219 protein-coding genes, 1 tRNA gene and 1 pseudogene (1 of these 221 only partly in view) are annotated in these 226,848 nt (G+C 63.8%); 103 read left to right on the top strand and 118 right to left on the bottom strand.

Annotated elements, in window-relative coordinates; translation table 11 throughout:
- Positions 1–2,126 carry the 3' portion of a malate synthase G gene (locus NKH06_RS08600; RefSeq protein WP_352797310.1) on the top strand. The gene continues 43 nt to the left of window position 1, outside the view, so only the last 2,126 of its 2,169 coding nucleotides appear in the window; the start codon falls outside the window, past its left edge; it ends in the stop codon at positions 2,124–2,126.
- Between the two features lie 117 nt (positions 2,127–2,243).
- Here the strand turns inward: NKH06_RS08600 and NKH06_RS08595 are convergent, their stop codons facing one another.
- The 4 genes from NKH06_RS08595 to gshB all read right to left on the bottom strand — a co-directional run bounded on the left by NKH06_RS08595 (position 2,244) and on the right by gshB (position 6,605).
- Positions 2,244–2,783 (bottom strand): J domain-containing protein, encoded by a 540-nt coding sequence (locus tag NKH06_RS08595; protein ID WP_352797307.1) that lies wholly within the window; start codon positions 2,781–2,783, stop codon positions 2,244–2,246.
- 276 nt (positions 2,784–3,059) lie between these two features.
- Positions 3,060–4,592, bottom strand: coding sequence for a YifB family Mg chelatase-like AAA ATPase (locus NKH06_RS08590; protein ID WP_352892722.1), 1,533 nt, complete (start codon positions 4,590–4,592; stop codon positions 3,060–3,062).
- A 243-nt stretch (positions 4,593–4,835) separates the two neighbouring features.
- The gene (locus NKH06_RS08585; RefSeq protein ID WP_128305158.1) at positions 4,836–5,426 is read right to left on the bottom strand and encodes an NAD(P)H-dependent oxidoreductase; all 591 of its coding nucleotides are present in this window, start codon (positions 5,424–5,426) and stop codon (positions 4,836–4,838) included.
- 234 nt (positions 5,427–5,660) lie between these two features.
- A complete protein-coding gene (gene gshB, locus NKH06_RS08580; protein ID WP_352442625.1) occupies positions 5,661–6,605 on the bottom strand; it encodes a glutathione synthase in 945 nt (314 codons plus the stop codon).
- A gap of 230 nt (positions 6,606–6,835) precedes the next feature.
- Here gshB and NKH06_RS08575 point away from each other — a divergent pair, with 230 nt between their 5' ends.
- From NKH06_RS08575 to NKH06_RS08550, 6 genes are all read left to right on the top strand, one after another.
- Positions 6,836–8,185, top strand: coding sequence for a putative bifunctional diguanylate cyclase/phosphodiesterase (locus NKH06_RS08575; protein ID WP_023814197.1), 1,350 nt, complete (start codon positions 6,836–6,838; stop codon positions 8,183–8,185).
- A 165-nt stretch (positions 8,186–8,350) separates the two neighbouring features.
- Positions 8,351–9,118, top strand: coding sequence for an SDR family NAD(P)-dependent oxidoreductase (locus tag NKH06_RS08570; RefSeq protein ID WP_023814196.1), 768 nt, complete (start codon positions 8,351–8,353; stop codon positions 9,116–9,118).
- The gene (locus NKH06_RS08565) at positions 9,115–10,074 is read left to right on the top strand and encodes a 2-dehydro-3-deoxygalactonokinase (RefSeq protein ID WP_352442624.1); all 960 of its coding nucleotides are present in this window, start codon (positions 9,115–9,117) and stop codon (positions 10,072–10,074) included. The genes NKH06_RS08570 and NKH06_RS08565 overlap by 4 nt, the downstream gene beginning before the upstream one ends.
- Positions 10,071–10,712 carry a 2-dehydro-3-deoxy-6-phosphogalactonate aldolase gene (locus NKH06_RS08560; protein WP_352442623.1) on the top strand — a complete coding sequence of 214 codons (642 nt, stop codon included), beginning with the start codon at positions 10,071–10,073 and terminating at the stop codon, positions 10,710–10,712. Before NKH06_RS08565 ends, NKH06_RS08560 begins: the two co-directional genes overlap by 4 nt.
- Entirely contained in the window at positions 10,709–11,590 is an 882-nt protein-coding gene (locus NKH06_RS08555) for an SMP-30/gluconolactonase/LRE family protein (protein ID WP_352673151.1), read from the top strand. The genes NKH06_RS08560 and NKH06_RS08555 overlap by 4 nt, the downstream gene beginning before the upstream one ends.
- A 126-nt stretch (positions 11,591–11,716) precedes the next feature.
- The gene (locus NKH06_RS08550) at positions 11,717–12,784 is read left to right on the top strand and encodes a D-alanine--D-alanine ligase family protein (RefSeq protein ID WP_128305151.1); all 1,068 of its coding nucleotides are present in this window, start codon (positions 11,717–11,719) and stop codon (positions 12,782–12,784) included.
- A 36-nt stretch (positions 12,785–12,820) separates the two neighbouring features.
- Here NKH06_RS08550 and NKH06_RS08545 read toward each other — a convergent pair whose 3' ends face one another.
- The 9 genes from NKH06_RS08545 to dnaK form a co-directional block, all read right to left on the bottom strand.
- A complete protein-coding gene (locus NKH06_RS08545; RefSeq protein ID WP_352892718.1) occupies positions 12,821–13,237 on the bottom strand; it encodes a GFA family protein in 417 nt (138 codons plus the stop codon).
- Between the two features lie 2 nt (positions 13,238–13,239).
- A complete protein-coding gene (locus NKH06_RS08540) occupies positions 13,240–13,722 on the bottom strand; it encodes an SRPBCC family protein (RefSeq protein ID WP_128305149.1) in 483 nt (160 codons plus the stop codon).
- Positions 13,719–14,039: an ArsR/SmtB family transcription factor gene (locus tag NKH06_RS08535; RefSeq protein WP_056592605.1), complete on the bottom strand. Its 321-nt coding sequence runs from the start codon at positions 14,037–14,039 to the stop codon at positions 13,719–13,721. Before NKH06_RS08535 ends, NKH06_RS08540 begins: the two co-directional genes overlap by 4 nt.
- A gap of 582 nt (positions 14,040–14,621) precedes the next feature.
- The gene (locus NKH06_RS08530) at positions 14,622–14,909 is read right to left on the bottom strand and encodes a DUF1330 domain-containing protein (protein ID WP_023762651.1); all 288 of its coding nucleotides are present in this window, start codon (positions 14,907–14,909) and stop codon (positions 14,622–14,624) included.
- A gap of 32 nt (positions 14,910–14,941) precedes the next feature.
- A complete protein-coding gene (pyrF, locus tag NKH06_RS08525) occupies positions 14,942–15,655 on the bottom strand; it encodes an orotidine-5'-phosphate decarboxylase (protein WP_352442646.1) in 714 nt (237 codons plus the stop codon).
- 11 nt (positions 15,656–15,666) lie between these two features.
- The gene (locus NKH06_RS08520) at positions 15,667–16,263 is read right to left on the bottom strand and encodes an NADPH-dependent FMN reductase (protein ID WP_023814188.1); all 597 of its coding nucleotides are present in this window, start codon (positions 16,261–16,263) and stop codon (positions 15,667–15,669) included.
- Positions 16,264–16,579: 316 nt separating this feature from the next.
- Positions 16,580–17,185: a phospholipid N-methyltransferase PmtA gene (pmtA, locus tag NKH06_RS08515; RefSeq protein ID WP_128305147.1), complete on the bottom strand. Its 606-nt coding sequence runs from the start codon at positions 17,183–17,185 to the stop codon at positions 16,580–16,582.
- A 166-nt stretch (positions 17,186–17,351) separates the two neighbouring features.
- Positions 17,352–18,482 (bottom strand): molecular chaperone DnaJ, encoded by a 1,131-nt coding sequence (gene dnaJ, locus NKH06_RS08510; protein WP_023810873.1) that lies wholly within the window; start codon positions 18,480–18,482, stop codon positions 17,352–17,354.
- A gap of 212 nt (positions 18,483–18,694) precedes the next feature.
- Entirely contained in the window at positions 18,695–20,611 is a 1,917-nt protein-coding gene (gene dnaK, locus NKH06_RS08505; protein ID WP_023810872.1) for a molecular chaperone DnaK, read from the bottom strand.
- Between the two features lie 489 nt (positions 20,612–21,100).
- Between dnaK and NKH06_RS08500 the strand changes: the two genes are divergently transcribed.
- From NKH06_RS08500 to NKH06_RS08480, 5 genes are all read left to right on the top strand, one after another.
- Entirely contained in the window at positions 21,101–23,086 is a 1,986-nt protein-coding gene (locus tag NKH06_RS08500; protein WP_502914434.1) for a hypothetical protein, read from the top strand.
- Between the two features lie 10 nt (positions 23,087–23,096).
- Positions 23,097–26,948: a DUF7929 domain-containing protein gene (locus NKH06_RS08495; protein ID WP_352892712.1), complete on the top strand. Its 3,852-nt coding sequence runs from the start codon at positions 23,097–23,099 to the stop codon at positions 26,946–26,948.
- Positions 26,949–27,164: 216 nt separating this feature from the next.
- On the top strand, positions 27,165–27,842 hold the full coding sequence (gene rpe, locus NKH06_RS08490; RefSeq protein WP_023810869.1) for a ribulose-phosphate 3-epimerase: 678 nt from the start codon (positions 27,165–27,167) through the stop codon (positions 27,840–27,842).
- 410 nt (positions 27,843–28,252) lie between these two features.
- Positions 28,253–28,993 carry a GntR family transcriptional regulator gene (locus NKH06_RS08485; protein WP_128305144.1) on the top strand — a complete coding sequence of 247 codons (741 nt, stop codon included), beginning with the start codon at positions 28,253–28,255 and terminating at the stop codon, positions 28,991–28,993.
- Between the two features lie 177 nt (positions 28,994–29,170).
- Positions 29,171–30,685 carry a malonate--CoA ligase gene (locus NKH06_RS08480; RefSeq protein ID WP_352720939.1) on the top strand — a complete coding sequence of 505 codons (1,515 nt, stop codon included), beginning with the start codon at positions 29,171–29,173 and terminating at the stop codon, positions 30,683–30,685.
- A 21-nt stretch (positions 30,686–30,706) separates the two neighbouring features.
- Here NKH06_RS08480 and NKH06_RS08475 read toward each other — a convergent pair whose 3' ends face one another.
- Genes NKH06_RS08475 through NKH06_RS08455 form a run of 5 tightly spaced genes read right to left on the bottom strand, consistent with a single transcriptional unit; the run spans position 30,707 to position 36,691 of the window.
- A complete protein-coding gene (locus NKH06_RS08475) occupies positions 30,707–32,746 on the bottom strand; it encodes an ABC transporter ATP-binding protein/permease (RefSeq protein WP_023810866.1) in 2,040 nt (679 codons plus the stop codon).
- 33 nt (positions 32,747–32,779) lie between these two features.
- Positions 32,780–33,985: an N-acetylglucosamine-6-phosphate deacetylase gene (gene nagA / locus NKH06_RS08470; protein ID WP_352774335.1), complete on the bottom strand. Its 1,206-nt coding sequence runs from the start codon at positions 33,983–33,985 to the stop codon at positions 32,780–32,782.
- The gene (locus NKH06_RS08465; RefSeq protein WP_352892707.1) at positions 33,982–35,034 is read right to left on the bottom strand and encodes an SIS domain-containing protein; all 1,053 of its coding nucleotides are present in this window, start codon (positions 35,032–35,034) and stop codon (positions 33,982–33,984) included. Before NKH06_RS08465 ends, nagA begins: the two co-directional genes overlap by 4 nt.
- Positions 35,031–35,813: a GntR family transcriptional regulator gene (locus tag NKH06_RS08460; protein ID WP_027040192.1), complete on the bottom strand. Its 783-nt coding sequence runs from the start codon at positions 35,811–35,813 to the stop codon at positions 35,031–35,033. The genes NKH06_RS08465 and NKH06_RS08460 overlap by 4 nt, the downstream gene beginning before the upstream one ends.
- Positions 35,810–36,691: a glucosamine kinase nucleotide-binding domain-containing protein gene (locus tag NKH06_RS08455; protein ID WP_128305138.1), complete on the bottom strand. Its 882-nt coding sequence runs from the start codon at positions 36,689–36,691 to the stop codon at positions 35,810–35,812. The genes NKH06_RS08460 and NKH06_RS08455 overlap by 4 nt, the downstream gene beginning before the upstream one ends.
- Positions 36,692–36,889: 198 nt before the next feature.
- Here NKH06_RS08455 and NKH06_RS08450 point away from each other — a divergent pair, with 198 nt between their 5' ends.
- From NKH06_RS08450 to NKH06_RS08425, 6 genes are all read left to right on the top strand, one after another.
- Positions 36,890–37,849: an N-acetylmuramic acid 6-phosphate etherase gene (locus NKH06_RS08450; RefSeq protein WP_352440653.1), complete on the top strand. Its 960-nt coding sequence runs from the start codon at positions 36,890–36,892 to the stop codon at positions 37,847–37,849.
- Between the two features lie 2 nt (positions 37,850–37,851).
- Positions 37,852–39,111, top strand: a complete 1,260-nt coding sequence (locus NKH06_RS08445) for an ABC transporter substrate-binding protein (RefSeq protein ID WP_352440652.1) — start codon at positions 37,852–37,854, stop codon at positions 39,109–39,111.
- 249 nt (positions 39,112–39,360) lie between these two features.
- Complete coding sequence (locus tag NKH06_RS08440) at positions 39,361–40,290, top strand: carbohydrate ABC transporter permease (RefSeq protein WP_352774330.1); 930 nt, start codon at positions 39,361–39,363, stop codon at positions 40,288–40,290.
- 223 nt (positions 40,291–40,513) lie between these two features.
- Positions 40,514–41,353, top strand: a complete 840-nt coding sequence (locus NKH06_RS08435; protein ID WP_127380895.1) for a carbohydrate ABC transporter permease — start codon at positions 40,514–40,516, stop codon at positions 41,351–41,353.
- Positions 41,350–42,411 (top strand): Gfo/Idh/MocA family protein, encoded by a 1,062-nt coding sequence (locus NKH06_RS08430; RefSeq protein ID WP_352440650.1) that lies wholly within the window; start codon positions 41,350–41,352, stop codon positions 42,409–42,411. Before NKH06_RS08435 ends, NKH06_RS08430 begins: the two co-directional genes overlap by 4 nt.
- Positions 42,412–42,469: 58 nt before the next feature.
- Positions 42,470–43,468, top strand: coding sequence for an ABC transporter ATP-binding protein (locus tag NKH06_RS08425; RefSeq protein WP_352774328.1), 999 nt, complete (start codon positions 42,470–42,472; stop codon positions 43,466–43,468).
- Positions 43,469–43,616: 148 nt separating this feature from the next.
- Here NKH06_RS08425 and NKH06_RS08420 read toward each other — a convergent pair whose 3' ends face one another.
- The 5 genes from NKH06_RS08420 to NKH06_RS08400 all read right to left on the bottom strand — a co-directional run bounded on the left by NKH06_RS08420 (position 43,617) and on the right by NKH06_RS08400 (position 50,157).
- Entirely contained in the window at positions 43,617–44,462 is an 846-nt protein-coding gene (locus tag NKH06_RS08420; protein ID WP_352440648.1) for a fumarylacetoacetate hydrolase family protein, read from the bottom strand.
- Between the two features lie 218 nt (positions 44,463–44,680).
- Positions 44,681–45,412, bottom strand: a complete 732-nt coding sequence (locus NKH06_RS08415) for an SDR family oxidoreductase (RefSeq protein WP_352440647.1) — start codon at positions 45,410–45,412, stop codon at positions 44,681–44,683.
- 271 nt (positions 45,413–45,683) lie between these two features.
- Complete coding sequence (locus NKH06_RS08410) at positions 45,684–48,056, bottom strand: aldehyde dehydrogenase family protein (RefSeq protein WP_352892702.1); 2,373 nt, start codon at positions 48,054–48,056, stop codon at positions 45,684–45,686.
- Positions 48,057–48,128: 72 nt separating this feature from the next.
- Positions 48,129–49,178, bottom strand: a complete 1,050-nt coding sequence (gene deoC, locus NKH06_RS08405) for a deoxyribose-phosphate aldolase (RefSeq protein ID WP_352892700.1) — start codon at positions 49,176–49,178, stop codon at positions 48,129–48,131.
- A 151-nt stretch (positions 49,179–49,329) separates the two neighbouring features.
- Positions 49,330–50,157, bottom strand: a complete 828-nt coding sequence (locus tag NKH06_RS08400; protein ID WP_352892697.1) for a ferredoxin--NADP reductase — start codon at positions 50,155–50,157, stop codon at positions 49,330–49,332.
- Between the two features lie 220 nt (positions 50,158–50,377).
- On the opposite strand from NKH06_RS08400, the gene NKH06_RS08395 reads away from it, so the two are divergent.
- From NKH06_RS08395 to NKH06_RS08380, 4 genes are all read left to right on the top strand, one after another.
- Entirely contained in the window at positions 50,378–52,462 is a 2,085-nt protein-coding gene (locus tag NKH06_RS08395) for a hydantoinase/oxoprolinase family protein (protein WP_352774325.1), read from the top strand.
- Between the two features lies 1 nt (position 52,463).
- A complete protein-coding gene (locus tag NKH06_RS08390) occupies positions 52,464–54,221 on the top strand; it encodes a hydantoinase B/oxoprolinase family protein (RefSeq protein ID WP_352892695.1) in 1,758 nt (585 codons plus the stop codon).
- A 124-nt stretch (positions 54,222–54,345) separates the two neighbouring features.
- Entirely contained in the window at positions 54,346–55,122 is a 777-nt protein-coding gene (locus NKH06_RS08385; RefSeq protein WP_352793415.1) for an ABC transporter substrate-binding protein, read from the top strand.
- A 52-nt stretch (positions 55,123–55,174) separates the two neighbouring features.
- Entirely contained in the window at positions 55,175–56,305 is a 1,131-nt protein-coding gene (locus NKH06_RS08380; protein WP_352892693.1) for an aminomethyl transferase family protein, read from the top strand.
- A gap of 88 nt (positions 56,306–56,393) precedes the next feature.
- On the opposite strand, the gene hpaR is transcribed toward NKH06_RS08380, so the two are convergent.
- The gene (gene hpaR / locus NKH06_RS08375) at positions 56,394–56,789 is read right to left on the bottom strand and encodes a homoprotocatechuate degradation operon regulator HpaR (RefSeq protein WP_127276380.1); all 396 of its coding nucleotides are present in this window, start codon (positions 56,787–56,789) and stop codon (positions 56,394–56,396) included.
- A gap of 211 nt (positions 56,790–57,000) precedes the next feature.
- Here hpaR and NKH06_RS08370 point away from each other — a divergent pair, with 211 nt between their 5' ends.
- The 5 genes from NKH06_RS08370 to hpaH are packed head-to-tail and all read left to right on the top strand — an operon-like array spanning position 57,001 to position 61,610.
- Positions 57,001–57,387, top strand: coding sequence for a 5-carboxymethyl-2-hydroxymuconate Delta-isomerase (locus tag NKH06_RS08370; protein WP_352774323.1), 387 nt, complete (start codon positions 57,001–57,003; stop codon positions 57,385–57,387).
- Positions 57,388–57,398: 11 nt separating this feature from the next.
- Positions 57,399–58,916 carry a 5-carboxymethyl-2-hydroxymuconate semialdehyde dehydrogenase gene (gene hpaE / locus NKH06_RS08365; RefSeq protein WP_352774321.1) on the top strand — a complete coding sequence of 506 codons (1,518 nt, stop codon included), beginning with the start codon at positions 57,399–57,401 and terminating at the stop codon, positions 58,914–58,916.
- 14 nt (positions 58,917–58,930) lie between these two features.
- Positions 58,931–59,911 (top strand): 3,4-dihydroxyphenylacetate 2,3-dioxygenase, encoded by a 981-nt coding sequence (gene hpaD / locus NKH06_RS08360; protein WP_127294698.1) that lies wholly within the window; start codon positions 58,931–58,933, stop codon positions 59,909–59,911.
- Positions 59,912–59,931: 20 nt separating this feature from the next.
- Positions 59,932–60,807 (top strand): fumarylacetoacetate hydrolase family protein, encoded by an 876-nt coding sequence (locus tag NKH06_RS08355; RefSeq protein WP_352553248.1) that lies wholly within the window; start codon positions 59,932–59,934, stop codon positions 60,805–60,807.
- A complete protein-coding gene (gene hpaH / locus NKH06_RS08350) occupies positions 60,804–61,610 on the top strand; it encodes a 2-oxo-hept-4-ene-1,7-dioate hydratase (protein ID WP_128305123.1) in 807 nt (268 codons plus the stop codon). The genes NKH06_RS08355 and hpaH overlap by 4 nt, the downstream gene beginning before the upstream one ends.
- A 27-nt stretch (positions 61,611–61,637) precedes the next feature.
- Here hpaH and NKH06_RS08345 read toward each other — a convergent pair whose 3' ends face one another.
- From NKH06_RS08345 to NKH06_RS08320, 6 genes are read right to left on the bottom strand one after another with little or no spacing between them, the layout of a single operon-like run.
- Complete coding sequence (locus NKH06_RS08345; protein WP_352892690.1) at positions 61,638–62,660, bottom strand: phosphotransferase enzyme family protein; 1,023 nt, start codon at positions 62,658–62,660, stop codon at positions 61,638–61,640.
- A complete protein-coding gene (locus tag NKH06_RS08340; RefSeq protein ID WP_352892754.1) occupies positions 62,657–63,949 on the bottom strand; it encodes an aminotransferase class III-fold pyridoxal phosphate-dependent enzyme in 1,293 nt (430 codons plus the stop codon). The genes NKH06_RS08345 and NKH06_RS08340 overlap by 4 nt, the downstream gene beginning before the upstream one ends.
- Before the next feature lie 35 nt (positions 63,950–63,984).
- Complete coding sequence (locus tag NKH06_RS08335; RefSeq protein WP_352892689.1) at positions 63,985–65,334, bottom strand: aminotransferase class III-fold pyridoxal phosphate-dependent enzyme; 1,350 nt, start codon at positions 65,332–65,334, stop codon at positions 63,985–63,987.
- Positions 65,335–65,354: 20 nt separating this feature from the next.
- Complete coding sequence (locus NKH06_RS08330; protein WP_352758869.1) at positions 65,355–66,023, bottom strand: HAD family hydrolase; 669 nt, start codon at positions 66,021–66,023, stop codon at positions 65,355–65,357.
- The gene (locus tag NKH06_RS08325; RefSeq protein ID WP_352892688.1) at positions 66,020–67,300 is read right to left on the bottom strand and encodes a Tm-1-like ATP-binding domain-containing protein; all 1,281 of its coding nucleotides are present in this window, start codon (positions 67,298–67,300) and stop codon (positions 66,020–66,022) included. Before NKH06_RS08325 ends, NKH06_RS08330 begins: the two co-directional genes overlap by 4 nt.
- A complete protein-coding gene (locus NKH06_RS08320) occupies positions 67,300–68,070 on the bottom strand; it encodes an IclR family transcriptional regulator (RefSeq protein ID WP_352892686.1) in 771 nt (256 codons plus the stop codon). Before NKH06_RS08320 ends, NKH06_RS08325 begins: the two co-directional genes overlap by 1 nt.
- Before the next feature lie 173 nt (positions 68,071–68,243).
- Between NKH06_RS08320 and NKH06_RS08315 the strand changes: the two genes are divergently transcribed.
- The 6 genes from NKH06_RS08315 to NKH06_RS08290 all read left to right on the top strand — a co-directional run bounded on the left by NKH06_RS08315 (position 68,244) and on the right by NKH06_RS08290 (position 75,357).
- A complete protein-coding gene (locus tag NKH06_RS08315; protein WP_023810835.1) occupies positions 68,244–69,692 on the top strand; it encodes an APC family permease in 1,449 nt (482 codons plus the stop codon).
- 151 nt (positions 69,693–69,843) lie between these two features.
- Positions 69,844–70,944 (top strand): cytochrome P450, encoded by a 1,101-nt coding sequence (locus tag NKH06_RS08310; RefSeq protein WP_352892685.1) that lies wholly within the window; start codon positions 69,844–69,846, stop codon positions 70,942–70,944.
- On the top strand, positions 70,941–72,425 hold the full coding sequence (locus NKH06_RS08305) for an aldehyde dehydrogenase (protein ID WP_352892684.1): 1,485 nt from the start codon (positions 70,941–70,943) through the stop codon (positions 72,423–72,425). Before NKH06_RS08310 ends, NKH06_RS08305 begins: the two co-directional genes overlap by 4 nt.
- A 250-nt stretch (positions 72,426–72,675) precedes the next feature.
- Entirely contained in the window at positions 72,676–73,530 is an 855-nt protein-coding gene (locus NKH06_RS08300; RefSeq protein WP_128305115.1) for a MetQ/NlpA family lipoprotein, read from the top strand.
- A 92-nt stretch (positions 73,531–73,622) separates the two neighbouring features.
- Positions 73,623–74,720, top strand: coding sequence for a methionine ABC transporter ATP-binding protein (locus NKH06_RS08295; RefSeq protein ID WP_352440631.1), 1,098 nt, complete (start codon positions 73,623–73,625; stop codon positions 74,718–74,720).
- Positions 74,701–75,357: a methionine ABC transporter permease gene (locus NKH06_RS08290; RefSeq protein ID WP_352440630.1), complete on the top strand. Its 657-nt coding sequence runs from the start codon at positions 74,701–74,703 to the stop codon at positions 75,355–75,357. The genes NKH06_RS08295 and NKH06_RS08290 overlap by 20 nt, the downstream gene beginning before the upstream one ends.
- A gap of 75 nt (positions 75,358–75,432) precedes the next feature.
- On the opposite strand, the gene NKH06_RS08285 is transcribed toward NKH06_RS08290, so the two are convergent.
- Both NKH06_RS08285 and NKH06_RS08280 read right to left on the bottom strand, forming a co-directional pair.
- Positions 75,433–75,942: a flavin reductase gene (locus NKH06_RS08285; RefSeq protein WP_352440629.1), complete on the bottom strand. Its 510-nt coding sequence runs from the start codon at positions 75,940–75,942 to the stop codon at positions 75,433–75,435.
- 6 nt (positions 75,943–75,948) lie between these two features.
- Complete coding sequence (locus NKH06_RS08280) at positions 75,949–77,493, bottom strand: 4-hydroxyphenylacetate 3-hydroxylase N-terminal domain-containing protein (RefSeq protein WP_352440628.1); 1,545 nt, start codon at positions 77,491–77,493, stop codon at positions 75,949–75,951.
- A 92-nt stretch (positions 77,494–77,585) separates the two neighbouring features.
- Between NKH06_RS08280 and NKH06_RS08275 the strand changes: the two genes are divergently transcribed.
- From NKH06_RS08275 to NKH06_RS08205, 15 genes are all read left to right on the top strand, one after another.
- Positions 77,586–78,455, top strand: coding sequence for a helix-turn-helix domain-containing protein (locus tag NKH06_RS08275; protein WP_352440627.1), 870 nt, complete (start codon positions 77,586–77,588; stop codon positions 78,453–78,455).
- 252 nt (positions 78,456–78,707) lie between these two features.
- Complete coding sequence (locus NKH06_RS08270) at positions 78,708–79,115, top strand: hypothetical protein (protein WP_245273201.1); 408 nt, start codon at positions 78,708–78,710, stop codon at positions 79,113–79,115.
- 152 nt (positions 79,116–79,267) lie between these two features.
- Entirely contained in the window at positions 79,268–80,362 is a 1,095-nt protein-coding gene (locus tag NKH06_RS08265; protein ID WP_023810824.1) for a transporter substrate-binding protein, read from the top strand.
- Positions 80,359–80,976 (top strand): ANTAR domain-containing response regulator, encoded by a 618-nt coding sequence (locus NKH06_RS08260; protein ID WP_023810823.1) that lies wholly within the window; start codon positions 80,359–80,361, stop codon positions 80,974–80,976. Before NKH06_RS08265 ends, NKH06_RS08260 begins: the two co-directional genes overlap by 4 nt.
- Before the next feature lie 19 nt (positions 80,977–80,995).
- Positions 80,996–81,862 carry an ABC transporter permease gene (locus NKH06_RS08255; protein WP_196815320.1) on the top strand — a complete coding sequence of 289 codons (867 nt, stop codon included), beginning with the start codon at positions 80,996–80,998 and terminating at the stop codon, positions 81,860–81,862.
- The gene (locus NKH06_RS08250; protein ID WP_023810821.1) at positions 81,859–82,779 is read left to right on the top strand and encodes an ABC transporter permease; all 921 of its coding nucleotides are present in this window, start codon (positions 81,859–81,861) and stop codon (positions 82,777–82,779) included. The genes NKH06_RS08255 and NKH06_RS08250 overlap by 4 nt, the downstream gene beginning before the upstream one ends.
- Before the next feature lie 82 nt (positions 82,780–82,861).
- Positions 82,862–84,457: an ABC transporter substrate-binding protein gene (locus tag NKH06_RS08245; protein WP_502895179.1), complete on the top strand. Its 1,596-nt coding sequence runs from the start codon at positions 82,862–82,864 to the stop codon at positions 84,455–84,457.
- Positions 84,447–85,391, top strand: a complete 945-nt coding sequence (locus NKH06_RS08240; protein ID WP_023810819.1) for an acetamidase/formamidase family protein — start codon at positions 84,447–84,449, stop codon at positions 85,389–85,391. Before NKH06_RS08245 ends, NKH06_RS08240 begins: the two co-directional genes overlap by 11 nt.
- A gap of 208 nt (positions 85,392–85,599) precedes the next feature.
- Complete coding sequence (locus tag NKH06_RS08235; RefSeq protein ID WP_352892681.1) at positions 85,600–87,366, top strand: ABC transporter ATP-binding protein; 1,767 nt, start codon at positions 85,600–85,602, stop codon at positions 87,364–87,366.
- 209 nt (positions 87,367–87,575) lie between these two features.
- Positions 87,576–88,784 (top strand): ABC transporter substrate-binding protein, encoded by a 1,209-nt coding sequence (locus tag NKH06_RS08230; protein WP_128304150.1) that lies wholly within the window; start codon positions 87,576–87,578, stop codon positions 88,782–88,784.
- A 12-nt stretch (positions 88,785–88,796) separates the two neighbouring features.
- Entirely contained in the window at positions 88,797–89,576 is a 780-nt protein-coding gene (locus NKH06_RS08225; RefSeq protein WP_023810815.1) for an ABC transporter ATP-binding protein, read from the top strand.
- Positions 89,569–90,279 (top strand): ABC transporter ATP-binding protein, encoded by a 711-nt coding sequence (locus NKH06_RS08220; protein ID WP_023810814.1) that lies wholly within the window; start codon positions 89,569–89,571, stop codon positions 90,277–90,279. Before NKH06_RS08225 ends, NKH06_RS08220 begins: the two co-directional genes overlap by 8 nt.
- Positions 90,280–90,286: 7 nt before the next feature.
- Positions 90,287–91,174, top strand: coding sequence for a branched-chain amino acid ABC transporter permease (locus NKH06_RS08215; protein WP_023810813.1), 888 nt, complete (start codon positions 90,287–90,289; stop codon positions 91,172–91,174).
- Between the two features lies 1 nt (position 91,175).
- Entirely contained in the window at positions 91,176–92,147 is a 972-nt protein-coding gene (locus NKH06_RS08210) for a branched-chain amino acid ABC transporter permease (RefSeq protein ID WP_023810812.1), read from the top strand.
- Between the two features lie 174 nt (positions 92,148–92,321).
- The gene (locus tag NKH06_RS08205; RefSeq protein WP_128304151.1) at positions 92,322–93,380 is read left to right on the top strand and encodes an aminopeptidase; all 1,059 of its coding nucleotides are present in this window, start codon (positions 92,322–92,324) and stop codon (positions 93,378–93,380) included.
- A 16-nt stretch (positions 93,381–93,396) separates the two neighbouring features.
- On the opposite strand, the gene NKH06_RS08200 is transcribed toward NKH06_RS08205, so the two are convergent.
- From NKH06_RS08200 to NKH06_RS08155, 10 genes are all read right to left on the bottom strand, one after another.
- Positions 93,397–94,317 (bottom strand): methyltransferase, encoded by a 921-nt coding sequence (locus tag NKH06_RS08200; RefSeq protein WP_352892680.1) that lies wholly within the window; start codon positions 94,315–94,317, stop codon positions 93,397–93,399.
- 182 nt (positions 94,318–94,499) lie between these two features.
- A complete protein-coding gene (locus tag NKH06_RS08195) occupies positions 94,500–94,730 on the bottom strand; it encodes a hypothetical protein (RefSeq protein WP_023810809.1) in 231 nt (76 codons plus the stop codon).
- A 104-nt stretch (positions 94,731–94,834) separates the two neighbouring features.
- Positions 94,835–95,218 (bottom strand): SMU1112c/YaeR family gloxylase I-like metalloprotein, encoded by a 384-nt coding sequence (gene gloA2, locus NKH06_RS08190; RefSeq protein ID WP_352440625.1) that lies wholly within the window; start codon positions 95,216–95,218, stop codon positions 94,835–94,837.
- A 94-nt stretch (positions 95,219–95,312) separates the two neighbouring features.
- Positions 95,313–96,293 (bottom strand): 2-dehydropantoate 2-reductase, encoded by a 981-nt coding sequence (locus NKH06_RS08185; RefSeq protein ID WP_352440624.1) that lies wholly within the window; start codon positions 96,291–96,293, stop codon positions 95,313–95,315.
- 2 nt (positions 96,294–96,295) lie between these two features.
- Positions 96,296–97,822 carry an acyl--CoA ligase gene (locus tag NKH06_RS08180; protein WP_352440623.1) on the bottom strand — a complete coding sequence of 509 codons (1,527 nt, stop codon included), beginning with the start codon at positions 97,820–97,822 and terminating at the stop codon, positions 96,296–96,298.
- A 90-nt stretch (positions 97,823–97,912) separates the two neighbouring features.
- The gene (ggt, locus tag NKH06_RS08175; protein ID WP_352864531.1) at positions 97,913–99,499 is read right to left on the bottom strand and encodes a gamma-glutamyltransferase; all 1,587 of its coding nucleotides are present in this window, start codon (positions 99,497–99,499) and stop codon (positions 97,913–97,915) included.
- Positions 99,500–99,580: 81 nt separating this feature from the next.
- Positions 99,581–100,381, bottom strand: a complete 801-nt coding sequence (locus tag NKH06_RS08170) for an ABC transporter permease (RefSeq protein WP_352774309.1) — start codon at positions 100,379–100,381, stop codon at positions 99,581–99,583.
- Positions 100,378–101,304 carry an ABC transporter permease gene (locus tag NKH06_RS08165; RefSeq protein WP_352440621.1) on the bottom strand — a complete coding sequence of 309 codons (927 nt, stop codon included), beginning with the start codon at positions 101,302–101,304 and terminating at the stop codon, positions 100,378–100,380. The genes NKH06_RS08170 and NKH06_RS08165 overlap by 4 nt, the downstream gene beginning before the upstream one ends.
- A complete protein-coding gene (locus NKH06_RS08160; RefSeq protein ID WP_352440620.1) occupies positions 101,304–102,386 on the bottom strand; it encodes an ABC transporter ATP-binding protein in 1,083 nt (360 codons plus the stop codon). The genes NKH06_RS08165 and NKH06_RS08160 overlap by 1 nt, the downstream gene beginning before the upstream one ends.
- A gap of 79 nt (positions 102,387–102,465) precedes the next feature.
- Positions 102,466–103,506 carry an ABC transporter substrate-binding protein gene (locus NKH06_RS08155; RefSeq protein ID WP_352774307.1) on the bottom strand — a complete coding sequence of 347 codons (1,041 nt, stop codon included), beginning with the start codon at positions 103,504–103,506 and terminating at the stop codon, positions 102,466–102,468.
- A 239-nt stretch (positions 103,507–103,745) separates the two neighbouring features.
- On the opposite strand from NKH06_RS08155, the gene NKH06_RS08150 reads away from it, so the two are divergent.
- Complete coding sequence (locus tag NKH06_RS08150) at positions 103,746–104,447, top strand: GntR family transcriptional regulator (protein ID WP_352440618.1); 702 nt, start codon at positions 103,746–103,748, stop codon at positions 104,445–104,447.
- A 62-nt stretch (positions 104,448–104,509) separates the two neighbouring features.
- Here NKH06_RS08150 and NKH06_RS08145 read toward each other — a convergent pair whose 3' ends face one another.
- Positions 104,510–105,274, bottom strand: coding sequence for an SDR family NAD(P)-dependent oxidoreductase (locus NKH06_RS08145; RefSeq protein WP_352774305.1), 765 nt, complete (start codon positions 105,272–105,274; stop codon positions 104,510–104,512).
- A gap of 168 nt (positions 105,275–105,442) precedes the next feature.
- Here NKH06_RS08145 and NKH06_RS08140 point away from each other — a divergent pair, with 168 nt between their 5' ends.
- Complete coding sequence (locus NKH06_RS08140; protein ID WP_352774303.1) at positions 105,443–106,264, top strand: alpha/beta fold hydrolase; 822 nt, start codon at positions 105,443–105,445, stop codon at positions 106,262–106,264.
- 171 nt (positions 106,265–106,435) lie between these two features.
- Here the strand turns inward: NKH06_RS08140 and NKH06_RS08135 are convergent, their stop codons facing one another.
- Both NKH06_RS08135 and NKH06_RS08130 read right to left on the bottom strand, forming a co-directional pair.
- On the bottom strand, positions 106,436–107,626 hold the full coding sequence (locus NKH06_RS08135) for a glycerate kinase family protein (RefSeq protein ID WP_352440615.1): 1,191 nt from the start codon (positions 107,624–107,626) through the stop codon (positions 106,436–106,438).
- A 1-nt stretch (position 107,627) separates the two neighbouring features.
- Positions 107,628–109,154: an SLC13 family permease gene (locus NKH06_RS08130; protein ID WP_352628986.1), complete on the bottom strand. Its 1,527-nt coding sequence runs from the start codon at positions 109,152–109,154 to the stop codon at positions 107,628–107,630.
- Between the two features lie 113 nt (positions 109,155–109,267).
- On the opposite strand from NKH06_RS08130, the gene NKH06_RS08125 reads away from it, so the two are divergent.
- Entirely contained in the window at positions 109,268–110,872 is a 1,605-nt protein-coding gene (locus NKH06_RS08125; protein ID WP_352864525.1) for a sensor histidine kinase, read from the top strand.
- Positions 110,850–111,530, top strand: a complete 681-nt coding sequence (locus NKH06_RS08120) for a response regulator transcription factor (RefSeq protein WP_352440593.1) — start codon at positions 110,850–110,852, stop codon at positions 111,528–111,530. Before NKH06_RS08125 ends, NKH06_RS08120 begins: the two co-directional genes overlap by 23 nt.
- Positions 111,531–111,677: 147 nt before the next feature.
- On the opposite strand, the gene NKH06_RS08115 is transcribed toward NKH06_RS08120, so the two are convergent.
- Together NKH06_RS08115 and NKH06_RS08110 are read right to left on the bottom strand one after the other, a co-directional pair.
- Positions 111,678–111,754 (bottom strand) — tRNA-Arg (locus tag NKH06_RS08115).
- A gap of 277 nt (positions 111,755–112,031) precedes the next feature.
- On the bottom strand, positions 112,032–113,534 hold the full coding sequence (locus tag NKH06_RS08110; RefSeq protein WP_352751955.1) for a sensor histidine kinase: 1,503 nt from the start codon (positions 113,532–113,534) through the stop codon (positions 112,032–112,034).
- Positions 113,535–113,812: 278 nt separating this feature from the next.
- On the opposite strand from NKH06_RS08110, the gene rpmH reads away from it, so the two are divergent.
- The 4 genes from rpmH (at position 113,813) to NKH06_RS08090 (ending at position 116,882) form a co-directional block, all read left to right on the top strand.
- Positions 113,813–113,947 carry a 50S ribosomal protein L34 gene (gene rpmH / locus NKH06_RS08105; RefSeq protein ID WP_008833937.1) on the top strand — a complete coding sequence of 45 codons (135 nt, stop codon included), beginning with the start codon at positions 113,813–113,815 and terminating at the stop codon, positions 113,945–113,947.
- Positions 113,948–113,963: 16 nt separating this feature from the next.
- The gene (gene rnpA / locus NKH06_RS08100) at positions 113,964–114,317 is read left to right on the top strand and encodes a ribonuclease P protein component (protein ID WP_013528505.1); all 354 of its coding nucleotides are present in this window, start codon (positions 113,964–113,966) and stop codon (positions 114,315–114,317) included.
- A gap of 14 nt (positions 114,318–114,331) precedes the next feature.
- A complete protein-coding gene (yidC, locus tag NKH06_RS08095) occupies positions 114,332–116,143 on the top strand; it encodes a membrane protein insertase YidC (RefSeq protein WP_352440595.1) in 1,812 nt (603 codons plus the stop codon).
- Positions 116,144–116,321: 178 nt separating this feature from the next.
- Positions 116,322–116,882: a fasciclin domain-containing protein gene (locus NKH06_RS08090; RefSeq protein WP_352892676.1), complete on the top strand. Its 561-nt coding sequence runs from the start codon at positions 116,322–116,324 to the stop codon at positions 116,880–116,882.
- Positions 116,883–117,067: 185 nt separating this feature from the next.
- Here NKH06_RS08090 and NKH06_RS08085 read toward each other — a convergent pair whose 3' ends face one another.
- Genes NKH06_RS08085 through NKH06_RS08075 form a run of 3 tightly spaced genes read right to left on the bottom strand, consistent with a single transcriptional unit; the run spans position 117,068 to position 120,355 of the window.
- The gene (locus tag NKH06_RS08085; protein ID WP_352751953.1) at positions 117,068–118,609 is read right to left on the bottom strand and encodes a DHA2 family efflux MFS transporter permease subunit; all 1,542 of its coding nucleotides are present in this window, start codon (positions 118,607–118,609) and stop codon (positions 117,068–117,070) included.
- Positions 118,606–119,898 (bottom strand): HlyD family secretion protein, encoded by a 1,293-nt coding sequence (locus NKH06_RS08080; RefSeq protein WP_128304171.1) that lies wholly within the window; start codon positions 119,896–119,898, stop codon positions 118,606–118,608. The genes NKH06_RS08085 and NKH06_RS08080 overlap by 4 nt, the downstream gene beginning before the upstream one ends.
- Complete coding sequence (locus NKH06_RS08075) at positions 119,891–120,355, bottom strand: MarR family winged helix-turn-helix transcriptional regulator (protein WP_352751949.1); 465 nt, start codon at positions 120,353–120,355, stop codon at positions 119,891–119,893. The genes NKH06_RS08080 and NKH06_RS08075 overlap by 8 nt, the downstream gene beginning before the upstream one ends.
- Positions 120,356–120,534: 179 nt before the next feature.
- Between NKH06_RS08075 and NKH06_RS08070 the strand changes: the two genes are divergently transcribed.
- From NKH06_RS08070 to yihA, 3 genes are all read left to right on the top strand, one after another.
- Positions 120,535–120,849 carry a hypothetical protein gene (locus NKH06_RS08070; RefSeq protein ID WP_023810786.1) on the top strand — a complete coding sequence of 105 codons (315 nt, stop codon included), beginning with the start codon at positions 120,535–120,537 and terminating at the stop codon, positions 120,847–120,849.
- Between the two features lie 124 nt (positions 120,850–120,973).
- A complete protein-coding gene (locus NKH06_RS08065; protein ID WP_023810785.1) occupies positions 120,974–121,612 on the top strand; it encodes a CatB-related O-acetyltransferase in 639 nt (212 codons plus the stop codon).
- The gene (yihA, locus tag NKH06_RS08060; protein ID WP_032909086.1) at positions 121,609–122,268 is read left to right on the top strand and encodes a ribosome biogenesis GTP-binding protein YihA/YsxC; all 660 of its coding nucleotides are present in this window, start codon (positions 121,609–121,611) and stop codon (positions 122,266–122,268) included. Before NKH06_RS08065 ends, yihA begins: the two co-directional genes overlap by 4 nt.
- A 23-nt stretch (positions 122,269–122,291) precedes the next feature.
- Here yihA and NKH06_RS08055 read toward each other — a convergent pair whose 3' ends face one another.
- Positions 122,292–123,026 (bottom strand): TetR/AcrR family transcriptional regulator, encoded by a 735-nt coding sequence (locus NKH06_RS08055; RefSeq protein ID WP_352553170.1) that lies wholly within the window; start codon positions 123,024–123,026, stop codon positions 122,292–122,294.
- Between the two features lie 132 nt (positions 123,027–123,158).
- Between NKH06_RS08055 and NKH06_RS08050 the strand changes: the two genes are divergently transcribed.
- Together NKH06_RS08050 and NKH06_RS08045 are read left to right on the top strand one after the other, a co-directional pair.
- Positions 123,159–124,349, top strand: a complete 1,191-nt coding sequence (locus tag NKH06_RS08050) for an HlyD family secretion protein (RefSeq protein ID WP_352892672.1) — start codon at positions 123,159–123,161, stop codon at positions 124,347–124,349.
- 22 nt (positions 124,350–124,371) lie between these two features.
- The gene (locus NKH06_RS08045) at positions 124,372–125,967 is read left to right on the top strand and encodes a DHA2 family efflux MFS transporter permease subunit (RefSeq protein ID WP_023810781.1); all 1,596 of its coding nucleotides are present in this window, start codon (positions 124,372–124,374) and stop codon (positions 125,965–125,967) included.
- Positions 125,968–126,079: 112 nt separating this feature from the next.
- On the opposite strand, the gene msrB is transcribed toward NKH06_RS08045, so the two are convergent.
- The 4 genes from msrB to NKH06_RS08025 form a co-directional block, all read right to left on the bottom strand.
- Positions 126,080–126,583, bottom strand: coding sequence for a peptide-methionine (R)-S-oxide reductase MsrB (msrB, locus tag NKH06_RS08040; RefSeq protein WP_127296462.1), 504 nt, complete (start codon positions 126,581–126,583; stop codon positions 126,080–126,082).
- 210 nt (positions 126,584–126,793) lie between these two features.
- Positions 126,794–127,351: a fasciclin domain-containing protein gene (locus NKH06_RS08035; RefSeq protein WP_023810779.1), complete on the bottom strand. Its 558-nt coding sequence runs from the start codon at positions 127,349–127,351 to the stop codon at positions 126,794–126,796.
- A 223-nt stretch (positions 127,352–127,574) separates the two neighbouring features.
- Positions 127,575–128,303 carry an anti-sigma factor gene (locus NKH06_RS08030; RefSeq protein ID WP_352892751.1) on the bottom strand — a complete coding sequence of 243 codons (729 nt, stop codon included), beginning with the start codon at positions 128,301–128,303 and terminating at the stop codon, positions 127,575–127,577.
- Positions 128,300–128,839: a sigma-70 family RNA polymerase sigma factor gene (locus NKH06_RS08025; RefSeq protein WP_013528490.1), complete on the bottom strand. Its 540-nt coding sequence runs from the start codon at positions 128,837–128,839 to the stop codon at positions 128,300–128,302. The genes NKH06_RS08030 and NKH06_RS08025 overlap by 4 nt, the downstream gene beginning before the upstream one ends.
- A gap of 152 nt (positions 128,840–128,991) precedes the next feature.
- Between NKH06_RS08025 and NKH06_RS08020 the strand changes: the two genes are divergently transcribed.
- Both NKH06_RS08020 and argB read left to right on the top strand, forming a co-directional pair.
- Positions 128,992–130,491, top strand: coding sequence for an amidase (locus tag NKH06_RS08020; RefSeq protein ID WP_352892669.1), 1,500 nt, complete (start codon positions 128,992–128,994; stop codon positions 130,489–130,491).
- A 158-nt stretch (positions 130,492–130,649) separates the two neighbouring features.
- Positions 130,650–131,543 (top strand): acetylglutamate kinase, encoded by an 894-nt coding sequence (gene argB, locus NKH06_RS08015; RefSeq protein WP_128304177.1) that lies wholly within the window; start codon positions 130,650–130,652, stop codon positions 131,541–131,543.
- Between the two features lie 8 nt (positions 131,544–131,551).
- Here the strand turns inward: argB and bchE are convergent, their stop codons facing one another.
- Together bchE and NKH06_RS08005 are read right to left on the bottom strand one after the other, a co-directional pair.
- Positions 131,552–133,120: a magnesium-protoporphyrin IX monomethyl ester anaerobic oxidative cyclase gene (gene bchE / locus NKH06_RS08010; RefSeq protein WP_128304178.1), complete on the bottom strand. Its 1,569-nt coding sequence runs from the start codon at positions 133,118–133,120 to the stop codon at positions 131,552–131,554.
- 117 nt (positions 133,121–133,237) lie between these two features.
- Positions 133,238–133,713: pseudogene (locus tag NKH06_RS08005) on the bottom strand (Lrp/AsnC family transcriptional regulator).
- Positions 133,714–133,851: 138 nt separating this feature from the next.
- Between NKH06_RS08005 and phhA the strand changes: the two are divergent.
- Complete coding sequence (phhA, locus tag NKH06_RS08000; RefSeq protein ID WP_128304180.1) at positions 133,852–134,688, top strand: phenylalanine 4-monooxygenase; 837 nt, start codon at positions 133,852–133,854, stop codon at positions 134,686–134,688.
- Between the two features lie 22 nt (positions 134,689–134,710).
- Here the strand turns inward: phhA and NKH06_RS07995 are convergent, their stop codons facing one another.
- From NKH06_RS07995 to NKH06_RS07985, 3 genes are all read right to left on the bottom strand, one after another.
- Positions 134,711–136,150: a GMC oxidoreductase gene (locus NKH06_RS07995; protein ID WP_352892666.1), complete on the bottom strand. Its 1,440-nt coding sequence runs from the start codon at positions 136,148–136,150 to the stop codon at positions 134,711–134,713.
- Positions 136,147–136,323 (bottom strand): hypothetical protein, encoded by a 177-nt coding sequence (locus NKH06_RS07990; RefSeq protein ID WP_352775462.1) that lies wholly within the window; start codon positions 136,321–136,323, stop codon positions 136,147–136,149. The genes NKH06_RS07995 and NKH06_RS07990 overlap by 4 nt, the downstream gene beginning before the upstream one ends.
- 195 nt (positions 136,324–136,518) lie before the next feature.
- Positions 136,519–137,280: a GGDEF domain-containing protein gene (locus NKH06_RS07985; RefSeq protein ID WP_352775460.1), complete on the bottom strand. Its 762-nt coding sequence runs from the start codon at positions 137,278–137,280 to the stop codon at positions 136,519–136,521.
- 160 nt (positions 137,281–137,440) lie between these two features.
- Here NKH06_RS07985 and NKH06_RS07980 point away from each other — a divergent pair, with 160 nt between their 5' ends.
- Positions 137,441–138,157: a pyrimidine 5'-nucleotidase gene (locus NKH06_RS07980; protein WP_352892664.1), complete on the top strand. Its 717-nt coding sequence runs from the start codon at positions 137,441–137,443 to the stop codon at positions 138,155–138,157.
- Positions 138,158–138,262: 105 nt separating this feature from the next.
- Here NKH06_RS07980 and NKH06_RS07975 read toward each other — a convergent pair whose 3' ends face one another.
- Positions 138,263–139,108 carry an LOG family protein gene (locus tag NKH06_RS07975; RefSeq protein ID WP_013528481.1) on the bottom strand — a complete coding sequence of 282 codons (846 nt, stop codon included), beginning with the start codon at positions 139,106–139,108 and terminating at the stop codon, positions 138,263–138,265.
- Positions 139,109–139,335: 227 nt separating this feature from the next.
- Here NKH06_RS07975 and dapD point away from each other — a divergent pair, with 227 nt between their 5' ends.
- The 4 genes from dapD to NKH06_RS07955 all read left to right on the top strand — a co-directional run bounded on the left by dapD (position 139,336) and on the right by NKH06_RS07955 (position 141,782).
- Positions 139,336–140,190: a 2,3,4,5-tetrahydropyridine-2,6-dicarboxylate N-succinyltransferase gene (dapD, locus tag NKH06_RS07970; protein ID WP_352892663.1), complete on the top strand. Its 855-nt coding sequence runs from the start codon at positions 139,336–139,338 to the stop codon at positions 140,188–140,190.
- A gap of 72 nt (positions 140,191–140,262) precedes the next feature.
- Positions 140,263–140,625 carry a DUF805 domain-containing protein gene (locus tag NKH06_RS07965; protein ID WP_352892662.1) on the top strand — a complete coding sequence of 121 codons (363 nt, stop codon included), beginning with the start codon at positions 140,263–140,265 and terminating at the stop codon, positions 140,623–140,625.
- Complete coding sequence (locus NKH06_RS07960; RefSeq protein ID WP_352892661.1) at positions 140,618–140,995, top strand: DUF805 domain-containing protein; 378 nt, start codon at positions 140,618–140,620, stop codon at positions 140,993–140,995. The genes NKH06_RS07965 and NKH06_RS07960 overlap by 8 nt, the downstream gene beginning before the upstream one ends.
- A gap of 13 nt (positions 140,996–141,008) precedes the next feature.
- Entirely contained in the window at positions 141,009–141,782 is a 774-nt protein-coding gene (locus NKH06_RS07955) for a hypothetical protein (protein WP_128304184.1), read from the top strand.
- Here NKH06_RS07955 and NKH06_RS07950 read toward each other — a convergent pair.
- Positions 141,685–142,725: a 2-dehydropantoate 2-reductase gene (locus tag NKH06_RS07950; protein WP_352892660.1), complete on the bottom strand. Its 1,041-nt coding sequence runs from the start codon at positions 142,723–142,725 to the stop codon at positions 141,685–141,687. The genes NKH06_RS07955 and NKH06_RS07950 overlap by 98 nt on opposite strands.
- Positions 142,726–142,852: 127 nt before the next feature.
- On the opposite strand from NKH06_RS07950, the gene dapE reads away from it, so the two are divergent.
- On the top strand, positions 142,853–144,046 hold the full coding sequence (gene dapE / locus NKH06_RS07945; RefSeq protein ID WP_352440610.1) for a succinyl-diaminopimelate desuccinylase: 1,194 nt from the start codon (positions 142,853–142,855) through the stop codon (positions 144,044–144,046).
- A 5-nt stretch (positions 144,047–144,051) separates the two neighbouring features.
- A complete protein-coding gene (locus NKH06_RS07940; protein ID WP_023810762.1) occupies positions 144,052–144,687 on the top strand; it encodes a hypothetical protein in 636 nt (211 codons plus the stop codon).
- Here the strand turns inward: NKH06_RS07940 and truA are convergent.
- The 6 genes from truA to def form a co-directional block, all read right to left on the bottom strand.
- Entirely contained in the window at positions 144,654–145,424 is a 771-nt protein-coding gene (truA, locus tag NKH06_RS07935) for a tRNA pseudouridine(38-40) synthase TruA (RefSeq protein WP_127296476.1), read from the bottom strand. The genes NKH06_RS07940 and truA overlap by 34 nt on opposite strands.
- 23 nt (positions 145,425–145,447) lie before the next feature.
- The gene (locus NKH06_RS07930; RefSeq protein WP_352440612.1) at positions 145,448–145,954 is read right to left on the bottom strand and encodes a GNAT family N-acetyltransferase; all 507 of its coding nucleotides are present in this window, start codon (positions 145,952–145,954) and stop codon (positions 145,448–145,450) included.
- Positions 145,951–146,904: a methionyl-tRNA formyltransferase gene (gene fmt, locus NKH06_RS07925; protein WP_128304189.1), complete on the bottom strand. Its 954-nt coding sequence runs from the start codon at positions 146,902–146,904 to the stop codon at positions 145,951–145,953. The genes NKH06_RS07930 and fmt overlap by 4 nt, the downstream gene beginning before the upstream one ends.
- A gap of 43 nt (positions 146,905–146,947) precedes the next feature.
- Positions 146,948–147,364, bottom strand: a complete 417-nt coding sequence (locus NKH06_RS07920) for a type II toxin-antitoxin system VapC family toxin (RefSeq protein WP_023810758.1) — start codon at positions 147,362–147,364, stop codon at positions 146,948–146,950.
- Positions 147,365–147,369: 5 nt separating this feature from the next.
- Positions 147,370–147,630: a hypothetical protein gene (locus tag NKH06_RS07915; protein ID WP_023810757.1), complete on the bottom strand. Its 261-nt coding sequence runs from the start codon at positions 147,628–147,630 to the stop codon at positions 147,370–147,372.
- A gap of 116 nt (positions 147,631–147,746) precedes the next feature.
- On the bottom strand, positions 147,747–148,277 hold the full coding sequence (gene def, locus NKH06_RS07910) for a peptide deformylase (RefSeq protein ID WP_023810756.1): 531 nt from the start codon (positions 148,275–148,277) through the stop codon (positions 147,747–147,749).
- 103 nt (positions 148,278–148,380) lie between these two features.
- On the opposite strand from def, the gene NKH06_RS07905 reads away from it, so the two are divergent.
- Positions 148,381–149,652, top strand: coding sequence for a DNA recombination protein RmuC (locus tag NKH06_RS07905; RefSeq protein ID WP_128304190.1), 1,272 nt, complete (start codon positions 148,381–148,383; stop codon positions 149,650–149,652).
- 20 nt (positions 149,653–149,672) lie between these two features.
- On the opposite strand, the gene NKH06_RS07900 is transcribed toward NKH06_RS07905, so the two are convergent.
- The 3 genes from NKH06_RS07900 to NKH06_RS07890 all read right to left on the bottom strand — a co-directional run bounded on the left by NKH06_RS07900 (position 149,673) and on the right by NKH06_RS07890 (position 152,057).
- Positions 149,673–150,077: a GFA family protein gene (locus NKH06_RS07900; protein ID WP_023810754.1), complete on the bottom strand. Its 405-nt coding sequence runs from the start codon at positions 150,075–150,077 to the stop codon at positions 149,673–149,675.
- Between the two features lie 62 nt (positions 150,078–150,139).
- On the bottom strand, positions 150,140–151,105 hold the full coding sequence (locus NKH06_RS07895; protein ID WP_023810753.1) for a cation diffusion facilitator family transporter: 966 nt from the start codon (positions 151,103–151,105) through the stop codon (positions 150,140–150,142).
- Positions 151,106–151,247: 142 nt separating this feature from the next.
- Positions 151,248–152,057 (bottom strand): transglutaminase-like domain-containing protein, encoded by an 810-nt coding sequence (locus NKH06_RS07890; RefSeq protein ID WP_023810752.1) that lies wholly within the window; start codon positions 152,055–152,057, stop codon positions 151,248–151,250.
- Positions 152,058–152,268: 211 nt separating this feature from the next.
- Between NKH06_RS07890 and NKH06_RS07885 the strand changes: the two genes are divergently transcribed.
- Both NKH06_RS07885 and sugE read left to right on the top strand, forming a co-directional pair.
- Positions 152,269–152,394, top strand: coding sequence for a hypothetical protein (locus NKH06_RS07885; RefSeq protein ID WP_013528464.1), 126 nt, complete (start codon positions 152,269–152,271; stop codon positions 152,392–152,394).
- A 207-nt stretch (positions 152,395–152,601) separates the two neighbouring features.
- A complete protein-coding gene (gene sugE, locus NKH06_RS07880; RefSeq protein WP_013528463.1) occupies positions 152,602–152,916 on the top strand; it encodes a quaternary ammonium compound efflux SMR transporter SugE in 315 nt (104 codons plus the stop codon).
- Positions 152,917–153,055: 139 nt separating this feature from the next.
- On the opposite strand, the gene NKH06_RS07875 is transcribed toward sugE, so the two are convergent.
- On the bottom strand, positions 153,056–153,484 hold the full coding sequence (locus NKH06_RS07875) for a DUF6481 family protein (RefSeq protein ID WP_023761392.1): 429 nt from the start codon (positions 153,482–153,484) through the stop codon (positions 153,056–153,058).
- A gap of 301 nt (positions 153,485–153,785) precedes the next feature.
- Between NKH06_RS07875 and NKH06_RS07870 the strand changes: the two genes are divergently transcribed.
- The 3 genes from NKH06_RS07870 to NKH06_RS07860 all read left to right on the top strand — a co-directional run bounded on the left by NKH06_RS07870 (position 153,786) and on the right by NKH06_RS07860 (position 157,204).
- Positions 153,786–154,847, top strand: coding sequence for an LLM class flavin-dependent oxidoreductase (locus NKH06_RS07870; RefSeq protein WP_352440589.1), 1,062 nt, complete (start codon positions 153,786–153,788; stop codon positions 154,845–154,847).
- A gap of 117 nt (positions 154,848–154,964) precedes the next feature.
- Positions 154,965–156,134: an AI-2E family transporter gene (locus NKH06_RS07865; protein ID WP_023810749.1), complete on the top strand. Its 1,170-nt coding sequence runs from the start codon at positions 154,965–154,967 to the stop codon at positions 156,132–156,134.
- A gap of 68 nt (positions 156,135–156,202) precedes the next feature.
- Complete coding sequence (locus NKH06_RS07860) at positions 156,203–157,204, top strand: LLM class flavin-dependent oxidoreductase (RefSeq protein WP_023810748.1); 1,002 nt, start codon at positions 156,203–156,205, stop codon at positions 157,202–157,204.
- A 33-nt stretch (positions 157,205–157,237) separates the two neighbouring features.
- Here the strand turns inward: NKH06_RS07860 and NKH06_RS07855 are convergent, their stop codons facing one another.
- Entirely contained in the window at positions 157,238–158,257 is a 1,020-nt protein-coding gene (locus tag NKH06_RS07855) for a LacI family DNA-binding transcriptional regulator (RefSeq protein WP_352673003.1), read from the bottom strand.
- Positions 158,258–158,479: 222 nt separating this feature from the next.
- Here NKH06_RS07855 and NKH06_RS07850 point away from each other — a divergent pair, with 222 nt between their 5' ends.
- Genes NKH06_RS07850 through NKH06_RS07840 form a run of 3 tightly spaced genes read left to right on the top strand, consistent with a single transcriptional unit; the run spans position 158,480 to position 162,341 of the window.
- A complete protein-coding gene (locus NKH06_RS07850) occupies positions 158,480–160,063 on the top strand; it encodes a sugar ABC transporter ATP-binding protein (protein WP_352797164.1) in 1,584 nt (527 codons plus the stop codon).
- Positions 160,060–161,376, top strand: coding sequence for an ABC transporter permease (locus tag NKH06_RS07845; RefSeq protein WP_352797161.1), 1,317 nt, complete (start codon positions 160,060–160,062; stop codon positions 161,374–161,376). Before NKH06_RS07850 ends, NKH06_RS07845 begins: the two co-directional genes overlap by 4 nt.
- The gene (locus NKH06_RS07840; protein ID WP_352730413.1) at positions 161,373–162,341 is read left to right on the top strand and encodes a substrate-binding domain-containing protein; all 969 of its coding nucleotides are present in this window, start codon (positions 161,373–161,375) and stop codon (positions 162,339–162,341) included. The genes NKH06_RS07845 and NKH06_RS07840 overlap by 4 nt, the downstream gene beginning before the upstream one ends.
- A 40-nt stretch (positions 162,342–162,381) precedes the next feature.
- On the opposite strand, the gene NKH06_RS07835 is transcribed toward NKH06_RS07840, so the two are convergent.
- From NKH06_RS07835 to NKH06_RS07810, 6 genes are read right to left on the bottom strand one after another with little or no spacing between them, the layout of a single operon-like run.
- Positions 162,382–162,843, bottom strand: coding sequence for a MarR family winged helix-turn-helix transcriptional regulator (locus NKH06_RS07835; protein WP_352775435.1), 462 nt, complete (start codon positions 162,841–162,843; stop codon positions 162,382–162,384).
- Positions 162,840–163,424 (bottom strand): amino acid synthesis family protein, encoded by a 585-nt coding sequence (locus NKH06_RS07830; RefSeq protein ID WP_352892657.1) that lies wholly within the window; start codon positions 163,422–163,424, stop codon positions 162,840–162,842. The genes NKH06_RS07835 and NKH06_RS07830 overlap by 4 nt, the downstream gene beginning before the upstream one ends.
- A complete protein-coding gene (locus NKH06_RS07825; protein WP_352672989.1) occupies positions 163,417–164,301 on the bottom strand; it encodes a UPF0280 family protein in 885 nt (294 codons plus the stop codon). Before NKH06_RS07825 ends, NKH06_RS07830 begins: the two co-directional genes overlap by 8 nt.
- Positions 164,301–165,842, bottom strand: coding sequence for a 6-hydroxynicotinate reductase (locus NKH06_RS07820; protein WP_352440582.1), 1,542 nt, complete (start codon positions 165,840–165,842; stop codon positions 164,301–164,303). Before NKH06_RS07820 ends, NKH06_RS07825 begins: the two co-directional genes overlap by 1 nt.
- Positions 165,839–168,673, bottom strand: a complete 2,835-nt coding sequence (locus NKH06_RS07815; protein ID WP_352440581.1) for a molybdopterin-dependent oxidoreductase — start codon at positions 168,671–168,673, stop codon at positions 165,839–165,841. Before NKH06_RS07815 ends, NKH06_RS07820 begins: the two co-directional genes overlap by 4 nt.
- Complete coding sequence (locus tag NKH06_RS07810; RefSeq protein WP_128304201.1) at positions 168,670–169,530, bottom strand: FAD binding domain-containing protein; 861 nt, start codon at positions 169,528–169,530, stop codon at positions 168,670–168,672. Before NKH06_RS07810 ends, NKH06_RS07815 begins: the two co-directional genes overlap by 4 nt.
- A 246-nt stretch (positions 169,531–169,776) precedes the next feature.
- Between NKH06_RS07810 and pncA the strand changes: the two genes are divergently transcribed.
- Entirely contained in the window at positions 169,777–170,391 is a 615-nt protein-coding gene (pncA, locus tag NKH06_RS07805) for a bifunctional nicotinamidase/pyrazinamidase (protein WP_352440580.1), read from the top strand.
- 205 nt (positions 170,392–170,596) lie between these two features.
- Positions 170,597–172,042, top strand: a complete 1,446-nt coding sequence (locus NKH06_RS07800) for a sodium:proton antiporter (protein WP_352440579.1) — start codon at positions 170,597–170,599, stop codon at positions 172,040–172,042.
- Here NKH06_RS07800 and NKH06_RS07795 read toward each other — a convergent pair whose 3' ends face one another.
- From NKH06_RS07795 to gcvA (NKH06_RS07760), 8 genes are all read right to left on the bottom strand, one after another.
- Complete coding sequence (locus tag NKH06_RS07795) at positions 172,043–172,777, bottom strand: ABC transporter ATP-binding protein (RefSeq protein WP_352892653.1); 735 nt, start codon at positions 172,775–172,777, stop codon at positions 172,043–172,045. It abuts the gene before it with no gap.
- Complete coding sequence (locus NKH06_RS07790) at positions 172,774–173,499, bottom strand: ABC transporter ATP-binding protein (RefSeq protein ID WP_352892652.1); 726 nt, start codon at positions 173,497–173,499, stop codon at positions 172,774–172,776. Before NKH06_RS07790 ends, NKH06_RS07795 begins: the two co-directional genes overlap by 4 nt.
- Entirely contained in the window at positions 173,496–174,458 is a 963-nt protein-coding gene (locus NKH06_RS07785) for a branched-chain amino acid ABC transporter permease (RefSeq protein ID WP_352892651.1), read from the bottom strand. The genes NKH06_RS07790 and NKH06_RS07785 overlap by 4 nt, the downstream gene beginning before the upstream one ends.
- Positions 174,455–175,336: a branched-chain amino acid ABC transporter permease gene (locus NKH06_RS07780; protein WP_352892650.1), complete on the bottom strand. Its 882-nt coding sequence runs from the start codon at positions 175,334–175,336 to the stop codon at positions 174,455–174,457. The genes NKH06_RS07785 and NKH06_RS07780 overlap by 4 nt, the downstream gene beginning before the upstream one ends.
- 216 nt (positions 175,337–175,552) lie before the next feature.
- Entirely contained in the window at positions 175,553–176,875 is a 1,323-nt protein-coding gene (locus NKH06_RS07775) for an ABC transporter substrate-binding protein (RefSeq protein WP_352892649.1), read from the bottom strand.
- Positions 176,876–177,028: 153 nt separating this feature from the next.
- Positions 177,029–178,477 (bottom strand): hypothetical protein, encoded by a 1,449-nt coding sequence (locus NKH06_RS07770; RefSeq protein WP_352892647.1) that lies wholly within the window; start codon positions 178,475–178,477, stop codon positions 177,029–177,031.
- A gap of 195 nt (positions 178,478–178,672) precedes the next feature.
- On the bottom strand, positions 178,673–179,977 hold the full coding sequence (gene pncB / locus NKH06_RS07765; protein ID WP_352892646.1) for a nicotinate phosphoribosyltransferase: 1,305 nt from the start codon (positions 179,975–179,977) through the stop codon (positions 178,673–178,675).
- A gap of 160 nt (positions 179,978–180,137) precedes the next feature.
- Positions 180,138–181,112 carry a transcriptional regulator GcvA gene (gcvA, locus tag NKH06_RS07760; protein WP_183446360.1) on the bottom strand — a complete coding sequence of 325 codons (975 nt, stop codon included), beginning with the start codon at positions 181,110–181,112 and terminating at the stop codon, positions 180,138–180,140.
- A gap of 205 nt (positions 181,113–181,317) precedes the next feature.
- Here gcvA (NKH06_RS07760) and speB point away from each other — a divergent pair, with 205 nt between their 5' ends.
- The 4 genes from speB to NKH06_RS07740 all read left to right on the top strand — a co-directional run bounded on the left by speB (position 181,318) and on the right by NKH06_RS07740 (position 184,575).
- Positions 181,318–182,379: an agmatinase gene (gene speB / locus NKH06_RS07755; RefSeq protein WP_127260884.1), complete on the top strand. Its 1,062-nt coding sequence runs from the start codon at positions 181,318–181,320 to the stop codon at positions 182,377–182,379.
- 82 nt (positions 182,380–182,461) lie between these two features.
- On the top strand, positions 182,462–183,268 hold the full coding sequence (locus NKH06_RS07750; RefSeq protein ID WP_128304211.1) for a transporter substrate-binding domain-containing protein: 807 nt from the start codon (positions 182,462–182,464) through the stop codon (positions 183,266–183,268).
- Positions 183,269–183,274: 6 nt separating this feature from the next.
- Positions 183,275–183,931 carry an amino acid ABC transporter permease gene (locus NKH06_RS07745; protein ID WP_128304212.1) on the top strand — a complete coding sequence of 219 codons (657 nt, stop codon included), beginning with the start codon at positions 183,275–183,277 and terminating at the stop codon, positions 183,929–183,931.
- Complete coding sequence (locus NKH06_RS07740) at positions 183,928–184,575, top strand: amino acid ABC transporter permease (RefSeq protein WP_128304213.1); 648 nt, start codon at positions 183,928–183,930, stop codon at positions 184,573–184,575. Before NKH06_RS07745 ends, NKH06_RS07740 begins: the two co-directional genes overlap by 4 nt.
- Before the next feature lie 38 nt (positions 184,576–184,613).
- On the opposite strand, the gene NKH06_RS07735 is transcribed toward NKH06_RS07740, so the two are convergent.
- The 3 genes from NKH06_RS07735 to NKH06_RS07725 form a co-directional block, all read right to left on the bottom strand.
- Complete coding sequence (locus NKH06_RS07735; RefSeq protein ID WP_128304236.1) at positions 184,614–185,429, bottom strand: oxidoreductase; 816 nt, start codon at positions 185,427–185,429, stop codon at positions 184,614–184,616.
- A gap of 106 nt (positions 185,430–185,535) precedes the next feature.
- On the bottom strand, positions 185,536–186,801 hold the full coding sequence (gene fabF / locus NKH06_RS07730; protein WP_128304214.1) for a beta-ketoacyl-ACP synthase II: 1,266 nt from the start codon (positions 186,799–186,801) through the stop codon (positions 185,536–185,538).
- 44 nt (positions 186,802–186,845) lie between these two features.
- Complete coding sequence (locus NKH06_RS07725; protein ID WP_127297537.1) at positions 186,846–187,424, bottom strand: TetR/AcrR family transcriptional regulator; 579 nt, start codon at positions 187,422–187,424, stop codon at positions 186,846–186,848.
- 80 nt (positions 187,425–187,504) lie between these two features.
- Between NKH06_RS07725 and NKH06_RS07720 the strand changes: the two genes are divergently transcribed.
- The 10 genes from NKH06_RS07720 to NKH06_RS07675 all read left to right on the top strand — a co-directional run bounded on the left by NKH06_RS07720 (position 187,505) and on the right by NKH06_RS07675 (position 196,010).
- Positions 187,505–187,864 (top strand): hypothetical protein, encoded by a 360-nt coding sequence (locus NKH06_RS07720; RefSeq protein ID WP_023810720.1) that lies wholly within the window; start codon positions 187,505–187,507, stop codon positions 187,862–187,864.
- Positions 187,865–187,948: 84 nt separating this feature from the next.
- Entirely contained in the window at positions 187,949–188,407 is a 459-nt protein-coding gene (locus tag NKH06_RS07715; RefSeq protein WP_128304215.1) for a nuclear transport factor 2 family protein, read from the top strand.
- A gap of 334 nt (positions 188,408–188,741) precedes the next feature.
- A complete protein-coding gene (locus NKH06_RS07710; RefSeq protein WP_352892645.1) occupies positions 188,742–189,500 on the top strand; it encodes an ABC transporter ATP-binding protein in 759 nt (252 codons plus the stop codon).
- Positions 189,487–190,218 (top strand): ABC transporter ATP-binding protein, encoded by a 732-nt coding sequence (locus NKH06_RS07705; RefSeq protein WP_352672957.1) that lies wholly within the window; start codon positions 189,487–189,489, stop codon positions 190,216–190,218. The genes NKH06_RS07710 and NKH06_RS07705 overlap by 14 nt, the downstream gene beginning before the upstream one ends.
- Entirely contained in the window at positions 190,215–191,117 is a 903-nt protein-coding gene (locus NKH06_RS07700) for a branched-chain amino acid ABC transporter permease (RefSeq protein WP_352892644.1), read from the top strand. Before NKH06_RS07705 ends, NKH06_RS07700 begins: the two co-directional genes overlap by 4 nt.
- The gene (locus tag NKH06_RS07695) at positions 191,114–192,163 is read left to right on the top strand and encodes a branched-chain amino acid ABC transporter permease (protein ID WP_352892643.1); all 1,050 of its coding nucleotides are present in this window, start codon (positions 191,114–191,116) and stop codon (positions 192,161–192,163) included. The genes NKH06_RS07700 and NKH06_RS07695 overlap by 4 nt, the downstream gene beginning before the upstream one ends.
- Complete coding sequence (locus tag NKH06_RS07690; RefSeq protein ID WP_023810715.1) at positions 192,160–193,338, top strand: ABC transporter substrate-binding protein; 1,179 nt, start codon at positions 192,160–192,162, stop codon at positions 193,336–193,338. Before NKH06_RS07695 ends, NKH06_RS07690 begins: the two co-directional genes overlap by 4 nt.
- Before the next feature lie 2 nt (positions 193,339–193,340).
- Positions 193,341–194,099: a cyclase family protein gene (locus NKH06_RS07685; RefSeq protein ID WP_023810714.1), complete on the top strand. Its 759-nt coding sequence runs from the start codon at positions 193,341–193,343 to the stop codon at positions 194,097–194,099.
- 71 nt (positions 194,100–194,170) lie between these two features.
- A complete protein-coding gene (locus tag NKH06_RS07680) occupies positions 194,171–195,427 on the top strand; it encodes a cysteine desulfurase-like protein (RefSeq protein ID WP_352672954.1) in 1,257 nt (418 codons plus the stop codon).
- Between the two features lies 1 nt (position 195,428).
- Positions 195,429–196,010 (top strand): cupin domain-containing protein, encoded by a 582-nt coding sequence (locus NKH06_RS07675; RefSeq protein WP_023810712.1) that lies wholly within the window; start codon positions 195,429–195,431, stop codon positions 196,008–196,010.
- An 86-nt stretch (positions 196,011–196,096) separates the two neighbouring features.
- On the opposite strand, the gene NKH06_RS07670 is transcribed toward NKH06_RS07675, so the two are convergent.
- The 10 genes from NKH06_RS07670 to gcvA (NKH06_RS07625) all read right to left on the bottom strand — a co-directional run bounded on the left by NKH06_RS07670 (position 196,097) and on the right by gcvA (NKH06_RS07625) (position 207,687).
- Positions 196,097–197,500, bottom strand: coding sequence for an MATE family efflux transporter (locus NKH06_RS07670; RefSeq protein ID WP_023810711.1), 1,404 nt, complete (start codon positions 197,498–197,500; stop codon positions 196,097–196,099).
- Between the two features lie 166 nt (positions 197,501–197,666).
- Positions 197,667–199,253, bottom strand: a complete 1,587-nt coding sequence (locus NKH06_RS07665; RefSeq protein WP_352751898.1) for an FGGY-family carbohydrate kinase — start codon at positions 199,251–199,253, stop codon at positions 197,667–197,669.
- Positions 199,250–199,933, bottom strand: a complete 684-nt coding sequence (locus NKH06_RS07660; RefSeq protein WP_023810708.1) for an HAD family hydrolase — start codon at positions 199,931–199,933, stop codon at positions 199,250–199,252. Before NKH06_RS07660 ends, NKH06_RS07665 begins: the two co-directional genes overlap by 4 nt.
- Before the next feature lie 15 nt (positions 199,934–199,948).
- Positions 199,949–201,427, bottom strand: coding sequence for a mannitol dehydrogenase family protein (locus NKH06_RS07655; protein ID WP_352892642.1), 1,479 nt, complete (start codon positions 201,425–201,427; stop codon positions 199,949–199,951).
- Between the two features lie 146 nt (positions 201,428–201,573).
- Entirely contained in the window at positions 201,574–202,344 is a 771-nt protein-coding gene (locus NKH06_RS07650; RefSeq protein WP_128304237.1) for an L-iditol 2-dehydrogenase, read from the bottom strand.
- Positions 202,345–202,346: 2 nt separating this feature from the next.
- Positions 202,347–203,345, bottom strand: coding sequence for an ABC transporter ATP-binding protein (locus NKH06_RS07645; RefSeq protein WP_023810706.1), 999 nt, complete (start codon positions 203,343–203,345; stop codon positions 202,347–202,349).
- 70 nt (positions 203,346–203,415) lie between these two features.
- Entirely contained in the window at positions 203,416–204,240 is an 825-nt protein-coding gene (locus tag NKH06_RS07640) for a carbohydrate ABC transporter permease (RefSeq protein WP_127382577.1), read from the bottom strand.
- Between the two features lie 11 nt (positions 204,241–204,251).
- The gene (locus tag NKH06_RS07635) at positions 204,252–205,124 is read right to left on the bottom strand and encodes a carbohydrate ABC transporter permease (protein ID WP_013528414.1); all 873 of its coding nucleotides are present in this window, start codon (positions 205,122–205,124) and stop codon (positions 204,252–204,254) included.
- Between the two features lie 123 nt (positions 205,125–205,247).
- On the bottom strand, positions 205,248–206,558 hold the full coding sequence (locus tag NKH06_RS07630; RefSeq protein WP_128304222.1) for an ABC transporter substrate-binding protein: 1,311 nt from the start codon (positions 206,556–206,558) through the stop codon (positions 205,248–205,250).
- 223 nt (positions 206,559–206,781) lie between these two features.
- Positions 206,782–207,687, bottom strand: a complete 906-nt coding sequence (gene gcvA / locus NKH06_RS07625; protein WP_023810703.1) for a transcriptional regulator GcvA — start codon at positions 207,685–207,687, stop codon at positions 206,782–206,784.
- 110 nt (positions 207,688–207,797) lie between these two features.
- Here gcvA (NKH06_RS07625) and NKH06_RS07620 point away from each other — a divergent pair, with 110 nt between their 5' ends.
- Entirely contained in the window at positions 207,798–207,983 is a 186-nt protein-coding gene (locus NKH06_RS07620) for a hypothetical protein (protein ID WP_023810702.1), read from the top strand.
- Between the two features lie 37 nt (positions 207,984–208,020).
- Here the strand turns inward: NKH06_RS07620 and NKH06_RS07615 are convergent, their stop codons facing one another.
- Complete coding sequence (locus tag NKH06_RS07615) at positions 208,021–208,980, bottom strand: sugar-binding transcriptional regulator (RefSeq protein ID WP_023810701.1); 960 nt, start codon at positions 208,978–208,980, stop codon at positions 208,021–208,023.
- Between the two features lie 259 nt (positions 208,981–209,239).
- Between NKH06_RS07615 and NKH06_RS07610 the strand changes: the two genes are divergently transcribed.
- On the top strand, positions 209,240–209,872 hold the full coding sequence (locus tag NKH06_RS07610) for an HAD family hydrolase (protein ID WP_352440557.1): 633 nt from the start codon (positions 209,240–209,242) through the stop codon (positions 209,870–209,872).
- 5 nt (positions 209,873–209,877) lie between these two features.
- Here NKH06_RS07610 and NKH06_RS07605 read toward each other — a convergent pair whose 3' ends face one another.
- The 8 genes from NKH06_RS07605 to ureC all read right to left on the bottom strand — a co-directional run bounded on the left by NKH06_RS07605 (position 209,878) and on the right by ureC (position 216,108).
- The gene (locus NKH06_RS07605; protein ID WP_292338211.1) at positions 209,878–210,645 is read right to left on the bottom strand and encodes a class II aldolase and adducin N-terminal domain-containing protein; all 768 of its coding nucleotides are present in this window, start codon (positions 210,643–210,645) and stop codon (positions 209,878–209,880) included.
- A gap of 82 nt (positions 210,646–210,727) precedes the next feature.
- Positions 210,728–211,372, bottom strand: coding sequence for an urease accessory protein UreG (ureG, locus tag NKH06_RS07600; protein ID WP_013528407.1), 645 nt, complete (start codon positions 211,370–211,372; stop codon positions 210,728–210,730).
- Positions 211,369–211,809 carry a DUF3995 domain-containing protein gene (locus NKH06_RS07595; protein WP_128304225.1) on the bottom strand — a complete coding sequence of 147 codons (441 nt, stop codon included), beginning with the start codon at positions 211,807–211,809 and terminating at the stop codon, positions 211,369–211,371. Before NKH06_RS07595 ends, ureG begins: the two co-directional genes overlap by 4 nt.
- Positions 211,806–212,477 (bottom strand): urease accessory protein UreF, encoded by a 672-nt coding sequence (locus NKH06_RS07590; RefSeq protein WP_023810697.1) that lies wholly within the window; start codon positions 212,475–212,477, stop codon positions 211,806–211,808. Before NKH06_RS07590 ends, NKH06_RS07595 begins: the two co-directional genes overlap by 4 nt.
- A complete protein-coding gene (gene ureE, locus NKH06_RS07585) occupies positions 212,470–213,063 on the bottom strand; it encodes an urease accessory protein UreE (RefSeq protein WP_023810696.1) in 594 nt (197 codons plus the stop codon). Before ureE ends, NKH06_RS07590 begins: the two co-directional genes overlap by 8 nt.
- Positions 213,060–213,665: a glutathione S-transferase family protein gene (locus NKH06_RS07580; RefSeq protein ID WP_023810695.1), complete on the bottom strand. Its 606-nt coding sequence runs from the start codon at positions 213,663–213,665 to the stop codon at positions 213,060–213,062. The genes ureE and NKH06_RS07580 overlap by 4 nt, the downstream gene beginning before the upstream one ends.
- Before the next feature lie 44 nt (positions 213,666–213,709).
- Positions 213,710–214,303 (bottom strand): hypothetical protein, encoded by a 594-nt coding sequence (locus NKH06_RS07575; protein WP_023810694.1) that lies wholly within the window; start codon positions 214,301–214,303, stop codon positions 213,710–213,712.
- 92 nt (positions 214,304–214,395) lie between these two features.
- Complete coding sequence (gene ureC / locus NKH06_RS07570; RefSeq protein ID WP_502896737.1) at positions 214,396–216,108, bottom strand: urease subunit alpha; 1,713 nt, start codon at positions 216,106–216,108, stop codon at positions 214,396–214,398.
- A 182-nt stretch (positions 216,109–216,290) separates the two neighbouring features.
- Here ureC and NKH06_RS07565 point away from each other — a divergent pair, with 182 nt between their 5' ends.
- Positions 216,291–216,674, top strand: coding sequence for a hypothetical protein (locus tag NKH06_RS07565; RefSeq protein WP_352440556.1), 384 nt, complete (start codon positions 216,291–216,293; stop codon positions 216,672–216,674).
- Positions 216,675–216,803: 129 nt separating this feature from the next.
- A complete protein-coding gene (locus NKH06_RS07560) occupies positions 216,804–217,292 on the top strand; it encodes a hypothetical protein (RefSeq protein ID WP_352892640.1) in 489 nt (162 codons plus the stop codon).
- Between the two features lie 20 nt (positions 217,293–217,312).
- Here the strand turns inward: NKH06_RS07560 and NKH06_RS07555 are convergent, their stop codons facing one another.
- Genes NKH06_RS07555 through NKH06_RS07535 form a run of 5 tightly spaced genes read right to left on the bottom strand, consistent with a single transcriptional unit; the run spans position 217,313 to position 219,676 of the window.
- On the bottom strand, positions 217,313–217,618 hold the full coding sequence (locus NKH06_RS07555; RefSeq protein WP_352440554.1) for an urease subunit beta: 306 nt from the start codon (positions 217,616–217,618) through the stop codon (positions 217,313–217,315).
- Between the two features lie 8 nt (positions 217,619–217,626).
- Positions 217,627–218,214: a HupE/UreJ family protein gene (locus NKH06_RS07550; protein WP_128304229.1), complete on the bottom strand. Its 588-nt coding sequence runs from the start codon at positions 218,212–218,214 to the stop codon at positions 217,627–217,629.
- Positions 218,215–218,246: 32 nt separating this feature from the next.
- Positions 218,247–218,501 (bottom strand): DUF1272 domain-containing protein, encoded by a 255-nt coding sequence (locus NKH06_RS07545; protein ID WP_027161066.1) that lies wholly within the window; start codon positions 218,499–218,501, stop codon positions 218,247–218,249.
- Between the two features lie 10 nt (positions 218,502–218,511).
- Positions 218,512–218,814, bottom strand: coding sequence for an urease subunit gamma (locus NKH06_RS07540; RefSeq protein WP_015314510.1), 303 nt, complete (start codon positions 218,812–218,814; stop codon positions 218,512–218,514).
- A 28-nt stretch (positions 218,815–218,842) separates the two neighbouring features.
- Entirely contained in the window at positions 218,843–219,676 is an 834-nt protein-coding gene (locus NKH06_RS07535; RefSeq protein ID WP_502895174.1) for an urease accessory protein UreD, read from the bottom strand.
- A gap of 216 nt (positions 219,677–219,892) precedes the next feature.
- On the opposite strand from NKH06_RS07535, the gene NKH06_RS07530 reads away from it, so the two are divergent.
- The 3 genes from NKH06_RS07530 to NKH06_RS07520 all read left to right on the top strand — a co-directional run bounded on the left by NKH06_RS07530 (position 219,893) and on the right by NKH06_RS07520 (position 222,230).
- On the top strand, positions 219,893–220,147 hold the full coding sequence (locus NKH06_RS07530) for an acyl carrier protein (RefSeq protein ID WP_013528393.1): 255 nt from the start codon (positions 219,893–219,895) through the stop codon (positions 220,145–220,147).
- Positions 220,148–220,152: 5 nt separating this feature from the next.
- Positions 220,153–221,361, top strand: coding sequence for a beta-ketoacyl-[acyl-carrier-protein] synthase family protein (locus tag NKH06_RS07525; RefSeq protein ID WP_128304230.1), 1,209 nt, complete (start codon positions 220,153–220,155; stop codon positions 221,359–221,361).
- A gap of 164 nt (positions 221,362–221,525) precedes the next feature.
- The gene (locus NKH06_RS07520) at positions 221,526–222,230 is read left to right on the top strand and encodes a glutathione S-transferase family protein (protein WP_352440553.1); all 705 of its coding nucleotides are present in this window, start codon (positions 221,526–221,528) and stop codon (positions 222,228–222,230) included.
- A gap of 23 nt (positions 222,231–222,253) precedes the next feature.
- Here NKH06_RS07520 and NKH06_RS07515 read toward each other — a convergent pair whose 3' ends face one another.
- The 4 genes from NKH06_RS07515 to NKH06_RS07500 form a co-directional block, all read right to left on the bottom strand.
- A complete protein-coding gene (locus NKH06_RS07515; RefSeq protein WP_352892638.1) occupies positions 222,254–222,601 on the bottom strand; it encodes a hypothetical protein in 348 nt (115 codons plus the stop codon).
- Between the two features lie 85 nt (positions 222,602–222,686).
- Positions 222,687–223,307, bottom strand: a complete 621-nt coding sequence (locus NKH06_RS07510) for a nucleoside triphosphate hydrolase (RefSeq protein ID WP_023810683.1) — start codon at positions 223,305–223,307, stop codon at positions 222,687–222,689.
- Positions 223,308–223,417: 110 nt separating this feature from the next.
- Positions 223,418–224,518 (bottom strand): hypothetical protein, encoded by a 1,101-nt coding sequence (locus NKH06_RS07505; protein WP_352440551.1) that lies wholly within the window; start codon positions 224,516–224,518, stop codon positions 223,418–223,420.
- 345 nt (positions 224,519–224,863) lie between these two features.
- The gene (locus NKH06_RS07500) at positions 224,864–226,636 is read right to left on the bottom strand and encodes a methyl-accepting chemotaxis protein (protein ID WP_352864464.1); all 1,773 of its coding nucleotides are present in this window, start codon (positions 226,634–226,636) and stop codon (positions 224,864–224,866) included.
- Between the last annotated feature and the right edge of the window lie 212 nt (positions 226,637–226,848).

Here is a 226,848-nt window from a genome sequence, read left to right as displayed (position 1 = left end):
AGCTGCATGAGTTCGTGGCCAGGGAAGCGCTGCCGGGCACGGAGATCGAAGCGGACGCCTTCTGGAACGGTTTTTCGGCCATCATCCATGATTTGGCGCCGAAGAACCGGGCGCTGCTGGCAGCGCGTGACGCCATCCAGGAACAGGTAGATGGCTGGTATCGCGATCACGGCGCGCCGGTCGACATGGAGGCCTACAAGGGCTTCCTGAAAGAGATCGGCTATATCGTTCTGGAGGGCCCGCCCTTCAGCGTGTCGACCGACAATGTCGACCCCGAAATCGCTGATGTTGCCGGACCGCAGCTGGTCGTGCCGGTGATGAATGCGCGCTATGCGCTCAACGCCGCCAATGCGCGCTGGGGTTCGCTCTACGATGCGCTCTACGGCACCGATGCCATCCCCGAAACGGATGGCGCCGAAAAGGGCAAAGCCTTCAATCCGGCGCGCGGCGCCAAGGTCGTTGCCTGGACGAAGACCTTCCTCGACGAGGCTGCCCCGCTCACCTCGGGCAAATGGGCCGGGGTCAACGGTCTGTCATTGGCGCAAGGCGCCCTGCGGCTAAGCGCCGGCGCCGGCTCGACGACGCTGGCCGACCCCAGGCAATTCGTCGGCTATCGTGGCGATGCCGCCAATCCCGATACCGTGCTGCTTGTGCGCAACGGCCTGCACATCGAGATCGTGATCGACCGCAACAACCAGATCGGCCGCACCGATCCGGCTGGCATCGCCGATGTCATCCTGGAATCGGCGCTGACCACCATCCAAGACTGCGAGGATTCGGTCGCGGCGGTGGATGCGCCAGACAAGGTCGTCGTCTACCGCAACTGGCTCGGCCTGATGAAGGGCGATCTGACGGAAGAGATCACCAAGGGCGGCAAGAGTTTTGTCCGCAAGCTCAATCCTGACCGCTCCTACACCGCGCCCGCCGGCGGCACGCTGACCGTGCCCGGCCGCTCGCTGATGCTGGTCAGGAATGTCGGCCACCTCATGACCAACCCGGCGATACTGGATCGCGACGGCAACGAGGTTCCGGAAGGCATCATGGATGCGGCGATGACGGCGCTGATCGCGCTGCACGATGTAGGGCCGAACGGCCGCCGCGCCAATTCCCGCGCCGGCTCGATGTATGTCGTGAAGCCCAAGATGCATGGGCCGGAGGAGGTCGCTTTCGCCGTCGAGATATTCGACCGCGTCGAGGCCCTGCTCGGTATGGCCAGGAATACCATCAAGATGGGCATCATGGACGAGGAGCGGCGCACCACCGTCAACCTCAAGGAGGCGATCCGCGCCGCAAAAGAGCGCGTCGTGTTCATCAACACCGGCTTCCTCGACCGCACCGGCGACGAGATACACACCTCGATGGAAGCCGGCCCGATGATCCGCAAGGGCGACATGAAGCAGGCCGCCTGGATTTCCGCTTACGAGGCGTGGAATGTCGACACCGGGCTGGAATGCGGCTTGGCCGGCCACGCCCAGATCGGTAAGGGCATGTGGGCGATGCCGGATTTGATGGCGGCGATGCTGGCCGAGAAGATCGCCCACCCCAAGGCCGGTGCCAACACCGCCTGGGTGCCGTCGCCGACGGCGGCGACGCTGCATGCCACGCACTATCACAAGGTCGATGTCCACGCCGTGCAGGCGGCGCTGAAGAACCGGCCGAAGGCCAGGCTCGACGACATCCTGTCGGTGCCCGTTGCGGTGCGGCCGAACTGGTCGCCCGAAGACATCCAGAAGGAACTCGACAACAACGCGCAGGGCATTCTTGGCTATGTCGTGCGCTGGATCGACCAGGGCGTCGGGTGCTCGAAAGTGCCTGACATCAACGATGTCGGCCTGATGGAAGACCGCGCCACGCTGCGTATTTCCTCACAGCACATCGCCAATTGGCTGCACCACGGCGTGTGCAGCGAGGACCAGGTGATGGCGACGATGAAGCGCATGGCTGACATCGTCGACCGCCAGAACGCGGGCGACCCACTCTACCAGCCCATGGCCGCCGATTTCACCAAGTCGATCGCCTTCCAGGCCGCTTGTGACCTGGTCTTCAAGGGCCGCGTCCAGCCCAACGGCTACACCGAGCCGGTGCTGCACGCGCGGCGGCTGGAACTGAAGGCGCAGCAAGCCTGAGGCAACGGATCGGTTTTGTCGTATTTCGCTCGACGGTGGTGAAATCGCCAGCGGCGTTGAAGGCGCGTCCGCGACTGGTGCGGCGGATGCTATTTGCTTCCGGCCACAGACAAGGCGTCAGGAAGCCGTATGGTCCAGGAGCCGGATGGTGGGATCGCGACGGTGTTCGGAGTTGACCCGATCGACGCCTTCCACCGTAATCGCGATCGTCCCGTTTTCCACTCTTGCTATCCAGCCCTTCGCTTTCAAATACCAGAGATGAAATTCGAGATGCTCTCGCGGACAGCCTGACAAGCGTTCGAGCTCCACATCTCCGATCCCGGGATTGCTGACGTCGTGCCGGCGCTTCGCGTAAAGCAGCGACAGCAGCCTGGCCTGGATCACGACATCCCGCTCGATGCCTTTGGTGCTGCTGGCTTCCTCGGCCAGCTCGTGGCGAAGGCCGGCATGGTCTCTGTACGCGATGTCGTATTGTGCGCGTTTGACCGGATCCTTGAGCGTATTGTGGGCTTCCACGATTTCACTGAAACGGGCTTCATCGCCGGTTTCGCGATTGTCTGGATGATAGCGCATCGCAAAATAGCGAAATATGCGCTCCAACGTTTCCGAATTGGCGTTCGGGCTAACTTCCAAAACTTCGTAGTAGTCAATGAACATAGCGGGCTCCCCGACCACACCATATTCGCATTGTCTAAATAAGGAATGTCAATGCGGAGGCCAAGACCTTGGTCCGACGCCGATGACATCCACGCTTTCTGGAAGAGGAAGAAAATGGCCGGCGTCCGGTCGGTGGGGCCGTTGGGTGGTGAGGGCGCCGGCCAAGCGGACAATCAGGTCCGCCGCACCGTGGAGATGATCGATTCGCGGAGGCGGTGTTATGGCGTGATCGCGGAAGGCAATGTGGCGAGGTCGGCTTGTCGGGCGGCGAGTGACCTACGCCGCCTGCGCCATCCGCTCCGAGCTCATGCGGTAGGAGATCGCTTCGGCCAGATGGATTCGGCCGACGGTTTCGCTGGCGTCGAGATCGGCAAGCGTCCGTGCCACCTTCAGCACACGGTGATAGGCCCGCGCCGAAAAGGCGAGCTTTTCGCTGGCGTCCTTGAGCAGCGACAGGCCGGCGACGTCAGGCATGGCGATTTCCTCGATGATCGACGGTGAGCAATGCGCGTTGGTGGTGGCGCGGGTGGCGCCGAGCCGCTCGAAGCGTTCGCGCTGGATGGTGCGGGCGCGTGCCACGCGCATCGCCACATCGGCGCTTTTCTCCGCCCGGTCGGGCCGGATCAAGTCGCTGGCCGAGACCGCCGGCACTTCGATCCTGAGATCGATGCGATCGAGCAGCGGGCCCGAAATGCGCGCCTGATAGTCGGTGCGGCAACGCTCGCCGCGCAGGCAGCGATAGCCCGGCTCGCCGGCCATGCCGCAGCGGCACGGGTTCATCGCCGCCACCAGCTGGATACGCGCCGGATAGGTGACGCGATGGTTGGCCCGCGCGATCATGCAGTCGCCGGTCTCCAGCGGCTGGCGCAGCGCATCGAGCGTCTGCGGCGTGAACTCGGGAAACTCGTCGAGGAACAGCACGCCGTGATGGGCCAGCGACACCTCGCCCGGCCGCGCGCGGATGCCGCCGCCGACCATCGCCGCCATCGAGGCCGAGTGGTGCGGCGCGCGGAACGGCCGCCGGTCGGTCAGCTTGCCTTCGCCGAGTTCCCCCGCCACCGAGGCGATCATCGAGACTTCGAGCAATTCCTTCGGCGCCAGCGGCGGCAGGATCGACGGCAGCCGCTGCGCCAGCATCGATTTGCCGGATCCAGGCGGTCCGATCATAAGCAGATTATGACCACCGGCGGCGGCGACTTCCAGCGCCCGCTTGGCGGTCTCCTGGCCCTTGATGTCGGCGAGGTCGGGCAAATCCAGCGCCGCGGCGTGGATGCCGGCCTCGGGGCGCGACAGCACCTGCGTGCCACGAAAATGATTGGCGATGGCAATCAGGCTGCGCGGTGCCAGAATGTCGATATCCTTTCCAGCCCAGGCCGCTTCCGGCCCGCATGCGAACGGGCAGATCAGGCCCTTGCCCTCGGCATTGGCGGCGATCGCCGCCGGCAAGGAGCCGGCGACCGCGGCAATCGTGCCGTCGAGCGACAATTCTCCAAGCACGACATAGCCGGCCAGCATGTCGCCCGGAATGGCGCCCAGCGCGGCCATTAGGCCGAGTGCGATCGGCAGGTCGTAGTGGCTGCCTTCCTTCGGCAGGTCGGCCGGCGCCAGATTGACAGTCACCTTCTTCGACGGCATCGACAGGCCGGAAGCATGCAGTGCGGCCTGCACCCGCTCGCGGCTTTCGGCCACCGCCTTGTCGCCCAGGCCGACGATGTGCATGTTGACCTTGCCGGGCGCGATCATCACCTGCACGTCGACCGGCACGGCCTCGATGCCTTGGAAAGCGACCGTGCGAACCCGCGCCACCATTTTTTGTACCCCCGGACAGTAGTTCGCCCATGCCCTGGCGATCAGGGTGTGAGCGAAGTCAAAGAAGACAACCACAGATTTCGGAGTTAAGCAAGAACATTACGAGAACATATAGCTTCACCACGGTGAGGAATTCTGCCGGCAAGGAGCGCCGTCCATAAGCTAGGCTTTGATCGGAAGCTTGAGCGCCCGCTCCGTCAAAGGCTCGCTGGCATCAAAGATGACATACCCGAGCATAGATGGCTAGAATTTGTCGAACAGGCGCTCCACCTTGCGGGCGAACATTTCCCTCTGGTCATCAGAGATGTTTTCGACGGAATATCTCGTCAGGTAGAGGTGCCTCACGTTGCGGCCGCACATAGTCTTGAGACCGCGCAGCAGCACCTTCCTTCCCGGGTTTTGCATGTACAGTTCAGTATACCACCACGGCGACCCGCATGTGGTAACAACGCCCATCCGCCGGATGTTCAATAGCGCCGGCTTGATCACGCCACCGTCTGCCGGCAACTCGTAAGCCACCCCCGGTCGCCAAACTCGATCAAAATAACCCTTCAAGATTGCGGGCATGCCTGACCACCATGTCGGAAAGCAGAAAACGCATGCCTCCGCCCATCTCAACGCGTCGATGTAAACCTGCAAGTCGCTGGGTGCCTGGGCAGGGTCAAAGTGGCCATGTCTTTCTTCGGCATGCATCACAGGATCGAACTTCATCTGATGGAGATCGAAATCAACGACCTCGTCACCCCTGGCTTTGAGGGTCTGAACGACCCGTTTGTGGAGCGCCGCCTGGTAACTGTCGGCTAGTGGATGCGCGTAGACGACATTGATTTTCATGGCGCGGGCCTTCAGGCTTCGAATTACACGCACATATTAGCCGTCGCGCAACCAAGTGGAAACAGCAAGGTCAGTGGCGGGGAGGGAAGCCCATCGCCGGTGTCGATCCGCAGCGGGCTTATACAATCGCCTGATCAAATGAGGAACATTACAAGAATATGCAGCCGCGCCGGTCGCGGCTGGGTTGTGGCCGGTTGCAGAAACCGGAACATGGTTAAGACAAAGTGAAAACGGTTACGTCCGCCGCTTGTCCTCGACCGCGTCCCAGAACAGGCTGGCGATGTCGGCGCCGCCGAAGCGCTTGACCTCGCGCACGCCGGTCGGCGAGGTCACGTTGATCTCGGTCATGTAGTCGCCGATGACGTCGATACCGACCAGGATGAAGCCGCGCTCTTTCAGCGAGGGCCCGATGCGGGCGCAGATCTCGCGTTCGCGCTCCGTCAGTTCGGTCTTTTCGGCGCGGCCGCCGACATGCATGTTGGAGCGGGAATCGTGTTCGGCCGGCACCCGGTTGATAGCGCCGACCGGCTCGCCGTCGATCAGGATGATGCGCTTGTCCCCCTTGCGCACGTCCTTGAGATAGCGCTGCACGATATAGGGTTCGCGGAACATCTGGCCGAACATTTCCAGCAGCGAGGCAAGGTTGCGGTCGGCCTCCAGCATGTGGAAGATACCGGCGCCGCCATTGCCGTACAGCGGCTTGATGATGATGTCGCCGAATTCCTTGCGGAAGGCGGCAACTTCGAGTGGATCCTTGGTGATCAGCGTGTCCGGCATCAGGTCGGCAAATTCGGTGACGAAGATCTTTTCGGGGCTGTTGCGCACCCATGCCGGGTCGTTGACCACGAGCGTCTTCGGATGGATGCGTTCGAGAATGTGCGTGGTGGTGATGTAGTTCATGTCGAAGGGCGGATCCTGGCGCAGCAGGACGACATCCATTTCCGACAGATCGGTGCGCACCTTCTCGCCCAGCGAATAGTGGCTGCCCTTCTCGTCGCGCACCTGCATCTCCTCGATGCGGGCAAACACCTTGCCGTCGCGCAGCGACAGCCGATCCGGCGTGTAGTGGAACAGCTCATGGCCGCGCCGCTGCGCTTCCAGCGACAGCGCGAATGAGGTGTCACCGGCGATCGACACGGTGGAGATGTGGTCCATCTGGACGGCGATTTTCAGCTTCATTGCGGGTCTCCGGAGGCTCGGATGGACGACTGTCTTGCCTGTACAGGCTCACTGCCCGTCTGCCAATCGCGACATTCCTAGGATTGGCACCCGACAGCCGAATGCGCTGCTTTCCTCGATCCTTCGAAACAGTCGCGGTTGCCCGTGGAAAATCGATTTCGCGATACGTTTCCTAAAGGGTTTGCTGCCAGTCTGAAAATAAATTCCGACGTCACAAAACAGGGACACCGATGCAAACTTCGTTTGGCACCGGTCAGGCAAACAGGGAGAGCACGGATCTGGCATTCACCGATCCGTTGACCGGGCTTGGCAACCATCGCCGCTTCTTCGACAAGGTCGATCGGCTGATCGCCGATCGTGCCGACGATCCCGCGCCCTTTACCGTCGGCATTCTCGACCTCGACGGCTTCAAGCCGATCAACGATCTGTTCGGCCACAAGGCCGGCGACGACATCCTGATCCAGGTCGCGATGCGGCTGCGCGCCTCGATGGACGGCCATTCCACGGTCTGCCGCATCGGCGCCGACGAATTCGCCTTTCTCTATCCCCTGGTGTTCAGCGAGGATGCAGCGGCCGAAAAGTCCCGCATGCTGATCGAGATCCTGTCGGCGCCCTATGATGTCGGCGAACGCACCGCCAGGCTTTCGGCCTCGGTCGGCTGCTCGCTGTTCTATTCGGGCGACGAGACCACCGAGATCCTCATCAACAAGGCCGAGACGGCGCTCTATCACGCCAAGCGTTCCGGCCGTGGCCGCGTCGTCGTCTACACCCGTGAGATGGAAGAGGCGGCCAAGCGCGTCACCCGCATCGAACAGGCGCTGCGCCGGGCTGTCTCGGCCGGCGAGGTCGAGCCGCATTTCCAGCCCATCGTCGACCTCAACACGCGCCGCACCATCGGCTTCGAGACGCTGGCGCGCTGGACAGATCGCGACCTCGGCTCGGTGCCGCCGACCGTCTTCATTCCCATCGCCGAGGAGCGTGGCATCATCGGCCCGTTGTCGCAGCTGGTGCTGCGCAAGGCGACCGAGGCCGCCAGAAGCTGGCCGAAGGATCTGTTCCTGTCGTTCAACTTGTCGCCATCGCAGCTCGTCGACCAGAACACCGGCCTGCACATACTGGCGATCCTCGATCGCACCGGCTTCGATCCGCGCCGGCTGGAGATCGAGATCACCGAGACCGGCCTGATGAACGATCCGGCCTCGGCGGCGCAGATCGTCGAGGATCTGCGCCGCGTCGGCATCCGCGTTTCGCTCGACGATTTCGGCACCGGCCAGTCTTCGCTCGGCCGCTTGCGCGAATTCCATTTCGACAAGCTCAAGATCGACCGTGCCTTCGTCTCTTCCATTCTCGACGACAGGCCGTCGGAACACATCATCCGCGCCATTCTCGCAATGTGCGAGGGGCTTGGCATGGACGTCGTCGCCGAAGGCATCGAGCAGGAAGCGCAGGCCGACCGCCTCGTCCAGTTCGGCTGTGCCGGCGGGCAAGGCTATCTGTTCGGCAAGCCCGTCGATGCCGACGCCACGCTCGGCTATCTCCGTGATTCCTTCCGCGGGGCCCTGCGCGCCAAGGCGATCTGACCGGCGATCTCGAAGCGGTTTGCGATCCTGGTGACTTCACCTCGGGTGTCCAGCGCGGCGTATTGTCGTTTTGTCTGACATAAGCCCTGAAATCCGGCGGTTCGCCCTTGCCCGCGCGCCTTGCGTGGCTAGGATGCGCGCCGATCACGCTGGGAGACAGGAACGATGATGCCATCGGCGCATTTTGCCGACCTCGAAGGAGCCTCGGTGCTGATCACCGGCGGCGGCTCCGGAATAGGTGCTGCACTGACCGAGGGGTTTGTGCGCCAGGGCGCCAATGTCGCCTTCATCGACATCGCCGACGGCCCAAGCACGGCCCTCGCCGACCGCATCGAGAAGGCGTTCGGCAAGCGGCCGCTCTATCTCAAGACCGATTTGCGCGACGTCGAGGCTCTGCGTGCGTCCGCCGCGAAGGCCGCCGAGGCGCATGGCGATGTCACCGTGCTGGTCAACAATGCCGCCTGGGATGAACGCCACGCCGTCGAGGATGTGACGGTCGAGTTCTGGGACAACAACCAAGCCATCAATCTGCGGCCGCATTTCTTCACCGCGCAAGCGGTGGCGCCGGGCATGAAGCGGGCCGGCGGCGGTTCGATCATCAACTTCACCTCGACATCCTATCTCATCAACCACCCTGACATGCCATCCTACACGGCCGCCAAGGCCGGTATCCTCGGCCTGACCAAGGGGCTGGCCGGCAAGCTCGGTGTCGACGGCATCCGCGTCAACGCCATTGCGCCTGGCTGGGTGATCACCGAGCGGCAGAAGGAGCTCTGGGTGACCGAACAGGGGCTTGCCGCCCATGTCGCCAAGCAATGTATCAAGCAGGTGATGCAGCCCGACGACATCGTCGGCACCGTGCTGTTCCTCGCTTCGGACGCGTCGCGCATGCTGACCGCGCAGATGCTGGTCGTCGATGGAGGTTTCCTGTGAGCCAAGGGTTTGCCGGCAACGCACCGGCGGTCGCCGCCGTCGACTGGGGCACGACCCGCATGCGGGTCTGGCTGATCGACGGGCAAGGCAAGGTGCTTGCCGAACGCCGTGGCGATGATGGCCTGATCACGGCGCAGCAGAAGGGCTTTTCGACCATTCTCGAAGGACATCTGGCAGCCATGGGAGCGCCGCAAGCGTTGCCCGTCATCATCTGCGGCATGGCCGGATCCCGCCAGGGCTGGCTCGAAGCGCCCTATGTCACCGTGCCGGCGCCGCTTAGCGCCATCCTTGCTGGTGCTGCCAGCGTGCCCGGCCAGAGCCGCGACATCCGCATCGTTCCGGGCCTTGCCCAGCGGCTGGCCGATGCGCCCGACGTCATGCGCGGCGAGGAAACCCAGCTTGCCGGCGCCGGCCTGCCGCCCAAGGGGCGCCAGCTGGTCTGCATGCCCGGCACCCATTCGAAATGGGTGCTGGTCGAGGACGGTACTGTCACCGGCTTCGGCACCTGGCCGACCGGCGAGCTGTTTTCGGTGCTTGCCGCGCATTCGATCCTGCGCCATTCGCTCGGCGAGCAACCCAAGCCGGTCACATCGGACAATCCGTTCTTCCGCCGCTGGTGCGAAACCGCATTGGCCGATGGTGGCGATGTCACCTCGCGGCTGTTTTCCATCCGCGCCGCCGGCCTGCTGCAGGATTTGAAAGCCGACGATGCCGCCGCCTGCCTGTCCGGCCTTCTGATCGGCGGCGAGATCGCCTCCGCCAGCCGCCGGCATGGCGCCGGCGCCGAACCCGTGGTGCTGATTGCGTCCGGCGCGCTGGAAACGCTGTACAGCGAGGCACTTGGCCTTGCCGGCCTCGAGGTTCGGGCCGTCGACGCCGACGAGGCTGTGCGTGCAGGTCTCGTCGAGGCGGCGCGTGAGAACGGCATGATCGCTAGAATTGGAGCAGCCCGATGAGCCAGACCGCACCGTTTCCAAAACTCAAGCGCGGGCTGGTCGCCATCCTTCGCGGGCTCAAGCCCACCGAGGCGATGGCCATGGGCCAGGCGCTGTTCGACGCCGGCATCGAGGCGATCGAAGTGCCGCTGAACTCACCGCAACCGTTCTCGTCGATCGCCCGCATCGTCCAAGTGCTGCCGAAAACGGCGCTGGTCGGCGCCGGCACAGTGCTGACGCCAGCCGATGTCGATGGTCTGCACAAGGCGGGCGGGCGGCTGCTGGTCAGTCCCAACATCGATGCCGAGGTCATGGCGCGCGCCATGCATTACGGCATGGTGACGATGCCCGGCGTGTTCACGCCGACCGAAGCCTTGCTGGCGATCAAGCTCGGCGCCTCAGCCCTGAAATTTTTCCCGGCGAGCGTGCTGGGTGCCGGCGGCATTTCAGCGATGCGCGCTGTGTTGCCGGCGCAGACGCTGGTCGGTGCCGTCGGCGGCGTCTCCGAAAAAGATTTTGCCGGCTACAAGGCGGCCGGCGTTACCGCCTTTGGACTGGGATCCAGCCTGTTCAAGCCGGGCATGAGCGTCGACGAGGTGGCCGCGCGGGCCGAGGCGGCGGTGACAGCCTGGGATGCGGCGTTCGGAGAAGCAGGATGAGCGAAGCGATCGTTTCGGTTTTTTCCGACCACGTCTGCCAGCTCGGCGAAGGGCCGAGCTACGATCCCGCCACCGATACGCTGTATTGGTTCGACATCGTCAACAGCCAGCTCCTGGAAAAGCGGCTGTCCGGCGGCGCGACCACCGTCCATGAGCTTGGCCAGATGGCGAGCGCCATCGCCGTCATCGACGACAAGCGCCAGCTTATCGCCGCCGAGACCGGCCTTTATGTGCGCGACGTCGCGACCGGCAAACTGACGCTGCACACGCCTGTCGAGGCCGGCAATCCGGTTACGCGCTCCAACGATTCCCGGGTCCACCCCTGCGGCGCCTTGTGGATGGGCACCATGGGCAAGGGCGAGGAAAAGGGTGCGGGTTCGATCTACTGGTTTTTCAGAGGCGAACTGCGCCGGCTGTTTTCGGACATCACCGTCTCCAATTCGATCTGTTTTACCGAGGATGGCGCAATCGCCTACTACACCGACACCTCGACCGGGCTGCTGATGCGCGTCGCCTGCGACCCGGCGACCGGCCTGCCTGCCGGTGAGCCAAAGCTGTTCGTCGATCACCGCTCGGCCAAGGGCTATATTGACGGATCCGTGCTCGACCGCGACGGCATCCTGTGGAACGCCGTCTGGGGCGGCAGCGTCATCGAAGCCTACGGACCCGACGGCAAGCTCGTCCGCACGGTCGCCATGCCGGTGACGCAACCGTCCTGCCCGGCCTTTGTCGGCGCCAAGGCCGACCGGCTGGCGGTCACCTCCGCCTGGTCGGGCAAGGATGAGAAGCAGCGTCTGCTGGATCTGCAGGGCGGCATGACCTTTCTGCTCGACATTCCCGTCAACGGCCGCTTCGAGCCGCGCGTGCTGATCGCCTGAGCGAACTGGATTCTGCGGTTGGACGGTGCGTTGTCACGCAACCGCCCGCGCCATGTCGGTTTCACGAGAGCCTGACGCCTTGACCATGCGATGGTAGGCAATCCTACTGCCGGGGATCGTCATCTCATGCCCAGCCGCAAGCCGAAACTGATCCTCGTCCATGAGCCGGAAAAGGCCTGCCTGGACCGTCTGGTCGCCGACGGTCATGCACCGCAGCGCGCCGGCGAAATCGCGTCCTATCTGGCGCAGTCGACCGACCTCGCCCCCGAATTCGACGTGCTTGGCCGTGCCTGCCAGGCACGCGGCCTGTCGTTCAGGCCGGTGGCGCTGGACGAGGCCACCGGCGTGCTCGCCGGCGAGCATCCCAGCACAACGCTGGTCTGGACGCTGACCGACGGCATCGCCTATTTTCGCGGCGGCGCGGCGCCCGCTCTGGCGCGATTGGGCGGTTTCAAGACGATCGGCGCAGATGATGCGCTGTTCGCGCTCTGCCAGGACAAGTTCCGCTCCGGCGCCGTGCTCGGCGCACTCGGCCTGCCGGTGCCGCAGGCCGGGCTTGCGCGCGACGGCCAATGGCTGGTCGAGCCGCCGGCCTCGCCCGCCGGCTGGTTCGTCAAGCCCAACCGGCTCGGCGCCAAGATCGGCATCTGGCCGGATTCGCGCTGTTGCGATCTCGCCCACGCTTTGGAACTCAGCCGGCGCGTCTTTTCGGCCTATCGCGACGATGTCGTCGTCCAGCCCTATGTCGCCGGCCGCAACGTGCGCGCCAGTTTCCTCGGCCTGGTGCCAGGCGCCGGGGTCGAAGCGCTTGGCGTGGCTTTTGTCGATTCAGGCGCCGATTTCCAGACCATGGCGGACAGCCTGGCGCTCTACGGCGACACCGGCGAGGCAGCGAAGGCGGAGGGACATTACGCCGAACCGGAGCTCGTTGCGGTTGCCGACAGCCAGCCGGCCGCCGACGCCACGATACGTGCGATCGCCGGGCGGCTGATGAGCGGGCTCGGCCTGCGCGATGTGTTTTCCATCGATCTCAGGGTCGAGGCCGACGACACCGTCCACCTCATCGAGTTCGAGGTTTGCCCCGGCCTGCCCTGCTTCGATTTTCGCGCCTATTGCCGCCAGCAATGGGGCCTCGATCTGGCCGACGCCATGGCCGAAACTGCGGCCAGCCGGCTGACCGGTGTCGACCGATAGCTGTGCGCCTTGTGTCGGCGGGCTAACCAGCAGACGCTACCCGCCAGGCATTCGCTTGGCCGCCTGCAAGGACGGATCCATCTTGTCCCAGGCATGGCCGTGGCTCGTGTAGGTCACCATCTGCGGGCTGAACTGTTCCGGATCGTCGAGGCTGGCCGCGTGGACCGCTATGAATTCCGGCATGGCGACGGATATCAAAAAGACCGGCGTTCCGCAGGTTGGACAGAAGGTGTGGATTTTTTCATTGCCGCTGGCGCCCGCCACGCGCCAGGTGCTCACCTCCCCGGTAATTGCCATATCGGTGCGCTGGCCGAAGGTCAGGTAGGATCCGTGGCCGGTGCCTGAGCGCTTCTGGCAATCGCTGCACTGGCAGTGGTTCTGGAAGATCGGCTCGTCATTGGTTTCGTAACGGATCGCGCCGCATGCGCAGCCGCCGGTATAGCGTTTGGTCATCGTTATTCTCCCGCGGCGATCAGGGCTGATTTCGGCTTGGCGAAAATGTCGATGCCGCTGCCGGTTTCGAGGAAGGATTTCATGCTCGACAGCACCGCCGGCCAGCCCTGGCTGACGCCTTTCGCCATGCCGCTACCGGCTTCGAGTTCGTCATGGCTGACGGTCAGCCGCACCATGGTGTCGTATTCCTCGATGGCGAACGTCACCCGGCTCGTTTTTGACGGATCGTCGGCCTGCGAAGCGTTCGCCCAGGTGATGACGAGGCGGGTCGGCGGCGAAACCTCGACGACATTGCCGACGAGTTCGACGGTCCGTTCGTCATTGGCGCGGATATGCTCCCATTTCGAGCCCGGCGTCCATTCGGAGACGTTCTCGTGACCCCAGTAGCGCTTTGCGACATCGGGCTTGATTATGGCCTCGAACACCTTCTGCGGCGTCGAGCGGATATAGGTCACGTAGACAAAGCTGGTCGTTTCCCTGGTCATTGGTCTTCTCCTTCGAGTTCTTGCTTCAGGTCGTGCAGCAGGCTGAGCCGCTGCCGTTCGAATTTCCGTACCCAGCGCTCGTAGACTTCGTGCAAGGGCACGGGATTGATGAAATGCAGCTTTTCGCGGCCGCGCTTGACCGTGCTCACCAGATTGGCCGCCTCCAGCAGATCGAGGTGCTGGGTGGCGGATTGCCTGGCCATGTCCAGGTTTTCGCAAAGCTGACCGAGCGTCTGCCCGTTCTGCTCGCACAGAAGGTCAAGCAGCCTTCTGCGTGTCGGGTCGCCCAGCGCTTTGAAAACCTTGTCGGCGTCCATCTGCCTCACTCTGTTGTAAGGCATAATATGCAGGTAAATACCTGCATGTCAACCTACAGTTCGCCCCGCATCGCAAGACTGGATGCGGCTATTCGGACTCGGACGTTGATTGCGCGATGGGCCGCCCCGGCCATGTACCTGATGTCGGAGCCCTGCTTAGCGGCGCCAAACTGCGGACGTAAACCTGCAGGATTTCGTCTGAAGTCCTGCTACTAGCGCTGCAGCAGGGATTTGACAGGATGCCTATCGACGGCCGAGATTTCATCGTTCGTTGGTGGACCATCCTAAGCGTTCGAGATTGGCCGAAGCCTCCCAACTTCGTCATCCTAGGGCGAAGCAGGAGCGAAGCTCCGTCGCGGAGACTCTGGGATCCATGCCGCGACCTTGGCCGAAGAATGCAGCGGAGCAGAATTCTACACCGCTGCAACGCTTTGAAGTCGCGGCATGGATCCTCGGGTCTGCGCTGCGTCGCTACGCTCCTTGCTTCGCCCGTGGATGACGAAGGCGCTGGGCGTTTGCGGCAATCGCCAAGGTATGCCGTCCGTCACACCCGCGATTCGTCAAAACTGCTCGAGGCGGATTTTAGGCGCCCTCGACCAGAACGATCTCGCCGTCGGCGACCTTCTGACGGATGGCGACGGCGCGCTGGTATTCCGGCGAATGGTAGCAATCATGCGCGGCGGCGAGCGATTCGAACTCTATGATGACATTGCGTGCCCGGCCGGGGCCTTCGGCCTTTTCATGCTCTCCGCCGCGCGCCAGAAACTTCGCGCCGAAGCGCTCGAAGGCAGGCTTGGCGGCGGCGACGTAGTCCTTGTAGCCTTCCGCGTCGCGCACATCGACACGGGCGATCCAGTATCCCTTGGGCATTTTCTTGGTCTCCGAACTTGTTCTTGGAAATCTCAGGCCGAGCGCATCTCGTCGAGGATGGCTTCGGCCGCTTCCCGTTTGTTGGCCGCAGCAATGATAGGCCTGCCGACGACGAGGTGGCTGGCGCCGTTGCGGATCGCCTGGCCCGGCGTCACCACGCGCTTCTGGTCGCCATGATCGCTGCCCGCCGGCCGGATGCCGGGCGTCACCACCGCCATGTCGGGGCCGACGATGCGGCGCACCGCTTCGGCTTCCGCGGCCGAGCAGACGATGCCCCCCATGCCGGCATGCAGCGCCTGTTCCGAGCGCCGCAGCACCAGCGTATGCGGGTCGTACTCATAGCCGACGTCGATCATGTCCTGCTCGTCCATCGAGGTCAGCACGCTGACCGCAAGCAGGCAAAGATCGCTGCCTCTGGCCGCCTCTACGGCGGCCTGCATAGCCTTCGGGTAGGCGTGGATGGTCAGCATGGTCATGCCCATCTTGACGATGTTCTCGACGCCCTTGGCCACCGTGTGGTCGATGTCGAGCAGCTTCATGTCGAGGAAAACCTTGGTGCCGCCGCTGGCCAGTTCCCTGGCGAAATCGAGCCCGCCGGCGAAGGCAAGCTGGTAGCCGATCTTGTAGAAGGAGACGACGCTGTCGAGTTCGCGCACCGCCTGCTCGGCCTCCCTCACGGTCGGGACATCGAGGCCGACTATCAGTCTTTCCTGCATGGATCGTGCCTGTATGGATTGTGCCTGCATCGTCGTTGCGATCACGCCTCGATCCGGGTGGACAGCATGCGCGAGGTTTCGATCAGGGTGCGGCATAGGTGCTCCATCGATTTGTGCAGTCTTTCGTCACGGAAGTTTCCATCCTCGTCGAAGGCGCCGCCGCCGTCGGGCACCGAGCATTCCGGCGTCACCACCTCCATCTGGCAGCGCACCAGCACCGCGCGCAGATGGTTGATGCAGCGGATGCCGGCAAAGTGCCCGCTGGAGGACGAACAGAGGCCGGCGACCTTGCCGGCCAGCGGCCTCACCGGCCGGCCGCCATCCCTGCGCACCCGGCTCACCCAGTCGATCGTGTTCTTGAGCAGCGGCGGAATGGAGCCATTATATTCGGGCGTGGCGATCAGCAGCCCGTCATGGGCGATCACCAGACGGCCAAGTTTCTGGGCGTTTTCAGGAACGCCTTTTTCCTTTTCCAAATCCTCGTCCATGATCGGCAGGGGGTAGTCGGCAAGCGAGATGCGGGTCACCTCGGCGCCCTGCATGGCGAGTTCCTTCTGCGCCACGTCGGCGGTCCTGCCGCTATAGGCGCCGCTGCGAACCGAGCCGGCGAAGACGAGGATTTTCGGGATCACTGCCATTGGCCACCCTTGTTCCCGGACAGGTACAGCCAAGGATCGAGCAAATCAACGCCAACTTCGTCATCCTTGGGCGAAGCAGGAGCGAAGCTCCGTCGTGGAGACCCTGGAATCCATTCCGTGACAGCTATCCAGGAGTGCAGCGGAACAGAATTCTGCGCCGTAGCGGCGCTCGGAAGTTGCGGCATGGATCCTCGGGTCTGCGCTGCGTCGCTGCGCTCCTTGCTCCGCCCGTGGATGACGAAGCGAGGGACGTTCCCGCCATCGCCAAGGTATGCGGTGAGCACTGGCGATCCGCGAACAACCCTGCGCCGAGAAATTAATGCGCTTCGCGGCGGTAGATCCACAGCTGGGTCGGCGGGATGTTGCGGAGGATGAAATCGAAATGCTTGACCGTATAATTGCCACGGCCGGCCGGGATCGGCGACATCGGGCCGTAGGTCAGCTGCACGATCGGCCGTCCGGCCGGGATGCGGTCAAGCAGGCTTTCGATATAGGCAATGCGCTGGGCGACCGGGAAGTTGAGCAGCGGCACGCCGGAAACGACGGAATCGAAGATCATCCCGCTCTTGTCGCCAAGCGTGGCGTTGAGGTTGAAGGCGTCGCCCTCGATGACGTTGACGCCGGGATAGAGTCGCCGCAGGTGACGGACGAAATCCGTGGAATACTCGACCGCGTAGAGGTTCTCGGGCCGCACGCCCTGGGCGAGGATGGCGCGGGTGATGACGCCGGTACCGGGACCGACCTCGAGCACCGGCAGGCCGGATTTAGGATTGACGATCGACGCCATCTTGCGCGCGGTGACCGAACTGGTCGGCACGATCGAACCAACCGCCTTCGGCTTGTCGATCCAGCCCTTGAAGAATTTGAGTTCGTCGTCGAACTTTTCGACAAGCGCCTTCCGCAGTCCAGGGCCACGTGTCATGCAAGCTCTCCTCAGCGCTCCCCGCAAGTTACTTAGCACCTGAGCGGTGCTAGGCAAGGCGCGGCCGGACGCATGTCGTGGATAAGATAATTTTCGTCGCGTCTCAAGGGGTGACGAGATTCAAGGATTTACGCGTTGCAAATCGGCTTGGGCGGGCCAAAGTGCATCAACGTTCGCCGAACGACTCGAAGAAATCCTTCATGCGGGCGAAAAAGCCGCTCGATTGTGGCGAATTGTCCTGCGAGGAGAGCTGTTCGAACTCCTCCAGCAGTTCGCGCTGGCGGCGGGTGAGGTTCTGCGGCGTCTCGACCGCGGTCTGGATGTAGAGGTCGCCGATATTGGGCTGGCGCAGCACAGGCATGCCCTTGCCTTTGAGGCGGAACTGGCGCCCGTTCTGCGTGCCTTCGGTCACCTTGACCTTGGTCTGCGTCCCGTCCAGCGTCGTCACCTCGAAGGAGCCGCCAAGGGCGGCTGTGGTCATCGAGATCGGCACCTTGCAATACAGGTCGGCGCCGTCGCGTTGGAAGAACTCGTGCGGTTTGACCGCCAGGAAAATATAGAGATCGCCCGATGGCCCGCCGCGCAGGCCGGCTTCGCCCTCATTGGCAAGACGGATGCGGGTGCCGTCCTCGATGCCGGCCGGGATGTTGACCGACAGCGAACGCTCCTCGGTGACGCGGCCCTGGCCGGCGCATTTCGGGCACGGATCCTTGATCGTCTGGCCGCGCCCCTGGCATTGCGGGCAGGTCCGCTCGATCGAAAAGAACCCTTGCGTGGCGCGCACCTTGCCGTGGCCGTTGCACATCGAGCAGGTAACAGGCTGGGTGCCGGGCTTGGCGCCGCTGCCCGAACATTCAGAGCAGGAGATCGACGCCGGCACCCGGATCTGCGCGGTCTTGCCGGCAAAAGCCTCTTCCAGGGTGATTTCCATGTTATAACGCAGGTCGGCGCCGCGCTCGCGGCCGCCCGACGAGCGGCGCTGGCGCCCGCCCATCATGTCGCCGAAAATGTCCTCGAAGATATCGGCGAAACCGCCGGCGCCGAAACCTTGCGCGCCGCCATTCATTCCGCCCTGTTCGAAGGCGGCGTGGCCGAAGCGGTCATAGGCCGCGCGCTTCTGCGGGTCCTTCAGCGTCTCGTAGGCTTCGTTGATTTCCTTGAACTTGTGCTCGCAGGAATGATCGCCGGGGTTGCGGTCGGGATGGAACTGCATGGCGAGCTTGCGGAAAGCGCTCTTGAGCTCCTTCTCGTCGGCGCCTTTTTGGACGCCCAGCGTCTCGTAGAAATCAGCTTTCATTTTTTCCCGCTGTCCGGATGCTCAACGTCTTGAAGCATTGTTGCGTCTCTTGCCGGCACTGACGCTTCGATTTAGGTGCGATGGAAGGGGGATGCCAGTGTCGACGCGGCTTTGCCTGCATTTTTTCAGCAAGGCCCGCTGTTTTTCTGCAAGGGGTTGCAAAAAAGCCCGGCCTTCGCCGGGCTTTTCGCTTTATCTTGCCGTCAAACGGTTCAGGCCGACTTCTTCTTGTCGTCGTCCTCGTCGATTTCCTCGAAATCGGCGTCGACAACGTCACTGTCCTTGGCGGCGTCCGCCTTGGCGTCGGCTTCCGCCGCTTCCTTCTGCGAAGCCTCGTACATGGCCTGGCCAAGCTTCATCGAAGCCTCGGCAAGCGCCTGGCTCTTGGCTTCGATGTCGGCCGGGTCGTCGCCTTCGGTCGCGGTCTTAAGCGCCGCGATCGCGTCGGAAATCGCCGTGCGCTCGCCTTCCGAAACCTTGTCGCCATATTCCTTCAGCGACTTCTCCGAGGAATGCAGCAGCGCTTCGGCCTGGTTGCGGGCCTCGACCAGCGCACGCCGCTTCTTGTCGGTCTCGGCATTGGCCTCGGCGTCCTTGACCATCTTCTCGATGTCGGCGTCCGAAAGACCGCCCGATGCCTGGATGCGGATCTGGTGCTCCTTGCCGGTGCCCTTGTCCTTGGCCGAAACGTTGACGATGCCGTTGGCGTCGATATCGAAGGTGACCTCGATCTGCGGCACGCCGCGCGGCGCCGGCGGAATGCCGACCAGGTCGAACTGGCCGAGCGCCTTGTTGTCGGCGGCCATTTCACGCTCACCCTGGAAGACCCGGATGGTCACGGCCGATTGACTATCCTCGGCCGTCGAGAACACCTGGCTCTTCTTGGTCGGGATCGTCGTGTTGCGCTCGATCAGGCGGGTGAACACGCCACCCAGCGTCTCGATGCCGAGCGACAGCGGCGTCACGTCGAGCAACAGCACGTCCTTGACGTCGCCCTGCAGCACGCCGGCCTGGATGGCGGCGCCGAGAGCGACGACCTCATCCGGATTGACGCCCTTGTGCGGCTCCTTGCCGAAGAACTGCTTCACGATCTCCTGGATCTTGGGCATGCGGGTCATGCCGCCGACCAGGACGACTTCGTCGATCTCGCCGGCCTTCAGGCCGGCATCCTTGAGCGCCGCCTTGCAAGGGGCAATCGTGCGCTGGACCAGGTCGTCGACCAGCTGCTCGAACTTGGCGCGCGTCAGCTTCAGCGTCAGGTGCTTCGGCCCGGTCGCGTCGGCGGTGATGAAAGGCAGGTTGATTTCGGTCTGGGTCGTCGACGACAGCTCGATCTTGGCCTTTTCAGCCGCCTCCTTGAGGCGCTGCAGGGCGAGCTTGTCGTTCTTCAGGTCGATGCCCTGTTCCTTCTTGAACTCGGCCGCCAGGTATTCGACCAGGCGCATGTCGAAATCCTCGCCGCCGAGGAAGGTGTCGCCATTGGTCGACTTCACCTCGAACACGCCGTCGCCGATTTCGAGCACCGAAATGTCGAACGTGCCGCCGCCAAGGTCATAGACGGCAATGGTCTTGCCTTCCTTCTTGTCGAGGCCATAGGCAAGCGCTGCCGCGGTCGGCTCGTTGATGATGCGCAGCACTTCGAGGCCGGCGATCTTGCCGGCATCCTTGGTTGCCTGGCGCTGGGCGTCGTTGAAGTAGGCCGGAACGGTGATGACCGCCTTCTCGACCTTCTCGCCGAGATAGGCTTCCGCCGTTTCCTTCATCTTCTGCAGGATCATGGCCGAAATCTGCGAGGGCGACTGCTTCCTGCCGCCGGCCTCGACCCAGGCATCGCCATTGTCGCCCTTGACGATCTTGTAGGGGACAAGCTTCTTGTCCTTCTCCGTCACCGGATCGTCATAGCGGCGGCCGATCAGGCGCTTGACCGCGAAGATGGTGTTTTCAGGATTGGTGACCGCCTGGCGCTTGGCCGGCTGGCCGACAAGACGTTCGTCGTCGCCCGAGATGGCGACGATGGAAGGCGTCGTGCGCGCGCCTTCCGCATTCTCGATTACCTTCGGCTCCTTGCCATCCATGATGGCGATGCAGGAGTTGGTGGTGCCGAGATCGATACCGATTACTTTTGCCATTTTTCTAGTCTCTCCGCTAAGCAGGCTCTCAGGACCCGTACAGGCGTTCCGACGAAAGCCCCTGTTCACAAGAAATCCCGTTCCGGCAACCGGCATTCCGGCGCCGAACGGCTTGGCGCGTATATAAGAACAGGCGGCATCGCGCGCAAGCATTCTGCGCAAGGCTTCCATGAACCTTTCCACCTCCGCCCGCGACTGATCTCCAGGTGCCGCATGGTGCGGCCCGGAAAGGAAGCCCCCATGACCAATAACCCAGAGGCTCTGCGGTCTCCGGGAACAACAGGAGCTCGGCGCGACCACTGCCTTCGGGACGAGGTCGATGCGCTGGGCTTCCCGCTGGTTCCGTTGACCCTGCGTAAGAGCAGGCGTATCGTGATTTTGAGGAAAGCAGACAATTCGATCAGGGAAGAACGAGCCGGACCGCCGCGCCTTGCCCTGATTTGCGCGGCCAGACCCGACGTTCTCCCGTCGACTACGGGGGGTAGTGTCATGTCTCGCATCCGCGGCTCGTTCGTGTCGTCTCTTGATGGCGGCTTGCGCCGCGCTGTGCATCCAGGCGGGTTGCTGGCGCTGGCACTCGGCCTGTGGCTGGGCGCCGCCCAGGCGCAGGAAACCCGGATCATCTATCCCGGTTCGATGGCGGTGACTGGATTCTCCGGCACCGTCATTCCCAATTTCGACCCCCCTGATTCCGAAAAAGGGGGCCTGCCGCCCGGCGTCGATCCGGTCGACGAAACCTTCATCGACACCACGCGCGCCACCTTGCGCGTGTTCGACGTCTCGCATCTGGGCGGCCCGGCCTCCGGGCAACTGGTCAACACCCCGCCGCCCCTCGAGGTGACGGCGGAGCAGATCGGCCAGGTGTTCGGCGTCACCTATGATGACGGCGTGCGCGACGGCGTTCCATCGGGCATTCCCAATCTCTATGCCGGCGCCACCTCGCTGCACGGCATCCGCATCGTCACCCTGGACGCCGACGATGACGGCCGCCCCGAGCGGCAGCGCCGCGGCGCGGCCGGCGCCACCTTCATGGACGGCCAGTTCGGCACCGAAAACGGTGGCGGGCCGGGCACCATCTGGAAGATCGACGGCATCACCGGCCAGGTCTCCAAATTCGCCGACATCGACACCAACAGCGGTCCCGGCATCGGCAATCTCACTTTCGACGCCACTCACCGCCAGTTCTTCGCCTCCGACCTCGATACCGGCCTGGTCCATCGCATCGACGCCATCGGCGCGCTGATCGACAGTTTCGACCACGGCGTTGCCGGGCGCCCGGCGCATGGGCTAGCTCCGATCGCCGACGATGGTTCGGTGATGGACATACAGGGTGCGGCTTTCGACAGCGAAGACCCCGACAGCTGGGGCTACACGCAGGACGAGCGCCGCATCTGGGCCGTCTCCTATCATGGCGGCCGGCTTTATTATTCGGTCGGTGAAAAGTCTGAAATCTGGTCGGTGGGCATTGCCCGCAACGGCAGTTTTGCCGGCGACCCGCGTTGGGAACTGACGGTCAAGGCCGACAAGGACTACGCCGTCACCGACATCGCCTTCGACAACAGCGGCTTCATGTACCTGGCCCAGCGCGGCCCGGTCGAGAACCGCTACGATTACAGCCAGTTCGCCGATTCCGGCAAGGGCGAGGTCATCCGCTACTTCAGAGAGAACCCGGACGATCCGGAAACGGAATCGGTCTGGGTCGAAGTGCCGCAGGAATATGCGGTCGGCTTCCCGCAGGGCAACCGGCAGTCGGCCGGCGGTCTCGACCTGCAGTATGGCTATGATTCCGACGGCACTCTCGACACATCGGTCTGCACGCAGACGCTGGTCAACACCGGCGACAAATTGCGCGACAATCCGGCTCTCGCCGAACAGCTCGCCGCCGGCGGGCCGCTCGCCGTGCACGGCGTGCAGATCACGCCGAAAGAGCTGGTCAAGCCGGCCAATGTGCCGCCCTTCGGCTCCTGGTTCGTCGACTTCGACGGCTATTTCGAAGACCCGGAGGTCGAGGGCCATGTCGGCGACGTCGCCGTCTGGCATCCTTGTGAAGGCCGCGCCGGCTATTATGAAGAAATCCCGGGCGGCTACCTGCCCCCCTTCTACCCGCCGGACTTCCCACCGCCCGGCAATCTGCCTCCGTGCATCGATGTCGAGGATATCAGGTATTACTGCACGCCTCGCGGCCTCCAGGCCGATCTCTATCTCCATGACCATGCCGGCTTCAGCGGCGATTCGATCAAGGCCCAACCTTCGAATGAGACAAAGTCCAGGACGCCAGGCGTCGGGGTGACGTCATCCCAGTCGCATGCGCCCGGCCAGCCTTACACGATCGACATTACCGGCCACTATCCGGGCGACAGAGTGGATGTTGGGCTTTGCTTCTACAGGAAGTCCGACAAGGACAAGGGTGGCTACTACCCTTGCTGCAAGATGACCTTGCCGCTCAGGACCCCAGCCGTCAGTTGCGAACGTTGAGGAGGGGAAGATGAAAAATCTCGCACTCTCCCCGCTCGCAACCAACACTCAAGAAACCGTCATGGAGACGATCATGAAACCCCTGTCATACGCCAGGCGCGGCGCGCGCTGGCTGATGGCGGCCGGTATCGCGGTCGCCATGCTAACCCCGGTGCAAGGCTTTGCGGAAGACGCTGCCCCGATCACCCCGGAGCTGAAGCTCGATCTCGACAGTTCGCGCGTCATCACTCCGAGGCCCGACCGGGTCGTGCCCTTCTTCACCAAGAAAGGCACTCAACGAGGCTGCGACTACGTCGTCTATTCGCTGAGCTTCGGCCTGCGCGGCGATCCGCAGGGCCTTGCCGACCCGAGCCTTGAGGCCAGGCTGAAGAAGGTCCGGGTCGACTTCAAGGACCAGCTTCCGCACGGCCTTGAGATCGTCAACGTCAATGTGTCCGGCGACGGCACGGATTCATCCGGCGGACCACTGCCGGGCGCGACGATCAGCACCTCGGCGGGTCCCAACGATACCGCTGTTGTTTCAGACTTCCGCATCTCCACTTCCGATCTCGACGGCGCCGGCGCTCCCAACGAGCGCGTCATCAACTTCAAGATCACGGCCAAGATCGATCATGCGGCATTTCCCGCGCCGACGATCGTCGACAACCAGGGGATGATCAAGGTGACCGCCGGACCGGGCACCGGGACCATCATCCCGTCGCAGGATCCGAGCAAGCCCGACGACGGCGACTTCAAGACCGGCGTGAAGACCTCGATCAAGATCGACGTCACCAAGTGCAACCCGCCGCCGCCACCTCCCGGCAAGGAATGCTTCAAGGTGGAGCGCGGCACCGTCGACTGCGTGCCCGGCGGCGGCGCCTTCATCTACCACATGCCGGTCGGACCGGAGATGGGCGGCAAGTGGGTGCAGGTGTCGACGACCACATCAGGCATCACCATCATTCCCGACACCCAATTGGTGCCGGCGGGCGGCGGTGTGCTCAACTGGAAGATCGTCGGCGCATCGCCCGGCGACGTCATCCACCTCATCGTCACCGGCATCGAAACCTATGCCGGTCCGAAGGAAGGCTGGGGCCTGTGCTGCACGCAGACCATCGACATCGTCATCCCGCGTGACCAGAGGTGCCCGCCCAAGGACAAGGAGCCGGACCTCAAGGTTGAGAAACGCGCCGACGTGACGCGTTGCACGATGGGCGGCGGCTGCGACTTCACCATCAGGGTCACCAATGTCGGCACCGGTGCCTACCACGGCAAGATCGTGCTCGACGAGGTGACGCTGCCGGCCGGCTCGACACTCGATTCAGGGCCCAATCCGCCCTGGGTCTGCGTACCCGGCACCACCCCTATGATTTGCACCCATCCGGTGACCACGCTCAATCCGGGGGCCTCCGTCGACCTCAAGCTCGGCTTCAAGCCGGCCGGAGGCTGGCAAGGCAGCGTCTTGCGCAACTGCGCCACCTATAATTACGGGGCCAGCGACAAGCCACTGTTCGGCAGCCAGTCGAACGACCGCGGCTGTGCCTCGATCCCGGTCTGCCGGCGTGGCGATCGCGACCGCGACTGCCGGCCGCCGGTCGAAAAGAAGGTCGACCTGATCCTGAAGAAGCGTGCCCGTATCCCGGTCTGCACGGCCGACGGCATCTGCTACTTCGTGATCGACATCATCAACAACGGCAGCGCCACCTACAATGGACCGCTGACGGTCATCGACAATTATCCCGGCGGCGCGCCAGCCTCCTCGACCTTCGGCCCGAGCCCGCCATGGACCTGCGCACCAACCGGCCCCGGGCTGTTCCGCTGCGACAATGCGGGCATCTCGCTGCCTCCGGGCGGCTCGACGCCGATCGTCGTCAAGGCGGTCATGCCGGCCGGCTACCAGTCGGACACTGTCGAGAATTGCGCGACGGTGAAGCCCATCCCCGGTGAAAACGATCTCACCAACAACAAGGCCTGCGCAAAGGAACGCTTCCGTCATCCCAATGGCGGCAAGCCGACCTTGCGCATCGCCAAGGTGTGCAACGGCTCGCTCGCCGGCGCTGCGGTCATCTCTTGCCGCATCACCGTCATCAGCCTTGGCACCGCTGCCCCCACCGGCCCGGTGCTGGTCAACGATGCCGCCACGCTGGTTGCCGGCGGCGCGCCTGTCCAGATCCAGACCGTCACCCCTGACGGTGCGGAATGGGCGTGTGGACCGGTTCCGGCCAACGCGCTGTCGTGCCAGATTCCCGGTGCCGTCATGGTACCTGGAACCAGCCGCCACTTCGACGTGACGGTCTCGGCCAATGGCGCGTTCGAAAACTGCGCGCGCGGCTCCTATGGGCCGGCACCGGGCGACGACGTCGTCTATCCCTTTGGCCAGGCCTGCGCCAAGGGCGGCGGTTCTTCGACCATCCGTGTCGAAAAGACCGGCGACCGTGAATGCAGGCTCGGCCAACCCTGTTCGTTCGAGATCACTATCACCAATGACGGAACGACCCCCTTCTCCGGGCCGGTCCGCATTGGCGATGCGATCGGCGTGGAGGGTCTCGGCAGGCTGGAAGGCGTTGAGATCACGTCGATCGATCCGCCCTTTGGCTGTTCGCCGGAACCGGCAACCTTGCCTGCGTCCTGCATTGCCAACCTGACGCTCGGCGCCGGCGAAAGCCAGGTGCACCATGTCACCGTGGTCATTCCCGACGACGGTCGCCTGGCCAATCTGCAGGGCAATGTCAGCGGCCAGAACTGCGTCGGCGTGCTCTCTCCCGAGACACGGGTGCAAGGCGGTGGCGAGGTGCTCGGCGGCGATCAGACCAATGTGCAGGGCGATCGTGGCAAGGCCTATGCCTGCCATCCCTTCACCATTAGCCAGGAGACGAAGAAGGAATGCTCGCAAGGCTTCGTCATGAACGATGCCGGCCGCTGCGTTTGCCCGGAAGGCACTACCTACCGCAACGGCCAGTGCTCGCCGGGCGGTGGTATCGTGCCGAAGCCGGAACAGCCGAAGCGCTGTGTGCTGCTCGAAGGCCAGATCCGCACCGAGGACGGACGTTGCGTCTGCCCACGCGGAACCGGGCTCGAGAACGGCAGATGTGTCAGGACCGACAAGCCCGAGCAGTGCACCATCCGTGGCCAGGTCCACAATGCGGATGGCGATTGTGTCTGCCCCAGGGGAACCGAGATCAGGGGCAATGCCTGCCGCCCGATCCAGCCAAAGCCTGAGCAGTGCACGATCCGTGGTCAGGTTCACGACGCCGATGGAGACTGCGTCTGCCCGAGAGGGACCGAGGTGCGCAATGGTGCCTGCCGCCCGATCCAGCCGAAGCCTGAGCAGTGCATCATCCGTGGTCAGATCCACGACGCGGATGGCGATTGTGCCTGCCCAAGGGGTACCGAGGTCAGAAACGGCGCCTGCCGTCCGATCCGGCCAAAGCCTGAGCAGTGCACCATCCGTGGTCAGGTCCACGACGCCAACGGCATTTGTGTCTGCCCGAGGGGTACCGAGGTGCGGGGCAATGCCTGCCGGCGCAAGCAGCCGACGCAGGAGCAATGCGACATACGCGGCCAGGTCCACAACAAGCGCGGCGAGTGTGTCTGCCCGCGTGGGACGCAGGTGATCAACGGCGCATGCCGCAAGCCCAGACAGGAGGTGGAATGCGCACCGGGCTCGCAGATGATCAATGGCCAATGCCAGCCGATCATCAGGCGGCGCTGCCCGGAAGGCACGATCGGGCGCTATCCGAACTGCCGGCCCGTCCGCGGACAACCGTCGCTGGAGCTCAACCCCGGCCTGCTGCTGCAGCAGGTATTGCCACGGCGCAGGCCGCAGGTCGAACAGCAACAGGATCCGGTTCCAGACAGAATCCTGAAACTCCAGCAGCAATAACCACTGCTCGACACGAGACCAGAAACCCGCCGGAGCAATTCGGCGGGTTTTTCTTCGTAGCTGTGGGGGCAAGCGGGAATTGGCCGCACGTGATCGGGGATGCTGGCACGTCAGCCTGCGCGGTGCCCGCGCCTGCACCCTCGACAAGTCGGCTGTGGCACATTAGGCAGTCGATAGGGTGGCCGAACGAGAAGGACACTCGGAAAGGCCGCACCCATGAGCAGAAAGACCCTGATTGCACCATCGGTGCTGGCGTCGGATTTTTCCAAACTCGGCGATGAGGTCGAAGCGGTGGCGGCGGCCGGCGCCGACTGGATCCATCTTGATGTTATGGACGGGCATTTCGTGCCCAACATCACCTTTGGCCCGCCGGTGATCAAGGCGATCCGCAACCGCACCAAGGCCTTCTTCGACTGCCATCTGATGATTGCCCCGGCCGACCCCTATCTGGCCGCTTTTGCCGAGGCCGGCTGCGACGGTTTGACCGTCCATGCCGAGGCCGGCCCGCATCTCGACCGCTCGCTGCAGACCATCAGGAACCTTGGCAAGAAGGCCGGTGTGTCGCTCAATCCGGCGACGCCGGAAAGCGTGGTCGAATACGTGCTCGACCGGCTCGACCTGATCCTGATCATGACCGTCAATCCGGGCTTCGGCGGCCAGGCCTTCATCCCGGCGGTCGTCGACAAGGTGAAGCGGGTCAAGGCCCTGATCGGCGGCCGGCCGATCCGCATCGAGATCGACGGCGGTGTTTCAGCCGAGACCGCGCCGCTGGTCACCGCTGCCGGCGCCGACGTGCTGGTGGCGGGCGCCGCCATCTTCAAAGGCGGCAGCGTCGAGGCTTATCGTCAGAACATCCAGGCGATCAGGACGGCAGCCGACAACGCAGCCGGCTGACCGGCGGTGTTCCCGCGGTCGGCCCGACATGCCGGCTAAGGTTCTGGTCCCGGGCGGGGCTTGTGAAGATCTGATGCGCAACGGCATCGGGCTGAGCGGTTGCCTGATTCGGTCTCAAGGTCCGCCGGCCTATGCCCAAAGCAGACAGTTGATCTCGCGCGCATACAAAAGAACAGAAAGACAGATTCTCCTGCGTGCATACAAAACATGTTAAGTTTCCACAGGTTGTGAAAATGCGCGGAATTACAGCATTGAGCTCCGGAATGCCGCATATTCCTTCGTGCTAAAGTACAATAGCGTGATCTTCTGCTTGAGCAGGCGAATGCTCGCGCTGTATGGTACAAGTACGAGACGGCGAATGCTTTCAGACTCGAATCGCCCAGGCCAAGTCTTGGGGACAAGGAGTCGCTATGACATACGGAGCTGCCAATCTGAACGACGACGCTGCGGGACCGAAGAGCACGCTTGCGAGTACGGTCTATCAGCAATTGCGGGACGATCTTCTCGGCGGTGTCCTTGAAACCGAGAGCAAACTGCGGGTCGAATGGGTTGTCTCCAAATATGGGGCCGGCGCCTCACCTGTCCGCGAGGCTCTCAATCGCCTCGCCTCGGAAGGACTTCTCGGCCGGCACGACCAGCGCGGCTTCTTCATCATGCCGGTCAGTGCGCCGGAACTCGAAGAGCTGACGCGCACCCGCTGCTGGCTCGAGGAGCGGGCGCTTCGCGAATCCATCGTCCACCGCACCGCCGAATGGGAAGAACAACTCGTGCTGGCGCTGCATCGCCTGGGCCGTGCGTCACGTTTTTCGCCGCAGAACCTCGTCTCGCTCAATCCCGATTGGGAGAGGCTGCATCGCATCTTTCACAGGGTGCTGATTTCGGCCTGCCGGTCGCAATGGCTGGTGGGGTTTTGCGACCAGCTCTCCGATCACGCCTATCGCTACCGGCAAATGGCCAATGATGGCGAAGGCGTCCAGCGCGACGATTTCGGCGAGCATCGCCTGATCGCCGAATGTGCCCTGGACGGCAATGCCGACGGCGCCGTCGAGGCACTGCTCAACCACTACCGGTTGACTGCCGCCATGTGCATGAAGCGCTTCGAGCAGGACGACGAAACGAAGGAACTCGCCGGCAAACGCGCTCGGCGATAGCAGTCGTTTCCTGGCGGGTCTCTTGCGCTCGTTTCTTGCGCTCAGCCTGCGTGGAGAGCGGCCGGCGTGAACCGCTGTCGGCGGGCTTGACGGCGCGGCCAAGAACCGCGAACTCTCGCCGCCGGGGCATGCCGCGACAGGCGCATGCTCAGCGCCGTAGCACCCCAGGAAGTCTTCATGAGCAATCATCTGTTCGATGCGTTCCGGTCCCGGATGCCGGCGCCAGCGCGCTTGCTGATGGAGACCGATGATGGCCGCTTGCTCACCTATGGCGATATGCTGGCCCGCTCTGCGCAGCTTGCGCATGCGCTCTTGCAACTGGATGTCGAACCCGGTGACCGCATTGCCGTGCAGGTCGAGAAGAGCCCGGAAGCGGTCATGCTCTATCTCGCCTGCTTGCGAGCCGGCGCCGTCTTCCTGCCGCTCAACACCGCCTATACGCTGGCCGAGCTGGAGTATTTCTTCGGCGACGCGGAACCACGCCTGGTCGTCTGCGATCCGGCAAGAGCGGCCGATATCGGCGCGCTGGCGGAAAAGACGGGCGCCGTCACCGTCACGCTCGGCCGCGACGGCCGGGGATCGCTGACCGACCAGGCCTCGCGGCTGCCGACGGATTTTCATGACGTGGCGCGCGGGTCGGATGACCTCGCGGCAATCCTCTACACGTCGGGAACCACCGGCCGTTCGAAAGGCGCCATGCTCAGCCACGAGAACCTTGCTTCGAACGCGCGCGTGCTGGTCGAGCACTGGCGTTTCACTGGAGACGACGTGCTGATCCACGCATTGCCGATCTTCCACACGCACGGCCTGTTCGTCGCCACCAATGTCGTCCTGATGGCCGGCGCCTCGATGCTGTTCGAGCAGAAGTTCGATCCGGCCCGCATCGTCTCGCTGATGCCGCGTGCCACGGCCCTGATGGGCGTGCCGACCTTCTACGTGCGCCTGCTGCAGCAGGATGGGCTGGCCCATGAGGCGGCAAAAAACATCCGTGTGTTCATTTCCGGCTCGGCGCCGCTTTTGGCCGAGACGCACAAGGCCTGGCGCGAGCGCACCGGCCACGCGATCCTCGAACGCTACGGCATGACCGAGACCAACATGAACACCTCGAACCCCTATGAGGGCGAGCGGCGCGCCGGTACGGTCGGGTTCCCCTTGCCCGGCGTCACGCTTCGCATCGCCGATCCCGACAGCGGCGCAGCACTTGCGCAGGGTGAGGTCGGCATGATCGAGGTCAAAGGCCCCAACGTCTTCGGCGGCTATTGGCGTATGCCGGAGAAGACCAAGGCGGAATTCCGCGCCGACGGTTTTTTCATCACCGGCGATCTCGGTATGGTCGACGCCGACGGCTACGTCCACATTGTCGGCCGCGGCAAGGACCTGATCATATCGGGCGGCTACAATATCTATCCGAAGGAACTCGAAAGCGAGATCGACGCGCTCGACGGGGTTAGCGAAAGCGCCGTCATCGGCGTTGCCCATCCGGATTTCGGCGAAGGCGTCACCGCCGTCGTCGTGCGTGCGCCGTCATCGCCGATCACCGATGCCGAAATTCTCGGCGCCATCGCCGGGCGGGTGGCGAAATACAAGCACCCGAAGCGGGTGATCTTCGTCGATGAACTGCCGCGCAACACCATGGGCAAGGTACAGAAGAACCTGCTGCGCGACACCTACAAGGACATATACGCATCATAGTTGCGCTGGGGCAGGGGCGCCTTACTCCTTGCGCGGCCTTTCGGCCCGGCTGCCGGAACCCCACAAGGCGCGCTTCAGCAGGTTGCGCTTGCGTGGGGCGAGATTGATGTCGCTGACAAGCTTGGCGCCGCCCTCGCGCCGTTCGAGGGTGATCTTGCGGCTGTGGAAGGCTTCCAGCTCGGCCCGGTGCGCCACGCTGATGATGGTGACATCAGGCAATTCGCGGATCACCGTCGCCATCATGGTGTCCTGGCTCTTCTCGTCGAGCGCCGAGGTTGCTTCATCCAGCACGACGATATCGGGGCGGTGCAGCAGCAGGCGCGCGAAGGCGAGGCGCTGCTTTTCGCCGCCCGACAGCGTCTGGTCCCATGGCGCTTCTTCCTTGATCCTTTCGGCAAGATAGGCAAGGCCGACCTTGTCGAGGGCGGCCTTGATCTGTTTGATCGTCCACTTGTCCGCCGCCGCGGGATAGGCGACCGCGCGGCGAAGCGTGCCCGAGGGGATGTAGGGGCGTTGCGGCAGCATGAACAGTCGCCTGTCGGCGTGGAAATTGACGCTGCCGCCGCCCCATGGCCACAGGCCAGCAACGGCCCGCACCAGCGTCGACTTGCCCGAGCCGGATTCGCCAGCCACCAGCACGCGCTCACCCGGTTCGATCGCAACCTCGGTTTCCTTGACCACGGAGGTGCCGTCGTCGAGCGTGACGGAGAGATCGTCGAGGCTGAGCATCGCACCGTCTTCGGTTTTGCCGTGCTGGATGCGTCCGAGCGCGTCGCTCTGCTCCGCACGCTCGAGCCCGTCGAGCGACATCATCAGCGAGGCGATGCGCCGCGCCGAGGCGTTCCAGTCGGCAAGACGCGGGTAGTTGTCGACCAGCCATCCGAACGCGCCTTGCACGATGCCAAAGGCAGACGCTGCCTGCATCACCTCGCCAAGCGTCATCGAGCCTTCGAGGAATTTTGGCGCGCACAGCAGGATCGGCACGACCGGCGCAAACAGGCTCGATCCCTGCGACACCGCCGCCGTGCGCATGTGCTGGCCCGTCAGCAGCGCCCATTGCCTGAGCACATGGCCGAAATTCCTGTCGATGCCGCTGCGCTCCTCCTCCTCGCCGCCCAGCAAGGCGATGCTCTCGCCGTTTTCGCGCACGCGCGTCAGCGTGTAGCGCAATTCGGCTTCCGCCTGGTTCTTCTGCTCGGAGAGCCGGACGAAATGGCGGCCGATGACCACCATCGAGGTCGAGGTGATGGCGGCATAGATCATCGCGGTGATGACTAGGAAGCCGGGAATGGTAATGCTCTCGCTGCCGATCGGCAGGGTGAGCGCGCCGCCGATGGTCCACAGCACGACGATGAAGGTCGAGGCCGACAGGAACGCGTTGAGGACGCCGGCGATGAAATCGACCGGCGACTCGGTGGCGATGCGCAAATCCTCGGTCATGCGGGCCTCGGGGTTCTGGTGGTCGCCGCCGACGAGGTTCAATTGGTAGTAGCGACCGCTTGCCAGCCAGCGCGCAATGACCGCGGTGGTCAGCCAGGAACGCCAGCGGCGCTGGATCGTCATGCGCAGGTAAACCTGCGCGACGACAAGGCTGCCGCTGCAGATCACCAGCGGTACGAATAGCGCGCTGAGGAAGTAGACGCTGCGGGCGTTGCGCTGCTCGAGCGCATCGAACATCGAGCGGTTCCAGACATTGATGCCATACTGGAAGCCGATATTGATGCAGATTAGAAGCAACACCCCGATCGTGAACGGCCAGGCGAGCCGGTCGCCGCGCCGGCTCCAGTAACCGCGCGCGCTGATCCAGAAACGCCGCAGCAGATATTTCTTGCGCGCCTGCTCGGCCTCTTCGAGCGTCAGTTGCGGATCGGGCTCGACAGCCTCCGGTGGCGGTCCCGGCTGGCCGTCGACCTCGGGGGCAGCTTCGGCGGCCGACGGCTTTTTTTCGCGCAACTCCTCGTGGCGTGGCCTCTGGTCACGCGGCGCTTGCTGTCGCGGCTTCAAGGCATCGCGCGGTTTGATGCCGTCGGCCTGTTTCAATTTGGGTTTCGCCTCGGACATACGCTCCGACAACGACCTCAAAATCAAAAGGTTTCATGACGTCAGCCGACTTGAACCTGAAATCAACGCAGTGGCGGAACCGGCCGCAAAAACCTTTTCGCCGCCGATCCAGACGCCCTTCGTGTCGAGATCGTCCGACAGCGCGACCATGTCCGCGGCCGTGCCGTTGGCGAAGCGGCCGAGCCGGTGCGACTGGCCGATCGCCTGCGCCGGATAGAGCGAGGCCATGCGCAAGGCCTCGGAAAGCTCGACCCCGACTACGCGGTGGATGAAACGCACGGCAGAGATCATGTCGAGATCGGCGCCCGCCAGTGTACCGTCGGCAAGCCGCAGGCTGCCGTCCCTGCGGTAGATGGTGCGGCCGTTCAGCGTGAACGAGGTCATGTCGGTGCCGATCGTCGCCATGGCGTCGCTGACAAGCACGATCTTGCCGGGACTTTGCTTGGCGCGCAGCGCGATCTTGATGGTGGCGGGATCGACATGGATGCCGTCGGCGATGAGACCGGCCGACAACGCGCCGATGTCGATGGCCGCGCCCACCAGCCCGGGCTCGCGATTGCCGATCTGGCTCATCGCATTGAACAGATGGGTGACCATCGAGGCGCCGGCCTCGGCAAAGGTACTGGCGGTGGCGTAGCCGGTGTCGGAATGGCCAAGGCTGACGACGATGCCGGCCTTGGCGAGTGCCGAGACACGCGCCGGTTCGACGGATTCCGGCGCTATGGTGGTGAGCAGCACCGGCAGCTTTTGCCGCGCCGCGATCAGCATCGCCTGGTCGGCGTCCGTCATCGGCCGGATCAGCGCCGGATCATGCGCGCCCTTGCGCGCGATCGACAGATGCGGGCCTTCGAGATGCAGGCCGAGGAAGCCCGGCACCTTCCGCAGCGCCGCTGCTTCGCCGGCGGCGACGGCGGCGGCGGTGACGCCGGGCGTGTCGGTGATCAGCGTCACAAGCAGCGCCGTCGTGCCGAAGGGCGCATGCGCCTTGCAGATGGTTTCGATCGAGGTGACATCGGGATGGTCGTTGAGCATGACGCCGCCACCGCCATTGACCTGCAGGTCGACGAAGCCCGGCGCCAGCACGCCACCGCCAGTCTCGACGACGCGGATATCCGAGGGGATGGCGCTGGTGGGCAAAATAGCCTCGACGAGGCCGTCGCGCACGACGAGCGCGTGGCCTTCATGCCAGTCGTCCCCGTCGTAAATCCGGGCACCAGTCAGGGCAAAGCGATCGTTCATACTGTCTCCGTCACCTTGCGAAGATTGCGCGGCGTATCCGGATCAAGACCGCGGTGGCGGGCAAAGGCCTCGACGAACATGTAGAAGGACACAATCAGCGTCAGCGGATCGGTCAGCGGGTGCCCGGTGGCGACATGCGGCAGGCGCACGGCGCGTTTGCCAAGTGCGGAGGTGACGAACACCGGCGCGCCCTTGGCCGCCAGGCTGTCGGCGGCCTCGGCGATGGACGGTTCGGACGCATCGCGCGCGGCCAGCGCCAACACCGGAAAATCGGGGCCGATCAGCGCCAGCGGGCCATGCATGACTTCGGCGGCGCTGTAGGCCTCCGCATGAATGCCGCAGGTCTCCTTGAACTTCAGTGCCGCCTCATTGGCCATCGCCGCCGACGGGCCGCGGCCGAGAATGAACAGCGATTTCTGTTTCTCGATCGTTTCGGCCAGCACGCTCATCCAGTCGCAGGCGATCGCCTTGCGGAAATGCTCCGGCAAGCCGGCCAGTGCCACCAGCAGCGCTTCGTCGCCGGTGGCATGCGCCATCAAAGCGAGACCGGCAACGGCGGAATTGATGAAGGTCTTGGTTGCCGCCACGCTGCGCTCGGGGCCGGCCAGTATGTCGATGGCATAGTCCGAGGCACGCGCCAGCGGCGAATCGGCGGTGTTGGTGATGGCGACGGTCAGCGCGCCGCCGGCACGCGCGGTTTCGGCCATGGCGACGATGTCGGGGCTCTTGCCCGACTGCGAGATCGCCAGGCAGGCCGAGCCGGCGAGCCTGAGCTTTCGGCCATAGATCGAGGCGATGGACGGTCCGACCGACGCCACGGCGAGGCCGGCGGTAAGCTCGACGGCATACTTCATGAAAGTGGCGGCATGGTCGGACGAGCCGCGCGCCACGGTGACGACAAACTGCGGGTCGCGTTCGCGGATGCCGCGCCCGGCCTCGGTCAGCATGGTGCCTGAGCCATCGAGCAGACGGGCGACGGCTTGCGGGATCTCCTCGATCTCGCGCCGCATATGGGTCACATCGGTCGACTTGATTGGCTCTTTACTCATGGTCGGCCCTCTTCGCTCGGCCCTGTCAGCCGCAGTTCGGCGACGAAATCATAGGCGTCGCCCCGGTATATAGAGCGGGTGAATTCGATCACCTTGCCGCTCGCCAGATAAGAAATGCGTTCGATGTGCAGGCCGGCGATGCCTGGCGGCACTTCGAGCAGGCGCGCGTCGCTGTCGCCGAGATTGGCGGCGGAAATGCGCTGCACGGCGCGCACCGGCCGGTTGCCGGTCAATTCCAGCGCCGCATAGAGCGAGGAGCCTATATCGGCCGGGTCGGGCAAGACGCTTGCCGACAGCGAGGCGCGCTCGATCGCCAGCGGCGTGTCGTTGGCGATGCGCAGGCGCGCCACCCGCGCCACCAGTTCGCTCGACGACAGGCCGAGCACCATCATCTCGTCGGGCGAAGGTGCGTAAAGGCCGCGGTCGAGCCATGCCGAACGCACAGCCATGCCGCGCCGCGCCATGTCCTCAGTGAACGAGGTCAGCCGCGACAGCGACTGTTCGACACGCTCCATGCGCGGCGCCACGAAGGTGCCGGAGCCGTGGCGCTGCACCAGGATGCCGCCCTTGACTAGGTCCTGCACCGCCTTGCGCACGGTAACCCGCGAAATATCGGCCTTGGTGGCGATGTCGCGCTCGGAAGGCAGCGCGTCGCCCGGCCCGATCAGGCCGCGATTGACCGCGTCCTCGATGCTCTTGCGAAGCTGCAGATAAAGCGGCGCGCCGCTTTGCGCCTGATGTTTGAGCGTGGCGAAGATCTGGTCGGCGGCCTCGCTCATCGAGTTGCCTCCGCGTGTCCGGCGAAAAGGCGAACCGCCATCTGCACCGCGCCGCCCAGCGCGTCGTCGAGCGGCGGCTTCAGCAGCGCCCGATAGCGGGCAGACAGCCGCGGCGCGTAGAGCGGCGCCAGCCCGCCGAGCAGGCACAGCGGCGCGTCGTCGGCAAGGTCGAGCGCGCCGAGCGAGGCTTCGACGTCGGCGACCACCCTGTCGAGGATCCAGTTGGCGACGCTGTCGCCCTTTTCGGCATGCTCGAACACCTTGGGCGCGAAGCCGCCGAAGTCGCCCGGCTTGGCATTGGTGGTGAATTCGACGACGTCCTCCGGGTTGTTGCGGAAGACGGCCAGCATGCTCTGCGTCAGCGGCGAACCGGCGCGAACGCCGTCATAGGCAAGCAGTGTCTGTTCGAGCAGGTCGCGGCCGATACGGGCGCCGCTGCCCTGGTCGCCAACCTGGAAGCCCCAGCCGCCGATGGCGCGCGATTTGCCTTGTCTGCGCGCCATATAGGCGGTGCCGGTGCCGAGGATCGCCATGGCGCCGTCACCGGAGCCGACGGCGCCTTCCAGTGCGATCTCGGCGTCGGTCTCGACGCGGCTGATGCTGAACGGCAGGATCGCTTCGAGCTGCTGCCGGTAGGTGCCGACATTGGCGCCGGCAAGGCCGAGAATTGCGGGTGTTCGCGGGATCAATTCCGCATCCTGCCCGGCGGCGAGGAACGCCTGCCGCGCGGCCTCGACGATGTTCAAGCGGGCGCCGGTCAGGTCGGTGCGGATGTTGGCGGCGCCGCTTTTGGCGCGGCCGATCACCATGCCGTCCGCCGTTGCCAGGGCGGCCCTGCAGCTGGTGCCGCCGCCATCGATTCCGAGCACGAAATTCACGTGATTTCTCCTCCAAGCGGATAATACCAATAAAATACCAATAGCCAAGGGTTAATTTCCGTTTCAAAAAGATTAAGCCGTATTTTATTGAAAAATCTACGTATTTCGTCGATTCAGCGATTTCCGACCAGCGAATTCGTTAATGCGTGTGGACAAGTGGTATTTTTTTGGTATTGTTCTGGTATTGGAGGAACCGGGATGGCCGAAACGCGCACCGAAGCGCTTCACAAAAATGCCGAGGGGCTGGATATCCAGGCTCCGGACACCGTCCTTTCCTATTTGGCCGATGCGCAGATCGAAGCCGCCAAGGTCGTGCGCCACGCCATTCCATCCATCGCCAGGGCCGCCGAGATCATTGCCGGCAGGCTGAAGAGCGGCGGCAAGCTCGCCTACGCTGCAGCCGGCAGCTCAGGCCTGATGGCACTGGCCGATGCACTGGAGTTGCCGGGCACCTTCGGCATTCACCGCGACCGCATCGCCATCCTGATCGCCGGCGGCGACGACGCTTTCCGCACGCTGGCCGGAGGGCCGGAAGACGATACCGAGGAGGCTGCGGCAGCGGTTGCCGAGGCAGGCCTCGGCAAGGGCGACTGCCTGATCGCCATTTCCGCCAGTGGCACGACCCCCTATGCGGTGCGGGCCATCGAGGAGGCTGCCCGCCGTGGGGCTGCCACCATCGGCATCGCCAACAACCGGAACTCGGCTCTGCTGCGCCAGGCGCAAACCGCTATCCTGCTCGAAACGCCGCCGGAGCTGATCGCCGGCTCCACGCGCATGGGCGCCGGCACCGCCCAGAAGATCGCGCTCAACATGCTGTCGACGCTGACCGCAATCCATCTCGGCCATGTGCATGACGGCTACATGGTCAATCTCATGGCCGACAACATCAAGCTGCGCGACCGCGCGGCGCGCATCGTCGCCGCCGTCAGCGGGCGCGACACGGACGAGGCGGCCCGCCTGCTCGAGAAGAGCGGCGGCGCGGTCAAGACCGCCATTCTGCTCGCCGCCGGCGCCGACAGCACTGACGCGGCGCAGAAGATACTGGAAGAGGCCGGCCAGAAGCTGCGGCCGGCCCTTTCCGCGATAGAGGGGAGCAAAGGGCGCACTGCCTCCGTTCTCATCAAAACCGAACCTGAAAAAGGTCAACAGGGAGACTGAGCATGACAACGAAACTACTGACGGCACTGCTTTTGGGCACCAGCATTCTCGGCTCGGCCGGGGTTGCTTCTGCCGCAGACGTAACGCTCAACATCGAAAGCTGGCGCGGTGACGACCTTGCCATCTGGAAGGACAAGCTGATCCCGGCCTTCGAAGCCAAGAACCCGGGCATCAAGGTGGTGTTCGCGCCGTCGGCTCCGACCGAATATGACGCGGCGCTGGGCGCCAAGCTCGCCGCCGGTTCGGCGGGCGACCTGATCACCTGCCGCCCATTCGACAAGTCGCTCGAGCTGTTCAAGAAGGGCAACCTTGCCGACCTCTCGGCATTACCCGGCATGGAGAACTTCTCACCCGTCGCCAAATCCGCCTGGCAGACCGACGACGGCAAGGCGAGCTTCTGCGTGCCGATGGCCTCGGTCATCCACGGCTTCATCTACAACAAGGACGCCTTCGACAAGCTCGGCATCAAGGTGCCGGAGACCCGCGACGAGTTCTTCGCCGCGCTCGACAAGATCAAGGCCGACGGCACCTACATCCCGATGGCGATGGGCACCAAGGATCTCTGGGAAGCCGCGACCATGGGCTACCAGAACATCGGCCCCAACTACTGGAAGGGCGAGGACGGCCGCGCGGCGCTGATCAAGGGCGAGCAGAAGCTGACCGACAAGGACTGGGTCGCGCCCTATGAGGAACTGGCCAAGTGGAAGCCTTATCTCGGCGATGGCTTCGAGGCGCAGACCTATCCGGATAGCCAGAACCTGTTCACGCTCGGCCGCGCAGCCATCTATCCGGCCGGCTCGTGGGAAATCGGCCTGTTCAACACCCAGGCGCAGTTCAAGATGGGCGCCTTCCCGCCGCCGGTCGAGAAGGCCGGCGACACCTGCTACATCTCCGACCATACCGATATCGGCATGGGCCTCAATGCGGCTTCGAAGAATGCCGATGCGGCCAAGACCTTCCTGTCCTGGGTCGCTTCGCCGGATTTCGCCACCATCTACGCCAACGCGCTGCCGGGCTTCTTCAGCCTGAACTCCTCGCCGGTGAAGATGGCAGACCCGCTGGCGCAGGAATTCGTCTCCTGGCGCGCCAAGTGCAAGCCGACGATCCGTTCGACCTACCAGATCCTGTCGCGCGGCACGCCGAACCTCGAGAACGAGACCTGGGTCGAATCGGCCAACGTCATCAACGGCACCGATACGCCGGAAGCTGCCGCCAAGAAGCTGCAGACCGGCCTCGACAGCTGGTACAAGCCGGCGAAGTAAGAGCTCAGGCAACGGAGCCGGCCGGGCGCACGCCTGGCCGGTTCCGGACCACCTCATTCACAGTGCACCTATTCAGATTGCGATTGTCGGCACCGCCTCCCGGCCTTACCCTCACTGTTGTGGGGAAGGCTAGCTGATCAGTCGCAGGCCTTTGTTCTTGCCGCATCGGGCAAGAGTGTTCGGGCCGTGCATCGAGGCATCATCTAGATCGATACCCTTTGGAACCGAAAGACGGCGGGGACCGAACTCATGGCCGCAGATATCAGACCGAAAAGACCGTTCCGCTGGCACATCGGCATCTTCTTGGCGCCGGCCGTGCTTGTCTACACGGCGATCATGATCCTGCCGCTCGCCGGCACGCTGCAGCTGTCGCTGTTCCGCAACATCGAGCAGCACCAGGTCTTCGTTGGGCTGCAAAACTTCCGCACCCTGTTCGGCGACCCCAACTGGTCGGTGGGTTTCTGGAACGCGCTCAGGAACAACACCTGGTTCTTCATCATCCACATGATCGTGCAAAACCCGATCGGCGTCATGCTGGCGGCGCTTCTGTCCAGCCCGAAACTCAGATTCGCGGCCTTCTACCGCACCGCGATCTTCGTTCCGACCATCCTGTCCTTCGTCATCGTCGGTTTCGCCTGGAAGCTGATCTTGTCGCCGCTGTGGGGCGTGGCGCCGCATCTGATGGATCTCGTCGGCCTCAAAGGCCTGTTCACGCCGTGGCTCGGCAAGGAGCAATATGCACTGACCGCACTCAGCCTGATCTCGGTGTGGCAGTTCGTCGGCATCCCGATGATGCTGATCTATGCCGCCCTGCTGTCGATCCCCGAAGAGGTGATCGAGGCCGCCGAATGCGATGGGATTACCGGCCTTTCACAGTTCTGGAAGATCAAGCTGCCGCTGATCCTGCCGTCGATCGGCATTATCTCGATCCTCACCTTCGTCGGCAATTTCAACGCCTTCGACCTGATCTACACCGCGCAAGGCGCGCTCGCCGGGCCGAACTATTCGACCGACATTCTCGGCACCTTCCTCTACCGCGCCTTCTTCGGCTTCCAGCTGCAGACCGGCGACCCCAATATGGGCGCGGCGATTGCCACGATGATGTTCCTGATCATCCTCGGCGGCGTCTGCGTCTACCTCTTCCTCGTCCAGACGCGCCTGCGTCGCTACCAGTTCTGAGGGGCGAGATGTCGAGCTTGAACACCCCCCTCTGGCCTGCCGGCCATCTCCCCCGCAAGGGGGGAGATTGGCAGCGTTGGCCTTGCCGGCCATCTTGCTGCGTTGGTGATTGGCGAAAGCAGTCGCGACATCCGATCTCCCCCCTTGCGGGGGAGATGTCCGGCAGGACAGAGGGGGGTGCCTTGGCGCCATTCCTTGGAAGTGTGCGTCAGGAGACCTCCCAATGAGCACCGCCACCCGTTCCGTGCCCCGCACCATCGGCGCCCACGCGATCCTGTTGACCTACACGGCGATCGCGCTGTTTCCGGTGATCCTCGTCATCATGAACTCGTTCAAGTCGCGCGCGGGCATCTTCGGCGCGCCGCTGACGCCGCCGACGCCCAAAACCTTCGACCTGATCGGCTACACGACGGTGATCGGCCAGGGCGACTTCATCCACTATTTCCAGAACAGCCTCGTCGTCACCGTCGCCTCGCTGTTCTTCGTGCTGTTGTTCGGCGCCATGGCGGCGTTCGCGCTGTCGGAATACCGCTTCCGCGGCAACTCGCTGATGGGGCTTTATCTGGCGCTCGGCATCATGATCCCGATCCGGCTGGGCACCGTCGCCATCCTGCAACTGATGGTGGCGAGCGGGCTGGTCAACACGCTGACGGCGCTGATCCTGGTCTACACCGCGCAGGGCCTGCCGCTTGCCGTCTTCATCCTGTCGGAATTCATGAAGCAGGTGTCCGACGATCTGAAGAATGCCGGCCGCATCGACGGCCTGTCGGAATACACCATCTTCTTCCGGCTGGTGCTGCCACTGGTCAGGCCCTCGATGGCGACCGTCGCCGTTTTCACCATGATCCCGATCTGGAACGATCTGTGGTTCCCGCTGATCCTGGCGCCGTCTGAAGAAACCAAGACGGTGACGCTCGGCGCGCAGCTGTTCCTCGGCCAGTTCGTCACCAATTGGAACGCCATCCTGGCAGCCCTGTCGCTGGCGATCATGCCGGTGCTGATCCTCTACGTCATCTTCTCGCGGCAGCTGATCCGCGGCATCACGTCCGGAGCCGTCAAGTGAACTCTGAAACACCTCTTCGCGTCGTCGTCGCCGGCCTCGGCAATATGGGCCGCAGCCATGCGCTGGCCTATCATAGCAATCCGGGCTTCCAGATCGCGGCGCTGATCAACCGCTCGGACGTGCCGTTGCCGGACGGGCTGTCGGGCTATGCCATCAGGCGCTCCTTCGACGAGGCGCTGCGCGACGAAAAGCCTGATGTCGCTTGCATCGCCACCTATTCCGACAGCCATGCCGACTATGCGGTGAGGGCGTTCGAAGCCGGTTGCCATGTCTTCGTCGAGAAGCCGCTGGCAACGACCGTGGCCGATGCCAAGCGCGTCGTCGCGGCGGCCAAGGCCAATGGCAAGAAGCTGGTGATCGGCTACATCCTGCGCCATCACCCGTCCTGGATCAGGCTGATCGCCGAAGCGCGCAAGCTCGGCGGCCCCTACGTCTTCCGCATGAACCTCAACCAGCAATCCTCAGGCCACACCTGGGAGACGCACAAGCAGTTGATGCAGACGACGTCGCCGATCGTCGATTGCGGCGTGCACTATCTCGACGTCATGCTGCAGATCACCGACGCCAGGCCGGTCGAGGTGCGCGGCATGGGCGTGCGGCTGACCGAGGAGGTGGCGGCCTCGATGTACAATTACGGCCATTTGCAGGTGCTGTTCGACGACGGCTCGGTCGGCTGGTACGAAGCCGGCTGGGGGCCGATGATTTCGGAAACGGCGTTCTTTGTGAAGGACGTCATCTCGCCCAATGGCTGCGTGTCGATCGTCATGAAGGAAGGTGTGAAGTCCGACGACATCGACACCCACACCAAGACCTCGACCATTCGCCTGCACAGCGCCGCGACCGGCGCGGACGGCAAGTTTCTCAAGGCCGACGAAATGCTGTCGATGGAAGGCGAGCCCGGCCACCAGGACCTCTGCGACCTCGAACAGGCCTTCATGCTGAAGGCGATCCGCGAGGATCTGGATCTCACCAAACACATGGACGACGCGGTCAGATCGCTCGCGGTCTGCCTTGCAGCCGACGAGAGCGTGCGCAGTGGAAAGGCGGTGCGATTGTGACCGCAGAATTGTCGTCAGGGGGTGCCCTGGCGCCCACATTCCAATTTGGAGGACTGCCGTGGGCTCGCTGAACATTGAGAACGTGAAGAAGGCCTTCGGGCCGGTCGAGGTGCTGAAGGGCATCAACCTCGAAGTGAACGACGGCGAGTTCGTCGTCTTCGTCGGCCCGTCCGGCTGCGGCAAGTCGACCTTGCTCAGAGTCATTGCCGGACTGGAGGATTCGACCTCGGGCCGTGTGGTGATCGACGGCGCGGACGTCTCCGCCACGCCGCCGGCCAAGCGCGGCATCGCCATGGTGTTCCAGACCTATGCGCTCTACCCGCATCTGACGGTGAAGAACAATATGGGCCTTGGCCTCAAGCAGGCAGGAACGCCGGCGGCCGAAATCGAGCGCCGCATTGGCATCGCCTCCTCGATGCTGTCGCTGGAGCCCTATCTCGCGAGGCGGCCGGCCGAACTGTCCGGCGGCCAGCGCCAACGCGTCGCCATCGGCCGCGCCGTGGTGCGCGAGCCAAAGCTTTTTCTCTTCGACGAGCCGCTTTCGAACCTCGATGCGGCACTGCGCGTCAACACGCGGCTGGAGATCGCGCAGCTGCATCGCCGGCTGAAGGCGACGATGATCTACGTCACCCACGACCAGGTCGAGGCGATGACGCTGGCCGACAAGATCGTGGTGCTCAACGCAGGGAAAATCGAGCAGATCGGTGGCCCGATGGAGCTCTACAATTCGCCGGAAAATGAGTTTGTCGCCGGGTTCATCGGCTCACCGAAAATGAATTTCGTCGACGGCGCCAGGCTTGGCGAAACCGCCAAGACCATCGGCGTGCGGCCGGAACATTTGACCGTCGATCCGAAGTCAGGCGCCTGGAAGGGAACGGTGGTGCACGCCGAGCACCTCGGCGCCGACACCAATCTGTATCTCGATTGCGAGAAGGCGGGGCTGATTACCGTGCGCATTTTCGGCGTCTATGATGCAGAGCCGGGTGCGACGCTCTATGCGACGCCGGATCCGGCGAAGACATATAGGTTTGGGGCTGATGGGAAGGTGCTAAAGTAGGCGGGCGCAGCCCCCTCACCCAGCCTCCACTTCGCTCGGCTGACCTCTCCCCGAGGGGAGAGGAGATTGTCAGCGCCGACGCTCACTTCTTCTCCCCAGCGGGGAGAAGGTGGCCGCGAAGCGGCCGGATGAGGGGGCAGCGCAACCTCTATACGTCCGCCTTGAACGTCTGCTTTTGCTGGCCCAGCCCTTCGATGCCCAGTGCAACCACATCGCCTGCCTTCAGGAACACCGGCGGCTTCATGCCGAGGCCGACGCCGGGCGGCGTGCCGGTGGAGATGATGTCGCCGGGGTGCAGCGACATGAACTGGCTGAGATAGGAAACCAGATACTTGACGCCATAGACCATGGTCTTGGTCGAGCCGTTCTGCATCGTCTTGCCGTTGACGGTCAGCCACATTTTGAGGTTCTGCGGGTCGGCTACCTCGTCCTTGGTCACCAGCCATGGGCCGGTCGGGCCGAACGTGTCGCAGGACTTGCCTTTGGTCCACTGGCCCTGGCGCTCGGCCTGGAAGGCGCGTTCGGAGACGTCGTGGGCAACGCTATAGCCGGCAACATAGTCGAGCGCATCGGCCTCGCTGACATATTTGGCGGTTTTGCCGATGATCACGGCCAGTTCGACTTCCCAGTCGGTCTTCTCCGAGCCGCGGGGGATCAACACGTCGTCATCCGGCCCGACAATGGCCGAGCTTGCCTTCATGAAAATGATCGGCTCCGGCGGCACGGTGGCGCCGGTTTCGGCGGCATGGTCGGAATAGTTGAGGCCGATGCAGATGAACTTGCCGGTGCCGGCAACGCAGGCGCCGAGGCGCGGGCTGCCGGAAACCGCTGGCAGCGACTTCGGATCGAGCTTGGCGAGTGCCGCCAGCGATGCCGGATCGAGCGTCTTGCCGCCGATATCGGTAACGTGAGCGGAGAGATCACGGATCGTTCCATCCGCATCGAGCAGGCCGGGACGTTCGCTTCCCACCTCGCCATAGCGCAGCAGTTTCATCTAAATTCTTCTCCTGATTGCGGCCTCGTGGCCTTTTGCAAACTTTCCGCCAAGGCGATTGCGCCTTCGCGGAACCGGCGGACCGTACCCATCGACCTGACTACGGACAAGCGCGATCGCCATGCAAGATAGCGGCGCGCGGGATTTTCAGACTCTTCGATCCCCTGTCAAACGCCGGGAAAGGGCCAAATCGTCCGGCTCGCGCAAGATTTCCGCAGTCAGATCGACCAGCCGCCGTCGATATTGTACGCCTGCCCTGACGTATAGGTGGCGCCGGCCAGATAGACGGCGAGATCCGCGATCTCCTCCGGCGTGCCAAGCCGGCCCATCGGCTGGCGGGCGATGAAGGCGGCGCGGGCGGCATCGTAGTCGCCTTGCGCGTGCATGCGGTCCTGCAGCGACGGGCTCTCGACCGTGCCGGGGCAAATGGCGTTGCAGCGTATGCCCTTGCCAACATAGTCGGCGGCGATCGCCTTGGTCAGGCCGATGACGGCGGCCTTGGTCAGGCCGTAGACGAAGCGGTTGGGCACGCCCTTGGTCGAACTGGCCAGCGAGGCCATGTTGATGATCGATCCGTCGCCGCGTTCCAGCATGCCGGGCAGCACGGCCCGGCTGGTGCGGATCATGGCGCGAACATTGAGGTTCAGCGCGAAATCGAGGTCGCCGTCCTTCATCTCAAGGATCGAGCCCGAATGGACAAAACCGGCGCAGTTGAACAGCACGTCGACGACACCGATCTCGGCGAAGGCGGCGTTGACGGCTTCGTCGTTGAGTACGTCCAGCTTGCGGGTCTTGATCCCCGGCGTCTTGGCGAGCTCCGCCAGCAGTGCCTCGTTGATGTCGGTGGCGTAGACGGTGGCGCCAGCTTTTGCGAAAGCCAGCGCGCTCGCCTTGCCGATGCCTTGCGCCGCTGCCGTGACGACAACGACCTTGCCTGCCAGATCAGCCATACTGTTCTCCTCGTCCGCTAGGGATAGTCCGGGTCTAATCCGCGGCTGGCCAAGGCGTCATGTGCCAGTCGCGCATGATCGTGCAGCCTGCGCCGTTGATCGTTCACTGATAAAGATGTTTTTTCTCGTTAAAGAACATCTGTCCATGCGTCAACCCCGAACACGATCTCTACCGCGCCGGGGGGAGATCAAAGCGCGCGACGCGCTTTGGCTCTTTGCCTTTATATATGTCGTTGCCCCAAAACCGCTGCGCACTTTTGGGCGACATACATTAATCGCCGTAAGGCACCCAGACATTCTTGACCTCGACGGCGCGGCGCAGGAAGGCGTCGCCGGCGGCTTCGTCGGATGCCCAGTCGATGCCGCGGCCATTGCCGCTCCAGACGCGCTTGAGGTTGCCGATGGACTCGGCCTCCGCCTTGGCGCAGGTCTCTGCATCGGCGAACACCCAGAGCCCGTCGACATCGTCATGCTTGGCCAGCACGCCGGCGAGTTCGGAGCTGCGGCCGGTGACGATGTTGATGGCGCCTGAGGGAATGTCGGAATATTCGATGACCTGGTAGAGATCGGTGGCCAGCAGCGGATAGCGCTCCGAAGGCACCGCGACCACGGTGTTGCCCATGGCCAGCGCCGGTGCGACCAGCGAGATCAGGCCGAGCAGCGGCGAGCTGTCGGGGGCGACGATGCCGACGACGCCGACCGGTTCATGAAGCGCCAGCGTCACGGCACGCGCCGGCGGCTGGTGCACGCGGCCCTCGAACTTGTCGGCTAGGCCGGCATAGAGGAACAGCCGTTCGATGGATTGTTCTACCTCTTCCCGCGCGGCCTTGGGCGTAGCGCCGGTCAATTCGGTGAGACGGGCGGCGAACTCGCCGGCACGGCCGGAAAGATTCTCGGCCAAATAATAGAGCACCTGGGACCTGTTATAGGCGGTCGCCTCCGGCCAGGCCTTGGCACCGCGGGCGGCAGAGACGGCATCGCGGATATCCTTGCGGCTGCCGAGCCCAACCTCGCCGGCAAGCTTGCCCTTGGCGGTGGCGACAGCCAGCGAATAATTGCCGTCCGGCCGTACCTGCTTGCCGCCGATGAACAGCTTAGCCGTGCGGTCGATTGCCGAGCCGTCGGCCTGCTCGACCGGCTGTGCGGAGGTCGTCGCCGGCTTGATGATCTGGCCGAGCGGCAGCTTCGCCGTGAGATATTCGAACATGCCCTCGCGCCCGCCTTCGCGACCGAAACCGCTCTCGCGGTAGCCGCCGAAGCCACAGGCGGCGTCGAACATGTTGGTGCCGTTGACCCAGACCACGCCGGCCTTCAATTGCGGCGCGACGTGCAGGGCAAGGTTGACGTTCTCGCTCCACACCGAGGCGGCGAGGCCATAGCGCGTGTTGTTGGCAAGCTCGATCGCTTCCTCGGTGTTGCGGAAGGTCATGGTCGCCAGAACAGGGCCGAACACCTCTTCTTGCGCCAATATGTTAGCCGGCGAAACACCTGTGGCGAGCGTCGGCAGATGGTAGTAGCCGGAAGACGGCAGCGCCGCATCCGGCTGCCAGCAGACGGCGCCCTGCCTGGCACCTTCGGCGACCAGGCCCTTGACGCGCTCGAGCTGTGTGGCGTCGACCAGCGGGCCGATATCGGTGTTCTTGTCGAGCGGGCTGCCGACGCGCAGCCGGCTCATCCGCGTCTTGACCTTGGCGATCAGGGCGTCGGCGATGCCTTCCTGGACCAGCAGTCGCGAACCGGCGCAGCAGACCTGGCCCTGGTTGAACCAGATACCGTCGACCAGGCCTTCGACGGCGCTGTCGAGATCGGCATCCTCGAAGACGATGAAGGCCGACTTGCCACCAAGCTCCAGCGACAGTTTCTTGCCCGAGCCGGCGGTCGCCTTGCGAATGATCTTGCCGACCTCGGAAGAGCCGGTGAAAGCGATCTTCTGGATGCCGGGGTGGTTGACGATGGCCGCACCAGCCCCAGGCCCGCCCTGGACGATGTTGACGACGCCTTTCGGTACGCCGGCGCGCTCACAGATCTCGGCGAACAGGATTGATGTCAGCGGTGTGAACTCGGCTGGTTTCAGCACCACGGTGCAACCTGCGGCGAGGGCCGGCGCGATCTTCCAGGCAAGCATCAGCAGCGGAAAATTCCACGGAATGATCTGGCCGACCACGCCGACACCCTTGTGGCCGGGGAAATCCCTGTCCAGCGCCTGCGCCCAACCGGCATGGTGGATGAAATGGCGGATGGCCAGCGGCACGTCGATGTCGCGGCTTTCGCGGATCGGCTTGCCATTGTCGATTGTCTCAAGCACCGCGAACAGGCGCTGGTGGCGCTGCATGGCGCGGCCGATGGCATAGAGCACTTTCGCCCTGACATAGCCTGAACTGGCGCTCCACTTGGGCAGCGCCTTGGTGGCCGCCGCAACCGCCGCGTCGATATCGGCGGCATTGGCGTCCGAGACCTTGGCCAGCAGTTTGCCGGAAGACGGCTCGCTGGTCTCGAAAGTCTTGCCGCCGGACGCGGCTTTCCAGTCGCCGCCGATGAACAGCGCCTTGGAGAAGTCGCGCGCGGCAAGCCACGCATCGGCCTCGTTGCGGGCTTCCGGCGCCGGGCCGTATTCCATGGCGTGGTAGCGGTCGAGAATGTTCATTGGGCGCCTCCTTCACCCCTCCCACTTGTGGGAGGGTCGATCGGCTTGCCGATCGGGGTGGGGGTAAATCTCTCAAGCCATCGCGTGGCGATGATTGGCCGAATAGTGTCCGGTCAGATGGTGCTCGAGCTGGCGCTCGATGTCGGTCAAGAGGCTCGACGCACCGAAGCGGAACAGGTCCGGCTCCAGCCATGGGCGGCCGAGTTCTTCCTTCATCAGCACCAGCCAGTCGAGTGAGGCCTTGGCCGTGGAAATGCCGCCGGCCGGCTTGAAGCCGATGAGATAGCCGGTTTCCTCGAAATAGGCCCTGATGGCGCGCACCATGGCGAGGCCGACGGGCAGCGTCGCATTGACGCTTTCCTTGCCGGTCGAGGTCTTGATGAAGTCGGCGCCTGCCATCATCGCTACCATCGAGGCCAGCATGACATTGCGCAGCGTGGCGAGGTCGCCGGTGCCGAGGATGACCTTCAGATGCGCGTCACCGCAAGCGGCGCGCATCGAGACGATCTCATTGTATAGCTCGCGCCATTTGGCGCCGAACACCAGCCCGCGTGGAATGACCACGTCGATCTCGTCGGCGCCGTCGCGGACCGAGGCTTCGATTTCCTGCAGGCGGGTCGACAGGGGTGCCAGACCATGCGGGAAGGCGGTGGAGACGGCGGCGACATGGATGCCGGTGCCGCGCACGGCATCGACGGCGGTGGTGACGAAGGGATGGTAGACGCAGACGGCGGCCGGGCGGATGGTTTCACCTGATATGCCGAGGCCCTCGACAATGTCGCGGCGGAACGGGTTGATCGCCTTGGCGCAGAGCCGGCGCACGCGCTCCTCGGTGTCGTTGGAATTCAGCGTCGTCAGATCCATGCAGGAGACGGCCTTTAGCAGCCAGGCGGCCTGGTTGTCGGCCTTGATCGAGCGCCGCTTGGTCAGGCTGGCGACGCGCCGTTCCAGCGCCGAGCGGTTGACGCTGCGCACCGATTCCATGAAGCCGAGATCGAGCTTCATGCCGGGATTGCGCGCAATGCGATGGTCCGGTGGAACGGCTGTGTTGGCGGCGGCACGCGCCGGCAGCGGCGTCACCTTGGACGAGCCGATATCGGCTTCTCGGATTGTGCTGCTCATCTCCTGCCCTTTCATTCAGCGACGTGTGCCGAAGATAGCCCGTGAAGCCGTACTTCACGAGTCCTGCGGGCGGTCATAACCGAAAAAGGCGGCGAAAGCAGCAATTTTGACCGTGCGGTCAAAAGCATAGACTTCGAGATGTTGGTGCGGCTCAGCCGACGAAGGCGCGCTCGACGACAAAAGTCGCTGGATGGCTCAGCGAGCCTTCCTCGAAGCCGAGGCTTTCGGCCAGTTCCTTGACGTCCTTCAGCATATGCATCGAGCCGCAGATCATGATGCGGTCGGTTTCCGGGCTGAGCTTGTCGATGCCGAGATCGCTGTAGAACTTGCCGGAGCCGATCAGCGCGGTGATGCGGCCCATGCGTGCCGACTCTTCGCGGGTCGTCGAATTGTAGAGCGTGACGCGCCCAGTGGTCAGTTCACCGATCAGCGGGTCGCTTTCCAACGCCGCGACCAGCTCCTGGCCGTAGGTGAGTTCCGCATTGTCGCGGCAGGTATGGGTCAGGACCAGCTGATCGAATTTGTCGTAGGTATCAGGGTCGCGCAGCAGGCTGGCGAAAGGCGCGATGCCGGTGCCGGTCGAGATCATGAACAGCCGCTTGGCCGGCGTCAGCGCGTCGACCACCAGCGTGCCGGTCGACTTCTGGCGCATGATGACCGTGTCGCCGACCTGGATCTTCTGCAGCTCGGAGGTCAGCGGACCGTCCGGCACCTTGATCGAGAAGAATTCCAGCTCCTCGTCCCAGGCCGGGCTTGCCACCGAATAGGCGCGGTACACCGGCTTCTCGGCATTGGGCAGGCCGATCATGACGAACTCGCCGGAACGGTAGCGCAGCGACTGCGGACGGGTGATGCGGAACGAGAACAGCCGGTCGGTATAGTGCTTCACCGAGACGACGGTTTCGGCATAGACGTTGGCCGGAATCGGGAACTGCAGCGGTCGGGCGCCGACGGTGTTGAGAGCGGATGTGGTGTTCATCAAATCCAACCTTCTGGCCCAACCGTGGACGCGGGCGCCAAACTTCCACCTGCACGCCCGGACCATTCAGATCCCGGCGGGCTGTTCGCACACTCCAAAGCGGCAAGCTCTTGTGTCCGGAATTTATTAGTATACAAACGATATTTGCGTCAAGATGCTCCCTTAAAACAGCTTTCCAAACTGGCGCATATCCGTAGTCCGCGCATTTCGGGTTTCGACGATGGAAGAGAATATTTCGGCGCAAGCGAGCAATTCCCGGGGAAATGTCGTCGCCGGTATCGATGTCGGTGGCACCTTCACCGACCTGCTCCTGATCGACGGAAGCGACGGCGGCCGGGTGTATCTGGCCAAGACGCCGACCACGGTGGACAACCAGGCTTTCGGTGTCGTTTCGGCACTCGGCGCCACCGGATTTGCCATCGATAGCATCGACCTCATCGTGCATGGCACGACCACCACCACCAATGCGGTGCTGGAACGCCGGTTGGCGAAAACCGGCATGATCACCACGCGCGGCTTTCGCGACGTGATCGAGCTGGGCCGGCGCACGCGGCCGCAGGCCTATGGCATGACCGGCAGCTTCGTACCGATCATTCCGCGCAATCTCAGGCTCGAAGTCTCGGAGCGTGTCGAAGCGTCGGGCGCGGTGCGCACGCCGCTCGACGAGGCCGAGATGCGCGACGCCGTGCAGACGCTGATCGCGGCCGGTTGCGAATCCCTCGTCATTCATTTCCTGCATTCCTACGCCAATCCGGCGCATGAGCGGCGCGCCGCCGAAATTGCCGCCGAGCTCTGGCCGAACCGCTACATCACGGCAGGCCACGCGCTGCTGTCGGAAGCGCGCGAATTCGAACGCGGCGTGACCGCTTCGGTCAACGCCTCCGTGCAGCCGATCCTCGAGCGCTACGTCGAGCGGCTGCGCAAGGAATTGGGCGCGAAAGGCTATGCCCGCGACTTCCTGATCATGAATGGCAATGGCGGCATGATCTCGGCCCGCTTCGTCACACGTGAATCGGCCAAGACGGTTATGTCCGGCCCGGCCTCCGGCGTCATCGCCGCCGCCTATACCGGAAAACGCGCCGGCTTCGAAAACCTCGTCACCTATGACATGGGCGGCACCTCGACCGACGTGGCGCTGATCCGCAACGCAGAGCCGGCGGTCTCGAACGAGATCGAGATCGAATATGCGATGCCGATCCATGTGCCGATGGTGGCGGTGCATACGGTCGGCGCCGGCGGCGGCTCGATCGCCCGCGTCGATGCGGCCGGGCTGATCCAGATCGGCCCGGAAAGTGCCGGCGCCAATCCCGGCCCGATCTGCTACGGACGCGGCGGCCTCGAGCCAACCATTACCGACGCCAATCTGGTGCTCGGCCGGCTGGCGCCGAAGAAGCTGCTGGCGGTCCAAAATCCCGTCACATCAGAGCGCGTCACCAGCATTTTCGAGGACAAGATCGGCAAGGCGACCGGCCTGTCCGGCGTCGAGGCGGCGGGCGCGGTGCTGCGACTCGGCAACATGAAGATGGCCGGCGCCATCCGCATGGTCTCGGTGTCGCGCGGCCATGACCCTCGTGATTTCGCGCTGTTCGCCTTTGGCGGCGCCGGCCCACTGCACGCAACGGCCCTGGCGCGCGAACTCGGCCTGCCCAAGGTGCTGGTGCCGGCGCGTCCGGGCATCACCAACGCACTCGGCTGCGTCGTCGCCGACCTGCGCCATGATTTCGTCAACACCATCAACCAGCCGGTGGCGGTGCTCGACGAAAAACAGCTTCATACTGTATTGGAACGCCACCGAAACGAAGGTGAAGAGCTGATCGGCAAGGAAGCGGTGAAGCCGGAGACGATCCGCGTCACCCACTCCGCCGACATGCAGTTCGTCGGCCAGACCCACATCATCAACGTGCCGCTACCGTCCTCGTCGGTGACGCGCGCAACGCTGCAGCAGCTTTTCGAAAAGGCCTATTTCGCCCGCTTCAAGGTCGAACTGCCGGAAATCCGCGCCAACCTCGTCAATCTCAACACGTCGGTGACCGGCGTGCGTCCGGCGATCGATCTGTCGCGGCTGATCGATCCGGCGGGGCGCGCAACAACGCTGGATGAGGCAAGGCGCGAAATCCGGCCGGTCTGGTATGGCGGGCGCTGGCACGACACGCCGGTATATGCACGCGAAAAACTGCCGCTTGACGCTGAAATCGAAGGGCCGGCGATCCTCGAACAGATGGACGCCACCACCGTGCTCGAGCCCGGCGACCGCGCACGCTGCGACGCCGACGGCAACATCATCATCGACATCGGCGAGGCCTGAGATGCCTGACATTGATACGGCAAAACTCGACGCCATCACGCTTTCGGTCCTCCAGGCGGCCCTGCAACAGGTCTGCGACGAGATGGACCTTACGTTCTCTCGCGCCGCTTTCTCGCCTGTCATCGCCGAGGCCAACGACCGTTCCGACGGCATCTATTCGGCTGTCGATGGTTCGCTGATCGCGCAAGGCTCGCAGGGCCTGCCGGTATTTGTCGGCGTCATGCAATATTCGACCAGGACGGTGATCGAGATGATCGCCGACGGCCGCTGCCTAGCCCCGGAGCCGGGTGACATCTACATCGTCAACGACCCCTATCTCGGCGGCACCCATCTGATGGATGTACGCTTCGCCATGCCGGTCTACCGGGCGGGAAAAATCTTCTGCTGGCTATCCAACACCGGCCACTGGCCAGACATTGGCGGCTCGGTGCCGGGCGGTTTTTCGGCCTCCGCGACCGCAGTCGAGCAGGAAGGCCTGCGGCTGCCGCCCGTAAAACTGTTCAAGAAGGGCGTGCTCGATCCGGAGATATACGCCATCATCTGCTCCAACATCCGTGTCGCCGACCAGCGCATCGGCGACATCCGCGCCCAGGCTGCCGCATTGCTGATCGGTCAGGACAGGCTTAACGGAATCCTGGATCGTTACGGAGACGAAACGGTTGTCGAGGCGATCGCCGAACTGCGCCGCCGCGCGGCTGAGCAGATGCGCGCCAACATATCAGCCATTCCCGACGGCACTTACTATTCAAAGGCGTTTGTCGATTCCGACGGGGTGGTCAACGAACCGCTGACCATCGCGCTCGCCGTCGAGAAGCAGGGCGACACGCTGACCTTCGATTTCACCGGCTCGTCAAAGCCCTGCGCCGGGCCGATGAACAGCGTGCTGGCGACGACCTTGTCCTCGGTCTATCTCGCCATGCGCCACATTTTCCCTGATGTGCCGATCAGCGCCGGTGCCTTCGAACCGCTTGAAGTCAAGCGGCTGGAAGGCACTTTCCTCGACGCCAAATATCCACGCCCGGTCTCGGGCTGCGCGGCCGAAGTGTCGCAGCGCATCGCCGAGGCGGTGTTCGCGGCGATGGTGCAGGCGCTGCCCGACAAGGTGACGGCGGCGCCCGCCGGCTCCAGCGGCAATTTCGCGCTCGGCGGCAATGACCCGGCGCGCGGCCGCGATTACGTCATGTACCAGATCTCCGGCGGCGGTTACGGCGGAAATTCAGGCCATGACGGGCTGACCAATGGCTGCTCGACCATCGGCATTTCCAAATCGCCGCCGGTCGAGATCATGGAACAGGCATTCCCGGTGCTTTACCGCCACTACGCCTTGCGTGAAGGCTCCGGCGGCGCAGGCAAGCATCGCGGCGGTTTCGGCCTCGCCTATGAGGTTGAAATCCTGCGCGGCGACGCCCGTGCTTCTTTCGTCATGGATCACGGCCGTTTCGGCCCCCAAGGCGCACTCGGCGGCAAGGACGGCGCGGTCAACATGGTGACCGTCTTCCGCAATGGCGAGGAACATGTGCCGCTGCACCTTTCGAAGGAGCAGGACATTGCGCTCAAGGCCGGCGACCGCGTGCGCGTCGGCACGCCGGGCGGCGGCGGCTACGGCGATCCGCTGCAGCGCGATCCGGATCTGGTGCTGCGCGACGTGGCGCTGGGGTACTACACATCAGAGGAAGCCACCGAAAAGTTTGGCGTTGTCCTCTCGGCCGGGGAGTTGGCCATCGACCGGGCGGCGACCAACAAGCAGCGCGCCGGGTAACGCACCACCGATCGCCTGGCCTGGATCGCCCGCCGCGCCGCGATCGCCGCAGCGCATGTCGTTTCCGTCTCCGTCACACGCCTGGAAGACCGTAGACTTCCCGCTTTCAACGGGGAACTCGAACATGCGTCTTTCCGGTCGTTTCGTGCTTGCCGCTTCCGTCGCTCTCACCCTTGCCACGGGCGCCGCCTCCGCCCAGGACAAAAAACTCAGGATCGGTACCGAGGGCGCCTATCCGCCCTTCAATTACGCCAGTGCCGACGGCACGCTGGGTGGCTTCGACATCGACTTGGGGAAGGCGCTGTGCGCCGAGATGAAGGCCGAGTGTGAGTTCAGCGTGCAGGATTTCGATGGTTCCATACCGGCGCTGCAGGCCGGCAAGTTCGACGCCATCATCAACATCACCATCACGCCCGAGCGGGCCGAGAAGGTCGAGTTCACCCACAAATACTACCAGACACCGCCGGCCATCGCCGTACCGAAGGACTCAACCGTCGCGGGCACCTCGCCGGACGACCTGAAAGGCAAGGCGCTCGGCGTGCAGACCGCGACCATCCACCAGAAATTCGCCGAGCAGAAATATTCAGGCTCCACCGTCAAGGCCTATCCGACCGGCGACGACGCCCGCACCGACATGGCCAATGGCCGCCTCGACGCGATGATGGACGGCTCGATCATCTTGACCGAATGGCTGAAGAAGCCCGACGGCGCCTGCTGCAAGCTGCTCGGCACTCTGACGGCCGATCCGGCCATTCACGGCCCCGGCGTCGGCATCGCGCTGCAGAAGGGCAAAAAGGAACTGGCCGACAAGCTCAATACGGCCATCGACGCGCTGCGCGCCAACGGAAAATACAAGGAAATCAACGACAAATATTTCTCGTTCGACGTCTACGGCGGCTGATCCTGACGCAATCACCTTCGGCAGCGCCGCCTGGCGCTGCCGTTTTTCTTGGATGATGGAGACTTCCTTGGCTGAGCGGCGTTCCCCTTTCTACAGCAGCATCGTCGGGCTGGGCGCGACCATGGGTCGTGTCGGGGGCGATTTCATCTCGGCCAAAACTTATTCCGACATTGCCGACGAGCACCTGAACACCCGCAAAAATGTCGGCGTGCAGGATCTCAGCACGATGGGCAAGATGGACGTCAAGGGGCCGGACGCCGAGGCGCTGGTCAACCATGTCATCGTCAATGACGCCGCCGCGATGAAGCCGGGGCAGGTGCGCTATTCCACCGTCTGTCGCGACGATGGCGGCATCATGGACGACCTCACCGTGTTTCGGTTGGGCCCGGAGCACTTCATGCTGGTGACCGGCTCGGTCAACCGCCTGAAGATGCTGCCCTGGCTGCATCATCACGCCCAGGGCCGCAAGGCCTATGTCACCGACATCACGGCGGCCATCGCCTTCCCGACCATCCAGGGTCCGCGCTCGCGCGAACTGCTGAAAGCGTTGATTGCGGATGCCGATCTGGATGAACTGAAGCGCTGGTCGTTCACGTCGGGCCATATCAACGGCACGCGGGTGCTGATCTCGCGCACCGGCGTGACCGGCGAACTCGGCTTCGAATTGTTCGTGCCGGCCGACGAGGCGGCCTCGCTCTGGGACGCGCTGATGCGCACCGGCCGTGACTTTGGCCTGAAACCCTATGGCGTGCTGGCGATGTTCACGCTGGGCCTGGAAAAGGCCTACCCGGCGCACGGCATCGACATGGACGAGAGCCGCACCCCGTTCCATGTCGGCCTCGACCGCTGGATCAAGTTCGACAAGGGCGATTTCGTCGGCCGCGAGGCGCTTCTCAAGGTCCGCGACACCGGCCTCGACGAGCAATGGGTCGGACTGATCCTCGACGGCGACAAGCCGGCCGCGACCGATGCCAAGGTTCTGGCCGATGGCGAGGACGCCGGCATCGTCACCTACAGCGACCACGGCTATTCCCTCGGCAAGGTGCTGGCCACCGCGCATCTGCGGCTGCCCTTCACGGCTGTCGGCACCGAATTGAACATTGATATCGGTGGTCAGCCGACGCGTGCGGTCGTGGCGCCGATACCGTTCTTCGATCCGGAAGGGGTGAGGTTGCGAGGTTAGTTGACCCCCATCGGGTGTTTCGGCCTTTCCAAGGTATGCGGTCCGTCAACCCGAGCGACCGTCGAAACTTCTGCGGTAGCCGGAACGATCAGCTTTCGCCATCGATCAGCGTCTCCAGCAAATCGAGCAACTGCTCGAGCTTTTCGTGGCCGAAGCGCTGTTCGATGTCGTCATAAATGACGCGACGCTCGGGCGACAGGGCGTCGATCAAGGCGGAACCGGCGGGCGCAATGGTTAGAACGACGCGGCGGCCGTCGCCTTCGGCCTTGTTGCGGGTGATGAATTTGCGTCCCTCGAGCGCCTTGATGATGCGCGTCAGGCTGGGCGGCAAAACCGAGGCGCGGTCGGCGAGTTCCGTCGCCTCGACCGGGCCGGCTTCGCTCAGCACGCGCAGCACGCGCCATTGCTGTTCGGTCACGTCATGCGCGGCAAGCATCGGCCGAAACCGCGCCATCACCGCTTCGCGGGCATGAAGCAGCGCCATCGGCAGAGAACGACGGGTTTCAGGCAGCAAGAAAAGAGCCTCCCACGCTTGCGATCGAAACAGGCCTCCCTCGGCCGAATCCGCCTGCCAGGGCCCGTTCCCGCCTTCCCGTATCGTTGCGCCAAGGCCGATGCAAGGCTTGACTTCGCGCATGCTGCATGTAATTAACGCGTTAACTACAACAAGGCAATAACCCAGGGAACGAAACGCCGTGCCTCACTTCTCCATCGAGTATTCGGCCAATCTCGATGCCAAGGTCGATATGGGCGAACTGTGCGCTCTGGTGTTGCGCACAGTGCTGGACACCGGGCTGTTCGAAACCGGCGCCGTGCGGGTGCGGGCGTTTCGCGCCGAGACCTACGCGATGGCCGACAGGCTGCCGGAAAACGCCTTTCTCGACATGTCGTTTCGCATCGGCACCGGCCGCAGCGCCGACGACAAGAAGCGGACTGGCGAGGCTGTCTTCGCGGCGGTGAGCGAATACCTTGGCACGCTGTTCGAGACCCCGCATTTCGCCCTGTCGCTCGAAATCCGGGAAATCGACCCGGTGCTCAGCTGGAAGAGAAACGCAATCCACCCGCGACTGCGCGGCAAGTGACGGAACCCGACATGTCCGACCTGCAAGGCAATCTGAACAAGGCCGAGGCCTATCTGGCCCGCTTCAAGCGCGATGGCGTGTTGAACCAGATCGGCGGCGAGGCGGTTCCCGCCATCGACGGCACTGCGTTCGAGAGCATTTCGCCGATTGACCTCAAGCCACTGGCCAAGGTCGCGCGCGGCGGCGCCGCCGACATCGACCGCGCCGCCAAGGCGGCCAAGGCGGCATTCCCGGCCTGGGCCGCCATGCCGGGCGAGGCACGCAAAAAGCTGCTGCACAAAATAGCCGACGCGATCGAGGCGCGAGCCGAGGAGATCGCCTTCGTCGAATGCATGGATACCGGCCAGGCGCTGAAGTTCATGGCCAAGGCGGCACTGCGCGGGGCCGAGAATTTCCGCTTCTTTGCCGACCGCGCGCCGGAAGCCCGCGATGGTGAGACGCTGCGGACGACAGGCCAGGTCAACATCACCACGCGCGTGCCGATCGGCCCGGTCGGCATCATCACGCCGTGGAATACGCCGTTCATGCTGTCGACCTGGAAGATCGCGCCGGCGCTGGCGGCTGGGTGCACCGTCGTTCATAAGCCGGCTGAATTCTCGCCGCTGACCGCCCGCCTGCTGGTCGAGATTGCCGAGGAGGCCGGCCTGCCGAAAGGCGTGTGGAATCTCGTCAACGGTTTTGGCGAGGACGCCGGCAAGGCGCTGACCGAGCACCCTGCCATCAAGGCGATCGGCTTCGTCGGCGAGAGCCGTACCGGCTCGATGATCATGCGCCAAGGCGCCGACACGCTGAAGCGCGTGCATTTCGAGCTTGGCGGCAAGAACCCGGTGATCGTCTTTGCCGACGCCGATCTCGAGCGCGCCGCCGACGCCGCCGTGTTCATGATCTATTCGCTGAATGGCGAACGCTGCACCTCGTCCTCGCGCCTGCTGGTCGAAGCCTCGATCTATGAGAGCTTCACCGCCAGAATCGCGGAGAGGGCGAGGCGCATCGTCGTCGGCCACCCGCTCGATCCGAAAACGGTGGTTGGGCCGCTGATCCATCCGGTGCATGAAAAGAAAGTTTTGTCCTATATCGACATCGGCAAATCGGAGGGTGCGACGCTCGCGGCCGGCGGCGGCAAGGTCGATGGGCCGGGCGGTGGCTGCTATGTCGGCCCGACCCTGTTCACCAACGTCACCAACCGCATGCGCATCGCGCAGGAGGAGATCTTTGGGCCGGTGCTGAGCGCCATTCCGTTCGCCGACGAGACGGAAGCGCTGGCTCTGGCCAACGACACGCAATACGGCCTGACCGGCTATCTCTGGACCTCGGACGTCACCCGAGCGTTTCGCTTCACCGATGCGCTCGATGCCGGCATGATCTGGGTCAATTCCGAGAATGTGCGCCATTTGCCGACACCGTTCGGCGGCGTCAAGAATTCCGGCATCGGCCGCGACGGCGGCGACCATTCCTTCGACTTCTACATGGAGACGAAGAACGTAGCCTTCGCGACGACCGCGCACGCGATCCAGAAACTCGGCGGCTGACCGGAGGAAATCAGATGCCCTTGCCCAAGCCCAATCTCTATCCCGCCTTCAACATCGTGCGCCTCAGCCATGTCGAGCTGGCCGTCACCGACCTCGCCAAATCCCGTGCGTTCTATGTCGATACGCTCGGCCTCCAGGTCACCGACGAGACTTCGGACACCATCTATCTCAGGGCGCTGGAGGAGCGCGGGCACCATTGTATCGTGCTGAAGAAGGGGGCCACGGCCGAAGCCCGCGACCTCGGCTTCAAGGTCTTCTCGGACGAGGATCTCGACAAAGCGGTGCATTTCTTCAAGGGAAAAGGCCTGCCGGTGGAATGGGTCGAGCGACCCTACCAGTCGCGAACCTTCCGCACCCGCGATCCGCACGGCATTCCGCTCGAATTCTACGCTGAGATGGAGCGGCTGCCGCCGATACACCAGAAATACGCGCTGTACAAGGGCGTCAAGCCGCTGCGCATCGACCACTTCAACTGCTTCTCGCCCAATGTCGACGAGTCCGTCGCCTTCTACAACGAGCTCGGCTTCCGGGTGACCGAGTATACCGAGGACGCCAGCAGCGGAAGACTGTGGGCGGCGTGGACGCACCGCAAGGGCGGCGTGCACGACATCGCCTTCACCAACGGCATCGGCCCGCGCCTGCACCACGTCGCCTTCTGGGTGCCGACGCCGCTCAACATCATCGACCTGCTCGATCTGATGGCAACGACGGGCTATTTGCCGAACATCGAACGCGGCCCCGGCCGGCACGGCATTTCCAATGCCTTCTTCCTCTATGTCAGAGACCCGGACAACCACCGCATCGAGATCTACTGTTCGGACTACCAGACGGTCGATCCGGACCTGGAACCGATCAAATGGGACCTCAAGGACCCGCAGCGCCAGACGCTGTGGGGCGCGCCGGCGCCGAAAAGCTGGTTTGAGGAGGGTAGTGTGTTTGCCGGGGCGAAGGCACGCCAGCCGGATCTGACGGCGTCGCCGATCATTGCGCCGTGACGATGGACGAGGAGACCCGGATGACTGGACATGGGCGGCTCGCCACCTTCACCGTCGGCGGCAAGGCGCGCTATGGCGCGATCACGAGCAAGGGCGTCATCGACCTGTCGGCGCGCCACAGACAGTGGCCGACGCTGCGCGAAGTGATCGAGGCCGGCGCCTTGCGGCGGCTGGCGGAAGAGGCCGAGGCCTTCGCCCCGGACTTCCCGCTCGACGCCATCGCCTATGAAATCCCGATCCTATCGCCGGAAAAGATCATCTGCGTTGGCGTCAACTATCCCGACCGCAACGAGGAGTACAAGGACGGCCAGGCGGCGCCCGCGAATCCGTCGCTGTTCATCCGCTTTCACCGCTCCTTCGTCGGCCATGGCGCGCCGCTGGTGCGGCCGCCGGAATCACCGCAACTCGACTATGAGGGCGAAATCGTCATCGTCATCGGCAAGGGCGGGCGCCGCATCGCGGAGGCCGATGCGCTCGGCCACATCGCGGCGCTGTCGCTGTGCAACGAGGGCACCATCCGCGACTGGGTGCGGCACGCCAAGTTCAACGTCACGCAAGGCAAGAATTTCGACCGCAGCGGCTCGATCGGCCCGTGGCTGGTACCGTTCACCGACGAGGCGCAGATCGCCGACATTGCGCTGACCACCCGCGTCAATGGCGAGCTGCGCCAGCAGGACCGCACCAGCCGGATGATCTTCTCGTTTCGCAAGATTATCGCCTATGTCTCGACCTTCACCACACTGGTGCCGGGCGATATCATCGTCACCGGCACGCCGACGGGTGCCGGCGCCCGCTTCGATCCGCCGATCTGGCTGAAGCCCGGCGATGTGATCGAGGTGGAGGCCGATGGCATCGGCGTGCTCAGAAACGGTGTCGTCGACGAGGCAGCGCAATGACCCCGGAGCAAGTGGAAGACGCCGCGGCACGGCTGTTCGAGGCCGAGCGGTCGCGCCGCCAGATCCGTCTGCTCAGCCTCGATTTTCCCGATGCGACGATGGAGGACGCCTACCGCGTGCAAGCGGCGCTGGTGACGCGCAAGATCGATGCCGGGCTGAAGCCGAAGGGCTGGAAGATCGGGCTGACATCGAAGGCAATGCAGTACGCGCTTGCCATCGACACGCCGGATTCGGGCGTGCTGTTCGACGACATGTTCTTCCATGACGGCGCGACGGTGCCGGCCGGCCGCTTCATCCAGCCGCGCGTCGAGGCCGAGATCGCCTTCGTCATGAAGGCGCCGCTGAAAGGCCCCGGCGTGACCATCTCCGACGTGCTCCACGCCACCGACTACATCACCCCGGCGCTGGAAATCCTCGACACGCGCATCGAGCGCGTCAATGCCGAGACAAAGAAGGCACGCACCTTCTTCGACACGATTTCCGACAATGCCGCCAATGCCGGCATTGTCATCGGCGGCCGGCCGCAACGTCCTGATGAGGCCGACATGCGCTGGATCGGCGCCATCGTCTCGCGCAACGCCGAGGTCGAGGAAACCGGGCTCGGTGCCGGCGTGCTCAACCATCCGGCGATGGGCATCGCCTGGCTGGCGGACAGGCTCGCCCGCTACGGCATGTCGATCGCGGCAGGTGAGGTGGTGCTCTCGGGATCGTTCGTGCGCCCGGTCGAGGCGCGGCCCGGCGACATGATCGTTGCCGATTTCGGCAGTTCGGGCACGGTCAGCATCCATTTCGCGAAGGGCTGATGACCCGCTGGTTCTTATCGATCGGCCCTAATCCCCACGCAGATAGGCAATCACCACATCGGCCGCGATGGCCGACATGCGCATGCCGACATCCCTGGTGATGTCGCCTTCGACGCGGCTCTGCACCCAGCCAAGAAAGGCGAAGGCGCGCAAGGCCGAAAACAGCGGCAGCGCGGCGATGTCGCGCGCCGTCAGCTCCCGCTCCTGCCGATAGCCGTCGAGCAGAGCGGCCTCGATCAGCGGATAGATCGCCTCCTCGCGGTTCTGGTACAGCGCGACGGCAAGGTCGTACATGTGCCAGCCATGGCCGCAATCGTCGAAGTCGATGATGCGGATCGCGCCGTCATGGACGAGCACATTCTCGCGCACCAGGTCGGCGTGGATGATGCCGAAATTGCGGGCGCTGCGTTCATGCTCCGACAGCGCCTTCACGGCCTTTCCCCGCGCCTGGAAAACCAGCTCGCGACGAGGGCCGTCGAGGAAGGGCGAGGTCTCGAAACGGCCCCAAATCGGGTTCGCACCGAAGAAGCCGTCGAAATCCCAGGCATGGCGGGCAAAGCCGGCGGGCGGCGTCCAGGCAGACGTGACATTGTGCATGTGGGCGATGGTTCGGCCCATCGCGGTAAAGACCTGTCTTGCCTGCTCGGGCGTAAAATCCAGCGGCACGCCTCGCGCGCCGACGGCGCGGCCTTCCAGCCAGCTCAAGCAATCGACTTGACGGGGTTGCACTGAGGCGTTGGCGCTGACAAGCACGAACAGATCGCCGGCCGGCGTGGCGACCGGCGAGGGTGTGGCGATGCCGGCCGATTGCAGAAAGCCCATCCATTGCAGTTCCGAGCGCAGGGCGGCGTCCGTGTGATAGCCAAGCCGATGAATGCGCATGGCGGCCGGCTGGCCTGTTGGCAAGATGACGCGAAACACCGCGTTCTCGCGGAATTTCAGCAGTTCCGGCTCACCCTCACGAATGCCCCAATGTTCGAGCGCGCGCCTGGCGAGCGCCGTGACGTCCGCTGCCGTCTCGGGCTCGGATTGCGTGGAAACAGCGTTCACGCCTTCACTCCGCCGACTTCACCAAGCACTTCGTCAAGCAGCCCGATCAGGACGTCGGCATTGTCGCGTGAAAACGGCATTGGCGGGCGGATCTTCAGCACATTGCCGTGGATACCAGTCTTGCCCATCAGCACGCCGCGATGGCGCATGCGGTTGGCGGCCTGCTCGGCAATGTCGGGCGCCGGCTCGCGCGTCTCGCGGTCGTGAACCAGTTCGGCGCCGAAGAACAGGCCGGCGCCCCTGACCTCGCCGATGCATTCATGGCGCTCGGCCAGCGGGCGCAGCAGACCGAGCGCATAGGCGCCGACATCGCGTGCGTTGGCGACGAGATCTTCCTGCTCGATGACGTCGAGGACGGCATTGGCCACCGCGCAGGAAACCGGATTGCCGCCAAAGGTGTTGAAGTAACGGAAAGCGTTGCGGAAGGTCGCCAGGATCTCCCCAGTGGTGACCACGGCGGCGACCGGATGGCCGTTGCCCATCGGCTTGCCCATGGTGACGATGTCGGGAACGAAGCCGGCGCGCTGGTGGCCCCAGAAATGGCTGCCGGTTCGGCCGAAACCGGGCTGCACCTCGTCGGCGACGACCAGCCCTCCGGCGTCGCGCACCGCGCGCATGGCATCGTCGAAGAAGCCGCTGGGTAGCGTTGGAAAGCCTTCATTGGCGAGCAGCGGGCAGAGGATGATGCCGGACAGGCCGATGCCGTCCTCTTCCAGCGAGGCGATGGCTTCGCGCACCGCGTCGCCAAAGGCTTTGCCGTTGGCCATCGCATCCAGATGGCGATAGCTGTCGGGCGCCGGCACCAGCCTGACGTTGCGGGCGCGGCCGCCGACCGGCGGCATGCGGGTGCTGAGCTGCGAAACCGCCGTGGTGTTGCCATGGTAGGTGGCGTCGGTGGCGATGATGCCCATGCGGCCGGTCGCGGCCTGCGCCATGCGCAGCGCGATGTCGTTGGCCTCGCTGCCGGTGCAGGTCAGGATGGCGGTCGACAGGCTGGCATCGAAGGTCGCGGTCAGCCGCTCGACATAGTCGAGGATGGCGGTGTGCAGGTAGCGCGTGTGGGTGTTGAGCAGGCTTGCCTGCCGGCACAAGGCCTCGATCACATGCGGGTGGCAGTGGCCGACATGCGCGACATTGTTGTAGGCGTCCAGATATTTGCGGCCGTCGGCATCGTAGAGCCAGACGCCTTCACCGCGCACCAGGTGCACGGGCTCATCATAGAACAATTGCGATTTCCCCCCGAGCAGGCGGGAACGCCGGCTAACCAGAGCTTCCTGCGATTGAGCCATTTGCATCTCGAAACTCCGTTCCATCCACTAAACCGTCAGACCTTCGACAGGCCTGCATCCAATGCTTCGCCGATTTTCGTCACGTCGGCGGCGGTGATGATGAGCGGCGGCGACAGGATGATGGCGTTGCCGGAGACGCGCAGCATGACACCGGCCTCATAGGCCGCCTCCGAAACCAGGGCCATGGTCTTCTTGTCGGCAGGCTTCTTGGTGGCACGGTCCGAGACCAGTTCCAGCGCCGCCATCAGGCCCTTGTATCTGACATCGCCGACGATCGAGTATTTCGCCTTCAGCCCCTCCAGCGCGGCCGCGAGTTCGACGCCCCGTGCCGCCGCGTTCTCGTTCAGGCGCAGCCGTTTGGTCTCGGCAAGCGCCGCCAGACCCGCCGCGCAGCCGACCGGGTGGCCGGAATAGGTATAGCCGTGGCCGATGGCGCCGAAGCTGGTTTTGTCGGCCTCGAAGACATCGGCTACCTTGCCGCCGATCAGCGTGGCGCCGAGTGGGAAATAGCCCGAGGTGATCGCCTTGGCGATGGTCATGAAATCCGGCTTCACACCCGACAGCCGCGAGCCCGACCAGGCGCCGGTACGGCCGAAGCCCGTCACCACCTCGTCGGCGATCAGCAGGATTTCATGGCGGTCGCAGATCTCGCGCACCAGCGGCATGAAGCTCTCATGCGGAACGATGACGCCGCCGGCGCCGAGAACCGGCTCCATGATGAAAGCGGCGATGGTGTCGCCGCCCTGGAAGGCGATTTCGTCCTCCAGCGCCTTGGCGCACAGTTTTGCCAGCCGCGCGGGATCGGTCTCGTCGAACGGGTTACGGAAGGTCCAGGGCGCGGGAATGTGGAAGACGCCGGGCAGCAGCGGCTCGTAGTTGCGGCGGAAATTGGCGTTGCCGTTGACCGAGGCGCCGCCGAAATGCGTGCCGTGATAGCCCTTCTTCAAGGCGAGGAATTTTGTCCGGTCGGCCTGGCCGCGGATCTTCCAGTATTGCCGGGCCAACCGCAGCGCTGTTTCGACCGAGTCCGAACCGCCCGAGGTGAAGAAGGTCCGCACCATGCCTTCTGGCTCGAACCATTCGCAGAGTTCGTAGGCGAGTTCGATCGACGGTCCGGTCGAAGTGCCGCGAAAGCCGGAATAATAGGGCAGCGCGCCAAGCTGGTCGGCGATCGCCTTCTTGATCGGGTCGCAGCTGTAGCCGAGATTGACGTTCCACAGGCCGCCGACGGCATCGAGCACGGTGTTGCCGGCGATGTCGGTGACCATCACGCCCTCGCCCTTCATGATCACCTTTGGCGGGTTGGCCCGCATCTCGGCCGGATGCGCCATTGGGTGCCAGATCGGCTTGGCGTTGGTTTCGGTGAGAAAATTGATGTCGCGCATGAAAGGGCTCCGCAAAAATCTCAGGCAGCTGAAACGAGGTCGAAATGGCCGAGTGCTTCGGCATAGGATTGGGCCGGGTGAGCAACGTCGAAATGAAGCGTGCGCATGCCGGCAGCACAGCCGCCATCGACATTGCGCTGCTGGTCGTCGACGAAGACGCAAGCACCCGCCGGCAGGCCGAGCGCTTCGGTGACCAAGGCATAGGCGCGGGGGTCGGGTTTGAGGATGCCGGTGTAAGTGGCGTCGACGATCGTGTCGAACAGGCCGAGCAACGGCAGCCGCTGGCGGAAGTCGGCGCCGTAGAACAGGTCGAGTTCATTGGACAGGATGGCCAGTCGAAAGCCGGCCGAATGCACCGTGCGAATGGCGCTGTCGGCTTCGGGCCGCACCACCTTTTCCGGCTCCGCGCCACGCGCGCGCCGGACGAAGGTTTCCATCGCCTGCCAGTCCTCGCCGACGAGAAGGCCAACCTCGCTTGTGCGGGTGCGCCAATAGTCGCGCTCGCTGATCTCGTCGGCTTGCATGGCGCGCCACAGCGGATCGCCGTGCGGATCGAACGGCCCGCGCCATTGCAGCGTCCCCGGCGTGAGGCCGAGCGCCTGTTCGGTCAAGGCGTGGGTCTCGAACAGTGTGCGGGTGACGACGCCGCCGAAATCAAGGACAAGCGCCTGGGCGGGAACAGCACTCACGCTGCCACTCCCTTGGCCGGCTTGCCGCGCGGGACGATGCCTTCCTCGACCCAGCGGTCGAAGATCTCGAGCGCCTTGCCGACGAAGTCGTCGCTGTTGATGTGAGCGTCGATCTCGTGGAACTCGACCCCGGCGGGAATAGCCCTGCGCATTTCGTCAGTGAAGGCCGCGAGAGCCTCGGGTTCATAGAGCGGCTCACCCTGCACGTCCCATTCCTGGATGCCTCCGGTTGGCAGGATGAAGGCGGAGCGGCCTTTCGCGGCACCGAGCTTGGCGGCGATGGTCCTGGCGACCTGGCGGCGATCGTCGGCATCGACGGTGACCGAAGCGATCAGCCTGTTGTGGGCATGAAACGGCCGCGTCGAGAATTTAGCCGGCAAATCCTGCCAGGTCGGCAGATCGACCATGTCGACCGCCCCGGGGGCGGCGATCTGCGGAATGCCGCGAGCGCCGGCATTCTCCAGCCGGTCGGCGCCGGAACTGACGACGGATCCCGCGAGATGATTGGTGATTTCCTGCAGGCTGAAGTCGAAGACCGCGCAGAAATGATCTTGGCCGGCGATCGATTCGAAGGCGCGGCCGCCCATTCCGGTGGTGTGGAAGACCGCAACGTCATAGCCGCGCCGTTCCAGGGCCGGCTTCAGCGTCTTCATGTAGCGCAGGCAGCTGCTGCCGAGCGAGGTCATGCCGATGGTCGGCCCCGGTGCCTGCGCCGACGCGCGAGACGCCAGTACGATTTTAGCCGCGCCGACGACCGCACCGCAGGCCTGCGACAGGACCAGCCTGCAGATGTTGTTGAGGCCGTACAGTCCGCCCGCCCAGAGGATCATCATCAGGTCGGGGGCGACGCGCTCGGGCGGGATGAGATGCGAATAGGCGATGGTCGAGACGACGAATTTCGGCACGCCGAGCGGCAGGCAAAGCGCCACGTCGAGCGCCAGATCGGTTCCCATGGAGCCGCCTATGGCAATGAAGGCGTCGATCTCGCCACTTTGATGGAGCTTGCGCACCAGCTGCACGGCGCCGCCGGCCATCAGCGTCATGGCGGTGTTCTCATCACCGCTCGAAACGATCTCGGCGATCGTCACATCTACAGCCCGGGCCACGGCGTGCTTGTCGTGGTCCGGGCTGTAGGGCGGGTCGCCCAGCACGCTGACATCCATCATCACGGCGCTGCCGCCCGACGCATCGATGCACTGTTTCATGAACAGCAGCTCTTCGGCCTTTGTGTCGCCGGTGCCGATGACCAGGATGCGGGGCGCTGTCTCCAAGGGCATCAGGCCTGCCTCCTCAAGATTTGCAGGTTTTCGCCGTTGAGGCGCATGGAAATCTCCCGTGCCGCCTCCCTCACGGCAAGTCCCCGTTCGGCGATCGCGGCTGCCGTCGTTCTGGCCTTTGGCGCCGCCACCGCGATGGTGCCGAGCGCAAAGCCATCCGCCCCGCGGATTGCCGCCGCGACGCTGATCACACCTTCCTCATAGCCCTGGTCGCAGATCGAATAGCCGCGCTCGCGCGCCTCGCCCGTGGATCTGGAGATGGCGGCCGGCTCGATCAGTGTATGGGCCGTGAACGCGTCGAGCGAACCCGTCAGGCACGCCTTGACGGTCTCGTCGCGTGCAAAGGCCAGATAGGCGATGCCCGACGCGGTCGAATGCAGGGGCAGCAACTGACCGATGTCGATGTTGACCCGGTTCGCCCATGCCGGATGCTCGACATGGACGGTGACCAGCCTGTCGACGCCGAATTCCGACAAATGCACGGTCTCGGCCGTGGATGCCGCCAGGTCCCGCACCAGCGGAACAGCCGTCTGCAGGAAGGGAAAGCGGGCTTCGCGGATGCGTGCCAGCCGCGACAGGCCGGCGCCAAGGCGATAGTGCCGCGTGCCCGCATCCTGCTCGACGAAACCATGGCCGGTCAACGCCATCAGCAGCCGCCGCGTCGTCGCCTTGTCGAAGCCCGAGCGGCGCGCCAGATCGGACAGGCCGAGCTCGGGCTCGTCGACGCTGAACAGCTCCAGAAGCGAGATCGCTTTTCCGACCGTACTCAAATTTGCCTCCCGATTCCGGGCAATCATTTAACGTGTGAATTAACTTGACAGGCATCGGCATTGTTTGCAAGTCTATATTCAAAATAACGGTTCAAATAATGAACCGACCACCAGAGTCCATGGGACAGGCCATTCGGTCGGCGAGCCTGAGGGTTTGCAAACAGGAGGGATCAATGACAGCAGTTGCAGAACAGGCGCCGGCCAACAGGCTGCGCAAGAACAGTCTTGGCGTCGGCGCCATCACCTTCATGGTGATTTCGGCGGCCGCCCCGCTCACGGCAGTCGCCGGCGGCACGCCGCTCGGCATGCTGATGGGCAATGGCCCCGGCTTTGCCGGCACCTATCTGATCGTGACGGTGCTGCTGCTTTTGTTCGCGGTTGGCTATGTCGCCATGTCACGCCATGTCGGCAATGCCGGCGCCTTCTATGCCTATGCCGCGCGCGGCCTCGGCAGCATGGCCGGCGGCGCCACGGCGCTGATCGCCATCCTGTCCTACAATGCCATGCAGATCGGGGTCATGGGCCTGCTCGGTGCCGCGACATCAGGCCTGTTCGCCGGCTGGGGCATCAATTTGCCCTGGTGGGTGTGGAGCTTCATCGCCATCGCGCTGGTGGCCGTGCTCGGCTACCGACAGGTCGACCTCTCCGCCAAGATCCTGACGGTGCTGGTGCTGTGCGAATATCTTGTGGTGCTGGTCCTCGACATTGCCATCCTCAAGACCGGCGGCGACAGCGGCCTGTCGGCGGCGCCATTCAGCTGGAGCCAGATCGTCAGCGGCTCGCCGGCCATCGCCATCCTGTTCTGCTTTGCCGCCTTCATCGGTTTCGAGGCGACGACGATCTATGCCGAGGAGGCACGCGATCCAAAGATCACCATTCCGCGCGCCACCTATTTTTCGGTCGTGCTGATCGGTGTCTTCTACATGCTCACGGCATGGCTGATGGCGGTCGGCGCCGGTGTCGACAAGCTGCTGCCGACGCTGCAAGGGCTGCAGGATCCGACGACCTTCCTGTTCGGCCTGTCGGATCGTTACGCCGGCACGATGCTGTCGCAGGCGATGAGCATCCTGTTCGTGTCGAGCCTGTTTGCCGGCGTGCTGGCGTTCCACAATGCGGTTGCGCGCTATATCTATGTCTCGGGCCGCGAAAAACTGTTGCCGCAGACGGTCGGCGTGACGCATGCGGTGCACCAGAGCCCGCATGTCGCTTCCATCATCCAGAGCGTGCTCGCCGCGGTCGTCGTCGGCCTCTTCGCCGTGCTCGGCCTCGATCCGGTGCTGGCGCTGTTCTCCTGGCTGACTAACGTCGCGACACTCGGCGTCATCGTCATGATGGCGGTGGCCTCGCTTGCCGTGGTGATGTTCTTCCGCGCCAATCCATCGACGCAGGAGAACGCGATGAAGACCACCATCCTGCCCGGGCTGACCTTCATCGCCTTCGTCATCATCATCTACCTGATCGTCATCAATTTCGGCAGCCTGTCCGGGGCCGGCGGTTTCCTTGGCGTGTTCCTGCCGGGGCTGGTGCTGATCGCCGCGATCGTCGGCCTGCTGCTGGCCAGCGCGCTGAAGAGCCGCGATCCGGTCGCGTTCAAAAACCTCGGCCAGCCGCTGAAAGATTGAGAAAAGCAAAGGGGGGGCGTGCCACGCCGCCCCTTACACCACAAAGGGGAGTGGCGGATTTGAGCTTTGCCGAAAATATCACCGTCGAGGCATTGGAAGCAGATCCCTACCCGATCTATGCAGAGCTCAGGCGCAGTGCGCCGTTACCTTCGTGCCGGCGGTCAATCTGTGGTTCGTCACGCGCTGGAAGGATGTCGAGAGCGTCGCCAAGTCGCCCGACATCTTCTCCGCCGTCGTCGGCTCATCGCCGGTCGAGCGCTCCTTCGGCAAGCCGACCATCCTGACCACCGATGGCGAGACGCACAAGCAGCTGCGCCAGGGCGTAGACCCGAAATACCGGCCGCGCACCGTCGCCGCCTATGCCGGCGACCTCGTGCGATCGATCGCCGAGCCCTACCTCGACCGGATCGCCGAACAGGGTGCGGCCGAGCTGATGGCCGACTATTTCGAGCCGGTGTCGACGCTCAGCCTGGCGCGCTCGCTCGGCCTTGCCGACATCGACATGCCGACGCTGCGCCGCTGGTTCTACGGCCTTGCCCAGGGCGCCATCAATTTCGAGAACGACGCGAAGCGGCAGCAAATAGCCGACGCGATCAGCGCCGAGGTCGGCGACGCCATCCTGCCGACGCTGGAGAGGCTTGCGCGTGCGCCTGACGACTCCGCGCTGTCGCATATGCTGCATGACGGCATGCCGGACGGCACGACACGGCCGATCGACTTCCTGATGCCGAGCATCAAGGTCATCCTGCTCGGCGGCATGCAGGAGCCCGGACATGGCGCCGGCTCGATCCTCGCCGGCCTGCTTTCGCATCCTGAACAATTGCGGCAGGTGCTCGACGATCCCGAGACCTTCGTGCCAAAGGCGGTCGATGAAGGCTTGCGCTGGGTGGCGCCGATCGGCACGCAGACGCGGCAGACGACACGGGCGGTCGAGCTTGGCGGCGTGACGATTCCAGCCGGTGCCGCCGTCGCCGCACTCGTCTCCTCAGCAAGCCGCGACGAGAGCCGCTTTGCCGATCCCGACCGCTTCGACATCAACCGCGACGAAGGCAATCATGCCGCCTTCGGCTTCGGCCATCATTTCTGCTCGGGCCGGTTCTTCGCGCGTGAGCAGATGTGCCTTGCGGTAAGACTGCTGCTCCAGCGGTTCCCCGATCTCAGCCTTGTGCAGGGCAAGGAACCGGTGTTTCGCGGCTGGGAATTCCGCGCGCCAACCACATTGCATGTTTCCCTTGGAGTCCGTCACCCATGATCAGTCAGAGTGCCATCGACACGCTGCGCAAGACGGAGATCGGCGCGCGGGGCCTGTTCATCGATGGCGTGCAGATCGAGGCAACAAGCGGCGCAAGCCTGCCGGTGACGTCGCCGATCGACGGCCGACCTTTCGCCAGCATCGCCGACGGCAACGCCGCCGATATCGACCGCGCCGTGAAGTCGGCGCGCAAGGCGTTCGAGAAGGGCTCGTGGTCGCGATCAGCGCCGGCCTTTCGCAAGAAGGTGCTGACGAAATTCGCCGAGCTGGTCGAAAAGCATGCCGACGAGCTCGCCGTGCTCGGCGTGCGCGACAATGGCACCGAGATCGGCATGGCCTACAAGGCCGAACCGCTGTCGGCGGCAGGCACCATCCGCTACTACGCCGAGGCCATCGACAAGGTCTATGGCGAGATCGCGCCGACGGCCGACAATGTTCTGGGACTGATCCACAAGGAGCCGCTCGGCGTCGTCGGCGTCATCGTGCCGTGGAATTTTCCGCTGATGATCGGCGCCTGGAAGATTGCGCCGGCGCTTGCCGCCGGCAATTGCGTGGTGGTCAAGCCGCCGGAAATCGCTTCGCTGACGCTGCTGCGGCTGGCCGAACTGGCAAGCGAGGCCGGACTTCCCGCCGGTGTGCTTAATGTCGTCACCGGCCGTGGTTCGGTTACCGGCGAGGCGCTCGGCCTGCATATGGATGTCGACGCCATCGCCTTCACCGGTTCCGGCCCGGTCGGCCGACGGCTGCTCGAATATTCCGCTCGCTCCAACCTGAAACGCGCCTTCCTCGAACTCGGCGGCAAGTCGCCCAACATCGTCTTTGCCGATGCTCCCGACCTGAAACAGGCGGCGGTCGTCTCGGCCAACGGCATTTTTCGCAATTCCGGCCAGGTCTGCGTCGCCGGCTCGCGCCTGCTCGTCCAGGCGTCGGTCTATGACCGTTTCATGGACGAACTTGTCGCGGCAACGACGCAGCTGAAAGTCGGCGATCCGCTCGATCTCGCCAGCGACATCGGTGCGGTATCGAGCGCCGAACAGCTGGACAAGAACCTCGGTTTCGTCACCAGGGCGACGGAAGAAGGTGCCCGTCTCGTCAGCGGCAAGCGGATCCTGACCGAGACCGGCGGCAGCTACATGGCGCCGACGATCTTCGAGAACGTCACGCAAGACATGCAGCTTGCGCGTGAGGAGGTGTTCGGGCCCGTACTCGGCGTCATGCGCTTCGAAACCGAGGAGGAGGCGGTTCGGCTTGCCAATTCGACCGTCTACGGGCTTGCCTCCGCGGTGTGGACCGCCAACCTCTCCACCGCGCATCGCATGGTGCGCGCCATCAATGCCGGCGTCGTCCACGTCAACACCTATGGCGGCGCCGACATCACCGTGCCGCTCGGCGGCGTCAAGCAGTCGGGCTTCGGCCGCGACAAGTCGCTGCACGCGCTGGAGAAATATCTGGAACTCAAGACCGCGTGGATCGCGCTTTGAGACCAACCGTGGCGCTGGCCTGCCTCCGATCTGACCTTCCCACGGAGATGCCCAGGATCGCCTTAGATCCGGCGGCGGTCGGCCGAGCGCCGTCTTGTTCTCTCTTCGTTGGAATTTTTGAGAGAATATTCCTGGCTTTGGCGAGAACGGCGAAACGCGTTCTTTGATTAAATCAATAGAATTCCTGACGATGTGATCAAGGCTAGGCAGTCCGCTTGGCCGCATGACTTCACAACCGCAGAGATCAATCATGTCCGACTTCAAAAACACTTTGCCATCTTCCTCAGGGTCAACCATCAGCCGGCGCAGCGGCTTGGCTCTGCTGTTCGCATCGGCCGTCGCGGTCGGCAGCTTGATGGCGCCGCATGCTTCGTTCGCCGAGGACAAGAAGGCGATCAAGGTCGGCATCATCAGCGGCGAGGACGAGGATGTCTGGCGCGTCGTCGTCGCCCAGGCGGCCGAAAAGGGCCTCGCCATCGAGACCGTGGTGTTCAACGACTACACCCAGCCCAACGAGGCGCTGGAGCGCGGCGAAATCGACGCCAACGCCTTCCAGCACCAGCCCTATCTCGACAACCAGATCAAGACTCAAGGCTATCACATCGTGCGTGTCGGCTATACCGGCGTCTGGCCGATCGGCCTCTACTCGAAGAAGTACAAAGCAGTCGCCGACCTGCCCGAGGGCGCGGTCGTCGGCGTGCCGAACGACCCATCCAACGAAGGCCGGGCGCTGCGCGTGCTGCAGAACGAGGGCGTGATCAAGCTGAAAGACGGCACCGGCATTCTGGCCACCACCGCCGACATCGCCGAGAATGCGAAGAAGGTGGTGATCAAGGAACTCGACGCCGGCATCGTCGGCCGCTCGGTCGAGGATCTCGACGCGGCCGTGGTCAACACCGACTGGGCGCTGAAAAGCGGCCTGACGCCGGAAAACCGCATCGCGCAGGAGCCCATCGCCGACAATCCCTACCGCAACTTCATCGCGGTGAAGGCCGGCAATGAGAACGAGGCCTGGGTGAAGACACTGGTCGCGTCCTATCAGAACGAGGCGGTGAAGGCAGAGTTCGACAAGGTCTACAAGGGCACCGGCCTCAGCGCCTATTGATCCGATCCTCGGCCGGAAGTCCGGTTCGAGAGCAACAGCGGTTCGCGCTCAGGCGCGGGCCGCGATTGCGTTTTCGGAGAACAGGAACATTCATGAACCAGCATATCACGGCATCCGGGGACACCGCCGATCCGACCCAGGCCCGGCCCGACGCGTCTCAGGACGTCGTGCGCCTTGTCGACCTGAAGCGCCGCTTCGGTGTGACGCCGGCGCTCGACGGCGTGTCGCTGACGGTGCGCAAGGGCGAGATCCTCGGCATCATCGGCCGCAGCGGCGCCGGCAAATCGACGTTGATCCGCTGCCTGAACGGGTTGGAACGGCCTGACTCCGGCGAGGTGTTCATCGAGGGCCGCGAGATCAGCCGGCTAGGCGAGCGCGACCTGCAGCCGTTGCGGCGACGCATCGGCATGATCTTCCAGCATTTCAACCTGCTGTCGGCCAAGACCGTCGAGGACAATGTGGCGCTACCGCTCAAGATCGAGGGGCGCCCGAAAGCCGAGAGGCTGAAGCGCGCCGCCGAACTGCTCGATCTCGTCGGCCTGTCGGAGAAAGCAAAAGCCTATCCGGCGTCGCTGTCGGGTGGCCAGAAGCAGCGCGTCGGCATCGCCAGGGCGCTGGCAGCACGGCCGGCGCTGCTTTTGTCGGATGAAGCCACTTCGGCGCTCGATCCGGAGACGACGCGCTCGATCCTTGCGCTGCTCAGGGATATCAACCGGCAGCTCGGCCTGACCATCCTGCTGATCACCCATGAGATGGAGGTGATCCGCTCGATCGCCGACCGCGTGGCGGTGATCGATGCCGGGCGCATCGTCGAGGAAGGCCCGGTCTGGTCGGTGTTCGCCGACCCGCGCTCGGACATCACCAGAAGCCTGCTCGGCGCCATCCGGCCGCAGCTGCCAGCCGAACTGGCGGCCCGGCTGCTGCCGGGGGCCGGCGCGGAGACGATCCTGCGCGTGGATGTGGCCGGCGAAGCGGCAAGCGGGCCATTGCTGTCCGACCTTGCCACGGCTGTTCCAGGCACCTTCCGCCTCGTCCATGGCGGCATCGACCATATCCAGCAGCAGCCGGTCGGCACGCTGTTCCTTTCGGTTCCCGGCAGCGATGCAAATCATCTCGCTGACATCATCACATTCCTGAAGGCCCGCCAGGCGCGGGTGGAGGTGCTTGGCCATGTCGCCGATCCTGTTTGAACTTCTGCTGCGTTCGATCTGGGAGACGGTGCTGATGACGGCCGCCTCCGGCCTCATCTCGCTGGTCTTCGGCCTGCCGCTCGGCCTGGCCTTGATCGCCACCGAACGCGGCGGGATTGCCGAAAGCCTGTGGGTGAACCGGTCGCTTGGCGCCGTCATCAACGGCTTCCGTTCGGTGCCCTTCATCATTCTTCTGGTCGCGCTCATCCCGGTGACGCGGCTGATCGTCGGCACCTCGATCGGCACATGGGCGGCCATCGTGCCGCTGTCGATCGCCGCCACGCCCTACTATGCGCGCATCGCCGAAGTGTCGCTGCGCGAAGTCGATCGCGGGCTGATCGAGGCGGCGCGCGCCATGGGCGGCAACCGCTGGACGATCATCCGCGAGGTGCTGGTGCCGGAAGCCCTGCCCGGCATTGTCGCCGGCTTCACGGTGACGCTGGTGACGCTGATCGGTGCCTCGGCCATGGCCGGCGCCATCGGTGCCGGCGGCCTCGGCGACCTCGCAATCCGCTACGGCTATCAACGATTTGAGACGTCCATCATGATCGCCGTGGTCATCGTGCTGATCGTCCTGGTCTGCGGCATCCAGTGGGCGGGGGACCGGCTGGTGGCGAGGCTGGATCGGCGGGGGTGAAAGACTGGCTGGTGGCACGGCCGCGTACGGGATAGGCGGAGGCATCCCCGCCACCAAACCGTCTGACACCCGGCTTCACCCGCCAAAGCTGCCCAGCCGCGTCGGCTGCGTGTAGTTGCGGTCGACATAGAGCAGGGCCGAACCGCCGCTGCCGTGCCGGACATCGATGACGCGGCCGATCATGACATTGTGCGTGCCGACGATATGCACAGTCTCGATCTCGCAATCGAAATTGACGATCGCATCCGACAGCGCCGGCGTACCGGAGGTCAGCGTCTGCCAGCGTGCGGCGGAGTAGCGCGCTTCCATGTCCCTGGTCGCGCCGGCGAACTTTCCCGCCAGATGCATTTGGTCATGCGTCAGCACGTTGACGCAGAAGCGCTGGTTGGACAGGAACATGGCGGCCTGCGTCGAGCGCCCGTTCATGCACACCAGCAGCGTCGGCGGCTCGTCGGAGACGCTGCACATGGCGGTGGCGGTGAAGCCGCCGCGCCCTGCCGGGCCATCGGTGGTGACGATGTTGACCGGCGCGCAGACCCTCGCCATGGCGTCGCGGAAATCGGTTTTCGAAATCTGCGTGGCCATCTGGTTTCACTCGGCCGTTGAGACAAGCGGATTGAACCAGGTATCGCCCGTCCAGCCATTCTCGTCATAGTCGGCCATGCAGGTGTCGACGAGCTCTTCCATCGCCTTCAGCCGCCCGCCGCGTTCAGCTCCTTTCAGCACCTGCAGCCGCACCTCTTCCGGCGCGCCGGCATAGTTGAGCTCGTAGAGCGCGTGACGGCCGCCGAACTCGGTGCCGGTCGCGTCCCACAAAAGCTTCATGATCTTGATGCGCTCGATGTGGCCCATGTCGTTGGAGCCGCGCACATATTGCGCCAGATACTTGTCGATCTCGGGGTTGTTGAAGTCGCGCACCGACGACGGCAGGTAGATCAGCCCGGACGCGATCACCCGGCGCACGGTGTCGATGACGCGCGGATAGGCTTCCGACATGAAGGTGCGGTAGGCGAGCGCGGCTTCCAGATTGGGCAGCACCGCACCATTCGCCCACGGGATCGGGTTGTAGGCCATGGCGTTGGAAAAGCTCCAGAACATGTGCCGCAGTGCAATGACCTCGCCCAGTGCCGCCTGGTTGCCGCGGAAAGCATCGCCGCCCGTGGCGCGCAGCGCCTTGGCCAGCAGGCCGGCGAGGAAATCGAGCTTGACGGCGAAACGCGTGCAGCCCTGGAAGCAGTAGCCATGCATGAAGCCGGACGCCGGGTGGAAGGACAGGATCTTCTGCGCATCGCGCAGCACCAGCACGTCCTCCCAGGGGATGAAGACATTGTCGAGCACCAGGATCGCGTCGTTCTCGTCGAAGCGTGACGACAGCGGATAGTCGAACGGCGCCGCCACCGTGTTGGCCGTCTGCTCGTAGGAGACGCGGCAGAACATCTTTATCCCCGGCGCATTCATCGGCACGATGAACATCACCGACAGCGACGGATCCTCGGTGACCGTCGCCGATCCCTGCGCCAGGAAGTTATAGTGCGTCAGCGCCGAGGACGTCGCCACCACCTTGGCGCCGGAGACGTAGATGCCGGCATCCGTCTCCTTGGTGATGTGGACGAAGACGTCCTTCACCTGTTCGGCCGGCTTGTGGCGGTCAATCGGCGGGTTGACGATGGCATGGTTCATGAACAGCACGGCTTCCTGGGCACGCCTGTGCCAGGACAGGGCATTGTCCCTGAACGGCCCGTACCAGTCTGCGTTGGCGCCGAGCGTATTCATCAGCGCCGCCTTGTAGTCGGGCGTGCGCCCCATCCAGCCATAGGACATGCGTGACCACTCGGCGATCGCCGTCTGCTGGGCGGCGAGTTCGCCAGAGGATTTGGCGACGCGGAAATATTTGTGGGTGTAGCCGCCCGAGCCGGTGTCGGTCGGCGAAGTCAGCGTGTCCCGTCGCAGGGGATCATGCAGCGCATCGTAGAGGCGCGCCAGCGACCGCGCCGAATTGCGCATCGACGGGTGCGTGGTGACATCGGCAATGCGTTCGCCATTGATATAGACCTCGCGGCCGTCGCGCAGGCTCTCCAGATACTCGGCCCCGGTGAACGGCCGTGCCTTGTCGACGCGGAAGTCTTCTGATCGCATGATGGTCCTCCTCTTGAGTCGCAACACTAGCGCCTTGGGCATGCATTGGTTATGGACGGAACGGCAAAACCGATTGGACTTTTTCAGGCGCCATGAGCCAGAATTCCATCCCCGACTTCTTCGTCTATGGCGAGCCTGTGCGGCCGCTCGATGTCGGTTTCCTGCATGTCGAGACGGTGCTTGCGCGCAGCAATATCCATCTTGGTCAGGTTGCGGCGCACAAGCATCCGCAGATGGGCCAGATCACCTACTGGACCAGCGGCTCCGGCACCTACCGTATCGAAGACCGGTCCTGGGACTTTTCGGCGCCTGCCGTCAGCTTCGTGCCGAGCGCTGTCGTGCATGGCTTCTCGATCGGACCCGGCACCGATGCCATCGTCGTCTCGGTCGCCGACGGCGCGCTCGCGGCCATCGCCGCTCACAGCCTGCTGCCGCTGGACAGGCCGGTCTTTGCCGACGGTCTGCCACGACACGCAGCGTGGGCGAGACTGGCGGCGGTGCTGGAGATGATCGCCGCCGAATATGCCGAGGCGCAAGCCGGCAATGACAGGGTCCTGCCGGCGCTGATCGCCGTCGCACTCTCCCAAATTGCGCGCCTCAGCCCCGGCGTGACCGCCTCCGCCGCCTCTTCCGATGCTTCGCTGGCGCGGGGCCTGCGTCGGCTCGCCGACACGCATTTCCGCGACAACTGGCCGGTCGATCGCTACGTCGAGGCGCTGGCCACCACGCCGCATCTTCTCGACAAGGCTGCCCATGCGGTTCTGGGCGCCGGCGTCAAGCGGGTCGTCAGCGAAAGGCGGCTGCTGGAGGCCAAGCGCCTGCTGCTGTTCACCGTACGCACGGTGGAGGACATCGCCTACGAGATCGGCTTCGACGACCCGGCGTATTTTTCACGGTTCTTTCGCGCGCGAGTCGGCGAAGCGCCCGCCGCCTGGCGCCGGAAGCACTTGCAGGGCCATTGATCCTGCGTGAAATGCAGACCCCGTGACGCGCAATCCTCGATGTTGCAGCCACAGCCACTTTTTCGTGAAGCTGAACGGGTTGATCCCTTCGCCTGCCTGCCTAGGTAGAAAGGAGCGGCGGGTGCCACGCAAATCTGACATCGGACCAATCTGACGGTCGGCATGATATTTTCCTGCATTCAAAAGCTTGCCCTTCCTATTCTCTTCGTTGGCATCCAGTCTTCCTGCGTCGTTCCCGACGATACGTCGCGCGTGGCCAAGGTTGACCCCACCGCGGCGGCGGCTCGCAAGGAGATGGTCGGCCTCAGCGAAGCCGACGTCCGCATGTGCGCGGGGTTTCCGACCGCCACCGCGGACGCCGGCCGATCGGGCCAGATCTGGTCCTATAAGCGCGTCGTTCAGCGCGGCAATCTCAGCATCGTCGTCCCAACCATGGCATTGGGCGCGATCCCGGCGGTCGGTGGCTCCGTCAATGTCGCTCCCGGCGGTTATTGCGATACGCAAATTCGCATGGTCGACGGTCGCGTCGCCGAAGTTGCCTACGCCGGCGACAACAATATGCCGAACAGGCGCGACGCGCTTTGTGTCAGCACGGTGGACGCCTGCGTGACCTATGCGCGTCAACACGGTCAGAGGCCAGTGGCAGCGAAACGGCGATGACGGTCACGCAAATATCGTTGAGGGCTTGACTGACCCGCCGGACAGAATACGCTAGCGCAAAATACCGGCTCTGATCGCCGGGCGGCAAGAATGCCTCGTATGCCTCGCCCTCCCGGCGCTGGCTGCGAGGCATTGTCATTTTGGGGATCTGTTTGAAACGGCGTATCGAGATCGGCATCCTATATTCCCGCTCGGGGAGCTATCAGCTCGTCTCCGATGCGTGCCGCATCGGCGCCATGCGCGCCATCGCCGACATCAACGCCGATCGCAGCTCAGGTATCGAACTGGTGCCGGTCGAGCGCGATCCGCAAAGCAATGCCGACCGCTACGCAACGCTGTGCGAGGATATTTTCAGGACCAGCAGCGCGCGCCATGTCGTCGGGTGCGTCACCTCGTGGAGCCGCAAGGAAACCATTCCGGTGCTCGAGAAGGCGGGCGGCATGCTGTGGTACGCCTGCCCCTATGAGGGCTTCGAGGCCAACGAGCACGTCGTCTACATGCACGCCTGCCCCAACCAGCATCTGGTGCCGTTGATGGCGCATGTCGTGCCGCGTTTCGGCGCCAACGGTTTCCTGCTTGGCTCGAACTATATCTGGGGCTGGGAGATGAACCGCGTCGCCCGCGACCTGATCGCCGATGCCGGCGGCAAGGTTCTGGGCGAACGCTATCTGCGCATCGGCGAGACCGACGTGTCGCGTCTGATCGCGGAAATCCGCGCCACGCGGCCGAACTTCATCCTCAACAACCTGATCGGCACCTCGTCCTACGCCTTCCTCGCGGCCTATCGCGACCTAGGTCACGAGGATGCCGCCTTCAGTCCCGAGACTTGTCCCGTCATCTCCTGCAACCTCACCGAAGGTGAGCTGCCGGCGATCGGTGAATCCGGCAAGGGACATCTATCGGTCGGGCCGTACTTCGCGCCGCGGCCGGCCGCCTTCGCCTCGTCTTTCGAGGCCTCCGCCTATGCCTCCGTGCAGGTGATGGCCGACGTGCTCTCCAGCAATCCCGAAGCCGGTCCGGCGGAATTTTCCAGAGCCTTCGCAGAACGCCGCTTCTCCACCCGGCTCGGGCCGATCGCCATCGACGCGCACTCGCAGCACGCCACATTGCCGGTGATCATCGGGCGGATCGCGGACGGCTTCTTCGAGGTCGTCAGCCGCGAAGACGAAGTCGCGCCGGATCCCTATCTGTCGCGCTACGACCCGGCAAAAACATTCGGCCGCCCACGCCTGAGGGTGGTGTCGTGACGAGAGCCCCACGCATCCCCAATCTCGGCGGCGCCAAGGCGTTTATCCTGCATCGCCCGCATCCGACGGTGCAGGCGATCACCAGGCAATTGTCGGCCATCGGCCTGATCACGCTGGACTGCTGGCCGGAACTGCCGCCCGAGGCGCTGGCGGCCGATTTCGTGTTCTTCGACGCCGATCTCGGTTTCGACGAGCAGTTCCCCTGGAAGCCGGGCGAGGCGCCGATGCCGCTGGTGGCGCTGATCGGCTCCGAGGCGCCGGGCCGCATCGAATGGGCGCTGTCGCACAAGGCCGATGCCCAGCTCCTGAAGCCGGTCGGCAATGCCGGCGTCTACAGCGCGCTGCTGATCGCGCGCCAGAGTTTCGAGGCGCGAAAACACCTGGCCAGTGAGATTGCCTCGCTTCGCCAGCGCGTCGCCGAGCGCCAGACCATCGTGCGCGCGGTCACCGCACTGGCGAAAGGCACCGATGACGGCCGCGCCTATGCGCAGCTTCGCTCGCTGGCTATGAGCTGGCAGATCAGCGTCGAGGATGCCGCGCGGCGGATCGTGGCAATGACAAGTGAAGAAGCAACAGGGGAAGAAGGCGGCGATGACCAGTCCCATCGCGCCTGATCTCACCGCGCCAGGGCGCATGCCGGTCAAACCACGCGCCGGCGTCTGGCGCCGGCTGGTCAGGCGCCGTCTCGCACTGCTTGGGCTGATGATCGTCGCCATTGTCGTTGCCGGCGCCGTGCTGGCGCCATGGCTGACTGGCTATGATCCCAACGAGCAGATGTTCGACGGCCTGACCATCGAGGGCTCGCCCTTGCCGCCGGATGCAAAATTCTGGCTGGGCACCGACCTGCTCGGCCGTGACCTGTTGACCCGCATCCTCTACGGCGCCCGCACCTCGCTGATCATCGGCATCGTCGCCAATGGCGTGGCGCTGTTCATCGGCACGCTGGTCGGTGTTGTCGCCGGCTATTTCCGTGGCTGGATCGGCAGCGCGCTGATGCGCTTCACGGATTTGATGATGGCGTTTCCGGCACTGCTGCTCGCCATTTGCCTGGCGGCGGTGTTCGAGCCCAGCCTGTGGATCGTCGCCATGGTCATCGCGCTGGTCAACTGGGTGCAGACCGCCCGCGTCATCTACACCGAAACCTCTTCGCTGGCCGAGCGCGAATTCATCGACGCCGAACGCACCATAGGGGCGAGTGCACCGCGCATCCTGTTTCGCCATATCCTGCCGCATCTGCTGCCGACCATCATCGTCTGGGGCACGCTCGGCATCTCGACCACGGTGCTGCTCGAGGCGACACTCTCCTTCCTCGGCATCGGCGTGCAGCCGCCGACGGCGTCGTGGGGCAACATCATCTTCGAGAACCAGACCTATTTCCAGGCCGCACCCTGGCTGGTGTTCTTCCCCGGTGCCGCGATCCTGGCGCTGGCGCTGGCCTTCAACCTGATCGGCGACGCACTGCGCGACATCCTCGATCCGACGCAGAGGGGCCGGGCATGATCGCCTATCTCGGCCGCCGCCTGATCCAGTCGCTGCTGATCCTGCTCGGCGTCTCGCTGATCACTTTCGCGCTGCTCTATCTCCTGCCCGCCGATCCGGTGCGCCAGATCGCCGGTCGCAGCGCCACGCCGCAGACGGTCGAGAACATCCGCCAGCAGCTCGGCCTCGACCAGCCCTTCATCGTCCAGTACTGGCGCTATCTCACGAAGCTCATCAGCGGCGATCTCGGCCGCTCCTACATCCAGCGCTCCGAAGTCACCGAGCTGATCGTCTCACGGCTGCCGGCCAGCTTGTTGCTGATGGTCGGCGCCATCCTGTGCGAGCTGCTGCTCGGCCTGAGCATGGGCCTGATCGCTGCCGTCAAGCGCGGTACCGCCACCGACCAGACGCTGATGGTCGCCTCCTTCGTCGGCGTTTCGGCGCCGCAATTCGTCGTCGGCCTGCTGCTGCTCTACGTCTTTGCCGTGCGGCTCAGCTGGTTCCCGATCGGCGGCTATGGCACCTGGCGTCATCTCGTGCTGCCGTCGCTGACCATGGGCATACTCGGCGCCGGCTGGTACGCCCGCATGATGCGCTCGTCGATGATCGATGTTCTGCGCCAGGATTATGTCCGCACCGCCCGCGCCAAGGGCCTGGCGCGGCGAGCCATCCTGTTCCGCCATGCACTGCCCAACGCCATCCTGCCGGTCATCGCCATGATCGGCATCGACATCGGCATCTTCATGGGTGGCATTGTCGTCGTCGAAAGCGTGTTCGGCTGGCCTGGCATTGGCCAGCTGGCGTGGCAGGCCATCCAGCGCGTGGACATCCCGATCATCATGGGCGTCACCCTGATCTCGGCCTTCGCCATCGTGCTCGGTAATCTGCTGGCCGACGTCATCGCGCCCTTCATCGACCCCCGCATCAAGCTCAGATGAAAATGAAAACCAGATAGAGAAAGGGAACATAAAAATGAAAAAGTTTCTCGCATCCACGGTAGCGGTATCGGCGCTGGCGCTGATGCTCGGCATGACAAGTGTTCGCGCCGAAGACGCCGTCGACCCGAACGCCAAGCAGGGCGGCGCCATCACCATCACCTACAAGGACGATGTCGCCACGCTCGATCCGGCGATCGGTTATGACTGGCAGAACTGGTCGATGATCAAGAGCCTGTTCGACGGGCTGATGGACTACGAGCCGGGCACCACCAATTTGAAACCCGACCTCGCCGAAAGCTACGAGATCTCGCCCGACGGCAAGACCTTCACCTTCAAGCTGCGCCATGGCGTGAAATTTCACAATGGCCGCGAAATGACCGCCGACGACGTGAAATATTCGCTCGACCGCGTCACCAATCCAAAGACCCAGAGCCCCGGCGCCGGCTTTTTCGGCTCGATCAAGGGCTATGACGATGTCGCCGCCGGCAAGGCCGAGAGCCTCTCCGGCGTCACCGTCGTCGACCCCTACACGGTCAAGTTCGAACTGACCCGCCCCGACGCAACCTTCCTGCATGTCATGGCCATCAACTTCTCGCATGTCGTGCCGAAGGAAGAGGTCGAGAAATACGGCGCCGATTTCGGCAAGCATCCGGTCGGCACCGGCGCCTTCAAGCTCGCCGAGTGGACACTCGGCCAGCGCATCGTCTTCGAGCGCAATGCGGACTATTGGCACAAGGGCCTGCCGCATCTGGACAAGATCACCTTCGAGATCGGCCAGGAGCCGATCGTTGCGCTGCTGCGCCTGCAGAAGGGCGAGATCGACGTGCCCGGCGACGGCATTCCGCCGGCAAAATTCCAGGAGGTGATGGCTGATCCCGAGCAGAAGGCGCGCGTCGTCGAAGGCGGCCAGCTGCACACCGGCTATGTCACCATGAACACCACCATGGCGCCGTTCGATAATGTGAAGGTGCGCCAGGCGGTCAACATGGCGATCAACAAGGCGCGCGTGATCCAGATCATCAACGGCCGCGCCGTGCCGGCCAATCAGCCGCTGCCGCCGTCGATGCCGGGCTACGACAAGGAATACAAGGGCTATCCCTATGACGTCGCCAAGGCCAAGGCCCTGCTTGCCGAGGCCGGCCATCCCGATGGTTTCGAGACGCAATTGTTCGCCATGAACACCGATCCCAACCCGCGCATCGCCCAGGCGATCCAGCAGGACCTGGCGGCCATCGGCATCAAGGCCAGCATCCAGTCGCTCGCCCAGGCAAACGTCATTGCCGCCGGCGGCGACAAGGCCGGCGCACCGATGATCTGGTCCGGCGGCATGGCCTGGATCGCCGATTTCCCCGATCCGTCGAACTTCTACGGCCCGATCCTCGGCTGCGCCGGTGCGGTGCCGGGCGGCTGGAACTGGTCGTGGTATTGCAACAAGGATCTCGACGCCAAGGCGGCCGAGGCCGACTCGGTGGTCGATCCCGCCAAGGCTGGCGAACGCGACAAGATGTGGAGCGCCATCTACGACAAGGTGATGGAGGACGCGCCTTGGGCGCCGGTCTTCAACGAGCAGCGCTTCACCATGAAATCGGCGCGCATGGGCGGCGCCGACAACCTCTATGTCGACCCGGTCCATATCCCGATCAACTACGACAATGTGTACGTAAAAGATGTGCAATAACTGCGACTACACCATCCACGGGCGCCAACATCATTTCGGCTGGGACAATTCGTTTGCCCCGGCCGAGCGGGTGGCGCCCGGCTCGACCATCGAGTTCCAGTGCCTCGATTCCTCCGGTGGCCAGTTGCAGGCCGACAGCACGGTCGCCGACGTCGCCAAGCTCGACTTCGCCACCGTCAATCCGGTGACCGGGCCGATCTTCGTCGAGGGCGCCGAGCCGGGTGACGCACTGAAGGTGACGATCGAGATGTTCAAACCGTCCGGCTTCGGCTGGACGGCCAACATTCCGGGCTTCGGGCTGCTCGCCGACGACTTCAAGGAGCCGGCGCTGAACATCTGGAAGTACGACGCTGCCTCGCTCGAGCCGGCGCTGTTCGGCAAAAATGCGAGGGTGCCGCTGAAACCCTTCGCCGGCACCATCGGCAACGCCCTGGCGGAAAAGGGTCACCACTCGGTGGTCCCGCCAAGACGCGTCGGCGGCAATCTCGACATCCGCGATCTCGCCGCCGGCACCACGCTGTACCTGCCGGTGGAAGTGGCGGGCGCGCTGTTTTCGGTCGGCGACACCCATGCCGCGCAAGGTGATGGCGAGGTCTGCGGCACGGCGATCGAAAGCCCGATGAACGTCGTGCTCAAGCTCGATCTGGTCAAGGACGCCAGGCTGAAGACGCCGCGCTTCACCACGCCAGGCCCGGTGACGCGCCATCTCGACGCCAAGGGCTATGAGGTGACGACGGGAGTTGGGCCGGACCTGATGACGGGTGCAAAGGAGGCGGTTGCCCAGATGGTCGACCTGCTTTCCACCCGCTACAGAATAGACCCCGTCGAGGCCTACATGCTGGCCTCGGTCTGCGGCGATCTCCGCATCAGCGAGATCGTCGACATGCCGAACTGGGTGGTGTCGTTCTACTTCCCGCGCTGCGTGTTTGAATGAGGTTGGGCCGGCGCTGCACCCCCCTCTGTCCTGCCGGACATCTCCCCCGCAAGGGGGGAGATCGGATGTCACGACGGGCTTCGCCACTTTTCAACGGTGACGAATGGACGCCGCGGCAAAGCCGCCAATCTCCCCCCTTGCGGGGGAGATGTCCGGCAGGACAGAGGGGGGTGTGCCGGAGTAAATCCCCCTCCGGGTCACACGCGCAATGATCGCCGCCAGCAAACCCATACTCGACATCGCCAACCTCTGCGTCAGCGTGCGCGGTGAGGACGGCGAGCGCGAGGTCGTCTCCGACCTGTCGCTGACTTTGGCGCGTGGCGAGACGCTCTGCATTGCCGGTGAATCCGGCTCCGGCAAATCGATGACCGCACTGGCGATCATGCAGCTTCTGCCGCAGCCTGCCGCCCGGATTTCATCCGGCAAAGTCCATCTGGGCGATACAGATCTGACGACTCTGGACGAGCGCCGGATGCGGCGCATCCGCGGCGACCGCATCGCCATGATCTTCCAGGAGCCGATGACCTCGCTCAACCCGGTGCTGTCGATCGGCCGGCAGCTCACCGAATCCATCGAGGCACACACCAGCCTGTCGCAGGGCGAAGTCCGCCAGCGCGCCATCGAGGCTCTGAAAGCGGTGCGCATTTCGGAAGCCGAAAGCCGGCTGAAGCAGTTTCCGCACGAACTGTCCGGCGGCATGCGCCAGCGGGTGATGATCGCCATGGCGCTGGCGCTCGAGCCGGACGTGCTGATCGCCGACGAGCCGACGACGGCACTTGACGTCACCGTGCAAGGCGAGGTGCTGGAGCTGCTGCGCGACCTGCAGCGCCAGCACGGCACCAGCGTCATCCTGATCACCCACGACATGGGCGTGGTCGCAGAGATGGCCGACCGCGTCATCATCATGCGGCATGGCCGCATGGTCGAAGAGGGGAAAACCGCCGACATTTTTTCCAGGCCACAAGCCGACTACACGCGCGAACTGCATGCCGCCGTACCGCGCATCGGCAGCGGCGTCGGCCGACAGACATCCAGGGAGGCCGAGGCGACGACGGCATCGGCCAATGTCGCCGAGGTCAAGGACCTGCATGTCCGCTTCGACCTGCATGGCGGTTTCTTCGGTCGGGTCAACCGGCGCGTTCACGCCGTCGAAGGCGTTAGCTTTTCGATCGCGGCCAACGAGACGCTGGCGCTGGTCGGCGAATCCGGTTGCGGCAAGTCGACCACCGCCAAGGCGCTGGCCGGACTGGTGCCCTACAGCGGAGGCGTCGTCATCGGCGGCCGCAATTTGTCTGGCCTTGGCCGCGACGAGCGTAAGGCGGTGCGCCGCGACGTGCAGATGATTTTTCAGGATCCCTACGCCTCGCTCGACCCGCGCATGCGCGTCGGCGAACTCGTCGCCGAGCCGCTGCTGATCCATGGCATCGCCTCGAAGCAAGAGCGCAGCGACCGTGTGGCCGCGCTGTTCGAGCGCGTCGGCCTGTCGGCCGATCAGATGGAACTCTATCCGCATGAATTCTCCGGCGGCCAGCGCCAGCGCGTCTGTATTGCGCGTGCCCTTGCGCTGCGGCCGAAGCTGATCATCGCCGACGAAAGCGTCTCGGCGCTCGACGTCTCGGTGCAGGCGCGCGTGCTCGATCTGTTGAAGGAATTGCAGCGCGAATTCGGCGTCGCCTATCTCTTCATCTCGCATGACATGGCTGTGGTCGAGAACATCTCCGACCGCGTCGCCGTCATGTATCTCGGCCAGATCGTCGAGATGGGCACGCGCGACCAGGTCTTTTCCAACCCGCGTCATCCCTACACCAGGCGGCTGATCGAAGCCGTGCCCGTGCCCGATCCGGCTAAGCGGCGAAGCCGCTTCGCCCGCCTCGACCAGGAGATCCCGAGCGCCACCCGCAGGATCGGCGAGGCGCCGTTGAAACTGGCGCTGAGGGATGTCGGCAACGGCCACCTCGTCGCCGCCGAGGGCTGAGGCAAGTACCGCCGCGGGTCGCGGTTCACGTGTTTGTGTTTCTATCTCGGGCTCAACGCCGGCATTCTGTCCCCAAAGCGCATCGCTTCGAACACGAAATCCGGGACGGCCTCTTGCCCTCTGTCCCTATCTTCCTCATGTTCAATACCATTGCGATGATCGATCGTAGGAGGGTCGGTCGGATTCATCGCTATGGGAGGAAGTCAACCATGAAGGTAAGCCTTTTCGTTTCCGCGGCACTTCTCGCCGCATCCGCGATCCCCGCCTCGGCCGCCGACATTTCCGACGGCAAGGTCAAGATCGGCATCCTCAACGACCAGTCGGGCGTCTATGCCGATTTCGGCGGCAAGTGGTCGGTCGAGGCGGCCAAGATGGCGGTCGAGGATTTCGGCGGCAAGGTGCAGGGAGCGCCGATAGAAATCATCAGCGCCGACCACCAGAACAAACCGGATATCGCCTCCAACATCGCGCGGCAGTGGTACGACACCGAGCAGGTCGATGCCATCATGGAACTGACGACCTCTTCGGTGGCGCTCGCCGTCCAGGGGATTTCCAAGGAAAAGAAGAAGATCGACATCGTCACCGGCGCGGCGACCACGGAGCTGACCGGCAAACAATGCTCGCCTTACGGCTTTCACTGGGCCTATGACACACATTCGCAGGCGGTGGGAACCGGCGGCTCTCTCGTGCAGCAGGGCGGCGACAGCTGGTTCTTCGTCACCGTCGACTATGCATTCGGCTATTCGCTGAAGGATCAGACCACCAAGTTCGTCGAGAGCCATGGCGGCAAGGTGCTGGGCGAGGTGCGTTATCCCCTGGGATCGACCGATTATTCGTCCTTCCTGCTGCAGGCGCAATCGTCGGGCGCCAAGGTCATCGGCCTGGCCAATGCCGGCCTCGATACCTCCAACTCGATCAAGCAAGCGGCCGAATTCGGCATCGTGCAGGGCGGTCAGCGTCTTGCCGCACTCCTGTTCACGCTGGCCGAGGTGCATGGGCTTGGCCTTCAAGCGGCGCAGGGCGTTGTGCTGACCGAAGGCTATTATTGGGATCGCGACGACAAGAGCCGCGAATTCGGGCAGCGCTTTTTCAAGCGCACCAACCGCATGCCGAACATGATCCAGGCCTCGACCTATTCGGCGGTGACGCAGTACCTGAAAGCGATCGACAAGGCCGGCACGGACGAGACCGAAGCGGTCGCCAAGCAACTGCATTCGATGCCCGTGGACGACGCCGCGATAACCAACGGCAAAGTGCAGGCGGACGGCAACATGGTCCATGACATGTACCTCTATCAGGTCAAGTCGCCAGCCGAGAGCACCCAGGAGTGGGACTACTACAAATATCTCGCCACCATTCCTGGCAACGAGGCCTTCCTTAGCGAAAAGGAAAGCGGCTGTCCGACGGCCGGCCAGTGATCGGCGCGGCCGATGGCGCCGACTGACCTGAGCGCGAACGAGCCGCCTGTGGTGCTTTCCGCCCGCGGGTTGCGGCGCGACTTTGCCGGCTTCATCGCCGTCAAAAACGTCGATCTCGATGTCCGCCATGGCAACATCCATGCCCTGATCGGACCCAACGGCGCCGGCAAGACGACCGTCTTCAACCTGCTCACCAAGTTCCTGGCGCCGACCAGCGGCAGGATCGAGCTGCTCGGCCACGACATCACCCGCACCTCGCCGGCCAGGGTCGCGCGGATGGGCCTGGTGCGCTCGTTCCAGATATCGGCGATTTTTCCGCACCTCAGCGTGCTCGACAATGTGCGCGTCGCGCTGCAGCGGCCGGGCGGGCTCAGCGTTCAGTTCTGGCGCTCGCTGGCGGCGCTCGACCGGCTGACGCCGCGCGCCGAGGAATTGCTGCGCTCGGTCGGTCTCGACGACGCCAGGAACAGGCTCGCCGGCGACCTTTCCTATGGCAGGAAACGCGTGCTCGAGATCGCTACGACCCTGGCGCTCGATCCGAAAGTGCTGCTGCTGGACGAGCCGATGGCCGGCATGGGGCATGAGGACGTGGCCACGGTTTCCAGCCTCATCCGTTCGGTGGCCAGGGATCGCGCCGTGCTGATGGTCGAGCACAATCTGACCGTCGTGGCCGACCTTTGCGACTGGATAACGGTCATGCAGCGCGGCGAGGTGCTGGCCGCCGGCGACTACGCCACCGTCAGCCGCGACGAGCGCGTCAAGATCGCCTATATGGGCACCGCCGATGACTAGTGCCGCACCTCTGCTTGCAGTCAGCGGCCTCAACGCCTGGTATGGCGAGGGCCATGCGTTGCACGGCGTCGATCTGGAGGTGTTTGCCGGCGAGACGGTCACGCTGCTCGGCCGCAACGGCGTCGGCAAGACGACGACGCTGCGCGCCATCATGGGGCTGATCCGCAAGCGAACCGGCCGGATCGCTTTCGACGGCCAGGATCTGATGCGGCTGCCGCTGCACCGGACCGCGCATCAAGGCATCGGCTTCGTGCCGGAGGAGCGCGGTATCTTCGCGACGCTGACCGTCGACGAGAACCTGGTTCTGCCGCCGGTCGTCGCGCAGGGCGGCATGAGCGTCGAGGAGATTTTCGACCTGTTCCCCAATCTGAAGGAGCGGCGCAACAGTCCAGGCACGAGGCTGTCGGGCGGCGAACAGCAGATGCTGGCGATCGCGCGCATGTTGAGAACCGGTGTGAAAATGCTGCTTCTCGACGAGCCGACGGAGGGTTTGGCCCCCGTCATCGTGCAGCGCATTGGCGCGTTGCTGGCGACGTTGAAAAAGCGCGGCATGACGATCCTACTGGTGGAGCAGAACTTCCGCTTCGCCAGCCGTGTCGCCGATCGTTTCTATCTGATGGAGCACGGCAAGGTGGTGGCGGGGTTTCCGGTCGGCGAGCTGCCGGACCGCATGACGCAGCTCCACGAAGTCCTGGGTGTATGATGGCGCCATGACGATGATCTTCGGCATCCCCGTTCAGGCTTTCCTCGGCCAGTTGCTGGTCGGCCTGATCAACGGCTCGTTCTACGCCATGCTGAGCCTGGGCCTGGCTGTCATATTCGGCCTGCTGCGGGTCATCAATTTCGCCCATGGCGCCCAATATATGCTCGGCGCCTTCGTCGGTTATCTGCTTCTCACCTATCTCGGCATCGGCTACTGGCCCGCCTTGATCCTTGCGCCGCTGATCGTCGGTGCCTTCGGCATCGTGGTCGAGCGCCTTGCGCTGTCGAGACTGTACGATCTCGATCCGCTCTACGGCCTGCTCTTCACCTTCGGCCTCGCGCTCGTGCTCGAAGGCATCTTCCGCTACTATTACGGCGTCTCGGGAAACCCCTACGCCGTGCCGCCGCTGCTTTCGGGAGGCACCAATCTCGGCTTCATGTTCCTGCCCAACTATCGCGGCTGGGTCGTCGTCGCCTCGCTGATCGTCTGCTTCGGAACCTGGGCGCTGATCGAGAAGACCAGGCTCGGTTCCTACCTGCGCGCCGCGACGGAGAATCCCCGCCTCGTCCAGGCTTTCGGCGTCAACGTGCCCTTGCTGCTGACCCTGACCTACGGCCTCGGCTCCGCGCTGGCCGGGCTTGCCGGGATTCTGGCAGCGCCGATCTATCAGGTGAGCCCGCTTATGGGGTCGGATCTCATCATCGTCGTCTTCGCCGTCGTCGTGGTCGGCGGCATGGGATCGATCCTTGGCGCCATCGTCACCGGCTACATGCTTGGCCTTGCCGAAGGCCTGACCAAGGTCTTCTACCCCGAGGCCTCCAACCTCGTGGTCTTCGTCATCATGGCGATTGTGCTTCTGGTCCGGCCGGCCGGCCTGTTCGGAAGGGACGCCTGACATGTCGGAACTGACGCTTCGCGAGACATCGGCCAAAACCTCGGCACGGCTTGAATGGACGCTGGTCGGGCTCGGCATCCTGGCGCTGCTGGTGGCGCCTTTCCTGGTCTATCCGATCTTCCTGATGAAGATGCTGTGCTTCGCGCTGTTTGCCTGCGGGTTCAATCTTCTGCTTGGTTACACCGGGCTGCTGTCATTCGGCCACGCAACCTTCTTTGGCGGCGCCGCCTACTTCACCGCGCATGCCGTCAAGGTCTGGGGCTGGCCGCCGGAAGCCGGCATTCTGCTCGGCATGGCGGGTGCGGCCTTGCTCGGCCTCGTCATGGGCTTCTTCGCCATTCGCCGGCAAGGCATCTATTTCGCCATGATCACGCTGGCACTGTCGCAGATGTTCTTCTTCTTCTGCGTGCAAGCGCCGTTCACGCAAGGCGAGGACGGCATTCAGGGCATACCGCGCGGCATGCTGCTAGGCGTCCTCGACCTGAACGTCTCGCTGAACATGTATTATTTCGTGCTGGCGGTGTTCCTGATCGGCGTCTTCGCCATCTGGCGCATCGTCAATTCGCCATTCGGCATGATCCTGCGCTCGATCCGGGAAAACGAGAATCGCGCCATTTCGCTGGGCTATTCCGTCGCCAACTACAAGCTCGGCGCCTTCGTCATGTCGGCGGCGCTGGCCGGGCTGGCCGGCTCGCTCAAGGCGATCGTCTTCCAGTTCGCCACGCTCACCGACGTCACCTGGCAGATGTCGGGCGAGGTGATCCTGATGACGCTTCTCGGCGGCATCGGTACGATGGTCGGGCCGATCATCGGCGCCAGCCTTGTCATCGGCCTGGAAAACACGCTTGCCACTTCCGGCTTTCCGGTGACCATCGCCACCGGCCTGATCTTCATGGTGTGCGTGCTGATCTTCCGGCGCGGCATCGTCGGCGAATTTTACGCGCGGATTTTCGGGCGGGCGGGAAAGGACTGATCAGCTGCAGGTTGGTGGGACGCGGTTTGCGCGTGGTGACATGCGTCACCACAATGAGCACCTGTCCGGATTCTTCAGAAAACTATAGACCTCGATCAATCGAGGCGACTGCTTGCGACCTGGGGCAATCGCGACCCCATCGGAACGGGTGAGCACTGCTGTGGACAAATCGTGATGCGTGCATTCTTTCGATTGGTTGCGGTTATGACCGTGGTGTCCGGCGTGACCGGCTGCACCAGCATTTCCTACTACGCGCAATCCATGAAGGGTCATCTGCAGATCATGACCGCACGCCAGGATGTCGGAAAACTGATCGAGGATCCTTCGACGCCGAAGGCGTTGCGCGCCCGAATGGCATCGGCGAGCGCTATACGACAGTTCGCAACGGATGAACTGGCGCTGCCCGACAACAACAGCTACCGCAGCTATGTCGACATTGGTCGGGACTCGGTGACATGGGCTGTCTTCGCCGCGCCGGCATTTTCGCTGACGCCGCGAACATGGTGTTTTCCTGTTTTCGGCTGTGTTCCCTACCGGGGGTATTTCTCCAGGAAGTCCGCGACTGAAACCGCTGTCGAACTTCAAGAACAGGGCATGGACGTCTATGTGACGGGCATCACTGCATATTCCACGCTCGGCTGGTCAAGTGACCCGCTGCTAAGCACGATGTTCGGCGAGGATAAAACCTATCTTGCAGGGCTGATTTTCCATGAACTCGCCCACCAGCGCGTCTACGTGCACGACGATTCCGCATTCAACGAGGCGTTCGCTGTCGCCGTCGAAACAACCGGCGTGAGAAAATGGTTGCGCATGACTGGCGATACCGCCGCATTGCGCCGTTACGAAGCCGCCCGGAGACGCAAGGCTGAATTTCTTGCGCTGGTGTCGCGGACCCGGGACGAGTTGGCGCAAGTCTATTCCAACGCCGGCACCTCGGAGCAAAAACTGGCCGCAAAGACGGCCGCTATTGAACGGCTGCGGATGCGCTACCGGCACATGCGCGACAGACGCTGGGGCCGATACCGGGGATACGATGCCTGGTTCGCCTCCCCGATCAACAACGCGAAGCTCGCCGCGACGTCCGTTTATAGCGATCGGGTGACCGCGTTTCTGCGCCTGTTCGACTTGTGCTCGGGCGACTATGTCAGGTTCTATGCATCGGTCCGGCGGATTGGCGCACTGGACGAAGCTCACCGCGTCGAAGCACTTGCCGCGGCAGATCGCTGTTATTGAGTCAGCCCGTGAGGCGTCAACGAAACAACGTGCAGCCGTCCGTCAGGCGCGACCTGGAGATATCCCGGAATCCGGCCTCGGTCATCCACGCGCGATACTGACCCTCAGTGTACGATTCGCCGTGGCGATAGAGGTTCAGGAAGGTGAGATTGAGAAAGACACCCTCTGGCGGGCCGAGGCGGTCGTCATCGACGACACCCCACCCGGCAATTGCGATCTCGCCGCCATGTGTAAGGCAACGCGCCGCGTTCAGGATCGAACTGCGCGCCTGGTCCGGCGGAAGCACCTGGACGACGGCCTTCAGGATCGCCAGATCGTGCCGACCGACCGATGGCGCGACGGTTATGTCCCCCTCTTCGACAACCACGTCGTCGGCACCGTATTCCGACAGGATGGCTGGCGCGACCGCTGAGACCGTCGGCAGTTCCATCAGCGTCGCCGCAATGTGCGGCCACCGCTCGCGAAGCCCGACCAGTATGGTCCCGGCACCCCCGCCGATGTCGATCACCGAACCGACCGCCGAGAGGTCCATCTCCTGGGCCAGATGTCGGCCGAAAATCACCCCACCCGGTGCGAGCATGCGGCTGAAGGCCGCCGCGGCCTCAGGTCCCGCTTCGGAAAAGTCGTGCAGCGCAGCCGGCCGGTTCTGCCGCAGCGACTCGGCGGTTAGTAGGTCGGCTCCCCAGAGCTCGCGCAGGAGCGCATGATCGCCGCCGCGATAGCTTGGCTTGGACGCATCGAGGAAGGCCGACGCTTCGGCTCCGTTGCGAAATTCACCATCCTTGACTTCAAGGAGGCCGATGCTGGCGAGCGCGTAGAGGAGCCGCGACAGACGATCGGGTTCGACTTTGAGCGTGGCCCCGAGGCTGTCAGCAGTCAGCGCGCTTTCACCGAGCCGGGTGAAGATGCCAAGGTCCAATCCGGCGCGAAGCGCCAAGGCGGGGGGCACCGCTGCGATCAGCTTGTCGATCCGGTCAGAATCCACCATGTCACATCCCCTCCGCGATCCAGGATCGGCCTTGAAACAACTCCCATGGACTAGAACTTACAGTCCCGACGTCCGGATGGCGACGGACCGGCCGAGAACTCCCAGTGGTGCGGTTGGGAGCGCGCGCGGCTCTAGTCTGAGAACTTCACGCTCACGCCGCGCTGCCGAAAATAAGCCTGCATCAACTTGCGGCCCGAGCGGTTGTTCTGCGCCAGTTTGGTCGGATCGAACACCGCCTGTTTTATCCCCTCCCGCGTCAGCGCCGCCTTAAGCGTCGCGATATGTGCGTCGATGTCGGCATTGTCCGCCCGGAGCGAGGCATAGATGCTCTCGGTCGCCTCGGCCACGGTCAGTTCGCTCATTGGTGTCGTCCTTTGGTTGGTTGGGCGGCGCTTAGCACAGATTCGCGGTCCGCCGATACCGAGACCGTCAGTACACAGCGCCCGCCGCGAAAGCGAACCGTTCCTTATGAGGCTTCGTAAAGTTCCAGCGGCAATCCATCCGGATCTCTGAAAAAAGTAAACCGTTGGTCTGTGTATGGGTCGATCCGGATTGGCTCAAAGGCAACGCCTGCGGCTTCCAGGCGGATAATTACGGGCTCAAGATTAGCCACAGCAAATGCCAGATGTCTCAGGCCTGTAGCCTCTGGGTGGGATGGCCGCATCGCCGGTGCAGGGAAGGAGAACAATTCCAGTTGGGCCGACCCGATCCGCAGATCCGCCTTCCATGACTGCCGCTCCTCCCGATAGACCTCCCGGATCAGATCGAGGCCGAGGAGTTCGACGTAGAACCGTCGCGACCGGTCATAGTCGGTGCAGATGAGCGCGACGTGGTGAATGGCGTTCAGCATGCTGCTAACTCCAGTCAAGGGGATATGAGGCCAAGGCGCTTCAAGGCCTGGATCGTCGCGCGCCACGGCTCCGATTTGCCTTGTCCTTCCCACCTCACCCATAACACCCGCGTTCCACCGCCAGCCGCCGCACCAGCGCCAGCACGGCATCGATGGTCGGGGTCGGCTTGTCCGTTAGCCGGCCAAGTTCCTGCACCGCGCTCACCAGCGCGTCGATCTCCATCGGCCGGCCGCGCTCCAGGTCCTGCAGCATCGAGGTCTTGTGTTCGCCGACATCGCCGGCGCCCTTGATGCGCCGGTCGACCGCTATGGGAAAGCGCACGCCGAGGCTTTCGCCGATCGCCTGCGCTTCCAGCATCATGGTGCGAGCGAGCGTGCGGGTGCCTTCGTCGGCGACAATTGCGGCAAGCGTGCTGCCGGTCAGCGCCGAGATCGGGTTGAAGGACAGATTGCCCCACAGCTTTACCCATATCTCGCCGCGGATGTCGTCGCGCACCGGCACCTGCAGGCCGGCCTTGACCATTTCCTCGGCCAGAAGCGTAACCCGTTCGCTGCGCTCGCCGGAGGGTTCGCCGAGCGAGAAGCGTCTGCCCTCGACATGGCGGATGAGGCCCGGCGCATCGACCTCGACGGCCGGATAGACGACCGAGCCGATGACGTGGTCCGGTCCGATCCGCTGCCAGATCTTGCCGCCGGGATCGACCGCGTTCAGCCTGGTGCCTTCGCGCGGCCCGCCAACGCCGTGGAAGTACCACCACGGCACGCCGTTCTGCATGGTGACGACGGCGGTGTCTTGCCCGAGTAGCGGTGCGATCTGGTCAAGGGCCGAGGTGAGGGAATGGGCTTTTAGCGCCAGAACCACATAATCCTGGACGCCAAGTTCCTCGGCTTTCGCGGCGGCCCGGACGGGGACGGACGTCTCCTGGCCGTCCTCGATCAGGCGCAGGCCATTTGCCTTGATCGCTTCCAGATGCGCCCCGCGCGCGACGATCGAAAGATCGGTCCGCCCAGTCATGGCAAGCTTGGCAGCGAGATAGCCGCCGATCGCACCGGCGCCGAAGATGGTGATCTTCATCGTCAAAGCCCCAGTTTGGCAGCGAGGCCGATGCGCTGCAATTTGCCGGTCGCGCCCTTGGGGATCTCGTCCAGGATCAGGATCTTGCGCGGCACCTTGAAGTCGGCAAGCCGCGTCGCGGCATAGGTGCGAATGTCGCCCTCGGTGGCACTGATGCCTTCGCGCAGCACAACCGCCGCGGCCACCTCCTCGCCAAGCTTGTCATGCGGCATGGCGAAGGTGACGACCTGCGCCACCGCCGGATGGTCCATCAGCACATCGTCGACCTCGAGCGGCGAGATTTTTTCGCCGCCGCGGTTGATGATCTCCTTGAGCCGTCCGGTGACCCTGAGATAGCCGTCTTCGTCCAGCACGCCCTGGTCGCCGGTGTGGAACCAGCCATGCGCGAAGGCGGTGGCGTTGGCATCCGGGTTCTTCTCGTAGCCAACAGTCACATTGGGCCCGCGAATGACGATCTCGCCGGTCTCGCCGGCCTTGAGCAGTCGCCCGTCGGGCGCCATGACAGCCACGTCCGGACCGGCGGAGGCCCCGACGCTGCCCGGCTTGCGCTGGCCCGGCGGCAGCCGGTTCGACGCCATCTGGTGCGCGGCCTCGGTCATTCCGTAGGATTCGATCACCGGACAGCCGAAGGTCGCTTCCAGTTCAGCCATCACTTGCGCCGGCAGCGACGCCGAGGACGAACGGATGAAGCGCAGGCGCGTTGCCGCCAGCACCTCGGCATTGCGTGCCGCGCGAGGCAGGATCGCCTGATGCATGGTCGGCACCGCCGTGTACCAACTCGGTCGTGCCTCGCCCAGCCACTGGAAGAAGCGCAGCGCGTTGAAGCCCGGCGTGCAATAGATGCTGCCACCGGCAGCCAGTGACGACAGCACGGCCGCGATCAGGCCGTGAATGTGGAACAGCGGCATGATGTTGAGGCAGCGGTCATCGGCCGTCAGGCCAAGCGTGCCGCCGATATGGGCAGCCGAGGCTGCGATGTTGGCATGGCTGAGCGGCACCAGTTTTGGCCGCGACGTCGTGCCGGAGGTGTGCAGCAAAAGCGCGATGTCGCCGTCTTGCGCCATGTCGGGTGATGCCGGGGGCCCGATCGCCGCGCCCTCGATCGCAAAACTGCCGGCGGGTGTGGCGGGCTGCACGACAAGCCGCAGCACGCCGATGCCGAGGCGTTCGGCCACCGTCACCGCAGGGCCGGTCTCGCCCTCGGCGACAAGGATCGCCTTGGCGCCGATGTCGGTGAGGTAGAAATCGAGCTCGTCGGCCCGGTAGGCTGGATTGAGCGGTGCCGTCGAGGCGGCGGCCGCCACGGCGATAAAGGCGGTGGCCATCTCGGGCCCGTTCGGCAGCACGATCGCCACCCTGTCGCCCCGGCCGATGCCGCGCGCATGCAGCTGTTTTGCCGTGTCGGCGATCAGGCTGCGCAATCCGCCATGGCTGAGCGTCGCCCTGTCGGGCGCCAGGATGGCAGGTGCATCGTCCGCCCCCGCTGCGAGACGGCGGGAGAGATCTGCGTGGGTTTCAGTTTGGGTCATGATCACCGGCTGGATTTCGAACGGCTATTGGCGGCAGCCCCGCTGACGGGCTTGCCTCGATATGGATACGCCATTGGACAACGGATTGCGTCAGTAGCCAAGCGCCAAACCATCCTTGCGCGGATCGGAAGCGCCGGTCAGCGTCCCCTTCTCCCAGTCGATCAGCACCACCTGCCCGCCGCCCAGCGGGTGATGCGGTTCGGCGATGCGGTGGCCGCGCCGGCGCAGGCCCTCGATCGCCTCGCTGGGAACGCCACGCTCGGCCTCCACGGTGTCGTCATTGTAAAACACCCTGGGCGCATCCAGCGCCTGCTGCGGGTCCATGCCGAAGTCGATCATGTTGGTCAGCAGATGGACATGGCCGAACGGCTGGTAGCCGCCGCCCATGACGCCGAACGGCATCACGACGCGGCCGTTCTTCGTCGCCATGCCCGGCATGATCGTGTGCATCGGCCGCTTGCCGGGCGCGATCGCGTTCGGATGTGCCGGGTCGAGGCGGAAGCTCGAACCGCGGTTCTGCAGCACGACACCGGTCTTCGGGCCGACGACGCCGCTGCCGAACGAATAATAGGTCGAGTTGATGAAGGAAACCGCGTTGCGGTCGCGGTCGACGATGGAGATGTAGACCGTGTCGCTGCCGGGCAGCTCCACGCGCGGCAGATGCGTCATGGCGCGGTCGCGGTCGATCTCGGCGCGCAGCCGGTCGGCATAGGCGCCGGACAGGAGCTGTTTGACCGGCACCGGGACATGATCCTGGTCGCCGAGATAGCGGTCGCGGTCGCGATAGGCCAGGCGCCCGGCCTCGATCTCCAGATGCAGGCGCTCGGCGCCATTGGGGTCAAGTCCGCCAAGCTTGAAGCCCGACAGCAAATTCAGCATCAAAAGCGCCGTCAGCCCCTGATTGTTGGGCGGCATCTGGTGGATCTCGTGGCCGCCATAAGAGGTGCTGACCGGCGTCACATAATCGCCTCGGGTCGAGGCGAAATCCTCGGCCGAATGAAGTCCGCCCAATTCGTTAAGCCGACTAACCATATCGTCGGCGACAGCGCCTTCATAGAAACCGGCTCGGCCGTGTTTGGCGATGATGCGCAACGTCGCCGCTAGTTCCGGCTGCCTGTGGATGTCACCCGCCTTCGGCGCCTTGCCGCCGGGCAGGAAGATGCGCGCGGCATGCTCGTCGGCCGACAGGTCGGTTTCCGGTTCGGCCCAGTCGAAGGCGACGCGGTCGTGCACGACATAGCCGTTCTCGGCATAGTGGATGGCCGGCGCCAGCACCTCGGCAAGGCCCTTGCGGCCATGGTCTTCGAGCAGGCGGCCCCAGGCGTCGACAGCGCCCGGCACGGTGACCGCATGCGGACCCTGCAGCGGGATGCGATCGAAGCCTTTTTCGCGGTACCAGTCGACCGTCGCTTTGGCTGGCGCCCGACCCGAACCATTGAAGGCCAGCACATTGCCCTGTCCCGCCGGGCTATAGAGCACGAAGCAATCGCCGCCGATGCCCGTCGATTGCGGCTCGACGACGCCCTGCACGGCGGCGGCGCAGACGGCGGCATCCATGGCATTGCCGCCGGAGCGCAGAATGTCGATGGCCGCAAGGGTTGCAAGCGGATGCGAGGTCGCGGCAACCGCCTCGGTGGCACGAACCGGCGAGCGGCCGGGAAACTGGAAATCACGCATTCTGTCTGGATATCCCCTGGTCACGTCTGCAAGTTGGTCACGTCTGCAAGTTGGTCACTTCTGCGAATTGGTCTGGTGAAATCAATGCCGCCGGCCGAAGATCTGCGCAACCGACAACAGCACGACCGAGAGAACGATCAGGCAGGTCGAGATGGCAGCGATCGTCGGGTCGATCTGGTCGCGCAGCGCGTTGAACATGCGGCGTGTCAATGTCGTGGTCTCGCCGCCCGATATGAACAGCGAAACCACCACTTCGTCGAAGGAGGTGATGAAGGCAAACAGCGCGCCCGAGACGATCGAGAAGCGGATCTGCGGCATCGTCACCTGCCAGAAGGCGGCGACGCGGCCGGCGCCAAGGCTGCGCGCCACGCGCTCCTGGTTCATGTCGTAGGAGCGCAAGCCCGACAGCACCGTCAGCACCACCAGCGGCAAGGCCTGCACCGTATGCGCGATGACCAGCCCGGTCAGCGTGTTGTTGAGCCCGATGCGCGCATAGAGGAAGAAGGTGCCGATGCCGATCAGGATCACCGGAACGATCAGCGACGCCGTCAGCAGCGCGTTGATGGTGCCGTTGAGGCGCAGCGTGCCCCTGTTGATGGCATAGGCTGCAGCGGTGCCGAGCGGTGTCGCGACGAGCACTGTCATAACAGCCACCTTGACCGAGACGATCGTAGCGTCGCGCCATTCCAGTGAGCCGAAATAGGTCTGGTACCAGCGCAGCGACCATTGCTGCGGCGGGAATTGCAGCAGCGTCGAATCCGAAAACGACATGATGACGATGATGATCGACGGCGCGATCAGGAACAGAAGCACGAGGCCGCCGAGGCAATAGAGCCACAGCCGTTGCCGATGCGAGATCGGCAGGCCGACATCCTCGCTCATCGCGAACTCCACACACCTGTGGCGCGCGCGCCGAGCAGCCACTGGAACAGGCCGAGAAGCGCCAGCGTGACCACCAGCAGCACCACGCCCAGTGCTGCACCCGCACCCCAGTTGGAATAGAGGCTGGTGGTCTGTTCCATGCGCATCGCCCACATGATGACCTTGCCGCCGCCCATGAGCGCAGGCGTGACGAAGAAGCCCAGGCACAGCACGAAGACGATGACCACGCCCGAGGCGAGGCCGGGCAGCGACAGCGGAAAGAAGATCTGCCGGAAGGTGGCGGCCGGGCCGGCGCCGAGATTCATGCCGGCGCGCAGGCAGTCGATGTCGATGGTCTTCATCGAGGCGTAGAGCGGCAGCACCAGGAACGGCAGCAGGATATGCGTCATGCCGATGACGACGCCGGAAAAATTGTTGGCGAGCGATAGCGGCTGGCTGATGACACCGAGATCGATCAGCCAGCTGTTGATCAGGCCCTTGCGCTGCAGGATCACCAGCCAGGCATAGGTGCGCACCAGAACCGATGTCCAGAACGGCAGGATGACGAAGATCAGGCAGATCGACGCCGCCCGGCGCGGCAGTTGCGACAGCATGTAGGCTAAGGGATAGCCGAGCAGCACGCAGGCGCCGGTGACGATGAAGGCGACCTTGAAGGTGGTGATAAAGGTCTTGATGTAGGAGGCCTGTTCGAAGAAGCGCGCATAATTGGCGGGACTGAAGGCGCCGGCTTCGTCGAACAGCGACAGCCAGAACAGCCAGCCGATGGGCACGATGATGATGGCGAAGACCAGCAACAGGCTCGGCGACAGCAGCGCCAGCAACCGCAACGACTCGCGCCGAGCGTCCATATGCAGCGCCTGCGTGTTCAGATCCGGGCCCGAGCGGCCGGCTTTCTCCTGCATGAGGGCGGTCTGCGCGCTCATCAGTCTGCCGCCACCAGGATCGTGTCCTGCGCATCGAGACCGAATGAGACTGGATGGCCGGGTGCGGGCATTTTCGCCAGCACATCGCTGCGGCAATAGTCGCGCAAAGTCAGCTGCCGGCCGTCGCGCAGCACGGCATAGCAGACGAAGCTGTCGCCCTGGTAGATGATGTCGCTGAGCGTCGCGTTGAGCACGTTGACGCCGCTTGCCGGTTCGGCATCGGTGAGCAGCCGCAGCTTTTCCGGCCGCACCACCATCAGGTACTGGCCTGCCGCCGGCGTCGCCGCCGCCGTATGGATTCTTCGCTCCTCGTACCAGACGGAGCCGTTGCGGCACTCGACCGGAATGAAATTCGATTCGCCGATGAAGCCGGCTACAAATTGCGTCCGCGGCGTGGCGTAGAGGGTTTCGGGCTTGTCGAGCTGTTCGATGCGCCCGGCGTTCATCACCGCGATGCGGTCCGACATGGTGATGGCTTCACGCTGGTCGTGCGTGACATAGACCGTGGTCATGCCAAGCCGCCGGTGCAGGCTGCGCAGCTCGATCTGCATGTGCTCGCGCAAGCCCTTGTCGAGCGCCGACAGGGGCTCGTCCATCAAAACGATGCGCGGTTCGAAGACGATGGCGCGCGCCAGCGCCACGCGCTGGCGCTGGCCGCCGGAGAGCTGGTCGACCCGGCGCTCGCCCAGCCCCTGCAATTTCACCAGATCGAGCGCCTTTTCGACACGCTCGGCCGTCTCGGCGGCGGCAACGCCGCGCTGCTTCAGCGGAAAGGCGATGTTGTGAAAGACGTTCATATGCGGAAACAGCGCGTAGTTCTGAAACACCATGCCGATGTTGCGCTTGTGCGGCGGCGTGGTGATGATCTCGTCGCCGCCGACCCTGATCGAGCCGGCATTGGCCCGCACGAAACCGGCCAGGATCATCAGAAGCGTCGTCTTGCCGGAACCGGAAGGCCCCAGCAGCGTCAGGAATTCACCAGCCTCGACGTCGAGGTTGAGGTCGCGCAGCACAGGCACGCTGCCAAATCGTTTCTCGATCCCGCGCATGCCGATCGGCAACGCGGATGGCGCAATGGACAAGATTTTTCTCTCCCAGGGGCTGAGGCGGCGAAAGCAGGGCGAGGCGTCGCCCTGCCGTGGTTTGGATTGCGGCCGCAGCCTATTGCTGGATCAGATTGTTGAATTTTTCCGTCGCCTCGACCAAATTGTCGCGCCAGAATTCTGCATCCTGCAACACCTGCTTCTTGACGTTCTCGGGCGCCGAATTAATGTCCTTGATCCTGTCCTGCGGGATCTTGCCGGTCTCGAAAGCCTTCTCGTTGACCGGGCCATTGTCGACATAGAGCGGCAGATTGGCCTGCAATTGCGGGCTGACGAACATCGCCAGCGCCTTCATCGCGGCTTCCTTGTTCTTGGAGCCCTTGGGGATGACCATGCAGTCGGCGGTCAGCACGCCCTGGTCGAAGGAGAAGCTGACCGGCGCGCCTTCCTTCTTTAAGGTGCCGGCACGGCCGTTCCAGATGCTCGCCATGTCGACTTCGCCGTCCTTCACCAACTGCATGGCCTGCGCGCCGGAGGTCCACCAGGCGTCGATATGGCCACGGATCTTGTCGACGGATTTCAACGCGCCGTCGATATCGACCGGATAGACCTTGTCGATCGGAATGCCTTCGGCCAGTGCCGCGACGCTCAGCGTTTCGGTCGCCTGGCTGCCGCTCAGCGCGCGCCGTCCCGGAAACTTTTCCACGTTCCAGAAGTCGGCCCAGGTCTGCGGGCCTTTGTCGCCGAACACATCGGTCCGGTAGATCAGCACGACGGATGTGTAGGAAATGCCGACCCAGTCGTCGTGGACAAGCTTCGGGTTGATGCCGCTCTTGTCGATGATGCCGTAGTCGAGCTTCTCGAACAGCCCTTCCTTCGAGCCGCGCGCACATTCGTCGGCGCCAAGTTCGGTGATGTCCCACTTCACCGCATTGCCGGTCACCTGCAGCCGGACGTCGTCGAGGCCGTTGGTGGTGTCTTCCTTGATGGTGATGCCGAGCGCGTCGGCGGTAGGCTTGAAAAACGCCTTGGTCTGCGCCTCCTGGTAGGTGCCGCCCCATGAGGCGACGGTGATGGTGTCGCCCGCTATGGCGGGGGCCGCGAGCGAAGCCATGAGGCCCGCAATCGCAACGATACTAACGCTTCTGGTCCTGTTCATTTTTTCGGCTCTCCAACCGGTGTTCCCATTGTTTTCGATTTGGCATGCTATTTTGTATACAATTTTGAGTGTAGCCTAGCGATCGATGTTGTCAACACCGCCGGCTCGATCGAATTCACGGGTTTCGAGCCGGACAAGGTGGCGAGGAACGGCGTCGCCGGGGGCGTGGCAAATTATGCCGACTGCGGCTACAGCTATGCGTGTTCCGGCTGAAAGGCCGGAGAAGTGGGAAGGGAAGCTTGGCCAAGAAAACCAAAAATACGTTGCGTGACTCGGTCTACTCCGCGCTCAAGGCGATGATCGTGACCGGCCAGATTCCGCCGGGCTCGCGCGTCACCGAAAACGACATCGCGGCGAAGCTGACTGTCAGCCGCACCCCGGTGCGCGAGGCCTTCAACCGTCTCGAGCGCGACGGGCTGGTCACCGGCCGGCCGCGCCAGGGCTATGTCGTCACCGAGTTCGACATCAACATGTTCCGCGAGGCATTCGAGATCCGCGAGCTGCTCGACGGCCACGCGACGGAACTGGCGGCAGCGGCGGCGACGGACCAGGACAAGGCACGGCTGCGCGCCATGCTGGCCGAATGCGAGCGGCTGGCCGCCATTCCGGAGCGCACCAACAGGGAAAAATTCCAGGAGCTTGAGGTCGGCATTGACCTGCACCGCGTCATCGCCGAAATCAGCGGCAATGTGATGCTGCACGGCATGCTGTGCGGCATCCTCGACAAGTGCCAGCACTATGTCTGGACCGAACTTTTGTGGCTGGACGAATGGAAGATCGCCCGCGACGAGCATGCCGAAATCGTCGATGCCATCTGCGCCGGCGACGCCGCCAGAGCCGGCACGCTGGCGCGCGCCCATGTGCGGGGCTCGCGCGACAATGTGCTGCGCCTGCTGCAGGCCAAGTCGGATTATCGGAACTTTCTGGCCAAGGCGTCTTGAGGGGTGAGGAACTTGGGCGAGGCCTGCCCGCCGACCGACCCTGACGACAAGCGCCTTTGAGCTTAGCCCTTGCGCTCCTGAAGGCGGTTGCCGCCGTCGACCACCAGCAGGGCGCCATTGACATAGCTGGCACCTTCCGAGGCCAGGAACACCACCGCTGCGGCCACCTCATCCGGCCGCCCGGCCCGCGCCGGCGGCGTGTGCAGGGCGGCTTGCCGCTCCATCTCGCTCGACGAACCCGTTTCGATCCAGCCGGGCGCCACGGCATTGACTGTTACGCCGCTTTTCGCCACTTCCAGCGCCAGCGTGCGCGTCAGGCCGACCATGCCGGCCTTGGCGGCGGAATAGGCTGATGTGCCTTCGAAGGATACCAGCGGTCCGGTGACGGACGCCACATTGACGATGCGCCCGTAGCCCGCTTCGACCATCGCCGGCAGAAAGGCCTTCGTGACGAGGAATGCGGTCTTCAGGCTGACGTCGATCCCCTGGTCCCAGTCGGCCTCGGTCATGGTGAGAAACGCCTTGTCGACCGATGGCGATGCCAGCGAGCCCATGCCGGCATTGTTGACCAGGATACCGACCGCCCCGACATCGGCCCGCAGCCGCGCGACATCGGCAGCGATGGTGAGATCGGCGACCACGGCTTTGGCATCGATGCCTTCGCGGCAAAGCTCGGCGGCGCGATCGAGCACGCGCGTACTGGCTCCCGTGAGGAAGACCGCATGGCCGGCACGGCCGAGCTGCCGGGCAATGGCAAAGCCGATCCCGTCGGCCGCACCGGCCCCGGTGATAAGTGCGCGCTTGGTGTTGGTAGAGGAGATGGTCAAATCAGGCTCCGCTGGTTTCCGCTCCCGGTCTTACCACGCGCTTTGGGCAACAGCCCGCGAGGATTTGGCTTTGCAACATTCCACGCCGCTTTGAGTTCTCTGAAAATCCGAAAGTCGAACCGAACGAAGCGTGCAGCTTGGCGATCGCGTGGGCGTGGAGGAAAGGACGTGCCGGAGATCCAGAAAATATCCTTGTCCTCTGGCGGCGAGGTGGCCGTCCGGACGGCCGGCGATGTTTCCAAGCCCGCGCTAGTCCTGTTGCACGGCTTCCCCAATTCCTCTCGGATGTTCAGCGACGTGACCGCCAGGCTCTCCGGCACCGTCTATGTCGTTGCGCCTGACCTTCCGGGCTTCGGCGCATCCGATCTCCCATCCGAGCCATCGTTCGACATGCTGGCCAACGCGATTGAAGAGCTGCTTGCGAGTCTCAACGTGGGCCGCAGGTTACTCTATTTGCATGATTTCGGCGCTCCGGTGGCTTTTCAGCTCGCCATGCGCGCTCCGGAACTTGTCGAAGGCCTCATCATTCAGAATGCCAATGCCCACCGCTCCGGCTTTGGTCCGCAGTGGGCAGCCACATTGGACTTCTGGGCTGCGCCGAATGCCGGCAACGAGGAGGCCGCCACCGCCCATTTGACCCTTGAGGGAACCCGCGACCAGTACGTCGCCGGCCTGCCACCCGAGATCGCGGCGCGGATCGATGCAGAGCGTTGGATTGAGGACTGGCGGGTCATGTGTCTACCGGGACGGCTTGATCTGCAGAAGGCGCTGCTGGCCGACTACGGCCGATATGTCGACCGGTTTGGGGAGGTGGCTGACTATCTGGCGAAGCATCAACCTCGAGCCATGCTTCTTTGGGGTCGCCACGATGTCTTTTTCGACATTGCGGAGGTTCAGTCCTGGCTCATCGACCTTCCTCGGATGGAGGCTCACATCTTCGACGCGGGCCATCCCTTCTGGAGACGCAGGGGTCCAGGGCTGCAGAGCTGATACGGGAGTTCGTCGATGCGGGCTCGCCCTGAGCCGTATACTTGCGTAGGTCCGGGCAAGTCGCGGAAGCAATGCGACGACGTAAACCGCTGTTGATGTGAGCCTTCACATGGCCCAGGAAATTTCGGGCCGAAGCCGCACGCCTCGCGGCCTTGGGCGAGACAAGACCCATTATCTGAACTTAAAAGCGCGCGCGGCCCACATCAGCCGCATCGCCTGTTCGGCCGCGTTCGCCAGCAGCATGTCGGCGTCACGGATCGCGTCTTCGAGGGAACATGGCCGGCGAAGAATGCTAAAGAACGCATCGATGCCAATTTCGTGGGTCGCCTCGGCGCCCAGTCCGACCGTGCCGGCCAAGGCAATCACAGGCAGATTGTAACGTTTCGCGCGCCGTGCAATCTCCGCCGGCACCTTGCCAAAGCCAGTCTGTCCGTCCAGACCGCCCTCGGCCGTCATGACCATGTCGGCATCTGCCAGTCGGCGATCAAGATCAATATACCGCCGGATAAGATCAAAGCGTGGCTGCAGCCGCGCTCCAACAAAGGCGTGAAGCCCGGCGCCAAGTCCACCGGAAGCTCCTCCGCCGACAAGCGGCGCTACGTCGATGCCGAGGTCGCGGCGGACGATATGAGCGAGATTTTCCATGCCCTGATCGAGCAACGCCACCTGGTCAGGCGTTGCACCCTTTTGCGGACCAAATACCCGAGCGACGCCTCTCTCGCCGAGCAGCATATTGTAGGGGTTCACGGCGACGTCGATACGAACATTCGAAAGGCGGCGGTCACGATCGGAAAGATCGACGCGAGCGAGTGACGAAAGCGCCGAGCCGCTCCCCGAAATAGAGTGGCCGTCCCCATCGAGCAAGCGCACGCCTAGAGCTTGGGCCATCCCCATTCCCGCATCGTTGACGCCCGAGTCACCGCAGCCGATCAGAATCCTTTCGGCGCCAAGATCGAGTGCCACATGAATCAACTCCCCCACCCCATAACTTGTAGTACGGGTCGGGTCGCGCATGTCCGTGGGAACGAGCCGCAGCCCGGCAGCCGCCGCAATCTCCAGAACAGCCGTCCGCTTCTTTCCTCGGCCGAGAAAACCGACGGTCGCCTCCACAGGTTGCCCGACTGGCCCCGTGACGGTGACGGAATGCAACTCACCATGGGACAGCTCAACAAGCGTACGCGTAAAATCCTCGCCTCCATCCACCATCGGAAGGCTAAACACTTTTGCTGTCGGAACCGCATTGCGGACGCCGCGCGCCAATGCATCGATAACATCACGAACGCCGAGGCTCTCCTTAAAACCAGACGGTGCGACCAGCACTCGAAGCCGTTTTCTCTTCTTCGGCTCTTTCTTTTTCGACATGCTATGACCCTCCGGAAACTTGCAGACCGAGCGTGATGAGCAGACCTTGGATCATTGGCCACGCGCCCACCGCGAACACGACGATCAAAAGGAATTGCACCGGCAGCAGGACGGCGCTCAGGAGGGCCAAGTCCCTCGGGCCGTAGCCTTCGTCGTCGAGTCCCCCGAAAAGCGCGACCGGCTTCGCGCAGATCATGAGCGTTTGGCAAAAGCCGGTCGCTGAGACGAGCACAAGCATCGCAAGGAGGGGGTCGAGCCGCGCTGTCGACGCAATCATCAGAACCGGAGGCAGCAGCACCGATACGCGCGCCGTGCGACTGTGAATAAGGAGATGGCTGAAAAGGCCCAGCAAAGCGAGCAACGAGAGGAGGGCCAGCGGCCCCAAGCCGACGACCCGCAGTGGGTTCACCGTCGTCTCGATCAACCATTGATGAAGACCCGACGCCACCAGGCCGTCTGCCAGGCAGATGGTCGCCGCAAGGAACAGGAGCAGCTTCCACTCGGTACTCCTAATGGCATCGTCAAACCTCACCGCGCCGAGCCCCGGAAGCGATGCGGCGAGAGCGCCGCTGAGTGCGATGACGGTGGCATTGAGCCCGTGCAAAGATTCGGTCAGCCACGCGATGACAACGCCCGCGGCGATCCAGAGTATCGGCTGCCGTGCCAACCCGACCCCATCATTGCTTACCGTCGGCAGCAAAAGCGCTGCCCGCCGTTCTGCGGGTGACAGGAAAAGCCGGAGAAGACACTCAACTGAAACAAAGGTGCTCACGGCCGCAAACGGCAGACCGAGGGCGATCCATTCCAGGTAGCTCACCTTCACCCCTGAGAGGCGGTCGACCATTTCGATCGCCAGGAGATGGGCACCGGCCCCCACGGGCGACGCAAAGGCCGAGAGGAGAATAGCAGTGGGAAACAACAGCGCGAATGCCCTTCGCAACCGAGCATTTCCACAGCGCCCCGCAACCGCTTGATAAGCCGGGATCATTAAGGCTGCCCGACCCGACGTTGACGGAATAATGAAGGCTGTGGCGACCATGACCGCCGCCAAAGCATACGCGACCGCGCGAACCGACCGCATGCGCCCTGTCACGAGGCCGAGGATGCGATCCGCGATCCCACTTGCCTTGACGGCGGCCGCAAGGATGAAAGAGGCGAGCAACAGCCAGATCAACTCATCCCCAAGCGCGTGAAACAGCGCCCCGGGATCACGATTGACGAGCAGCGCCATTGCCAGTCCGGCGACGATAGCAACGAAGGTGTCGTCGAACGGCGTCAAGGTCCAGCCTATGATCGCGACAAGCAGGATCTCGAGCGCTCGCCGAGCGTCCGATGGGAGAGCGGGGAGGCCGAATTCGATACTGACAACGACGAGACATGCACCGATTCCGATCAGCGCGGCGCGCCACACCGGCCAGACCGCCGTCATCTTTTTCCCGACAAGGGAGCCGATCTCAGCCTGGAACTCTACTTGTACCAACCGAACCTCTTCGAGCTTGTCGCCGCTCCGGCGATCGGACAGGCGCACGGTCGTCGCACGTCCCAGCGTTCGAATTTAGGGGCTTCTGGTTAGACGGGCGGGAGAGCTCCGGTTAGAATTTGGTGAGAGACGCTAGTCGATCGCCAGCAGGGATCACCCGCATGACTGTTCGAGGTCGCATCCTCCTTTTTCAAATTCTCATCCTCGCCCTCGTCGGGCTGATTTCCGGATTGGCACTCGCCACACTGCACCTGACGGAAGAATTCGTCCGCCGCGTAGACAGCGTCCACGGACGGCTTGAGGCTCTTGCGGAACTCAATGGCCAGGCCAACAACTACACCGAGCAAGTGGCCGAGGTCCTGCTGCTCGGGCCTGAGCAGATGCCGGATTTCGAGGCGGCACGAAGAGAATTGTATTTTGGATTCCATAAGTTGGAAGGCGCAACGCGCGAGGAACTTGGTGCGCTCGGCTTTTGGAGCGACAGAAGCCAGGAGGAGGGCGAACTCGAGTTCGTCGGCCGCATCAAGGCGCTGTTTGAAGCTATCGATCGAGCTGCCCAACGGCTGTTCAGCCAGCGATCAAGAGGCGAGCCGGCAGGCATCGTGGAAAGCTTCCGAAATGATGTAGAGCATCGACTGGAGAGCGATTTCGAAGGAATGATCGAGGCTGCCTTGCACGAGGAGCGCAGCGAAGTTGGAGCGGAACTCGAACGGGTTCGTGGTGCGCAATGGCATCTGCTGCTCATGACCGGCGGCTCCTCCACCTTGCTCATGCTGGGCAGCCTGGGCTTCGGCCTCGTTCTGCGGCGGTCGATCGCCGCACCTGTGCGTGAGCTGAATGAAAGTGCCAAAGCCATCGCCGCGGGTAAGCTTCACCATCGCATCCCCGCAGCCGGGCGCGACGAGTTCGCTTCCTTGTCGCGAAGTTTCAACAGCATGGCCGAGGCACTTGAGATCGAACGTGCCGCTCTGATTTCGGTCCAGGGTCGGCTGGAGGCTGAAGTTCAGCTGCGCACGCGCGAGCTTCGTGAAGCGAATAAACAACTCAGGGCTCTCAACAGCCGGCGAATCCAATTTTTTGCGGAGGCAAGCCATGAGCTACGCACGCCGCTGACGATTCTCCGTGGAGAGGCGGATGTTGCCCTTCGCGGCCAACCGCGTGTTCGACCTTACGGGGAGGCCTTGAACCGAATCCGCAACTACGCCGAGGATATGGCTCGCAACCTGGAGGACCTTCTCGCCGTCGCCCGCTCTGAAGCGGAAGATATGAGCTTCTCGTCGCAAATCATCGATGTCGGCGAGGTTGTGAAGGCGGCCGTTCAGGAAGCGTCCGTACTCGCTACCCCCAAGCAAATATCCGTTGATCTCTCACTTAACGCAGACCATAGCCTCATTCGAGGGGACGCCCAGCGCCTCAAGCAGGCGCTGCTGATCGGCTTCGACAACGCCATAAAGTATTCAAAACCACACCAGACGATCTCGGTTGAGATGACCGGGCGCGACGGCGCGCTTGAGATTGTCGTCCGCGATAGCGGTTCAGGCATCGGTGCCAGTGATCTTCCGTTCGTGTTTGACCGCTATTATCGCGGACATGCTGGCGAGAGATCTGTTGCCGATGGGCTCGGTGTTGGCCTTGCGATCGCCAAGAAGATCATAGACAGGCATGACGGCACGATCGGCCTTGAACGGATTGAGCCTTCGGGAACCCTCCTCAGAATTAAACTCCCGCTGGTACAACACACCGATGATTCGAATCCTGATCGTTGAAGACGACCGGCGTGTTTCCGATTTCCTCCGCCGAGGGCTGGAGGCAGAAGGCTTTCACGTGAGTGTCGCGGAGGACGGTCGAGAGGGATTGGCCGCCATTCGCACGGATCCGTTCGATCTGGTGATCCTGGACCGCCTGCTCCCCTACCTGGATGGTCTTGAACTGTGCCGGATCGTTCGATCAGAGCAGTGGCCGGTTCTCATCCTGATGCTGACGGCCAAAGAGACAATCCAGGATCGCGTGGATGGGCTCAAGGGGGGTGCCGACGATTACCTGACCAAACCGTTTGCCTTTGATGAACTGGTGGCCAGGATTGATGCCCTGCGCCGACGCCGTCCGGGAACAGGGGAGGAGCAGTCGCTTCGAATCGGCGGCCTCAACCTCGACACGAGCGCTCGCCGTCTAACGGATGGCGACCGGGAAATCCGCCTCACCCGACGTGAATTCGACCTTCTGCACTTCCTGATGCTTAATGCGGGAAAAGTGGTTAGCCGCCAGCGCATCCTCAACAATGTCTGGTCATACAGCTCCGAACCCGGGACTAAGATCGTGGAGGTGTACATTCGCTATCTCCGGGCCAAGCTGGGACCAAGTGCGTCAGCCGGCATTCAGACTGTCCGCGGGGTCGGCTACATGCTGGTTGAGCGGAAGGCATAGAAGCGGAGCCAAATTCCTGGCGACCAACTTGTCTGCTGGCTGCGACATGTTTCAAAGGAATCGTTCATCCAAATCGGCTGAATTTCGGAATTAAGCCAGTGCCGCAGCCGGCTGAGGCAAAATGCCAAAGATTTCAATTGGATGGAATGGCGCGCCCGAAGAGATTCGAACTCCTGACCCCCAGATTCGTAGTCTGGTGCTCTATCCAGCTGAGCTACGGGCGCGCAACAGGCCATGCTTTCCATGACCCCGCAATCCGATCGTAAACGACCGGTCGCGACGAGACGTGTTCCCTAGCGACTGAATTTCCGAAAAGCAAGTCGATCCGGCAAAAGTTTTGTCACAAGTGCCTTTGTTGGCGATGACGGCCCGGATCCCGGCGCTTGAAATGGCTCCGGAGTTGAGCCCGAACTCAATCCTTGAAGGGAAGAGCGCCGATCCCTGAGAAAAGGAGCGCCGGACCCGGAGGCACGAGCATCGGAGCAAAACGCGCCCGAAACATCATGCCGGGCGGCGCAGGCCGTTGCGGGCCTGGTCGAGCCGGACCGGCTGGTCGGGAATGGTGACCGCGAATGTGGTGCGTCCGCCGATGCTCTCGACCAGCTCCACCGTGCCGCCATGGGCGCGGATCAATTCATGCGCGATCGCCAGGCCAAGGCCGGTGCCGCCGCTGCGGGCCGAGCCGCGGAACGCCGCGAACAGGTTTTCCCGCGCCTTCGGCGGCAGGCCGGGGCCGGTGTCGCTGACGGCAATGCGGCTGACGCTGCCCAGGCGCACGGCCGACACCGCCAGGCGGCGCACCAGGGCGTTTTCGCTGTCGGCCGCCATCGCCTGCACGGAATTCCGGCACAGATTGGTCAGCACCCTGAACAACTGGTCGGAATCGGCATCGACCTCGAAGGTCGGCTCGACCGAATTGACGAACTCGATGCCTTGCTCGATGTCGAGCAAGCCTTGCACGTCCTCGACCAGCTGCCGGAGCCGGAGCCGGCGCCGCGCGGGCGGCGGCTCCTGCGTGCGGCCGTAGTGAAGCACGCCTTCGGAATAAGACACGGCGCGGTCGAGTGCGCGCAGCAGTTTCGGCGCGAAGGCCTGCACGGTCGGATCCTTGACCTGGCGCAGGCGGTCCGACATCAGCTGCGCCGAGGCCAGGATGTTGCGCATGTCATGGTTGATCTTGGAGACCGCGAGGCCGAGGTCGGCAAGATGCTTCTGCTCGGAGAGCATTTTTTGCAGCCGCTCCTGCATCTGCGACAGCTCGCGCTCGGCAACGCCGATCTCGTCGGCGCGGGCAGCCGGATGGATGATCCGTCCGGGATCGTCGGGCGCTTCGGAGAAGGACAGCATCGAGCGCGTCATGGTCCGGATCGGCCCGATCATGATCAGGTCGATGGCGGCGTAGACCAGCATGGCGGTGAACAGCGAGATCAGCAGCGAGACGAAGGCGACGTTGCGCGAATAGCGCAGCATCGCATTGCGCAGGCTGTTGTCCGGCATGATCAGCTCGAACTCCTTGTCGGACTCGCCGACCGGGCCGAAGACGCGCAGCATCCGGTCGCCGCCGAAAAACAGCGTGTCGAGCGCGCCGGTCATGCCCTTGATCATGCCGATCGAAGCGATATCGATGTGTTCGTCGACCTTCGGCGGCATTTCGGCCACCACCAGCAGCCGCGAGACGCCGCCGTCGCGCACCGCGATCGCCTTGGCGCCGATCGCCATCAGCACGTCGTTCTGGGCCGTGCGCGACAGCGAGGTGGATTCGCCTTGCACCAGCACGATCGACACCGCCGCCGCCGTGCTCAGCCGCTCCTTCAGCCAGTTCAGCCGGTAGCTGGCGATCCAGGGCAGGAAGATCAGCACTTCGGCCAACAGCACGAAGACGATGGTCAGCAGCAGCAGCTTGGTCGACAGGCCGCGCGACAGCGGAACCGTGCGCACGGTGGCTGGCGCCTCGGTGGGCCCCGCCGTGCCGATCCCTTCCTGTGCCTGTATGGTTTCGCTCATGCGGCTAATGTCTTCACGATCACTTGATCAACGCAGATTAGGCGATTACGGCTTTCTTGCCAATTTCATCCTTGGTCGCAAACATAAACCGGCCTGAACGGAGCCGGATTGCGCCCGACGACTCCGGATTGACTTCCAAAAGCCTTCTTTCTATAAGCCCGCACACGCTCGGGCCATTCGTCCCGGCGCGGTTTCGATCGCGCCAAAGCCGGCCCGGCAAAGCTCCTGTTACACAGTGACAGAATCAAGAAGGGCCGCACCCCGCGGTATTAAAACAAATGAAGCGTACCTACCAACCGTCTAAACTCGTCCGCAAACGTCGGCACGGCTTCCGTGCCCGCATGGCCACCAAGGGTGGTCGCGGCGTCGTCGCAGCTCGCCGCAACCGCGGTCGCAAGCGGCTCAGCGCCTGAACGGAAGACGAGATCGTTGCCCGCATCCGGCAAGCCAGTGGGACCAAATCCCAAGCGGCTTCTGAAGCGCGCGGAATTCCTGGCCGTCCGTCGTGGTGAAAAGCGACGCGGGCGGCTTTTTCTCGTTGAAGTCCTCGACCGCGGCGACGGCCTGTCGCCGCGCGTCGGCTACACCGTCACCAAGAAGGTCGGCAATGCGGTTGTCCGCAACCGTGTCCGGCGGCGGCTGCGAGAAGCCGTCCGCACGCATGCTGCAAGTGACATGGCGCCTGGCAATGACTATGTCATCGTCGGGCGCGAAGACGTGCTTACCACTCCGTTCGGCCAGTTGAAGGCCGAACTCTCCCGCCGACTGCGCGGAACACGATAGGCCAAGGGCTTTCGATGGAAAACAACCGGAACTTCTTCATCACCATCGCGCTGTCGGTGCTGATCCTGGCGGTATGGCAATATTTTTACGTGTTGCCGCGCAGCGAAGCGCAGCGCGAGGCAGCCCGCGTCGAACAGCAGCGCGTCGAGGAGCAGAAGAAGGCCGCCGGCACAAATCCCGGTACCGACACCGGAACGCCCGTCGCCCCTGGCGCCATTCCCAACGCACCGGGAACAGACGCCGTGACGCCGGCCGGCCGCGAACAGGCACTCGCCACGACCACCCGCGCCAGGATCGACACGCCGAGCCTCGAGGGTTCAATCAACCTGACCGGCGCCCGTCTCGACGACCTCAAGCTCAAGCACTACACTGAGACGGTCGACAAGAACTCGCCCGAGATCAGCCTGCTCAACCCGGCGGCACTGCCCAATGGCTACTATGCCGAGATCGGCTTCGTCGGCAACGACAAGACCGGCGCGGTGCCTGGTCCCGAGACTGTGTGGGCCGTCGACGGCAATGCGACGCTGACGCCGACGACCCCGGTCACGCTGACCTATTCGAACGACAAGGGCCTGACCTTCAAGCGCACCTTTTCCGTCGACACCAACTACATGTTCACGGTGTCCGACACGGTGCAGAATGCGGGCACGGCCGCTGTCTCGCTGTCCAATTACGGCCGCGTCACCCGCTTCGACAAGCCGCTGGTTGCCAGCACCTATGTGCTGCATGAGGGCCTGATCGGCTTCACCGGCACCGAAGGCCTGCAGGAGCACAAATACGCGTCCATCGAGAAGGACAAGCAGTTCACGCCGGGCAAGTCGACCGACGGGTGGCTCGGCATCACCGACAAATACTGGGCGGTGACGCTGGTGCCGACGGAGAAGCAGCCGTTCCAGCCGCGCTACGCCTATTTCGAGGACGGCCGCCATCGCTACCAGTCCGACTTCCTCACCGACCCGATCACCGTCGATGCCGGCCAGTCGGCGACGGTGGAGAGCGAAATCTTCGCCGGCGCCAAGGAAGTCGGCAAGATCAACGCCTATGCGGAAGACCGTCATATCAAGCGGTTCGATCTCCTGATCGACTGGGGCTGGTTCCACTTCATCACCAAGCCGATGTTCTGGCTGATCGACACGCTCTACAAATTCTTCGGCAATTTCGGCCTGGCCATCCTCGCCACCACCGTCATCGTCAAGGCCATCTTCTATCCGCTCGCCAACAAGTCCTACGCGTCGATGGCGAACATGAAGAAGGTGCAGCCGAAAATGCTCGAGATCCGCGAGAAATACGCGGACGACAAGATGAAGCAGCAGCAGGCGATGATGGAGCTGTACAAGACCGAGAAGATCAACCCGCTTGCCGGCTGCTGGCCGGTGGCGCTGCAGATCCCGGTCTTCTTCTCGCTCTACAAGGTGCTCTACATCACCATCGAGATGCGGCACGCGCCGTTCTTCGGCTGGATCCAGGATCTGGCGGCGCCCGATCCGACGTCGCTTTTCAACCTCTTCGGCCTGATCCCGGTCACCCTGCCGCACATGCTGATGATCGGCGTCTGGCCGCTGATCATGGGCGTCACCATGTTCCTGCAGATGCGCATGAACCCGACGCCGCCGGATCCGACGCAGGCGGCGATCTTCACCTGGATGCCTGTCATCTTCACCTTCATGATGGCGGGTTTCCCGGCCGGCCTCGTCATCTACTGGGCCTGGAACAACACGCTGTCGATCCTCCAGCAGGGCATCATCATGAAGCGCCAGGGTGCCAAGATCGAGCTGTGGGACAATCTGGTCGCGCTGTTCCGAAAGAAACCATCGCCGGCCGAATAGAAGGCGCAGCGCTTTCTCCAGCCTTCAAAGCCCCGCTCGCGCGGGGCTTTTTCCGTTTAAGCAACTCCGGGATCACGTTCCCGTGATCGGCGAAACTTGCGACCCGCCGGCGGCGTGACTGCCTGTGCGTTTCCAAAGGCTATCAATTCCGATCAGCCCTCACCCGGAGGAAGACCACATGCGCTTGCCGTCATTCAGGACCATCGCCCTTTCCGCGCTCATCGCCGGCGTGGCGATTGCCGCGCCCGCCTATGCCAAAAACCCGAATGTCGGCGGCGCGCCGATGTACACCACCAAGAACATCGTCGAGAACGCCGTCAATTCGAAGGATCACACGACGCTGGTCGCCGCGGTCAAGGCCGCCGGCCTGGTCGACACGCTGCAGGGCGCCGGCCCGTTCACAGTCTTTGCCCCGACCAATGCAGCGTTTGCGAAATTGCTCAAGGGCACCGTCGACACGCTGCTGAAGCCGGAGAACAAGGACAAGCTCACCAAGGTGCTGACCGCGCATGTCGTGGCCGGCAAGATTTCGGGCGCCGAAATGATGAAGAAGGCCAGGGCGATGGGCGGCAAGTACGAGATGAAAACCGTCTCCGGTGACACGCTGACCGCCGAAGTCAAGAAGGGCAAGCTCTACATCATGGATGAGTCAGGCGGCGAGGCGCGGGTGACGATCGCCGACGTCAACCAGTCGAACGGCGTCATCCATGTCGTCAACAAGGTGCTGTTGCCGAAGTAACGGCTTTCGGCAAAGGGGATCAAGGCAGGTTCGTTGGGGCTTTCTCGGCCTGCCGTCCCGCCTCATGACGAGGTGCCATGTTTCCTGGAAGTCGTATCGGCATCGGCCGGGGTCCTGTAGTCCCTCACAGGACCCCGGTTTCTTTTTGACTGTTACTTGTCCAGCCGGATGAGCCTCGACCGTCATCACTCCATCACGGCGCTGTGGTCGATCTTGGCCGGAGTCGCCGGCTTGCGCAGCAACAGAACCAGCGGAATGGCGGCAAGCGACAGGATCATCATCAGCTTGAAGTCGTTCATGTAGCTGATGATGGTCGCCTGCAGCGTCACCACGCCGTCGAGCGCGGCACGGCCGGCGGCGCTGTAAGGGTTCATCGCCTGGAAGATCGCCGGATTGCCGAACGCCTGGTTGTAGGGCGTCACATAGGTGGCGATGTTGGCGTGGTTGATCTGCACGTTCTGCGTCAACAGCGCGGTGACCACCGAGATGCCGACGCTGGAGCCGATGTTGCGCGACAGATTGTAAAGACCTGTGCCTTCCGCGCGCCGCTCCGGCGCCAGTGTGGCGAAGGTGATGGTGGTCAGCGGCACGAACAGGAAGCCGAGCCCCGCTCCCTGGATGAAGCCGGTGCTGATGATCGTCCACTGCGAAACATCAGGCGTCCAGCCGGTCATGTCGTACATCGCCCAGGCGGTGACCAGCAGGCCGGTCAGCAGCAGCCAGCGCGTGTCCACCTTGCCGATCAGCCTGCCGACCAGGAACATGCAAGCCATGGTCCCAAGCCCGCGCGGCCCCATGACGATGCCGGCCGTCACCACCGGATAGCCCATCAGCGTCTGCAGATAGGGCGTCATCAGGGCCAGCGAGGCCAGATAGGTGATGCCGATGATGAAGATGAAGACCATGCCGACGGCGAAATTCCTGTCGAGGAACAGCCGCGGGTTCACGAAGGTGTTTTTCGCGGTGAAGGTGTGGACGAGGAAGATGTAGAAGGCCGACGCGCAGATCAGTGCCTCGACGATGATTTCGGACGACGAGAACCAGTTGAGCTGCTCGCCGCGATCGAGAAACATCTGCAGCGATGCGATGGTGACGCTGAGCATGCCGAAGCCCAGCCAGTCCAGCCTCGCCTTGAGGTCCGTCTTGGTTTCCTGGACGAACATCGACACGCCGGCGAAGGCCAGGGCGCCGATCGGGACGTTGATGTAGAACACCCAGCGCCAGCTGACATTCTCGGTCAGCCAGCCGCCGATGACCGGCCCGAGCACCGGCCCGACCATCACCGAAACGCCGAACAGCGCCATCGCCGAGCCGCGCTCCTCGACGCTGTAGATGTCGAGCAGGATGCTCTGCGCCAGCGGCACCAGGGCGGCACCGAACAGGCCTTGCAGCAGGCGGAAGCCGACGATCTGCGGCAGCGACTGCGCGAAGCCGCACAGCACCGACGCGACGACGAAGCCGGTGATGGATATCAAAAGGATGCGCTTGCGGCCGAAACGATTGGCAAGGTAGCCTGAAGGCGGAGTCATGACGGCGGCCGCCACGATGTAGGACGTCAGCACCCAGTTTATCTGGTCGGCGCTCGCCGAAACGCTGCCCTGGATATAGGGCAGCGCCACATTGGCGATGGTCGTGTCCAGCGCCTGCATGATCACGGCCAGGATCACGCAGGCGGTGATGGCGCCGCGATTGGCGACCACGCCACCTGTCGCGGACGCGCCGGTCATGACTTTTGTCCGAACCGGCCGAGGAGGTCCGTCACGAAGTCCGGCAGGCCGCGCGCATGGCCGGTATCGATGCCGACCACGACGCTCATCCCGCCACGCAACGGCGGCTTGCCCTGGAGATCGTCCAACGTCACGCGCATCGGAATGCGTTGTACGACCTTGACCCAGTTGCCCGTGGTGTTCTGCGCCGGAAGCAAGGAGAAGCTCGACGACGACGCCGGGCTGATCGAGGCGACCGTACCGTGCCAGACGGCACCCGGGTAGCTGTCGACGCTGATCGTCGCCGTCTGTCCCGGCCGCACATAGGTCAGTTCGGTTTCCTTCGGCTCCGCCGCGATCCACAGATCGGTCGCCGAAATCAGGCTGAAGGCCGGCTGCGAAGCCGGCAGGTACTTGCCGACCTGAAGCGCGTCGACATTGGTGACGATGCCGTCGAACGGCGCCTTGACGATGGAATCGGCAAGGTTGCGCTGGGCGTCGTCGACCGCCGATTGCGCCTGAAGGTAGAACGGATTCTTCTCCACCGGCTGGCTGGCGTCGCCGCCAAGCTGGGCAAGCGTCGCCTGTGCCTGCGCTTGGGCAACGGACACTTTCTGGCGGGCGGCGACGAGGTCGTGTTGGGCGCTGTCGAAGGTCGCCTTGGAGGAGGTGGAGGTCTTGAGCAGATCCTGCTGGCGCTGGAAAGCGGCCTCGTAGTAGGGGATGTCGGCCTGCGCCTGCTCGATCAGCGCCTGCGACTGCAGGTAACTCGCCTGCAGGGTCAGCACCTGGTTGCGCACCGTGCCGAGCTGCGCCTGGGCGGCGGCAAGAGCGGTTTCGAAAGAGGCCGGCCGCAGCCGGAAAAGCACCTGGTCCTTCTTCACCGCCTCGTTCTCGTGCACGTCGATCTCGGACACAGTGCCGGAGACATCGGTGGAAACGCCGAGCGACTGCGCCTGGATGTAGGCATTGTCGGTCGTCATGACCTGGCCGCCGATGACGTAGTAATAGCCGCCGACGACCAGCGCGACCGGAAGCAGGGCAAACAGGATCGGCCGTGCTCGGCCGCGCTTGGGCTTGACCGGCGCCGGAGGCGCCACCGCAACCCCGGCCTGGCGTGGCTCCTTGGACGGAGCCTCGAGCGCCGCCGGCTCCAGGGCGACCGGTGCTTCGAGCTCGTCATTGTCGATGACGGTGCCGGCTCGCCTTTGCTCGCGTTCGCTGTCCAGTCGGATGACCTGGTCGCGCGCCCGGTCGGCGGCGGATCCGTCTTCTTCGACAGGCTTCTTTGGTGAGGTTGATTCAGCCATGTGTTTTCTCCCGGTCGGCGGCAGGCTGGGCGCAAGCCGCGAGCAGATTGGATTTGATGAGGGATAGGGTTTGCAGCAGATGCAGTTGCGCATCCGCGGAAAGGCCGACGAAGGCCTCGTCACGCGTCTTCTGCCCATTGCTGCGCATGATTTCGATAAGCGGATGGGCTTGCGGCTTCAGGTAAAGCAGCCATGCCAGGCGGTCGGCGGGATTGGGCCGGCGCTCGATGAAGCCACGTGCCTCCATCTTGTCGAGCAGCCGGGCGAGCGTGATCGGCGTGATCTCGATAAGATCGGCCAGTTTGTTCTGGTGCATGCCTTCATGCAGGCAGAGATAGGCGAGCACCTGCCACTGGGCGCGGGTCAGCCTCGATGCCCGCGACCTCTGCTCGAACCGCTTTCGAAGCAGGCGCGCGACATCGTGCAGCACGAAGCTGATGTTGGGTGACGATGGCATGGGAGGTACTGGAGTTTTTCGGCGCAACTTTTAGTGAGCATGCTTATTATCATCATGCACATAATCCCGCTGGACGCGGTGCGCAAGACGGACTAAGCCCGCCTGGAAAAAATGACGCATGGGCTGCGACGCCACAAAAAGGCTCCGGTAGCAGGCTGTTGCCGCGCAGGGATGAGACGATGAAGTGGCTGAAGATATTGACCGTATCGGCCATCGCGGGATGGCCGGGCATTGCGTTCGCAAAGGACGCCGTCAGCTGCGGTGGCGCCGCCATGCTGGGTGGCGCGCAATTGAACTGCAGCCACGTCGAACCCCAGGCGCCGCCTCAGTTTTGCACCTATAGCTGGGCTCTCCACATGCCGACCGGAGACCAGAAAATCGTCGAAGGCAGCTTCATGCTGCCGCCCGGCGCGGCGAACGTCACCGTCTATCAGGGCAGCGGTTTCGACAGCGCGCTGTCCGATCCGATCGTGATCTGCCGCGGCAGCAAATGAGCAAGACCGTCAAGGAAAGCTCGCTCGTCGCCCGATTGGTGCTATAGGGCGGATCACGCTATTTTGAACGGGCGCATTCGAGTTTCGGATGCGCCTGGCGGCCAGTTCTCTGACGGATTTCGACATGGACGGACCCAACCCAGACATCAAGCACCCGATCCCGATGCATACCCGCGTCGGCTTCCTCAAGGGGCTGGTGAACGCGCCGAACATCGAGGTCGGCGACTTCACCTATTATGACGACCCCGACGGTCCGGACAAATTCGCCGAAAAATGCGTCCTGCACCATTATCCGTTCATTGGCGACAAGCTGATCATCGGCAGGTTCTGCGCCATCGCCGAGGGCGCGCGCTTCATCATGAACGGCGCCAACCACGCTATGTCCGGCTTTTCGACCTATCCGTTCAATATTTTCGGCCATGGCTGGGAAAAGGGTTTTGACCCGGCGACCTGGTCTAGGGAAGTGCGCGGCGACACCATTGTCGGCAGCGACGTCTGGATCGGCATGGAGGCGGTGATCTTGCCCGGGGTGGAAATCGGCCACGGCGCCATCGTTGCCGCGAAATCGGTGGTGACACATGACGTGCCGCCCTATGCGATCGTCGCCGGCAACGCGGCCAAGGTGGTAAAGATGCGTTTCGACGACCGGACAATCAGGCGGCTGCTGGCGGTGGCGTGGTGGGACTGGCCGGTGGACAAGGTCAGCCGCAACCTCGATGCTATCCGGGGTGCCAATATTTCTCTTCTGGAGGCAGCAGCTTGAACGCTCTGAACAGCAGCACAATCGGCACCGAACTGTTTACGCGAGGATGGATCTTCATTCGCGGCGTTCCGGCCATGAAGTTCCTGCCGCCGGAAGGGCCGCCGGAAATCGCCTTTGCCGGCCGCTCGAATGTCGGCAAGTCGTCGCTGATCAACGCACTTGTCAACCAGAAGGGGCTGGCGCGCACTTCCAACACGCCGGGGCGCACGCAGGAACTCAACTATTTCGTGCCGGACGGATTTTCGGGTGAGGGCGCCGACCTGCCGCCCTTGGCGCTGGTCGACATGCCCGGCTATGGCTACGCCACCGCGCCGAAGGAGAAAGTCGACGAGTGGACCAAGCTGGTCTTCGACTATCTCAAGGGCCGCGTCACGCTGAAGCGTGTCTATGTGCTGATCGACGCCCGCCACGGCATCAAGGCCAAGGACGATGAAGTGCTGTCGCTGCTCGACAAGGCGGCGGTGTCCTACCAGATCGTCCTGACCAAGACCGACAAGATCAAGACTGCCGGCGTGCCGCGGCTGATCGAGGAGACGCTGGCAAAGATCAAGAAGCGGCCGGCGGCGTTTCCGTTCGTGCTGGCGACGTCTTCGGAAAAAGCCGAGGGCCTTCAGGAATTGCAGGCGGCCATCGTGCTTGCCGCCAATGGCGGCTAAGCATCCACACCTTAGAGCATGGCCTACGGCTTGGCCTCGATAGCAATCGTCTGATGGCCTTCTTCCGCCACAAGCCTTTCGGTGCCGTATGCCCTGAGGAACATGCTGACGCCTGACCTGACGATGTGATCGATCTCGTCCGGGGTCGGGGCTTTCGTGCGGTAGGCGAAGATGCACTGGCGGAACAGACCGGCAAGGCACAGTTCGGTGAACTGATAGGCGGCAAGATCGACATCGTCGATGCGCAGCAGGTCGCGCTCGATGGCGGCATTGAGAAAGGCCGCGACCTTGTCGTGGCCACGCTTGGGGCCGCGCTCGTAAAAACGCGCGCCCATGTCGGGTATCCGGTCGGATGCCCCGATCACCGTGCGCTGCGCCTGGATGACCTTGGCCGACGTGATCTTGAGGGCCAGCACCTTGCCGAACTTCACCAGCGTCTCGCGCAGGTTGTCGGCGTTGTCCAGCACGTCATACATGTTCTTGAAGATGGTGCCGCGCTCTTCCTCGATCAGCGCCTCGAACAGCTCCTCCTTGTTGGCGAAGTAAACGTAGATCGTACCCTTGGAGACACCGGCCTCGCGGGTGATGTCGTTCATCGAGGCGGCTTCGAAGCCCTTGTCGATGAAGACACGACGGGCGCCATCGATGATCTGGCTGCGCTTGACCGGATCCTGCCCCGCGGCCGGGCGGCCACGGCGCAAGCTTTCCAACAGGTCGTCGCACGACTCGTTTTCGACATTGGGCGGGGTCTCGGCCATGAAAGTCACACCTCGAAAATAATTCGAACCAAGCGGTTCGATTGCCCTTGATATGGTCCTCTTTACGCGCTATGTCAACGGCCGGATCGAACCGAACGGTTCAGTATCATATTATAACTTTAGAGAGATGTCATGTCCTCGAACGCGCCGACCACAGCCGAAGTCCGTCCCTTCCCCAACGCCAAGGTTGCGCCGGCGACGGAAGCGCCTGTCCAGCCCGTCTCGTCGCCGCCGGCAGAGGCCCCGGCCAAGAAGAAGCGCTCGGTGCGTTCCTTTCTGCTGCCGATCATCGGCGTTGCCTTGCTCGGCGCCGGCGCCTGGTACGGTTACGATTACTGGACAACGGGCCGCTTCATGATCTCGACGGACGACGCCTATGTCCAGGCGGACATGGCGTTCATCTCGCCCAAGATTTCCGGCTATGTCGATCAGGTCAAGGTCAGCGAGAACCAGTCGGTCAAGGCCGGCGATCCGCTGCTGGTCGTCGATGACGGCGATTACAAGATTGCCGTCGCCCAGGCCGAGGCGCAGATCGCCACCTTGAGCAAGACGCTCGACCGTATCGACGCCCAGACCGACGCGGCCCGCGCCTCGCTGCAGCAGGCGCAGGCGCAGAAGGTCGCCGACCAGGCCGCGGCCGACAATGCAGCCAAGGTCGCGGCGCGCGCCTTGCAGCTGCTCAAGACGCATGTCGGCACGCAGGCGCAGCTGGACGACGCCCAAACGGCGGTCCAGCAGGCCGATGCCGCCCTTGTCGGCGCCGACGCACAGATCGCCGCCGCGCAGGCCAATATCGGCGTGCTGCAGGCGCAACGCGCGGAATCGGCGAGCACGCTGGCGTCCCTGCAGCTCAGCCATGACAAGGCGCTGCGCGATCTTTCCTTCACCGTGCTCAAGGCGCCTTATGACGGCATCGTCGGCAACCGCTCGGTCGAACAGGGCGACCTTGTCAGCCCCGGCCAGAAGCTCGCCGTCATCGTGCCGATGGACAAGCTCTACATCGTCGCCAACTTCAAGGAGACGCAGCTTGCCCGGCTGGTGCCCGGCGAGAAGGTCAAGATCTCGGTCGATGCGACCGACGGCCAGGACTTCGAGGGGACCGTCTCGTCGCTGGCGCCGGCTTCGGGTGCCGTGTTCTCGCTGCTGCCGCCCGAAAACGCCACCGGCAACTTCACCAAGGTCGTGCAGCGCGTTCCGGTCCGCATCGATGTGCCCGCCGATGCGCTGAAGAGCGGCAAGCTGCGCGCCGGCCTGAGCGTCGTCGTCGCCGTCGACAGCCGTACCGCCCCATCTGGTTCGGCATCAGCGGCAGCGTCGAACTGAGCGGCCGCCGGGGAGCAATGCCATGGCAACCGCAACCCTGACAGCAGGAGCGCCGCCGGCGAGGCCGGCTGTGCCTGACACCATTTCGACGCGGCGCGTCATCGCCTTCCTGGCGATGGTGTTCGGCATGTTCATGGCCATCCTCGACATCCAGATTGTCTCCGCCTCGCTGTCGGAAATCCAGGCCGGCCTGAGCGCCAGCTCCGACGAAATCCCGTGGGTGCAGACCGCCTATCTGATCGCCGAAGTGGTGATGATCCCGCTGTCAGGCTTCCTCAGCCGGATGCTGTCGACGCGCGTGCTGTTCACGATCTCGGCGGCGGGTTTCACCGCGGCCAGTGCGCTGGCGGCGACCGCCACCAACATCGACCAGATGATCGTCTACCGCGCCGTCCAGGGATTCATCGGCGGCGGCATGATCCCGAGCGTCTTCGCCGCTGCCTTCACCATCTTCCCGCCCTCGCGCCGCGCCTTCGTCTCGCCGATGATCGGCCTGGTGGCGACGTTGGCGCCGACCATCGGCCCGACTGTCGGCGGCTACATCAGCCATGCCATGTCCTGGCACTGGCTGTTCCTGGTCAATGTCGTGCCCGGCATCCTGGTCACAGCGGCGGCCTGGACGCTGATCGACTTCGACAAACCCAACCTCAAGCTGTTCAGCAAGTTCGACTGGTGGGGCCTCGCCGGCATGGCGGCTCTCCTGGGCTGCATGGAATATGTGCTCGAGGAGGGTCCCAACAATGACTGGATGCAGGATCAGGGCGTCTTCATCTGCGCCATTGTCATGACCATCGGCGCGGTGCTGTTCTTCTGGCGGGCGTTCACCGCCGAGGAGCCGATCGTCGACCTGAAGGCCTTCACCAACATCAACTTCGCCTTCGGCTCGCTGTTCTCCTTCGTCATAGGCATCGGCCTTTACGGCCTGACCTATCTCTACCCGGTGTATCTCGGGCGCATCCGTGGCTACGATTCGATGATGATCGGCGAGGCGCTGTTCGTCAGCGGCCTGGCCATGTTCTTCACCGCGCCGATCTCGGGCATCCTGTCGAATAAGATGGACCCGCGGCTGATGATGATGATCGGCTTCTTCGGCTTCGCCACCGGCACCTGGTGGATGACGCATCTGACCGCCGACTGGGATTTCTATGAGCTGCTCATCCCGCAAATCCTGCGCGGCTGTTCGATGATGCTGTGCATGGTGCCGATCAACAACATCGCGCTCGGCACCTTGCCGCCCGAGCGGCTGAAGAACGCTTCAGGCCTGTTCAACCTCACCCGCAACCTTGGCGGTGCGGTTGGCCTCGCCCTGATCAATACCGTGCTGATCGACCGCAATGCCTTCCACTACGCAAGGCTCTCCGAACATGTGCAATGGGGCAGTGAAGCCGCGCAGACCAAGCTGCAGAACATGACGCTCAATTTCGAGCAAACCCCCGGCCTCGACGCGACAAGTGCCGCGATCTCCAAGCTGTCTGGCATGGTCCAGCAGCAGGCGGCGCTGCTGTCCTTCATGGATGTGTTCTTCATGCTGACGGTGCTGTTTGCGACGCTTGGCATGTTCACCATGCTGATCCGCAAGCCGGCCGCGGCGGGCGGAGGTGGCGGCGGCGGCCACTGATACGTGGGCAGCTGTTTCGGGAAGCTCCTCCAGTCCACGCCTGAAAAAGCTCTGACCGCGCAAAAAACTCCGGGCCCGCAAGCCCGGAGTTTTCATATCCAGTTGGAATTTGTCAGGCTGTGGCGGGCTTGAAGGTCAGCGCGACGCCGTTGATGCAGTGGCGCAGGCCGGTCGGCGCCGGACCGTCGTCGAAGACGTGGCCGAGATGGCCGCCGCAGCGGCGGCAATGCGCCTCGGTGCGCGTCATGCCGAGCGAGCGGTCCACGGTCGTGCCGATAGCCTTGGGGATCTCTTGCCAGAAGCTCGGCCAGCCGGTGCCGGAATCGAATTTCGTCTCCGACGAATAGACCGGCAGGTCGCAGCCGGCACAGGCGAAGATGCCCTTGCGGTGTTCGTTGAGCAGCGGGCTGGTGCCGGGATACTCCGTGCCTTCCTTGCGCAGCACGTCGAAGGCGGCAGGCGACAGGATGGCTTTCCACTCGGCGTCGGTCTTGGTGACTTCGAATTTTTCGGCGGCCTGTGCTGCCTGCGGATCACCCATGCGCAGCATCGTTGCCGCGATCCCGACGACGCCGATGGCGGCGGCACCGCTCAAAAGAAAGTCGCGACGGTTCATGACCAGTTCCTCCTGATGTCCTTTTGCCAAACTATACCGTCGCGCGGAAATCTAAAGCCGGTGACGGAAGCCCCTCGAACGAACACTCCGCGCCCACCCACATCCGAATGTGGGAGGCGCGGAGTGCGCGGGTCAATTGCGGATCACAGAGCGGGATCGTGCAATCGACGGAGGGCCCTTGCTGCCAGTTCGCCGGCAGCAAGCCCCTTGTTACATCTTCGGCAAAAGAACCTTGTCGATGACGTGGATGACGCCATTGGACTGCTCGACATCGGCGATCGTCACATTGGCGACATTGCCGTTCTCGTCTGTGACGGTGACCTTGCCGCCGTCAGCCTTGAGCGACAGCTCGCAGCCGCCGGCCGTCTTGACCTTGTGGGTGCCGCCGTCAGCCTTGGCCATCGAGGCCACGTCCGCCCCCATCGCCTTGGCACCGATGACATGGCAGGTGAGGATCTTGGTGAGCTTGTCCTTGTTTTCAGGCTTGAGCAGCGTCTCGACCGTCCCGGCCGGAAGGGCTGCGAAGGCCTCGTTGGTCGGAGCGAACACGGTGAACGGACCGGCGCCCTGCAGCGTCTCGACAAGGCCGGCGGCCTTCACGGCGGCGACCAGCGTGGTGTGGTCCTTCGAGTTCACGGCGTTCTCGACGATGTTCTTGTCGGCAAACATCGCGGCGCCGCCAACCATCGGGTTTTCGGCATAGGCGGCGGTGGCAAGGGCCGAAACGGCGATCGTACCGGCGAGCAAAAGGGTGGCGTATCTACGCATGATGTCGAACTCCTCGGGTTTTTCTCTTCCCATCTTTGGGGACGCGAGGAGATACGGAACAAAATCGCCCGAGTTTCAAGAATATCGTGATTTTTGATTTTATCTAACGCGCCCGGCAGATTTGCCAAGGAATCGGTCGCGGCCGACATGCTGTCTATGGGCATGTTCAGCGAGGGATAGACTTATGATAGTCTTTTGTGATTTTTCAGGCGCGCGGAGCCGGTCAGATGCTCTTCAGGTCGCCGGCGGCGACTACCGGTCCGGTCGGCTGTCCGGTCGGCGAACCGCCTGACGGCTCGAGGCTGACGGCAAGCACCGCGCCTTGGGCAAGCTTCTGCTGGGCCGCCGGCGAGACGACAATATGTGCCGTAGCACCGGCCGGAATGACGCCCATCGACACCGGCGGGTTCTTGCCCTCGATCATCCACAGCTCGAAGTCCTTGCCGGAAGCACGCTCACCGGAGACATGCGACAGGCCGATTTCGTGATGCGCGCCATCATAGACGGCGAGATATCTGACGTCGCTGCCTTCGGCGGCCAGCGAAGCGACGAGGCGCGCCTGCGGCTGCTCGACCGGCGGGTTGAGAGTGGGCACGACGATGTAAATCGCCAGTGCCGCAACCGCGGCTGCGGCAAAGCCGCGCCAGAAGGCCAGGCTGGACCAAAGGCCGCCGCGCGATTCGGCGGGCGTGGTCGCCGCGGCAGCGTTGGCGAACAGGCGGCGGTCGACTGCGGTCTTCACCGAAACCGACGGCTCGACTTCCGGATAGGCGGCGGCAAGCGGTGAGAGACTGACCTCCCATCCCTCGACAAGACGGGCGAAAACGGTATCCGCATCGATGCGGCGGGAGACGATCTGGCGTTCGTCGGCATCGAGCACGCCGAGAACGTATTCGGCGGCGAGCAGGTCGTCGCCTCCACGTTCCGGTCCTGTGTCTTCTGCCAGCGTCATCTTTCCAGACATTCTCTGAGTTTCAACAGGCTGCGGCGCAGCCATGTCCGCATCGTGTTCAGCGGCACGCCATGGCGCTCCGCCAGTTCGGCATAGCTCTCGCCCTTGAGATAGGCCCCCCGTACGGCGGCTGCCCGGTCCTTCTCCAACTCATCGAGACAATGGTGGATACGTTCGGATTCGTCTCCCGCCACCGCCATCGCTTCAGGCCCCGGCGCCGGATCGGCCACGTCGAGCGCGGCATCGATGTCGGCGGCAGGCTTGCGCCGCGCTCGTATGCGATCGATCGCATGGTTGCGCGCGATTGCCACCAGCCAGGAGATCGGGCTTAGATCGGAGACCGCAAAACGATCCGCCTTCGTCCATATCTTGACGAAGACTTCCTGCAGCGCTTCTTCCGCGTCTCCCCGGTCGTTCAAGACACGAAGGCAGACGCCAAAAAGTTTCGCGCTGGTCTGCCGGTAAAGCAGATCGAACGCGGCCCGATCCTTCATCGAAGTCCGAACGATCAGCTTGGTGATGTCCTGCGGCGTCATTGCAGGCAAGTTAGGCGATTGCGATGTATTTGCAACGGCGGAAATAATCTTGTGCACGCCTAAGCTTTTGTGTGTCGCCAGCCCGGATCCGTCCACCGATTGCCAATGGAATCGCCACTGGCTAGCTTGCCCTCAGTGATGGGGGAGCGCGCATGTCGGTCGAACGGATCCTTTGGGAAGAAGATGCCACGGGCCTCGCCAATCTGGTCCGCAAGGGCGACGTTTCGGCCGTCGAGCTGACCGACGCGGCGATTGCCCGCGCCGAGGCCACCCGTCCCGACATCAATGCCACGGCCGAACCGCTCTACGATGCCGCCCGGGCCCGCGCCAAGACCATCGACCGCTCGCTGCCGCTGGCCGGTGTTCCCTTCGCCATCAAGGATCTCGGCATCGCCATCAAGGGCGTGCCGACGCATGGCGGCAGCCGCATTCCGGCATGGCTGGCCGATGTCAATTCGGTGCTGACCGACCGCTATCTCGCTGCCGGGCTTATCCCGATCGTCACCTCGACATCGCCGGAGCACGGGCTTCGATTGATGACCGAATCCAGGGCCTTTGGCATCACCCGCAATCCGTGGAACACCGGCCATACCAGCGGCGGCTCTTCGGGCGGTTCGGCAGCCTTGGTCGCAGCCGGCGTCGTGCCGGTGGCGCATGCCTCCGATGGCGGCGGCTCGATCCGCGTGCCTGCCGCCTGCACCGGGCTTGTCGGCCTGAAAACGTCGCGCGGCCGCACACCGCTGACGCCGCTGGTGAGCGAAAGCTGGTACGGCATGGTCGTCGACCATGCGCTCACCCGTTCGGTGCGCGATTGCGCGCTGCTGCTCGACCTCATCCACGGCCCCGATCCTCTGTCGCCCTATGCCGCGCCGCCGCCGAAAGGCACGTTCGCGGCTGCCGCCGCGCGCGATCCCGGCAAGCTCAGCCTGGCCGTGTACCGCAAATCGCCGCTTGGCCTGCCGATCTCGGACGAGACGCTCAAGGCGCTCGACACGGCGGTGGCGCTTGCCCGCGAGGGCGGCCACACGGTCGAAGAGATCGACCTGCCCTTTATCGGCCGCGATTTCTTCGCCGATTTCTGCAGGACGGTTGCCTCCGCCGTTGCCGGCACGATGCGCGCCGAAGCGCTGCGTGTCGGGCGCTCCGTTACCGGTGACATCGAGCGGGCGACGCGCGTGCTCGCCCGCTTCGGCGAACTGGTGTCGGCGGGCGAGACCTATGCCGACCTGCAGCGGCTGCATGCCGCCTCGCGACGGCTGATTTCGGAGACTGCGCGGTATGACGCCGTGCTGATGCCGGTCATTGCCCACCCGCCGCTCGCCTGCGGCGCCATGGATCCGAAAGGCGCCGACGAACTCATCGAGAACCTGCTCGACAAGCTTCATCTGACGCCCTTGCTGAAGCTGAAGCCGTTCTTCGGCCAGCTGATGGACAAGAGCCTCTGGTTCACCCATTGGCCGGCGATCCAGAATGTCAGCGGCCAGCCGTCGATCGCGCTGCCGGTCCATGTCACTGACGCCGGCCTGCCGCTCGGCGTCCAGGCGGCCGGCCGTCCGGGCGACGAGGAGACGCTTTTGTCGCTCGCCGCGCAGATGGAGAAGATCTCGGGTTGGCTGGACCGCAGGGCGCCGCTGATGGTGCCGACACAATGACGAGGTCGTGAAGCGCTCGAATATGACAGCAAAGCCATTTGCGGGCGACGCCAATTCCCGCTAAGACGCCGCCGTCCTTACCTGATGCATGTCGCCCAGAAGTGTCCAGCGGTTTGGGACAGCGACATGCTTAAAATAAAAAGCCGGGAGCCAAGCCGATGACGGAAGTAACCGCCACCGCCGAAATGCAGGCAGCCCTGTTGTCGCGGGCGCTGCCCTACATGCAGCGCTACGAGCACAAGACGGTCGTGGTGAAATATGGCGGCCATGCCATGGGCGACATCGAGCTCGGCAAGGCCTTCGCGCGCGACATCGCGCTGCTCAAGCAGTCCGGCGTCAACCCGATCGTCGTCCACGGCGGCGGCCCGCAGATCGGCGCCATGCTGGCCAAGATGGGCATCGAATCGAAGTTCGAGGGCGGCCTGCGCGTCACCGACCAGAAGACGGTCGAGATCGTCGAAATGGTGCTGGCCGGTTCGATCAACAAGGAGATCGTCGCGCTGATCAACGCCGAGGGCGAATGGGCGATCGGCCTGTGCGGCAAGGACGGCAACATGGTGTTCGCCGAAAAGGCCCGCAAGACCATGATCGACCCGGACTCCAACATCGAGCGCGTGCTCGATCTCGGCTTCGTCGGCGAGCCGGTCGAGGTCGACCGCACCTTGCTCGATCTTCTGGCACGCTCCGAGATGATCCCGGTGCTGGCGCCGGTGGCGCCAGGCCGCGACGGCCACACCTACAACATCAATGCCGACACCTTTGCCGGCGCCATTGCCGGCGCCTGCCAGGCGACGCGCCTGCTGTTCCTCACCGACGTGCCGGGTGTGCTCGACAAGAACAAGAAGCTGATCGACGAACTGACCGTGGCCGAGGCCAAGGCGCTGATCAAGGACGGCACGGTCTCGGGCGGCATGATCCCCAAGGTCGAGACCTGCATCGAAGCGATCGAACGCGGCGTCGAAGGCGTCGTCATCCTCAACGGCAAGACGCCGCATGCGGTGCTGCTGGAACTGTTCACCGAGCATGGTGCCGGCACGCTGATCGTGCCCTGAGGGGCTCGTCAGCCGGCTAACTTTTTCGCCTCGGAATCTTCAATATTGCCGATGATGGGAATGGCAGGCTTTCTGGCCGGGCGTCGAACGGACATCGATTCCTCCTCAGCGTCCTGCGGCGCGCCCCAGAACTCGGCAAGTGTGGGGCCGTCTTTCACTCTGATGTCGTGGACTAGAAAGCCCCACACCTCGCGGAACCAGACGCGGCGGCCCATCTGCGTATACCAGCGCATCGAATGGCGCTGCTCGGGATCCCTATGGAACAGGATGCGCGCCAGCGCCTTCGGCCGCGACTGCACCGCCAGCTCGATCAGCTTGACGCTGAAGAACAGCATCCAAGGTTTCAGCCGCGTCATCTGCAGCACCTGGTGCTTGTAGTCCCACAGGCGCGCGTCCTGCTGAATCACCTTGCGGTCCCGCGCGATGCGGAAGAACGGCGTCCAGCGATGCGGCGTCACATAAAGCGCCTGGATCTGGTCCGGGTCATAGGCGATAAGCTGACGAAAGCCGCGCCATAGGTCGCGAAACCCCTCATCCTCGAAGCCGGCCACCCAGGTCGCCATCGACAGGATGCCGTTGAGGCGCAGCAGCCTTATCGCCTCGCGATCGGATGAGGTGCTGCCGCCCTTGCGGATCAATTGAAGCGTCTGCTCGTCGGTGTTTTCCATGCCGAGCAGCCAGCGGATGACACCGGCCTTGCGGTAGAGATGCAGGATGTCGGCATCGCGCACGATGTCGTCGGCACGGGTCGAACCGACGATCAGCACCGGCACGTTCTCGGCGATAAGGGCGTCGAGGAAGACGCGCCAGGCCTTCTTCGAGACCGTCGGATTCTCGTCGGCGAGATTGATCAGTTCGACGCCGTGCTCGCGGTGCAGCCAGGCGATCTCCTTGGCGAACTTTACGGGATCGCGATGCCGCCAGCGGGTCCAGAAGCCGCGCTGGCCGCAATAGTTGCACAGATGCGGACAGCCGCGCGAAAACTGCATGACCACGGCACGCTTGCCGCCCCAATAACTGTAGCGCCCGTGATCGATCAGTTCCCAGCCGACGCGGTAGGCATCGAGTTCTGCGATGGTCATGGCCGGCTGCGTGGCAAAGGGACGGCGCAGATCGTCGCGATAGGCGATGCCGGCCACGCTCGCCGGTGGCTGGCGCATTTCCAGCGCCTCGACCAGCGCCACGACGGTCGCTTCGCCCTCGCCGCGCACGATGAAGTCGAATGTATCCGTTGCGGACAGGATGTCGCGCCAATGATAGGTGGGGAAAACGCCGCCATAGATGATGATGGTCGCCGGCTCCCGCTGCTTGATCTGCTCAGCGATCAGCAAGGCGGTCGGATGCGCCGAGGTCGAGCCGGAATGGCCGATCAGGACGAAGTCGGGGTGGTCCTCCAGTGCGTTGCGCACGACGTCATCGAGCGGCATCGGCCCGAACTCGGCGTCGACGAGCCGTACTTCGTGCCCGGCATCGATCAGCGACCCGCCGATCGCCAGCAGGCCGAGCGGCGGCAAATGATCGTCGGGCACGCGGCTGCCGATGGCGGTGTGCGGCGGATTGATCAGGACGATTTTCATGGCGGACCTCTTGGGCATTTGGTCCGCGCAAGCTGGCCGGCGATGTGGACACGCGCTTGGCCCGTTTCAGCAGTTTGCGTGCAGCTTTTGCTTAAGGGGTGAGGAAAGGAGGCATTCTCACTTCCGGAGATGCCCGAGCGGCACATGGCCCGGCCCCTTGATGTTCTGCAGCACCAACTGCGTGTGGACGTCGCGCACGCCGTCGAGCCGCATCAGCCGGTGCATGACGAAAGCGTTGAGCTCGTCGACCGACGGCACCATGACATGCAGCAGAAAGTCATGGTCGCCGGTCATCGTCCAGCACGACGACACCTCGTCCATGCGCTGCACGGCGGCGATGAAGCTTTCGGGCGAGCCGTCGCTGTGGCTCACCAGGCGCACCTGGATGAACACCTCGACATCAGCCCGACCGCGCGGCGGCTGATCACCGCGGCAAAACCCTTGATGATGCCGGCATCCTGCAGCGCCTCGAAACGCCGCGCGCACGGCGTCGTCGACAGGCCGATCTCTTGCGCCAGTTCGGAAACCGGCTTGCGCCCGTCGCGCTGCAGGACATCGAGCATCTTGATCTCGAAATCGTCGAACTGAGGCATTTTCACTCCGAGAGAGGGTTTTGTGAGTGGATATTATCTCGAATATTCCGTTCGAGCCATCATCAAAACCGATTTCCCTCGGCAAATCCGGGTAGCCTTTCGGCACGTCTGCCATTCATGATTTGCGAGGAGAAAACCATGACGACGATGAGCGTTGCCGAATACGCCCGCGACTGCGCGGCGCAAGGATTGCGCGGTGACTATTCGGTCTGCCGTGCCGATTTCACCGTGTCGCAGGGTTACGATTACAGCGAAGAAGAGCAGGCGGTGTGGCGCACGCTGTGCGACCGCCAGACCAAGTTGACGCGCAAGCTCGCCCACCATTCCTATCTCGACGGCGTCGAAAAACTCGGCCTGCTCGACCGTATTCCCGATTTCGACGAGGTCAGCGCCAAGCTGCGCAAACTGACCGGTTGGCAGATCGTCGCGGTGCCGGGGCTCATTCCCGCGGCCCCGTTTTTCGATCATCTCGCCGATCGCCGCTTCCCGGTCACCAACTGGCTGCGGACCAGGCAGGAGCTCGACTACATTGTCGAGCCCGACATGTTCCATGATTTCTTCGGCCACGTGCCGGCGCTGTCGCAACCGGTGTTCGCCGATTTCATGCAGATGTATGGCGAGAAGGCCGGCGACATCATCGCGCTGGGTGGCGACGAGATGATTTCCCGGCTCTACTGGTACACGGCCGAATATGGCCTGATGCAGGAGGCCGGCCAGCCGCTAAAGGCCTTTGGCGCCGGCCTGATGTCGTCGTTTACCGAGCTGCAGTTCGCGGTCGAAGGCAAGGACGCCCACCACGTGCCCTTCGACCTGGAAACGGTGATGCGCACCGGCTACGAGATCGACAAGTTCCAGCGCGCCTATTTCGTGCTGCCGTCCTTCGACGCCTTGCGCGATGCCTTCCAGACCGCCGATTTCGAGGCGATCGTCGCCCGGCGCAAGGACCAGCCGGCGCTTGACCCGGCGATGCTCTAGGCAGCACGTTGCCCTGCAGCCGTCAGGCGGTGACCACCTTGCTCAGATGGTCGCCGAGCCGGCAGGCCAGCGCGGTGATTGTCGTCGTCGGGTTGCATTGACCTGACGTGCAGAACACCGAGGAGCCGCCGACATAGAGATTGTCCATGCCGTGCATCTTGCAGTTGGCGTCGACAACACTTTTGGTGACGTCGGTGCCCATGCGCGTGCCGCCCATGTGATGATGGCCCGCCGTCTCGTCGTTGGTGGGATAGTCCTGGCCGTTGCTGATCCAATCGGCAATGCGCACGCGGCCGAGATTCTTCTCGATCAGTGTCTTGCCGAACAATCTGAGCCCTTCGAGCAGTGTGCGGCGCTCCATTTCCGATTTCTTCCAGTGTAGCTCGATGCGCGGCACGCCGGCGTGGTCGACATCGGTCTTCGACAACTCGATCTGGTTGGATGCCAGCGGCGCCTGTTCCCAGGCGACGTAGAGCTGGGCGGCGCAACGCAGCCTCTGGCTGAGCTTGGAGGACATCCACTCGGCCATGTCGGGCGCCGTGCAGGCGAGGTCGGCGATAAGGCTCTTGACGCCGGGATACGGCGTCTCGATCAGCCGGATGCCAAAATTCATGATCTGCAGCCGCTCCATGGCGGCAAGTGTCGGCGAGAAGAAGGCCTCGTTGACGGCATCGACCTCGAACGCGTTGTAGTCGGTCAGGATGGCATTGCCGCCCTCGAAGGTCGGATGCTCCATCCAGTAGCGGCCAAGCGCCGTCGCATTCGGCACGACGCCGCCGTTCGAGCGCTGGTTCGACCACAGAAGCAGCCGCGAATTCTCCAGCCCACCGGTGCAGACGATGAAATAGTCGGCACTGAATGAGCCGGCATCCTGCCCGTTCGACCACAGTCTGGCGCCAGTCACGCGTTTGCCGTCGCCGGCAAGTTCGGTGGCACAAGTGTTGAGCACCACCGCGATGTTCGTGGCTTTGTCGAGTTCATCGCCGAACTTCTCGGCGAAGCGCACGGCCGGGCTCTTGATCAGCTGCACCCAGCGAATGTCGTCCGAGATCGGCATATCGGGCCGGAGGGCCGGAAGGTCGAGAATGTCGCGCACTTCCGGCAGATAGGGTTCGATGTCGGTGCGGCGGATCGGCCAGCCCGTATCGGGTACCCAGGCTTTCGGCTCGAAATCCTGCTTATCGAGCACGCGGCACCAGCCTGCCCAGTGGTTGGAACTGCCACCCATGAACCGCAGCCGGGTTATGTCGAGATCGAAATAGAAATCGCCGACCGTGCTGCCCCGGCAAAAGTCCTGCGACTCGTCGCTGAATTCGCGCGGACCGGCCTCCATCACCACCACCGGAATGCCGGCCGCGCCAAGCTTGCGGGCAATGGTGGTACCGGCCGGGCCGGAGCCGAGGATGCAGACTTTTGGGGTGAAGTTCGCGGCGCGATACGCCTCGTAGCTGTCGAAGATCATGCCAGGTCGCTCCGCCTCAGGATCCAGCCATTGACCTCGACGATCTCGTTCGGGTCGGGCTCTGGATCGGCTGCATCGGCATCAGGCAACTTGCGGAACAAAGACAGGGCAGGCAATGCGATCAACGCCTGCACGAGCGCGCGGCGTGACATTTTCTTGATGATGAAACTCATGGCTGGTCTCTCGGCTGGGCTTCGGTACCGCATGGGCGTTCCCAGAACGGCAATTCCCGGAACGACACATGCATCACCGTGGAAGCCAGTATCGTGCCAAGTCTGGCCGCAAAGCAGTGAAAGCCTGGCTAAACGGCACAACCGAGTGCAAACAGAGTTAGAATTTCCTTAACGAGCTGGTTGTGTCGGATCGGATCACGCCGCCGCGGAGATATCCGTATCGAGGATCGTCAGGTTTCGGCCCTGGTGCTTGGCCTGGTAGAGGCGTCGGTCGGCGGCGCGCATCAGCTCCGACACACTGGCTTCCTCGCCGCAGACGGTGCCGCCGATGCTGACCGTGAGCGGGATGGTCCGCTCGTCGACGGGCCGGAAGCGGATCAGCTCGACTTCGCGGCGAATGCGCTCGGCGACGCGCTTGGCCTCCTGCTCGGTGGCGCCGGTCAGGAAGGCGCCGAACTCTTCGCCGCCGATGCGGCCGAGCACATCGCCGCTGCGCACGCCGCGCTGGATCGCGCTGGCGATCAAAAGCAGCGCATCATCGCCGGTCAGGTGGCCAAAATTGTCATTGATGGTCTTGAAGTGGTCGGCGTCGATGATCAGCAGCGCGCCGCGATCGGACTTGCGGCGCGAACCGTCAAGCGCGGCAAAGAAACTTTCCCGGTTGAGCATGCCGGTCATGTCGTCGCGGCTCGCCTTTTCCGCCAGTCGGCGATGCGCGGCGGCGAGCTGGGCATGAGCGCGGGCGAGATCGCGATGCGCGTTTTTCAGCCTGTCGCTTTGCCAGAAAGTGCTTGCGCTGGCGGCCCACGCCAGCACCAGCGGACAGAGGGTGGAGGTCAGCCAGATCGTACGATTGACCGGAAATCCCATGGCCGGAACGATGATCAGGGTCAGCAGGAGAGAGGCCGCGACTGAGGCGAAAGCAACGGCGGCGGATCTCAGAATTATGCTGTTCATCGCTTGCTCCCACAAGACTGCCTCTCTGCCAGCAAGCCCTGAAGGCCACCTTTCCCAGATGCCTAAAATTTGAATCGTGAGGCGATTTACGCAACCTCAACGAGCAGAAGTTGTGGATAAAGTCGCTTTCGGAATGCGCGTTTCATGCCATAAGGAGCCTATGACCACGCTCCCTGACCCCGCCCGCTTCGCCCATGTCACCGACTGGGTCTTCGATCTCGACAACACGCTCTATCCGCATCATTCGAATCTGTTCTCGCAGATCGACGTCAAGATGACCGCCTATGTCGGCGAGCTGCTGGCATTGCCGCGCGACGATGCGCGCAAGTTGCAGAAGGAACTCTACCGCGAATATGGCACGACGCTGAACGGCCTGATGACACGTCATGGCATCGACCCCGACGATTTCCTCGAGAAGGTCCACGACATCGACTATTCATGGCTGGTGCCCGATCCCGTTCTCGGCACCGCCATCCGCCAGCTTCCGGGCCGCAAGTTCATCTTCACCAATGGCGACCGCAGGCACGCCGAGCGCACCGCGCGCCAACTCGGCATCCTCGACCATTTCGACGACATCTTCGACATCGTCGCCGCCGGGCTCAATCCCAAGCCGGCGCGCCAGACCTACGAGAAGTTTGCCGAACTCCACGCCGTCACCGGCCACAATGCGGTGATGTTCGAAGACCTTGCCCGTAACCTGTCGGTGCCGAAGTCGCTCGGCATGACCACGGTGCTTATCGTGCCGCGCAATTTCGAGCCGACCTTTGCCGAGATCTGGGAGCGCGACCCGACCAACGAGGACGACGTCGATTTCGTCACCGACGATCTGGCGGGGTTTCTGACGGCGATTGTGGAGGGGGAAGAAGAGGGGAATTGAAGAATTGAAGAATTGAAGAATTGAAGAATAAAGGACGGTCTCTACGGATCAATTCCCCCAGTTCCCCAGTTCTTCAATTCGTCAGTTCTTCAATTCCCCACTCCCCTACTCCCCTAACTTGTAGAATCGGCTGATGATCCCCCAGGCTTCATCGGCGGTGTCGACGAAGTCGATGATGTCCTGGTCACCGGGGCTGATCGTGCCCTGCTCGGCGAGGAAATCGAGATCGATCGCCCGCTTCCAGAAGGATTTGCCGAACAGGATCACCGGCACGCGCTCCATGCGCCCTGTCTGGATCAGGGTCAGCGTCTCGAAGAATTCGTCCATCGTGCCGAAGCCGCCCGGAAACACCGCGACCGCCTTGGCGCGCATGACGAAATGCATCTTGCGGATAGCGAAATAATGGAAGTTGAAGCAGAGCTCCGGCGTCACATAGATGTTCGGCGCCTGCTCGTGCGGCAGGACGATGTTGAGGCCGATCGACGGCGCGCCGACATCGTCGGCGCCGCGGTTTCCCGCTTCCATCACGCCGGGCCCGCCACCGGTCACCACGACATATTCGCGGTAATAGGAGGTAGCCGACTGTTGCGAGCAGAGGCGGGCGAATTTCCGCGCCTCCTCATAGTATTTGCTGTTTTCCTCGAGGTTCTTCTTCTGCGTCTCGTTCTTGGCCGCCCAGGCCTCGCCGCCGGGTTCCGGCAGGCGCGCGCCACCGAACAGGATCACCGTCGAACGGATGCCGCGTTCGGCCAGGATCATTTCCGGTTTCAGGAGTTCAAGCTGCAGCCTGACCGCGCGCAACTCGCGCCGCGTCATGAAGTCGGGATCGTTCCAGGCGAGCCGGTAGGTTTCGGCACGCGTCTGCGGCGTATCCGGCACACTCTTCGACCGCTCCAGATCCTCGTCCGAATGCGGCAGTGGCGTCCAGCCCGCCTTTTCCATAGGTGTCATATGCTCTACCCGTCCAAATTCTTAACTTGCGCCGCCCCATGACGCAGCCGCGATTGACCCTCACCAAGGCTTCACATAAGCAGGTTCCGCAAAAGTGTCCCGCGGTTTTGTGACAAGAACCTGCTACATGCAAAGACCCAGGCAGGCGAAGCATGCATGGGGGTCCGCGCGACTTTCAAAACAGGTTAAGGCGTTGCCCCTTAACAGCTTGGTAATGGAGCGAATTCATGTCGAAGCCCGATCTGGCGAGCCTCGAAAAGACCATCGAGAAGGCCTTCGAGGAACGCGACGCGATTTCGACGGCAACGCGCGGCGAAACACGCGATGCCATCCAGTCGGCGCTCGATCTGCTCGACCGCGGCGCCGCCCGCGTCGCCGAGCGGCAGGCCGACGGCAAGTGGCATGTCAACCAGTGGCTGAAGAAGGCCGTGCTGTTGTCCTTCCGGCTCAATCCGATGGAGACCATCAAGGGTGGTCCCGGCGAAGCGATGTGGTGGGACAAGGTGCCGTCGAAGTTCGATGGCTGGGGCGCTGTCGATTTCGAAAAGTCGGGCTTTCGGGCCGTGCCGGGGTCGATCGTGCGTCGCTCGGCCTATATCGCGCCGGGCGCCGTGCTGATGCCGTCTTTCGTCAATGTCGGCGCCTATGTCGATACAGGCACCATGATCGACACTTGGGTCGGGGTAGGCTCCTGTGCCCAGATCGGCAAGAACGTGCACCTTTCCGGCGGCGTCGGCATCGGCGGCGTGCTGGAGCCGATGCAGGCCGGCCCGACCATCATCGAGGACAATTGTTTTATCGGCGCGCGTTCGGAAGTGGTCGAAGGCTGCATCGTGCGCGAAGGCTCGGTGCTCGGCATGGGCGTCTTCATCGGCCAGTCGACCAAGATCGTCGACCGCGCCACCGGCGAGATTTTCTATGGCGAAGTGCCGCCGAATTCCGTCGTCGTCGCCGGAACGATGCCGGGCAAGCCCTTTCCGAACGGCGAGCCGGGTCCGAGCCTCTACTGCGCCGTCATCGTCAAGCGTGTCGACGCCAGGACCCGCTCCAAGACCTCTATCAACGAATTGCTCCGCGATTGATCTTTGCGCAAAGCGAGCGCACCTTCCGCCGGCGCGACAATCGGTCGCGCTGGTTCAATATGGAGGGGTGACATGGACTGGAAGTATCTGCTCACAAGTTTTGATGGTCGGATCAATCGTGGCAAGTTCTGGGCCGCGATTGGGGTTTTCATCGTCATTGGCATCGTTGCCTTTATTCTCGATGCGATCCTTGGCACACGCATGACCACAGCCAGCGGCGCCCAGATCGGCATCATCGGCATTCTCGTCGCTCTGGCCTCGATCTATTTCGCACTCGCAGTCTACGCCAAGCGCTGGCATGATCGCGGCAAGTCGGGCTGGTGGAGCCTGATCATGCTGGTACCTTTCATCGGCCCGATCTGGTTTCTGGTGGAATGCGGCATTCTCGAAGGCGCCAGGGGCGCCAATCAATATGGACCGGACCCGCTTGCCTGACAGATCAGTTCTCACCTGGCTTTTCTTCAAGACATCGGGCCGCGTCAGTCGCGCGGCCTATTTTCTTGGCGGGTTGCTCGTCGCCATCATCCAGGCCTTTCCGCTTTACCGCTTCACGCTGGTGCCGGAAGGTTCGGCCGAGAGCAACATGTGGTCGTTCATCTTCTTCGTCGCCTTCATCGCCTCGCTGTGGTCGAACATCGCCCTGGCGGTGAAGCGGCTGCACGATTTGGACAAGCCGGGCATTGCCGCGCTGATCCTGTTCGTGCCGGTGGTCTCGATCGTCGCCTTCCTTGTGTTGTGCCTGTTTCCGGGGCAGCCTGGACCCAACCGCTATGGCCGGCGCACCAACGAGCCGGAACAATCGTGAGGGCCGATCGGACATGCGCTACCGCACGCTTGATCCGAAGCTGATCATCGAGACCGCGGAACGGCTGGAGACGCGTGTTGCGGAGCGTTTCCCCAAGGCCGGCCTGCGCGGCGTTGCCGCCGAACTGGTCTCGCTGTCGCGCGATCTGGCACAGGGCGCCAAGGCCCTGGAAGCGCCGATCTGGTGGCTGCGCGGCCTCATCGTCGCCGCTGTCGTTGCCGGCGCATTGATGTTCATCTTCGTCGGCACCGTCCTGCCATTCGACCGCATTTCCAAACCCGGTGATGCCGTCCAGTCGGTGCAAGGCATCGAAGCTTCGCTCAACATGTTCATCCTCGCCATTGTCGGATTTCTCGCCTTGATCCGCTCCGAGGAGCGCATCAAGCGCAAGCAGGTGTTTCGCCAACTGCATGGCCTGCGCTCGCTGATCCACGTCATCGACATGCATCAGCTCACTAAGGATCCGGCGGTACTGTCGGCCGATTTCAAGCCGACGTCGCATTCGCCCGCCCGCATCACCAATGCCGCCGACCTGGCCCGTTACCTCGATTATTGCTCCGAAATGCTGTCGATCACGGGCAAGATCGCCGCATTGTTCGCACAGTCGGTCAATGACGACGTGGTCATCGACGGCGTCAACGACATCGAGAACCTGGCGTCAAACCTGTCGCGGAAAATCTGGCAGAAGATCACGTTGATCGACGGCCGGCCGGTGCAACAACCTGCTCCGGCGGCAGGCCCGGCGAGCCAAGCCGCTCCGCTTCCGCCGCGCGCACCAAGGCGGTGATCCGCTGAACCGTCGGCACGGGCGTGCCGACCTTCCCCGCCAGCTGCAAGATGGCGCCTTGCAAGTCGTCGATCTCCGTCGGCCGGCCGCGCTGAAGATCGTCCCACATCGACGAGCGCGCCTGCGCGTCGATCGCCAGCATGCGCCGCGCCAGAAGCTTGAACAGCCAGTCAGGCAGCCTGAGCACCTTCGGCAGCAGCGCCGGCCGCAGGCCGGCGATCCGCGCCGGCTCGATGCCGGACGCTCTCATCGCTCTTAGTGCCTCGTCGATCTGGCTGGCCAGGATCAGCCGCCAGCGTCGATCGGCCAGTTCGGTTGCCAGCGGCAGGCCGGAAAGCGCCACCAGTGCGTTGTTCAAATTCATCAGCAGCTTGCCCCACAGCACAGCCTTCATGTCGCCATGGGTTTCGACCGCAAACCCTTCGACTCCAAGCAGGTCGGCCAAGCCGGCGGCGCCATCCTCGACCATTACCGTGCCGTCGCTGGCGCGGTGAACGCGCAGCGGCAGTTCGCTGTCCGGCGACTGCACCACATTGAACGGCACCATGCCGGCCAGCACCGTACGTCCGGCAAGTTCAGCGCGCAGCCTGTCGGCATTGCCGACACCGTTCTGCAGGCTGATCACCACGGCATCGGGGCGGGCATGGGCCTTGATGAGGTCCGCCATATCCTGCGTGGCGCCGCTCTTGACCGTGACCAGGATCACGTCCGCCGGCGGCAGGGCGACGGCCGGATCGGCGGTGACGACAAACGCCTCGGGCTTGATCGAGCGATCGCGGCCCTGGAGGTCGCTGACCCGCAATCCGTCCTGACGCAACGCTGCCTCGATGCGCGGCCGCGCCAGCAGAATGACCTCTCGGCCGGCCAGCGCCAGGCAGCCGCCGGCATAGCAGCCGATGCTGCCGGCACCGGCTATGACGATCCGTTTGTCCTTTTCTGCCATCCTGTCGCCCGCGCCGGGCCGCAACTATACGACATGAAAACCATAATATCGGCGGTATCGCCAGCCATGAGGCTGGCCCCTATGTCTGGCCGTGACAGGCCCTGCGCTTTCGACTATCGCTTTTGCCATGACGCTGCCGACCGATCCCGCCGAAAACCTCGCCGCCCTTATCCGTTGCGCTTCGGTGACGCCCGCTGAGGGCGGTGCGCTGACCGCGCTGGAGACGATGCTCAAACCGCTCGGTTTCCTGGTCGATCGGCCGGTGTTTTCCGAAGACGGCACGCCCGATATCGAAAACCTCTATGCAAGGCGTTCCGGCAACGGCCCTCATCTGATGTTCGCCGGCCACACCGACGTGGTGCCTGTCGGCGACGAAGCCGCCTGGACGCATCCGCCTTTCGCCGCCGAGATCGCCAATGGCGAGATGTATGGCCGCGGCGCCGTCGACATGAAGGGCGGCATTGCCTGTTTCATCGCCGCCGTGGCGCGCCATGTCGAGGCCAATGGCGGTCCGAAAGGGTCGGTCTCGCTGCTGATCACCGGCGACGAGGAAGGCCCCGCGATCAACGGCACGGTGAAGCTGCTCGAATGGGCGGCTTCGCGGGGCGAGAAATGGGATGCCTCTGTCGTCGGCGAGCCGACCAATCCGGACGCTCTCGGCGACATGATCAAGATCGGCCGCCGCGGCTCGATGTCCGGCGCCGTCACCGTCAATGGCCGCCAGGGCCATGTCGCCTATCCCCTGCTTGCCGACAATCCGGTGCGCGGGCTGATGAGCCTGGTCGACGCCTTGCTGCATCCGGTTTTCGACAAGGGAACCAGGGATTTCCAGCCGACCAATCTGGAGATCACCTCCATCGACGTCGGCAACCCCGCCACCAATGTCATTGCGGCCAAAGCGACCGCGACCTTCAACATCCGCTTCAACGACACCTGGACGGACGAGACCCTGCAGGCCGAGATCCACAACCGGCTCGACCAGGCGGCCAGGCGCAAGAAGTACCGGCAGGGCAAGAAGACGCCGGTCGACTACGAGCTCGTCTGGCGCGACCGGCCGAGCCATGTCTTCCTGACGCGCGACGACAGGCTTATCGAAACGCTGCGCGGCTCGATCAAGTCGGCGGTCGGCAAGGAGCCGACGCTGTCGACCTCCGGTGGAACGTCCGACGCGCGTTTCATCAAGGACTATTGTCCGGTGGTCGAGTTCGGGCTGGTCGGCAAGACTATGCATATGGTCGACGAGCGCGTCGCCATTGCCGACCTCGAGACGCTGACGCAAATCTACCAGCGCTTCATAGAAGACTGGTTCGGACAGGGCTGAACAGCATGCTTTCGGCGGACGAAACCCAAGCTTCGCTGACGGGCGCCTGGCGACTGATGCTCGGCAAGGCCGACGGCCTGCGCCTGCTCGACCTGTCGGCCGACGGCTTCTGGAATTCCTTCTTCGCCATTGTCGTTGCAGCACCGGCGCTGATCGTCGGCTGGGTCGGCATCGCCAACGAAATCGGCGATCCCGACGCCTTCGCGGGGCGCTTCAGCATGCTGGTGCGCCTGGCGACGGTCGACATCGGCTCCTGGGTGCTGCCGCTGGTTGCGCTCGCTTTGATCGCGCCGCGCGCCGGCATCGGCGGCCGCTTCGTCCACTACGTCGTCGCCAGCAACTGGGCTTCGGCCATCACCGCCTGGCTGATGCTGCCCTCGGCGCTGATCCGGCTTTTCCTGTCGTCCGCAAGCCAGGCTGCGAGCCTTGTGTCGCTGTTCCTGTTTGCCCTGTCGATGGTGCTGACCTGGCGCATGACCAACGCCACGATCGGCAGGGGCGCCTCGGTCGGCACCGCCGTTTTCGTCGGCATGTTCATCGCCTCGCTGCTGGTGCTGTTCGGCCTGCAGACGCTGCTCGGCATCACCGTGCCGGACGATGTCGGAGTTCAGAGCCTGTCCGGGCTCGTCTCGACTGGATAATCGACACCGGTGAGAAACAGCCCGTCGGGCGGCGCCACCTGGCCGCAGGCGGCGCGGTCATGCGCCTCGAGCGCCGTTTTCAGGTCGGCCGCGGTCCAGCCGCCATCGCCGACGCGCTTCAGTGAGCCGACCATCGAACGCACCTGATTGTGCAGGAACGAGCGCGCCGAAGCCCTGACCTCGACTATGTCGCCCTGTCGGCTCACATCGAGCCGTTCCAGCGTCCTGATCGGGCTGTTGGCCTGGCACTGGGTCGAGCGGAAGGTGGTGAAGTCATGCCGTCCGAGCAGGACTTTCGCCGCTTCGTGCATGGCGCCGGCGTCGAGCCGCTTCGGCACCCACCACACTTTGCCCTTGTCGAGCGCGGCCGGGGCACGGCGGTTCAGGACGCGGTAGAGATAGTGGCGGCCGATGGCCGAGAAGCGGGCGTCGAAGCTGTCGGAAACGACCGTCGCTTTCAAGATGGCGATGCGCGCCCCGGCCGCCTGCAGATGGGCGTTGACCGCATCGCGCACCTTGTCGCCCGGCCACGCCTTGACGAGATCGACATGCGCCACCTGCGCGGTCGCATGGACGCCGGCATCGGTGCGGCCGGCGGCGCGCAGCCTGATCGCTTCGCCGCAGAATTTTTCAATCGCCCGCTCGATCGCCTGTTGCACCGAAGGCTGATCCGCCTGGTGCTGCCAGCCGGCAAACAGGCTGCCATCATATTCGATGTCGAGGCGAAAACGCGGCATGCCGGGCGGCTATACGCTCTCGCCTAGGCGGCGAGAGCGGTGAAGGCGGAGGCGTATACCAGCCTGCCGGCGTCAGGCGCGTCGCCCCAAGCCAGCGCCTGCAGCGCTTCGCCCTGGTATTCGCTCTCGAAGTTCTCGGCACGCGTGTGGCTATATCCGAAACGCCCGTAATAGGTGGGGTCGCCGAGCACCACGGCCAGCGTTTCGCCGGCATCCCTGAGGCGGATATGCGCCTCGCGGATCAGCGCGCCGCCAATGCCGCTGCCATGGAACGAAGGCTCCACCGCCAGCGGCGCGAGCGCCACGGCGGCGAAGGTCTTGCCGCCATCCTGGACGAACAGCCGCGAAAACAGGATGTGGCCGACCACCTGGCCGTCCTCTTCCGCCACCAGTTCGGCAACAGCGTTGCCGCCAGTCACCAGCGCGTCGACCAGACCGGCCTCCGCCTGCTGGCCGAAAGCGTGTTCCTCGACGAGGCGGATGGCCTCGCGATCCCGCGGCGTTGCCGCGCGTATCGACATCATGCTCATGAGAATTTCAGTCCTTTTTCGATCTTGGCCCCGCGCAGGAATTCCGACGCGGCAGCGGGCTTTCCGCCCGCCCGTTGAACTTCGACCAGCCTGATCGCGCCTGCCCCGCAGGCGACCGTCAGCCGGTCATCGAGAATTCCTCCCGACTCGCCCAACTCTTCCCAAAGCGACAGGCCTTGCGACAGCGTCGAGCGAAGCAGTTTCAGCCGCTCCCGGCGGCCGCCAATTCCTATCTCCGACCAGGCGCCGGGAAAGGGCGACAGGCCGCGAATATGATTGTGGACCTCACTTGCTGAGCGAGTCCAGTCCACGCGAGTCTCGGATTTATCGATTTTCTTGGCGTAGGTCACCCCCTCCACAGCTTGTGTGGTGAATGTCAGGGTGTTCCCTTCCAACCGCGCCAGCGCTTCCACCATCAAGGCAGCACCGACGCTCATCAACCGATCATGCAAATCGCCGGCTGTCATATCGGGTTCGATGGCGCATTTTTCAATCAGCCCGACCGGGCCGGTGTCCAGCCCCTCTTCCATGCGCATCACCATCATGCCGCTTTCCAGGTCGCCGGCCATGATGGCGCGCTGGATCGGCGCGGCACCGCGCCAGCGCGGCAGAAGCGAGGCATGGCCGTTGATGCAGCCGAGCCGGGTCGCCTCCAGAACCGCCTTCGGCAGCAGCAAGCCATAGGCGACGACCACGGCGACGTCGGCCTGCAAGGCACGGAAGGCGGTCTGCTCGGCCTCGCCTTTGAGCGAAACCGGCGCTCGCACCTCGATGCCCAGTCGCTCCGCCTCGCGCTGCACCGGCGACGGTGTCAGCTCCAGCCCGCGCCGTCCGGCAGCGCGCGGCGGCTGGGTATAGACGACTGATATCTCATGGCCAGCCTCGGCGATCGCGCGCAAAGTCGGCACCGAAAACTCCGGCGTGCCCATGAAGATGACGCGAAGGGGCATTTTTCTTCCGAGACCTTCTCTCTACCTGCGCCGGGAAGTCAGCTCAGGCTTCAAACGGGTTTACCAGCTTCAGGTCAAGTCCGTCGAAGTCTCGAACGTTGCGGGTGGCAAGCGTGGCGTCGTGCACCTGGCAGATCGCAGCTATCATCGCGTCCTTGGTTTCGACAGGTCTGCCAGCGAGTCGTCTTGCCGCGGCAATGCGGCCATAGTGTTCTGCGGGCAGATCCCCAAAAACCAGGATCCGACCCGAAAATTCGCCCCGGATCCTCGAAATGCTTTGGAGAAGACCATCCCGCCGGATCGCCTCCTGAACGAGGTAGGCTCCGAAATAGAGCTCTGCAAAAACAATGGTGGAGAGGAAAAGGGTCGCAGGCTCTTGGCCATTCAACCAGTTGAGAACGTTTTTGCTCCGTTGCCGCGATAGCACGTCCGATATGACGTTGGTGTCCAGTATAATCATTTCGGTCAACGGAAATCAGGCGGCCCACGATCGGCCTCACTTCGCGACCTCGCTATTTCCTGAATCTCGTCGCTTGTGAAACGATCATCGCCGACGAGCGAATAGAGGCGATCGCCGACTTTTTCGGCGCCAGCAAATTGTGTTGCAAAACCCTTCTGTATCAAGACGACCGCTTCCTCCGAAAGGCTGCGCCTGTTCAGCCGCGCACTTTCCTCGAGACGCCGTTTCAATTCCGGATTGATCCCACGGATCAGCATGTCACCCATAGACACCTCCTACGTGATATCACTGATATCACAGCAAGTCGGTATTTTCAATCGAAGGTTCGTGAAGCTGAACCGCCGAGGCTGATCGGAGGGGCCGTGCTCCGACAGAGCATGCCCTATCCCACCAGCTTGCCCGGCGCTTTGTCCTTGGCGAGCTTCTTGAATTTCTTCACCACCATGTCGCGCTTCAGCTTCGAGATGTGGTCGATGAACAGGACGCCATTGAGGTGGTCGATCTCATGCTGCAGGCAGGTGGCCATCAGGCCCTCGGCCTCCATCTCCTGCAGCTTGCCGTCGCGGTCGAGATACTTGACCCGTACGGCGGCCGGGCGTTCGACCTCGGCGTAATAATCCGGGATCGACAGGCAGCCTTCCTCGTAGACGGAGCGCGCATCGGCGCTCTCCAGGATTTCCGGATTGATGAAGACATGCGGCGCCGGCGTCTCGTCTTCCTTGGCGAGATCGATCACCAGCAAGCGCAGCGGCTCGCCGATCTGGATTGCCGCCAGACCGATGCCCGGTGCGTCATACATGGTCGCCAGCATGTCGTCGGCTAATTTGCGCAGGGGCGCGTCGACACGCTCCACCGGTTGGGAAACCTGGCGCAGGATGGGGTCGGGAAGGATGATGAGCGGCTTGATCGGCATGGCGTTCCACGTAAGACCTCCAGCGAAAAGCGTCAACCGGTTGGCATGAGGCTCGTTCACGTTTTGATCTGTGCTATCGCGGCGAATCGTCTATGCTGTCCACATGAATGATTTGAGCACCATCCTTTCGGAGCCTGTCGCCCGGCTTGGCGCCACAACCATCACGCTCGGCCATGCGCTGGCCTTCGGCGCTTTGCTGTTTCTGGCCCTGTTCGTGGCGCTGGTCGTTGCGCTGTGGCGGTCGGCGAAGGCGCGCGCCGTGGCGGCTGCGGAAGCCGCCGATCATGCCCGCGATGCCGAGGCGCGGATGGCCGGAATTCTGCAAAGCCAGGCCGAAATGCAGGGTCGCATGGGCGCCATTGCGGAAGTGTTCGGCGCACGGCAGGCGGAGCTGACGCAATCGATCGGCCAGCGCCTGGACGCCATGACCGGCCGGCTCGGCCAGACCATGACCGAGCAGACGAAATCCACGCATGAGAGCCTGGCCAAGTTGCAGGAGCGGCTGGCTATCATCGATGTCGCGCAGGGCAACATCCAATCGCTCGCCGGCCAGGTCGTGCAGCTGCAGGCGATCCTCTCCAACAAGCAGACGCGCGGTGCTTTCGGCCAGTCGCGCATGGAGGCGATCGTTGCCGACGGCCTGCCGCATGGCGCCTATGAATTCCAGGCGACGCTGTCGAACGGCAGCCGTCCCGACTGCCTGGTGAAGATGCCGAACGGCGCGCCGTCGCTGGCCATCGACGCCAAGTTTCCGCTCGAGGCCTGGAATGCCATCCGCGCCGCCGACGGCGCCGACCTGCAGAAGGCCGCCTCGCAGGCCTTCCGCCGCGACATCGAGATCCATGTCCGCGATATCTCGGAAAAATACCTGATCCAGGGCGAGACGCAGGACACGGCCTTCATGTTCGTGCCGTCGGAATCGGTGTTCGCCGAGATCCACGAGAATTTCGAGGCGATCGTCCATAAGGCGCACCGTGCCCGAATCGTCATCGTCTCGCCGTCGCTGCTGATGCTGTCGATCCAGGTCATCCAGGCGATCCTCAAGGATGCCCGCATGCGCGAACAGGCGCATCTGATCCAGGGCGAGGTCATTCGGCTGATGGAGGATGTCGCGCGTGTCGATGAGCGGGTGCGCAAGCTGCAGGTCCATTTCGGCCAGTCGGCCAAGGACATCGACGACATCCTGGTTTCGACGTCGAAGGTCACCAAGCGCGGCCAGAAGATCGAAGCGCTGGAGTTCGGCGCGCAGCCCGACGGCGATGCCGCCGCGGACGCAGCGTCACGGGCTCCCGCCGCGAAAGTCGATACTGGCGCGCGCGTTGCCGATTCGAAAACCGGGCAGCTCAGGCTGAGGGTCGTCGAAGGCGACGACTGAGCAGCAGCGCCGGATCCGCCCTACTGCTCTTCCTTGGTCGTCATACCTGGGAATTCCGGCAACCAGGGCAGCGCCGAGCGGTGCCAGCTTTGCCGTCTCGGGACCAGCTGTTCACGTTGCCGCGCCGTGCCGACCCGGATGCCATAAACCTTCGGCCCGTCGCCAACCGATGTCGCGTAGAGATGCGAGCCGCACTCGCCGCAAAAGCCCTGCGCGCGCTTGTCGCCGCTCGATCCTGTCTTGATATAGACCTTTGGCGCACCCTTGGTGATCCGGTAGTGGCCTTCCGGCGCGCCCACGGTCACGCGAAAAGCCGTTCCGGTCAGTTGTTGGCAATCGGTGCAGTGGCAGATTCCGGTGTTCTCCGGGTCGACCTCCGCCTCGTAGGTGATGGCGCCACAATGGCAGCCGCCGTCGATTTTCATCTTCGCTCCTCCAAAGTCCCTTTAATCCTAGCGGGGGAAGATCGTGAGGCAATGGCGCAGCGCTAGTCCAGAGCCGGATCGGATGCGTTCTCGATCAGCCTGCGCCGCTGCTCCCAGGTGCCTGACGTCTGCGGCTTGACGAACAGCCGTGTGATCTCCGGCATCTCCTTCTTCAGCTGCGCCTCCAGGCGCTCGACGCAAGCTTCGATCTCGGGCGCCGTCAAATGGTCCTCGAACTCGATGCTCAGGCCGGCGACGATCTCTGCCGGCCCCATATGGACGGTCAGGACGCCGTTCGCCCGCTGCACCGCCGGATCCTGCTGGGCGATCGCCAGCACCTTCATCTGCACCTCGAGCGAGGCCGGCTCGCCGATCAGCAGGCCCTTGCTTTCGCGGGCCAGGAAGATTGCCGTCGCGCCCAGGATCAGCCCAATGCCGATGGAGGCGGCGCCGTCGAGTTCCGGCATCTCCAGAACTTCCGCCGCCAGGATGCCGGCGAACGCGACGATCAGGCCGAGAAGTGCTGCGCTGTCCTCGAACAGCACGGTGTAGACGCTCGGGTCCTTGCTCGACTGCACCGCCCGCAGCCAGCCCTGCTTGCCCTTCTGCTGGCGGAACTCTTTCAGCGCCACCCACCACGAACTGCCTTCGAACAGGAAGGAAAGGCCGAGCACGATGTAGGTCACCTCGGCGTTGGCGACCGGCTCCGGCGCCATCATATGGATCACGCCTTCGTAGAACGACACGCCGGCGCCCAGCGCGAAGACGAGGAGCGCGACGATGAAGCTCCAGAAGTAGAGTTCCCGGCCGTGACCGAGGGGATGCGTCCGGTCGGCCGGGCGGGCGGCACGGTGCATGCCGTAGAGCAGCAGGCCGCCATTGCCGGTATCGACCAGCGAATGCACGCCCTCCGACAGCATCGCCGAACTGCCGGTAAAGGCGGCGGCGGCGAACTTGGTCAGCGCGATGGCGAAATTGCCGGCGAGCGCCGCGTAGATCACCTTTTTTGAGCCGCCGTGCCCGGCCATGGTGCTGTCCCCATTCGATGCACACCCAGTCTAATGGTCAGATGGAAGAAGCTCCACAGCCACCACAACGTGTGAACCGCTGCTCGTTCAAAAACGGCGGTCGTTAAAGAGGTTTGTCGTTAGAGACTGGTAGGCAGAACGACTACTCGATGATCTCGCTGGTCCACACCTTGAAGCCGGCAAGCGTTCCCGGCCCGAATATATGGGTCAACGGAACGTCGGCGGCGTCGCGGCCGGAGGCGATCAGGATGCGGCCGATGCGCGGTGCATTGTTGCGCGGGTCGAAGACATGCCAGCGGCCGCCGAGATAGACTTCCATCCAGGCGCAGAAATCCATGCTCGCCCATGGTTTCGGCATACCGATGTCGCTGATGTAGCCGGTGCAATAGCGCGTCGGGATGTTGAGTGCCCGGCAGAAGGTGACCGCGAGATGCGCATAGTCGCGGCACACGCCGCTCTGTTCGCGATAGGCTTCCGCGGCGGTGCGTGTCGGCCGAGCATTGCCGTAGTTGAAGACGATGTGATTGTGGACGAAGTCGCAGACCGCCTGCACGCGCGGAATGCCCAGCGGCGTGTTGCCGAACAGCCGCCACGCTTCATCAGCCAGAAGGTCGCTTTCGCAAAAACGGCTGGGCAGCAGAAACAGCAGCGTGTCCGCCGGCAGATCGCGCACCTCGTGCTGCCAGGCCATCAGGTCGCCCATCTCGAAAGTGCCGGGATCGCGGATCACCGCGTCGGTGCCGAAGGTGAAACGCCCGGGCGGCGCAACGAACCGGTTGCACCAGTTGCCGAAACTGTCGCGATAGCTTTCGATCGGCACCGGCGGGTTGGAGATCAGGAAATCCGGCCGCTCGAGATCGGAGGCACGCGAATAGTGGACATTCAGCATTGCGATGAGCGGCGTTTCCTGCGGAAAGTCGAAGCTCATCTCGCAGCCGATGTGAATTCGCATTGTCGTCCTGACGGCCTGCCTGACGATCACCGGGCGGAGGCACGGGTTGATGCTGCAGTGCGAAGACAACCATGGCATGGACCGCCATGGTTTACGAGCAAATTAGAAACCGGTTGAAAGCGAGCCGCTGACGGCGGCAGCAGTCGCTAACCCCTTGCAGTCCGGCGGTTCTCTTGTTTCACTTCGCTTCCCACATCAGGAGGAACGAATCATGGCTAAAGGTGCGATGAAGGCAGGCAAGGAAGCCCGCAAGCCGAAGAAGGACGCCAAGAAGCCCGCCCCGGCTCCGGCCCTGAAGGCGCCGCCGGTGAAGGCGATGAAGCTCAAGGACAAGTAAGTCCGGCCGATTTGCTTCGAAATGGGATTGCGACCGGCAGCGCTGTTGCCGGTCGTTGTTGATCGAGCGCTCGAAATTCCTATATTGGCGTGGCGGGGACGACCTCGCGCTTCCCCAAAATCCGGACGGGACGACCCGCCATTGTTTGATTGATCGTCGGACTCCGAAAATCACTTTTCGGTCCGATGCTCTGGTGGAGCGTTATCGATGTCTTGGATTCTTCTCTTTTTTGCCGGCCTGTTCGAGATCGGCTGGGCAATCGGCCTCAAATACACAGATGGCTTCTCGAAGCTGGTGCCGACCGTGCTGACCGTTGCCTCGATGGTCGTCAGCCTCACTCTGCTCGGCCTGGCGCTGAAGGCGCTGCCGGTCGGCACCGCCTATGCGGTGTGGACCGGCATCGGCACCGTCGGTACGGCATTGCTCGGCATCTGGCTGCTTGGCGAGCCGGCCACCGCGATCAGGCTGGCCTGCATCGCGCTCATTGTCTGCGGCATCATGGGATTGAAGTTCGCCGCCTGACCAATAGCGCTTCTTGTTTTATGCATGTCGTCCTCCCAAAACCGGAACCGCTTTCGGGCGACATGCATGGGACAAACACAATCAGGGCCGCTGCGAGGCGACCCTGATTCTCGAAGCCGATTGCTTCGTAGCCTGGAGGCTAGCGGGCCGAGAAGCCCGGCGGCGTCCTGCCGGTGCGCTGCTTGCGTGCCGCATAACGCGCGTCACGCTTGGCCTTGCGCTCGGCTTCATCGGCCAGAAAACGGGCGATGCGCTCGTTCTCTTCGGATTCCCGAATCTTGGCCTCAGCCTGTGCAGCTTCCTCGGCGGCGATACGTGCCGCTTCGGCTGCTGCCTCGCGCTCGGCCTTCTCGACCGCTTCGCGTGCCAGCTTCTCCTGCTTCAGCCGGGCCTTTTCGGCCTCGCGGATTTCGCGAGCCGCAAGGATAGCCTTGCGTTCAGCCTGCCGCGCCAGCACTGCGGGATCATCCGCCGCCGGCTTTGCCTTGAAGCGCTCAAGGAGCGCCTTCTTTGCCTCGTTTGCGGCGTTGCGCCGCTCGAAAACGTCTTTTTCCCTGTAGATAGCCAAGTCCACTTCCCTGAAGTCAATTCGCGACGCTTACATACGCGCGAAAACCGAGAGTTCAAGCGCCAAAACGGCATGGCAGCCATGAAATTGGCGGCTGTTGCAGCCGGGAGACGCCTTTGGAGCAATTCCAGGAGAAGTGTGAAGCGGTTTTCCCGGGAAAAGCGCGCAGCGCTTTCCCTTGGGAATTGCGACGAAGAGATAGAGTCGAAAACGACATGCACTGTTCACCGTCGCCCCTCTGGCAGCGAGGTTGGCGGATGGCTACGTCTAGCGGCAAATTCCAACATCAGGATGACATTAGATGGAACTCGGTCTCTACACCTTCGCCGACGTCAGCCCGCAGCCGGGCCCCGGCGCAATCGGCCCGCATGAGCGGCTGCGCAACCTGATCGAGGAGGTCGAACTGGCCGACCAGGTCGGCCTCGACGTCTTCGGCCTCGGCGAGCATCACCGGCCCGACTATGCCGCCTCCGCACCGGTCGTGGCCTTGGCCGCGGCGGCCGAGCGTTCGAAGCGCATCAAGCTGACCAGCGCGGTCACCGTTCTGTCCTCCGACGACCCGGTGCGCGTTTTCCAGCAATTCGCCACGCTCGATCTTCTGTCGGGCGGCCGCGCCGAGATCATGGCCGGGCGCGGCTCGTTCATCGAATCCTTCCCGCTGTTCGGTTACAACCTCGAGGATTATGACGAGCTGTTCGCCGAAAAGCTCGATCTGCTGCTTGCCATCCGCGACAGCGTGAAGGTCACCTGGTCGGGCAATCTGCGCGCGCCGATCAACGATCGCGGCGTTTATCCCCGGCCCTTCCAGGACAGGCTGCCGGTCTGGATCGCCATTGGCGGCACGCCGCAGTCTGCCGCCCGCGCTGGCGCGCTCGGCCTGCCGCTGGCGCTCGCCATCATTGGCGGCGAGCCGGCGCGTTTCGCGCCGCTGTTCGATCTCTACCGCGAAGCCGCCAAGCGCGCCGGTAGTGATCTGGCGGGCCTCGCCACCAGCATCAACGTGCACGGCTTCATCGCCGAGACGACCGAGCAGGCGGCCGACGATTTTTACGGCCCGCAGGCGGAGGTGATGAACCGCATCGGCCGCGAGCGCGGCTGGGGTCCGACATCCCAAGCGCATTTCGACCAGTCGCGCGGCCCGAACGGGGCCTTGTTCGTCGGCGGCCCCGAGCAAGTGGCTGAGAAGATCGTCGCCCAGCACAAGATCTTCAAAAACGACCGCTTCCTGCTGCAGATGGCGATCGGCACCATGCCGCATGCCAAGATCATGAAGGCGATCGAACTCTACGGCACCAGGGTGGCGCCAATCGTACGCAAGGAAACAGCCAAGGCTGAGCCGGCACCGGCAGCGCCGGTCGCCTGACCCGGAGTCCGGTGCGAGCGGCCTCATTCCGGAAGCCGGCTCATGGAACCTGCGCCCATAACTCTGCGTTCATGCAGGCAATAGCCGATCGCCGAGGGCGCCGGCTCGAGGGTGAGCATGAAAACCGAACCCGCTGCCTTGGCTCACGCCGTCGCCGACGAATCGGATTCGCGCGTTGCGGCCCGCGCCGACACGCATCTGATGCGTTCGCTGCTCGTCGGCATTTTCCTGTTCATGGCCATCTATGCACTCTACTTCGCTCGCGCTTTCTTCATGCCGGTCATTCTGGCTTTCCTGCTGGCGCTGACGCTGACGCCGATCGTTAGGCTCCTGCGCAGGCACGGCATCTCCGAAGTGATTTCGGCGACCCTTCTGGTGCTGGTGTCGATCTGCATCTTTGCCAGCGTAGGCTACCTGCTCAGCGGACCGATCATCGACCTCATCAACAACACCTCTTCGATAGGCCAGCAACTTGCCGAACGGCTGGCACAATTGCGCCGCCCGCTCGAGAAGATCATGCAGATTTCGCATCAGATCGAACAGCTGACCCAGACTTCGCAGGAGCCGGGCATTCAGAGGGTGGCGGTGGCGCAGTCCGGCATCCTGTCGGCGGCCGCCAGCAACATCCTGTCGGCGGGAACAGGCCTGACCATCATCTTCGTGCTGTCGCTGTTCCTGCTCGCCTCCGGCACGATGTTTTATGAAAAGATCATCCAGTCCTTCGCCCGCCTCAGCGAAAAGAAACGGGCGCTGCGCGTCGTCTATGACGTCGAGCGCGAAATCTCGCACTATCTGCTCACCGTCACCATCATCAATGCCGGCCTTGGCACAGTCATCGCTCTCGGTCTGTGGGCGCTTGGCATGCCCAATCCGCTGGTCTGGGGAGCCGCCGCGGCGTTGCTCAACTTCTTGCCCTATGTCGGAGCGCTGATCACCATTGCGCTTGTCACGGTCATGGCGTTGATCAGCTTCGATACCATCTTCTACGCGCTTCTGGCGCCGGCCTTCGTGATCTTGTGCGACATCGTCGAAGGCCAGTTCGTGACGCCGATGGTGGTCGGCCGGCGCCTGGAGATCAACGCCGTGGCGATCTTGATCGCCATCGCCTTCTGGTCATGGCTGTGGGGCTTCGTCGGCGCCCTGATGGCGGTGCCTCTGCTGGTCGTCATCAAGGTATTCTGCGATCATTTCGACGGGCTTAGCCATGTCGGCAATTTTCTCTCCGCGCAGCACGCGGTTGTCGTCGAGGAGGACGACATCGCCGACCCCGAAGCTGTCAAAGGCTGATCAATATTTTTGAATTTGCGGCGCCGCCGGATGCTTCCTACATGCGGTCCTGACACAGGATCCCACCCATGACCGCTCTTTCCGTTCTCGACCTGTCGCCGATCGTCGAAGGCAGCGATGCCTCGCAGTCGCTGGCCAACTCGCTCGATCTTGCCCGCCATGCCGAGCGCCTGGGCTACAAGCGTTTCTGGCTGGCCGAGCATCACAACATGCCGGGTATCGCCAGCGCGGCCACAGCCGTCGTCATTGCCCATGTCGCCGGCGGCACCAAGACCATTCGCGTCGGCGCCGGCGGTATCATGCTGCCCAACCATTCGCCGCTTGTGATTGCCGAGCAGTTCGGCACGCTGGCCGCCTTGCATCCGGGCCGCATCGATCTCGGCATCGGCCGGGCGCCCGGCACCGACATGGGCACCGCCCGTGCCTTGCGCCGCAATCTCGAGGCCGGGGTCGACAATTTCCCTCAGGATGTCGTCGAGCTGATGGGCTATTTCCAGCCGGCTGAGGAAGGCCAGCGTATCCGCGCCGTGCCCGGCGAAGGCCAGGACGTGCCGGTCTGGATTCTTGGCTCCAGCCTCTACGGCGCGCAGCTCGCCGCCATGCTCGGCCTGCCCTACGCCTTCGCTTCGCATTTCGCGCCGGCGGAGCTGGATCACGCGCTGGATGTCTACCGCTCGCGCTTCCAGCCGTCCGAGCAGCTCGACAAGCCGCATGTCATGCTTGGCCTCAATGTCTTCGCCGCGCCCACCGATGCGGAGGCCCGTTTGTTGTTCACCTCGCTGCAACAGGCTTTCGTCAATCTGCGCACCGGTCGGGCCGGCCGGCTGCCGCCACCTGTCGAGAACTATGACCGCGATCTCGATCCCATGGCAAAGACAATGCTCGGCCAGGCATTGTCCTGCGCCGTCGTAGGCTCCCCGGAAACGGTGCGGCAAGGCATCGATGCCTTCGTGCGCCGCACCGGCGCCGACGAACTGATGGTCACCGCGCAGATTTTTGATCATGCGGCGCGGGTGCGATCGTTCGAGATCCTGGCCGAGGCGCACAAATCCCTGTCGCAGGCGGCCTGACAACTCCTGGTACGAATATACGCTGGCGAAAGACTACGCGCTTACGCTCTGCGCCATCGCCCCGAGCGGGCGGCATGAATTGCGGATCATCAGCCTACCCTTGAGCAAAAGCTTGCGCGGCGGCGCGTCCCTGTTGCCGGCGAGACGGTCGAGAAGCAGATTGGCCGCCTGTTCTCCGATCGCCTGCACCGGCTGGGCCACCGTGGTCAACTGCGGCTGGAACACGTCGGACCATGGAAAGTCGTCGAAGCAGGCGACCGAAATGTCTTCCGGGCAGGACAGGCCGATGTCGCGGATCGCCTTCATGGTGCCGATCACCATCGGGTTGTTGGCCGAGAAGATAGCACTTGGCCGATCATGCGAGGAAAGCATCTGCATGGTTTCGGTATAGCCGTCGATCTCATGGAAATTGCCGAAGCGGATCAGTTCTTCGGCGATCGGCAGGCCGGCGGCGTGAAGCGCCTCGCGATATCCTGCCATGCGGTCATGCATCGGCGAGATGTCCGAGGTGCCGGTGATGTAACCGATGCGCCGGTGGCCGAGATTGATCAGATAGGTGATGGCGTCGAACACCGCGCGCTGGTTGTCCAGCACCACGGCATCGGTGTCGACGCCTTTGCAGATACGATCGAGCAGCACGACCGGCACGTTGGCGTCGTCGACGATCCGCTTGAGGATCGCGCCGTCGCCGACGCGCGCCACGATCAGCCCGTCGACCATGCGGTCGAGCAGCAGCCTGATCTGGTCGTCCTGGGTGTTCAAATCCTCGTCCGTGCAGCACAGCATGACGGCATAGCCGGCCCGGTCGAAGGCCTGCTGGATGACCGAGACGACATCGGTGAAGAACGGGTTGGTGATGTGCGGCACGGTCAGTCCGATGGTGCGGGTCGTGCCCATCTTCAGGCTGCGGGCGATCGCGTTGCGCTTGTAGCCGATATCGCGGATCGCCTGCTCGATGCGCTGGCTAAGCTCCGGGCTGACCGTCGCCGTGCCATTGATCAGCGCCGAAACGGTGGCGACAGAAACACGCGCCGCTTCAGCCACATGAAGCATGGTGGGCGCGGTGGATTTGCGGTGTCTTTTTTGCCCTGACGCTGTCATTTTCGAAACGTTTCGCCACCCCTTGCTGGCCAACACGTACGGAATCCTGTCCTTTTAAGCAAGAATCGAAATTGCATCAAACGTCCGGCACCTTATATCGGCTTGACTTGATCGAAACGTTTAGATTAGCGTTTGCGGGAAATTGACGACGACGGAAGGGAGGCCGCCATTGTCATGCAAGAGAGCAATTCCCTGTCCCCGGAGCACGGTGCGGCTGATCGGTCGGACACCGTTCTGAGTGCCGAGCGCATTTCCAAGAGCTTCGGCGGCATCGCCGCGCTTGTCGATGTCGGCTTTGAGCTGCGTCGCGGCGAGGTTCATGCCTTGATGGGCGAGAACGGCGCCGGCAAGTCGACGCTGATGAAGATCCTCTCCGGCGTCTATACCGGCTATGACGGCACGGTCAGCGTCGATGGCCGCCCGGTCAGCTTCGGCGGCGTGCGCGACGCCGAGGATGCCGGCATCGCCATCATTCATCAGGAGCTCAACCTGGTGCCCGAACTCAGCGTCGCCGACAACATCTTCCTCGGCCGCGAGAAGCTGATCGCGGGCCTGATCGTCGACCGCAAGGCGAGCAGCCGCGCGGCGGGCACATTGTTGCAGCGGCTCGGCATCGAACTCGATCCGCAAGCCCGCGTCGGCGCCCTGCGTGTCGGCGAGCAGCAACTGGTCGAGATCGCCAAGGCACTGTCTATGTCGGCACGCATCCTGATCATGGACGAGCCGACCTCGGCGCTGTCGCCGGCCGAATGCCAGCGGCTGTTCCGCATCATCCGCCAGCTTGTCGACAGCGGTGTCGCCATCGTCTACATCTCGCACCGCATCGACGAGGTCATGCATCTGGCCGGCCGCGTCACCGTGTTTCGCGACGGACGCCATGTGCTGACCGAGCCGATGGCCAGGCTCGACGAAGATGCGATCATTTCGGCGATGGTCGGCCGCAACCTGCTTGCTTCCTCCCAGGAAGAGCGCAACACCACTGGCATGACCGTGCTTTCGGTCGAAAACCTGTCGCTGTCGAAGCCCGATGCGCATGGCTGGCGCACGGTGATCGACGGCGTCGGCTTCGATCTTGCCGCTGGAGAAATCCTTGGCATTGGCGGGCTGCTGGGTTCGGGCCGCACCGAGATCCTGGAAGCGATCTTCGGTTCGAGCGATGGCCGCACCGGCGGCGAAATCCGTATCGACGGCCAGCGCATGGATATCCGTTCGCCGCGCGATGCAAGGCGGCTGGGCATCGCGCTGGTGACCGAGGATCGCAAGACGCAAGGGTTGCATCTGCAGGCTTCGATCGCGGACAATGTCGCGCTGCCGCTGGTCGGCTCGCTGGCCCGCTTCGGCATCCGCTCGCTGGCCGGCGAGCAGGGGCTGGCGCGGCAGGCGGTCGAGGCCCTCGGCATCCGCTGCCGGGACATCGATCAGCCCGCCGGTACGTTGTCGGGCGGCAACCAGCAGAAGGTCGTCATCGGCAAGTGGCTGGCAACCAGGCCAAGGGTGCTGCTGCTCGACGAGCCGACGCGCGGCATCGATGTCGGCGCCAAGCGCGAGATCTACGACCTGATCTTCAGGCTGGCGCGCGACGGCCTCGCCATCGCCGTCATCAGCTCCGAACTGCCGGAGCTGCTGCACCTCTCCGACCGCATCCTGGTGATGGCCGATGGCCGCCAGACAGGCATTCTTTCCCGCGACGCGGCCAGTGAGGAGGCCATCATGCGCCTCGCCGCCCCGCGTCGGACCATATCGAGACCAGCCGCATGACTGCCCTGAAACTCCTGTCCCGAACCAAGCTCTATTGGGGCCTGATCGCCATCTTCCTGATCGGCGTGCTCGGCTCGCCGATGAGCTCGAAGGGCAACAACATCTTCCTCTCCTACGGCAATCTGCTCGATGTGCTGCGCCAGGTGTCGACCACCGGCCTGATCGCCACCGGCATGACGGCTGTGATCATCACCGGCGGCATCGATCTCTCCGTCGGCTCGCTGATGGCTATCTGCTCGGTGGTCTGCGCCATGCTGCTGACGGTTCCAGGCGTGACACCAGGCGTCGTGCTGGGCGTGCCGACCGTCGCTTTGGTGGCGCTTTGCCTCGGTTTCGTCGTCACCCGCTTCATTTTCCAGAACCTGGCAAAGTCCCGCGCCGGCGCCGATCTCCTCCGCGAGATCAGGCTGGACGGGATTCGTGGGGTGGTCACGCCCGCCGTCGTCGGCGTGGTCCTGTGCTGCCTGTCGCTGTGGTTTCTGCTGCCGCAGATCGAGCCGAAATTCGGCGTGTTCGGCGTGCTGCTGGTGGCGCCATGCGTCGGCCTGCTGTTCGGCGCGCTCAACGGCTTCATCATCGTTGCCGGGCGCCTGCAGCCCTTCATCGTCACCTTGGCGATGATGGTGACGGCGCTCGGCATCGCCCGGCTGACCGCCGGCCAGAACAATGCCGTGCTGCCGGTCTATACCGGCTCCAACGCGACCGCCGATTTCGAGATCCTGCGCTCGCTGGTGTTCGGCATCATCCCGATGCCGGGCCTGTTCTTCCTCGGCGCCATCCTGATCTATGGCGCGGTGCTGCGCTTCACGCCGTTCGGCCGCTATGTCTACGCCATCGGCGGCAACGAGGAGGCGGCGCGCCTCTCCGGCATCGCCGCCGGCCGCGTCAAGATCGCTACCTATGCTGTCTCCGGGCTGCTCGCCGGCATCGCCGCCGTGCTCTATGTCGCACAGTACCGGCAAGGCAAGCCGGATGCCGGCGCCGGGCTGGAGCTCGATGCCATCGCCGCCGTGGTCATCGGCGGCACCAGTCTGATGGGCGGGCGCGGCAGCCTCGTCGGCACTTTCTGCGGCGTGCTGATCTTCGGCCTGCTCTCCAACATCCTGCAGCTCCACAACATCAATTCGAACCTTCAGCTGGTGCTGAAGGGGATGATCATCATCGGCACCGTGCTCGTGCAGGAGCGCAATGCCGGTGATCTCCTGGCCTATCTGCGCCTGCCCGGCGGGCAATCGGCGCACAAGGAAACGGCCGCGGCAAAGCGGCCGTCGCAAGAGACACCGTCTCTCAATCTCGGAGGAAACAAAAAATGAAACGACGTGACATGCTGAAGCTTGCCGCCCTGACCGCGGCGCTGCTGACCACCACCGCGCTTCTGACCACCGGCAATGCCTTCGCCCAGGACAAAAAGTGGAAGATCGGCTTCTCGCAGGTGACGACCATCGAGCCCTGGCGCGCGCAGTTCAACAAGGACATCCTGGCCGAAGCCGCCAAGCATCCCGAGGTCGAACTGATCATCACCGACGGCGAGGACAAGACCGAAAAGCAGGTCGCCGATGTCGAGAACCTGATCCGCCAGGAGGTCGATGCGCTGTTGGTGTCACCGAAGGAATCTGCCGGCCTGACCGGCGTCGTGCAGCAGGCGATCGACGCCAAGATCCCGGTCTTCGTGCTCGACCGCAATGTCGACACCAAGGACTACACGCAGTTCGTCGGCGGCGACAACGCGCTGATCGGTCGCGCGGCCGGCGAATATGCCGTCGAACTGCTTGGCGGCAAGGGCAAGGCTTCAGGCAACGTCGTCGAGATCTGGGGCGGCATGGGCACCCAGCCGGCGCATGACCGCCACGACGGCTTCCACGAATTCACCGACAAGGAGCCGGGCATCAAATATCTGCTCGACCAGCAGTCGGGCGACTGGAAGCAGGACCAAGCCTATAATCTGATGGCCAACGCGCTGAAGAGCAACGAGAAGATCGATCTCGTTTACGGCCACAACGATCCGATGGCCTATGGTGCCTATCTCGCCGCCAAGGATGTCGGCCGCGAAAAGGACATCAAGTTCATCGGCATCGACGGCCTGCCCAACGAAGGCGTGCAGATGGTCAACAAGGGCGAGCTGACAGCCACCTTCACCTATGTCACTCCCGGTGCCGAAGGCCTGCGCCAGGCGATCAAGTTCCTCAACGGCGAGAAGGTCGAAAAGACCATCACTCTGCCGACCGAGAAGATCACCAAGGAAAACGCCGCCCAAGTGCTGAAGGACAACGGCCTCTGAGCCAAGCTTCCTGCCGGGTGCCTTTTTGGCGCCCGGCGGTCTAAGCCAGCTTCACCAGCAGCTTCATGAAGGTGGCGATCTCCTTGGCGGAGAGCGGCGCCAGCGTCTCCTGGGTGATCTCGCGCGCCAGCGGGATCAGGCGCTCGATCGCATGGCGGCCTGCCGCGGTCAGATTGACCAGAAGCCGTCTTTTGTCGACCTCGTGCCTGGAAAGCTCGACCAGGCCGCGCGCCTTCAGCCGGTCGATGACGCCCTTGACCGTCGCCGCATCCATGGCGATCAGCGTGCCGAGCTGGTTCTGCGAGGTCTCGCCGACGTCCCGCAGCTTGGCAAGTGCTGCAAATTGCGGCGGCGTCAGGTCGCCGATATGCGCGGCAAAGATCGCGACATGGCGCTGATGCGCCTTGCGCAGGATGAAGCCGACCTGCTCCTGCAGGAGGTAATCCTGGTCGTCCGGGGTCTCGACCTCGACCAGCTTGAGCAGATTGTCCTCGCCGCTCACCGCAAGCCATCCCAGGCTTTGATGTCATCGGCCGCGAGACCACCCATGCGATCGTGGATGCGGGGGCCACAGGTCATGGCGAGGCAGAACAGGATCTCGTCGGGGCGCGGACCATCGGACATGCCGACTTCCATGGCGTCGAAATGGCTGCGCACATAGGCTGCGTTGATGTGGCCGAGCGGCACGTCGAGCTTCGAACCGAAAGCGCCGACCTTCTTGGCCGACGGCACGATCGCCTTGGCGTCGCCGAGCCGCTCGCGCATGGCGTAGCCGCCGGGCACATGCCACAGCGCACCGTGCTCCAACTCGCCCGCCGCGCCGACAATGGCGCCTTTGCCGTAGCCGTCGATCTGCTTGACGTCGCCGCCGAGCGCCGCGATCAGCCGGTCGACGAGCAGCAGGCCGAGCGGCTTGAGATCGTCCATGGCGCTCTGCAGCTCCTCGACATAGCGCCCGGCGAACGGGTTTTTCACGAGCGCCATGGCGGCGGCGCGGCGGCGCGGCACCCTGGCCACCGGCCCGCCCTCGTGAAAAATCTCTTCGGTCAGCACCGCGATCTTGCGGATCGGAAACTCAGGCATGGGCAACCTCCTCCCTCGAACTTTTGTTGGGCGCGGCAAGCGCAACCGAGCCACTGATGCGGGCCTCACCGCCAAGAAACAACGCCGATCCGGCAATGAGGCCGCGCCGGCGAAAATCTTCGGCGACGGCAAGGCCATTGTCCAGCGCCTGCGCCACTTCGCCAGGTGCAAGCGTGCCGACGTGTTGGGTCACCAGCAGCGAGCCAAGATCGCTGTCGGGCGACAGTTCATGTGCGGAAATGCGTCTGATGGCGGGATTGCCAGGCAGGTCCACTGCGTTGGCAATGAGGGTCGCCGCCGCATCGGCCTCGGCGCCGGTCCGCGCGAGCACGGTGACGGCGTCGGCAATGCCAAGCGAGAAGGAGCGGCCGCGCCAGCCGCTGGTGGCAACGCCACGAACGCCATCTTCCGCGCGGATCGTGATCCGGTCGGCCATGCCGTTGCCGGTGCCGGCGACCGCCAATCCCATCGACTGTCCCCTGCCGATATGGATTGCGCAGTCGCCACCGTTGTTGACATAGGCGCGATCGAGCTTGCGACCCTCAAGCAATGCGGCGAGCATTTCGTCGGCTACCGATCCCGCGACGGCGGCCATCGGTGTTATGAAGCATTCCGCCAGGGGCATGACGGCTGCCTCCATGCGGCGCGCCGTCGGGCCGGCGAATGTGCGCGGCGCCAGGAAAAACGCCGGCAGCCGCAATTCGGGGAGTTCCTCGACCAGCTCCATCAGGATCGTCTGGAACCGCGCTACGGCTTGTTCATAGGCTCGGCGGCATTCATCCGCCTCACCAAAAACCTCGACGATCAGGTCGATCGGCCCGTGGTTGAGATGCAGCCGCCTGCCGTCCTGCAGCCAATGGGCTTGCGGACCTTGCATCACCCGGCCCCGTTCGGGCCGGCACGACGTAGCTGCGCGAGTGGCGGCCATGGATTGTTGGCTTCGGCGCCGGTGCCGCGGCGCGGATTCAGGTACTCACCGCCTTTTGCGACAATGTCCTCGACGCTGCGTATCTCGGCCTCGTAGCCGCCGAGCCTGACATAGTCGTCGCGGCGCAGCGTGAACTCGATCGGGGCCACCAGCGCCGGCGTCGGCACATAGCCGAAGGCGCCTTCCGGCACTCGTGTGACATCGACCATCAGCGTGATGCCGCCGCCCGGCCAAACATAGACCGGCGCGCCGCCGACCGTCACATAGGTCTTCAGGCCCTGAACCGAGCGGGTGAGATTGACCGGGTTTTCGGTGACGCCGGCCCGCAGCGAACCGCCGGCACCGCCGATGAACAGCACCGTGCACAAAGCCGGCTCGCAATTGTCCTCGATCAGGCCGACCGACTTTTGCAGCCGTTCGGGGAAAGGTTTTTGCACCGGTTTCAGCTCGTCATCGAGCTCGTAATAGGCGAACTGCTCGCCGGTGGTCGACACCATCAGCAGCGACAGACCCGGCCGCGCGCCTTTCTTGGCGTTCCACTCGCCGAGGATCGACAGTGGGTCGGAAATGCTGGTGCCGCCCCAGCCGAGACCGGGTTCGGAGACCTTGAAATAGCGGCCCGGCGTCGAACGGCGACCAATGATCTTGATGCCCGTATCCTGCCAGCCCAGAACCTTGCCAGCCTGGTGCTCGGAAACGACGCCGGTGATGTGGTCGTCGACCACCACCACCTCGTCGACCAGGCCGCGCCATTGCGTGGCGAACATGCCGATGGTCGCCGAGCCGCAGCCGACGCGCATGCGGTGTTCCTGCTTGCCGTCGATGACAGGCGCCTTGCCGGCTTCGACTGTTATGGTGGCGCCGCCGTCGATGGCCAGTTCCACCGGCTTGCGGTTGCACAGATTGAGCAGAGCGTCGCAGGTGGCGCGGCCCTCGGCCTTGGAGCCGCCGGTCAGGTGATGCACACCGCCCAGCGACAGCATCTGCGAGCCATATTCTCCCGTCGTGACATGGCCGATCGCTTCGCCTTGCGATCGCACGACAGCCGTTTCGGGTCCGATATGACGGTCGGTGTCGATCTTCACCTTGACGCCGCAATACGAAAAAATGCCTTCGGTGACCACGGTCACGAGATCGACGCCTTCGACTTCCTGGCTGACGATGAACGGGGCCGGCTTGTAGTCGGGATAGGTGGTGCCGGCGCCGATTGCCGTGACGAAGCGGCGGCCGGTGTTGACCAGTTCGCCGTCCCAGGCCTCGCCTTCGGCAATGAACGGCACGATTGCCGCGCCGGTCTCGGCCGCATGGTCGAGGATCGTCAGCGGGTCCATCCGCACGATCCTGCCGCCGACATTGCCGTAGCGGTCGCAGGCGCCCGTGCGCCCATCCGCGATGTAGCACATCACCGGACAGGCATCGCAGCGGATCTTCTCCGCCACCAGCTTCTCGCCGGGATCATGGGTTTCGAAGCGTTCGGCAAGCTCGCTCATCGGCGTGCCTCCTTTTCGCGGATGCCATCTTTTTCGCGGATGCCAGCGCGGATACGCGTCGGCGTCGCCGGTATCTTGGTGACCAGGACGCCGGTGGCGTGGCGGATGGCATTGAGGATTGCCGGTGCCGTCGGGATCAGCACATGCTCGCCCAAACCCTTGGCACCGAAGGGTCCTTCCGGGTCCGGAACTTCAATGAGAATGGTCTCGATCGGCGGCACGTCGCCAATGGTCGGGATGAGATAGTCGTGCAGATTCTCGGTGCGGCCGGGGATGTACTCTTCCATCAGCGCCATGCCGATGCCTTGCGCGATACCGCCTTCGATCTGGCCCTCGGCCAGCAGCGGGTTGATCGCCTTGCCGACATCGTGCGCGGCGGTGATTTTCAGCAGCTTCACCGTGCCGAGCTTGAGGTCGACCTCCAGTTCGGCGATCTGCGCGCCATAGCCGTAAACGGCGTATGGTTTGCCCTGGCCCTTGGCGTCGAGGGGCAGCGTCGGCGGATCGTAGGTCTCCTCGGCGCGGAAGACGAAGCCTTCGGCGTCCACGTCGAGCGAGGCGAGGTCCATGCGGCGGACAGCTTCGCCTTCGCGGATGACGATCGCCGGGCCGTCGAGTTGCAGGGCTGCGTTTTCGGAAACATTGGCAAAGCGCAGGATCTTTTCACGCAAGGCGCGGCCGGCCTTTTCGGCCGCCTTGCCGGTGACGAAGGTCTGGCGCGAGGCCGAGGTCTTGCCGGCGTCGGGGGTGATGGCTGTATCGGCGCTCTTCAACTTGAATTTCTCAAGCGGCAGGCCGAGCGCGTCGGCGCATATCTGGGCGATGACCGTGTTGGATCCCTGGCCGATATCGACGGCGCCCTGGTGCAGGATGACCGTGCCGTCAGCCGCGATGCCGACCCGGATTGTCGACGGGTTGGGCAGCGAGGTGTTGCCGCAGCCATACCAGCAGGACGCGACGCCAACGCCGCGCTTTCTATCCCTGTTGGCACGGTTGAATGCATCCGCATCAGCCGTCGCGCGCACCCAATGCGGCTGCAGCGATTCGAGGCATTCGGCAATGCCGACGCCGGACTCCAGGCGCTGCCCGGTAACCGTTTCGGAGCCGTTCCGGAGGCAGTTCCTTAAGCGGAAGTCGAGCCGGTCCATGCCGAGCTTGCCGGCCAGCTCGTCATAGAGCGTCTCCTGCATGATCGTCGCTTGCGGGACGCCGAAGCCGCGGAAGGCACCGGAAATTGGCCCATGCGTGTGAATGGCGCGGCCTTCGGCGCGGTAGTTCGGCGTCGCGTAGGGTCCGGAGGCGTGCACCGGCACGCGGTTGGCCACGGTAGGGCCCCAGCTTGCATAGGCGCCGGTGTTGAAATCGCCCTCAAAGATCATGCCGGTGACGAGGCCATCGGCATCGGTGCCGATAGTCGCTTTCATCTCGGCCGGATGGCGCTTGGTGGTCGACATCATCGATTCGTTGCGGGTGTAGGCGAGTGCCGCCGGCCGCCCCGTCTTCATCGCCACAAGGCCGATCAGCGGCTGCAGCGAAACGTCGAGTTTGGAGCCGAAACCGCCGCCGGTCGCGGTCGGCACGATGCGCACCTTGTCGACGGCTAGGCCGAGCACCTTCGCCGTCTCGTCGCGGTCCATATAAGGCGCCTGGGTGCAGGCGACGACCACCAGCGTGTCGCCGTCCAGATAGGCATAGCCGGCTTCCGGTTCGATATAGGCGTGCTCGACATAGGAGGTGTCGATGGCGCCGGACACGGTGAACGCAGCGCCGGCAAGCGCCGTCTCGGGGTCGCCGCGTTCGACCAGGCCGGAGGTGAGCAGGTTCGCCGGCCGACTTTCATGGATCAGCGCAGCACCCTCAGCCTGCGCCTCAGTGGGTTGCAGAAAATGCGGCAGTTCGCTCCAGCGGATAGGAAAATCCGACAGGTCGAGATCGAGGATCGCCTCGCGCTCGCCGGCGACCAGCGCCACCGCCTCGCCGCGAAGACGAGTAAAACCTACGGCCAGCGCCGGCTGGTCGGCGAATGGGCCGATAGCGCCGAAACAGTTTTTTCCCGGAATGTCGGCGGCGGTGAAGACCCCGGCGATGCCAGGATGCTGTTTCGCCCAGCCGTCGAGGTCGCCGAAGGCGAAACTGGCGTGATAATGCGGCGAGCGGACCACCAGCACGGCCAGCGCATCGGCGGGGAAGGAATCGCCGCCGAATTTCTCAGCCCCGGTGACCTTCGGCACGCCGTCGAGTCGGATCGGCGAGGAGCCGATCGCGTGGCCGGATGGAGGCAAGCGGAAATCCAGGCTTACTGCCTGCACGGAGGCATCCATCACTGCGGCAATGATCTTCCGGTAGCCGGTGCAGCGGCACAGAATTCCGCCGAGCGCGTCCTGTACCTCGACCTCGGTGGGGCTCGCCTTCTTCTCCAGCAACGCCGTCGCCGCAACCAACAGGGCGGGCGTGCAGATCCCGCACTGCGCGGCGCCGTAGGCGAGGAAAGAGGCCTGCAACGCCGACAGCCGGCCGTTGGAAAGCCCTTCGACTGTCGTCACCGATGCGCCGGCAGCGGAAGCCGCCGGCATCAGGCAGGCGCAGACGGGATCGCCGTCGACCAGCACCGTACAGGCGCCGCAATCGCCGGCATCGCAGCCGACCTTGGTGCCGGTCAGCCCCAGTTCGTCGCGCAGCACCAGAGACAGCCGGCGCAGCGGCGGCACATTGACCGAGACGGCGGCGCCGTTGACCTCGAAGACGATATCGGCGCGCGCAGCGCCGAAGCCTGGCTGGGCACTGCTCGGATCGGGCAAGGCTTCACGCGCGTCAGGCTGAATTTGGCTCATGCCGCCACCTCTTCGCCAGTCGTCCGGCCCACAGCCGCGAGCACGGCGCGGGCAACAATCTCGCGCACCGCATCGAGCCGGTATTCGGCGCTGCCGCGCACATCGGCGATCGGCGACAGTTCGCTCATCGGCGCGGACAGGACCGCAAAGGCAAGTCCGCCATCCGCCGGCAGCCCGCACAACGCGGCTTCGACGCCGGCCAGCCGCCTGGCCACCACCGAGCAGGAGCCGGCGGCGACCGCCGCTTGCCGGACAAGGCCGTTTTCGACGACCAGACGTGCCGCCACCATGGCAATGGAAATGACGAGATAACGGCGCGCGCCGAGCTTGACGAAAGCCGACATGCCCGTAGCAGCGGGTCTCGGCACGCGGATGGCCGTGACCATCTCACCGGGCAGCAGAGCCGTTCGGCGGTTGCCGAGAATGAAGTCCTGCAGCGGCAGGTGCCGCGTGGCTGCCACCGAGCGCAGCTCGACCTCGGCATCGAGGACGAGCAGGGCAGGCACACCGTCGGCGGCCGGCGACGCGTTGCAGACATTGCCGGCGACCGAGGCGACGTTCTGGATCTGCACCGAGCCGACCTCGCGCGCCGCCTGTTTCAAGGCATCGAAGGCCGGCGGCAAGGGGTGGCGGACGATGTCGGTCCAGGTCGTGCGCGCGCCGATGACGAAATGGTCGCTCGTCTCGGCAATGCCGCGCAGCGAACCCAGGCCGTTAATGTCGAGAACATTGTCGCGGAAGGGTTTGCTGCCCTGTGCCGGATAGAAATCGGTGCCGCCGGCAAGGATGCGCCAGGCGCCCTCGCCAAGCAAAGCGAGCGCTTCGTCGACCGAGGTGGGTTTCGCGTAACGGATCACGCTTTGCCTTCCAGAAAAGGAACTTTCCGAATCCGGTATTTCCGGCGTTCAAGCCGAGAAATTCATTCGTATGCAAATGATATCAAGCCCGCAGGATTTGTCAAAGCCGGAGTTTGCGGCGGCTTCGGCGGCACGCATTTGTTATGTCCCGAGAGGTTGACGCCGCCGGCCATCTGGTCAAGTTTCTGCGTCCGGTCGCGTCAGCGGCATTCTCCACTGGAGCCTGCATACGGAAGAGGAAAGCCCATGGCCGACGAAGCGCTTGTCGTCATTGACCTGCAGAACGACTTTTGTCCCGGCGGCGCGCTGGCGGTTGCCGGCGGCGACGAGATCGTGCCGCTGGTCAACGACCTGATCCGGCGAACCGACCATGTCGTGCTGACGCAGGACTGGCATCCCGCCGGTCACTCCAGCTTCGCTTCCAGCCATCCGGGCGCGCAGCCCTTCACCATGATCGAGATGCCATACGGCCAGCAGACGCTGTGGCCGGATCATTGCATTCAGGGCAGCCTGGGCTCCGATTTCCATTCCGGCCTCGCCTGGACCAAGGCCGAACTCGTCATCCGCAAGGGATTCCGGCCTGATATCGACAGCTACTCGGCCTTCTTCGAAAACGATCGCACGACACAGACCGGCCTTGCCGGCTACCTCCGGGAGCGCGGCATCGACACGCTGACCCTGGTCGGGCTGGCGACCGATTTCTGCGTTGCCTTCTCGGCGCTGGACGCCGTTAGCCAGGGCTTTAAAACCATAGTGCGGCTCGATGCCTGCCGCGGCATCGATCTCAACGGCTCGCTCCATGCCATGCTGCAGCGCATGCGCGACGCCGGCGTGACGCTCGAAGACCCTTTGTCGGATTGAACGGATCGTGGGGCAACAGGTAAAGATCCGATGTCTAAAGGCAGGATTGTTGTCTTCGGGGAAGGTCCCCCTCACCCGGATTGCCAACCGAATTGCGAAGGGCAATTCGGGGCGATCCGACCTCTCCCCCAGGGGAGAGGAGGCTGCCGGCACCGAAGCTCGTCTCTTCTCCCCAACGGGAAGAAGGTGGCCGCGTAGCGGCCGGATGAGGGGGCTTTTTTCATATCCGATCCCCCTGTTGGCTGCATGCGCTGCGATAATTGTCGCCGTGCTGTTCCCGGCACAGGCTTTCGCGGCGGAGGAACACGGCCTGCCCGGCGCTTCGATGTCGCTGTGGTGGGCGCTGCCCTTTGCCGGGCTGTTGTTGTCGATCGCCACCGGTCCGCTGCTGTTTCCTCATGCCTGGGAACATCACTACGGCAAGATCACGGCCCTTTGGGGCGCTCTGGTGGTCCTGCCGCTGGCGGCTGCCTTCGGTGTCTCCACAGCGACCGAGGCGGTGCTGCATGCGTTGCTCACCGAATACATGTCGTTCATCATCCTGCTGTTTGCGCTGTTCACCATTTCGGGCGGCATTCTCATTGCCGGCAACATTCACGGCACGCCGCTGGTGAATGCCGGCCTGCTGCTGGTCGGCGCGCTGCTGGCATCGGTGATCGGCACGACCGGTGCCTCGATGATCCTGATCCGGCCGATCATCCGCGCCAACGACAACCGTCCGTTCAACGCCCATGTCGTGATCTTCTTCATCTTCCTCGTTTCCAACATCGGTGGCTCGCTGACGCCCTTGGGCGATCCACCGCTGTTCGTCGGCTTCCTCAGAGGCGTCGATTTCTTCTGGACGACCGCCAACCTCTGGCGCGAAACGCTGTTCGTCGGCGGTGCCGTGCTGGCTGTCTTCCTGGGCATCGACATCATCCTGCACCGGCGCGAGGCCGGCGCGCCGAAGATCAAGGATCCGACGCCGGATACCAAGGTGCGTCTGCGCGGCCTGGCCAACCTTCCGCTGCTGGCGGGCGTGATCGGCGCCATCCTGCTGTCGGCAACCTGGAAGCCGGGCGTCAGCTTCTCCGTGTTCGGGGTCAGCCTGGAACTGCAGAATCTGGTGCGTGACGCTCTCATCCTGGCGCTTGCCCTCGTTTCACTTGCCATTTCGCGCAAGGAATACCGCGAAGCCAACGGCTTCAACTGGGGTCCGATATCAGAGGTGGCCAAATTGTTTGCCGGCATCTTCATCTGCATCGTGCCGGTCGTCGCTATCCTGAGGGCCGGCCATGAGGGCGCGCTGGCGCCGCTGGTCGCCCTCGTCACTTCGCCTTCGGGCGGGCCCAATGACCTCGCCTATTTCTGGCTGACTGGGGCGCTGTCATCCTTCCTCGACAATGCGCCGACCTATCTGGTGTTCTTCGAGCTTGCCGGCGGCGACCCCCGGCACCTGATGACGGAGTTCGCTTCGACGCTTGCCGCGATCTCGGCCGGAGCCGTGTTCATGGGCGCCAACACCTATATCGGCAATGCGCCGAACTTCATGGTCTACGCCATCGCCAGGCATCGCGGCGTCAAGATGCCGGGCTTTTTCGGCTATATGGCATGGTCGGGCCTGGTGCTGATCCCGACATTTTTGGTAGCGGGTTTTCTGTTCTTCGGCTGATCAGCCCACGCCGACATAACGGCGCACCGCCGACGGGTCGGCACGCAATTCCTCGACATCGACCGTCTCGCGGTTGCGGCCGTTTTCGATGAAGGCAACGCGGTCGGCGACCGAAAGCACCGCATCGACCCGTTGCTCGACCAGGATGGTCGAGACGCCCATGTCGCGCAGCTTAGCCACCGTCTCGCGGATCTTGGCGATCATCGACGGCATCAGCCCCTCGGTCGGCTCGTCGAGCAAAAGCACCTGCGGCTCGAGGCACAGCGCGCGCGCCATGGCCAGCATCTGCTGCTCGCCGCCGGACAGCGTACCGGAGCGTTGCCGCAGCCGCTGGCGCAGCAGCGGAAAGAGGTCGAGAACGTTTTCCCGCGTCGCCTTGCCCTTGCCGCGCGCCATCAGGCCGATCTCGATGTTTTCGGCCACCGTCATCTCAGCGAACAGCCGCCTGCCTTGCGGCACATAGGCGACGCCGGCCTTGGGCACCTCATGCGCCGGCAGCCCGGTCAACTCTAGGCCAGCCAGTTTGATCGAGCCGGCGCTTGAGGGAACCAGCCCCATGATGGCTTTGAGCGTCGTCGTCTTGCCGGCGCCGTTGCGGCCGAACAGGCACAGCACCTCGCCCTTGTTCAGCACCAGGTCGAGGCCATAGAGCACCTGGACCTCGCCATAGAAGCAGTCGAGCCCCGAGATGGTGAGTGCTTGAGACGTCGCCTCGGCCTTGTTTGTCTCGGTCATGGGGCGGTCCCCAGATAGGCTTCCTGCACCGCCGCGTTCTCGCGGATCGCTTCGGGTGTGCCTTCAGCCAGGATCTTGCCGGCATTGAAAACGGTGATGCGGTCGGCGAGTTGCATGACGACCGGCATGTTGTGCTCGATCAGAAGCACGGTGGCGTTTTTGGCGATCTCGCGCACCAGGGTGATGAAATTGTCGATCTCGCTATCGGCGAGGCCTTGCGTCGGCTCGTCGAGGATCAGCAGGCGCGGCTTCAGCGCCAGGCCCATCGCCACTTCCAGCAGGCGTTGATGGCCGTAGGACAATTGCCCGGCCGGCATGTGCGCGCGGTCGGCCAGCCCCGTGCGGTCGAGCGCCGCCATCACACCTGCCCTCACCGCACCCTTCGAACGGCCATCACTCAAAGTCCGCTGCACCGGCAGCGCGACATTGTCGTAGGCGGAGAGATTGGCAAAGACGCTGGTGATCTGGAACGTGTAGGCGATGCCCTGGCGGACCCGGACATAGGCCGGCTGGCTGGTGATGTCGGCGCCGTCGAAGACGATCATGCCCGATGATGGCTGGATGCGGCCGCTGACCAGGCTGACGAAGGTGGTCTTGCCCGCCCCGTTAGGGCCGATCACAGCACGAATCTCGCCCGGCATCAGGGCGAAATCCACATTGTCGACGGCGCGCAGGCCGCCAAAGTCGCGAGAAAGGCCCTTGGTGGTCAAAAGCGGCATCATGGCAGCCACCCGAGCCAGCGCTGCCGGATGCTGCCCAGAATGCCCTTTGGAAAAAACAGCACCAGAAGGATCAGCGCGATGCCGACGATCAGCAGATAGGCGGAGGTGTAGCCGCTGGTGATGTCGATGACATAATACATGAACAGCGTGCCGATCAGCGGCCCAAGCGTTGTGGCGCCGCCGCCCAGCAGCACCCACAGGAGCGGCAGGATCGAATACTGCACCGAAGCGAAGCTTGAGCCGACATAGCCGAACAGCAGCGCATAGGCGGCGCCCGAGGCCGCGCAGATGGTGCCGGAGATGACGACGGCGGCGAGCTTGTTGGAGAAGGTGTCGTAGCCGAGCATCTTCGTCCGCTCCTCGTTCTCGCGGATGGCGACCAGCACGCGGCCATACCGGGAGCGGACGATGGCCAATGTGACGAGCAGCACGATCGAAAACAGCGACAGCGCTGTCATGTAGCGCACGGTCGGATTGGTGAGCTCGAGCGAGGTCGCGCCCAGGCTGAGCACCCGCGCCGGCTGCGGCACGACCATGCCCTGGTCGCCGCCGGTCCAAGTCGCGAAGTAGAGGATGAGGAGGTAGAACACTTGCGCGAACATCATGGTGACGATCATGAAGGCGACACCCGTGGTGCGCAGCGCCAGCAGGCCGATCACCAGTGACACAACAACACCACAAGCGAGGCCTGCGGCGAATGCCGCTGGCACGCTCCAGCCGAGCTGGATGACGGCAAGGCCGGCGCCATAGAGCCCGGCGGCGAAGAACATGGCATGGCCGAGGCTGAGCAGGCCGGCATAGCCGAACAGCATGTTGTAGCCCATGGCAAAGACCGCCAGCACCATGATGCGGGCAAGCAGGCCGTGATAGTAGTCCGGCAGCAGGAAGCTCAGCACGAACAGCAGCGCGATGACGCCGAGATGCAGGCCATAAGCTTTTGCCGGCGAAGCTTCGCTCATCGCGACGCCGTCCCGAACAGGCCTTGCGGGCGGAACACCAGCACCATGGCGACCAGCAGCGTGGCGATGATCTTGGCCAGCGTCGGCGAGAAGAACATCGAGATGATGCCGTCCGACAGGCCGATCAGCACGGCGGCGACGACGGTGCCGCGCAACGAGCCGAGACCGCCGATGATGACGACGATGAAGGAGAGCAGCAGCGGATCCTGTCCCATCAGGTAATGCGCCTGGCTGATCGGCACGATCAGCACCGCGGCAATGGCCGCCAGCATGGCGCCGAGCGCGAAGACGCCGCCATAGACGCGGCCGACAGGGATGCCGAAGGCCTGCGCCGTCTCGCTGTCATATTGCGTGGCGCGCATGATGAGGCCGATCTTGGTGCGCGTCAGCACCAGCCATGTCCCAAGCAGCAGCAGGGCGGAGGCGGCGATGACAGACAGTTTGTAGCCGGAGTAGCCGAACCACGGCAAAAGGATGCGATAGCTGAACGGCGGCTCCACCGGCCGTGCCTCCGGACCGTAAAAGGTCAGCGCCAGCTGCTGGATGATGTAAAGCATGCCGATGGTGGCGACGATGGTGGCTTCCGGATTGTAATTGAGCCGGCGCAGCACCAGCCGTTCGGCGACTAGCGCTATAGTGCCGACGATCAGCGGCGCAATCACCAGCGCCGCCAGGAACCCAAGCGCCGGATGGCCGCCGATGGCTGTTGTGATCGCCCAGGCGAGCACCGCACCCAACATGAAGAACTCGCCATGCGCGACATTGACCACGCGCATCACGCCGAACACCAGCGACAGCCCAAGCGCCGTCAGCGCCAGCACGGCCGAGGTGACGAGGCCTTCGAGGGCGGCGAGGAGGAGGTGGGGTCCGAAGTGCATTGTTTAAGCGCCAACGGGCGCGCGAGGCACCCCCCTCTGTCCTGCCGGACATCTCCCCCTCAAGGGGGGAGATTGGCTGTCCCCACTGCGTTCGCCAATAGCCAACGGCGATAGATGTTCGCCTTCGCAAGACCTGCCGATCTCCCCCCTTGAGGGGGAGATGTCCGGCAGGACAGAGGGGGGTGCCTTGGCTCCCACGCTTGCAGGCAGCTCTGTCTAAAGCGCCTGCGTCGTGTAATCCCCTTCGGCCTCGTAAAGCCCATCCTCGATCTTGGTCTTGTGCACGACCTTGAGCTTGCCGCCCTCGACCTTGGAGATGTTCTGGATGCCGAAGCACTGGTGGATCTTGCCGTTGAAGGTCTTCGGTCCTTGCGGATGCTCGGGGCCTTCGGCGAATTCGGTCAGCGCTTCGGTCGCCTCGACCAGCTTGGCGCGGTCTTCCGGACCCTTGTAGCCGGCGTCTTCCATCGCCTTCTTGACGACGTAGAGCGTCTCCCAGCAGCCGAACATGTGGGCTGCGGTCGAGACGTCCTTCGGGTCGCCGACGGCGGCGCCATTGTCGTCGATGCCGACGGCGGCGCGATAGGCCTTTTGCGCCTCGGAATCATCGGCCTGCGCATAGCGCGGCGAGCCTTCCCAGAAATGGCTGCCATCGAGGAACTCCAACCCGGGGCTGTTGATGTCGGTGGCCTCGAGCGAATCGATGAAACCGAACAATTGCGGCCGGTTGGAGCCGTAGAACTCGCCGAGCTCCTTGACGAAGGTGAGCACGGCCGGGCCAACCATGACGTGGTAGATCACCTCGGTCTCGGCCGGGATCTGTGGGAAATACTTGGTGAAGGACGATTCCGTCGGCGGGATGGCGATCTGCGCGATGACCTCGGCGCCCTGCGCCTTCAGCGCCGGCGGCAGGTAGTCGCGGTGGTCGTAGCCGAAGGCGAAATCGGGGAAGATCTGCGTCACCTTCTTGCCGGCATTGGCCGCGATCCACGGCGCCATCGACTGGATCTGGCTCTTCACGTCGGTGATGCCGGGCTGGAAGACATAGCGGTTCAGCTTGGTCGAGGCGACGTGATGGCCTTCGCTGACGACGAAATAGGGCATTTTGTTTTCGCCGGCGGCGGGCGCCGAGCCGATGACGACATGCGAGAACAGCGTGCCGAAGACGATATCGGTCTTGTGCTGGGTGGCGAACTTGCCGACAACTTCGGCGCCACGGCCGGGATCGGTGCCGTCATCCTCGATGATCACCTCGACCTGACGGCCATTGATGCCGCCGGCGGCGTTGATCGCCTTGACCGCGGCAGCGGTGGTCTTTTCGTACCAGCGGCCATAAGCGGCGCCGATGCCGGTGCGGTGCGACTGGAAGCCGATCTTGATCGGCGCCGAGCTCTGCGCCTGGGAATAGCGGACGAAGCCGGGCGCAAGGCCGAGGCCGACGCCTGCGGCCAGACCCTTCAGCGTCGTGCGGCGGGTGAGGCCAGTCTTGGAGGTGAGGCCAGTCTTGGAGAGGTCGAAAAATCCGTTCTTGTCAGCCATGTTCGTTCCCCTGTTTTTCAGTTTTGACCAACGATAAGGCGGCTTCGGCATCCTCGCTCAGAGGACGCAAAAAATTGCATGTGTACAAACTAAATCACCAAAGCCTTGATGTGGCAAGCGAGCTTCCCCAACGATATCGAGGCCGTCCTTTTCTCATCCGGTGGTCGGCGTGGCAAGCAACCAGAGGCCGAAGACGGTGTAGGCGATCATCAGCAAGGTAAGCGGGAACTGGCTGAGTGCCGCGCGGGAGGGCTGTGGGTGCAGGCGCCAGGCGAAGCCGTGAGCGACGAGGACGGCGAGCACATGGCCCAGGATGATGGCGCCGGCCTGGATATTCCACAGCCACCACGCAGAGTCCGCCCCCGCAACGATGCCGGCCTCGATCTGCATGTCGGCGGTGCCGAACAGGTTCCAGCCGATCGCGAACGGATCGGAAAGTGCCGCAAGCGCATATTGGCCGTCGACGAGCAGCGCCGTCAGATAATGCGCAACGTGATAGGCGAGCGCGATCGGCACGATCGACCACACCAGCAGGCCTGCGGCCTGGCCGAGAGTGTGATCGCTGCCGGCAAGACGCTGGCCGAGCCGGACGGCAAGCAGGAACATCGCGGCCAGCAGCGCGAATGTCAGGATCAGCCCGAAAGTGCCGCTGCCGATCAGCGCGGTGCGGCCGGGAAATTCGAGTGGGTTGATACCGAACAGGCCGAGCCAGAAGAAGGTCTTCGACAGGCCGTCGAAGGATACCGACGACAGGGCCAGCAGCAGAAAGGCGATGCCGCTGGCCGGCAAGGGCTCCGCGGCCAGCAGCTTGGCGCCGGGCCAGCAAAGTGCAAGCCGGCCGTCTTGGTTGCGTTCGACCATGGCAAAGCGCGCCACCATCGAGAAGAAGACCGTCAGGAATTCACCGCTGCGGCTCCAGCCGCGATAGCCGAACGCCAGCATGGCGAGGAAAGAGAACAGCCAATATAGGCCGGCGGCAAAAGCCAGCCGTGCCGGATCGTCGGGCGCGGGATCGATGAGTTCGAACCAGGCGAAGGCGAAGAACAGGATGGCAGCCGGCCAGCAGCCGACCCATCGGGGCAGGCGCCATGCTCCGTGATCCCCGGTCCCGAACAGGCGCGAGGCGAGACGCCATGGTCCATACCAGGGGTTCAGCCATGACCAGAGGTCGCCGAAGAGGCCTTGCAACAGCGTGAGGCCGGCCCACAACAGCGTCCAGATCACCAGTGGCAGAGGATTGGAAAGTGGGTCGCGGCTGCCGAAAAGGCCGGCGGCGATGAGAATTGCAAAGCCGGCGAAGGATAGCAGGCTGATGGCGGCGCGGGTGGCGTCACCGAGGGCGAATAACGGCAGGCGCCGTCGCCAAAAGCGGTCAAGTGAATCCGCAGGCAGCAGCGCCAGGACGAGGAAGCTGACGGCCACGGCGAAGGCGCCGCCGACCAGATAGTAGCCGGTCGGCAGGAGCAGGACGTGGCCACGGTCGGAGGCGTGCGCGAAGGCGGGGGTGGGGAGGGATACGAATAAGCAGATGAAGCTTGTGATCAAGAGGCGATAACCTTCGCCGCCGCGATCCTTCACACCCCCCTCTGGCCTACCGGCCATCTCCCCCGCAAAGGGGGAGATCGGATGTCGCCCAGGCTTTCGCCAATTTTCAACTTCGGAGAAAAAGGCGGACTGGTCGAAGCGGCCAATCTCCCCCCTTGCGGGGGAGATGTCCGGCAGGACAGAGGGGGGTGTGCGGGAACTCAAGCTATCCGAGATTCCATCTTTGCAGGCGATGCCAGGAGCCCCATCCCTTCACACCTTGACCAATTGCTCCACGCGGTCCTTCTCGCCAAAAATCCGCAAATACCGCTCTATCTCTTTCTCGTCGCCGGTCGCCTTGGCCGGATTGTCGGAAAGTTTGACCGCCGGCCTGCCATTGGCCTCGGTGACCTTGCAGACCAGCGATATGGCATCCAGGCTGTTGGTTTCCGTCGGCGCACAGCCTTCGAAATCATTGGTGAGGTTGGTGCCCCAGCCGAACGACATGCGCACCTTGCCTTTGAAGTGGCGGTAGGTCTCTTCGATGGTTTCGACCTCGAGCCCGTCGGAGAAGATCAGCAATTTCTGCTTGGGATCCTTGCCCTTGTCGCGCCACCAGGACAGGATTTTTTCACCGCCTTCGATCGGCGGCGCGCTGTCGGGGCGAAAACCCGTCCAGTCGGCGACCCAGTCCGGCGCGTCGCGCAGGAAGGACGCCGTGCCGAAGGCATCGGGCAGCACGATCAGCAGATTGCCGCCATAGTAGCGCTGCCAGTCCTGCAGCACCTTGTAGGGCGATTGTTTCAGCTCTTTTTCCGAATTGGCAAGCGCGGCAAACACCATCGGCAGCTCATGTGCATTGGTGCCGAGTGCTTCGAGGTCGTTGTCCATCGCCAGAAGCACATTGGAGGTGCCGGTGAAGGCTTCGCCGATGCCTTCCTTCAGCGCTTCGACGCACCAGCGCTGCCACAGGAAGGAATGCCGCCGCCGCGTGCCGAAGTCCGAGATGCGGATGCCGGGCAATGCCTTCAGCCGCTCGGTCTTGGCCCACATCTTGGCCTTGGCGCGAGCATAGAGCACGTCGAGCGCGAACGGTCCGAACGCCCGCATGGCGGCGCGAGATCGGAGTTCGTTGATGATCGCCAGCGCCGGGATTTCCCACAGCGTGGTGTACATCCACGGCCCGCTGAAGGTCAGTTCATACTGGCCGTCGCGCTTCGACAGCTCGTATTCCGGCAGCCGGAAGCCTTCCAGCCAGGCGAGGAACTCCGGCTCGAAGATCTGCTTGCGGCCGTAGAAATTGTTACCGCCAAGCCAGATCATCTCCTTCTTGGAGAACCGCAGCGTGCGGGCATGGTCGAGCTGCTCGCGCAGTTCGCCCTCATCGATCTCATCGGCAAGCCGCACCGAAGTCGTGCGATTGATCAGCGAGAAGGTGGTGTCGACCTTGGGATACATGCCCCAGATCATCTGCAGCATCAAAAGCTTGTAGAAATCCGTATCGAGCAGGCTGCGCACGATCGGATCGAGCTTCCAGGTGTGGTTGTAGACTCGCCGCGCAATATCGGTCTTAGCCATGTTTCAACACCGCCTTCGCTGCCTGCTATCCACAACCGCGACAGGCCTCATAGCATCGAATTGGCCAAAACGCTGCCCGGTTTCAGGCTGGCCCGACAAAAAGAAAACCCTGCATGCGACGGAAAGACCACTGACGGCGGCCGCAAGCCGAAGGCCGGTGTCAGCTCCCGGTTTTGGCGCCGATGACCCTGAGCGCCGGACGCTTTCGGCGGCTGACGATGCGGCCCGCCACCGGGGCGTCGGCGCGGCCGTCGTCCTGCGCCTTCTCGGCGAACAGCCAGTCGATGAACACCTGCACGATCGGCGTCGCTCTCATCTCGTTGCGGCAGACGACATAGAAATCGTCGACCGCCGGCACCGACAGGCTGAACGGCGCCACCAGCATGCCCCTGGCCAGCAGCGCGCTTGCCGTCACCGAATCGCCCAGCGCCACGCCATGCCCATGCACCGCCGCCTCGGTCGCCATGCGCGCATCGCCGAGATGATGGCGGCGACCCCGCTCCAGGTCCAGCGCATCGGCGGCCGCCAGCCAGGTGTGCCACTCGCGGCCGTCATCGCCATGCAGGAAGACATGGTCGGCGAGATCCCTGACGCTGCGGATCGGCCGGTTGTTGATCAAGGTCGGGCTGACCACGGGGAACAGTTCGAGGCCCGACCATTTGCGCATCCAGCAATCGGTCCAGCTGCCGTCGCCATAATGCACGCAGACGTCGATATGCGGCGCCCGCAAATCCTTGGGATCGTTGGAGGGGATAAGCGTCAGCCTTATGTCGGGATATTGCGCCATGAAACTGCCGAGCCGCGGTGTCATCCACAGCAACAGCAGCGCCGGCACGCAGGAGACTGAAAGCGTGCCGCTGCTCGCCGGCCTTGTCATGCGCTGGGTGGCGGCGGCGATGCTGTCGAAGGCGCTCGATACCGCCGGCAGAAGTTCGGCGCCATGCGGCGTCAGTTTGACCCGCTGGCCGACCCGCTCGAACAGCTTGACACTGAGCGACTGCTCGAGCGCCTTGATCTGGTGGCTGATGGCGCCATGCGTGACGTTCAGCTCACTCGCCGCCTTGGTCAGCGAGCCATGGCGAGCCGTTGCCTCGAAGGCGCGCAGCGGATTCAGCGGTGGCAGGCGTTTGGCCATGGGTATGAACTTTATTGTGAGATTTTCTCACAGAAAACACCCTAACAATATCAATTGATTTTTCAATGCCGCTGCCAGACACTTGAGCCCGGAACAGCATCAAGACGTGAAATCTGCAGGCAGCCAGCGGGACAGCGGCCCGGCCGGATGACGGTCGGTTCGCAGGCGTCACCGGCGGCACTGCATCAGCCCAGGAGGAGCGGATATGGGTTACGATCGCGGCAAGCTCGACGCGTTGCGTCGCAAATATGGTGAAAGCCATGGCGGCGAGATGTTCGACCCGAAGTTCCGCAAGGTCGCCGACAAGATCTTTTCCAAGAGCGGCACGCGGCTGGCGCCCTATTCCGGCATCCCGACCTTCCTCGCCGCGCCCTACCGCGAAATATCGGCCGACAATCCGGATTTCGGCGATCTGCAGGTGGCGATGATCGGCGTGCCGATGGACCTCGGCGTCACCAACCGGCCAGGCTCGCGCTTCGGGCCAAGGGCGCTGCGCGCCATCGAGCGCATCGGTCCCTACAATCACGTGCTGGAATGCGCGCCGACGCATGAACTTCGGGTGGCCGATATCGGCGACACGCCGTTCCGCAGCCGCTACCGGCTGGAGATCAGCCATGAGGATATCGAGCGCCGCACCAACCAGATCGTCGATGCCGGCGTCATCCCGCTTTCGATCGGCGGCGACCATTCGATCAGCCATCCGATCCTGAAGGCCGTCGGCAAGAAAGCTCCGGTCGGGTTGATCCATATCGACGCCCACTGCGACACCAGTGGCCTGTTCGACATGACCAAGTTCCACCATGGCGGCCCGTTCCGCAACGCGGTGCTTGACGGCGTGCTCGACCCGACGCGCACGATCCAGATCGGCATCCGCGGCTCGGCCGAATATCTGTGGGAGTTCACCTACGAGTCCGGCATGACCGTGGTCCATGCCGAGGAGGTGACCGGTCTCGGCATTCCGGCCATCATCGAGAAGGCGCGCAGAATAGTCGGCGACGGGCCGACCTATGTCTCCTTCGACATCGACAGCGTCGATCCGGCCTTCGCGCCCGGCACCGGCACGCCGGAAGTCGGCGGCCTGACGACGCGCGAAGTGCTCGAACTGCTGCGCGGCCTGAAGGGGCTCAACATCGTCGGCGGCGACGTTGTCGAAGTGGCGCCGCAATACGACGCCACCACCAACACGGCGCATGCCGCCGCACAGGTGCTGTTCGAGATATTGAGCCTTATGGTGTTCAGCCCGGCAATCACGGGCAAGGGAGCCTGACGTTCAGAAAGCAAAGGCGGCCGCCGCGCTGGAGCCGGCGGTCGACTCCCAACAAACAAAGCTTCCAGACAGGGGAATGACAATGACAATCCGAAAGACATTTGCCTCCATCGCCGCCGTGCTGATGCTCGGCACGGCCGGCTTCGGCCTCGCCACACAAGCCGCAAGCGCCGATGCGCTGGCGGACATCACCAAGGCCGGCACCATCAATGTAGGCGTCTTCGCCGACTTTCCGCCCTTCTCCTCGGCCAGCGCCGATATGAGCCTCAAGGGCTATGACATGGATGTCGCGCAATACATTGCCGATACGCTCAAGGTGAAGCTCAACCCCATCGCCGTCACCGGCCAGAACCGCATCCCGTATCTGAACGACAAGCGCGTAGACATCCTGATGAGCGTCGGCTACTCGAAGGAACGCGAACAGGTCATCGATTTCGCCGCTGCCTATGCGCCCTACTACATCGCCGTGATCGGTCCGGCGGCACTTGCGGTCAAGGGCAAGGAAGACCTCGCCGACAAGTCGATCGCCGTCAATCGTGGCACGCTCGAGGACACCTCGCTCACCGAGGCAGCACCGGCGTCGGCCGACATCAAGCGCTTCGACAACTACAATTCCGTGATCCAGGCCTTCATCTCCGGCCAGACGCAGTTGATGGTCGTCGGCAACGATGTCGGCGCGCAGGTGCTGGCCAAGCAGGACGCGCTGAAGCCCGAGCAGAAGTTCCAGCTTCTGACCTCGCCTTCGCATATCGGCCTCAACAAGAATGAGGACGGCCTGAAGAAGGCCGTCAACGATGCCATCGCCAAGATGCTGGCCGACGGCAAGCTGGACGAAAGCTCGAAAACCTGGCTGAAGACGCCGCTCAATCCCGAAAACCTCAAGGATTGAGTTTCCGTGGCCTTTGCCTGGCTTCCAGGTGCTGTCGGCGACATCGCGCACGGTGCGCTCACGACGATTCTGTTGATCGCCGTGACCACGCTGGTGGGAACGGCCCTCAGCATCCTGGGTGCCGCGGGGCGACGAAACGGCCCGGTTCTGCTCAAGCGGGCAATCGCCTGTTATGTCGAGGTGATGCGCAACACGCCGTTCCTGGTGCAGCTGTTCTTCATCTTCTTCGGCCTGCCCAGCCTGGGCATCCGGCTCGATCCGATCCTGGCCGCCATGCTGGCGATGACGCTCAACATGGCGGCCTACACGATCGAGATCGTCGGCGCCGGGCTTGACGCCGTGCCCGGCGGACAGACGGAAGCAGCGCTCGCACTTGGGCTGCGGCCACGCCAGGTGTTCGTCAAGATCGTGCTGCCGCAGGCACTCAAGATCATCTATCCCGCGCTCACCAGCCAGATCGTCATCATGATGCTGGAGTCGGCCGTGGTGTCGCAGATCGCCGTGCGTGAACTGACCTACGAGGCCGATATGCTGCAGGCGCGCACCTTCCGCTCTTTCGAGACCTATTTCGTCGTGACGCTGGTCTATCTCGCTCTGTCGATGGCCTTGCGCCGGCTGCTGGTGTCAGGCGGACGCCGTGCGCTCGGAGCCGGCGTGTCATGATCGAGTTCACCTTCTGGGACATCGTACGCAACCTGCTGCTCGCCGCCCGCTGGACGGTGCTGCTATCGCTGGCCGCCTTCATCGGCGGCGGCATCGTCGGCCTGGTCGTGCTGTTCTTCAGGATCGCCAAGAACAAGTGGAGCAGGCGTGTTGCTTCCGGCTACATCGCCCTGTTCCAGGGAACGCCGCTCTTGATGCAGCTGTTCCTGATGTTCTTCGGCCTGCCGATGCTCGGCCTGCGCATCGAACCGTGGACGGCGGCGGCGCTCGGCCTCACCTTCTTCGCCAGCGCCTATCTCGCCGAGATCTGGCGCTCGGGCGTCGCGGCGCTACCCCTCGGCCAATGGGACGCCGGCGCCAGCCTTGGCCTGCACTATCTGCAGGAGCTGAGGCTGATCATCCTGCCGCAGGCCTTTTCGATCACCCGCGCACCCACCGTCGGCTTCCTGGTTCAGCTGATCAAATCGACCGCGCTGACCTCGATCATCGGCTTCGAGGAACTGGTGCGGACCTCCAATGCCATCAACAATGCGACCTTCGAACCGTTCAAGGTCTACGGGCTGGTGGCTCTGATCTTCTTCGTCATGTGCTTTCCGCTGACGCAATACGCCCGCAGGCTCGAGAAACAGGCGGCTGCCCGCTGACGCGCCAAGGCAGATGTCCTTGCGGTTAGCGCTCGATTTCAGGCCGGCAGCCCAAGCTGCTTGCGCAGGCTCTTGTCGAATGCGGACGCGGGGACGAAACGGCGCAGGAAACTGACCTGGCGCGCCATTTTTCCCGCCGCATAGCGCTTCTTCGGCGCGGGATCTGTCGCCGCGGCCAAAACGGTGTTGGCGACCACTTCGGGCGCATCGCCTTTCTCCATCGATTTCCGCACGGATACAGTCATCCCGGCGCGCGCGGAGTCGTAGATTTCGAGCGACCGGTCGGGGGCGGCAAGATTGTCCTCGAATGCCGTTCGGGTATAGGCGGGCTCCACCAGCGAAACGCGGATGCCGAACGGGCGCAATTCGTGATCGAGCGACTCGGAATACCCCTCGATGGCATGTTTGGTCGCTGAGTAAAGCGCGAAATAGGGAGCGGGGATGAACCCCTGCACCGAACTCAAATTCACGATTCTGCCCTTCCCTTGGCTTCGCATTGCCGGCAGCACCGCGTTGGTCACGCGCAAGACGCCGAAGACGTTCACGTCGAACAGCGCCTTGGCCTGGGCGGTCGAGGACTCCTCCGCGCCGCCAAACAGGCCCATACCGGCATTGTTGACAAGCAGGTCGATGCGTCCGGCCTTGGCCAGAACGTCATCGACCATTGTCGCAACGGACGCGTCGTCGGTCACGTCGCAGGTCAGCATGGTCACGCCGGCGGATTGCTGGGAGGCCGTGCGACGGCTGGTTCCGAAGACGCGAAAGCCGGCGCCCAGCAAGGCGTCGGCGGTAGCGCGCCCGATGCCGGAAGATGCCCCTGTCACCAGGGCGACGCCAGGATTGGTCTTGTTCATGGAAATCATATCCTTCTTTGCGTTGGATTGGATTGGGAAAAGCATGAGGGGCCGGGGCAAAGGGCGTTGGTCATGACTGCGTCTGGCGCTCGCGTCTGGCCACAGGTTAGTTCCAGCGTCTGAACAGGGCGCTGGCATTCACGCCGCCAAAGCCGAAGCCATTGGAGATCGCGTACTCCATCTCCATCGGCCGGGGCGCGTTTGCGACGAAGTCGATTCCGTCGCCGGCCGGATCGGCCTCGCCCAAGTTGAGGGTTGGCGGAGCGACCTGATCCCTGAGCGCCAGGATTGCGAAGATCGCACCAAGCCCGCCGGCCGCTCCGAGCAAATGTCCGGTCGCCGATTTCGTCGCACTGACAGCTATCGCGAAATCGCGCCCGAACACGCTCTTGATCGCTTCGATCTCACCCAGGTCGCCGACTGACGTGGAGGTCGCATGCGCATTGAGATGACGAACCTCGCGTGGCGAAATCCCTGCCTGGGCAATCGCGATCTGCATGGCCCGGCGCGCGCCGTCGCCGTCCTCCGGCCCGGAGGTGACGTGGTGGGCATCCGCGGTCGTGCCGTAGCCGACGAACTCAGCCAGCGGCTTTGCGCCGCGCGCCAACGCGTGGTCCAACGCCTCGATGACCAGCACGCCGGCCCCTTCGCCCATGACGAAGCCGTCCCGCGATGTGTCGAAAGGGCGCGAGGCTTGAGCCGGCGCCCAATTAAAGCCGGTTGAAAGAGAGCGAGCCGCGGCGAACCCGCCGAGACTGACGGTGTTGATGCACGCTTCCGTTCCGCCGCACACGGCGATGTCGGCTTCGTTGGCGCGGATCAGGCGGGCGGCGTCGCCGATCGCCTGGATGCCCGCCGCGCATGCCGTCACCGGTGCGCCGAGTGGACCTTTGAAACCATGACGGATCGAGATGTGGCCCGCCGCGAGGTTCACCAGGAAGGACGGCACCGTAAAGGGAGACAGGCGGCGGGCGCCACGCAGGTCCACCGTGCGCACCGCCTCGGTGATGGCGGGGAACCCGCCGACTCCTGAAGCGATGATCGTGGCCGTGCGCAGACGCTCCGTTTCCAGGGCAGGCTTCCATTGCGCCTGCGCAAGCGCCTCTTCCGCCGCCGCCAACGCAAACAGAATGAACCGGTCCACCTTGCGCTGATCCTTCGCGGACAGGACGGCATCGGCATCGAAACCAGCCTCCGGATCTTCGCCCAGGGAGGGAACCACGCCGCCAATCTTAACCGGCAGCTCTCCCACCACATCGTCCGGAAGCCTGCGAACGCCGGACCGGCCGGCAAGCAGGCGTGACCAGGACGCTTCGACATTGGCGGCCAGGGGCGTGACCGCTCCCATGCCCGTGACGACAATCCGTTGCATCTGCTCTCCTGTCCTTGGTGTGCCGGCGGCGCTGCTCGCGCCGTTCAAGTGGCGACTGCTTCGCGAACCTGATCGGCCGCCGCATCCAGAAAAGCCCGCGCAAGGTCGGGATCGTTGACGACCCGCGAGAGCACGACCGCGCCGACCATCGTCGAGAGAACGGCCATTGCCTTTTTTCCGCTCTTTTCGCTGTCGCCCTCGCCAACCCAACCGCCGAGCATCTCAAGGTACGCCTTGATGCCGTCTTCGAATGACGCCTTCACCTCGGCACCCTGCCTGGCTGCATCCGAACCGAGCGCAACGACCGGGCAGCCGTCCATCTTTTCCCTGCGATGGTCCATGCTGAGGTAGAATGAGATCACCCCGTCGAGCGGGTTCCCAGGATGTGCTGCGGTCGCGGCCGACCATTTGTGGGTGGCGCTTTCCATCGCCCGCCTGGACGCCAGCGCCGCCAGATCGTCCTTCGACTCGAATTGCTTGTAAAAGGCACCCTGGGTCAGCCCGGCACCCTTCATCAGATCCTTGAGGCCGATGCCGTCAAAGCCGCGCTCCCGAAAAAGCCGGCTTGCCACATTGATCACGGTCTCGCGGTTTTCCGCGGCCTGAGTGCGACTCACACGCATCGTCATCTCCTTTTTTAGATTGCATTCGTAATCTATACCCTATATAGAGGGTGAACGCAATCTAAAAAAGGACAAATGAGATGATCCGCAAAACCCTGAGCGCCTCGCTCCTGGCGGCGCTGTTTCTTGCAACCCCGGCTCTCGCCGAGGAAGCCACCATCGGACGCCCGATCGAAGGTGGCAGCCTGCACCAGGGACACCTGGACATGGTGGCCTACTACGTTCCGCGCGGCGACCTGCTTGAGGTCACCGCCACTTTCGCACCGAAGACCGGGGGTGATCCGCTGCGGTTCGTCATGGGCCTCGCCAACAGTGACGCCGTGGCGTTTTCCATACCGGGCCACCCGGGCTCGCTCTACGCGTTCTCAAGGTCCGGTAAGGAAGTGACGGTCTCGACCGGGACCGGCACATCCCTGCGAGCCGATGCGACAACGCCCTGACCTGGCGCGCAGGCCGCGGCCGCGCGATGCTGGCCGGGGCTCTCGCGTCCGATCACGCCATCCCAATGAGCCTGGAGAGGTCACATGCTTTACAGCTATTTTGTCGAGAAATCGATCCGGCAGAGCTTCGACGACGTCAACAACCATCGCTGGGACGCGGCGGTGAAGGCCATCGCGCCGCATGTCCATCACCGGGTTGGTGGCGCCCACGCGCTTGGTGGGGAGCGCCACGACAAGCAAGCCCTGCGCCGGTGGTTCGAGCGCCTCGGCCGTGTTCTGCCCACTCTCCATCTCACGGTCAACCACGTCTGGGTGAAGGGCTGGCCGTGGCATACCACCGTGTTTGCCCAGTGGGATGGCACCGCAACCCTGCTCAACGGCGATACGTCCTACGTCAACCATGGTCTCCACGTGTTCACGCTACGGTGGGGCAGGGTTCATGCGCTCGAGGAGTTTTACGATTCACAGGCGGCGGCGCGCGGTCTCGCCGCCCAGGCCGCAGCCGGCCTCGAAGAAGCTGTCGCCGAACAGATAACAAGCTAGCTGAAGCGCGGTCCGAGGACGGCCAAGGTTTAAGGGCCGGTCGCGCTGATCTTTTTCGTCGCGTGCCTTCCGCCTGCGCAGTATGCGCGGAGGGTCGGGAAGCGAGCGCCGGCGCTGGACTGCAAGCCAGGAAACCCAGTGCGGGAGCGCAGCGCTGCATCGATGCCGGTGCTGTCGCGGCAACGGTCGAGCCGAGGCAGGCATATAGCTTTCCTGCTAGGAATAGGCCTTGACATCTTGCCGTTCGAATTGTCCATTTGATGCTTGACCGGGCCGAACGGGGCGGCGAGGGCGGACAGGGGCAAACCGGCGCGTGGATAGACAGTCGAGTCGAGTGCTGTTGAAGACGGTTGGGCTGACAAAAGCCTTTCGAGGGCTGGTTGCCCTGCGGGATCATTCCATCGAGCTGCACGAAGGTGAAATCGTTGGGGTAATCGGGCCGAATGGCTCGGGCAAGAGCACGCTTTTCAACCTGATCACCGGCTTCTCCCAGCCGAATTCCGGTAGCATCGAGATGGAGGGCCGTTCGATCGTCGGCCTGCGCACATCGCAGATCGTCGCGATGGGCATCGCCCGCACCTTCCAGGGTTCTCGCCTATTCGGCAGCCTCAGCGTCGCACAGAACGTGCTGACGGCGGCGCAGCTGCGCCATCCTGTCGGGCCCACCGATACCGTGCTGCGCGGTCAGCGCTATCGCGAGCGGGTGGCCGCGACGCGGCAGCAGGCCGACGAACTCCTCGACCTCATGGGCCTGACAGATCAGGCCGGCAGGGTCGCCGCGGATCTTCCCTACGGCGATCAGCGGCGGCTGGAGATTGCGCGTGCGTTGGCGACCGGCCCGCAGTTGCTGCTGCTCGATGAGCCCGCAGCCGGGCTTGATTCCAACGAGACCAAGGTGTTGGCGGCGCTGATTCGGACGATCCGTGACCGCTACGGCGTAACGGTGGTCGTTGTCGAGCACGACATGGACCTGATCATGGCGCTGTGCGAACGCATCCAGGTGCTGGCGACCGGCGAGGTGATCTGCGTCGGAACACCGGAGCAGGTACGCGAACACCCGAAAGTGCGGGAGGCGTATCTTGGCCACGCCTAGCCCCGTTCTGCTCAGCGTCGAGAACCTCGAGGTCAATTTCGGCGCGGTGCGTGCGCTGAAGGGCATTTCGCTCGACGTCCATGCCGGCGAGGTGGTGGCGTTGGTGGGGGCCAACGGCGCCGGCAAGAGCACGACCTTGCGCACCATTTCCGGCCTGTCGCGGCCGCGCGGCGGCAAGATCATCTTCGATGGCAAGCCGATCGGAGGTATCGCTCCGTCGCGCATCGTAACTCTGGGCATCGCGCAGAGCCCGGAGGGCAGGCGCCTGTTCGGCGGCCTGACGGTGGCCGACAATCTGCGGCTCGGCGCCTGCACCCGCACCGACAAGGAGGCCGTCGTCAGAGATAGCGAGCGCATGTTCATGCTGTTCCCGATTCTCAAGCAGCGGCTGAAGCAACTGGCCGGCACGCTGTCGGGCGGCGAACAGCAGCAGCTTGCTCTGGCGCGCGCGCTGATGGCGGCGCCGCGCCTGCTGCTGCTCGACGAGCCTTCGCTCGGCGTTGCGCCGCTGCTGGTGCGCCACATCTTCAGCGCGCTTGCCGAACTGAAGCGCCAGGGCATGACGATGCTGCTGGTGGAACAGAACATCACGCTCGCGCTGGACCTCGCCGACCGTGCCTATGTGCTGCGCACGGGTCAGGTGGCGCTGTCGGGCCGGTCCGCGGAACTGCGCGACAGCGAACGCGTGGCGCAGGCATATCTCGGGGCGGCAACATGACCCAGCTGGACTATATCCTGCAGCAGATCGTCAACGCGGTGAGCCTCGGCAGCCTCTACGCGCTGGTGGCGGTCGGCCTGTCGATCGTCTTCGGCGTCCTCAAGCTCACCAATTTCGCGCATGGCGACGTAATGATGGTAGGCGCATTCGGGGTAGCTCTGCTGGCGGGGATCGGCGTTCCGTTCCCTGTCGCCGTGATCTGCGGCATCGCCGCGGCGGCCGTCGCGGGCTTCCTCATCGAACGCATCGCCTATCGTCCGATCCGCGACGCGCCCGACGTTGCGCGACTGCTCACCAGCCTCGCCGTCACCTACATCATCGAGAACGTCGGAATCCTGGTGTTCACCTCCTCGCCGCGCAATTTTCCACTCCCCGATATTCTCAACACCTCCTGGGAAATGTCGAACGGCGCCATCACCTTCACCAGCATCAATCTCCTGACCATCGCGCTGACCTTCGTGTCGCTGCTGCTCCTCGGCTGGTTCATCACGCGCACCACGACCGGGCTCGGCATGCGCGCCGCAGCCGAGGACATGTCGGCGGCACACCTTGTCGGACTCAACGTCAACCGGCTGATCGTCGTCGCCTTCATCGTCGCATCCGCCTATGCCGGCCTTGCCGGCATTTTGTGGGCGGCACAGGCCGGCGTGGTGCAGCCGCAGATGGGCTTCACGCCGCTCCTGAAGGCTTTCGTGGCGGCGATCATCGGCGGCTTCGGGTCGATCGCGGGCGCCCTGGTGGGCGGCTACATATTGGGCGCGCTGGAGATCTTCATCGTCGCATTCCTGCCGAGCAGCGTCTCGTCCTATCGCGACGCAATCGTCTTTGCCGTGCTGATCGCCTTTCTCCTGGTGCGCCCGGGCGGGCTGCTCCAGCCAAACCGGGAGATAAAGCTGTGAGCCGGGAAGCGCGGATCACACTCCTCGTCCTCGTCGCCCTGGTGGCGGGAGCAGCTGTCGCTTTCGGTGCGCCGCACGTGCTGAGCGACTATTTCGTCCGGATTATCCTGCTGATCGCGCTGAATGCAATCCTGGTGCTGGCGCTGTCGCTGAGCAACGGTTTTATGGGCGTGTTTTCGCTCGGTCATGTCGGCTTCATCGGCGCCGGCGCGTATATATCGGGAATACTGTCGATTCCCGTACAGCAGAAGATGGCACTGCTGCCGCATCTGCCGGCGTTTCTGCATGCTTTCAGCCTCCCCTTCCTGCCGGCGACGCTGGTGGCAGGTCTTCTGACGGCGCTGCTTGCCGTGGTCGTCGGTTATCCCTTGATGCGCCTGTCGGGCTATTTCGTTTCGGTGGCGACGATGGGATTCTTGATTATCGTCAACGTGGTGCTGATCAATGCGTCGGATTTCACCCGAGGCGCCCGCACTTTCACCGGTGTGCCGCTGGAGACGACGTTGCCCTGGGTGATGGGTTGGCTCGCCATCACGGTGTTCGTTCTGGCGCGCCTGGTCTATTCGCCTTTCGGGCGCGCCATGAAGGCGGTGCGCGACGACACAATCGCGGCCAGCGCTGTCGGCATCGGCGTGTTGCGGACCAGACTGATCGCCTTCGTCATCGGCGCGTTCTTCTCAGGCGTCGGCGGGTCGCTCTACGCACATTATCTCGGCTCGTTTTCGCCGAACACCTTTTACTTCGCGCTGACCATGAGCCTGATCACAATGCTGGTGCTAGGCGGCATGGGCTCCCTGACCGGCGCGGTGGTTGGCGTCATCTGCGTTTCGCTGTTGTCGGAGGTCCTGCGCTCGGTCGAACGCGGCTTCACGATCGGCGATTTCGCGGTGCCGGCCCTGTTTGGCGCCAGCCAGATCGTGCTTGGCTTCATCTTCATTCTAGTCATGATCTTCCGGCCGAAGGGGATCATGGGGGACCGGGAACTTACGTTCGGATTAACCCAAAGATCGGCAACGGTGAACCAGACAGAGGAACGAAAACGATGATCAAACTCACTCGACGCGACACCATCGGCCTAGGACTGGGCGCATTCTTCGCGCTTGCCTCGGCCAGCACGGCACTTGCTGCCGACACGATCAAGATCGGCTATCCGGCAAACCTGACCGGCATTCAGGCCTCGCTCGACGGTCCGATGCTGAATGGCGCCAAGCTGGCGGCAAGCGAAATCAACGCCGCCGGCGGCGTGCTCGGCCAACAGATAGAACTGGTGATCTACGACTCCAAGAGCGATTCGACGACGATCTCGACCGTCGCCAGCCAGTTGATCGACAGCGACAAGGTCGTCGGCATCATCGGCTTCGCCGATTCCGATTCGGTGCTGGCCATCGGACCGCAGGTCCAGAAGGCGCAGATCCCGTTCATCACGCCCGGCGCGACCTCGCCGAAATTGCCGAGCCAGCTCGGCAACGAGATCTTCCTCGCCGCCTTCGGCGACAACGTTCAGGCTGCGGTTGGCGCGGAATTTGCGCTGAACAAGCTGAACGGCAAGACCGCCTACCTGCTGACCGACATCGGCACCGAATACACAACGCTGCTGTCGGACTACTTCGTCACCGCCTACGAGCATGGCGGGGGCAAGATCTTGGAGCGCGACACCTACAAGATCGGCGACAAGACCTTTACCGCGCAGATCGCCAAACTGAAGGCGCTGTCACCGCAGCCCGACTTCGTCTATGCCTCGTCGAATGCCGAGGAAATCGGCCTGATCTTGAAGCAGATGCGCCAGGCCGGCATCAACCTGCCGGTGGTCGGCGGCGACGGTTACGACACGCCCTTGCTGATCCAGGTCGGCGGCGACGCGGCCAAGGACACCTACTTCACCACCCATGCCTATATCGGTGAGGGCGCCACCCCGAAGGTGCAGGCCTTCATCGACGCCTACACCAAGTCGGCCGGCAATGCCCCGGAGAACGCGTTCGCTGCGCTCGGCTACGATTCGGTCAAGCTGATGACCGACGCGATCAAGCGTGCCGGTGCGCCGGATCCGGCCAAGATCCGTGACGCGCTGGCCGCTACGTCCGGGCTCGACGGCGTGACCGGAACGATCACCTACCGCCCGGGCATTTCGGTGCCGGACAAATCGGTCTCGGTCATCGGTGTCAAGGACGGCAAGCTTGTCCTTGCAAGTGAAGCGGCACCGACCTTCGTCGCGGAGCCGTGATCTTGTCCACTCCGGGTTCCCTTTGGGACATCTACAGGTCGCGGCTCTCCGCCGCGACCTTCACCGACCTGACGCATGCGTTTCATCCGGGCCAGCCGCACTTCCCGGCCTTCCCGGACGAGGAGCGCCGTGCGTTGCTCGATTTTTCGAAGGGCGACGCCTTCCAGGTCCACCACTACGCCTTCGTCGGACAGTGGGGCACCCATGTCGATCCGCCGGTGCACTTCATCGACGGCGGCCGCTCGATCGACCAACTGTCGGTGGCGGAGATGCTTCTGCCGTTGGTCATCCTCGACATCAGCGACAGGGTCGCCGCCGATCCCGACGCGACGCCGACGCTCGACGACATTTCCGCCTGGGAGACACGGAACGGCCGTATCCCGGAAAAGTGTTTTGTCGCGCTTCGCACCGGGTGGTGGCCGCGCTGGCCAGACCCCGTGGCGTTTCAGAACAAGTCGGCCGACGGTATCTCGCATGCGCCGGGCTGGTCGAAGCCGGTGCTGGAGGAACTTTTGGAACGCCGCGGTGTCGCTGCGATCGGGCACGAGGGCATGGACACCGATCCCGGCCGCGCCACTTCCGCGGGTGACGCAAGCCTGGAATACTATGTGCTGTCCCGCGACTGCTGGCAGATCGAGCTCCTGGCCAATCTCGACAAGGTGCCTGACGCCGGCGCGTTGATAATGGCAAGCTGGCCAAAGCCAAAGGCCGGATCCGGCTTCCCGGCTCGCGCTGTCGCCATCCATGAAGCGGCCGGCTGAACGCGTGAAACCGCAGCTGGCGGCGTCTAGGGGCCGCCACACAACGATCACCAGACACACGGAATTCAGACATGGATATAGACACAGTCCGCGATGCTTTTCCGGCGATGGCGAGAGGTGCCGAGCCGAAGAAGCGGATTTTCTTCGACAATCCCGCGGGAACCCAGATGGCGAGCCGTTCGATCGAGCGCATGACGCGTGCCATGATCGAGACCAACGCCAATCTTGGTGGCTATTTCGAAACCTCACTCGCGGCCCAGGCGATGGTCGACGACGCGCATCAGGCGATGGCCGATTTCTTCAATGCCGCGGACCGGCGTGAGGTGGTGTTCGGCCAGAACATGACGACGCTGACTTTCGCCGTCTCGCGCGCCATCGGCCGCGATCTGAAAGCCGGCGACGCCATCGTGTTGACGCGCATGGATCATGACGCCAACGTCGCACCCTGGCTGATGCTGGCGGAGGATCGCGGGCTTGAGGTACGCTGGATCGACCTCGATCCAAAAACGTTCGAACTCGACCTGTCGACGCTGGAGGCCACTATCGACGAGGAGGTCAAGCTGGTCGCCCTCGGCTATGCCAGCAACGTTACCGGCACGATCAACGACGTGAAGCGGATCGCGCAGCGCGCACGCGCGGTCGGGGCGCTGAGCTATATCGACGCGGTGCAGTTCGCGCCGCATGGAGTGATCGACGTCCAGGAGATTGGCTGTGATTTCCTGGTTTGCTCGGCCTACAAATTTTTCGGACCGCATCACGGGGTGTTGTGGGGCCGGTTCGATCTGCTGCAGGCGCTGACCGCCTACAAGGTGCGCGCGGCTTCGAACACGCCACCTGGAAAATTCGAGACGGGGACGACAAGCCGCGAGGCGCTTGCCGGGGTGCTTGGCGCCGTCGAGCACTATGCCTGGCTCGGACAGTCCTTCGGCAACGTCCACCCGCAGGCGACGCGGCGCGAGCGCATCGTCGCCGGCATTGAAGTCGCCGACCGTTATGAGCGTGTCCTGACAGCACGGCTGATTGCCGGATTGTCCAGAATTGATGGCGTCTTGGTCCAGGGTATAACCGATGTGGCGGCGCTGGCGCGCCGGGTGCCTACCGTGTCGATCACCGTTGACGGAACCGATCCCGCCGATATCGCCAAGGCGATGGCAAAGGAAGGCATCTATCTCTGGCATGGCCACAATTACGGTTTGGAGCCAATCAAGCGGCTGGGGCTTGCGGACCGCAACGGCGTCGTCCGCATCGGGCTGGCCCATTATAACACCGAGGCGGAAGTCGATTTTCTGTTGGCGAAGCTGGCGGACTGGATGAAGACGCGGACCTGACATGCGCGACAGAAACGGAACCCCGAGGATCGGCGTCAAGCTGCGCCATGCCAGACAGGTGCTTGGCCTCAGCCTGGAAGAGCTCGGCGCCCGCATCGGGCTGACAGAGGGTTATCTCTCGAAGATCGAAAACGACCGCGCGACGCCCTCGATGGCGGCTCTGCACCGGCTGGTGCAGGCGCTGGGCATCAACATGAACGCTATGTTCGGCACGCTGCAGCACAATGCCTCGGAAGTGTTCGTGTTGCGGCAAAACGAGCGTCCGCACATGGAGACGGGACATCGGCGCTCGGGCAACCATGTCGTGCTCGAGCAATTGGTGCCATCCGGTCCGGAATATCTGCTGCAGATCAATGTCCACGTGATCGAGGCCGGCGGCGGCAGCCTCGAGTTGATCAGCCACAAGGGACAGGAATTCGGCTACGTGCTCGAAGGTTCCGTCGAGTTGCTGGTCGAGACGAACGTGGTGGCGCTCGAGGCAGGCGACGCGTTTTATTTCAACTCCGAACTCGGCCACGGCTACCGCAATATCGGTTCGACCACGGTCCGTATCCTCTGGGTCAACACGCCGCCGACATTCTGACCGCCTCTATCGCGGAGTTGTGAAGGCGTTGTTCAATGAGCCAACGCCCACAGGACAACAGCCGCCGGGCCATCGGCCGTTCTGTTTCAATGCCCGAACGCGAGCGGCGGCGCCAACCGGTCGCGCCGCAGCCAGCGCGCCAGCAGCAGCGCGGCCACCACGGCCAGCCCCGTCGACAGGCCGATCCAGATGCCGACGCCATGCAGGCCGAAATGGAAGGCGAGCAGCACGCCGAGCGGCAGGCCGACGCCCCAATAGCCGATCGCGGCATAGATCATCGGCACCTTGGTGTCATGCAGGCCGCGCAGCATGCCGGCGGCCACCGCCTGGGCGCCGTCGAAGACCTGGAACAGCGCCGCGAAGACCAGGAACGACACGGCAAGTTCGATCACCCTGGCATTGGCCGGATTGCCCAGATCGATGAAGGCGCTGATCAGCGGATGCGGCCACAGGATCATCACCAGCCCCATCAGCGCCATGAACGAGACGCCGATGACAAAGGCGGTCCAGCCGGCGCGCGAGACGCCTTCCGGATTGCCGGCGCCGTGCGCAAGGCCGACGCGCACCGTCACCGCCTGGTTGAGGCCGAGCGGCACCATGAAGGAGATCGAGGCGATCTGGATGGCGATCGCGTGCGCGGCCAGGGAATCCGCGTCGATCAGGCCCATCAGCAGGGCCGCCGCATTGAAGATCGTCACCTCGAAGGCGAGGATGCCGGCAATCGGCAGGCCGAGCCGCAACAGGCCCTTGAAGCGCGGCCAGTCGGCGCGCCAGAAACGGCCGAACAGACGGTAGCGGCGGAACTTCTTCTCCAGCATCACCACGGCAGCCATGCCGATGAACATCAGCGCTGAGGACAGCGAGGTGGCAAGGCCCGACCCGGCAATGCCCATTGCCGGCACGCCGAGATTGCCGAACATGAACACCCAGTTGAAGAAGACGTTGCAGGCGACGGCGACGAAGACGATGACCAGCGCCCAGCCCGGCCGTTCCAGCGCCGAGATGAACGAGCGCAGCACGATATAGAAGTAGAAGGGCAGCACCGCCCATTCGAGCCAGCGCAGATAGATGCCGGCCTGATGGGCCAGAACCGGGTCCTGGCCCATGGCCAATAGAATGCCCTCGCCGTGCCAAAGCACGAGCCAGATCGGGATCGAGATCAGGATCGCCAGCCACAGGCCCTGGCGCACGGTGCGGCGCAGGTCGCGCACCGAATAGCGGCGGCGGCCGAGCTCGGTAGCGATCATCGGCGAGGTCGCCAGCATCAGGCCGAGGCCGAAGATCAGCGGCATGAAATAAAGGTTGGCGCCAAGCGCGCCGCTGGCCAGCGTATCCGGGCCCAGACGACCCATCATCATGACGTCGGTGGCCGTCATCGCGGTCTGGCCGAGATTGGTCAGCACCATCGGCCAGGCGAGCGCCAGCGTCGCCCTGATTTCCTGACGCCAAAGATTTTCCGGCGCGCGAGCGCCGGCTTCGATCGCAGACATTGTTCCGCTCTTTCCAGCTACGGCACGTCGGCCAGAGCCGGAAGCCGCATGTCAAACGGCAAAACCTTCGGTTTCGCCGCGTTTGCGTCAGCTTCTGGACGAAACGCGACATGAAGGCAAGAGAGGAGGGACGGGAACGGATTGAGCCAGCGACCGGCCCGATGCTCTAGCGGATCGCGTCCAGCATCCGGCGCTGGCGGTGCATCTCGAGGAAAACCTTGTAGTCGCGCTCGAAACGCCCTGATGATTTCGGGTTCGACGGGCGCGTCCTGCCGCCTTGCTGCATGGCAAGACAGGCGGCGTTGAGGTCGGGAAACAGCCCGGCAGCGGTGGCGGCGATCATGCCGGTGCCGAGCAGCACCGCCTCGTCGGCCAGCGGCTCGATCACCGTGCAGCCGGTGGCGTCGGCGTAGAGTTCCATCAGCAGCGGGTTCTTGGTGTGGCCGCCGGTGACGTGCAGCGTGTCGATCAGATAGCCGTTCTCGTTCAGTGCCTCCAGCACGTGGCGCACGCCGAGCGCGATGCCGACGGCGGTGCGCCAATAGAGCTTGCACAGGCTGTCGAAGGAGGAATCCAGCGTCAGCCCGCTGACGACGCCGACGGCATGCGGATCGGCGAGCGGTGAGCGGTTGCCATGAAAGTCGGGCAGCACATGCAGCCTTGCGGCGAGGCTGTCGCCCTCGATGGCGCGCAGCTCGGCGACACGCCTGGCGATCTTCGCATGCATGGCGGCATCCGGCTCGCCGCCGGCGCCGTGCCAGCGGATGATGTGGTCGAGCAGGGCGCCGGTCGCCGACTGGCCGCCTTCCGACAGCCACAGCCTGGGCAGCGCCGCGCCGTAATACGGCCCCCAGACGCCGGCGAAAGGCTGCGGATCCGGTGACATCGCCATGACGCAGCTCGACGTGCCGGCGATCAGCGCCAAATGCCGGCCGATGTCCTGTTCGTCGCCGGCAAAGCCGCCGAGCACGCCAAGCGCGCCGGCATAGGCATCGATGACGCCGGAGCCCACCCGGCATTTCTCGCTCAGCCCAAGCTCGGCCGCCGCTTGCGCCGTCAATCGACCGATATCGGCGCCGACGGGACTGGCCTTTTCCGGCAGGCTGCCGTGCTCGAAAAGATCGCCGAGGCCGACGAGCTCGAAGAAGTCGCGCCGCCAGCCTGTCTCCTCATGCGCCAGATAGGTCCATTTGGCGGTCAGCGTGCATTGCGAGCGGGCCAGCGAACCCGTCGCTTGCCAGGTCAGGAAATCGGTCAGGTCGAATAAATAGCCGGCTTCATTCCACGTGCCCGGCAAATTGCGCTTCAGCCACATCAGTTTCGGCGTCGCCATTTCCGGCGACATGACGCCGCCGATGTAATTCAGCACGGCGTGGCCGCTTGCCGTGCATTCGTCGGCCTCGGCGATGGCGCGGTGGTCGAGCCAGACGACGGTGTCCCAGCGCTTGTCGCCCGTGACCGAGACGCTGAGCTGGCTGCCTTGCCGGTCGCGCACCACCAGCGAACAGGTGGCATCGAAGGAGATGCCGACAATGTCCTCAGGCTCGACGCCGGCTTTTTCGCGGGCAGCGCGCACGGCGGTGCAGACGGCCGACCAGATATCGCGCGAATCATGCTCGGCGTGATCGGGCTTCGGCTGGTTCATGGCGATCGGCCGCTCGGCGCGGCCGAGCAAGGTGCCACTGGTGTCGAGAATGCCCGCGCGAGCGCTCCCGGTGCCGACATCGACCGCGCAAACGAACTGTTTCGTCAAGATGCTCTGTCTCTCGCTCCCAAGCCTGCAATCAGATCGGGCAATTGCAGCATGTCAGCGAATATAAAGTCCGGTTCACTCGACGCAAGCCGCGCTTTCAAGGCGGGATTGCCGGCATGCGATCCGCCGGTGAAGGCGAGCACGCGCATCCCTGCCGCCCGCGCAGCAGCGATGCCGGCCGGGCTGTCCTCGATGACGAGGCATTTGCGCGGATGGGCCCGCATGCTGGCGGCGGCATGCAGGAACAGATCCGGCGCCGGCTTTCCCTTGGCCACCATGGTGGCACTGAACAGATGCGGCTCCATCAGCCCAAGCAATCCGGTGACGTCGAGCGCGTAGCGGATGCGGTCGAGCGTGCCTGAGGACGCGACACAGTACGGCAGCCCAAGCTTGGGCAGCATCTTCCTGACGCCGGCGATCGGCTTCAGCTCCTCGCGGAATTTGCGCATCAATTCGACGCGCATCTCGGTCAGGTGCAGGTCGGTGATATCGAGCCCGAAGTCGCGGCCGAGGATCTCGCGCACGCTTTTCATGCTCTTGCCGAGGAAATGCTCGTAGGCGGCGTCCTCACTGACGCTGCCGCCGGCAAGTTTGACCATGCCAAGCAGCGCCGAGACGGAGAGCGCCTCGCTGTCGACCAGCACGCCATCGCAGTCGAAGATGACCAGCTCAGGCGTCATGATGGAGAATGGCTCTCAGAGCTTGCCGGCGAGGTAGCGCGTCAGCGTCGCGCGCGCGCCATTCGCCCACAGCACGTTGAGCGCATGGGCAAAGGCCTCGACAAACGCCGTCGCGCGGCCGACATCGCCATAGATGTCCTCCATGGCGAGCCAGGCGGCGGGAGCATCCTTTGCCGCCTTTGCCGTCGCTTGCAGCCGGTCCCAGCTCGGATCGTTGGGCTCGATGACGGCACCGCTGTCGGTCGTACCGAAGCAATAGCGGCACCAGAGCGCTGATTCCAGCGCCAGGCCGGCGACGCTTTTCCCGGCCTTCAGCCGGTCGGCGATGGTCGGGATGATGAATTTCGGCTGGCGGTTGGAGCCGTCGAGGCAGAGCCGGCGCACCGTGTCGCCGATCTTGGGATTGGAGAAGCGGCTCTCGATGAGCTGGTAATAGTCTTCCAGGACCGTGTCCGGCACCGGCGGCACGGTCGGGATGATTTCGTCCCGTTCGAGCTTGGCCAGAAACCCGCTCACCAGCGGCTCCTGCATCGCCTCATGGACGAAATGGATGTCCATCAGCCCGGCCGGATAAGCGATGGTGGCGTGGCCGCCATTGAGGATGCGGATCTTCATCAATTCGTAGGGCGCAACGTCTTTGACGAACTGCACGCCGACCTTTTCCAGTGGCGGCCGGCCGCCGGTGAAATGGTCCTCCAGCACCCACTGCCGGAACGGCTCGCAGAACACCGGCCAGTTGTCCTCAAGGCCAAAATCCTTGGCGAGAATGCCGCGTTCGCGATCGGTGGTCGCCGGCGTGATGCGATCGACCATGCCGTTCGGAAAGGCGACATGCTCGCTGGCCCAGTTCGCCAGATCCTCGTCGATCAAACGGGCCAGGCCGATGACCCCGTCCGAGGTGACATGGCCGTTGTGGGGGATGTTGTCGCACGACATCACCGTGAACGGCACGGTACCCTCGTCGCGGCGGCGCACCAGCCCGGCAAGGATGATGCCGAACACCGTCTTCGGCGTCGCGCCGGGCTGCGCATCGGCGACGATGTCGGGATGGGTCGGGTTGAACACGCCGGAGGCCGGGTCGATGAAATAGCCGCCTTCGGTGATGGTCAGCGAAACGATCTTGATGGCCGGGTCGGCCAGCTGTTCGATGATGCCGGCCGCATCGCCGGGCATCAGGAAGTCGATCATGGCGCCGGTGACGCGTGCGCTCATATGGCCGCTGTCCTGCTCGACCACGGTGGTCAGCCAATCCTGCTCTTCCAGTTTGCCGCGACCGATCTTTTCACCGTCGAACACGCCGGCGCCGATCAGAGCCCAGTCATGGCCGATGCCCGCATTGAACAAATCGTCGAGATAGACGGCCTGATGCGAGCGGTGAAAATTGCCAACGCCGAAATGCACGATGCCGGCCTTCAATGTTGCGCGGTCATACTTCGGACCGGCGACCTCAGTGGGCAGCTTGGAGAGGTTTGAGGACGAGAGTTTCACGGTCATCTGTTTTACCCTTTGGCCGGATTTCGGCCTTCGTTACGCTCCTCTCCCGGTCGGGGAGAGGATAAGGGGTGGCACTTGCTACGCGCCCGCTGATGTCGGCCTCTGCTCCTCGCGGAGGTACGAGGAGCAGGGGCCGTCCCCCGCCCTCAACTCATCCACTGGCCGCCGTCGACATTGTAGGTCTGGGCGACGACGTATTCGGCGTCGGCGCTGGCGAGAAAAACCGCCATGCCGGTAAGGTCCTGCGCCGTGCCCATGCGGCCATAGGGCACCGCCTCGCCGACCAGTTTCTTCTTCTCGCCCCTCGGCCGGTTTTCATATTTGGCGAACAGCGAATCGACGTGATCCCAGTGCTCGCCGTCGACCACGCCAGGGGCAATCGCGTTGACGTTGATGCGGTGCTTGATGAGGTCGAGCCCCGCCGACTGGGTCAGCGAGATGACGGCGGCCTTGGTGGCGCAGTAGACGCCGACCAGCGCCTCGCCGCGGCGTCCGGCCTGGCTCGCCATGTTGATGATCCTGCCGCCCCGGCCAGCGGCGATCATCGAGCGGGCGGCAGCCTGCAGCATGAACAGCGTGCCGGCGACATTGACGGAAAACAATTTGTCGTAGCTTGCCTTGGTGATCTCGACGATCGGCGCCAGGTCGAACAGGGCGGCGTTGTTGATCAGGATATCCAGGCCACCGGTCTTCGTCTCGACGGCTTTCACCGCCGCTTCGATCGAGGCGAGGTCGGTGACGTCGAGCTTGACCGCATAGGCCTTGCCGCCGATCTCGGCGGCTGTCTTCTGCGCCGCCTCGAGATTGATGTCGGCGATGGCGACGGTTGCGCCTTCGCCGGCATAGGCTTCGGCGAAGGCTCTGCCGATGCCGCGGGCCGAACCCGTGATCAGCGCGGATTTGCCGGCCAGTCTCATGCTCACATCGCCTTTCCGTCGGCGCCGAAGCGGTGCAGCTTGGCCTTGTCCGCTGTCAGATAGATGGTGTCGCCGTGACGGACGGCGAGTTCGCCGTCGGCGCGCACTGTCAGCGGACCGACGCCATCGGACTGGACGTGCAGGAAGGTGTCGGAGCCGAGATGTTCGGCGACGCCGACAGTGGCTTTCCATTCGCCCGCCGTGGTCGAGATCTCCAGATGCTCGGGACGGATGCCGATGGTCTTGGCGCCGTTTTTGGCAGCCGGCGCGCCTTCTATCAGGTTCATCTTCGGCGAGCCGATGAAGCCGGCGACGAACAGGTTCTTCGGCGTCTTGTAGAGCTCCATCGGCGAGCCGACCTGCTCGATGTTGCCGGCGTTCAGCACGACGATCTTGTCGGCCATGGTCATGGCTTCGACCTGATCGTGGGTGACGTAGATCATGGTGGTCTTGAGCTGATGGTGCAACTCGCTGATCTCCAGCCGCATGGTGCCGCGCAGTGCCGCATCGAGGTTGGACAGCGGTTCGTCGAACAGGAAGGCGGTCGGCTGACGCACGATGGCGCGGCCGATGGCGACGCGTTGGCGCTGGCCGCCGGAAAGCTGGCCGGGCCGGCGTTCGAGATAGTTGGTCAAGTTGAGCACGCGCGCCGCGTCTCCCACCTTCTTGTCGATGGTCGCCTTGTCCTCACCGGCCATCTTCAGCGGAAAGCCGATGTTCTTGGCCACCGTCATGTGCGGATAGAGCGCGTAGGACTGGAACACCATGGCCAGCTTGCGCTTGGCCGGTGCCTCGCCGGTGACGTCGCGGCCGTCGATGTTGATGGAGCCGCCGCTGGTGTCCTCGAGCCCGGCGATCAGCCGCAGCAGCGTTGACTTGCCGCAACCCGACGGGCCGACGAAGACGACGAACTCGCCATTCTCGATCACCAGGTCGAGACCGGGGATGATGGACGTCGCTCCGAAGGATTTGGAGACGTTCTTGAGCGTGATGTTTCCCATGATTTCCTCCCCCGAGGGGTTATTTCTGCCGATTGCTTCGGGCAATTCCGTTACTTCACCGCACCACCAACTATTTGACCGCACCAAATGTCAGGCCGCGCACCAGCTGCTTCTGGCTGAACCAGCCCATGATCAGGATCGGCGCGATGGCCAGTGTCGAGGCGGCCGAAAGCTTGGCCCAGAACAGGCCTTGCGGGCTGGAGAACGAGCTGATGAAGGCGGTCAGCGGTGCGGCTTCCGTCGTCGTCAGCCGGATCGTCCAGAACGCCTCGTTCCAGGCCAGGATGATGTTGAGCAGCATCGTCGAGGCGATGCCCGGCACCGCCATCGGCGTCAGCACATAGATGATCTCGTTCCACAGCGATGCGCCGTCCATGCGCGCCGCTTCCAGGATCTCGCCCGGTATTTCGCGGAAGTAAGTGTAGAGCATCCACACCACGATCGGCAGGTTGATCAGCATCAGCATGATCATCAGGCCGATGCGGCTGTCGAGCAGTCCTGTGTCGCGGAAGATCAGGTAGATCGGGAACAGCACCGCGACCGCGGGCATCATCTTGGTGGACAGCATCCACATCAGGATGTCCTTGGTCCGCTTGGTCGGCGAGAAGGCCATCGACCATGCCGCCGGTATGGCGACCAGCAGGGCCAAGATGGTCGAGCCGACCGAGAGCAGCACCGAGTTGAAGAAGAACTTGAAGTAGCCGCTTTGCGCCTGAACCTCGGCATAGCTCTCGAACGTTCCCGACGGGATGATGCTGAAACCCTGGATGGCTTCCTGCTCCGACTTGAACGAGGTGATGATCGTGTAGAGGATCGGGAAGAAGATCAGCAGGGCGACAATCCAGGCGGCAACTGTCGCAATCGTCTTGTGCTGGGTGGTGACTGAGCGTGCCATCGTAGCCTCCCTTACTTGTCCAGGTTCTTGCCGACCGCGCGCATGGCGAAGAAGGCAACGATGTTGGCGAGAATGACGGCGATCACACCGCCGGCGGATGCCTGGCCGATTTTGAACTCCAGCAACGCCTTCTGGTAGACGAGGAAGGGCAGGTTGGTGGAGGCGTATCCCGGGCCGCCATTGGTGGTGACGAGGATCTCGGCATAGACGGAGAGGAGGAAGATCGTCTGGATCAGGATGACGACCGTGATGGCGCGCGACATGTGCGGCAGCGTCAGATAGATGAAACGGCTGATGAAGCCGGCGCCGTCCATCTCGGCAGCTTCCTTCTGCTCACCGTCGAGCGACTGCAACGCGGTCAAGAGAATGAGCGTCGCGAAAGGCAGCCATTGCCAGGCGACGATGATGATGATCGCCAGCATCGGATGCTGCCCGAACCAGTCGATCGGCTGGGCCCCGAAGAAGCGGGCTATATCGGCGAACACCCCGTATTGCGGGTGCATGATCATGTTCTTCCAGACCAGTGCGGCCACCGGCGGCATGACGAAGAACGGTGAGATGACGAGAATGCGCACGATGCCCTGGCCCCACATCGGCTGGTCGATCAGCAGCGCCAGAAGGATGCCGCCGATCACCGTGATCAGGAGCACGCTGACCACCAAGGTGAGCGTGTTGAGGATCGATTGCAGGAAGGCCGGGTTGGAATAGAACAGCGCGTAGTTCGAGAAGCCGACGAAGCCGTCGCGGATCGGATTGAGCGGGTTGTACTGCTGGAAGGAGAACCAGATGGTGATGACCAGCGGCACAATCATCCAGACGAACAGCAGCACCACGGATGGCGCCATCATGAAACGGGCAAGCGAACGGGTCTGCTGAGTAGCCATGACGGTCACCCTTCACTGGTCAGACGGAATTTTCAAAAGGCGTTAAAGGCGGCCGCCCGAACTGGGAATTCGGGCGGCCGTTGCCGGTCAGGAGGCGACCGGCATTCGGCGCCGGGAGGAGCCTTACTTGATGTATCCGCCTTCGGTCATTGCCGCGGTGGCAGCGTCCTGGGCCTGCTTCAGGGCATCGTCGACGCTCGACTGGCCGGCAAGAGCCGCCGAGAAGAGCTGGCCGACAGTGGTGCCAAGACCCTGGAACTCAGGGATGGCGACGAACTGCACGCCGACATAGGGCACCGGCTTGACGGTCGGATGCGTCGGATCGGCGGCGTTGATGGAGTCCAGCGTCATCTTGGCGAACGGAGCCGCCTTCTGGTATTCGGCATTGGCGTAGAGCGAGGAGCGCGTGCCCGGAGGAACGTTGGCCCAGCCTTCCTTCGAAGCGACGAGTTCCGCATAATGCTTGCTGGTCGCCCAGGAGACGAATTTCTGGGCGGCATCGGCCTTCTGCGTGCCGGCGGGGATCGCCAGCGACCATGCCCACAGCCAATTGCCGCGCTTGCCCAGGCCATTGTCGGGTGCCAGCGCATATCCAACCTTGTCAGCGACCTGCGATGCCTTGGGATCGGAGACGAAGGACGCAGCGACGGTGGCGTCGATCCACATGCCGCATTTGCCCTGCTGGAACAGCGCCAGGTTTTCGTTGAAGCCGTTGGAGGACGCACCCTCAGGGCCGTCGGCCTTCATCAGGTCGACATAGAACTGCAGCGTGTTCTTCCATTCCGGCTGATCGAACTGCGGCTTCCAGTTCTCGTCGAACCAGCGCGCCCCGAAGGAGTTCGACATGGCGGTCAGGAAAGCCATGTTCTCGCCCCAGCCGGCCTTGCCGCGCAGGCACACGCCGTTCACGCCATTGGCGCGATCGGTCATCTTGTCGGCGGCCTGCCTGATGAAGTCCCAGGTGGGCGCGTCGGGCATCTTCAGTCCGGCCTTCTCGATCAGGTCCTTGCGGTACATGACGAAGGAGCTTTCGCCGTAGAAGGGCGCGGCATAGAGCTTGCCGTCGACCGAAAGGCCGCCGGCGATGGCCGGGATGATATCCTTGGCGTCGTAGTCGTCGCCGAGCTTGTCGAGCGGCAGCAGCCAGCTCTGCTTGGCCCAGATCGGAACCTCATAGGTGCCGATGGTCATCACGTCGTACTGGCCGCCCTTGGTGGCGATGTCGGTGGTGACGCGCTCGCGCAGCACGTTTTCTTCGAGCGTAACCCAGTTGAGCTGGATGTCGGGGTTCGCCTTGGTGAAGTCCTCGGTCAGCTTTTGCATGCGGACCATATCGCCATTGTTGACGGTGGCGATGGTGATGGATTCGGCATGTGCGGCGAACGCAAGCGTGCTGGCCGTCAACAAGCCCAGGGTGAGCGTGCGAAGTTTCATCAAATTCCTCCCTTGAACCAAGATGAGCATTTGCCTTGGCTTTGGGCAATTACTCACCTGGCGTGAATTATGTCAAGCCGGATTCGATGCTGCAGCGCAGCACTTGGGCAAACCGCAGGCCGGGACGAGCGGAAATTGCCAGGGCGAGGATCGTCCCGGCCGCAACAGTGAGGCAACAGCGGATAGATCTGCGAGAACCAGGTGCAGCCCGGAAGCTTGCCGGTCAGCAGGCGATCTCGGCCAGCAGCCAGTCGCGGAAGGCACGGATCTTCGGCACGTTGCGGCGCGCCTCGGGATAGACCAGCCAATAGGCATGGCCGTCGTCGCCAACCAGATCGAAAGGTTGGATCAGGCGCCCGTCCGCGAGTTCCGCCTTGAACAGCGCCCTGGTCAGGATCGCGACGCCATGACCGGCGATCGCCGCATTGGCCTCATAGGCCTGCGCGCCCATGCTGCTGCCGGGCCGCTTGGCAAGATCGTGTGAGTGCACGCCAGCAGCCGAGAACCATTCCGTCCACCAGATGTCGCCGGGATCGAGGATAGGCAGCCGCAAGAGGTCGGCCGGTTCCCTGACGCCGCCGATGGTCGCCGCGAGTTTCGGGCTCAGCATCGGCGTGAAGTCGGCATCGAGCAGCTTGTGCGCTTCCAGGCCCGGCCATTTGCCGCCGCCCGAGCGGATGGCGATATCGGTATCCTCGCGGGCAAAGTCGGTCAGGCGGCTCGACGTTTCGAGCCGCACCGCCAGCGACGGATGGGCGATCTGGAACGACCCCAGCCGGTGCGCGAGCCAGTTCGAGGCGAATGTCAGCACCGTCGTGACGCACAGCAAGCCGTCGGCCCCGCCACGCACCGCGGCATAGGCCTGGCCAAGGATGGCGAAGGCCTCGCTGACCGCAGGTGCCAGGCGCTGCCCGGCCTCGGTTAACACGATCTGCCGCGGCCGGCGTAGGAACAGCGGCGCGCCGACACGCTCCTCCAGCACCTTGATCTGATAGCTGACCGCCGCTTGCGTCATGGCGAGTTCGCCGGCGGCCTTGGTGAAGGAAAGATGCCGCGCCACCGCGTCGAACACCCGGATCGCCTGCAGCGGCGGGAGTGGCGAAACCTGTCGCGAGCCGAGGTCCGGCATAAGGCCTCCTTATGGATCATGATCGATGTTCGATTGGCAAAGACCGCCGGCAAGACCGACATTCCCAGTCAACCCGTCATTCGGGTCCAGGATAGCGAAGGTTGACGATCATGACCATGGCGCAGCAAAAATGCACTCCCGCACCGGATCACCGCTGGTTTTCGTGGCTGACGGATGGATTCGGCTGGTTCGCGACCAAAAAACGGGCACATCTCGATATCAGGGACCTGTCGCCGCATCTGCAGCGCGATCTCGGGTTTCTCGATGGCAACGACCCTTTCGGGCGGCACGGCTAGTGCGGTTGGCCTTATCGCAAACCGGTTGTGGGTCCGGTCAGATGCCAGCCAGCAGGGCGGCGGCGGTCCGTTCATCGGTGATGAGGCCGTTGATCAGCCGCCGGTTCGCGGCCGCTAGGATGCCTGGCAGCTTTCGTTCGCCCATGGCCAGTGCGATGACCAGCGATTTCTCGCGTGACGGTAGCGAAGCCGACGACACCCGGTCGTTGGTGATGCCCTCGATCATGCGGCCCTCCCTATCGAACACCCAGCCGACGATCTCCGCGATGCCGCCGGCCTTCTGCAGCGCCTTCAATTCGCTCTCCGAAATGAAGCCGTCTTCGTAGAGCGGCGCCTTGGGGCCGAGATCGCCGATGCCGATGAAGGTGACGTCGGCTTCCGCCGCCAGCGCCAGCGTCGGCTGGATCATCGGCTGGTTGAGCAGCATCTCGCGCTCCTCCGGCGACGAGGCGATGACCGGCAGCGGCATCGGGAAGGAGCGCGCCTTGACCCTGTCGGCCATGGTGAAGATGACGTTGTAGAAGGCGGCCGAGCCGTCCGGCGAGATGTTGCCGGTCAACGACACCACCTTGTGCTGCGGGCATTCCATTGGCGGCAGCTGCTCGATCGCCGCCTTTAGCGTGCGACCGGTGCCGATCGCCATGACGATCGGGGTCGGCGACCGCAGCCGCCGCTCGATCTCGGCGGCAGCCGCCTCGGCGATGCCGATCGTGGTCGAGGACGAATTGGGGTCGCTCGGCACCACCTCGACCAGATCGAGCGCAAAGCGCGATCTCAGCCGTGCCGCCAGATCGAGACAGTTGGCGATCGGATGGTCGACGCGAACCTTGATCAAGCCCTCCGACACCGCCAGCGATACCAGCCGCTGCGCCGTCTGCCGCGAAATGCCGAGCGTCGAAGCGATCTGGTCCTGTGTGTTGCCGGCAACATAATAAAGCCAGCCGGCGCGCGCCGCATCGTCCAGCCTGTTGCTGCCACCATCCTGCCGGCTATTCAAAGTCCTGCCTCCCGAGACCGCCGGTTGTGAGAGCGGCCCATGCCCCACTTTCGCAGGGAACGGCCAACTGCGCAATTGTCAATCTCGGGAGCAATTGCTTGCTGTTCATCGACGTAAGCACGGCCCAGTTTTTCTTCTCCCACGAAGTCTCTGTCGCCAAAGAGACTTGGCCGCGGTCTCGGCAGGCGGCAGGTTCTTGCGCTCCGAAGGTTTATCTCCCGGCTCAAACCCTTTAAGGGATGGCAAAAAGGAGCCTCACATGATGCCGAAAGCGGTTTTCTGGGACATGGACGGCACGCTTGTCGACAGCGAACCGCTGCATGAAGCAGCCCTGATGGCGGCGATGCGCAATGTCGGCCTTGTCCCGCCGGACGATCTGCATGAGCGCGTGCTCGGCGTTGCCGCCTGGCCGGTCTACGAGATGATGCGCGACGAGTTCGGCCTGGACCTGCCTTTCGACGACTGGATCGTGCGCAAATACGAACACTACCTGCCGCTGGTGGAGAGCCTGAAGCCGCGCCCCGGCGCGATCGAGATCTTCAACGAGCTGCGTGCAAGAGGCATCCAGCAGGCCGTGGTCTCGAATTCGGACCGGATGATCGTCGACGCCAATCTGAGCATGGTCGGCCTGATCTACCCCGGCATGAAGACGATCAGCCGCAACGATGTGCGCGAAGGCAAGCCGCATGCCGAGCCGTTCCTGCGCGCCGCGTATCTGGCCGGCGTCGACCCCGCGCACGCCGTGGCGATCGACGACAGCTGGCCGGGCGCCATGGCAGGGCTGGCGGCGGGCATGAAGACGATCTTCTGGCCGGAAACGCCGATGGGCGGACCGCCCGGCGCCGTCGTCATCAACAGCGCCGAGGAATTGCGGGCTGAACTGGGCCTGTAAGGCAATCAGTTCCGGTAGGCCGGTTCCTGCTCGTCGAGGATCGCCTTCAATTCGCTGAGATGGCGTTCGGCCTGGCCGGGATAGTCGTCCATCTCGCTCGCGGCCTTTTCGGCGATCGCATCTGACAGCGTGCGCAGCGGGCGGCCGGTCCAAAGCGCCTTGATGTAGGTCTCGGCGGCGCGTTCGAAATAGAACATGCGGTTGAAGGCATCGGCGACCGTATCGCCGATGACCAGCACGCCGTGATTGCCCATCACCATCACCTTGACCTTGGGATCGACGAGAAGCTGCGAGCAGCGCTCGCCCTCCTCCTCGAAGGCCAGCCCGCCATAATGCGCGTCCACGACATGGCGATTGAAGAACATCGCCGAATTCTGGTCGATCGGCGGCAATGTCGAGTCAGCGAGCGATGCCAGCACCGTGGCGTGGATCGAGTGCACATGCATGACACAGCGCGCGTGACGCACATTGCGATGGATGGCGCCATGCAGCCCCCACGCCGTCGGGTCGGGCGCATTGGGGCCGGAGAGCGTTTCTGGATCGTTGGCATCGATCATCAGAAGGTCGCTCGCCTTGATGCGCGAGAAATGCACCTGGTTGGGGTTCATCAGGAATTGTGTGCCGCCATCATTGACGGCCAGCGAGAAATGATTGGCCACAGCCTCGTGCATGTTGAGCCGCGCCGTCCAGCGGAAGGCGCAGGCGAGATCGACGCGCTCCTCATAGTAGGGCAGGTTGGTCAGCGTTTCCTTTTGCAGACGGGCAAGGCTCATCGAAAAATCCTCCGGTTTCGGCAAGAATGCCGTGGCCAGTCGATCCCCGCAACCGGTTTTGGTTGGTGCAGGGATAGCTGTCTCACGCCGCCGTGCTGGCAGCGGCAGCGCCGGCTCGCAGGCCGCCATGCTCGATGATGAAATCGATCACCTCCTGCAGCCCCTTGCCGCGCGACAGGTCGGTGAAGCCGAACGGCCGCTTGCCGCGCATGCGGCCGGCGTCGCTCTCCATGACATCGAGGTTGACGTTCACGTAAGGAGCAAGGTCGCTCTTGTTGATCACCAGGAAATCGGAGCGGGTGATTGCCGGCCCGCCCTTGCGCGGGATCTCCTCGCCCTGGCAAACCGAGATGACATAGAGCGTCAGGTCGGCGAGATCGGGCGAGAAGGTGGCGGCGAGGTTGTCGCCGCCGGATTCGATGAAGACGATGTCGAGATCCGGGAATTTCCTGTTCATCTGCGCGATCGCCTGCAGATTGATCGACGCGTCCTCGCGGATGGCGGTGTGCGGGCAGCCGCCGGTCTCGACACCCATGATGCGGTCCTCGGGCAGCGCCTGCAGCCGCGCCAGCATCATGGCGTCTTCCTTGGTGTAGATGTCGTTGGTGACGACGGCGATGGAAAACTCGTCGCGCAGCGCCTTGCACAGTTTTTCGGTCAGCGTCGTCTTGCCCGAACCGACCGGGCCGCCAATGCCGACGCGCAGCGGACCATTTGTCTGTGTCATGTCGGAAACTCCGTGATGGCGAGGATGGCAAAGCCGAGCCCGATCAACAGGCACAGCGGCGAATAATAGCGGACATCGAGCCGCGCGAAAGGCTGTTCCGGCGTCAGCCGCCGCCACCACGGCGTGAAGCCGGCTATGCCGCGTCCCAGGAACACCAGACCGATGAGCAGCGAGGTGGCGGCGAGCCCCTCCTGGGGGAAGGGCGAGGCAAAGACGCCTATGAGCGCAAGCGGCCACAGCGTCGCCAGGCACAGGCACGCGGCGACGGCGAAACTGGCGAACGGCGTCGGCATCTCATCGACGCCGCGAAAGCCGACGACGGCGTGAGCGCAGGAGGCCGCATCCTGGCCCGGCCAGATGCCGCCAAGGCCCCAATAGGCGTGCAGCGCGGTAATCAGGAGTAGAACGGTCGAAAGCGAGAAGGCGAGAAGGATCATGAACGGAACAATCGCGAATACTGGGTTTCGTGCTTCATCGCCATGACATCGGAAACGAAGGCGCAGCCACCGAGATCGTCGAGTGTCGAGCGCGCGGCGCGGGTCGCGGTCGCCAGGGCCAGTGGCTCGAAGCCGGCCAACAGAGCTGTGGCTTTGCTCTGGCCGACGATGCCAAGCCGGATCGCTGCCTGCACGAGGTTGGAGAAGAAGGTTTGCAGGAAGGCCGACAGCGCGTCCTGAAGCCCGATGCCGTTGCCGCCGGCAATGGCGCCGACGGCGACGCAATAGGCGCATTCAGCCGGCAAGCGCTCCAGCACTGGATTTGGCCAGGCCGCCGCCGCTTTGAGGAAGGCCGCACCCTGCAGCATGGTTTCGGTGTGGCGTTCGCGCGAGCCGGCCAGCGCCTCCGCGAGTGCCGCTACTTCATCGAGATCGCCTGCGTTGCGCGCGCGGCGCCAACTCTCGGCGAACAGCACGGCATCGTTCCAGCCGGAGCCCATCTCGACCAGCGTTTCCAGCCAGCAGGCGAGGCTGTCGGCATCGGCAATCAGCCCGTCATGCACCGCGCGCTCGAGACCATGGCTGTAGGAAAAGCCGCCGACCGGAAAGGCAGGCGACAGCCACGCCATCAGCCGCAGCAGGGCGATGTTCGAAGGCTGGTCAGTCATGATCGTGGCGATGGCCGGCATGACTGTGCGAATGGGAATGCGCTTCGCCATGAGAATGGCTGTGCGCTTCCGCGTGGCTGTGCGCATGCGCATGGCCGTGATCATGGCTTTGCCCATCATGGCCGGAATAGGCACCGCGCACCGGTTTGAACGGTTCGGACACGTCGGTCACGGTGGCGCCCAGCCCCTCCAGCATCGCCTTGATGACATGGTCGCGCAGGATGAGGATGCGCCCGGCCTCGATGCTCGCCGCGAGATGGCGATTGCCGATGTGCCAGGCGAGCTCGGCCAGATGCACGCCGTCGCGGGCGCGGATGTCGTAGACCTCTTCCGGCGCCGCGATGATCTCGATATGGCCGCCATCCTCCAGCACCAGACGGTCGCCATCGTTCAAGGCGACGGGCTCGGGCAGGTCGACCAGCACCTTGCTGCCGTCGGCAAGCTCGATGGCGCGGCGGCGCAGATGGCGTTCGTCATGGGCGAGAATGGCCCGGCCGGACGGTAGGGTGGTTCCGGCATTGCCGGCGGACAGCACGGAGACGGCGCGCGGGAATTTGGTGAAGTCGGTGTTGAGGTTGAGCTTCATTTCATGGATCCTCCATTTGCTTGTGCCCGCACACGCGCAGGCCGCGCCAGCACGCGGTCGAAATAGGCGTTGACGCGTTCGGACTCGATCTCAAACCGGCCGGCACGCGCCCAGCCGCCCATGTCGCCGAGCAGCACGTCGACGGCGGAAAACCGAGCGCCCAGCGCAAACGGTTTGTCGCCCAGCCGCCGCTCCAGCGCCTTCAGCTCCGAGGCAAAATCGTAAGCCGCCGCAGGACCGACATCGACGCGTACGTCCTTCGGCAGCAGGAAGCGATGGCGCAATTTGTTCCACAGCGGCGCTTCAAGCTCGCTCTGCGCAAAATGCATCCAGGAATCCATTTCGGCGCGACCGGCTAGGCCTGGGTTGGCGCTCATGCCCATGTCCGCGTGCTTGTCGGCGAGATAGACGCAAATCGCCGCCGAATCCGTCACCGTCAGTTCGCCATCGATGAGGATCGGCACCTTGCCCGATGGGTTGAGCGCATAGGCTTCCGGTGAGCGCAGCCTGACCTCGACGAATTCATAAGGCTGCCCGAGCTCCTCGAGCATCCAGAGAACGCGGCTGACCCGGGATCCGCGCGATCCAACGGCCTTGTACATGTCGAACCCTGCCTTTCCCCAACAAGCTAGACCATCGCGTTCGTTCAGACGATGGTGTCGAAGAGCCGCAGGATGAACGATATCTGATAGATGAGCGCCGCCGTCACGAAGGCGATATGGAAGCGGCGGTCGCGCACCAGGATCGCAATGATGCAAAGCGCGACGAAGACCGGCGTGCGGAACAGGTACTCGCTGCCGAAGCGGGCGAAATGCTCCGGCCCCTTCAGCAGCGTGTCGACCACGTCGAGCATATAGGTCGCCGCCAGCAGGCCGAAGAACCACGCCCGGCGCGAATAGAAGAAATCCTCGTAGCTGGTGTAGTCCAGCATCGAATCGGGAAACAAAAGCGCGCACAGCAGGAACAGCGTGATCGCGTAGAAGATGATGAACAGATACTTGCCGAAGGTCCAGGTTTCGATGGCGTAGAGGCCGAACTCCCACCACCAGAAATGCACCAGCATCAGGAGCACCGAGACGACCCAGGCCAGATGCACGGGATAGAGCTTGTATTGGCCGGGATGCTGGACGATCCGCGCCACCCCCGACAGCAGGCGGGCGACGCCAAGCCCGATCACCATGCCCATGACGATGCGGATATGCGGGAAGATGTCGTGGGCGGAAGCGATTTCGGTGGCCATGCTCGATCACAATGCAACTGGTGGTCGGCCGCATATTGCTGCCTCCCACCAAGGGCTGCAACGGATAAGGCTCGCCCGGTCGAATCGCCGCTTCAAAACAGAAAATACCTCTGCGCCATCGGCAGCACCGTCGCCGGTTCGCAGGTGAGCAATTCACCGTCGGCACGGACCTCGTAGGTTTCCGGGTCGACTTCGACATGCGGCGTGGCGTCGTTGAGCACCATCGAATGCTTGCCGATGCCGCCGCGGGTGTTTTCAACGGCGACGAACTGCTTGTCGACGCCAAGCCTGCCGTGCAGGCCTGATTCGAGCGCGGCTTTCGAAACAAAGGTCACCGACGAGTTGGTCCTTGCCTTGCCATAGGCGCCGAACATGGGCCGGTAGTGCATCGGCTGCGGCGTCGGGATCGAGGCGTTGGGGTCGCCCATCGGGGCGGCGGCGATCATGCCGCCGATCAGCACCATGTCCGGCTTGACGCCGAAGAAGGCCGGGTTCCACAGCACCAGGTCGGCGCGTTTGCCCGCCGCGATCGAGCCGATGTCTTTCGACAGTCCATGCGCGATGGCCGGGTTGATCGTGTATTTGGCGATGTAGCGGCGGACGCGGAAATTGTCGTTGTTGCCGGTCTCCTGCGGCAGCGAGCCGCGCTGGCGCTTCATCTTGTCGGCGGTCTGCCAGGTACGGATCGCCACTTCGCCGACGCGGCCCATGGCTTGGCTGTCCGATGAGATGATCGAGAAGGCACCGATGTCGTGCAAAATGTCTTCCGCCGCGATGGTTTCCTTGCGGATGCGGCTTTCGGCAAAGGCGATGTCTTCGGGGATCGACGGCGACAAATGATGGCAGACCATCAGCATGTCGAGATGCTCGGCCAGCGTGTTGACCGTGTAGGGCCGCGTCGGGTTGGTCGAGGACGGGATGACGTTGGGCAGGCCGCAGACCTTGATGATGTCGGGCGCGTGGCCGCCGCCGGCGCCCTCGGTGTGGAAGGCGTGGATGGTGCGGCCCTTGATAGCCGCGACGGTGTTCTCGACAAAGCCGGATTCGTTCAGCGTGTCGGTGTGGATCATCACCTGCACGTCATAGTCGTCGGCGACCGACAGGCAGCAGTCTATCGCCGCCGGCGTCGTGCCCCAGTCCTCGTGCAGCTTCAGCGAGCAGGCGCCGCCCAGCACCATTTCCTCGAGGGCTGCGGGCAGCGAGGCATTGCCCTTGCCCGACAGGCCGATGTTCATCGGGAAGGCATCGAAGGACTGGATCATGCGGGCCATGTGCCATGGCCCCGGCGTACAGGTGGTGGCCAGCGTGCCGTGCGCCGGACCGGTGCCGCCGCCGAGCATAGTGGTGATGCCTGACATCAGCGCCTCTTCGATCTGCTGCGGGCAGATGAAGTGGATATGCGCATCGAAGCCGCCCGCGGTCAGGATCTTGCCCTCGCCGGCGATGATCTCGGTGCCGGGACCAATGATGATGGTGACGCCATCCTGCGTGTCCGGATTGCCGGCCTTGCCGATGGCCGTGATGCGCCCGTCCCTGAGGCCGACGTCGGCCTTGAAGATGCCTGCGCTAGCATCGATCACCAGCGCGTTGGTGATGACGGTATCGACGGCGCCTTGCGCCCTGGAAACCTGGCTCTGGCCCATGCCGTCGCGGATCACCTTGCCGCCGCCGAATTTCACCTCTTCGCCATGGATGGTGAGATCCTTCTCGACCTCGATGAACAGTTCGGTGTCGGCAAGGCGCACTCTGTCGCCGACCGTCGGGCCATACATCTGCGCATAGGCGGCGCGGGTAATTCTGGCCATCAGCGATTGCTCCTGAAATGCGGTTTGCCGAAATGCGGTGGGATTGAAGCGCGGCTGCACATTGCTGCCATCCTATGGTCACGCAATGACCCGCTGGGCGACACCTTCTGATCCCATTTGGCGGTTGAGGTTAGGGGGTCACCCCAGACCGACCGTTTGCCAATCGATGGAAAGGAAAATCCATGCGCAAAACAATAATTCTTGCCGCTGCTGCCAGCCTGATGCTGGCGGGCGCCGCGGGTGCCCAGCAGCAACCCGCGCCACAGCCCGCTCCGGCGCCGGCAACGCCTGCTCCAGCCACGCCCCAGGCTCAGCCTGCGGTGCCGACGATCCAGAGCGTCAACATCGTCGACATCACCGAGCTGCCGAAGGACACCCAGACGCAGGTCAACCAGGTGATCGCCCAGCGTGGCGATGACGGCCTGAAGAAACTGCGCAGCTCTATCGACGCCACGCCCAAGGTGAAGTCGGCGCTGGAAGCCAAGGGGCTCAGTTCGGCGCAAGTCGTCGCCGCCAGCATGGAACCCAATGGCGCACTGACCCTGATCACCAAGAAGGCGAGCTGACGAGACGGCACGGCGGGCCGGCATCCGGCCTGCCGGCCGCATCGGGAAAGGAACCTTCGCCGGGCGGGATTCGTTTTGTTCTTTTCGCGCTAACCCGCGCCCCGAAACGACTTCTCTCAGGAGCGAGCGATGGCGATCACTTCTTTCTCGACCAGAATGCAGGCAGTCGCCGCCACGGCGTTCTTGGCGGCGGCAGGGTCTGTTGCCGGATTGAAAGCGCAAGGGCTGGAAAGCACGGAGACCGTCAACCGCATCGTCGGCTCGCACGTCAAGCAGGAAGAGGCCAAGGCCACCGCCGAAGCCCGCAGCGTCAACACGGCGATCGACCGCACGCGTGAAAACATCGGTACGGTGCGCAAGACGTCCAAGCTCGACAAGGTCGACATCGTGTTCCTCACCGACGCCGCGCGCAGCGAAGGCGGCCCGCCGCCGGAGATCGAAAGCAAGGTCAAGCAGCATCAAGACGACATCACGGAGCTGCGCAAGGAGATCGAGGCCAACGCGCTGCTGTTCAACGCCATCGAATCGCGGCGCGTGCAGGCGCAGGATGTCCTCGCCGTCGAATTCGACAATCCCGGAAAGATCGTCATCTACGCCGCGGCCAAGCCATCGAACTGAGCTGAGCGCGCCGGGAGATCTCACAGCTTGCCCATCACCTTCTGCTGAAATCCGTAGACCTCGCGCTTGCCGCCGAGCGGCACCAGCGTGACGTCGCGCTCCTGGCCCGGCTCGAAACGCATGGCCGTGCCCGCGGCAATGTCGAGACGCATGCCCCTGGCACGCTCGCGGTCGAATTTCAGCCCCTCATTGGTCTCGAAGAAATGGTAGTGGCTGCCGACCTGGATCGGCCGGTCGCCGCTGTTGGCGACTTTCAGGGTGACGGTCGGCAGGCCCTTGTTGAGCTCGATGTCGCCGTCCACCGTGATGATCTCACCGGGGATCATGGTCACCCTCACACGATGCCGAAGGCGAGGCCGATGCCGATCGCCGCGCAGGCGGCACCGGCAGTACGGGCCAAGCCGCGGAACCGGATGCCGAGACCGAGACCGGCGGCGATGCCGGTGGCATGCAGCAACAGCGTGGCGATGGCAAAGCCGGCCATGTATTCAAGCCCGCCGGCATTCTCCGGCACCTCGGTGCCATGCGCGTGGCCGTGGAACAGCGCGAACAGGCCGATGATGGCGACGCCGGCCGAGACCGGCAGATCGACCGCCAGCGCCACCAGCAGCCCGAGCGCCACGATTGAGGCCAGTATGCCGGGTTCGACGAAGGGCAGCGGCATATGCAAAATGCCCAGCGCGCCGCCGACCAGCATGACACCGACAAAGGCCGCCGGCCAGGCAAGAACCGCCTTGCCGCCCTTGATCGCTGCCCACAGTCCGACCGCGATCATCACCGTCATGTGATCGAGCCCGGAAAGCGGGTGCATGAAGCCGGCCGTGAAGGAGGAGGCCGTGCCGATGCCGACATGGGCATAGGCCGGCATGGCAGCGGCCAGCAGCAGGATCGCCGACAGGGAGAGGCGTTTGGCAGGGATCATTCTATTGCCTTTCGTTTTGCTCGGTCTGGTGTTTACGCCGCCTTGCGGGGGCCGCAGCCTTCGGCCTTGAGAACGCGTTTACTCGACGCCGGGTATTTCTTCAGCATCGCTGCCGGGCGGATCGGCCGCGCCGAAAAACCACCGCCGCAATTGGGGCAGATGCCGCCCAACACCTGTTCCACGCATCCGGCGCAAAAGGTGCACTCGAAGGTGCAGATCAGCGCATCCGTCGCCTCGGGCGGCAGGTCCTTGTCGCAGCATTCGCAGTTGGGACGCAGCTCCAGCATCCTGTCCTCCTCAACGGATCGGTTCGTGCACGGTCACCAGCTTGGTGCCGTCGGGAAAAGTCGCCTCGACCTGCACGTCATGGATCATCTCGGCGATGCCTTCCATGACTTGCGCGCGGCTGACGACATGAGCGCCGGCTTCCATCAGTTCGGCGACCGGACGGCCGTCGCGGGCGCCTTCGACGACGAAGTCGGTGATCAGCGCGATCGCTTCTGGATGGTTGAGCTTGACGCCGCGTTCGAGCCGCTTGCGCGCCACGATCGCCGCCATGGCGATCAGCAGCTTGTCCTTTTCCCTCGGCGTCAGGTTCATGCGTTTCCCTGGATTGGTAGAGACAGGCCTATAGTGACCATAATTTGGGCAACCCCGCCCTTCCGTTGAGCAATTCGACGAGTGGAACCAGCCGCTGGCGCAGCCGGTAGCCGTCCCCGGCGTAGAGCCTCGCAAGAAGCTTGCCAGATTTCTTCACGCACCAGGCGCTGGCGCTGCCTTGGTCGCCGACGATCTCCAGAACCTGGTCGAGCAGGGCCTCGGCGTGCGGCGACACCAGAAGCAGCGTCGCCACCGCGATCGCGCCGCCGGCAACGGCCGGGCGGTCGAGCCTGGCGGCGATATCGGGTCCGATGCGGAAATCCTCGGCATGAATGAGGGCGCCATCCTGGCGCACGCGCCAGCGGTCATGGAAGTTGCCCTGCGTGGCGCGCTCGCCCATAGCCAGGCGACCGAAGACGGCGGCTTCCAGCACCAGCGCCTCGGCGCCGACGGCAAGCTCGACGTCGAGCGTGCGGGCAAAGGCCGCCCGGTCGAAGACGATGGTTTCCTGCGGCAGCCAGGCGATGCGGCCGTTTTCCCCGACCGACAAATTGACCCGCACTTCGGCACGGTCGGATGCCGCCCGGTAGATCTTCTCGCAGGCCTGCGTGGTGATCGATGCCGAAGCGGCCGCGCCGACATCCACGTCCCAGGCGATACGGTCGCCGCCGGTCATCCCGCCGGCGGTGTTGATCAGCACCGCTTCGAGCGGATCGGCCGAGACGGCCGGCATTCTTATCTTGGCGGCGCCGTCCTGATAGAGGCGCCGCAGGCGCGTGCGGCCCTCACGGAGCGCGCAGGAAAGCCGCGCGACGCCCGCAACGCGCTGCGTCGAAATCCCGCCATGTTCGCCCATATCCATGCCTGCACGTTAAGCACTCCGGCGGCTTTGTCGATATGGAGTTCGATATAGCTTGTTGCTTGACAACGTTTCGGTTTCTATAGAGGGAACCACCTTGGTACGGTCATGCTGCGCTTGGCGGGGGTATTAAACGACGACGGCGGCTTGATACCAGGAGAAAAAGGGGCGCTGCTCAGTTGGCGTCGGGAAACGTCGAGATAGTGGGGAAGGAACCGAATGGCCGACCAGCTGGCAACGGATATCATCGCGAAGATCAAGGCTCATGCCGAGCCGGGCGGCGAAGAAATCACCACCACCACCGAATTGACCTCGCTTGGCATCCATTCGCTCGAGCTGACGGAGATTATCTTCGATCTTGAGGAAGAGTATGGCATCGAGATCGAGATGAACACGGTCGACGCCTGGAGCAATCTGAAGAATGTCGGCGACATGGTCGAAGCTGTGCGCGCGCTGATCGCGAAAAAAGCCTGAACTGAATGCGGCAGCGCGTTGTCATCACCGGCATGGGCGGCATTTGCGGGCTCGGCACCAGCGCGCCCGCGATCTGGAACGAGATGCGCGCCGGCCGCTCGGCCATCGGCCAGATCACAAGTCCCCAACTGCATGATTTGAAGGTCAAGGTCGGCTGCGAAATCAAGGCGCTTCCCGATCACGGCATCGACCGCAAGCAGACCGTGTCGATGGACCGCTTCAGCCTGCTGGCGACGATCGCAGCCAGGGAAGCCATGCAGCAGGCCGGCCTGACTTCGAATGAAGCCACCACCTATCGGATGGGCACCGTCGTCGGCGTCGGCGTCTGCGGCTGGGAGGCGATCGAAGAGAGCTATCGTGCCATCCTGGTCGAGGGCAAGAACCGCGCCGGTATCTTCACCGTGCCAAAGGTTATGCCAAGCGCGGCCTCCGGCCACGTCAGCATGAGTCTGGGCCTGCGCGGCCCGGTCTTCGGTGTCACCTCGGCCTGCTCCTCATCCAACCACGCCATCGCCTCGGCCGTCGACCAGATCAGGCTTGGCCGCGCCGACGTGATGGTCGCCGGCGGCACCGATGCGCCGCTGGTCTGGGGCATCCTGAAGGGCTGGGAAGCATTGCGCGTGCTGGCGCCCGACACCTGCCGGCCATTCTCGGCCGACCGCCAGGGACTGTCGCTCGGCGAGGGCGCCGGCATGGCGGTCCTGGAGACGTATGAGCATGCCATGGCGCGCGGCGCCACCATCCTTGCCGAGGTCGCCGGCGCCGGCCTCTCCGCCGACGCCTCCGACATTGTCGCTCCGACCGTCGAAGGGCCGACGGCGGCCATGCGCGCCTGCCTGGCCGATGCCGGCTTCAATCCCGAGGATGTCGACTACCTCAATGCCCATGGCACCGGCACCAAGGCCAACGACCAGATCGAGACGGCAGCGATCAAGCGCGTCTTCGGCGACCATGCCTACAAGCTTTCGGTGTCGTCGACCAAGTCGATGCACGCCCATTGCCTGGGCGCATCGGGTGCGCTGGAGATGATCGCCTGCGTGATGGCGATCCGCGAAGGCATCGTGCCGCCGACGGCCAATTTTCGTGAGGCCGATCCCGATTGCGACCTCGACGTCACGCCGAATGTGCCGCGCGAGCGCAAGGTGCGCGCCGCGATCAGCAACGGTTTCGCGTTCGGCGGCACCAATGCCGTGCTGGCCTTCAAGGCCGTCTGAACGCAAGGCCGGGCGCGCGATCTGCCCCAAGCAGGCCGTTCCGTTGACTGTTCGCGCGCAACGAAACCCTTGCACGCCATTGATCGTGCCGTGCGCCGCGTCTAATCCTTGGCCGACCCGCCAAAACCGCGCCGCTCGGCGCGAATCCTCATTCAGGAGTTTCCATGGCCGACCTGTCCGCCTTTCCGATCGCAACGCGTTGGCCGGCCAAGCGTCCGGATCAGCTCCAGCTCTATTCGGCGACAACGCCGAACGGCGTGAAGATTTCGATCGCCCTGGAGGAACTCGGCCTGCCTTACGAGCCGCATTGGGTCAACATCGGCCAGAACGAAAGCTGGACACCGGAATTCCTGTCGCTCAACCCCAACGGCAAGATACCGGCGATCATCGATCCGAACGGTCCGGACGGCAAGCCGATCGGCCTGTTCGAATCCGGCGCCATCCTGCTCTACCTCGCTGAAAAGACCGGCCTGCTCATGCCCATCGATGCTGCGCGCCGCTACGAGACCATCCAGTGGGTGTTCTTCCAGATGGCCTCGGTCGGGCCGATGTTCGGCCAGGTCGGCTTCTTCCACAAATTCGCCGGTCGCGAGATCGCCGACAAACGCCCTCTGGAGCGCTATCGCGACGAGTCAAAGCGACTGCTCGGCGTGCTCGACGGCAGGCTGAAGGGGCGCAAGTGGATCATGGGCAATGACTACACCATCGCCGACATCTCGCTGCTCGGCTGGGTGCGCAACCTGATCGGATTCTACGAAGCGCGCGAACTCGTCGGCTTCGACGATTTCGCCCATGTGGGAACATGGCTGGAACGCGGCCTGGCGCGGCCGGCGGTGCAGAAAGGCCTGACCATCCCCGCCAAGGGATAGCCGAACCAGCCTCCGAAGCGCGGCTATTTTGCCTTCGCTTTGGCCTTCGAACCGCCTTTGCCCATGACGGAAGCAGCGAGCGACGCAGCACCTCGGGCGGCGACCATGACGGCGCCGGCAGCGACGTTCGCCGTCGCCTTGGCCGTGCGCACCGCACTGCCGCTCAGGGAGTCGCTGGAACTCACGGGCTTCTTCGGCTTTGCTGCTTTTGGCGCGGCTTTCGCTGCGGCCGGCACCGCTTTCTTCGGCGCTGCCTTGCCGAAGGCCGGCTTGGCGTCCTTCGAACGGGCTGTCATCGCCGGGCCGGCGCCGGCCTTGGATTGGGTCGCCTTGCCCTTGGCGGGCGCGGGCTTTCTTGCCTTGATTGCCATTGGACCGAATCCCTCTTCTGGCACAATTGCCGTGTCGGGATAACGGCCTGAAAGTCTTAAGGTTCCCCTTGCGCAATCCGTCGAATCAAGCGGAAAGGCCGATCACCAGATCGGCAGCCCGGCGCCGCGCGAGCACGCGTTCGATGTTGGGCAGGTCGTTGGACGCGATCCAGGCGCGCGCATCTTCGTCGGAGCGGCCATGTCCGTGCCAGCGCTCCATCAGGCGGCGCTCGAGTTCGTTGCGCGGCACGTCGACGAAGATCGAGAAATCGAACAGCGGCGCCAGCCGCGACCACGGCTCTTCGTCGAGCAGCAGATAGTTGCCCTCGACCAGGATGAACTTGGTTTCCGTGGCGACGATCGAGGCGGCGGCGCGCGACAGCTCCATGCTGCGGTCGAAGACCGGGATGGCGATGTCGGGTTCACCGGCACGGATACGCTTCAGCAGGGCCTCAAACCCGGCAAAGTCGAAGGTTTCCGGCGCGCCCTTGCGCGCGCGCAGGCCGCGCCGCTCGAGCACGGCGTCGTCATAGTGGAAGCCGTCCATCGGCACGACTTCCGAAGCACCTTCGGGCAGCAGTTCATGCAGCCTTGCCGACAGCGTCGACTTGCCGGAGCCTGGTGGCCCGGCAATGGCCACGATGAAGCGGTTTGCCTTGCCGGCACGCTTGAAGATGGTGGCGGCGAGATGGGCGATTTCGGACATGAGAGCCTCTCTGGCAGGAGCTTCAAATCCACCATGTTCCGCATGATGATTTCGGCCACATCTTGGCGGCAGTTCACGGAAATTTCAAACCCTACGGCCGCGCAATCCCATCAAGCGGGCGCAGGCTGGCCAATGCGCAGGAAATCGCTGTCGAAGGGAACCTCCCGCGTCGCGCCACCCGTCACCAGTCGTATGCGGCCATCCGCCGTCGTGATCGCCTGTGGCGGCTCGCCGCCGGCCAGCGGAATGGCGCCGATGACATGGCGAAAGGACACGCTTTGGCCTTCGCCCAGTGCAAAGGCGGTCGCGACCCCTTCGCGCTTCAGCCAGTTGTCGCCGATCGAGGCGGCATGGCCGACGGCGGCGCGGCCATCCTCGATGCCGAGCACGCCCAGGTGGCGACCGCTCCACGGCGCGTAGTCGCGCCCGCCATTGCTGAACCACAGCATGGTGATCGGCAGTTCGGCCGGGTTCTTCAGCACCAGCACCAGATCGTCTTCGGCCTCTCGTGCAAGCGCGGTCCAGCCCGGCCCGCCATGATCCGCCTCGACCAGCGTGAGGAAATCCTCGCGGCGGTCGTCCATGCGGTATTCCGTCAGGTCGAGCGTACCGCCGCCGGCGGCGGGGAATTGGCTGAGATCGGCGGATCGTGCCGGATAGGCCAGCAGGAAGCGGCCGCGCGCGGGATCCGGCTCCAGCGGGTCGTCCAGCGTCGCCGCAAACCGCTTCGGCGAAAAGGCCAGCCTGCCGCCGCCCGTCATCGCCGTCATCGGGTGATGCGCGACCGAGATGGCACCATGGCCGCCGGAAAACGCATGCTCCTGGTAGAGGAAGGGATGGCCGTCGCGCAGCGTCAGGATCTTGTCGACGCTGGCACCCATCACCTTGTGCCGCAGGCGGTAGACCGCGCGCCAGCCATCATCCGTCGCGGCACTTTCGGCGATGTCCCAGGCGCTGTTGGCCGGCCAGCCATGCAGCGGCGCCTCCTCGACATCGCTGCGCGAAAACGGCGCGCAGAGAAAATCGCCGGACAGCCGAACCGTACCTTCCGGCAAATTGTCCGGCAGCGTCTCATTCGCATCAACCCAGGGCGCGCGGTGCAGCGGCTTCAACTGCCGTCCGCCACCCTCGACGACCATGCCGGCGATATGGCCGACCGTGAGGTCGAGCGAAACCGAAATGCCTCGGGCCTTGATGGTCTGGATGGTCATCGCGCTCTCACCGATTCTGCAGGCGCAAACTGGCCTGTTCGGCGGCACTTGCGCAAGCACCGCGACAGGCATTTTGCATCAGTTCTCACCCTCCCACATCGCATATGGATTCTTTCGAAGAGGACCCCCACCCTAACCCTCCCCACAAGGGGGAGGGAACGCTGTCGCGTGCCTTAATTGTTCTTTCTTTGGCGCCGAAAAGACAGGCGACTAGCCTGGGTCGGCGCCAACGGAAGTCTCCCTCCCCCTTGTGGGGAGGGGTTAGGGGTGGGGGTCCGTGCCGGGCAGACATCTCAAGAATTCCACGTGCGATAGCCCTCCCCACAAGGGGGAGGGTGAGCGTAGCTACTGCCGCTTGTATTCCCGCACCGGCGACTTGGTGCCGTCGGTGTAGGTGACCTGCACCGACATCGATTTCACGCTGTCGGCGACCTTGAAATAGGGCTGGTAGTCGTAGGGGATGGCGTAAGGGTCCTTCTTGTCGCAACGCGGCATCTTGATCTCCTTGTCGAGCGCCGCGCCGTTCAGGCTGTAGTGCACCTGTTTGATGGCGCAGCGGTAGGACAGCATCTGGGTGAAATAGACCAGCCCGTGATTGCCGCTGGCATCGAAGGCGATCCACGAGGTCCAGAACTGGTCGAGGATCTGCTTGTTGCCCTGCTGGAGTGCCGCCTCCGGGTCGAAGCGGATGTCGAACGGGCCGGTCTCGCGGCCCCTGATGTCGAGATATTTGATGGCGATGATGCCGGCCACGGTGCTGTCGGGCATCTCGAAGCTCGGATTGGCCATCGGCTTGCCGGTCGTCTGGTCGTTCATGGCCAGGAAACCGGTGTCGGTGAACGGACCGCTGTTGCCCATGCGCCAGGAGATGGCGGTCGCCGGCTCGGGCAGCGAGATGGTCATCGACCAGCCCTGGTTGGAGCGCATCGGCGTCAGCGAAGGCACGAAGCGGGCGGGATCGAGCACGTCGCCGAGTGCGGCCAGCCGGCTGCGGCTGCGGTCCAGCCAGTCGGCCAGCTGCGTCTGGTCGACGAAATATGTGAGCAGCCCGCCATCCTTCTCGTAGGACGTGAACTTGGTCAGCGCCTTGGCCTCGTTGCGCTTGTCGGCCAGCGTCTGGGCGCCGAGCCGGTCTTCGGAAAACTCCTGCGCCAACAGGAAATAGGCCGGCGCGAAATCTGGATTGGCTGATATGAAGGCGTTGAGCTTGTCGACGCGCTGGGCGTCGTCGAACTGCTGGATATGCACCAGCTTGATCGACAGCGCCTTGCCCTTGTCGGCAAGCGCGCCGAACACTTCGCGGGCGCCGGCCTTGCCGTCCTGCACCCGAAGCAGCGTGGCAAAGCGCGTATAGGGATCGATGGCGTCGACATCGAAGCCGGCAAAGGCGAGGTAGGAGCGCCGTGCATTGAGCATGTCGCCGGACAGCTCGTAGACACGGGCATTGTGGTAGAACTCGTCCGGCCGCTTCGGCTCGGCGATCGCCCCACCCTGCGCGGCAAGGGCGGCAAAGCCCCTGGCGATGGTGTCGATCGAGGCGGCGATCTGCTGAGTCGTTTCTTGCAGCTTCTCGGTCTGCTTCTTCACCTCGTCGGTGGTCTTCTGCACTTCCGCCGTCTGCTGCGTCTGCTGCTGCTGGGCGTTAGCGATCTCATCGGTCTTCTTGGCCACCGTGTCGGTCGACTGCTTGACCTGTTCGACCGTCTTCTGCGTCTGCGTGACGGTCTGCTCGATCCTGGCCACTTTTTCGGTAACGATGCCCATCGACTGCTGCAGCCCGGCAATGGCCGGCACCAGGCTGGCGATCACCCCGTTCTGGGCGTTGGTCTGCTGCTGCAGGCCGTAGACGCCGCCGGCGACCGCCGCTGCTGTTGTGGCGAAGATCAAGGCCGGCAGCGCTCTGGCCGCCAGCACCAGCCTGAGCACGATGGCAATGGCGATGATGATTGCGGCCACCGCGGCGATCAGCGCGATATAGGCGGCGAACGGCGCCAGCGGATTGAGGATGTCGGATACGGCACCCCCGATAAAGGCGACGCTGCCGGCCCATTTGCCAGTGCGGCTGAGCGATGCCCTGATAAGCGAGGGCGCAGCGCCCCCGGCCCCGATGTTCGTCATGCCAAGCCCCCAAGCCCTGAGATACCACGCCCCTTCCCACGGGAAACGCGGCCCTGGCAAGGAAAGACACGGGAAAACCGGCGTTTTCGGGGCGGCTTCGCAGGCTTGGGTTCCTCGCCCCACGAATGTGGGGGAGAGCGACTATCTGGGGTGTCAAGTTGCAATTACGAACTCGTTGCGCGCATCGCGTGCTTTTGCATTGAGGATGACCA

Source organism: Mesorhizobium sp. M1342, assembly GCF_040317955.1.
GTDB lineage: Bacteria > Pseudomonadota > Alphaproteobacteria > Rhizobiales > Rhizobiaceae > Mesorhizobium.
Note: the sequence above shows the minus strand (reverse complement) of the source record. Positions and strands in the feature narration are given on the sequence as shown.

Coding starts and splice junctions, on each gene's coding strand:
- NKH06_RS08595 (WP_352797307.1), bottom strand. CDS start 2,783: ATGTTCATTGACTACTACGAAGTTTTGGAAGTTAGCCCGAACGCCAAT.
- NKH06_RS08590 (WP_352892722.1), bottom strand. CDS start 4,592: ATGGTGGCGCGGGTTCGCACGGTCGCTTTCCAAGGCATCGAGGCCGTG.
- NKH06_RS08585 (WP_128305158.1), bottom strand. CDS start 5,426: ATGAAAATCAATGTCGTCTACGCGCATCCACTAGCCGACAGTTACCAG.
- gshB (WP_352442625.1), bottom strand. CDS start 6,605: ATGAAGCTGAAAATCGCCGTCCAGATGGACCACATCTCCACCGTGTCG.
- NKH06_RS08575 (WP_023814197.1), top strand. CDS start 6,836: ATGCAAACTTCGTTTGGCACCGGTCAGGCAAACAGGGAGAGCACGGAT.
- NKH06_RS08570 (WP_023814196.1), top strand. CDS start 8,351: ATGATGCCATCGGCGCATTTTGCCGACCTCGAAGGAGCCTCGGTGCTG.
- NKH06_RS08560 (WP_352442623.1), top strand. CDS start 10,071: ATGAGCCAGACCGCACCGTTTCCAAAACTCAAGCGCGGGCTGGTCGCC.
- NKH06_RS08555 (WP_352673151.1), top strand. CDS start 10,709: ATGAGCGAAGCGATCGTTTCGGTTTTTTCCGACCACGTCTGCCAGCTC.
- NKH06_RS08550 (WP_128305151.1), top strand. CDS start 11,717: ATGCCCAGCCGCAAGCCGAAACTGATCCTCGTCCATGAGCCGGAAAAG.
- NKH06_RS08545 (WP_352892718.1), bottom strand. CDS start 13,237: ATGACCAAACGCTATACCGGCGGCTGCGCATGCGGCGCGATCCGTTAC.
- NKH06_RS08540 (WP_128305149.1), bottom strand. CDS start 13,722: ATGACCAGGGAAACGACCAGCTTTGTCTACGTGACCTATATCCGCTCG.
- NKH06_RS08535 (WP_056592605.1), bottom strand. CDS start 14,039: ATGGACGCCGACAAGGTTTTCAAAGCGCTGGGCGACCCGACACGCAGA.
- NKH06_RS08530 (WP_023762651.1), bottom strand. CDS start 14,909: ATGCCCAAGGGATACTGGATCGCCCGTGTCGATGTGCGCGACGCGGAA.
- pyrF (WP_352442646.1), bottom strand. CDS start 15,655: ATGCAGGCACAATCCATACAGGCACGATCCATGCAGGAAAGACTGATA.
- NKH06_RS08520 (WP_023814188.1), bottom strand. CDS start 16,263: ATGGCAGTGATCCCGAAAATCCTCGTCTTCGCCGGCTCGGTTCGCAGC.
- pmtA (WP_128305147.1), bottom strand. CDS start 17,185: ATGACACGTGGCCCTGGACTGCGGAAGGCGCTTGTCGAAAAGTTCGAC.
- dnaJ (WP_023810873.1), bottom strand. CDS start 18,482: ATGAAAGCTGATTTCTACGAGACGCTGGGCGTCCAAAAAGGCGCCGAC.
- dnaK (WP_023810872.1), bottom strand. CDS start 20,611: ATGGCAAAAGTAATCGGTATCGATCTCGGCACCACCAACTCCTGCATC.
- NKH06_RS08500 (WP_502914434.1), top strand. CDS start 21,101: ATGTCTCGCATCCGCGGCTCGTTCGTGTCGTCTCTTGATGGCGGCTTG.
- NKH06_RS08495 (WP_352892712.1), top strand. CDS start 23,097: ATGAAAAATCTCGCACTCTCCCCGCTCGCAACCAACACTCAAGAAACC.
- rpe (WP_023810869.1), top strand. CDS start 27,165: ATGAGCAGAAAGACCCTGATTGCACCATCGGTGCTGGCGTCGGATTTT.
- NKH06_RS08485 (WP_128305144.1), top strand. CDS start 28,253: ATGACATACGGAGCTGCCAATCTGAACGACGACGCTGCGGGACCGAAG.
- NKH06_RS08480 (WP_352720939.1), top strand. CDS start 29,171: ATGAGCAATCATCTGTTCGATGCGTTCCGGTCCCGGATGCCGGCGCCA.
- NKH06_RS08475 (WP_023810866.1), bottom strand. CDS start 32,746: ATGTCCGAGGCGAAACCCAAATTGAAACAGGCCGACGGCATCAAACCG.
- nagA (WP_352774335.1), bottom strand. CDS start 33,985: ATGAACGATCGCTTTGCCCTGACTGGTGCCCGGATTTACGACGGGGAC.
- NKH06_RS08465 (WP_352892707.1), bottom strand. CDS start 35,034: ATGAGTAAAGAGCCAATCAAGTCGACCGATGTGACCCATATGCGGCGC.
- NKH06_RS08460 (WP_027040192.1), bottom strand. CDS start 35,813: ATGAGCGAGGCCGCCGACCAGATCTTCGCCACGCTCAAACATCAGGCG.
- NKH06_RS08450 (WP_352440653.1), top strand. CDS start 36,890: ATGGCCGAAACGCGCACCGAAGCGCTTCACAAAAATGCCGAGGGGCTG.
- NKH06_RS08445 (WP_352440652.1), top strand. CDS start 37,852: ATGACAACGAAACTACTGACGGCACTGCTTTTGGGCACCAGCATTCTC.
- NKH06_RS08440 (WP_352774330.1), top strand. CDS start 39,361: ATGGCCGCAGATATCAGACCGAAAAGACCGTTCCGCTGGCACATCGGC.
- NKH06_RS08435 (WP_127380895.1), top strand. CDS start 40,514: ATGAGCACCGCCACCCGTTCCGTGCCCCGCACCATCGGCGCCCACGCG.
- NKH06_RS08420 (WP_352440648.1), bottom strand. CDS start 44,462: ATGAAACTGCTGCGCTATGGCGAGGTGGGAAGCGAACGTCCCGGCCTG.
- NKH06_RS08415 (WP_352440647.1), bottom strand. CDS start 45,412: ATGGCTGATCTGGCAGGCAAGGTCGTTGTCGTCACGGCAGCGGCGCAA.
- NKH06_RS08410 (WP_352892702.1), bottom strand. CDS start 48,056: ATGAACATTCTCGACCGCTACCACGCCATGGAATACGGCCCGGCGCCG.
- deoC (WP_352892700.1), bottom strand. CDS start 49,178: ATGAGCAGCACAATCCGAGAAGCCGATATCGGCTCGTCCAAGGTGACG.
- NKH06_RS08400 (WP_352892697.1), bottom strand. CDS start 50,157: ATGAACACCACATCCGCTCTCAACACCGTCGGCGCCCGACCGCTGCAG.
- NKH06_RS08395 (WP_352774325.1), top strand. CDS start 50,378: ATGGAAGAGAATATTTCGGCGCAAGCGAGCAATTCCCGGGGAAATGTC.
- NKH06_RS08390 (WP_352892695.1), top strand. CDS start 52,464: ATGCCTGACATTGATACGGCAAAACTCGACGCCATCACGCTTTCGGTC.
- NKH06_RS08385 (WP_352793415.1), top strand. CDS start 54,346: ATGCGTCTTTCCGGTCGTTTCGTGCTTGCCGCTTCCGTCGCTCTCACC.
- NKH06_RS08380 (WP_352892693.1), top strand. CDS start 55,175: ATGATGGAGACTTCCTTGGCTGAGCGGCGTTCCCCTTTCTACAGCAGC.
- hpaR (WP_127276380.1), bottom strand. CDS start 56,789: ATGGCGCTGCTTCATGCCCGCGAAGCGGTGATGGCGCGGTTTCGGCCG.
- hpaE (WP_352774321.1), top strand. CDS start 57,399: ATGTCCGACCTGCAAGGCAATCTGAACAAGGCCGAGGCCTATCTGGCC.
- hpaD (WP_127294698.1), top strand. CDS start 58,931: ATGCCCTTGCCCAAGCCCAATCTCTATCCCGCCTTCAACATCGTGCGC.
- NKH06_RS08355 (WP_352553248.1), top strand. CDS start 59,932: ATGACTGGACATGGGCGGCTCGCCACCTTCACCGTCGGCGGCAAGGCG.
- hpaH (WP_128305123.1), top strand. CDS start 60,804: ATGACCCCGGAGCAAGTGGAAGACGCCGCGGCACGGCTGTTCGAGGCC.
- NKH06_RS08340 (WP_352892754.1), bottom strand. CDS start 63,949: ATGGCTCAATCGCAGGAAGCTCTGGTTAGCCGGCGTTCCCGCCTGCTC.
- NKH06_RS08335 (WP_352892689.1), bottom strand. CDS start 65,334: ATGCGCGACATCAATTTTCTCACCGAAACCAACGCCAAGCCGATCTGG.
- NKH06_RS08325 (WP_352892688.1), bottom strand. CDS start 67,300: ATGCCCTTGGAGACAGCGCCCCGCATCCTGGTCATCGGCACCGGCGAC.
- NKH06_RS08315 (WP_023810835.1), top strand. CDS start 68,244: ATGACAGCAGTTGCAGAACAGGCGCCGGCCAACAGGCTGCGCAAGAAC.
- NKH06_RS08305 (WP_352892684.1), top strand. CDS start 70,941: ATGATCAGTCAGAGTGCCATCGACACGCTGCGCAAGACGGAGATCGGC.
- NKH06_RS08300 (WP_128305115.1), top strand. CDS start 72,676: ATGTCCGACTTCAAAAACACTTTGCCATCTTCCTCAGGGTCAACCATC.
- NKH06_RS08295 (WP_352440631.1), top strand. CDS start 73,623: ATGAACCAGCATATCACGGCATCCGGGGACACCGCCGATCCGACCCAG.
- NKH06_RS08290 (WP_352440630.1), top strand. CDS start 74,701: ATGTCGCCGATCCTGTTTGAACTTCTGCTGCGTTCGATCTGGGAGACG.
- NKH06_RS08285 (WP_352440629.1), bottom strand. CDS start 75,942: ATGGCCACGCAGATTTCGAAAACCGATTTCCGCGACGCCATGGCGAGG.
- NKH06_RS08280 (WP_352440628.1), bottom strand. CDS start 77,493: ATGCGATCAGAAGACTTCCGCGTCGACAAGGCACGGCCGTTCACCGGG.
- NKH06_RS08275 (WP_352440627.1), top strand. CDS start 77,586: ATGAGCCAGAATTCCATCCCCGACTTCTTCGTCTATGGCGAGCCTGTG.
- NKH06_RS08255 (WP_196815320.1), top strand. CDS start 80,996: ATGCCGGTCAAACCACGCGCCGGCGTCTGGCGCCGGCTGGTCAGGCGC.
- NKH06_RS08250 (WP_023810821.1), top strand. CDS start 81,859: ATGATCGCCTATCTCGGCCGCCGCCTGATCCAGTCGCTGCTGATCCTG.
- NKH06_RS08245 (WP_502895179.1), top strand. CDS start 82,862: ATGCTCGGCATGACAAGTGTTCGCGCCGAAGACGCCGTCGACCCGAAC.
- NKH06_RS08240 (WP_023810819.1), top strand. CDS start 84,447: ATGTGCAATAACTGCGACTACACCATCCACGGGCGCCAACATCATTTC.
- NKH06_RS08235 (WP_352892681.1), top strand. CDS start 85,600: ATGATCGCCGCCAGCAAACCCATACTCGACATCGCCAACCTCTGCGTC.
- NKH06_RS08230 (WP_128304150.1), top strand. CDS start 87,576: ATGAAGGTAAGCCTTTTCGTTTCCGCGGCACTTCTCGCCGCATCCGCG.
- NKH06_RS08225 (WP_023810815.1), top strand. CDS start 88,797: ATGGCGCCGACTGACCTGAGCGCGAACGAGCCGCCTGTGGTGCTTTCC.
- NKH06_RS08220 (WP_023810814.1), top strand. CDS start 89,569: ATGACTAGTGCCGCACCTCTGCTTGCAGTCAGCGGCCTCAACGCCTGG.
- NKH06_RS08215 (WP_023810813.1), top strand. CDS start 90,287: ATGACGATGATCTTCGGCATCCCCGTTCAGGCTTTCCTCGGCCAGTTG.
- NKH06_RS08210 (WP_023810812.1), top strand. CDS start 91,176: ATGTCGGAACTGACGCTTCGCGAGACATCGGCCAAAACCTCGGCACGG.
- NKH06_RS08205 (WP_128304151.1), top strand. CDS start 92,322: ATGCGTGCATTCTTTCGATTGGTTGCGGTTATGACCGTGGTGTCCGGC.
- NKH06_RS08195 (WP_023810809.1), bottom strand. CDS start 94,730: ATGAGCGAACTGACCGTGGCCGAGGCGACCGAGAGCATCTATGCCTCG.
- gloA2 (WP_352440625.1), bottom strand. CDS start 95,218: ATGCTGAACGCCATTCACCACGTCGCGCTCATCTGCACCGACTATGAC.
- NKH06_RS08185 (WP_352440624.1), bottom strand. CDS start 96,293: ATGAAGATCACCATCTTCGGCGCCGGTGCGATCGGCGGCTATCTCGCT.
- NKH06_RS08180 (WP_352440623.1), bottom strand. CDS start 97,822: ATGACCCAAACTGAAACCCACGCAGATCTCTCCCGCCGTCTCGCAGCG.
- ggt (WP_352864531.1), bottom strand. CDS start 99,499: ATGCGTGATTTCCAGTTTCCCGGCCGCTCGCCGGTTCGTGCCACCGAG.
- NKH06_RS08170 (WP_352774309.1), bottom strand. CDS start 100,381: ATGAGCGAGGATGTCGGCCTGCCGATCTCGCATCGGCAACGGCTGTGG.
- NKH06_RS08165 (WP_352440621.1), bottom strand. CDS start 101,304: ATGAGCGCGCAGACCGCCCTCATGCAGGAGAAAGCCGGCCGCTCGGGC.
- NKH06_RS08155 (WP_352774307.1), bottom strand. CDS start 103,506: ATGAACAGGACCAGAAGCGTTAGTATCGTTGCGATTGCGGGCCTCATG.
- NKH06_RS08135 (WP_352440615.1), bottom strand. CDS start 107,626: ATGTCGAAAAAGAAAGAGCCGAAGAAGAGAAAACGGCTTCGAGTGCTG.
- NKH06_RS08125 (WP_352864525.1), top strand. CDS start 109,268: ATGACTGTTCGAGGTCGCATCCTCCTTTTTCAAATTCTCATCCTCGCC.
- NKH06_RS08120 (WP_352440593.1), top strand. CDS start 110,850: ATGATTCGAATCCTGATCGTTGAAGACGACCGGCGTGTTTCCGATTTC.
- NKH06_RS08110 (WP_352751955.1), bottom strand. CDS start 113,534: ATGAGCGAAACCATACAGGCACAGGAAGGGATCGGCACGGCGGGGCCC.
- rpmH (WP_008833937.1), top strand. CDS start 113,813: ATGAAGCGTACCTACCAACCGTCTAAACTCGTCCGCAAACGTCGGCAC.
- yidC (WP_352440595.1), top strand. CDS start 114,332: ATGGAAAACAACCGGAACTTCTTCATCACCATCGCGCTGTCGGTGCTG.
- NKH06_RS08090 (WP_352892676.1), top strand. CDS start 116,322: ATGCGCTTGCCGTCATTCAGGACCATCGCCCTTTCCGCGCTCATCGCC.
- NKH06_RS08085 (WP_352751953.1), bottom strand. CDS start 118,609: ATGACCGGCGCGTCCGCGACAGGTGGCGTGGTCGCCAATCGCGGCGCC.
- NKH06_RS08080 (WP_128304171.1), bottom strand. CDS start 119,898: ATGGCTGAATCAACCTCACCAAAGAAGCCTGTCGAAGAAGACGGATCC.
- NKH06_RS08075 (WP_352751949.1), bottom strand. CDS start 120,355: ATGCCATCGTCACCCAACATCAGCTTCGTGCTGCACGATGTCGCGCGC.
- NKH06_RS08070 (WP_023810786.1), top strand. CDS start 120,535: ATGAAGTGGCTGAAGATATTGACCGTATCGGCCATCGCGGGATGGCCG.
- NKH06_RS08065 (WP_023810785.1), top strand. CDS start 120,974: ATGGACGGACCCAACCCAGACATCAAGCACCCGATCCCGATGCATACC.
- NKH06_RS08055 (WP_352553170.1), bottom strand. CDS start 123,026: ATGGCCGAGACCCCGCCCAATGTCGAAAACGAGTCGTGCGACGACCTG.
- NKH06_RS08050 (WP_352892672.1), top strand. CDS start 123,159: ATGTCCTCGAACGCGCCGACCACAGCCGAAGTCCGTCCCTTCCCCAAC.
- NKH06_RS08045 (WP_023810781.1), top strand. CDS start 124,372: ATGGCAACCGCAACCCTGACAGCAGGAGCGCCGCCGGCGAGGCCGGCT.
- msrB (WP_127296462.1), bottom strand. CDS start 126,583: ATGAACCGTCGCGACTTTCTTTTGAGCGGTGCCGCCGCCATCGGCGTC.
- NKH06_RS08035 (WP_023810779.1), bottom strand. CDS start 127,351: ATGCGTAGATACGCCACCCTTTTGCTCGCCGGTACGATCGCCGTTTCG.
- NKH06_RS08030 (WP_352892751.1), bottom strand. CDS start 128,303: ATGACGCTGGCAGAAGACACAGGACCGGAACGTGGAGGCGACGACCTG.
- NKH06_RS08025 (WP_013528490.1), bottom strand. CDS start 128,839: ATGACGCCGCAGGACATCACCAAGCTGATCGTTCGGACTTCGATGAAG.
- NKH06_RS08020 (WP_352892669.1), top strand. CDS start 128,992: ATGTCGGTCGAACGGATCCTTTGGGAAGAAGATGCCACGGGCCTCGCC.
- argB (WP_128304177.1), top strand. CDS start 130,650: ATGACGGAAGTAACCGCCACCGCCGAAATGCAGGCAGCCCTGTTGTCG.
- bchE (WP_128304178.1), bottom strand. CDS start 133,120: ATGAAAATCGTCCTGATCAATCCGCCGCACACCGCCATCGGCAGCCGC.
- phhA (WP_128304180.1), top strand. CDS start 133,852: ATGACGACGATGAGCGTTGCCGAATACGCCCGCGACTGCGCGGCGCAA.
- NKH06_RS07995 (WP_352892666.1), bottom strand. CDS start 136,150: ATGATCTTCGACAGCTACGAGGCGTATCGCGCCGCGAACTTCACCCCA.
- NKH06_RS07990 (WP_352775462.1), bottom strand. CDS start 136,323: ATGAGTTTCATCATCAAGAAAATGTCACGCCGCGCGCTCGTGCAGGCG.
- NKH06_RS07985 (WP_352775460.1), bottom strand. CDS start 137,280: ATGAACAGCATAATTCTGAGATCCGCCGCCGTTGCTTTCGCCTCAGTC.
- NKH06_RS07980 (WP_352892664.1), top strand. CDS start 137,441: ATGACCACGCTCCCTGACCCCGCCCGCTTCGCCCATGTCACCGACTGG.
- NKH06_RS07975 (WP_013528481.1), bottom strand. CDS start 139,108: ATGACACCTATGGAAAAGGCGGGCTGGACGCCACTGCCGCATTCGGAC.
- dapD (WP_352892663.1), top strand. CDS start 139,336: ATGTCGAAGCCCGATCTGGCGAGCCTCGAAAAGACCATCGAGAAGGCC.
- NKH06_RS07965 (WP_352892662.1), top strand. CDS start 140,263: ATGGACTGGAAGTATCTGCTCACAAGTTTTGATGGTCGGATCAATCGT.
- NKH06_RS07955 (WP_128304184.1), top strand. CDS start 141,009: ATGCGCTACCGCACGCTTGATCCGAAGCTGATCATCGAGACCGCGGAA.
- NKH06_RS07950 (WP_352892660.1), bottom strand. CDS start 142,725: ATGGCAGAAAAGGACAAACGGATCGTCATAGCCGGTGCCGGCAGCATC.
- dapE (WP_352440610.1), top strand. CDS start 142,853: ATGACGCTGCCGACCGATCCCGCCGAAAACCTCGCCGCCCTTATCCGT.
- NKH06_RS07940 (WP_023810762.1), top strand. CDS start 144,052: ATGCTTTCGGCGGACGAAACCCAAGCTTCGCTGACGGGCGCCTGGCGA.
- truA (WP_127296476.1), bottom strand. CDS start 145,424: ATGCCGCGTTTTCGCCTCGACATCGAATATGATGGCAGCCTGTTTGCC.
- NKH06_RS07930 (WP_352440612.1), bottom strand. CDS start 145,954: ATGAGCATGATGTCGATACGCGCGGCAACGCCGCGGGATCGCGAGGCC.
- fmt (WP_128304189.1), bottom strand. CDS start 146,904: ATGCCCCTTCGCGTCATCTTCATGGGCACGCCGGAGTTTTCGGTGCCG.
- NKH06_RS07920 (WP_023810758.1), bottom strand. CDS start 147,364: ATGATTATACTGGACACCAACGTCATATCGGACGTGCTATCGCGGCAA.
- NKH06_RS07915 (WP_023810757.1), bottom strand. CDS start 147,630: ATGGGTGACATGCTGATCCGTGGGATCAATCCGGAATTGAAACGGCGT.
- def (WP_023810756.1), bottom strand. CDS start 148,277: ATGCCGATCAAGCCGCTCATCATCCTTCCCGACCCCATCCTGCGCCAG.
- NKH06_RS07905 (WP_128304190.1), top strand. CDS start 148,381: ATGAATGATTTGAGCACCATCCTTTCGGAGCCTGTCGCCCGGCTTGGC.
- NKH06_RS07900 (WP_023810754.1), bottom strand. CDS start 150,077: ATGAAAATCGACGGCGGCTGCCATTGTGGCGCCATCACCTACGAGGCG.
- NKH06_RS07895 (WP_023810753.1), bottom strand. CDS start 151,105: ATGGCCGGGCACGGCGGCTCAAAAAAGGTGATCTACGCGGCGCTCGCC.
- NKH06_RS07890 (WP_023810752.1), bottom strand. CDS start 152,057: ATGCGAATTCACATCGGCTGCGAGATGAGCTTCGACTTTCCGCAGGAA.
- NKH06_RS07885 (WP_013528464.1), top strand. CDS start 152,269: ATGGCTAAAGGTGCGATGAAGGCAGGCAAGGAAGCCCGCAAGCCGAAG.
- sugE (WP_013528463.1), top strand. CDS start 152,602: ATGTCTTGGATTCTTCTCTTTTTTGCCGGCCTGTTCGAGATCGGCTGG.
- NKH06_RS07870 (WP_352440589.1), top strand. CDS start 153,786: ATGGAACTCGGTCTCTACACCTTCGCCGACGTCAGCCCGCAGCCGGGC.
- NKH06_RS07865 (WP_023810749.1), top strand. CDS start 154,965: ATGAAAACCGAACCCGCTGCCTTGGCTCACGCCGTCGCCGACGAATCG.
- NKH06_RS07860 (WP_023810748.1), top strand. CDS start 156,203: ATGACCGCTCTTTCCGTTCTCGACCTGTCGCCGATCGTCGAAGGCAGC.
- NKH06_RS07855 (WP_352673003.1), bottom strand. CDS start 158,257: ATGCTTCATGTGGCTGAAGCGGCGCGTGTTTCTGTCGCCACCGTTTCG.
- NKH06_RS07850 (WP_352797164.1), top strand. CDS start 158,480: ATGCAAGAGAGCAATTCCCTGTCCCCGGAGCACGGTGCGGCTGATCGG.
- NKH06_RS07845 (WP_352797161.1), top strand. CDS start 160,060: ATGACTGCCCTGAAACTCCTGTCCCGAACCAAGCTCTATTGGGGCCTG.
- NKH06_RS07840 (WP_352730413.1), top strand. CDS start 161,373: ATGAAACGACGTGACATGCTGAAGCTTGCCGCCCTGACCGCGGCGCTG.
- NKH06_RS07830 (WP_352892657.1), bottom strand. CDS start 163,424: ATGCCTGAGTTTCCGATCCGCAAGATCGCGGTGCTGACCGAAGAGATT.
- NKH06_RS07825 (WP_352672989.1), bottom strand. CDS start 164,301: ATGCAAGGTCCGCAAGCCCATTGGCTGCAGGACGGCAGGCGGCTGCAT.
- NKH06_RS07820 (WP_352440582.1), bottom strand. CDS start 165,842: ATGAGCGAGCTTGCCGAACGCTTCGAAACCCATGATCCCGGCGAGAAG.
- NKH06_RS07815 (WP_352440581.1), bottom strand. CDS start 168,673: ATGAGCCAAATTCAGCCTGACGCGCGTGAAGCCTTGCCCGATCCGAGC.
- pncA (WP_352440580.1), top strand. CDS start 169,777: ATGGCCGACGAAGCGCTTGTCGTCATTGACCTGCAGAACGACTTTTGT.
- NKH06_RS07800 (WP_352440579.1), top strand. CDS start 170,597: ATGAGGGGGCTTTTTTCATATCCGATCCCCCTGTTGGCTGCATGCGCT.
- NKH06_RS07795 (WP_352892653.1), bottom strand. CDS start 172,777: ATGACCGAGACAAACAAGGCCGAGGCGACGTCTCAAGCACTCACCATC.
- NKH06_RS07790 (WP_352892652.1), bottom strand. CDS start 173,499: ATGATGCCGCTTTTGACCACCAAGGGCCTTTCTCGCGACTTTGGCGGC.
- NKH06_RS07785 (WP_352892651.1), bottom strand. CDS start 174,458: ATGAGCGAAGCTTCGCCGGCAAAAGCTTATGGCCTGCATCTCGGCGTC.
- NKH06_RS07780 (WP_352892650.1), bottom strand. CDS start 175,336: ATGCACTTCGGACCCCACCTCCTCCTCGCCGCCCTCGAAGGCCTCGTC.
- NKH06_RS07775 (WP_352892649.1), bottom strand. CDS start 176,875: ATGGCTGACAAGAACGGATTTTTCGACCTCTCCAAGACTGGCCTCACC.
- NKH06_RS07770 (WP_352892647.1), bottom strand. CDS start 178,477: ATGGCCGGTAGGCCAGAGGGGGGTGTGAAGGATCGCGGCGGCGAAGGT.
- pncB (WP_352892646.1), bottom strand. CDS start 179,977: ATGGCTAAGACCGATATTGCGCGGCGAGTCTACAACCACACCTGGAAG.
- gcvA (WP_183446360.1), bottom strand. CDS start 181,112: ATGGCCAAACGCCTGCCACCGCTGAATCCGCTGCGCGCCTTCGAGGCA.
- speB (WP_127260884.1), top strand. CDS start 181,318: ATGGGTTACGATCGCGGCAAGCTCGACGCGTTGCGTCGCAAATATGGT.
- NKH06_RS07750 (WP_128304211.1), top strand. CDS start 182,462: ATGACAATCCGAAAGACATTTGCCTCCATCGCCGCCGTGCTGATGCTC.
- NKH06_RS07740 (WP_128304213.1), top strand. CDS start 183,928: ATGATCGAGTTCACCTTCTGGGACATCGTACGCAACCTGCTGCTCGCC.
- NKH06_RS07735 (WP_128304236.1), bottom strand. CDS start 185,429: ATGAACAAGACCAATCCTGGCGTCGCCCTGGTGACAGGGGCATCTTCC.
- fabF (WP_128304214.1), bottom strand. CDS start 186,801: ATGCAACGGATTGTCGTCACGGGCATGGGAGCGGTCACGCCCCTGGCC.
- NKH06_RS07725 (WP_127297537.1), bottom strand. CDS start 187,424: ATGCGTGTGAGTCGCACTCAGGCCGCGGAAAACCGCGAGACCGTGATC.
- NKH06_RS07720 (WP_023810720.1), top strand. CDS start 187,505: ATGATCCGCAAAACCCTGAGCGCCTCGCTCCTGGCGGCGCTGTTTCTT.
- NKH06_RS07715 (WP_128304215.1), top strand. CDS start 187,949: ATGCTTTACAGCTATTTTGTCGAGAAATCGATCCGGCAGAGCTTCGAC.
- NKH06_RS07700 (WP_352892644.1), top strand. CDS start 190,215: ATGACCCAGCTGGACTATATCCTGCAGCAGATCGTCAACGCGGTGAGC.
- NKH06_RS07690 (WP_023810715.1), top strand. CDS start 192,160: ATGATCAAACTCACTCGACGCGACACCATCGGCCTAGGACTGGGCGCA.
- NKH06_RS07680 (WP_352672954.1), top strand. CDS start 194,171: ATGGATATAGACACAGTCCGCGATGCTTTTCCGGCGATGGCGAGAGGT.
- NKH06_RS07675 (WP_023810712.1), top strand. CDS start 195,429: ATGCGCGACAGAAACGGAACCCCGAGGATCGGCGTCAAGCTGCGCCAT.
- NKH06_RS07670 (WP_023810711.1), bottom strand. CDS start 197,500: ATGTCTGCGATCGAAGCCGGCGCTCGCGCGCCGGAAAATCTTTGGCGT.
- NKH06_RS07660 (WP_023810708.1), bottom strand. CDS start 199,933: ATGACGCCTGAGCTGGTCATCTTCGACTGCGATGGCGTGCTGGTCGAC.
- NKH06_RS07655 (WP_352892642.1), bottom strand. CDS start 201,427: ATGACCGTGAAACTCTCGTCCTCAAACCTCTCCAAGCTGCCCACTGAG.
- NKH06_RS07650 (WP_128304237.1), bottom strand. CDS start 202,344: ATGAGACTGGCCGGCAAATCCGCGCTGATCACGGGTTCGGCCCGCGGC.
- NKH06_RS07645 (WP_023810706.1), bottom strand. CDS start 203,345: ATGGGAAACATCACGCTCAAGAACGTCTCCAAATCCTTCGGAGCGACG.
- NKH06_RS07640 (WP_127382577.1), bottom strand. CDS start 204,240: ATGGCACGCTCAGTCACCACCCAGCACAAGACGATTGCGACAGTTGCC.
- NKH06_RS07635 (WP_013528414.1), bottom strand. CDS start 205,124: ATGGCTACTCAGCAGACCCGTTCGCTTGCCCGTTTCATGATGGCGCCA.
- NKH06_RS07630 (WP_128304222.1), bottom strand. CDS start 206,558: ATGAAACTTCGCACGCTCACCCTGGGCTTGTTGACGGCCAGCACGCTT.
- gcvA (WP_023810703.1), bottom strand. CDS start 207,687: ATGCCGGACCTCGGCTCGCGACAGGTTTCGCCACTCCCGCCGCTGCAG.
- NKH06_RS07620 (WP_023810702.1), top strand. CDS start 207,798: ATGACCATGGCGCAGCAAAAATGCACTCCCGCACCGGATCACCGCTGG.
- NKH06_RS07610 (WP_352440557.1), top strand. CDS start 209,240: ATGATGCCGAAAGCGGTTTTCTGGGACATGGACGGCACGCTTGTCGAC.
- NKH06_RS07605 (WP_292338211.1), bottom strand. CDS start 210,645: ATGAGCCTTGCCCGTCTGCAAAAGGAAACGCTGACCAACCTGCCCTAC.
- ureG (WP_013528407.1), bottom strand. CDS start 211,372: ATGACACAGACAAATGGTCCGCTGCGCGTCGGCATTGGCGGCCCGGTC.
- NKH06_RS07595 (WP_128304225.1), bottom strand. CDS start 211,809: ATGATCCTTCTCGCCTTCTCGCTTTCGACCGTTCTACTCCTGATTACC.
- NKH06_RS07590 (WP_023810697.1), bottom strand. CDS start 212,477: ATGACTGACCAGCCTTCGAACATCGCCCTGCTGCGGCTGATGGCGTGG.
- ureE (WP_023810696.1), bottom strand. CDS start 213,063: ATGAAGCTCAACCTCAACACCGACTTCACCAAATTCCCGCGCGCCGTC.
- NKH06_RS07580 (WP_023810695.1), bottom strand. CDS start 213,665: ATGTACAAGGCCGTTGGATCGCGCGGATCCCGGGTCAGCCGCGTTCTC.
- NKH06_RS07575 (WP_023810694.1), bottom strand. CDS start 214,303: ATGGCCACCGAAATCGCTTCCGCCCACGACATCTTCCCGCATATCCGC.
- ureC (WP_502896737.1), bottom strand. CDS start 216,108: ATGGCCAGAATTACCCGCGCCGCCTATGCGCAGATGTATGGCCCGACG.
- NKH06_RS07565 (WP_352440556.1), top strand. CDS start 216,291: ATGCGCAAAACAATAATTCTTGCCGCTGCTGCCAGCCTGATGCTGGCG.
- NKH06_RS07560 (WP_352892640.1), top strand. CDS start 216,804: ATGGCGATCACTTCTTTCTCGACCAGAATGCAGGCAGTCGCCGCCACG.
- NKH06_RS07555 (WP_352440554.1), bottom strand. CDS start 217,618: ATGATCCCCGGTGAGATCATCACGGTGGACGGCGACATCGAGCTCAAC.
- NKH06_RS07550 (WP_128304229.1), bottom strand. CDS start 218,214: ATGATCCCTGCCAAACGCCTCTCCCTGTCGGCGATCCTGCTGCTGGCC.
- NKH06_RS07545 (WP_027161066.1), bottom strand. CDS start 218,501: ATGCTGGAGCTGCGTCCCAACTGCGAATGCTGCGACAAGGACCTGCCG.
- NKH06_RS07540 (WP_015314510.1), bottom strand. CDS start 218,814: ATGAACCTGACGCCGAGGGAAAAGGACAAGCTGCTGATCGCCATGGCG.
- NKH06_RS07535 (WP_502895174.1), bottom strand. CDS start 219,676: ATGGATATGGGCGAACATGGCGGGATTTCGACGCAGCGCGTTGCGGGC.
- NKH06_RS07530 (WP_013528393.1), top strand. CDS start 219,893: ATGGCCGACCAGCTGGCAACGGATATCATCGCGAAGATCAAGGCTCAT.
- NKH06_RS07525 (WP_128304230.1), top strand. CDS start 220,153: ATGCGGCAGCGCGTTGTCATCACCGGCATGGGCGGCATTTGCGGGCTC.
- NKH06_RS07520 (WP_352440553.1), top strand. CDS start 221,526: ATGGCCGACCTGTCCGCCTTTCCGATCGCAACGCGTTGGCCGGCCAAG.
- NKH06_RS07515 (WP_352892638.1), bottom strand. CDS start 222,601: ATGGCAATCAAGGCAAGAAAGCCCGCGCCCGCCAAGGGCAAGGCGACC.
- NKH06_RS07510 (WP_023810683.1), bottom strand. CDS start 223,307: ATGTCCGAAATCGCCCATCTCGCCGCCACCATCTTCAAGCGTGCCGGC.
- NKH06_RS07505 (WP_352440551.1), bottom strand. CDS start 224,518: ATGACCATCCAGACCATCAAGGCCCGAGGCATTTCGGTTTCGCTCGAC.
- NKH06_RS07500 (WP_352864464.1), bottom strand. CDS start 226,636: ATGACGAACATCGGGGCCGGGGGCGCTGCGCCCTCGCTTATCAGGGCA.